The sequence below is a fragment of the Phreatobacter cathodiphilus genome (assembly GCF_003008515.1).
GTDB classification, from domain to species: domain Bacteria; phylum Pseudomonadota; class Alphaproteobacteria; order Rhizobiales; family Phreatobacteraceae; genus Phreatobacter; species Phreatobacter cathodiphilus.
This window is the reverse complement of record NZ_CP027668.1, coordinates 4074869-4299048: the sequence shown is the minus strand read 5'-3', so window position 1 is coordinate 4299048 and position 224180 is coordinate 4074869. Positions and strand designations below refer to the sequence as shown.

Below are 224180 nucleotides of genomic sequence, written 5' to 3'. Positions count from 1 at the left end.
CCAGACGCGGCCGTCTGGTGGATCGCCCGTCACTGTGTCGTTTCGGCGGCGCCGGCGGGTTCGACCCTGCCGGCCAAAAGAAAAGGCGGCCCGCAGGCCGCCTTTTCCGATCACGGGATGCGAGGGCATCACAGCGAGCGCTTGATCTCCTCGACCCGGTAGCACTCGATGACGTCGCCGGCGCGCATGTCCTGGTAGCTCTCGAAGGCCATGCCGCATTCCTGGCCGACCTGGACCTCCTTGACCTCGTCCTTGAAGCGCTTGAGCGTCGAGAGCTTGCCCTCGTGCACCACCACGCTGTCGCGGATGAGGCGGACGTTGGCGCCGCGCTCGACACGGCCGTCGGTGACGCGGCAACCGGCCACCTTGCCGACCTTGGTGATGTTGAACACCTCCAGGATCTCGGCATTGCCCAGCATGGTCTCGCGCAGTTCGGGCGCGAGCAGGCCGGACATGGCGGCTTTGATGTCGTCCACCAGGTCGTAGATGATGTTGTAGTAGCGGATCTCGATCCCGGCCTGCTCGGCGGCGGCACGCGCTTCCTTGTGGGCGCGCGTGTTGAAGCCGATGATGACCGAGCCGGCCGTCTGCGCGAGGCCGACGTCGCTCTCGGTGATGCCGCCGACGCCCGACAGGATGACGCGGGCCGCCACCTCGTCGTTGCCGAGCTTGGCGAGAGCGCCGACGATGGCCTCCACCGAACCCTGCACGTCGCCCTTGATGATCAGCGGGAATTCCTTCTTGCCCGCGCCGGCCTTGAGCTGGCTCATCATGTCGGCGAGGGACGAACGACCGGCGCCGAGGCGCGCTGCCGCCTTCTCCCGCTTCAGGTTGGAGCGGTAGTCGGTGATCTCGCGGGCGCGGGCCTCGTTCTCGACCACCGCGACGCGGTCACCCGCCTCCGGCGTGCCGTTGAAGCCGAGCACCTCGACCGGAACGGAGGGACCGGCACCGTCGGTCGACTCGCCCTTGTCGTTGATGAGGGCGCGCACGCGTCCCCATTCCGCGCCGGCGACGATGATGTCGCCGGGATGCATGGTGCCGCGCTGGATCAGCACGGTGGCGACGGGGCCGCGACCGCGGTCGAGCTTGGCCTCGATGACCGTGCCCTCGGCGAGGCGGAAGGGGTTCGCCTTCAGCTCGAGCACCTCGGCCTGGAGCTGGATGAGCTCCAGCAGCTTGTCGAGGTTCTGCCCGGTCTTGGCCGAGAGTTCGACCTCGAGCACGTCGCCGCCGAGGCTTTCGAGCTGCACCTCGTACTGGAGGAGGTCTGTCTTGACCTTCTCGGGACGGGCGTCGGGCAGGTCGATCTTGTTGATCGCCACGATCAGCGGGACCTTGGCGGCCTTGGCGTGATTGATGGCCTCGACCGTCTGCGGCATGACCGAGTCGTTCGCCGCCACGACCAGCACCACGATGTCCGTCACCTTGGCGCCGCGGGCGCGCATGGCGGTGAAGGCGGCGTGGCCGGGCGTGTCGATGAAGGTGACGAGACCGCCGAGCGGCGTCTGCACCTGATAGGCGCCGATGTGCTGGGTGATGCCGCCGGCTTCGCCGGAGACGACGTTGGTCTTGCGCAGGGCGTCGAGCAGCGAGGTCTTGCCGTGGTCGACGTGGCCCATGATGGTGACGACGGGAGCACGCGACTCCAGCATCTCCTCCGGATCCGGGCTGTCGAACAGGCCTTCCTCGACGTCGGATTCGGCGACGCGGCGGACCGTGTGGCCGAGTTCCTCGGCGATGAGCTGGGCGGTGTCGGCATCGATCACGTCGGTGATCTTGTGCATCGCGCCCTGCTTCATGAGCATGCGGATGATGTCGACGGCACGCTCCGACATGCGGTTGGCGAGATCGGCGATGGTGATGGTCTCGGGGATCGTCACCTCACGCAAGATCTTTTCCTTCTGCTCGGTCGGCCGGCGCCCGGTCATGCGCTGGACGCGCCGGCGGAACGAGGCTTCGGAGCGCATGCGGTCGGAGGCATCCTCGAGCGCATTGGTGACCGTCAGGCGGCCACGGCTCGGGGCGTCGGCCGTCGGGCGCTCGGGGCGGGCCGCGGGCGTCGCGGCCTTGCCGCCAGGCCCGCGACGAACGCCGCGCGGACCGTCATCGTCGTCTCCCGCGGTGCGGGGGCGTCCGGCGGAGGGGGGACCCGACCGCATCGGGCCGGCACCCTCGGGGCGGGTCGGAATGGCACTGGCGGCCGGCGCACCGAACTGGCGCGGCGGGCGCGGGCCGTCGAGCCGCGGCGGGCGGCCGTCGAGGCGCGGCGGACGATCGCCGAAGGGACGGTCGCCCTGCGGACGGTCGCCATAGGGAGGACGATCGCCGGCCGGACGCGGGGCATAGCCACCCTCGCGCGGCGGACGGTCACCGAAGGGACGGTCGCCGGGCGGACGCGGCGGACGATCGCCGAAGGGGCGGTCGCCCTGCGGGCGCGGCGGACGGTCGCCATAGGGACGGTCGCCCTGCGGACGGGGCGGATAGGCGTCGCGCGGCGGACGGTCGCCGAAGCCGGGACGGTCGCCCTGGGGACGCGGCGGGCGGTCACCATAGGGACGGTCGCCCTGCGGACGGGGCGGATAGGCGTCGCGCGGCGGGCGGTCGCCGAAGCCGGGACGGTCGCCCTGCGGGCGCTGAGGCGCGGGGCTGCGGGCCTCCACGGGCGGGGCGGTTTCGGCCGGCGCGGCCGGGCGCGGGGCGCGGCCGATGTCGTCGAGGCTGCGCGGACGGTTCTCGTCGCCGGTGCGGCGGCGCGATTCCCACTCGGCGCGGCGGCGCGCCTCTTCCTCGGCACGGCGGCGCTCGTCTTCCTCGCGCTGGCGGCGGTCCTGCTCGGCGCGCTCGGCGGCGCGGCGCGCCTCGTCCTCGGCGCGGCGGGCCTGTTCCTCGGCCGACATCTTGCGCTCTTCCGCCTCGCGGGCGCGGGCTTCCGCGAGCACGCGGTCGCGGGCCTCGCGCTCCTCGTCGGACAGGGTGCGCAGGACCATGCCGGGAGCCTGCGGCTTCGGCGCAGCCGGGGCGGCAGCGGCGGGTGCGGGCGCGCGCGGCTTCTCGGCGGCGGGGGCGGCTGCCGGAGCGGGCGCAGCCGGACGCGGCGGCGCGAACGAGCGCGGCTTCGCCGAGACCTTCTCCACCACCACCGTCTTGGTGCGGCCGTGGCTGAAGCTCTGGCGAACCATGCTCTGTTCGTTACCGGCGGGCTTCTTCAGGCTGAGGGTCTTCCCCGTCAGGCTGATGGTCTTGTCGCCGGAGGTCTTCTCATCGGTCATTCGGTTCTGGTCCTGCCCCAGGCGGCTGGGTCCTGGAAATTCGGTGTTTCGGCTCGTTGACGGAAGCCGGAGACCCACCTCCGGTCACGTCACCGGTGCGGTAGGTCTCGAGGGCCGTGCAGCGCGCGAGTGCATTTTCGCTCGGCCCGCCGGCGAGCAGCGCAGCATGTATCACATTCATGCGCCCCAATGCCAAATCCAATTGCAGCGAGGTGAACGCCGTCACCCGCGGCAACGTGTCTGGCTCGTCACCGTAGAGGCGACGCAGGACCTGGCCGAGCTTGCGAACGCCATCATCGCTGGCATCCGCGGCATGAATAAGGCCTGCGGCCTCGTCGCCGGAGAGCGCCGCCTCGACCTTGGAGAAGCCGGCCACCACCGCGCCCGCCTTGTTGGCGAGGGAGAGCGAGGCGAGGGCCTGGGCCTCCAGCAGCCGATCGACGAGATCGGGCAGGTCGGCGGGAACGGTCACCTCGCTGCGGAAAGCGCGGGCGAAGAGCTTGCGCTTCACGGCCGCGGCCAGGGCGGCGCGGGTGGCGGTGACCCAGGCGCCGCGGCCGGGCAGGCGCGCCTTGAGGTCCGGCACGACGGTGCCGTCCGGACCGACGACGAAACGCAGGAGCCCTTCGGGCGAGGAGGCGCGGCGGTTGACGATGCACGTGCGCTCGCTGCCGGCGCGCCCCGTCAGGGGCCCGCCGTCCAGTTCCGGCTCAGGCGCGTCGTTCTCCACCGCGGTGTCCACTCCTGCTCATCTCCCCGGCTCAGGCTTCGGCTTCGGCCGTCTCGGCCTCGGCCTCTTCGGCGGCCTCGGGCGCCTCGATCCAGCCGGCCTTGACGCGGGCCTGCATGATCATTGCCTCGGCTTCGTCCTTGGTCAGTTCGAAGCCGTCGAGGAAGCCGGCGTTCTTCACCGACTGGCCGTCCTTGCGCTCGGTCCAGCCGACCAGATCGTCGGGCACGCAGCCGGCGAAGTCCTCCAGCGACTTCACGTCGTTCTCGCCGAGCTTGACCATCATGGCGGTGGTCAGGCCGTCGACCTGGCGCAGGTCGTCGGCGACGCCGAGCTCCTTGCGGCGGGCGTCGTGCTCGGCCTCGATGCGGGCGATGGTGTCGAGGGCGCGGCGCTGCAGCTCCTGCGCGGTCTCCTCGTCGAAGCCCTCGATGGAGGCGAGGTCGGAGAGTTCGACATAGGCGATCTCCTCGACCGAGCGGAAGCCCTCGGAGGTGAGGAGCTGGCCGACGACCTCGTCGACGTCGAGGGCGCCCATGAACAGCTTGGTGCGGGCCTCGAACTCGGCCTGGCGGCGCTCGCTCTCCTCGGCCTCGGTGAGGATGTCGATGTCCCAGCCGGTGAGCTGGGAGGCGAGGCGCACGTTCTGGCCGCGGCGGCCGATGGCGAGCGAGAGCTGCGGATCGGGAACGACCACCTCGATGCGCTCGCGGTCCTCGTCGAGCACGACCTTGGCGACCTCGGCGGGGGCCAGCGCGTTGACCACGAAGGTGGCGATGTCCGGGTTCCAGGGGATGATGTCGACCTTCTCGCCCTGCAGTTCGGCGACCACGGCCTGGACGCGCGAGCCGCGCATGCCGACGCAGGCGCCGACCGGGTCGATGGAGGAATCGCGGGAGACGACGGCGATCTTGGCACGCGAGCCGGGATCGCGGGCGACCGCCTTGATCTCGACGATGCCGTCATAGATCTCCGGCACTTCCTGGCCGAAGAGCTTGGCCATGAACTGGGGATGGGTGCGCGAGAGGAAGATCTGCGGGCCGCGCTGCTCGCGGCGGACGTCGAAGAGATAGGCGCGGACGCGGTCGCCGTTGCGGAACATCTCGCGCGGGATCAGCTCGTCGCGGCGGATGATCGCCTCGCCGCGGCCGAGGTCGACGACGACGTTGCCGTATTCGACGCGCTTGACGAGGCCCGAGACGATCTCGCCGACGCGGTCCTTGTACTCGTCGAACTGGCGGTCACGCTCGGCCTCGCGGACCTTCTGGACGATGACCTGCTTGGCCGACTGGGCGGCGATGCGGCCGAAGTCGAAGGGCGGCAGGGTCTCGGCGATCCAGTCGCCGGGCTGGGCGGCCGGGTTCTTGCGGCGGGCCTCCTCGGTGGCGATCTGGATGGCGACGTTCTCGACCTCGTCGACCACCTGCAGCAGGCGGGAGAGGCGGATCTCGCCGGACTTGGGATTGATCTCGGCGCGCACCTCGGTCTCCTGACCGTAGCGCGAGCGCGCCGCCTTCTGGATCGCGTCCTCCATGGCTTCGAGGACGATCTGGCGGTCGATCTGCTTCTCGCGCGCCACCGCATCCGCGATCTGCAGCAATTCCAGTCGGTTTGCCGAAACGGCCATGGGTCGTTCCCCTCTAGCGGGATGGTTTGGGTTTGGCGTAGCGGCCCGGGCCCTTGGGCTTGGGACCGCGCGAATAGGGCGTGCCGGGCGAGGGCTTCTTCTTCGGCGCCGGGGCGCCCCGCACCGGGCGCGGCGTGCCGGGGCGAACGATGACGAGATCGGTGTCGTCGGTGGCGTCCTCCGCCTCCTCGCCGTCCCCGTCGAAATCCTCGTCCTCGTCGTCCTCGTCCATGGCGCGGCCGGCGGCCTTGGCGCGGCGCAGCGCCTCGCGGATGAGGTCGTCGGTGAGCACCAGGCGGGCCTCGCCGATTTCCTCGATGGGCAGGAGAATCTCGGCCGGCTCGTCACCCTTGACGTCGGTGCGGCGGATCTTCGCGCGGCCGTCCTCGGCGCCGAGGATGAAGCCGCGGAAGCGCTTGCGGCCGTCCTGGGCGACCGCCATCTCGATCCGGACCTCGTAACCGGCCCAGCGGACGAAGTCGCCGGCGCGGACCAGCGGCCGGTCGATGCCGGGCGAGGAAATCTCCAGGTTGTAGGCGGCAGCGATCGGGTCCTCGACGTCGAGGACCGGCGACAGCGCCCGGCTGGTCGCCTCGCAATCGTCGATGGTGAAGGTGCCGTCGGGGCGCTCGCCCATGATCTGCAGCGTCGAGCCGCCGCCCTGCGAACCGGAGATGCGCACACGCACCAGGCGGAAGCCGAGGCCCTCGAGCACCGGCCCGACGATGGCGGCGACGCGGGCGGCGACGCCGGTCTCGACGATCAGGCGCGGGTCGGCCTCCGGGGCGCTGGCCCCGGCGGGCAGGTCAGGCGTGTGGCGCGGCTCTTCCGCTGACACTCGAAGCTCCGAAAGCGTCTCGTCGGTGGCGGAAACAAAAAGAGCGGGCCCCCGCAGGAACCCACTCTCACGATAGCCATCGATGAGGGTGTATGAATGACCGAAGTCGGCCCTTCACATACGCCCGGAACGGCCGGAGCGCAAGAGGCCCGCGGGCGACTGGCGCCCGCCGGCCCCGGCACCCCCTTACTGGTCGTCCTCGTCGTCGGCGGCGTCGCCGATGAGGTCGGAGACGTCGCCGTCGTCCTCATCCTCGTCCTCGGCGAGGAAGGTGTCGTCGTCGTCCGCCGTGTCCTCCACGTCGACGTCCACGTCGTCGTCGAGGGTGGCGGCCTTGGCCGGGGACGCTTCCTCCTCGTCCGCCTCTTCGAGGCTGACCAGCTCGGCGTCCTGCACCTCGAGCTCCGCATCCTCCTCGTCCGCCTGCGGGGCGACCTTGGCGGCGGCAGCGGCGGCGCCGCGGCGGGCGGGCTCGAACATCACGCGCTGCAGCACCTCACCCGTATAGGGCGAGACGATGGGGTCGCGGTTCAGGTCGTAGAATTTCTTGCCGGTCGTGGGGCAGATGCGCTTCACGCCGAGTTCGGGTCTCGCCACGGCGGACTCCCTGAAAAGATCGCACTTCGTTTGAAGGGGGGTCAGTTGGACGCAAGGCCCCGGCTTGTCAAGAGGCTTGCGGCGCGGGATAGAGCGCGGGCACCGGTTTTTCGAACGGACGGGACCATCCGACCTTGAGCGCATCCGAGACCAAGACACCGCTGACCTCGCGCCGCGGCGCCGCCCTCGCCGGCACCATCACCGTGCCGGGCGACAAGTCCATTTCCCACCGCGCCCTGATGTTCGGGCTGCTGACGGTCGGCGAGACCCGGATCACCGGCCTCCTCGAGGGCGAGGACGTGCTCAACACGGCGAAGGTCTGCCGGCAGCTCGGCGCGACGGTGGAGCGCACGGGACCCGGCGCCTGGCGGGTGCAGGGCGTCGGCGTCGGCGGCCTGAAGGAGCCGACGGAGCCGCTCGACTTCGGCAATGCCGGCACCGGATGTCGCCTGATGATGGGCGTCATCGGCTGCCATCCGATCCGCGCGACCTTCGACGGCGACGCCTCGCTGCGCAAGCGGCCGATGCGGCGGGCCCTCGACCCGCTGGAGCTGTTCGGCGTGCGCGTCGTGGAGCAGGGCGAGGGCGGGCGCCTGCCGATCACCATCCAGGGGCCGAAGGACGCCGTGCCGGTGACCTACGAATCCCCGGTGGCTTCGGCGCAGGTGAAGTCGGCCGTGCTGCTCGCCGGTCTCAATGCGCCGGGCATCACCACCGTCATCGAGACGGAAGCGACGCGCGACCACACCGAGCGGATGCTGAGCCATTTCGGCGCCGAAGTGACGGTGACGCCGCACGGCGCGCACGGCCGGCGCATCGACCTCGTCGGACAGCCGGAGCTGAAGGCGGCGCCGGTGGTGGTGCCGGCAGACCCCTCCTCCGCCGCCTTCCCCATCGTCGCGGCGGCCATCGTTCCCGGGTCCGACGTCACCGTGACCGGCGTGATGATGAACCCGCTGCGCACCGGCCTGATCACCACGCTGATCGAGATGGGCGCCGAGATCGAGGTGCTGAACGCGAGGGTGGAGTCGGGCGAGGACATCGCCGACCTGCGCGTGCGCGGCTCGCGCCTGACCGGCGTCGACGTGCCGGCGCACCGCGCGCCATCGATGATCGACGAATACCCGGTGCTGGCGGTCGCGGCCGCCTTCGCCGAGGGGCCGACGCGGATGCGCGGCCTGCACGAGCTGCGGGTGAAGGAATCCGACCGCCTGGCAGCGGTGGCGGCCGGCCTCGCCGCGGCCGGCGTCGCCCATACCATCGAGGGCGACGACCTCATCGTCGCCGGCGACGGCCGTGCGCCGGGCGGCGGCACGGTCGAAACCCACATGGACCACCGCATCGCCATGAGCTTCCTCGTCATGGGCCTCGCCACGGCCCAGCCGATGCGCGTGGACGACACCGCCTTCATCGCCACCAGCTTCCCCGACTTCGTCGGGCTGATGCGCGGCCTCGGGGCGGATTTCTCATGATCGTCGCCATCGACGGACCGGCGGCCTCGGGCAAGGGCACCCTCGCCCGCCGCATCGCCGGCCATTACCGCCTGCCGCATCTCGACACCGGCCTGCTCTATCGCGGCGTCGGGCAGATCATGCGCGACCGCGGCTTCCCGCTCGACAATGTGGAGATCGCCGCCGCCATCGCCGAGAATCTCGACCTCGCCGACCTCGACGCGGAGAAGCTGCGCACCCGCGAGGCGGGCGAGGCGGCTTCCGTGGTCGCCGCCCACGGCCCGGTGCGCCGCGCCCTCCTCGACCTGCAGCGCGCCTTCGCGGCCCAGGCGGGCGGCGCGGTGCTCGACGGTCGCGACATCGGAACGGTGATCGCGCCCGGCGCCGAGGCCAAGCTCTTCGTCACCGCGAGCCCGCAGGAACGGGCGCGGCGGCGCTTCCGCGAGCTGGTCGGCCGGGGCGAATGTGCGGACACGGACGAGGCGCTCGCCGCCGTGCTCGCCGACATCGCCCGCCGCGACGAACGCGATTCCGGCCGCGCCGACGCGCCGCTGACGGTCGCCGCCGACGCGGTGACGCTGGACACCACCGACCTCGGCATCGAACAGGCGGTGGCGGCGGCGCTGGCGGCCGTCGAGGCCCGGCGGCGATGACGCCATTCGGCGCCCGGGTCCGCGCCCTGCGCGAAGAGCGGGGCGCCACCCTCACCGCCATGGCGGAGGCGGTGGGCGTGTCGCCCGCCTATCTCTCGGCGCTGGAGCACGGCAAGCGCGGGCGCCCGAGCTGGTACCTGATCCAGCGCATCATCGCCTATTTCGGCATCATTTGGGACGAGGCGGAGGAGCTAGCGAAGCTCGCCGAGATCTCCCATCCGCGCATCGTCATCGACACCTCCGGCCTGTCGCCGCAGGCGACGGAACTCGCGAACCTTCTCGCCCGCCGCGTGTCGCTGCTCTCCGACGAGGAGATCGGCGAATTGCTCTTCGTGCTGAAGTCCAAGCTGCCGGGGCGCTAGCCTTCTCCCTCGCCCACCCGGTCGACGCCGCGCGCCGCCGGCTGCGGGGCGAGCACCGGGCGGAAGATCTCCACCGTGCGCTCGCGCCGGAGCGGGGCAGGCTTGTAGACCTGCTTGGTCGCCTCGACGAGGTGGACGCCGGCGAAGGGCAGGCCGAGCGCCGAGCCCATGCGCTCCCAGGCCATGGCGGAGCGCAGCACCAGGGCGGTGCTGATCGGCGGCACCCAGAGCGCCTGGCTCCAGGCCACCGGCGTGAAGGAGGACTGGCGCATCAGCTCGGTGAGCTGGCGCGCCGAATAGGGCCGCCCCTGGCCGAAGGGCGTGGTGTCGCGCTGGGCCCAGAGGCCGCGGCGGTTGGGCACGACGGCCAGCACCTTTCCACCCGCCGCCAGCACGCGCCAGGCCTCGCGCAGCAGCGCCTGCACGTCGTTCGAGACCTCCAGCGCATGGACGATGAGCAGCCGGTCGACCGCCGCGTCCGCCAGCGGCAGCATGTCGTCCTCGACGAGGGCCGAGCGGCCGGGCCGCGCCGTCGGCCAGGAAATGACGCCCTGGCGCGCCGGCATGAAGGCGAGGGAGCGGTCGGCCTCCTCGCGGAAGATGCCGAGATAGGGGGTGCAGTAGCCGAGGCCGACGGTGAGCATGCCGCGGGCCGAGGGCCAGTGGCTGCGCACGGCGCGCGTCACCATGCGCCGCGCGACCATGCCGAGCGGCGAGGAATAGAAGGCGCGCAGGTCGATGACGTCAGACAAGCCGAACCCTTCGCGGCGGCCGGCGGCGCGCCGGTGGCGGGAGAATGGAATGGCCACGGGCCGCAGGCAATGACATATAGCGGCCAGGATGAACGGTTACGAACCGACCCCCTCACCCCGGAGACGCGCATGGCCGCCGACGTTCACATGTTCACCTGTCTCAGCGACAATTTCGGCGCGCTGATCCATGACCGCGCCACCGGCGCGACGGCCGCCATCGACGTGCCGGAAGCGGAGCCGGTGCTGGCGGCGGCCCGCGAGAAGGGCTGGACCATCAGCCACATCCTCGTCACCCATCACCATCCGGACCACGTTCAGGGCATCGAGGCGGTGAAGGCGGCGACCAAGGCCCATGTCGTCGCCAACGCGGCGGACGCCCACCGCATCCCGCTGGTCGACGAGATGGTGGCGCCCGGCGGCAAGGCGCGCTTCGGCTCGCTCGAGGCGGACGTCATCGACACGCCCGGCCACACGGTGGGGCACATCGTCTATCACTTCGCGAGCGAGAAAATCCTGTTCTCCGGCGACACGCTGTTCTCGCTGGGCTGCGGCCGCCTCTTCGAGGGCACGCCGCAGCAGATGTGGGAGGCGCTGAAGGTGCTGCGGGCGCTGCCCGACGACACCGCCGTCTATTGCGGCCACGAATATACCGCCTCCAACGCCACGTTCTCGCTCACCGTGGATCCCGACAATGCGGCGCTGAAGGCGCGGGCCGAGGAGGTGTTCCGCCTGCGCGAGGCCGGCCAGCCGACGCTGCCGACCACCATCGGCCGGGAGAAGGCGACGAACCCCTTCCTGCGCGCCGACGACGCCGCCATCGCCGCGGTGCTCGGCATGCGGGGGCGCCTGCCGGCGGAGGTCTTCGCCGAGCTGCGCGAGCGCAAGAACAAGGCCTGAGGCGGATGCCCTAGAAGTCGACGGCGATGCCGCCGACCTCCCAATCGTCGTAGCGCACGGGATCGGCGCCGCCGCGCCCGTGCATTTCCGGGTTGGCAGCGAGCTCCGCCGCCTTGGCGTCGAGCGCGGCGCGGCGCTCGGCGGCTTCCGCCAGAGCGCGTTTCGCCGCCTCCGACAGGACCTTCACCGGGGTTTCGACCCGGGCGGTCGGCTGGTCGATGGCGACGGCGGTGGAAAAGACGGGGTTCTCGCTCATGGCCGGACATTTGGCACCGGCCCGGCCATAGTCAAGGCCGCCGCCGCGCCCCCGGCGTTGACCGGCGGGCGGGCGTGACTATAGTCCGCCGCGCGTTGCCCCTATGGCGGAATTGGTAGACGCGCTCGACTCAAAATCGAGTTCCGCAAGGAGTGCTGGTTCGATCCCGGCTAGGGGCACCATTCTTGCCGACCTCCGCGAGACCCCTCGCCCCCTCACTTCCCTCCCTCCCGCTCGGTGATGCGCGGCGCGGTGTCGTCGGCGTCGAAGACGATCTGCGCGGGCCAGGGTTTCCAGCGGATGCCGAGGGCCGCGACGTTGGGATCGCCGGAGCGCGCGAAGGCTCCGATGCTGGTCATCATCACCCGCGACAGGGCGAGACGGCCGGGCGCGTTGCGGCGCGAGAAGGAGATGCGGGCATAGAGCGAGGGGCCGAAATTGCCGAAGACGAAGGGCAGGTCGAAGGCGTGGGCGGCGCCGTAGAGCACGTCGAAGGGGGCGGGCAGGCGGTCCCAGTCGAAGCGGTAATGCCAGACGTCCGCCTGGCGGGCGCGAAGCGCGTCGAGCACGTCGTCGCGCAGGGCGGCGAACCAGATGCGGTCGAGTTCGGCGCTGCGGGCGAGGAAACCGGTCCGCGGCGCGTCCACGGGCAGGTAGCTCGGGTGAATCCAGTCCTCGATGCGGGTGGCGGGCGGCCCGTCCGGGTCGTAGCGGGAGACGAGGGCGAAGACGGCGGCATCGTCGAGCAGGCGGCCGTTGACGCCGCCGAGATCCGGCCGCAGCGCCAGCAGCGAGGGGAAGAGCCGGGTCTCGTCGCGGGTGTTGCCGGCAAGGACGGGAACGGCGACATAGCGGCCGGCGCGGATGGCGGCGATCGGGTCCTCCGGCACCACGCTTGCGTCGGGAACGGGGTTGGCACCGCCCTGCCCGCGCGGCACGAGCCGGCGCAGCACGGTGGTGAGCAGGTCGTCGGCCGACTTGCCGCGCAGATAGGCGGCGATCTCGGGCGCGCTGCGGCCGGCGACATGCGCCTTGGCCGCCGCCTCGTCGGCCGCCGTGCCGTCGGCGAGAAGCGACTGCACCACCAGGGCCTCGCCGCGCGCGGTCCAGATGCGGCGCGGGACGATCGGTGCGATGGAGCCGGGCGGCAGGCCCGCCACCGAGGAGATGCCGCCGCTAAGGGCGATGAGGCGGTGGAACAGTTTCGGCTCGGCGCCGGCGAGCAGGGGTGAGGTCATGAGCGCATAGACGTTCACCGCGCCGGCGGATTCGCCCATCAGCGTCACCCGCTCCGGGTCGCCGCCGAACCGGGCGATGTCGGCCCGCACGAAGCGCAGCGCCTGGATGATGTCGAGCAGGGCGAAATTGCCGGAATCGCCGGCGGGGTCGCCGGTGCGGAGCTGGGCGACGTCGAGGAAGCCGAAAATGCCGAGCCGGTAGGGCACGGAAACCACGACGGCATCGGCGGTGCGCGCCAGGGTCGCGCCGTCATAGACGGGATCGGCGGTGTAGCCGGTGATGTTGCTGCCGCCATGGACCCAGACGATGACGGGGCGCGGCGCGGTCGCGGGCGCTGCAGGGCTCCAGACGTTGAGATAGAGGCAGTCCTCCGAGCCGAGCGTGCGGCCGAGCGTGGTGCCGATCGTCTCGTCGTAGCGGTTGTTAAGGCCGGGGCCGTAGAGCCGGCCGGACTGGACGCAGGCCTCGGCGAAGGCGGTGGCCGGGCGCGGTGCCGTCCACGGCACGGGATCGACCGGCGGGCGCCAGCGCAGGTCGCCGACCGGCGGACGGGCGAAGGGCACGCCCTTCCAGCTCACGGTGCCGCCGGCGGCGTCCGCGGCGCCGACGACCGGCCCGAACCGGGTGTCGCGCTGCAGGGGTGACTGGCCGGCGGCCGGCCCGGTAAGGACCTGCAGGCCGAGGAGGGCTGCGATCCCCGCCGCCCGGATGGTTGCGTTCGCTCTCGCCATGACGGCCTCCCGTTTTCTTTTTCTGTGACCGCGAGACTAGTGACGCGGCCGGCGGGCGGACAAACCGCATTTTCCGAGCCGTTCATAAGGGACGGCGATGAATGGCGGCGGCAGGCGCCGTCACGGGCCGCCTCGCAGCGGGCCGGGCGAGGAGCGAGGTCGCCGCTGAACGAATCCGCCCATCGTGCGTTGTCTGGTCTCTCACCATCCAGGCACAGGCGAGGCCCGCATGCCCCTGAGGGCCACGTACAGGCTTCAGTTCCATCGCGATTTCGGCTTCGCCGCGGCGGCGGAGATCGTCCCCTATCTCGCCGATCTCGGCGTCAGCCACGTCTATGCCTCGCCCATCCTGCTGGCGCGGGCGGGCAGCGCCCACGGCTACGACATCGTCGACCACAACCGGCTGAACCCGGAGCTGGGCAGCGAGGCCGAGTTCGAGGCCTTCGGCGCCGCGCTCCGGCAATACGGCCTCGGGCTGATCCTCGATTTCGTGCCGAACCACATGGGCGTCGGCGCCGACAACCCGTTCTGGCGCGACGTGCTGGAATGGGGCGAGAGCTCGGACTACGCCGGCTGGTTCGACATCGACTGGCAGCCGGATACGCCGGGGCTCGCCGGCAAGGTGCTGGTGGCGGTGCTGGGCGAGCAGTATGGCGCGGCGCTCGCCGGCGGCCACCTCGCCCTCGGCTATGACCCCGCCCGCGGCGGCTTCGACGTCACCGCCTATGACAGCCACGTGCTGCCGGTCCATCCGGCCCTCTACGGCGAGGTGCTCGGCCGCCGCCACCGGGTGCTCGAGCGGCTCGGCGACGCCTTCGCCCATCTCGCCGCCTTCCGGCCGCACGAGAAGGACCGGGCGCGGGACCTGAAGGAAAGGCTGCGCGGCGAGGTGGAGGGCTCGGACGCCGTGCGGCGGGCGCTGGACGAGGCGCTGGCACGCTTCCACGGCACGCCGGGGGACCAGGCCTCTTGGGCCCGGCTCGACCGGCTGATCGCGCAGCAGCGCTGGCGCATCGCCTTCTTCCGCGTGGCGGCGGACGACATCAACTACCGCCGCTTCTTCAACGTCAACGAACTCACCGGCCTCAGGATGGAGCAGCCGGCGGTGTTCGACCATGCCCACGGCTTCGTCTTCCAGCTCATCGCCGACGGGGTGCTGGACGGCCTCAGGATCGACCATATCGACGGGCTCTACGACCCCAAGGCCTATTGCCTGCGCGTGCGCGCCAAGTCGCCGCGGCCGATCACCCTGCACGTGGAGAAGATCCTCGGGCCCCACGAGGCGCTGCGCGAGGACTGGCTCGCCGACGGCACCACCGGCTACGAGACGACCAACCTCCTCACCGGCCTTTTGACCGATCCGAAGGGCGAGGCGGCGCTGACCCAGTTCTACCGCCGCTTCACCGGCGACCGGCGGCCCTTCGCCCGCATCGCCCGCGAGGCCAAGCTCACCTGCATCGACAACGAGTTCGCCAGCGAACTCTCCGCGCTGGCCTCGGCCGCGGCGCGGATCGCCCAGTCGAACCCGCTGAGCGCCGATTTCACCCGCCACGGGCTGAGGCGGGCGCTGCGCGAGATCATCGCCTCGTTCCGCGTCTACCGGACCTATATCGACGAGGAGGGCGCGACCACCGCCGACCGGGAGGAGATCCTGCGGGCGGTGGCGGAGGCGCGGATCGCCAACGGCGACATCGACGCCTCGGTCTACGACTTCCTGGCATCGCTCCTCACCACCGACATCGTCGACGAGCCGGGCAGCGGCTACAGCCGGCAGGAGGTGGTGGTCTTCGCCATGCGCTTCCAGCAGGTGACCGGCCCGGTCATGGCCAAGGGCGTCGAGGACACGGCCTTCTACCGCTACATGCGCTTCATCGCCGCCAACGAGGTGGGCGGCGAGCCCGGCCGCCTCGGGGTGGCGGCCTCGGCCTTCCACGAGGCCAACAGACGCCGGCAAAAGGACGCGCCGCTGACGCTGCTCACCACCTCCACCCACGACACCAAGCGGGGCGAGGACCTCAGGGCGCGGCTCGCCGTGCTGGCCAGCATGCCGCCCGCCTATGTGGCGGCGGTCGAGCGCTGGACCGAGCGCCTGTCGCAGGCCTTCGCCGACCGCGAGACGACGCCCGACCCGGCCGACCTCCTGCTCCTGTTCCAGACCCTGATCGGTCTCTGGCCGCAGGATGGCGATGGCGGCGACGCCGAGACGCTGCGGGAGCGCGTGCGCGCCGCCATGGAGAAATCGGTGCGGGAGGCGAAGCTCAACACCGGCTGGGCCGCGCCGAACGCCACCTACGAGGCGGCGCTGATGGAGGTGGTCGACGCGCTCTTCGCCGATGCGGGCTTCACCGAGGACCTCTCCGCCTTCGTCGCGGACTTGGCGCCGGCGGGCGCCGCCAACAGCCTGACGCAGGCGGTGCTGAAACTGACCATTCCCGGCGCACCCGACATCTATCAGGGGGCGGAATCCTGGGATTTCAGCCTGGTCGATCCCGACAATCGCCGGCCTGTCGATTTCGCCCGGCGCCGCGAGGCTCTGAGCCAGGCCACCGCCAGCCGCGACCGGGCGCTGACGGCGGAGGACGTGCTCTCCGGCTTCGCCAAGACCGCCGCGGTCCAGCGCCTGCTCGGGCTGCGCCGCGACAGGCCGGCGCTCTTCGCCGCCCCCTACGAGGCTCTCGCCACCGAAGACGATTCCCTCGTCGCCTTCATGCGCGGCGAGCGGACCGAGCGGCTCATCGTGGTGGCGCACCGCTTTCCCGGCGGCGCGCCACCGCAAGGCACGGTCGCCCTGCCGGAAGGGCGCTATCACGACGTGCTGCGCCGACGCGACATCGCCGCCCCCGCGGGCGGCCTTCCCATCGGGGAGATCCTGACGGCGCTGCCGGTGGCGGTGCTCGTCGCCGGCGCGGGAGCCAAGGCATGACGCGGCGTTTCGGTCCCGCGGTGACGCCCGGGGGCACGCTGTTCCGGCTCTGGGCGCCGAAGGCGGAGGTGATCGGGCTGGAGGTGGACGGGGCGGACGCCGGGCCGATGACCCGCACGGCGGACGGCTGGCACAGGCTCCAGCATCCCGCCGGCCCCGGCAGCCGCTACCGCTTCGTCCTGCCGGACGGATTGAAGGTGCCGGACCCGGCCAGCCGCTTCCAGCCGGAGGGCGTGCACGGGCCGAGCGAGGTCGTGGCGCCCCTGCCGCCCCCGGCGACGGCCTGGTGCGGCCGGCCATGGGAAGAGGTGGTGCTCTATGAGCTCCACGTCGGCACCTTCACGCCGGAAGGCACGTTCCGCGCGGCGATGGGCCGCCTGCCGCATCTGGCGGACCTCGGCGTCACCGCCATCGAGATCATGCCGGTGGCGGCCTTTCCGGGCGACCGGAACTGGGGTTACGACGGGGTGCTGCCCTTCGCGCCGGCGGCGAGCTACGGCCGGCCGGAGGATCTGCGGGCCCTGGTGGACGCGGCCCACGACCTCGGCATCGCGGTTCTGCTGGACGTCGTCTACAACCACTTCGGACCGGAGGGGAACTATCTGCCCCTCTACGCGCCGCTCTTCAACGAGGCCCACGAGACGCCGTGGGGCGCGGCGGTCAATTTCGACGCCGAAGGACGCGACGAGGTGCGCGCCTTCGCGGTGGAGAACGCGCTGTTCTGGCTGGAAGACTACGGCTTCGACGGCCTGCGGCTCGACGCGGTGCACGAGATCCGCGACGACAGCCCCAACCATATCCTCGCCGAGATCGCCGCCGCGGCGGCCCGGCTGCCGGCCACGCGGCCGCTGCACCTGATCGTCGAGAACGAGGACAACGAACCGGCCTGGCTTCGCCGCGACTATCGGGCCCAGTGGAACGACGACCTCCATCACGGCCTGCACGTGGCGGTGACCGGCGAGGACGAGGGCTATTACAGCGACTATGCGGGCCGTTCGGACCGGCTGGCACGCGCTCTGGCGGAGGGCTTCGCCTTCCAGGGCGAGACCATGCCCTATCGCGGCTCGGCGCGCGGCGCGCCCTGCCGCGACCTGTCGCCGACCGCCTTCGTCGCCTTCCTGCAGAACCACGACCAGGTCGGCAACCGCGCCTTCGGCGACCGCATCGCCCACGGTGCGGACCCCGCGGCGGTGCGCGCCGCCACCGCGGCCTTCCTCCTCTGCCCGCAGATCCCGATGCTGTTCCAGGGCGAGGAATGGGGGACGAGCGCGCCGTTCCAGTTCTTCTGCGACCTCGGCGACGACCTGAAGGACGCGGTGCGGGACGGCCGGCGCGCCGAATTCCGGCGGTTCTCCGCCTTCGCCGACCCGGAGCGCCGCGCCGCCATTCCGGACCCCACGGCGCGGGAGACCTTCCTCGCCTCGAAGCTGGACTGGGCGGAGCTCCAGCGGCCGCCCCATGCGGAGACGCTCGCCTGGTATCGCGGCATCCTCGCGGCGCGGCGCGAGCGGGTCGTGCCGCTGCTTCAGGACATGGGCGCTGGCGACGGGGAGGTGACCGAGAGCGGCGCCGTCGCGGTCACCTGGCCAAGCGGGCAGAGCCGCCTGTCGCTGCTTCTCAACCTGTCGGCGCAAGATCGTCCGCACCCCGCCGCGCCGGCCGGCGACGTGCTGTGGTCGGAAGGACCGGGTTGGTCGGAGGGGCGGCTCGGCCCCTGGACGGCGCTATGGAACATCGCGCGGGCGTGACCCGCGCCGCTGCTGCAGGAGCCGGATGCGGCGGCCGGCGGCGGCATCGTCGAGGAGGCTCGCGGCCGGTCCCGGCAAGCGGTGACGCCAGTTCGGCTTCTCCGCCGTGGTGCCGGGCACGTTCGGCTGCACGTCGAGGCCGAGCAGGTCCTCCACCGCGATGACGGCGAGCGCCGAGGGTGTCTCCGCCACATAGGCGATGGCGGCGTCGACCGCCGCCTCGGGCTCCTCAGGAGCCGGGCGCGGCCCCGTTACAAGTCCCGCCTCCTCGGCCGATCCCCAGAACAGGCCGCGGTCCCAGGCGCGGCGCTCCTGGGCGGCCAGGTCGTCCGCCGCGAGGTCGGCGCCGCGCCACCAGCCGGCCGTGGCGATCATGTCGTGGGTAGAGGTCATGGCGACGGCGTCGCTGTCCCAGTTGGAGGGATGGCGGTGGCCGTGGTCGTCGCGCTCGAAACGCAGCACGCGCATGCCGGCGACCCCCTCGGCCTGGAGCTTCTCGCGATAGCCGTGAGGCAGCGTGCCGAGGTCCTCGCCGATGACCACGGCGTCGTGGCGGGAGGCCTCGAGGGCGGTGAGGCAGAAGAGGTCCTCCGAAGGCATGGCGAGATAGGCGCCTTCGGTGGCGGAGGCGCCTTCCGGCACCATCCACAACCGCGCGAAGCCCATCACGTGGTCGATGCGCAGGCCCCCGGCATGGGCGAGGCTCGCCCTCAGCATGGCGATGAAGCCGGCATAGCCGCTGCGGGCGAGGCCGAGCGGCGAGAAGGTCGTCAGTCCCCAGTTCTGACCCTCTGCGGCGTAGTAGTCCGGCGGCGCGCCGATGCCGAGCCCGGTGAGCATGTCGGACGGGCGGCTCCAGCACTGGCTGCCGGCGCTCTCCACGCCGATGGCGAGATCGGCGATGATGCCGATGCGCATGCCGGCGTCGCGGCAGCAGGCCTGCGCCGCCGCCTGCGACCGCTCGGCCAGCCACTGGGCGAAGATCTGCCGGTCGACGGCCTCCGCGTTCTCGCTGCGGAAGGCCGCGACGGCGGGAGACGACGCCTCGCGGAGGCCGTCGGGCCATCCGTTCCAGTGCCAGCGGCCGGACTCCTCGCGCAGCAGGCCCTCATGCAGCACCTCGAAGGTGGCGTGGTCGATCAGGGCTTGCGGCGCCGCGGCGCGATAGGCGGCGAAATCGGCGGCGAGCCCGTCGCCCGAGGCGAGGAGCCTCCGATGCAGCGCCGCGAGGAGCGCGCGGCGGGCGGGCGTCGCGGCCTCCCAGTGCACGGTCGGCGCCCGTTCGAGCGCCGCCATGTCGGCGTCGAGGCCGGCGGCGGCGATCGCCGCGGAGACCGCCGCCTCGCCGAGGACGAGGACCGGATCGGCGTGCAGCGGGTTGGCGAAGAGGCGCGTCGAGGGCGAATAGGGGCTGAAATGGCCCGGCGCCGCGCCGAACAGGGCGTGGGTCGGGCTGACGGCGATCGCGTCCGCGCCGCGCTCACCCGCCACGGCGCCGAGAGCCGCGACGCCGCCGAAATTGCCGATGCCGCCGTCGTGGCGCGACCGCAGGGAGTAGATCTGCGAGGCCAGGGCCCAGCCGCGTCCGCCGAGCCGCTCCGTGATGGTGGGGCTTCGCTGCGGCGCCACGGCGAGTGTGGCCGTGCGGCCGGCCTGGTGCAGCCGGTAGTAGCCGGGCCTGTCGGGCGCCACGAACGAGAGCCCCGTGCCGTCGCCGGACGACTGCACGGCGGAGCCGGCCCCGTCCCCGTCCTCCAGTTCCAGCGCGCCTTCGGCAAAGCCAGCCGCCGCGAGGTCCACCCGCCGGCCGGCACGGGCGGTGAGCAGGGGACGATCCGCCTCAGGCGAGCCGGCGGCGCCGGGGACCGCGTCCTCCGGCCCGACGTCCATGGCGGCGAGAATGGCGCGCAACGTCTCGGGCGAGACGATCCGGGTCTCGCCGCGCTGGTCGCGCCAGTCGAGCGCGATGCCGGAGCGCCGGGCCAGTTCCCTGAGGGCCTCGTCGTGCATGTCAGCCGCGTCCTTCGGGCGCGAGGATCAGGATGCCGAGCGGCGGCAGGGTGAGGCTCAGGGAACAGGCTTCGCCGTGCGAAGGCTCGGGGTCGGCCTCGACGCCTCCGCCGTTGCCGAGGCCGGAGCCGCCGTAGATCGCCGCGTCGCTGTTGACGAGCTCGCGCCAGAGGCCGGGCCGCGGCACGCCGACCCGATAGCCGAGTCGCGGCACGGGCGTCATGTTGGCGATGACGAGCACCTCGTCGGTGCCGTCGCTGCGGAAGAAGGCGAAGACCTGGTTGTCGCGGTCGTCGGCGATGATCCAGCGGAAGCCGTCCGGCTCGCGGTCGCGCCGGTGGAGGGCGGGGGTGTCGCGATAGACGCGGTTGAGGTCGCCGATGAGCCGCATCACGCCGCGCGGCAGCACGGCGTCCTCCGCCGGCCAGGGGAAGGGCGCATCGGCGTTCCACTCGGCCTCGGCACCGAACTCGCAGCCCATGAAGAGCAGCTTCTTGCCGGGATGGGCCCACATCCAGCCGAGGAAGAGCCTCAGGTTGGCAAAGCGCTGCCAGTCGTCGCCGGGCATGCGGGCGATGAGCGAGCCTTTCCCGTGCACGACCTCGTCATGGGAGATCGGCAGGACGTAATGCTCGGAATGGGCATAAACGAGGCCGAAGGTGAGGTCGTTCGGGTGGTGGTGCCGGTGGATCGGGTCACGCCCGAAATAGCGCAGCGTGTCGTGCATCCAGCCCATGTTCCACTTGAAATGGAAGCCGAGCCCGCCCTCGTCCGTCGGCGCGGTGACGCCGGGCCAGGCGGTGGATTCCTCGGCGATCACGACGGCGCCGTTGCCTTCGGCATCGACGAGGTCGTTGAGCTCGCGCAGGAAGGAGACGGCCTCGAGATTCTCGCGGCCGCCATGGACGTTGGGAATCCATTCGCCCGGCTGGCGGCTGTAGTCGCGGTAGAGCATGGAAGCGACGGCGTCGACGCGCAGGCCGTCGAGGTGGAAGGTGCGGATCCACCAGAGCGCCGAGGCCATGAGGAAGCCGCGGACCTCGCGGCGCCCCAGGTTGTAGATCATCGTGTTCCAGTCGGGGTGATAGCCCTCGCGCGGGTCCTCGTGCTCGTAGAGCGCCGTGCCGTCGAAGCGGGCGAGGCCGTGCTCGTCGCCGGGAAAGTGCGCCGGCACCCAGTCGAGGATGACGCCGATGCCGGCAGCGTGGCAGCGGTCGACGAACCGCGCCAGGTCGGCCGGATCGCCGAGCCGTGCGGTGGGGGCGAAGAGCGACAGCGGCTGATAGCCCCATGAGCCGCCGAACGGATATTCGGCGATCGGCATCAGCTCGACATGGGTGAAGCCGAGATGCTGGAGATAGGGGATCAGCCGATCGGCGGCCTCGGCCCAGCTTCCCTCGTGGCCCTCGTGGCTGCGCAGCCAGGACCCGAGGTGAACCTCGTAGATCGCCATCGGGCGGCGGCTGTCGTCGCGCTCGGCGCGGGCGGCCATCCACTCGCCGTCGGTCCAGGCGAAGCGCGGCGGCGGGGCGACGACGGAGGCGGTGCGGGGCGGCGTCTCGGTGCGCCGCGCCAGCGGGTCGGCCTTCCAGGGCAGGCGCTCGCCGGAGGGGCCGGTGATGGCGAACTTGTAGGTCGCGCCCGGCGCGAGGCCGGGGATGAACAGCTCCCAGACGCCCGCCTCCCATCGCCGGCGCATGGGGTGACGGGCCGGGTTCCAGCCGTTGAAGTCGCCGACCACCGAGACGGCGCGGGCATTGGGGGCCCAGACGGCGAAGGCGACGCCCTCGTGGCCGGCATGGCGGCAGGGCACGGCGCCTATGCGCTGGGCGAGGTCGCGGTGGCGGCCCTCGGCGAACCAGTGGAGGTCGTCGCTGGAGAGCAGGGCCGGCAGGCCGTAGGGATCGACGGTGCGCTGCACGGCGCCGGCCCAGTGGACCACGAGGCGATAGTCGATGGGCTCGGCGAGGAGGGCCTCGAAAAAACCCGGCGACGTTTCCGTGAGCGGTGTCGTGGGACCACCGCCGGCGGGCTCCACTTCCGCATAATAGGCGCCGGGCAGCGCGGCGCGGATGCGCAGGCCCGTTCCCTCCCGGTGGGGGCCGAGGACGGAGAAGGGGTCGCCGTGGGTGCCGGCGAGGAGGGCGGAGACCACGCCCGCCGGCAGGCTCGAGCCGGGAGCGGCGACGGTCTCGCTGGCGCGCGGGGTGGAGCGGCGGATCACCACGGCGCGATCCCCCACCGAGGAAACCCGGCACGGCGGGGCGCATTGTTGAACGGGAGCCGCACGGCCGCCTTCGGGGGCGGCGCGGCGAGATGGAAAAGGAGGCGGCGGATGTCGCGCATGATGATCGAGAAGCGAGCCTATGAGATCTGGGAAGCGGAGGGCCGACCGACCGGTCGGGCCGAGGCCCATTGGCAGGCCGCCGAACGGGAAGTGACGGCGACGCCGCCGGCGTCCACTGCCGACAGGGGGAGCGAAACGGCCCTTGAGAGGGGAACCGCCGTCCTCGGGAAGCCCGCCGCCAAGGTCCGGGCTCCGCGCGGCGCCGCGGCGCCGTCACAGGCGGCCGACGGCAAGACTCCCGCCGCGGCGCCCCGGAAGGCACCGGGACGGCGCAAGCGCGAGGAGCCGTGAACCGGGACCGCCAAGGGGGATCAGACCTCCAGCGCGCGTGAGTAGATGGTGGCGTAGCGGGCCGTCGCACCGGTCCAGTCGAAGCGCTTGGCGATGGCGTTGCGGCGCATGGCGATGAGGTCGGCGCGACGACGATAGGCGCCCAGCGCCCGGTTCACCGCGCCGCCGAGGCTGGACGAGGACAGGCTCGAGAAGAGGAAGCCCGAGCGGCCGTCGTCGATGGTGTCGGCGAGGCCGCCGGTGCGGTAGGCGATGGGCAGGCTGCCGGCGCGCTGCGCATACATCTGGCTGAGGCCGCAGGGCTCGAAGCGGGAGGGCATGAGCAGGAAGTCGCTGCCGGCGAAGACCTGCCGCGCCTCCTCGTCGTCGAAGCCGATATGGACGCCCACGGCGTCCGGATGGCGCTCGCCGAGCCGCTCCACCGCCTCCTCGAGCTCGGGCTCGCCGCGACCGGTGACGACGAGCTGGCCGCCGCCGGCGATGATCGTCTCGGCCGCCTCCACCGCGAGGTCGACGCCCTTCTGGTGGACGAGGCGGGAGATGACCGCGAAGAGCGGGCCCTTCGACGGCGTCAGGCCGAAGATCTTGCGGACCTTGCGGGCGTTGGCGCGCTTCCAGTCGCCGAGCGCACGCGGGTCGAGGGCCTGGTCCGGCGGCATGACCATGCGGTCGTCGATGCCATTGAGGATGCCGGTGAGTTCGCCGGCGGCGTAGCGACGGCGCAGCATGCCGTCGAGGCCGCAGCCGTGCTCCGGCGAGGTGATCTCGCGGGCGTAGGTCTCGCTGACCGTGGTGATGTGGGTCGAGAAGGCGATGCCGGCCTTGAGGAAGGAGAGCTGGCCGTAGAACTCGGCGCCCTCCACGGTGAAGGCGGAGTCGGGGATGCCGAGCGCCTGCAGACGGTCGGCGCCGTAGAGACCCTGATAGGCGAGATTGTGGATGGTGAGGATGGAGGCGGGCTTGTCCCGGCCGGGGCGCGTGGCGAGATAGAGCGGGGCGAGAGCCGCCGGCCAGTCGTGGGCGTGGAGGATGTCGGCCTTCCAGTTGGGGTCGGCCTCGCCCGCCGCGACCTCGGCGGCGGCCAAAGACAGGCGCGCGAAACGCACGTCGTTGTCGGCGAAGTCGCCGGCGCCGAAGGGGCCGTAGGGGGAGCCGGCCCGGTCGTAGAGCTCGTCGCAGAGGACGACATAGACGATGAGACCGTCAGGCCGTGTCAGCCGTCCCAGCGACCAGGCGGGAAGGCCGGCGAAGCCGGGCATGGACCTGACGACGTCGATGTGCCCGCCCTTGCGGCGCACCTCTCGGTAGCCGGGCATGAGCACGCGGACGTCGCAGAGGCGGGTGAGCTGGCGCGGCAGGGAGGCGGAAACCTCGCCAAGACCGCCGGCCTTGATGAAGTCGCCCATTTCGGGGGTGACGAAGAGAACGTTCGGCCGCCGGCCGCCGAGGGCGGGAGGTGCCTCGACGCGCTCCTCCGGCGAGGCGAGAGCCTCGGGAAGGAGCGTCGGGCCGTCGGTAGTCAGAGGCTCTTCAGAAGGGCGCTCGAAGACCTGCATGGCACGCTCGCGGGATCTACGGGGGACGTCATGGCTACAACGACAGGGCGAGTGACGAAGTTCCTATTGCACCGCAAAAAAGATGGGGCCCTCCCCGGCGCCCGCGGGAACCCCCTCGGGACCGTCGCGTTGCTGGCCAGAACGTGCAGATCGCCTGCGCGCGAGAGTTTCAAGAACCCCCATGACAGCCATGCGAATGATGCCGGGCGTGCCCCATGATCTCGGCGCGACCTTCGACGGCGACGGCGTCAATTTCGCGCTGTTTTCGGCCCATGCCGAGCGCGTCGAACTCTGCCTGTTCGACGACGGCGGCCACACCGAGACCGCCCGCCTGACCCTGCCGGAATATACCGACGAGGTCTGGCACGGCTATGTGCCGGGGCTGAAGCCGGGGCAGCTCTACGGCTACCGCGTGCACGGCCCGTTCCGCCCGGAGGACGGCCACCGCTTCAACCCGAACAAGCTCCTCATCGATCCCTATGCCCGCGAACTGCACGGCACCATCGCCTGGGACCCCGCCGTCTACGGGTACGTCCTGGGGACGGAAGAGGACGCCGACCTCACCCTCGACGAGCAGGACAGCGCGCCCTTCATGCCGAAGGGCGTGGTGAGCGACTTCGGCCTCGACGCCCGCCGGCCGGCGGCGCCGCGCGTGCCGTGGGACCGCACGGTATTCTACGAAGCCCATGCCGCCGGCCTGACGAAGCTGCATCCGTCCGTCCCGGAAGAGCTGCGCGGCACCTTCGACGGTCTGGGGCAGCGGGCGATCATCGACCACGTGAAGAGCCTCGGCGTCACCTCGGTGGAGCTCCTGCCGATCCACGCCTTCGCCGACGACCACCGGCTGGAGGACCTCGGCCTCAGGAACTACTGGGGCTACAACTCCATCGCCTTCTTCGCGCCGATGGGCCGCTATCTCGGCCGGAACGGTCTCGCATCCTTCCGCGACATGGTGCGCGCCTATCACGACGCCGGCCTCGAGGTGATCCTCGACGTGGTCTACAACCACACCGCCGAGGGCAACGAGCGCGGCGCGACCCTGTCGTTCCGCGGCATCGACAATTTCTCCTACTACCGGACGATGCCGGACGCCCACCGCTACTACATCAACGACACCGGCACCGGGAACACGGTCAACACCAGCCACCCCCGCGTGCTGCAGCTCGTGCTGGATTCGTTGCGCTACTGGGTGGAGGTGATGGAGGTGGACGGCTTCCGCTTCGACCTCGGCACCATCCTCGGCCGCGAGCCGCACGGCTTCGATCCGCGCGGCGGCTTCTTCGACGCCATCGGCCAGGACCCGGTGCTACGCAAGGTGAAGCTCGTCGGCGAGCCCTGGGACATCGGGCCGGGCGGTTATCAGGTGGGCAGTTTCCCGCCGGGCTGGGCGGAGTGGAACGACAAGTACCGCGACACGATCCGCGGCTTCTGGAAGGGCGAGAACGGCCTGCTGCGCGACATGGCCGCCCGCGTCACCGGTTCCGGCGACATCTACGACCAGCGCGGCCGCCGGCCCTGGGCGGGCGTCAATTTCGTCACCGCCCATGACGGCTTCACTCTCGCCGACCTCGCCGCCTACGAGGAGCGCCACAACGAGGCCAACGGCGAGGACAATCGCGACGGCCACGGCCACAACCTGTCGATCAATTTCGGCGCGGAGGGACCGACCGACGACGAGGAGATCCTCGGCCTGCGCCGCCGCCACACGCGCAACCTGATGGCGACCCTCCTCCTCTCGCACGGCACGCCGATGCTGCTGGCGGGCGACGAGTTCGGCAATTCGCAGGAGGGCAACAACAACGCCTATTGCCAGGACAATCCGATCGGCTGGCTCAACTGGGACGAGATCGGCGAGGAGGGCGAGGCGATGACCCGCTTCGTGCAGGACCTCACCCGGCTGCGCGCCGGGAACGCCATCTTCCGCCGCGCCGGCTTCCGCGAGGAGGTGGTGCTGCGCTGGCTCAATCCCGCCGGCGGCGACCAGGAGGAGGAGCACTGGGACGACGACCTCGCCCGCGCCATCGCGCTGTTCATGGTCTGCCCGGAGGCGACCGAGGGGTTCAGCGAGGCGCTGGTGCTGTTCAACGCCTCCGAGAACGGCGTCTCCTTCACCCTGCCGGAGCGGGAGGAGGGGCGGGCGTGGAGCGTGCAGGTGCGCACCGAAGCCGAGGGCGGCGATCCCGTCGAGGGCGCGGTGATCCTCGGCCCCCGCTCGCTGATGGTGCTCGCCTGAGCCGGCTCAGCCGCGCCAGTCGGCTGGGGGCAGGTTCCAGATGGTGCGGGCGTAGTCGCGGATGGAGCGGTCGGCGCTGAAATAGCCGCAGCCCGCGATGTTGGCGGCGGCCATGCCCTGCCAGGCGCCGGCGTCCCGCCAGAGCCCGTCGACCCGGCGCTGCGCCGCCTCGTAGGCGGCGAAATCGGCGAGGATCATGAAGGTGTCGTCGCGCTTCAGCGCGTCGACGAGGGGCCGGTAGCGGTCCGGCTCGCCGGGGGAGAAGGCACCGGAAGCGACCGCATCGAGCACGTCGGCGAGGCGGGATTGCCCGCTCAGGATCTCCTCGCTCCGGCGTGGCGCCCGCCGCTCCGCCGCGACCTCCTCGGCCGTCATGCCGAAGATGACGATGTTGCCCTCCCCCACCCGCTCGGCGATCTCGATATTGGCCCCGTCCAGCGTGCCGATGGTGAGGGCGCCGTTCAGCGCGAACTTCATGTTGCCGGTGCCCGAGGCCTCCATGCCGGCGGTGGAGATCTGCTCGGAGAGGTCGGCGGCGGGGATGATCAGCTCGGCGAGGGTGACGTTGTAGTTCGGCAGGAAGGCGACCTTCAGCCGGTCGCGCGTCACCGGGTCGTGGTTGATGACGGAGGCGACGTCGTTGATCAGCCGGATGATCGTCTTGGCGGTCACGTAGCTGGAGGCCGCCTTGCCGGCGAAGAGCTTCAGCCGCGGGGGGATGTCGCGCCAGGGCTCGGCGCGCAGCGTGTCGTAGAGGGCGATGGTCTCCAGGATGTTGAGGAGCTGGCGCTTGTATTCGTGGATGCGCTTGATCTGGACGTCGAAGAGCCAGCGCGGATCCACGGCGAGGCCGAGCTGGTCCTTCAGCCGGCGGGCGAGCCGCTCCTTGTTGGCATGCTTGATCGCCCCCAGCCGCTCGCGGAACGCGGCGTCGCCGGCCCGGGCGGCGAAGTCCGTGAGGTCGACGGGGTCGTCCAGGCGCTCGCGCCCGCAGGTCTCGGCGATGAGGTCGGCGAGGGCGGGATTGGCGCCGATCAGCCAGCGCCGCGGCGAGACGCCGTTGGTGACGTTGCGGATGCGGCCCGGCGCCATGCGCGCCAGCGGCGCGAAGACCGTCTCCTCCATCAGCCGGGAATGCAGGGCGGAGACGCCGTTGACGCTGTGCGAGCCGACGAAGGCGAGATGGGCCATGCGCACCCGCCGGCCGTGATGCTCGTCGATGAGCGACAGCACCGCGAGGTCGGGATGGCCGGGCGTCTTCGCCGCGGCGTCGAGGAAGACGGCGTTGATGCGGAAGATGATCTGCATGTGGCGCGGCAGCAGCCGCTCCATGAGGGATACCGGCCAGGTCTCCAGCGCCTCGGGCAGGAGCGTGTGGTTGGTGTAGGCGATGCTGCCGCGCGTCACCTCCCAGGCCTCGTTCCAGGCGAGGCCGTGCTCGTCCACCAGCAGGCGCATGAGCTCGGCGACCGCCAGGGCCGGATGGGTGTCGTTGAGCTGGATCGCGGCGCGCCGGTTCAGGGTGCGCAGGTCCTCCCCGTCACGGATGTGGCGGAGGACGAGGTCCCGGAGTGCCGCGGCGGTGAAGAAGTATTCCTGCCGGAGCCGCAGCTCCTGGCCCTCGGGCGTGGAATCGTTCGGGTAGAGCACGCGCGAGATGGCCTCGGCCCGCACGCGTTCCGACACGGCGCCGGCGAGGTCGCCGCGGTTGAAGGCCTCGAGGAAGAGCGGCTCCACGGCGCGGGCGCGGAAGAGGCGCAGGGTCGTCGTCGCATGGCCGCGCCAGCCGACCACCGGCATGTCGTAGCTCACCGCCAGGACGCGTTCGGCCGGAACCCAATGGGCGCCGTCCCCCTCGCCCTCCTCGACCCGGCCGCCGAAGCCGATCTCGTAGGCGCGGTCGCTGCGCTCGAACTCCCAGGGATTGCGGAAGGAGAGCCAGTCCTCGGGCCGCTCCACCTGCTCGCCCCGTTCGATGACCTGGCGGAACAGGCCGTGCTCGTAGCGGATGCCGTAGCCGATGGCCGGCACGCCGAGGCTCGCCATGGATTCCATGTAGCAGGCGGCGAGGCGCCCGAGCCCGCCGTTGCCGAGGGCGGCGTCGGGCTCCAGCGCCTCCAGTGCGTCCAGCGACTGGCCGAACTCGGCGAGCACGTCGCGCAGCGCCTCGCGCAGGCCGAGATTGCCGAGGGAATCGTTCAGCGACCGGCCGATGAGGAATTCGAGCGACAGGTAATAGACGCGCTTGCCGACCGGCGTGGAGGGCGGGCGCCAGGCGTCGACCATGGCGTCGCGCACGGTGAGGATGGCGGCGGTGAGCCAGTCGTGGTCGACGGCATCCTCCGGCGATCGGCCGAGGGAGTAGCGCAGCTTGCCGAGCAGGGTCTGGCGCAGGGCGGCGCGCGATGGCTGCTGGTGCATGACGAACCCTTCTCGCAGGTGGGGGCGATCCCTCGGGACCAGCGACAGGCCTACGCCGCCGGCGCGGGGCGCGGCAACCGGCGCCCGATACCACAAGGGGTCAGCGTCCCCTGAGCCAGGCGAGGACTTCCGGCGCCGCCTGGCGCAGGGTGAGTGCGAGGTGGAGCGCGGTAGTGCGGGCCCAGCCGCGGGCCCGGTAGCGGCGGCTGCTGGTGGTGACGCTCGCCCCCACGGGCCGCACCGGCACGCCGGCGCGGTGGGCGCGCCAGACGAGGAGGTGGTCCTCGCCGCGCGCCACGGCGGGATAGCCGCCGAGCCGGCGGAAGAGCGCGGCGTCGAGGCACAGGGCCTGGTCGCCGAAGGGCAGGCCGAAGAGACGCGAGCGCAGGCGGGCGCCGGCGCCGTTCAGGGCCATGACGGCCGGGCCGTCGAAGATGAGGTCGAAGAAGAGCAGGGCCCCGGGCTCGCGGCGGACGGCGGCGCGCAGGGCCTCGATCGCGCCCTCGGGGAGGCGCGTGTCGGCATGGACGAACCAGAGGACGGCGGCGCGCGCCGCCACGGCGCCGGCATTGAGGGCTTCGGCGCGGCTGCCGCCGCGGGCGAGGATGACCTCCATGTCGTCCGGCAGGCTCGCGATCAGGCCTTCAGGGGGAGGCTCGTCCGCCGCCAGCGGCACGACGACGCTGAAGGCCGGGGGATCGACGGCCGCCGTCCGCCGGTGCTCGACCGCGACGGTCACGCCGGCGCCGCGGCGCCGCAGGCGGCCCCGCCGAGCACGCAGAAGGTGGCGCAGAAGCGGTGGTTGAGCGTCACGGGCCGGGCCGCCTCCTTCAGGGTCGCGCCGAGCTCGAAGGCGGGATCGTAGGCGATGAGCGTGCAGGCGAGGACGGAGGGCCCCGCCGCCCCCTTGCGGCGCACCACCATGCGAGCGGAGGCGCACATGACCTCGTCCGGGCTCTTGTGGAGGATGCCCCAGCAGGCCTCGGTGATCTCCGGCGGATCGGCGTCGGCGCGCATCTCGGGGAAGACGACGAGGCTCACCGGATCGTCCCAGTCGAGGACGATGCCCTCCGCCGCGAGGGTGCGGCGGTAGCCCTCGCGCGAGCCCGCCTCGGCATCGGCGGCGAGGCGCCGTCCGGCGAGCTCCAGCCGGAAGCCGTGGCCGGCGAGGAAGCGCAGGCCGTCCATGGCCTTGGAAAAGGCGCCGGGGCCACGCTCGGCGTCATGGACGGCGGCGCGGTAGTCGTCGAGCGAGACGCGGATGCGCAGTCTGGAGCCATGGGCCTGGCGCAACCGGAGCAGGGCGGCGCGGTGGCGCATCATCGGCCGCATGGCGTTGGTGAGCACGAGGGTCTCGTGGCCCGCCTCCAGCACCGCCTCGAGGATGGCGATGATCTGAGGGTTCATGAAGGGCTCGCCGCCGGTGAGGCCGACCAGCGTCACCGGCAGGCCGTCGCGGCGGATCTCGTCGAGCGAGGCGCGCACGTCGGCGAGGGTCAGATAGGCGAGCGCGTCGTTCTTCGGCGAGCTCTCGATGTAGCAGTTGGCGCAGGTGATGTTGCAGAGCGTGCCGGTGTTGAACCACAGGGTCTCCAGTCGCTTCAGCGCGACCGCGGCGCGGCGTTCGCCCTTGGCTGTGACGGCGGGATGTTCGAACTTGCCGATGGTCCGGCCGCCGGGCTCTCGCATGGTCTGCTGCAACAGGCTTCACTCCCTCGCGGCGTTTCGTCCGCATTCGCATTCCGGCGGCAAGACGTTACACCGGAAGCCGCCGTCGCCGTCACCATGGCGCGCCGCGGAACAGGCGGCGACGGCGGCGGCGGACACAAGTTCGTGTGGGGGAGGAAACGGTCCGCCCTGCCCCCGCGAAGGGAAACAAGCCGCCCGCTGAAAGGTTCACACTGCCGATGGACACGACCGACCCCCACCCCGCCGCGAGGCGCCCGAGCCACGACGGCGACGCGATCCGCTGCGACATCTGCGTCATCGGCGCAGGCTCCGCCGGGCTGTCGGTCGCGGCCGGCGCGGTGCAGATGGGCGCCTCGGTCGTCCTCGTCGAGAAGGGCGAGATGGGCGGCGACTGTCTCAACACGGGCTGCGTGCCCTCGAAGGCGCTCATCGCCGCCGCCCACATGGCCCATGCGGCGACCGCGAGCCCGGCCTTCGGCGTCCGGTACCCTGCCCCCGACATCCGCTTCGACGCAGTCCACGACCATGTCCACGGCGTCATCGCGGCCATCGCACCGCACGACAGCGTGGAGCGTTTCGAAGGCCTCGGGGTCATGGTGATCCGCGCCGCGGCACGCTTCCTCGACCCGCGCACGGTGGAGGCGGGCGGCGCGCGGATCCAGGCGCGGCGCTTCGTGGTGGCGACGGGCTCGCGCGCCGCCGTGCCGCCGGTGCCGGGGCTCGCCGAGAGCGGCCACCTCACCAACGAGACGATCTTCGGCCTGCGCGCGCGACCGGAGCACCTCGTCGTCATGGGCGGCGGCCCCATCGGCGTCGAAATGGCGCAGGCCTTCCGCCGGCTGGGATCGCAGGTCACCGTGATCGAACAGCAGTCCATCCTCGGACGGGACGCGCCGGAGGCGGTGGCGGTGGTGCGGGCGGCGCTGCTCGCCGACGGCGTCGCGCTGATGGAGGGCCGCAAGGTCGCCTCCGTCCGGCGCACCGCGGACGGGGTCACGCTCGAACTCGCCGACGGCGGGCCGGCGATCACCGGCAGCCACCTGCTCGTCGCCACGGGGCGGCGGCCGAACGTCGAGGGCCTCGGCCTCGACGCCGCCGGCATCGCCGCCAGCGACAAGGGCATCACGGTGGACGCGCGGCTTCGCACGAGCAACCGCTCCGTCTTCGCCATCGGCGACGTCTGCGGCGGACCGCAGTTCACCCATGCCGCCGGCTACCAGGCGGGCATCGTCATCCGTAACGCCCTGTTCCTGCTGCCGGCCAAGGTGAACTACGCCGCACTGCCACGGGTGACCTACACCGACCCGGAACTCGCGCAGGTCGGCCTGACGGAGGCGGAGGCGCGCAAGGCCGGCCACCACGTGGAGGTCCTCTCCTCGCCCCTCGCCATGAACGACCGGGCGCAGGCGGAGCGCCGCACCGAGGGCTTCGTGCGCGTCGTCCTCGGCAGTCGCGGCCGCATCCTCGGGGCCACCATCGTCGCCCCGCGCGCCGGCGAGATGATCGGCCTCTGGGCGCTGGCGATCGCCTCCGGACTGAAGATCGGCGCCGTGGCCGGCCTCGTTCTGCCCTATCCGACCCTGTCGGAAGCCTCGAAACGGGCGGCGGGGAGCCATTTCACGGAAAAGCTCTTCGGCCCGACGACCCGCGCCGTCGTCGGCTTCCTGCAACGCTTCATCCCCTGAGGAGGCACCATGTCGCCCGGCTCTCTCATGACGGACCGGCGCGTCTGGATCGCCCTCGCGGCGGTCGCGGTGCTGGTCGGGCTGCGCTGGTCGGGGGTGGCGGACTATCTGTCGCTGGAGACCCTGCGCGCCCACCGGGGGACGCTCACCGCCTGGGTGGCGGCCAACGGGGTGCTGGCGGCAGCGGCCTTCGTCGCGGTCTATACGGCGGCGGTCGCCTTCTCCGTCCCCGGCGCGGTGTTCCTGACGCTGAGCGGCGGCTTCCTGTTCGGGGCGGCGCTCGGCACGGCGCTGACGGTGACGGCGGCGACCATCGGCGCGACCCTGGTCTTCCTGCTGGCGCGGACGCTGTTCGGTGCCGACGCCCTCGACCGCCTCGGCCCGCAGGCGGCACGGCTCGCCGCGGGCATCCGCCGCGACGCCGCCTCCTATCTCCTGGTGCTCAGGCTGGTGCCGCTCTTTCCGTTCTTCTTGGTCAACCTCGTGCCGGCCTTCGTCGGTGTGCCGCTCGCCACCTATGTCATCACCACCTTCGTCGGCGTCATTCCCGCCACCGCCGTCTTCTCGCTGGCGGGAGCCGGCCTCGGGTCGGTGCTCGACCGGGGCGGCGCGGTCACGCCGGGCGCGATCCTGACGCCGGAGATCCTCGCCGGGCTCGGCGGCCTCGCCCTTCTGTCGCTGGCGGCGATCCCGCTGCGCCGCTGGCTGGAGCGGCGCGAGAGCGCGGAGAGGCGCTGACATGACGAAGCGAACGATCGGCCTCGGGCTGATGGCGAAGCCGCCGCGGCCCGGCATCGCCAAGACCCGGCTGGCGGCGGCGATCGGCGCCGCGGCGGCGGCCGACCTCGCGGCCGCCTTCCTCATGGACGGGGCGGCCATTGCCGCGGCGGCGGCGGGGCCGGCCGATCTTTGCTGCGAGGTGTTTTACCGGCCGGCGGATGGGGCGGCCGAGATCGCCGCCCTCGTCGGGCAGGACTGGCCCATGGTCTTCTGCGACAGGGGCGAACTCGGCGCCACCATGTGGGACGTGCTCTTCCGGCTCCTGGCGCGCCATCCCGCGGGGGCCATGGTGATGGGCGCCGACCTGCCGCTCGTTCCGCCGGCGGTTCTCGGCGAGGCGGCGGAGGTGCTGCGGCGCGGCGGGGAGCGAGCCGTGGTCGTCATGCCGAGCGCCGACGGCGGCTACGGATTGATCGGCGTCCGCTCGGCGCTGGCGGCGCCGCTCTTCGCGCCCATGGCCTGGAGCACGGCCGGGGTGCTGGCCGAGACGCTCAGGCGGGCCGGGGCTGAGGGGCTCACGGTCCATCTCCTGCCGGAGCAGCACGACGTGGACGAGCCGGAAGACCTCGCCTGGCTGCGCGCGGCGCTGGCGGCGGCGCCCGGTGCCGCGCCGGCGACGCGGGCGGCGCTCGCCCGCCTCGACGGAGGCGCCGGTGGCTGACCATCACATCGTGCTGGTCGGCGGCGGCCACACCCATGTCCAGGTGCTCACCGCCTTCCGCGACCGGCCCGAGCCCGGCGCGCGGCTGACCCTCGTCACCGACCGCAGGCTCACGCCCTATTCCGGCATGCTGCCCGGCCACATCGCCGGCCATTACCGGCGCGAGGCGATGCATATCGACCTGGAAGCGCTCGCCCGGCGCTGCGGCGCCGGCTTCCGTCTCGCCGCCGCCACCGGCATCGACCGCGACGGGCGCGCGGTGCGGCTCGCCGACGGCGGAAGCCTCGCCTTCGACACGCTCTCCCTCGACGTCGGCATCACCCCGGACCTCACGGGCATCGACGGAGCGGACCGCCACGCCCTCGCGGTGAAGCCGATCGGCGGGCTGCTGGACCAGCTCGACGCGCGCCTCGCCGGCGAAGGGAAGCCCAACCGCATCCTGATGGTCGGCGGCGGCCCGGCCGGCATCGAGATCGCCCTTGCGCTGCGCACCCGCCTCGCGGCGCGGGAGCCACGGCCCTGGATCGGCATCGCCGCGGGTGAGGCGCTGGCGCCCGGCCTCAATGCCGGCATGCGGCGGCGCATCCGGGCGGCGCTCGCGCGCCGTGGGGTGACCGTGCTCGAACCCTGCCGGATCGCGTCGGTGGACGCCGACGGCGCGACCGCCTCCGACGGCCGGCGGATCGCCGCCGAGCTCGTCATCGTCTCGACAGCGGCGCGGGCGCCCAACTGGCTGGCCTCCACCGGGCTGCGGCGGGCGGAGGACGGCTCGGTGCTGACGGCGGACACGCTCGCCACCCTCTCGGACCCGGCGATCTTCGCGGTTGGGGATTGTGCGGCGATCGACGGACAGCGGCGCGAGAAGGCCGGCGTCTTCGCGGTGCGACAGGGACCGCCGCTGGTCGAAAACCTCAGGCGGCGGGTGCGCGGCGCGGCGCTGCGCCCCTACCGCGCCCAGACGCGCTATCTCGCCATCCTGTCGACGGGCGACGGCGGTGCGGTGGCCGGCCGCGGCCGCTGGCTCGCGCTCGAAGGGCGCTGGGTCTGGCTGTGGAAGGACTGGCTCGACCGCAGCTTCATGGGCCGCTTCGACGCCTCGGACTGAGGGCTCAGCCGCGCCAGATCTGCCGCCGCGCCCTGACCCGCTCCAGCATGCGGTCCGCCTCGGCCTCGTCGCCGGGCGCGCCGACCGCGAAGCCCTGCGGCTGCGGCGGCCGGGAGACCCAGCCATAGGCTTCCACGACGGGAGCGCTGGCGTGATAGAGCGCCGAGACGGCGAGGACGAGCGCCTGGACGGGCGCGGGCGTGGCGCGCTCGGCCTCGGCGAGCAGATGCGCGCGCCGCCCGGGATCCGCCGCGGCGAAGGCCTCGCGTCCGCCGGCGGTGGCGGCGATCGCGTCCAGCACGCCGCCGTGGCGCGCCATCACGGAGGCGACGTCGAGGCCGGCGCGGCTCGCCGGCGGGATCGCCCCGAGGCCGGGGAAGAGCGTGTCGAGAACGGCGTCTTCGAAGGTCGCGGTCATGCGACGAGCCTCGCGAAATCGTCGGCGACCTTGGTCGCCAGCGCACCGATGGTGGAGCCGGGATTGACCGCCGCCGAGGTGGTGAAGAGGCTGCCGTCTGCGACGAGAAGCCCGCTGACGCCGTGGACGCGGCCGCTGCCGTCGGTGACGGAGGTGGCGGGGTCGGTGCCCATGCGCGCGGTGCCGAGAAGGTGCCAGCCGGTGAAGGGGGCGAGCGGCACGCGCACCGTCTCGACGGCGCCGGCCGCGCGCAGCATCTCCTCGGCGCGGTCGAGGCCGAAGTCGAGCGCGCGGCGCGAATGGTCGGAGAGGCGATAGACGACCTTCACGCCGGGGAGGCCGTCGGGCGCCGTCTCGCCGGTGAGGCCGACGTGGTTCTCCGGCTCGGGCAGGTCCTCGTTGACGACGAGGATGGCCATGGAATGCCGGAACTCGCGCAGCAACGCCGCATGGGCCTCCTCACCCCAGGGCCGGGGCAGGCGGGCCGCCTGCACGGCGAGCGGATTTTCGCGCGTCGCCTGCAGATGGACGCCACGCACGAAGCCGCGGGAGCGGTCGGTCTCGTAGAACTCGTGGCTGTAGATGGCGCAGCCGGTGGGCCCGACGGGACCGTCGAGATCCTCGGCGAAGAAGCCGCGGACGTACCCGGCGCCGTGATACATGAGGTTGCGGCCGAGCGCCGGCGAGGTGACGCCGGAGGCGAGCAGCAGGCGCGCCGTGCCGACGCCGTTGCCGGCGACCACCACCGTCGCCGCCGGCTGGAAGAGATCGCCCTCCGCCGTGCGGTAGGTAACGCCGGTGACGCGCCCCGCCTCGATCTCCACCTGCAGCACCACCGCGCCCGTGCGCATCTCGACGCCGCGGGCGATGGCCTCGGGCCAGTGGGTCATGTCGGTGGAGGCCTTGGCGCCGGTGACGCAGCCCTGCTGGCAGGGGCCGCAATGGTTGCAGCCGGGACGGCCGGCGTGCTCGCGGCTGTTGATGGCGGAATCCACCGGCCACCAGTGCCAGCCGAGGCGGTCGAAGCCGCGCGCCGCCGTCATGCCGAGCCGCCCGAGGGCGATGGGCGGCATGGGGCGCGCCGGCTTCGGCGGATAGGCGGGATCGCCGGGCAGCCCCGCGATGCCGAAGCGCGCGTCGTTGAGGTCGTAGAAGGGCTCGAGGTCGGCATAGGTGAAGGGCCAGTCGTCACCGACGCCGTCGAGGCTGCGGGTGCGGAAGTCGGAGGGGTGGAAGCGGGGGAAATGCGCCGCCCAGTTGATGGTGGAGCCGCCGACGCCGCTCCACATCAGCGGCTTGAAGTCGGACTGGCTGTCGTCGACGGCGTAGTCGGCGGAGGGGGCGATGCCGCCCGCGGCGAGACGCACGTTGGGCGAGGTGGCGTAGGGGCCGAGGACGTCGCGCTGGAAATCGGCGCGGAAGGCCGGAAGCGCCGCGCGGTCCACCCAGCCGCCGCGCTCCAGCACGACGACGGAGAGGGCCGGGGCTTCCTCGACCAGGTGGCGGGTGAAGGCCGCGGCACCGAGGCCGGCTCCGACCACGACGACGTCGACAGGCGCGAGACGCTTGACGGACAACAGGCTTCCTCCCCGGATTTTTTCGCCATCCTTCGGGCTCGCGGGCGGCAAGGCAAGAGGGCTGACGCCGCGGCAGGCGCGGGCGGGGCGATCCGGCCCCCGGCGTCCGGGCCGGACCGCGTCGGGAGCGGCCGGAAACATCGCGATACGGGCGGGAGGCGCCGCCAAGACGGCCTTCCCGCGCGAAACGCATTGCGCCCATGCGGAGGGCGCGGTGGTCCTGCCGGCGCGGAGCGACGATGCAGAGGTATTCCACCCTACCGACGAGAGCGACCGACATGACACGCGCGATGAGCTGGAGCGAATGGGCCCGTCACGACGCCACCGCGCTGGCCGAACGGGTGCGGGCCGGCGAGATCACCGCGGCCGAGCTCGCCGCGCAGACGCGCGACGCGGTCGTCGCCCTCAACCCGACCCTCGACGCCGTGGTGGAAATCTTCGACGACGTGGTCGCCGACCCGACGCGGGACGGCATGGACCCGACCGGCGTCTTCGCCGGCGTGCCCTACCTGATGAAGGATCTCGGCCCGACCCTGAAGGGCCGGCTGCAGGAGATGGGCTCGCTCCTGATGCAGGGGAACAGGGCGGCCGCCGACAGCCACCTCACGGACAAGATCCGCAAGGCAGGCCTCAACATCATCGGCCGCTCGACGACGCCGGAATTCGGCGTCTGCAGCTCGGCCGAGAACACGATCTGCGTCACCCGCAACCCGTGGAACACGGACTACACGACCTGCGGCTCCTCCGCCGGCTCGGCGGCGATGGTGGCGGCGGGGGCGACGCCGATCTCGCACGGCACGGACGGCGGCGGCTCCATCCGCATTCCCGCCGGGGTCAACGGCCTCGTCGGCCTGAAGCCCTCGCGCGGCGTCTTCTCCATCGCGCCGGGCGGCTCGGACCTTTCGAGCGTCGTCTCCTCCCAGGGCTGCCTGACGCGGAGCGTGCGCGACACCGCCGCCTTCGTCGACGCCTGCCGCGGCGGCGCGCCAGGCGAGTTCATGCCCTACTGGACGGCCGACGAGCCCTATGTGGATCTCGTCCGCCGCGATCCCGGAAAGCTGCGCATCGCCATGTCGCACCAGTGGGGCCCGTACAGCGCCAGCCCGGAGATCGTCGCCGAGCTGGAGCGGGCGGGGCGTTTCCTCGAAGACCTCGGCCACCATGTCGAGTGGGCGCTGCCCGCCATCGACTTCGCCGCCGCCTACCAGGCGCAGACGACCTGCTACATCACCAATTTCGCCCAGACCATCGCCCTGCTCCTGGAGCCGCGCGGCCTGACGAAGCCGCCGGAGGACAAGGTCGAGCCGATGAACGTCAGGCTCTGGGCGGCGGGGATCGACGCGACCTACTCCGAGCGCACCCGCATGCAGCTCGCCTTCAACACGGCGTCGCGCGGCTTCGGCGCCTTCTTCGAGACCTTCGACCTGATTCTCACCCCCACCATGGCGAAGCCGACGCCGCCGATCGGAACGCGCGAATATCTGACGGTGAGCGACAACCCCTCCGTCCACGACTGGTTCGCCAACCTCTGGGCGATCTTCGCCTATACGCCGCTGTCCAATCTCTGCGGCATTCCAGGCCTGTCCATGCCCTTCGGCCGGCTGCCGGGCGGGCTGCCCATGGGCATCCAGCTGCAGACGCGGCAGGGCGGCGACGGGCTGCTGCTGCAGGTGGCGGCGCAGGTGGAGCGGGCGCTCGGCGGACAGTGGAACGGCGGCGCCATGCCGACCCACCACGTCACCGGACTGTAGGCGGAACGAAGGGGAGCCGCCACGCGTTGCGCAGTCAGTGCAACACGAGGAGGCCCTTATGGCTGACGGCAAGACGATGAACCCCGGCGCGAGCGTGACCGATTTCGCCAGCGCTGCCCAGACACAGCTCAAGGCGGCGGGGGTGGATACCGAGGTGATGGCGAACCGCGCCGGCGACCTGCAGAGGATGCTGCGCGACGAGATCACCTCGCGCCCCTTCCAGGCTCTCGCCATCGCCGCCTTCGTCGGTTTTCTCTACGGCATGCGTCGCTGACCGACGTCAGGTCATTCGCTAAAAACAGGGCGGCCCTCCGGGGCCGCCCTTTTTCGTGCCCGAGTTGATGTGACGACGCAAGAAAGCCGCCGGGCGGGCCCGGCGGCTTGTCCATGCGTGGATCGATCGATCAGCTCTGGCGCTTCACATGCGGCGCGGCGACGGGCTGGCTCGGCTGGGCGAGCCAATAGCCGAGGGCGACCGCCGCACCGACGATCACCAGCGGCGCCAGCACCGAGGGGTGGCGGCCGACGTGCCGCAGCGCCTGCTGACCGGCGACCGCGGCGGCATGGGGGTTGATGCCCATGCGGTCGAGGCTGCGGGCGGCGTTGCGGATGTGGTCAGGCGCCGCTTCGATGGCCGACTGAACGTGACTTCCCTCGCGGCCGATCCGGCGGGCGAGAGAGGACAGCTGTTCCATGGCCTCGTCGGCGAAGCGCTGGGTGGGGGTACGGGTGTCGAAGAACGAGAACATGCGGAAAGCCTCCTTTGGTCATGGCATCAACCGGCGGACCCCCGTGGGGTTCCCCCCCTTGCTCACCGGTGTGGCTCACCGCGCCCTCGTCTAGGAACGTCCGGCCATGCTTCACGTTGGGACCCCGACGGCATCCCGCCGCGTGACGGTCCGGCGGCATCGCCTTGGACCGCCGATCCCGACATTCGAGGAGGCACGACACATGGCCAAGGAAAAGACTCTGGACGACCTGTTCCTGGACACCCTGAAGGACATCTACTACGCGGAGCGCAAGATCCTGAAGACGCTGCCGAAAATGCAGCGTGCAGCGCAGTCCGACAAGCTGAAGGAGGCCTTCGGCAAGCATCGCGACGAGACCGAGGGTCAGATCGAGCGCCTCCAGCAGGTCTTCGAACTCCTCGGCAAGCCGGCGCGCGGCAAGACCTGCGACGCCATCGAGGGCATCGTCGCCGAGGGCGAGGAGATCATGGACGAGTTCAAGGGCACTGCCGCCCTCGACGCCGGCCTGATCTCGTCGGCCCAGGCGGTGGAGCATTACGAGATGACCCGCTACGGCACGCTGAAGCGTTGGGCCGAGGAACTCGGCATGAAGGAAGCCGCCGACCTCTTCGCCAAGACGCTCGCCGAGGAGGAGAAGACCGACGCGGACCTGACGAAGCTCGCCGATGCCGGCGTCAACGAGCGCGCCAAGGCCAAGAAGGCCGCCTGACGGAGCCCGGGCCGCTTCGGCGGCCCGGCCTTCCCCAACGGAGATTAGCGGGCGAGGTGCTCGTTCATGATGGCGAGGCGGGCATCGAGGCCGGTGGGCAGCCAGGTCAGTTCGAGGCTGGTCTGGAACTGCGCCGCGAGCACCTTCTGGATGAGGTCGGTGCCGAAGCCGGCATGGCCGGGCCCGCTCGTCAGCAGCCGTCCTGACGCCTCATGCCACGACAGGACGTAGCCGTCGAGGCCGCGCATCAGCGTCACCGTGAGGCGTCCGTCGGGATGGGAGAGGGCCCCGTATTTCACGGCGTTGGTGGCGAGTTCATGGACCACGAGAGCGATGGTCGTCGCGGCGCGGGGTCCGATCTGCACGCTGTCGCCCTCGCAGGCCACCGCGTCGCCGGCCCCGTTGCGGTAGGCGGCGAGGAGGGAGCGGAGGAAAGCGAGGAGATCTACCTTTTCCGTGCGAGGGATGCCGCCGGGGGCGACATATTGCGTCGCCTGGGCGAGAGCCGTCACCCGGTCGGCGACGTCACGGGCGAAGCCGAGATGCTGCGGCTGGCTGCGGGCCGAGAGCATGATGAGGCCCTGGACCACGGCGAAGACGTTCTTGATGCGATGGGCGAGTTCGCGGGCCAGCAGCTCCTTCTCCTCCTCCGCGACCCGGCGCGCCGTGACGTCGATATGGGCCCCGACGAGGCGAAGGGGCGAGCCGTCCGGCCCCCGTTCGATCTCCGCCTTGGCGAGAATCCAGCGGGTAACGCCGTCGCTCGGGCGGATGATGCGGTACTCGGCGGTATAGTCGGTATCGGTGCCTTCCACCGTCCGACGGAAATGGTCCACCACCCTCTGACGATCCTCGGGGTGGATACGGGCCACCCAGGCCTCGTGGGTCTCGTGCGTGTGGGTCGGGGGCAGTCCGTGCAGCCTGAGGTATTCGGGCGAGCGCCGATTGCGGAACATGCCGCCCGTCAGGTCGACCTCGAGCCCGCCGACCTGGCCGATCCGCTGGACCCGCGCCAACTCGGCCTCGCGGCGCCGGAGTCGTTCGGCGATGTCTTCCTCGTCGGCGGCCGGCGAGATGGTTCCCAGCATGAAGTTCCTTGGCGCACACGCGGGTGGACCTCGGGTAACGCCTCGCCCGCGGGGCGGTTCCATTGCCCCGTCAGAAAAAAGCGGAAGCCGGGCGCGGGCGGGCAGACGGGAACCTTCTGGCCGTCCGGTGCGTCCCCCTTACCGTTCAACGCAGGAGGACTTGCCGATGTCAGAATCCCACGCCACCCCCCAGGACGTCTACGACCTGATCGAAACGGTCCGGATCGGGATGCTCGTCACCGCGCGCGAGGAGGGTTCCGGCATGCGCGCCCGTCCGATGGCGGCCCACGTCAAGGCCGAGGAGGGCGCGATCTATTTCCTCACCGACGTCGAGGGGAGGAAGGATGACGAGGTGGAGAAGGAGCACCACGTCTGCCTCGCCTTCTCCGATCCGAAGAGCGAGCGCTACGCGTCGGTCTCGGGGCTCGCGGCGATCTCCAACGACCGCGCCAAGATCCGCGAACTGTTTTCCATGGCCGCAAAGGCCTGGTGGGACAGCCCGGAGGATCCTTCCATTCGGCTGGTTCGGGTGACGCCCCGGGAGGCGGAAATCTGGAAGGGTCCCGGCCGGGTCGTATCGATGATCAAGATGGCCGCCGCCGCGGCGACCGGCGGGCGCCCCGACCTCGGCGAGAATGCCAAGGTGAAGATGGGCTGAGCCCATGAAGAAGGGGCCGCGACGGTGTCGCGGCCCCTTTCCGCCTGCCAGGCGATTACGGGAGGACGGGCATCGGAATGGGCGGCCCGCGCCCGTCGCCCTCCCGGTCTCCGGGAAGGATCGCGTCCGGCTCCTCCGAGGGACGCGGCTCGGGCAGGATGACGTCGTGGTCGATCTGGACATGCCGGTTGGGGAGACGGACGGGACCGCCGTCCACCGCCGGGGTCTTGGGACCCGGCCTGTCGTCGGGATGGGTATCGGGCAGATCGGTGGGCATGGTCGCGCCTCCATGGGTTGTCGTGGACCGGCGGGCCGCCACCTCGACCGGCGGGCGACGCCCGGTCTCTGCCGGGCCGCCTCGCGACCCTGGCCTGTTGGAGAAACGAACGGGCGGCGCAAGCGTTCCCCGCCGCGGGGCGAGACGCGCAAGCGCCGGGCCGCACGCTCTTTAGATTCGGTCTAAAACATTATAATTGCAGGAGAAACCGCGCCGTCCTATGGAACGGTGTGCGGTCCGCGTGGCCGCACGTCAGCCTGACAGGATCCCCCATGTGGCGCGTTGGCCTCTCTCCCCGCTCGGCTCTGTTCCTTCTCGTGGCCGCCGCCGTGTCGCCGGCCTCGCTCGCGCCCGCCCAACAGCCGGCCCCTCTGACGCGCCCGGCCACGCCCCTGCCCCCCGGCACGAGCGTGGCGCCGGCCCCGGCGCCGCTCTTTCCCAACGGGGCCAGCAGCGTCGTCGAAACCTTCGGCGACTGGACGGTCGACTGCCGGGCGGCGGAGGGGCGCAAGCTCTGCCTGCTGGCGCAGTCGCAGGGTGACACCCGATCGGGCCAGCGCGTCTTCGCCATCGAACTGAGGGCCCCCCGCGAGGGTCGCAGCGACGGCACCATCCTCATGCCCTTCGGGCTGAAGCTGGAGAACGGCGCCATCCTGAAGCTCGACGACAAGGATCTCGGCCAGGGCGTGCGCTTCTCCACCTGCGTGCCCGCGGGCTGCCTGCTGCCCGTCTCCTTCCCGAAGGTCGCCACCGACGCCATGACCTCGGCGACCAAGCTGACCGTCGCCGCGCTCAGCCTGTCGTCCGGCGAGGCGGTGACGTTCAACGTCACCCTGAACGGATTTTCCGCCGCCCTGGCGCGGGCCGCCCAGCTCGGCGACTGAACGGGCGGGGGGCGAGGGGGGTCAAGGCGATGCTCGACGTCAGACAGCTCTTCATGCGGCACGCGCGGGAGATCCACCGCTACCTCCGACGGCGGGGGCACAGCCATGACGCCGCCGCGGACCTGACCCAGGACACCTTCGTGCGGGTGATGGCCATCGATGCGGGCGAGGACTACGCCAACCCCCGCGCCTATCTCCACATGATCGCGCGCAACCTCTCGGTCGACCTGCTGCGGCGGGAGAGGACCGTCCCCTTCATCACCGGCTGCGACGAGCACATGCAGGCCGTCGCCGATCCGGCACCGACGCCCGAGACGGTCGTCTATGACCGCCAGCGCCTCGCCATCGTCGAGGCGGCGATCGCCGAACTGCCGGAGAAGACGCGCCGCGCCTTCGAGCTGCACCGCCTGGCGGAGATGACCATCGCGGAGGTCGGCCGCGAGGTCGGGCTGTCCACGACACGCACCTGGGTGCTCATCCGCGACGCCTACCGGCACCTGCGCCGCCGCCTGAACGAGAGCCAGGTCTGACGGCGGCCGGTGAAAATGCCGGCCTCCCGTTCGTCCCAGTCCATGACCCCCGATACGCCTCGCACATGGGCCAGAAGCCGATGACGGCAGATCCACCGCCTGACGACGGCCTGTTCGAGGAGGCGCTCGACATCGTCATCCGTCTGCAGAACGCCCCGGCCAATCCGGTGACGCTGGAGCTGATCCGCCACTGGCGGGCCCGTAGCCCCCAGCACGACGCGGCGTGGCGGGAGGCGGCGGAGCTGCACGGCATGGCCGGCCAGGTGCTGAGCGACCAGAACGTCGGCGGCGCGATGCCGTCGCGGCGGGTGGTTCTCGGTGGCATGGCAGGCCTGGCGATCGCCGTCGGAGCCGCGGTGCACGGGCCGGAGGCCTGGCTGCGCCTCACGGCCGACCGCGTCACCGCCACGGCCGAAGTCGCCCGGTTCCAGCTCGCCGACGGGACCGGCGTCATCCTCGGCCCGGCCAGCGCCATTCGGCTCGCGGCGGGCGGCCGGGTCGATCTCCTGGAGGGAGCCGCCTGTATCCATATGGCGCCCGGCGGCGGGCGCTCCTTCGAGGCCACGGTCGGCGGCCTCGCGGTGAGGGCGAGCGACGCCGCCTTCAGCCTCTCGCGGGAGTCCGGCATCCTGTCGCTCGGCGCCGAACGGGGGAGCCTGTCCGTCACCACGCCGCCCGGTGCCGGCGTGCGGGTGGGGCCCGGCGAGTGGCTGCGCCTCGACGAGGCGACGGGCCGGCTGGAGCGGGGCCGGCTCCTGCCCGGCCAGTTCGCCGCCTGGCGCCAGGGCCAGCTCGTCGCCGAGGACGAGACGGTGGCCGCGGTGGTGGCGCAGATCCGCCGGTGGCATTCCGGCCGCATCATCGTGGCGGCGCCGGGGCTCGGCGCGCGGCGCATCAGCGGCGTCTTCGACCTCAACAGCCCGCTCCTCGCCCTCGAGGCCGTGCTCCATCCCTTCGAGGCCCGCATCCGGCACCTGCCGCCCTGGCTGACCGTGGTCTCGACCATCTGATTTTTTTTCGCGGCGGGGGGAAAATTCCGTGGTGCCGCCCGTCTCACCCCTCGGGGATCGCTAGCCGCAGCCAATCGATCGCCACATCCCACAATCTGTCTGGAGTGGTCGGCCATGAGGCTGCGCAACGCATTGGTTCTCGGAGGAAGACGAAGCAGGGGAGCGCTCGCGCTCGTGATGATGACGACGACGGCGATCGGCCTCGTCGCGCCGGGCGCGGTCCGCCCCGTCGCGGCACAGCAGGCGCGGCAGATCGCCTTCGAGATCCCGGCCGGGTCGCTGTCCTCGGCCCTGGCGAGCTTCGGCCGCCAGTCCGGGCTGCAGGTGACCTATGTGCCCGCCGTCGTGGCGGGCAAGCGCTCGGCCGGCGTCTCGGGGTCGATGACGGCGAGCGCCGCCCTCTCCCGCCTGCTGCAGGGCAGCGGGCTCGCCCATCGCTTCGCGGGGGCGAACACCGTCACCGTCCAGGCGGCCGGCTCCGCCGCCGCCACCGCCGGCGCGGCGCCCGAGGGCGCCATCGCCCTCGACACGATCGACGTGTCCGGGGCCCGCGCGGCCGCCGTCGACGAGCCCTACCGCACACCCGGATCCAGCGCCTATATCAGCGGCGAGACGATCCAGCGCTTCCGCGGCACGTCGACCGGCGACATCTTCGATTCGACCCCGGGCGTGATCGCCGGCAGCAACCGCAACGGCGCGGCCATGGACGTCAACATCCGCGGCATGCAGGGGATGAACCGCGTCGCCACCGCCATCGACGGCGCCGAGCAGTCGACCTCGACCTATCGCGGCTATTACGGCGTCGACAACCGCGTCTATGTCGACCCGGACCTGCTGTCCGGCGTGGCGATCAACAAGGGACCGGGGGGCGGCACCGCCGGCCCGACCGCCATCGGCGGCTCGGTCTACATGGAGACGCTGAACGCCAGCGACATCCTGCGGCCGGGACGCAGCTACGGCGTGCAGTTGAAGGGCAGCCTCGGCACCAACGCCCTCGACCCGCTCGCCGGCCTGCTCTCCTCCACCAGCCGGGTGCTGCCGGGCCAGACGGTGGGCCGCACCGAGGGCGGCGGCATCGGCGGCACGCGCTCCGCCAGCCTCGCCGCGGCCTACCAGGTCGAGAATTTCGAGCTGGTCGGCGCCATCGCACGGCGCCAGTCCGGCAACTATTTCGCCGGCTCACACGGCCCCAGGACCTACAACACCACCTCGGGGGCGGTGGCGCTGTCTCCCGCGGGGCCCGGGCAGGAGGTGCTGAACACGTCCGAGAACGCCCTCACCCTGCTGCTCAAGGGCACGGCAAGGTTCGGTGACGGCCACCAGCTCCGCGTCAGCTACATCCGCCACACCAACGAGTTCGGCGAGATCATGCCCAACACGATCCGCAGCGGCTATCGCCAGTTGCCGCTGAGCGAGATCGAGACCAACACGCTCAGCGCCCGCTACAACTGGAAGCCCAGCGGCAACGATCTGATCGACCTGTCGCTGAACTCCTCCTACGTCTCGATCAACGAGAACTCGCTGCAGTCCGACAGCATCCAGGTGATCCAGCGGCCGACGCGCTCGGTCAATGTCGGCCTGAGCGGATCCAACACGTCCCGCTTCGCCACGCCCCTGGGCGGCCTCGCGCTGACCTATGGCGGCACCTACTCGCGCGAGGCGGTGGCGCCGCGGTCCCCCAGCACGAACGGCAGCTACATCGCCATGTCCGGCACCCGCGACCAGTGGAGCGTCTTCGGCAAGGGCGAGCTCTCGCCGCTCTCCTGGGTGAAGGTCCATGCGGGCGTCCAGTACATGCGGTTCGCCGTGGACGACACCAGCAACTATGCCGGCACGACGCTCCGTCCCGCCTCGACCGGCTATCGCGGCGATGCGGTGAGCCCGAACGCCGGCATCACGGTGACGCCGATGGAAGGGCTGCAGCTCTTCGCCCGCTACGCCAACGGCTATCGCCCGCCGAGCATCCGGGAATCGACCTGGAACTCCTCCGGCTTCCTGTTCAATCCGAACCTGCGGCCGGAGCGCGCCTCCACCTGGGAAATCGGCGCGAACGTCCTGCGCAGCGACGTCCTGCAGCAGGGTGACAAGCTGCGGGTGAAGCTCGCCTATTTCGACAATTTCTACCGCGACTATCTCGGCCGGGCCTATGGCCGGGTCGGCACCACCTGGAACTACGCCTATCAGGTGGTCAACATCGACAAGGTGGTGATGAAGGGCATCGAGCTCTCCGGCGGCTACGACGCCCGGCGCTATTTCGTCGACCTCGCGCTGAACTACTACACCAACTACGCCTATTGCCGGGTCGGCGTGCCCTGCACCGACGCGCCCTACCAGACCGACTACATGATCAACCAGGCGCCGCCGCGCTTCACGATCACGACCACGGTCGGCGCCCGCTTCTACGACGAGGCGCTGACCGTCGGTGCGCGGCACCGCTACGTCAGCAGCAGCGTCGCGGGCGTCGGCGGCCTCGACCCGAACGACTTCAGCGCGGGCACGCAGATCCCCTGGCCGGCCTTCCACGTGGTGGACCTCTTCGCCGAGTGGAAGATCGACCAGCACATGACGCTGACGGTCAACATCAACAACCTGTTCGACCGCTACTATCTCGACCCGCTGTCCAACGCGAACCTGCCGGCCCCCGGCCGCAACGCCCGCGCCACCCTGACGGCGAAGTTCTGAGCCCGACAGTGGGATGGGGAGCGCCGGCATCCGGCCCCCCGTCCCATCCACTTCGCCTCGTGTGGCGGCCCGGCGAGGTCGGGGCCACCACGCCCGCAAGCCGCGAGGCGACCTCCTAGCCAGCCAGCCCCCCGGGGCAAGCCAGCCATCCTTTTTTCCCCAAGCGGCGGCAACGCCACGGGGCGTCAGCCCCGACCGATGGACGCGGCATATGCGTGAACGGCTCCTCATCCTCGGCCTGACGGCGGCTCTCGCGTCCGCAGGCGCCTTCGGCGCCCTCGCGCAATCCTCTCCCACCACGGATTCTCCGCGCACCGAGGTCCCCGCCCCCGCCCCGTCCCCGGCCGTGCCGGCCGCGGTGCCGCAGGACGCGCCGGCCGTCCCCGCGCCTTCGGTCGCCGCCCCGGCTCCCGCCGCGCCGGCCACCCTGCCCCACGACCTCTCCCCCTGGGGCATGTTCATGGCGGCCGACATGGTGGTGAAGGCGGTGATGGTGGGCCTCGCCTTCGCCTCCGTCGTGACCTGGACGATCTGGCTGGTGAAGGCGCTGGAGCTCTTCGCCGCGCGCCGGCGGGCGCGGTTCGCCATGCGCCTGCTGCGCGAGGCCGCCGATCTCGCCAGCGCCGCGGCCATGGTCGGTGCCCATCGCACCCGGCGCGGGCCGGTGGCCGACCTGGTGCGCGCCGCGCTCGAGGAAGACGCCCGCTCCGCCGATCTTCCGGCCGAGGGCATCAAGGAGCGCGTGGCCGTCGCGCTGTCGCGCATCGAGGCCCGCGCCGGTCGCGAAGCGGCGCTGGGCACGGGCCTGCTCGCCACGATCGGCTCGACCGCCCCCTTCGTCGGCCTGTTCGGCACGGTCTGGGGAATCATGAATTCCTTCATCGGCATCAGCCAGGCGAAGACCACCAATCTCGCCGTCGTCGCCCCGGGCATCGCCGAGGCGCTGCTCGCCACCGCCATCGGCCTCGTCGCCGCCATTCCCGCCGTCATCATCTACAACGTCTTCGCCCGCTCGATCGCCGGCTACCGGGCGCTGCTGTCGGACGCTTCGGCCGAGGTGCTGCGGCACGTCTCGCGCGATCTCGACCGCCGCGCCCTCGCCCGGGGCGCGTCCCTGCCGGTGGCGCTGCGCGCCGTGTCCGGCGCCCATGCCCAGGCGACGCACTGATGGGCGTGTCGCTGAAGGACCCGCAGGACGGCGACCTCGCCGAGGTCTCCGACATCAACGTCACGCCGTTCATCGACGTGATCCTGGTGCTTCTGATCATCTTCATGGTGGCGGCACCGCTGTCGACGGTCGACGTGGCGGTGGATTTGCCGGTCTCCAACGCGGCGGTGCAGCCGCGGCCTGAAAAGCCGGTCTTCCTGACGGTGAAGCCCGACCTCACTCTGGCGCTCGGCAATGACGACGTGCCGCGCGAGGCGCTGCAGGCGCGCCTCGATGCCGAGACCCGCGGCGACCGCGAGCAGCGGATCTTCCTGCGCGCCGACGGGGCGGTCGCCTATCGCGAGCTGATGGCGGTGATGAACCTGCTGCGCCAGGCCGGCTACCTCAAGATCGCGCTGGTCGGCCTCGAGGATACCGGCCAGGCGGCGGCCGGCCCGGCCCGATGAGCACGTCGCCGCCAGCCGGGCGGGTCCCGGCCCGCGGGGCCTGGGCCGCCGGCCTGCGCTGGGGCATCGCCGGCACGGCCGTCGCCGCCGCCCATGGCGCGGCCCTGTGGGTGGCTTTCGGCGCCGCCCCCTCCCCCGCGCCGGGAGATCCGCCGCCGGCGGTGATGATCGACCTCGCTCCCATGGCGGTCGCCCCCGCGGCACAGCCCCAGGACGTGGCTCCCGGACCGCAGATGGTGGAGGCACAGGCGAGCCCGCAGCCGGTGCCGGAGGAGGTGCCGCCGGAGGAAAAGCCGCCCGAATCGGAGACGGAGCCGGAGCCGTCCGAGATCCCCCTGCCCGACATGCCGCCGCCGCCGCGCGCCGAACTGTTCCTGCCGCCGAAGGTGGAGCGCCCGCCGCCGCAGACCGAGCGGCCGCCGCCGCGCCGGGCGGAGCGGCCGCGGCCGCGCCGTCCGGAGCCGCCGCGCCGGACGCGCCCCAACGATCGCCAGGCGCCGCGCACCACCGCGCCGCCGGCCGCGGAGGCACAGCGCGCCGACAGCGCGGCCGCCCCCGCCGCAGGCGCGTCCTCGGCGCCCAGCGCCTCCCCCGCCACCTGGCGCGGGGCGCTGAACGCCCATCTCAACCGGTTCAAGCGGTTCCCGGCCGGCGCGGCCGGGGGAACGGCGCAGGTGGTGTTCACCATCGACCGGGCGGGCCGCGTCCTCGCCGCACGCCTCACCGGCTCCTCGGGCGACGCCGCCATCGACGCCGAGGCGGTGGCGATGATCCGCCGCGCCAGTCCGGTTCCCGCCCCGCCGCCGTCCATCGGAGGCGGCGGAAACGTCACCCTCGCCGTGCCGATCCGCTTCAACAGGTGAGGCGAACCGCGCGGGGATCGCCGGACAAAACGCGCCGGAATGTGCGGGAAGAGCTGATGCCTCCAGCACAACCGGGGCGGGTCAGGAAGCCAGGTCTAGCGCGGCTGAGCGTTGTCGCGCATGACTCCTGCTCGATCTTCCACGATCCTGCCATCTTGCAGCGTCACCACACGATCCGCCAGATCGAGGATGCGCGGGTCATGGGTGACCATGACGGTCGTGGTGCGGCGGGCCTGGCCGAGGTCCTTGAACAGTTGCACGGTTGCGAGGCCGCTGACCTTGTCGAGCGCCGCAGTCGGCTCGTCGGCGAAGATGATGTCGGGGTTCGAAACGAGAGCCCTTGCGATGGCCACCCGCTGTTTCTGGCCGCCCGAGAGGTTTGCCGGAAGATAGTCCAGCCGTTCCCCGAGCCCAAGAAGCGCCAGAATATGATCCGCGGCGGCGGCGTGCCTTTTGCCATCGCCTCGGCCGTGGACCTGCAGGCCCATCACAACGTTCTGGCGCGCCGTCAGACTGTCGTGGAGGTTGTGGGCCTGAAAGATGAAGCCCAGGCGCCGACGCATGACGATCCGTGTGGTCTCATCCGCGTCGAACAGGTCCTGATCCAGCAATCGGATGCTTCCGGCGTGCACCTCTCGCAGGCACCCCATCAGTGTGAGCAGAGTGGTCTTCCCCGAGCCGGACGGTCCCATGAGGACGGTCAGCGATCCGCGTGCGACCTCGAGGTTGATATCGAACAGGGCCTGCTTCCGCGCGTCGCCCTCGCCGAAGAAGTGGTCGAGACCCCTGACGGTGATGGCTGCTTCGGTCATGAAGGCCTCAGAACAGGTCGGCAGGTTCGGCGGCCGCAAGCTTGCGCATGGCAAGGGCGCCGGACAAGGCGCAGGCAAGGATCGTCCCGATAAAGACGGCAACAGCGCGCTCGGGGGTCATGAAGATCGGTATGTTCGTCAGGTAGGCCAGCGACTGGTAGAACAATTGTGAAAACGCAAGACCTGGCCAGAAGCCGATTGCCGCCAGGATGATCGCCTCTTCCAGGATGACGCCAACGAAAAAGCCGTGACGAAACCCCATGGCCTTGAATGTCGCGTATTCGCGGATGTGATCAGCAACATCGGCCGACAGCACCTGATAGGCGATCACAATGCCGACGACGACCCCGATGGCCACGCCGAAGGCGAAGATCAGGCCGGTCGGGCGTTGGGTCATCTGGTAGCGGATCTCCTGTTGCGTTGCCTGGGTGACGGTCCGGATCCGGACCGTGTCGGGCGGGTAGAGTTGCGCCAGTTCGGCGGCAACCTTGCGGGGATCGGCGCCGGGGGCCAGAGACAGAAGGATGTGGCTGGGCGTCGCGGAGCTGCGCCGGGGAAACAGGTGGAAGAAGGTCTGGTCCGACACAAGGAACACGCCATCGCCGCCGAAGCCGCCGCCAATCGATACGGTTCCGATGGCGCCGAGCTGCCGGTTCTGCATTTCGAACGGCACCTGCGCCTCGGGCTGCGCCGCGGCGAAGCCGCGCATGTCGACAAATCGGGTTCGTGTATCGACCAGCGCGGTGTCCGAGAGGGACAGGCTTATGAGAGGCGCGGCGAGCGCGTCGTCGAAGAAGGGCCCGGCATCAGGCACAAGCCCGATGAACTGGATCGACGAGGATGAATTCTGGCCCGATATCCAGGTCAGGCGACCCAGATAGATGGGCGTGCCGCCGGTCACGTCCGGGTGTACCCGTGCCTGGAACAGTCTTTGACGCGGGAGAGTCGCCGCATCGGACAACGTCTCCGAAGCTGCGGGCGACATGATCAGAAGTGTCGGCTGGAACAGCCGGTAGGGGATGGCCACCGATTCCCCCATCGATCCGGCCAGGCCGAGCTGCACGAAGACAAGGACGTTGGCGAAGGCCACGCCGGCCAAAGCGGCCAGGAGCCGGCCTGGATTGTGCGTGAGCTGCAGGTATCCGATCGGCAACCGGCCGAGGATGCGGGTGAGCACGGCCGTCATCGTCCGGCTCCGCCGGCAGGCACGTCGGCTGCAACGGCGATCCGGGCCACGACCTCAAGGTTGACGTAGCGCGCAGCCCTCGCGCTCGACGCTTCGTCCAGCGCGACCGTGACGAGCAGCACACGCGCATCCGTATTCGCCGCCGGATCATCCTCCGTGACGCTTTGCCGCCCGACGAGCGTGCTGATGCGCGAGACCTTTCCGGTCAGCGGATCCCTGCCGAGCACACCGGAGACGAGCGATACATTCTGTCCGAGTGCGACCCGTGGCAGCATGACCTGGAAGACCTCCAGTTCCGCCTCCATCCGTGCCGTGTCGCCCATCTTCAGAAGCCCCCCGGTGGGGGGACGCTCCCCCGCCCGCGCGGACACCTTGAGTATGGTGCCATTCTGAGGCGCGAGCACCCGGGCACGGTCGAGATCGCTTCGCGCCTGGTCAACGGCCGCCTGCGCTGCGGCGAGATTGGCTTCGGCCACGGCGACGTCCACCTGCAAACCGTCCGGTCCGGGCTGATACCGCATCAGCGCCGCTTGCAATCGGTCGAGATCGGCACGAGCGGTGTCGGCGGCCCGATTGGCAGCCTCGAGGGCCGCCTGCGTCGAGACCCCCCTGTCCGACAGGGTGCGCATCCGCGCCAGTTCCCGCTCGGCGGCCGCCAGCGTCGCCTCCGCGCCACGCAGCTGTGCGCGAAGCTCGGCCTCCGTCCCCGCGGCCTGGACCTACGCCTGAGCGAGCCCGGCGCGCCTGATTGCAAGCGTGCTTTCGGCGCTGGTCAGAGCGGATTGGTAGAGCGCCAGACTATCGAGCTCGGCCAGCACAGCGCCCTTGGTGACAACATCCCCCTCGGCGACGAGCATCCGGTCGATGCGCGCATCGCCGGCCCCCTGCGGCGGCGCTACGGAGACGGTTCCGCCGGAGGGTTGGAGCCGCCCCAGGGAGACGACGTCGCCCGTCGCCATGGCGGCGACGCGCTCCGCGGAAGGCACCCGGCCGGCCGGAAGCGCGATCGGTCGCCGAGCACCGGCGCCGGGCTCGAGGGAGGTCCATGCGAAGATCGCACGCAAGGCCGGGCCCTGGAAATACAGCCCGATGACGCCGCCCATCAGGAGGATCAGGAGCACGACCAGGGCCTTCAGTGGCCAACCCGGTCGCCCGCGGACTGATCTGTTCGGCGAAGACCGATCCTTGCCGTTGTCGACGAGCGGCAAGCCCCCGGACGCGGCTGCCTTTCCCGCGTTTGGTTCGTGTGATGTCATCTTGCGAGCGCTTGCAGCTCTTGCTGGCTCAACACGCCATTGCGATCTGTGTCGACCCGGCTGAAGGCCATGCGATAGTTGCCGGACTGAACGACCTGTGCAGCTCGGCCCAGGTTGTCCCGCGCGTTCAGCTGCAGAAATTTAACAAACTCGTCGAACGTGAGCATCCCATCGCGATTAGCGTCGGCTTCGGCAAAATTGTTGGCCATTTTCTGCCTGTCGGCGCCGGGTCCTGTCTGGGCCAGGGCGCCGGACAGCGGCGCGACCAGGATGGCAGCCAGAGTCAGTACTTTCAGAGGTTTCCGTTTCATCGATGTGACCCACTTGTTCAGGTTCGACGGCGACAGGACCAGCGCACAACAATCTGTTCCCGTTCTCATACAATCTCATGGACGATCCGAGCGTGGCACGGCTCTGTCGCTTCCGGTCAGCATCGGTACAAGTTCGTGCTGGAAGCTGCCCAACGCGTGCCGTCCATGATCGGCAGGTTGACTGCGAAACGAGGTCAGCGAGGGCCGACGCGGTTGACCGGGCCGCCGCGATTGCCCGGAACTCCCGGTGCGACGCCGACCCCTGGCGCCCCGCGGTCGACACAGCCCACGGGGAATCCTGGCCGCGTGCAATAGATCACCCTGGCGCGTGCAGCCGGTCGTGCGACACAGCCGACGGGAACTCCCGGACTCGTGCAATAGATCACCCGGGCGCGTGCAGCCGGACGGGCGACACAACCGACGGGCACACCGGGACCCGTGCAGTAAATGACGGCCTGAGCCTGCGCATGCGGTGCAGACGTCAAGGCTGCTCCGATCAGCGTAACGGCACCAAGGAGCGCCGATGAAAGAGACATGCGACACATAGTTGCTTCTCCTGAAGCTGGCGAAAAACGTTGTGTCTAAAGCTAGGCGGGTTCTGAATGACCTTTATTTCCCGGGTGTTACGGAATTTGGACAACATGTGACACGGCGTTACGAGAGCTGGCGTCTGTCATAGTTTGAAACAACTTCGCATTGCCCATGCGTTCGGAACCATGACAGGGTCACGTCCATGAACGGGAAGCCTGACAGAGTGGTCGTTGTCGACGACGACGCCGAACTGCGCGCGCTGCTACGCCGGTTCCTGACCGAACATGGCTTCGAGACCCGCACCGTGGACGGCGGCGGGGCTCTTGACAGGGAGCTTTCGCGAAACCCGACGGACGCGATCGTGCTGGATCTCATGATGTCGGGGGAAGACGGGCTGGCGATTTGCAAACGCCTCAGGGCGTCGGGAGATATGACGCCGATCATCATGCTGACGGCACGAGGCGATCCGATCGACCGCATTGTCGGTCTCGAAGCCGGCGCCGACGACTACTTGCCGAAACCCTTCGAACCGCGCGAACTGGTTGCACGTCTCTCGGCGGTGCTGCGGCGCGCGCGCGGCATGAACGATATCTCTCCGGAAGACAGCGTCACTGTTGGTCCGCTCCAGATCAATCTCTCGACCCGAGCGGTGACTCGCGATGGCGCGCCGCTGAAGCTGTCCAGCCGTGAGTTCGCCCTGCTGGCCGCGCTGGTGCGCAGCCGGGGACGCCCGCTCAGCCGGGCGCAGCTGATCGACCGTGCGCTGGGCCGGGACGCCGAGGTCACGGATCGCGCGGTGGACGTGCAGATCACGCGACTGCGGCGTGCCATCGGCGACCGGGCGGATGACGCCGAACTGATCAAGACCGTCTGGGGCGTGGGCTACGTTCTGGTGTCGAACGGTGCTTGACTCGCTGTTCAAACAGAACATCGCGGTTCTTGCCGCCGCGATCCTCGGTGCGCTGCTGGTGTCGCTCGTGCTGATCGCCGGCCTCGTTCTGCGTCCCCAGATCGAAAGGACTGCCGCGGACACGGCACGTGTGATCCGCAGTCTGGAGCACTCCTTCCGACAGATGGACCCTTCCCAAAGAGCTCACCTCGCCGAAGCCCTGCGCGCCGACGAAGCGCCTGATGTTCTGGTCGGCGAAACCGCACCTGACGATGCAGACATGCAGCGAAACTGGTTTTCGCGCTACTTCCTGCACATCCTGTCGGACCAGCACGGCATCCCGGCATCCGGCGTTGTTGTCGATACCGACGGGCGGGTCTGGGTCCGCATTGCCACGGCTGACCGCCCCTACTGGCTCTCGCTGAGGACATTGCCTGCAACTGATCCGGTGACCGGACTCTTGATTGCGTCCGGGATCGCCTTGCTCGCCGCTCTTGCCGGCGGCATCGCACTTCAACGACGGATTGCCCAGCCACTGAGGCGCCTTGAGAGAGCGGTCGGCTTGATGTCCAGTCCGTCCGACGCCTATGACAACACGATCCAGCATCCACGGGAGATCGCGACCGTATCCCGGGCTCTGCAGGACATGTCGGAGCGGTTGCGCGCGGCCGAGGCCGACCGGGCCCTGATGCTGGCCGGCGTCAGTCACGACCTTCGGACGCCCCTGACGAAGCTGCGCCTGTCCCTCGCGATGCTGAAGAACGCGGATGCCGACCTCATCGAAGGGGCCGAGCGCAATGTGATCCGGATCGAGAGCCTGCTCGGCCAGTTCCTCGACTTCGCTCGTGGGTTCGAGACCGAAGAAGCGCGGGCGGTTCCGCTGCGGGCGCTCTTGCGGCAGGCGATCGAGGCACGCAACCGGTGCGAGGCCATCGCGCTCGATGCGCCGGCAGACGGTCTGGTCTGGGTGAAAGAGGCAGCCGTTCTCAGGGCCGTCGAGAACCTTCTGGCGAACGCGCTCAAGTATGGAACGGCCCCCATCGCAGTCAGCGCCCGAGTTCACGGCGGGCAGCTCTCGATCGACGTGCAGGATTCGGGGCACGGCCTCTCCCCCGACAAGGCAAGGGACCTGCTGCGCCCGTTTGCGCGAGGGGACTCCGCGCGGGCCGGCGAGGGCACGGGGCTGGGCCTCGCCATCGTCGATCAGGTGGCGAAGGCCCATGGCGGGGTCGTGGAATTCGATCAGGCCGCCGAGACCTTCACGGTCCGCCTGCGAATTCCGCAAACGAAGCCGGCGTGAGCAAGGTTTTGGGCGGCCCGTGTTCGCAGCGCTCCCAAAGTGTTCATTGGCCTGGGAACGTCTTTCCCTTTCGCTTGAGGATAAGACAGTTCCGAGCATTCGCTCGTAACCGGAAACACCCGACGCACTCGCATCGGGTGGGCGGCCACAGGCGAGTGTCCGTTGGTGGATCAAGTGCTGATGTCCGCTTTGCAGGCGCAAGGCTGAACTGCGTCGTTTCGCGTTTGAGGACCGAAGAGCCCTCGGGAATGGCTGCTTTCCCCGCGTTCCCCCGTCCGCTCAGAACTGCTTGGCGAGGCGGGGATCGAGGGCGTCGCGCAGGCCGTCGCCGAGAAGATTCACGGCGAGGACGGTGATCGACAGGAAGATGGCCGGGATCAGCACGATGTAGAACTTCACCTGCCAGAGCGCCCGGCCCTCGGCCATGATGTTCCCCCAGGAGGGAATGATGGGCGGGGTGCCGGCACCGATGAAGGAGAGGATCGCCTCGGTGATCATGGCGGAGGCGCAGATATAGGTCGCCTGGACGATGATGGGGGCGAGCGTGTTCGGCAGGATGTGCTTGAGGATGATCATCGGCGTGCGGGTGCCGGCCGCCACGCCGGCATCGACATAGGGCTGTTCGCGCAGGGACAGCACCACGCCGCGCACCAGGCGGGCGACGCGCGGCACCTCGGCGATGGTAATGGCGAGGATGACGTTGCCGACCGAGCCGCGGGTCAGCGCCATCAGCGCCACGGCGAGCAGGATGGAGGGGATCGACATGATGCCGTCCATGACGCGCATGATGACGGCGTCCGCCGCGCGGATGAAGCCGGCGACGAGGCCGACCATAAGGCCGAGGACGGAGGCGAGGATCGCCACCGAGAAGCCGACCACCAGCGAGACGCGGGCGCCGTCTCAGAGGATCATCTCCGACCGTTGACCCGGCATGACTGGAGCGACATCCCCGAGATACAGCCGAATGTCGGGTGCCGACACGACCGTGGCGAAATCGTCATAGGCTCGGACCTGTCCGCCGGAAACGAACAGGAACCGGTCACAGATCTCGTTCAGGATGTCGAGCTGGAACGGTGCCGTCGGGTGCAGGCAGACGAAGACAAGGTGCCCCTCGTCTTTGAGGCGGCGGAAGAAGTCCAGCATGAAGCCGATATAGCCGTCCTGCGTGTTGAACTGCGGCTCGTCGAAGAGGTGCACGAGCGGATAGGCGCTGCGGGCGCGCTCCTGCAGGAAGGCCGGGCGGGTGCGGCGAAACCGGCGCACCTGATAGGACTGGTGATAGTGGATGGCGAGCCGGTCGCGCTCGCGTGGCCTCACCTGATGAATGTCCTGGCCGGCGATGAGGACGCGGCCGACGCTGGGTGCGTTGGAGCCGGCGATCATCTCGAACAGCGTCGTCTTGCCCGCGCCGTTCGGCCCCATGACGCCGACGATCTCGGGGCCGTCGAAACGCCTGTCGACACTCAGGGTGAAGCTCGCCTCGCGGGCGAGAAGGCCACGATATTCCTTGGCGAGCCCGTCGAGGGCGAGGATGGGAGCACTCATTGCAGGCCTCCGAGCAGGCTTTGCTTCAGGGCGTGATCCGCCGCGAGCTCCCTGGCGTCGCCCTGCCAGACGACATGGCCCCGCGACAGGATGACAGCCCGATCGGCGACCGAAAGGGCGACGTCGGCATTCTGCTCCACAACCACCGAGGCGATGCCCTCGGCCTTCAGCCGGCGGATCACGGCCATCACGTCGGAGACGATCTTCGGGGCGAGGCCCTGGCTCGGCTCGTCGAAGAGGACAAGGCCGGGAGAGCCGAGAAGCGCGCGACCGATGGCGACCATCTGCATCTCGCCGCCGGATAGGGTCTCCGCATCGCGCGCCATCAGGTATTTCAGGGCCGTGAAGACCTCGGTCACCTCGGCGACCGACCAACTGCGGTAGGCCGTCGCCTTCGTTCCCAGGGCAAGGTTCTTGGCGACAGTGAGGGTGGGACAGAGCCGTCTGTCGTCGGGCACCCAGCCCACTCCGGCGCGCGCGATGTCGTGCGTCTCCCAGGTGGTGATGACCTTGTCCCGGAAGCGGATTTCCCCGCGCCGCGGCCTCGTGAGACCGAGTACCGAGCGGATCAGTGTTGTCTTGCCAGCGCCATTGGCGCCGAGCAGGGCGAGGACCTCGCCTGCACCAACCGAGAGCGAAACGCCGAAGAGGGCCTGCGTTTCGCCGTGGAAGGTGTCGATGCCGCGGACCTCCAGCATCACGCGGCCTCCCCGAGTTTCGACGCCTTGACCCATGGATTGGCCATCAGGGCCTGAGGTGTGCCCCGTGCGATGACCTGTCCCCAGTGGATCACCGAGATCTCGTCCGCCAGCGAGAACAGGAATTCCATGTCGTGCTCGATGATGACCATGGTGACGTCGCCCTTGAGCGCACGGATGAGATCGGCGAGGCGCGCGCGGCCATCGCTTCCGAGCCCGGCCGTCGGTTCGTCGAGGAAGAGGAGTTTGGGCCGGGAGGCGAGCGCGACCGCGATCTCCAGCGCTCGCCGCGCGCCGTAGGGCAGAGACTTCGCGGGATCGGCCGCGCGCCTGTGGAGTCCGACGCGCTCCAGGATCGCCATCGCCTCATCGACGACGCGCCGGTCGCCGTAGGCCTGGCCGACCGGATCCGTAAAGCGTCGGCGGGTTTCCGGCAGGGCGACCGCGACATTCTCGAAGACGGTGAACTCGTCGAACAGGTTCATGAGCTGGAACGACCGGGCGATACCCCGGCGCGCAATCAGGTGGGGCTTCAGCCCGGTGATGTCCTCTCCATCGAAGATGACCTGGCCGCGGTCGGGCCGGTAGCGGCCCGTCAGGACGTTGAAGCAGGTCGTCTTGCCGGCACCGTTCGGGCCCATGATGCCGGACAGGCGCCCCTTGTCGAAGGCGAGCGAGATGTTCTCCAGAACGACGCGGTCGCCGAAGCGCAGGTGCAGGTTGCGGGCCTCGAACAACGGCATGGCTCAGGCTCCCTTCGCATCCGACGCGGGAACGGGCGCCGGCGCGGGCGGTTCTTTTCGGCGCAGGCTCTCGAGGAAGCCGGCGATGCCGTCCGGGCGGAACATCACCAGAATGACGAAGAGAAGCCCGAACCAGAGCATCCAGCTCGTCGTCCAGGCGCCGATCAGGTCGCGCGCGAGCAGAAAGACGACGACACCGATGACCGGCCCCCAGTAGGAGACGAGACCCCCGCCGACCAGCGTCATCATCACGATGTAGCCGGAGTAATGGAGGCTCATCACATCGGGAAAGGCCGATCGCTGGGCCATGGCGAAAAGGCCGCCGGCAAGGCCCGATAACGCTGCGGAGATCACGATCGTCGCAAACTTCGCGGCCCAGACATCGTAACCGACAAAGCGCGCGCGTTCCTCGTTCTGCTTGATGGCCTTCACCACGCGTCCGAACGGCGAGTGGACCAGCCGCCAGAGTCCGAGCGAGACGGCGACGAAGACAGCGAAGACCGCATAGTACAGGGCGACGTTGCTCTCGGTGGAAAAGGCCGCGACTCCGATGTCCATCGGCAGACGGGCGATCTTGAGGAGGCCGTCCTCGCCGCCGGTGATGGCATGGGCCTTCATGGCGATGAACCAGAAGACCTGGCCGAAGGCGATGGTCATCAGCGAGAAATAGATGCCGCGGCGATGGGAGATGAACAGCGCCACCACTGCCCCGGCGAGCGCAGCCGCCAGCAACGCCGCCAGCAGGCACACCCACAGGTTCGCGGCGATGTTGAACTGGGCGAGGCCGAAGGCATAGGCGCCGATCCCGAAGAAGGCGCCGTGCCCGAAGGACGGCAGCCCCGCATGGCCGAGGACGAGGTTGAAGGCCAGGGCATAGGTCGCCCAGATCAGGATCTCGACGCCGAGATACTGGTAAAGCCCGACCTTCTCGATCCACAGGGGGAGGCTCGCCAGCAGCGCCCAGGTGATCAGCATGGTGGGGGTGAAGGTCTGGACTGTGGTCTGGGGGGGAGTCGCGGTCATGTCAGGCCTCCAGCGCGCTCTTCTTGCCGAACAGGCCGCGGGCGCGGAACGTGACGACCGCAATCAGCAGCAGGTACATCGACAGCAGCGACCATTCCGACGCGTAGGCGCCTGACAGTCCGACGACCATCCCGACGAGCAGGCCCGCCAGAACGGCGCCCCAGAAGGAGCCGACGCCGCCGAGAACGATGACCAGGAAGGCCGGCACCACCGCATCCACGCCCATATGCGGCCGGATGCCCCAGATGGGCGCCATGATCACACCTGCGAGCGCCGCCAGCATGGTGCCGAAGATGAAGACGCCTGTGCGCAATCGGCCGATGTCGATGCCCAGCGCCTGGACGATCTCGGTGTCGTGCGCTCCGGCCTTCACCATGGCGCCGAAGCGAGTTCGCTCGACAATGAGCCAGACAGCCGCGATGGCCGCCACCGCGAAGGCCGCCGCCCAGAACCGGTAGCGCGACCAGATGAGGTCGAGGAAGAAGAAGCCACCCGACAGGTCTCGCGGGACCGGAAGCGTGTAGTCCCGCGTTCCCCAGACGGTGCGGATCAAGTCCTCCAGCACCATCGCGATGCCGAAGGTCAGCAGCAGCCCATAGAGCGGGTCCTTGCCGTAGGTCCTGCGCATCAGGCGCTCGATCAGCGCCCCAAAGGGGGCGACGAGGATGGGGGCGAGGACGACCGCGGCCAGGTAGCGCCAGCCGAGTGGAACCGCGGCCCAGGCCTGGAGCATGTCCGGCGGGATCGGCAGGCGCGGGGTGGCGATCGCATAGGCGAAATAGGCGCCGAGCGCGAAGAGCGAACCATGGGCGAGGTTGATCTGCTCCATGAGGCCCAGGATCAGCATGAAGCCGAGCGCGATCAGAGCGAACAGGAGACCCAGCGTCAGCCCGTTCACCAGATGCGGCATGAGATTGAGGATCATCGGCGAAGCCCGTCTGCGGCAGGTAGGCGCGGACGGCGCTGCCGCCGCCCGCGGGGATGTCGAGGATGGCGGCCGGTTACATCTCGTAGCTGGGCAGTTGCTCGAAGGGCATGAGCTTGCACTTGCCGGGAGCCGCATCGTCCAGCGCATTCTGTGGCTGGGTCTGGCTCAGGATCTCATAGAGATCGGTCGGGTCTGACGGCTTGGTGTTGCGCTTGGCGAGATAGATGGTCTGCTGGACCTGATGGGTGACCGGGTCGATATAGGCATCGAAGTGCTGCATCCGGTCGGCCGCGCTCATCTTGTGCCCTTCGAGGGCCCTGATGACCTTGGCGTTGTTGGTGGACCCGGCCCGCTCGACGGCCCGCAGCAACTCGCGCGTCGCCATGTAGCCGTTGTAGGAGACGTTGCCCGGCACCGGGATCGGTGAGCGCGGGAACGCAGCCTTCCAGCGGCGCACGAAGTCCTCGACCCCCGGCAGCGCCAGCTTGTGGTACCAGGTGGTGCCGAAGACGCCGAACAGGCTGTCCGGCGCGCCCCAGATGTCCGGCCAATCCTGCTGGTTGTTGATCCAGGCCGTCCGCTCCTCGAGCCTGAGGTCGGTGATCTGCTGGCGCAACGCCTTGATGTCGTCGCCGCCGATCGCGGTTGCGACCACGTCGGGGCGGATCTGCTGAACCTTGAGCAGGTAGGACGTGAAGTCTCGCGTGTTCTGAGGAACCAGGAGATTGTCGACGATCTGACCGCCGGCGGCCTCGACGAGCGCCTTGGTCGAGGCCGACGTCGTATGGCCCCAGACATAGTCGTTGGTCAGCAGCAGCCACTTCTTGCCGATGCGCTCGACGGCGTTCTTCACCGCGGCCTTGGAGAAGTTCGTGCCGTTGCCGTCCCAGACGAACTTGACCCGCGAGCAGTTCTCTCCCGCCTCGCTTGGCGCCGAGGAATTGGTGTTCATGTAGATCGTGCCGGTCTTGGCGGCGACCTGGGTGATGGCGTTGGCGACGCCCGAATGCACCGCACCGAGCAGGAAGGCGCATTGCTCCTGCGCGATGAACCGCTCGGCGACGCGAGTCGCAGTCGCGGGGTTGGTCTCGGTGTCGGCGGTGATCCACTCGATCTTCCGGCCGAGAACACCGCCCCTGGCGTTGAACTCGTCGATGGCCATGCGCATGCCGAGCAGGTCGTCCTGGCCGCTGTTGCCGTATTGGCCGGACGCGTCACAGGTCAGGCCGAGCTTGATGGGCTTGGCGCCCTGAGCCCAGACGCGATTGTGCGTCCAAGGGCCGAAGTAGCTTGCCGTGCCGCTCAGGGCAGCGGCCATGAGGCTGCCCTTCATCACACCACGCCGCGAAATGCGCTCTCTGCTCATCGTCTCCTCCCTGAGACCCGGGCGATTTTCGCCCTTGTTGGAAATAGAATGAACATTCCATTTGACATTGTAAAGCGGAATAGTTGATCCATTGAATGGAACGCACCACGGTGCGGCAACCTTGGCCCTCGACCTGATTCTTCAGGGAGCCTTCTGGAATGACCGATCTATCGCCGGCCCCTGCGAGCTACGACGAGTTGCGCAGCCTGATCGCGCAGCGTCATCGGGCGCTGCCGGGCCGCCTTCGTCAGATCGCCGAGTTCGTCCTCGATCACCCGACCGAGGTGGCCCTCGGGACGGTTGCAGAAGTTGCCGAACGGACGGGCGTCCAGCCCTCCGCCATCGTCCGCTTTGCCCATGCCATCGGCTTCACCGGCTTCAGCGACATGCAGCAGGTGTTCCGCTCGCGCCTGATTGCCGGTGTCGCACCGAGCTACAAGTCGCGTCTCGCGAAGATGAAGGCCGACGAGAAATCCGCCCTCGCGCGCCGGCCCGTTGCCGTTCTGAACCGCTTCGTCAACGAGGCCCATGCAGCCCTCGACACGCTGCGCGAGGCGATCTCCGAGCCTGACATCGAGGCATCCATCGCCATTCTGTCCAAGGCGCGGGACATCTATCTGCTCGGCCTCGGCGGATCCTATCCCGTCGTCGCGCATCTCGCCTATGTGCTGCGCAAGCTGGGACGGCGCGTGGTCGTGCTCGACGGGATCGGCGGGAGCATCGGCGAGCAGTCCCACGCGGCCACCCGCGAAGACGCGCTGATCGCCGTGTCCTTCCGCAACTACTATCCGGACACGGCGCGGTTGTTTCCGGAACTGGTCGCACGCGGCGTGCCGGCCATCGCCATCACCGACAGCCTGCTCGGACCGATCACCGAGGGCGCCTCCGTCGTGTTCGAGATCCACGACATGCCGGAGCCGGCCCTGCGAACCCTCGTCGCGCCCATGTGCCTCGTGCAGGCGATCGCGGTTGGTCTCAGCCTCGCCGACGAATGACCCTCTCGTCGAAGGATACACCGATGGCACCTGATCCTGAACGATCCCTGGCCGGGAAGACCGCGCTGGTCACCGGCGCCGGCCGCGGTCTGGGGCGGGCCTTCGCCGAGCGCCTCGCCAGGCTGGGCGCCAACGTTGCGATCCACGGCATGCGCGAAGAGGGGCCCGCCGAGTACGGCGAGGGAACGACCCTTACGGCCGTGGCGCAGGAGGTGGCCGCCCATCATGGTGTTCGCACCCTGCGCCTTCTAGGCGACCTCACCCGGAGTGACGATATCGACCGGGTCGTCGGCGAGTCCGAGGCCATGCTTGGACCGATCGACATCCTTGTCCACAACGCCGGTGGCGACATCGCCGCGGGGGGTGGCAAACCCGACCCGAACGACGCGGTCGGAATCAAGGTCGAGGATGTCCGGGCGGTCATCGACCGGAACCTGATCTCCACCATCCTCGTCTGCCAGGCTGTCGCGCGGGGGATGATGACGCGCCGCACGGGCCGCATCGTGACCATCGGCTCGGTCGCCGCCTTCAAGGGCCGCACCAACGGGGCGATCTACGCGACCGCCAAGGCCGGCGTCACCCACTACACCCGCTGCCTCGCCGACCAGCTTCGCGCCTACGACATCACCGTCAACTGCATCGCCCCTGGCGACACCCGCACCGGCCGCTTCCTCGGCACGCGATCGGTCGATCCGGGGCGCCTCGCCGATGGCGGAACCCTCGACCGGATCGCGACCATCGACGAGGTCGCGCGCCTCATCGAGGTCTTCGCAGGACCTCTCGGTGCCTTCGTGTCCGGCCAAGTCCTGCGCGTCGATGGGGGTAGCCAGGCCTGGCCGGCGTGACCACGCACACGGTGCGCCCGGCTCCGGCAGGCACGACGCGGCTCTGCCCTGTTGGCTCACCGACGAGCACACAATCCTTCAGGGCAAGAAGGGCTCTTGAGGCATGGATCAAGGGCGTGGCGACGCCCAGCTGCGCGTGGACGGCATATGGACAGCAAACCATTCCGGCGCAGGCCGGATGCCGCGTACGAGCCGCATAACGCCTTGAGATGATTGGTGCCGCCTATAGGATTCGAACCTACGACCCCCTCATTACGAATGAGGTGCTCTACCAGCTGAGCTAAGGCGGCAATCGGGCTGGCTTTTAGCCGCGGGTGGGGCGTTTGGCAACAGGCAAGGCGCCTCAGCCCAAGAGTTTCAGGCGGGTGATGCGGCTCGGATTGCCCTCGGCGAGGAGAATGTCGCCGGTGGGCGTGCCGTAGAGGCCGTGGGCGCCGTTGAGCATGGGCCGGCAGCGGCCGATGCGGGTGCCGTCCGGGGCGATCTTGGTCAGGCTCGGCACCATGTCGGTGATGTAGGCGCAGCCCTCGGCGTCGCCCCAGATACCCACCGGCTGGTAGAAGTCGTGCCAGGTGTCGAGGTGCTGGCCCGCCCCGTCGAAGACCTGGACGCGGTTCCAGGTGCGGTCGATGACGACGACCCGGCCGTCGGCGAAGGTCCAGAGCGAGTGCGGCCAGACGAATTCGCCGTCCTGCGACCCCTGCCCGCCCCAGCTCTGCACGTGCTGGCCGTTGGGCGAGAAGCGGTGGACGAGCGCCGCGCCGTAGCCGTCGGAGACGTAGATGTCGCCCCAGGGGGCGACGGAGACGTCGGTCGGGTGGTTGAAGGGCGAGAAGGGCCGGCCGCGGACCCCGAGCTGGCCGACGCGCTCGCCGGAGCGCGTGAACCAGATGACCTCGTGCATGTCGCGGTCCACCGCGATGAGGTGGCCCGAGGGCGTCGCGGTGAGCATGTGCGAATCGGCGATGGCCTCGCCGCCCCAGCCGGCGATGTAGCGGCCCTCCGGATCGAGCTCGATCACCCGGGGATCGGCGGGATGGACCAGCGGGTCGTGGCGCAGCATGACGAAGACGTGGCCGCGCCCGTCCACCGTCACGTCGGTGACGAAGCCGGTGTTCTGCGGCCAGGAGCCGAAGGGCCGCTCGACGCGGTAGTGCCGGTCGCCGAGGGCGACGATGAGCTCATGGGGCATGGACGGTCCTCGGCGCGCGGGCTCAGCCCTGGAAGGGATGGGTCTTCGCCCAATGCTGCGCGATGTCGAGGCGCCTTGTCACCCACACCCCCTCGTGGGACTGCACGTAATCGAGGAACCGAGCGAGGCCCGCCGCCCGCGCCGGATGGCCGATGAGGCGCATGTGGAGGCCGACCGACATCATCTTCGGGTGGGTGCGGCCCTCGGCATAGAGCATGTCGAAGGCATCCCTGTGCCACTCGAAATAGTCCTGCGAGGTGGCGAAGAAGCCGGTGCCGAACTTGCCGTCGTTGTTGACGAGGGAATAGGGCACGACGAGATGCGGGTTGCCGTCGACCGTCGTCCAGTAGGGCAGCTCGTCGTCATAGGCGTCGGAATCGTAGAGGAAACCGCCCTCCTCGACCACCAGCCTCCGGGTGTTCACGCTCGGCCCGTAGCGGCAGTACCAGCCGAGCGGGCGCTCGCCGACGGTGGCCTTCAGGGAGGCGACGGCCTTCCTGATGTGCTCGCGCTCCTCGGCCTCGTCGAGCTCGTAATGCTTGATCCAGCGCCAGCCGTGGCAGCAGACGTCGAAGCCGGAGGCTTTGACCGCGGCGGCGGCCTCGGGGTTGCGCTCCAGCGCCAGCGCGCAGCCGAAGACGGTCATCGGCAGGCCGCGCTCCTGGAACAGGCGCATCAGACGCCAGAAGCCGACGCGGCTGCCATAGGCGAACATGCCCTCGCCGGCGAGATCGCGGCCTTTGACCGGCATGTTGAGGCTGCTCGATTCGGTCAGCGCCGTCTCGGTATAGCCCTCGCCGTCCTGCACCGAGGGCTCCGAGCCCTCCTCGTAGTTCATGACGAAGTTGATGGCGACGCGGGCACCGCCCGGCCATTGCGGGTTCGGCGGATTGGCGCCGTAGCCGATGAGGTCGCGGTCATAGGGCACGGTCATGGCGGGGCTCCGGCGGGTCAGGCGCTCATGCGGCGGGTGAGGCCGGTGAACCGGTCCATCACCACCATGAGGAAGAGGATGGCAACGATCAGCACGCCGGCAATGGCGGCGATGCGGACGTCGAGGGTCGATTCCATCATGCCCCACATGCGGATGGGCAGCATGGAGGTGCGCGCCGTCGAGAGGAAGAGCGAGACCGGCACGTTGTCCATGGAGGCGATGAAGGCGAGGAAGGCGCCCGCGGCGATGCCCGGTGCGATGAGCGGCAGGGTGATGCGGCGGAAGGAATAGAGGCGGCTGGCGCCGAGATTGGCGGAGGCCTCGAGCAGGGCGGGGTCGAGCTGGGTGAGGCTCGCCAGCGTCGTGCGGAAGACGAAGGGGGCGATGACGACGAGGTGGCCGGCGATGAGCAGGTTCAGCGAGGGCCGGATGCCGAGCACGGAGAAGAACATCAGGGCGGCGAGGCCATAGGAGAGGGTCGGCAGAACCAGGGGCGAGAGGAAGCTCGCCTCCAGCGCCCGCGCCGAGGGACGGCTGACGCGGGTGATGGCGAGGGCCGCGAGGACGGAGAGGACCGAGCCGATCGCGGTGGCCCAGCCGGCGACCCAGAGGCTGTTCAGCGCGGCGTTGTGGATGGGTGCCGAGCGGACGGGATCGAAGAGCTCGCCGTACCAGCGCAGCGACAGGCCCGGCGGCGGGAAGCGCAACGCTTGCGTCGTGGTGAAGGAGGTGGCGATGACGATGAGGACGGGGGCCACCAGGATGAGGATGGCGATGCCGGCGATGATCCCGACCGTCAGGTTGAAGGAGACGTCGGCCGGCGTGGAGCGCTGCGACATGGGCGGCCTCTAGCTGGTCTTCGCGAAGCGGCCGAGCCAGCTCAGCGCCATGATGCCGGAGAGCACCGTGAAGAGGAGGGTGAGGGAGGCCACCGCCGCGAAGGGCCAGTTGTAGACCACCATGGACTGCTGCCAGATGAGCGAGGGCAGGTAGACGAGCCTGGCCCCGCCGATCACCGACTGGGAGATGAAGGCGGTGGTGGCGGAAGCGAAGACCAGGGTGGCTCCGGCGATCCAGCCGGGAAGGGTCAAGGGCAGGATCACCCGGAAGAAGGTGCGCCACTTGGAGGCCCCGAGCGCTCGCGAGGCGTCGACCAGGTTCTGGTCCATCTGGTTCATGATGGTGAGCAGCGGCAGCAGCATGAGCGGCATTTCGATCTGCGTCAGGGCGATGACCAGGCCGAGCTCGGTCTGCAAGAGGTTGAGCGGCGTCGCGGTGAGGCCGAGCGCCATGAGCGTCTGGTTGACCACGCCCTCGCGGGCGAGGATGACGATCCAGGCGAAGGTGCGGATGACGACCGAGGTCAGCAACGGCATCAGGATGATGAAGATCAGCACCCGCTGCATCCGCGGCGACGCTGCCCGGAACACCAGCGCCAGCGGATAGGCGAGGATCGTCGTCGCCACCACGGCGAGGACGCCGAGCTTCAGCGTGTCGAAGATGACCTTGAGGTAGAAGGCGTCGGTGTAGAACTTGACCCAGCTGTCGAGGCCGAGGCGGGTCTGCTCGGCATCGGCATAGAAGCTGATGCCGAGCAGGATGAGGAAGGGCGCCGCGAAGAACACCGCATAGGTGAGGCCGAGCGGCGCCGCCAGGCGCCACTCGACGGTGTCACGGAGGGGCGAGGCGCCCGGTGCGGCTGCGGCTGCGGACACGGGGAGCGCGCCTTACTTCGTGATCTCCTTGTTGAAGCGCTCGATCCAGGCGGCGCGCTGCGGATTGATCTTGGTCCAGTCGTGGGTGACCATCTTGGAGAGGTCGTCGATGGACTTGACGTCGAGGGTGTCGACGAAGGTCACGTCCTTGTTGATCGGGATCATGTTGTAGGGGCTGCGCTGCAGCTGATTCTGCACCTCGGCGGAGATCGCCGTGTCGATGTACTTGTAGGCGTTGGCGACGTTCTCGGCGCCCTTCACGATGTGCAGCGTCGTCTGGAAGGTGATGGCGCCGGAAGCGGGCGTGGCGAAGGCGATGTCGACGCCGCGGCCCTTCAGGATCGCGACCGTGTTGGTGTTGGTGTACATGACGTCGATCTGGCCCTGCTGGAACAGGCCGGGCATGGCGGCGGGGGCAGCGACGGCGGCGGCCTTGGACACGGCCTTCTTCAGCTCGGCGAAGATCGGCTCCATATTGGTCTCGGAACCGCCGAAGGCCTTGCACATCTCGATGAGCGAGACGGTGCCGAAGGTGGTCTGGAATCCGGTGAGGCCGAGGCGCTCCACATAGGGCGCGGTGAAGAGGTCGGTCCAGGCCTTGGGCGGCGTCGGGAACTTCTTCGGATTGTAGGCGATGCCGACGACCTGGGCGTTGCAGGTGACGCCATGGGACTTGATCAGTCCGGCGGGAACCTTCGCGGCGTTGGTCAGCTTGGAGGCGTCGATCGGCTCGAAGAGGCCGGCGGCCTGGGCGGCGGCGGCCGGGCCGGGATCCAGCACGAAGCAGTCGAAGGGCGGCACGCCGCGGGCGGCGCGGACCTTGGCCACCTGGTCGACCGCGAAGAGCGAGTCGAAGGCGATGTCGACATTGGCGGCCTTCTTCAGCGCCGGGGCGACGACGGCGCGATAGGCCTCCTCCCAGGTGCCGGGATAGATGGCGGCGGTGACGCTGCCGGAGGCGCGGGCGGCGCCGGGCAGGAGCCCGGCGAGGCCGAGCGCGCCGGCGCCGGCCAGGATGTCGCGGCGGTTGAGCTTGGTCATGCGGGATACTCCTCGTGGGAACGGCCGGTCAGGGCTCAGGACGATGCGGCGGGAAAGAGTGACGGGCGGGCGTGGGGGGCGAGGGCCGCGAAGGCCTCGCCCGGCTGGGCGGCGAGAGTGCCGGGCCGGCGCGGCACGGCGACCTTGAGCTGCTCGCCGCCGGCGGCGGTGACGTCGTGGATGAGCGCCCCGCCGATGGGCAGGCTGAGCTTGAGGGTGACGGGCAGGCGGTCGGGAGCGGCCTCGCCCTCCAGCACCATCTGTTCGGGGCGCACGGAGACGAGCACGGGGGCGCCGGGCTCGAAGCGCCCGCGGGCGGGCAGCGTCCAGGTGGCGCCCGCGTCGAGCACGACGCGGCAGTCGCCCTCGGTCACGGCCTCGACCCGGCCCTTCAGGAGATTGCTGGAGCCGATGAAATTGTTGACGAAGAGCGTCGCAGGCTCGTCGTAGATCTCCACCGGCGATCCGAGCTGCTCGATGCGGCCCTGGCTCATCACCGCGATTCGGTCGGCGATGGACATGGCCTCGTCCTGGTCGTGGGTGACCATGATGGCGGTGAGGGCGAACTGGCGCTGCAGGCGCTTGATCTCGATCTGCATGTCGAGGCGCAGGTTCTTGTCGAGGGCGGCGAAGGGCTCGTCGAGCAGGAGGATGCGCGGCCGGATGGCCAGCGCCCGGGCGAGCGCCACGCGCTGCTGCTGGCCGCCGGAGAGCTGGCGCGGCTTGCGGTCGGCGAAGCCCTCCATGCGCACCGTCGCCAGCATCTCGGCGACGCGCTCGGTCTGGACGGCGCGGCTCTCGCCGCGGGCGGCGAGACCGTAGGCGATGTTCTCAGCCACCGTCATGTGGGGGAACAGCGCATAGTTCTGGAAGACGATGCCGATCTCGCGCCGGTTCGGCGGCAGCTCGTCGATCGGCCGGTCGCCGATGATCACCTTGCCGTTGGTCTGGGCGATGAAGCCGGCGACGATGCGCAGAAGCGTGGTCTTGCCGCAGCCCGAGGGACCGAGGAGGGCCACGAGCTCGCCGCCCTTCACCTCCAGCGTGACGTTGTCGACGGCCAGGCCCGCGCCGTAGCTGTGGGTCACGCCGTCCAGCGTCAAAGGCTGCGCGGCCCGGGCCATCGCGGTCTGCTGGGATGCCATCAGGACGAGGTTCTCCGCATCGGGACGCCCCATGGCGAGCAACGGCCATGCCAAGTGGCTCCGCGCGGCAGCCGCGCACTTTCGGGCTATGGGCACGGCACGAATCCCGCATGGAATGCGGCGCGCCGGGTTGACCGGTGGCGAGCGGCTCGACGGCTGCGGAGGCGAACGGGCCTTCCTCACTGCCGTCAAAGGCATCACTTCGTTGCCTGTTATTTGGCCTTGCCTAATTTCTGATCCGATTGTTTCGGGGTCCGGCCGGTCGGCACGTGTCTTGCTGCCACCGGATCGGGCAGGCAGTGGCGCCGGCCCGCAATCCGGAGGAGCGCCATGACATCGACCGCAGGCCGGCAGGGCCGCGGCATCGCCGACCGTCCCGCCGCCACGGCAGGCGGCGAGCGGAACCTCGACGGCTATGGCGGCCGTTGGCCGGACCTGCGCTGGCCCAACGGGGCGCGGCTCGCCGTCTCGGTCAACGTCAACCTCGAGGAAGGAGCGGAGTGGCAGGTCGGGGACGGCGACCCGGCGAGCGAACGCATGGGCGAGGTGCTCAGCGTCGTCGAACCGGGCACCCGCGACCCGGGCCAGGAGCAGATCTTCGCCTACGGCACCCGCGCCGGCTTCTGGCGCATGCTGGAGGCGCTGGACATGCGCAAGCTGCCGGCGACCTGGCTGTGCTGCGGCCGTGCCGTCGAGCGCTCGCCCGCCCTCCTCACGGCGATCCGCGCGAGCGGACACGAGGCGGCGGTGCACGGCTGGCGCTGGCGCCCCCATGCCGACTATCGCAGCCGCGAGGCGGAGGCCGCCGACCTCGACCGCTGCATTGCGGCGATCACGGCCGCGGGCGGCGAGAGACCCGCGGGCTTCTTCTGCCGGGGCGCGGAGAGCGCCTGGACCCGCGGGCTCCTCATCGAGCGCGGCTTCCTCTACACCTCCAACGCTTTCGACGACGACCTGCCCTACTGGGACCTGTCGGGAACCCGGCCGCTCGTCGTGGTGCCCTATGCCCTGGACTCCAACGACATGAAGTTCTTCCACCCTAACGGCTTCGTGCGCGCCGGCGAAATGGCCGACTATGTCGACGATGCGCTGGAGGTGCTTCTGGCGGAGGCGGCCCGCGGACTGCCGCGCCTGCTCAACATCGGCTATCACCTGAGGATCGCCGGCCGGCCCGGGCGTTTTGCCGCCTTCTCCCGCGTGCTCGACCGGCTCGCCGGCCTCGGCGACCGGGTCTGGGTCGCGCCGCGCGCCGCTATCGCCGGCGCCTTCGCCGCAGCCGTTCCCGCGGGGTCGTGATGCGCCTGCTGCTGATCAATCCGAACACCAGCCAGGCCACCACGGCCGCCATGGTGGGTATCGCCCGCGACGCCGTCCCCGGCATCGAGATCGACGGGCTCTCCGCCCCCTTCGGCGTGCCGCTGATCACCGGGCCGACGGAACTCGAGATCGGCCGGCAGGCCGTCAACGCCCTGGTCGCGGCACGGCCACCCTTCGGCTATCGCGGCCTCATCGTCGCGGCCTTCGGCGATCCCGGCGTGACCGACCTTCGCCAGAGCGTCGCCATTCCGGTCACGGGCATCGCCGAGGCCGGCATGGCGGAGGCGGCGGCGCACGGGCCTTTCGCGGTGGTGACGACGACGCCGGACCTCGTCGAGGCCATCGCCGAGCGGGCCGAGCTCTACGGCCACGGCGACCTGTTCCTCGGCACGGCGCTGACGCAGGGCGACGTGCATCAGGTGATGGGCAATCGCCAGGGTCTGTCAGAGGCGCTGCGCGAGGCCTGCCTCAAGGCGGTGGAGGAGCTGGGAGCGAAGGCGCTCGTCATCGGCGGCGGGCCGCTGGCGGTCGCAGCGCGCGACATCGCCGGCAGCCTTCCCGTGCCGATCATCGAGCCGGTGCCGGCGGCGGTGAGGCTCGCCGTGCGCCGGGCCGAGAGGTCGGTGGACGAAGGCTAAGGCCGCGCCGCGTCAGTCCTGACCCTGGCCGGCGGGCAGGTTGATGCTGGTGCCGCCGGTGGCGGTGTGGTCGGTCTGAAGGGCGCTGGTGACGAAGCCCAGGATGTCGCGGGAATGGAAGGGCTTGCGGACGAACGTCGCGCCGCGCAGTTCCGCCGGGAGGTCGGAGGGCAGGGAGCCGGAGACGAAGGCGAAGGGAGTCCCGCGGGCGCGCAGCTTCAGCGCGACCTCGAAGGTCTTGCCGCCGACGACATCGACGTCCAGCAAGGCGCAATGGACGCGATCCTCGGCGAGGGTCTGCGCCTCGGCGAGGCTGTCGACGACGATGACCTCGGTCCTGGGACCAAGGTCATCGAGGACGGCCGCCTCGATATCCATTGCGATGAACGGATCGTCCTCGACGATCAGTATGCGATGCCTATCCATGCCTCAGACCTGAAAGCGGGAGATGACCCCTCATCACTCCGTTGCACTCAAGAGAACTCGCTGCGAACGAAAGTTCTCTTAACGACTCTTCATAGCACGATTTTGTTCCACTCGATGCCCGGCTCACAGAACGCGGCCGGACGTGCCGTAAGGAGATGGAACCCGTCACGAGCCCCCCGCCAGAGCGACGACCGCATGGGCCCCGGAAAGGGCCATGGCGAGGAGGGTGATGTCGACGACGAAAGGGGTCAGCGCCACGAGGCCGCCGAAGAGGACGGCGGCCGCGACGAGCATGGTCGCAAGCGAAAACAACATCGAATCCTCCCGGCGCCGCCGTGAAACCAGAACCCCCGTCATGGCTCACAACGGAATGCCGCGAGGAAGGTTCCCTCGCGGCATGGCAAAATCCGGCAGTGTCACCCGTGGCCCGTCTCAGGCGACCTTGCGCTCCGACCGGCGGTCGAAGAACAGGGCCTGGCTGATGGCGGCCTTCACCGCCTCGGGCTGGAACGGCTTGGTGATCAGGAAGGCCGGTTCCGGGCGGTCGCCGGTGAGGAGCCGCTCGGGATAGGCCGTGATGAAGATCACCGGCAGGTCGATGGTCTCGAGGATCTCGGCCACCGCCTCGAGGCCCGAGGAGCCGTCGGCGAGCTGGATGTCGGCGAGGACGAGGCCTGGCCGCTTCTGCTTGACGAGGGCCACCGCCTCCTTGTGGGTGCGGGCGATGCCCGTGACGGAATGGCCGAGCTCCTGCACCAGCGTCTCGATGTCGAGCGCGATGATCGGCTCGTCCTCGATGATGAGAACGTCGGTAGCCACCTGCTCGGCGATCTCGCGACCGGCCTGCTCGACGAGGGCCGCCGCCGCGTCGACGTCGATGTCGAGCACCGCCGCGACGTCCTGGATGGCGAAGCCTTCGACCGTGCGCAGGAGGAAGGCCTGTCGTGGCCGCGGCGTCAGCGCGTCGAGATTACGCTCCACGGCGCCCGCCCGGGTCGCCCCGGCATGGGAGGCGGCCATGTTGACCGGCATGGACGACCACAGCTTCAGGAAGATGCGGTAGAGGGCGATGCGGGCGGGAATGTCGCGGGGGAAGGACGCGGGGTCGGCGACCAGCGCCTCGAGGGTTGCGACGACATAGGAGTCGCCTCCGGCCTGGGTGCCGTTGAGGGCGCGGGCGAAGCGGCGCAGGTAAGGGAGATGCGGTGCGATTTCCGCAGCGATGGTCATTCTACACTCCTGTCGGTCATCGCCAAAACCAGCCCGGAACCCCTTGGTTTGGCAAGTTTTTTATTTTTTCTTTTTGGCGGAACCAATGTGTGCGAGGCACGTTTTGGGTTGGATCAAGGCCGCGCCCCACGGGTGCGGATGGAGAGATCGATGGGTGAGATGCCGGATAATGATGACAAGAGCGCGGCGGCACAGGACCGGGACATGACCGAGATCGTCCTCGACCAGCGCATTCAGGAGGCCATCGGCAAATCGCTGAAGGCCCATTACGACGATCTCATCAAGGCGCCGGTACCCGACCGCTTCCTCGTGCTGCTCGCCGAGCTCGAAGCCAAGGAGCGCCGCAATGGCCAGTGACGAATTCCGCGAGGGCCTGATCGCCGAACTGTCGAACCTGCGTGCCTTCGCGGTTTCGCTGTGCGGATCGGTCCAGCAGGCGGACGACCTGGTCCAGGACACGATGCTCAAGGCCTGGGGCAATTCCGAGAAGTTCCAGCCGGGAACGAGCCTGCGCGCCTGGCTCTTCACCATCCTGCGCAACACCTATTACTCGCTCTACCGCAAGCGCGGCCGCGAGGTTCAGGACAGCGACGGCACCTATGCCCAGCGGCTCACCGTCTCCGGAGAACAGGAAAGCGCGCTCGACCTCGCCGATTTCCGCGTCGCCCTCGCCAAGCTGTCGGAAGAGCATCGCGAGGTGCTGATCATGGTGGGCGCCAGCGGCCTGTCCTACGAGGAAGCGGCCGAGATCTGCGGGGTGGCCGTCGGCACGATCAAGAGCCGCGTCAACCGCGCCCGCGCCAAGCTCGCCGATCTCCTCGGCATCACCAGCGTCGACGAGATCGGTCCCGACCGCAACACCGTCGCCGTCACCCATCAATCACCTGCGGATATGGCGCGTACCTGATCGCGATGAATGTCACCGCATTCCGCACCGTCCGGGGCCGTCTCCTGGCCCTGATGGTCCTCGTCGTCCTGCCGATCGCCGTGATCACGGCGGTGACGGCGGTGGCGACCTATCGTTCGGTGCTCTCCTCCATCGAGGCCTCGCAGCTCCAGACGGTCGGCAATTTCGCGGTGAGGACCCGGGTCTGGTACCGGGAGTCGCTCAGGGTGCTGCTGACGGCGACGGCGGGCGTGGCGGCCGTCGACGGCGCGACGGACCGGTGCCTGGCCATCGCAAAGCGGATCGTCGGCGACAATATCGGCGTCAGCGCCATCGCCATCCGCACCGGCGAGCAGCCGGGCTGCCTCGCCAGCCGGAACGACGCCCTGGCGGAGAGTGACATCCGCGCCGTGATCGAGACCTATCGCGCGCGCACCCGCAGCGTGACCTGGATCGGCAACGATCTCGCCGAGACGAGCTACGGCGTCACGCGGATCGGCGGGCGGCGATTCATGGTCATCTACGCCCTGCGCCAGGGCGATCGCCAGCAGCCGGCGCTGGAATCGGCTCTCCTGGTGGATGCCGTCATCATGGACCGGGCCTTCGACCTCGGCACGGTCAATCCCGGCGTCACGGTCGGCATCGTCCGCAGTTCCACCGAGGTGATCGTCGCCCGCGGCATCAACGAGGACGACACCTCCTGGCTGCCCGTGACCGGGCGGACCGGGCCACAGCTCCAGCGCTGGGAATCGACCAGCCAGACGGGCATGACCGGCAGCTACGGCACCCAGCTCGTCGCCGAGCCGGACCTCTACGTGCTGGCGCGGTTCGACCAGCAGGCGGAGCGGGCGGCCTTCCTGCAATTCATCGCACTGCTGCTGACGCCGCTGGTGACGCTGATGGTGCTCTTCGCGGTCTACTCGCTGGCGATCGATGCCAACATCGTGCGCTGGATTCGCGGCATCGAGGCGGCGGCCGTCGCCCGTGCCTCGCAGCAGCCGCGGCTGGCGCCCGTCGACCCCTCCATGCCCGAGGACATCCGCCGCGTGTCGGAAGCCTTCAACGCCCTGGTCACCGACCAGGCGGAGAGGGTGGAGAAGCTCAACCTCACCATCGGCGCCAACCGCCATCTGGTGCGGGAACTGCACCACCGCGTGAAGAACAGCCTTCAGGTGGTGCAGAGCTATATCAGCCTGGCCCGGCGGCAGCAGTCGCCGGAGCATCGGGCGGTGCTGGCGCCCGTCGAGGCCAAGGTCCATGTCCTGTCCATCGCCTATCGGCACGCGCTGGCGCTGGGCGAGATGCGGCCGGTGGAGCTGAAGCCCTTCCTCGACGAGGTCTCGGTGATGCTCAACGGACTGATGCGCGCCGGGAGGCCCTGGATCTCGACGGTCGCCCCGGAGGATGTCGGCCTGGTGGTCGACAGGGCCATCCCGCTGGGCCTGCTGGTGGTGGAGATCGCGTCCCACGCGCTGGAGGACGGTCAGGCCGACCACGTCGCCGTGGAGGTGACGCGCGGCGAGGAGGGCAACCTCACCCTCTCGGTGATGACCGACGACAGGCGTCTCGACGCGGTGGAGACGAAGATCGCCCACGGCCTGCTGCGCCAGATCGGCGCGACCCGGACCAATGAGGCGGAGGGCGCGAGCGCCGGGCGCTGGACCGTGCCGCTCTGAGGCTCAGGCGACGTTCCGGTAGGTCTCCGTCGGATTGATCTCGACGCCCACCGACAGGCTGATCTGCGCCCCCACCGGCCCGATGAAGCTGCCGGCCACCGGCGAGGCGTCCCAAGGCACCCGCGCTACCGCCACCCGGATCAGGTGAGGGTCGGCGACCAGGGCGTTGGTCGGATCGAACTCCACCCAGCCGTCCCCGGGAACGAAGACCTCGGCCCAGGCATGGGTGAGCCCCACCGCCGCGCGGTTGGCGGGATCGTCGTTGTGGCTGTTGTGCAGGTAGCCGCTGACGAAGCGCGCGGCGTAGCCGAGCCGGCGCACCGCCTCGATGAACAGCCAGGCGAGGTCGCGGCAGGAGCCGGAGCGCAGGGACAGCGTCTGCGAGGGAGGCTGCGTGCCCTCCTCGTAGCGGACGGAATAGCCGAAGCCGGCGTGGATTTCCTGCGACAGCCGCGCCAGCGGATCGTGCTCGGGCCCGCCGTTGGACAGTACCTGGGCGATCCAGGCGGAGAGGGCGCCGTCCTCGTCGCTGGTGGCGGGCGTCATGAAGGGCTGCAGCACGATGCGCTCCCCGTCCGAATAGTGCGGCACGAAGAGGGCGCTGGCGGAGGTGCGCTCGCGCGGGAAGGCGGAGGCGTAGCGGCGTAGAACGAGCCCCGAGGTGATCTCCAGCCGGTCCGCCGACGCGGCGAAGGTCGCGACCGCGACGGTGTTGCCGTAGACGTCGTGCGACCAGTGCAGCTCGGCCGCGGGGAAGATGTCGATCTCGGTCTCCAGGATGCGCATGTCGAAGCTGTCGCGCGGGCGCAGCATGAGGCGGTGCGGCCCGAACTGGACGGGTCCCGCATATTGGTAGGTCGTGATGTGGCGAACGTGGATATCCATGGCGGCCGGTCGTCCTCTGCGCGGTGCGGACCCGGGCCCGTCTCGCCGACATCGGCGTCGGCGGGGCAAAAAAGAAGCCGCCAGCGGCGGCTTCAGTGGAGAGGTCCACATCGCGGGAAGGGAAATTGCGATGATCAGAGAGGTAACGCGGGCGGGGGGCGAGGGTTCCCGCGCCGCGCGGAATTTCTGAAAAGGGTCACGCGGACTGGGTGTTGCGCAGCACCTTCCACCAGGGCTTGCGGATGCGGCTCGACTGCATGTGGGCACCGGCCGGACGGCGGATCAGGGTCACCTTGCGCGTGTGGAAGGCCTCGAGCCCTGGCCTGTGGCCGACGCTGATCAGCGTCGAGCCCGCCAGCTCATTCTCGAAGAGGGCGAGAAGGCTGTCCTGGCTGCCCTCGTCGAGGGCGGCGGTGGCCTCATCCATGATAATGATGGGCGGCTTGTTGATCAGCAGACGGCAGAAGGCGACACGCTGGCGCTCGCCGCCGGAGAGGACGCGGTCCCAGTCGTCCTCGTCGCCGAGACGCCTGACCATGTAGTCGAGGCCGCAGCGCTCCATGGCGGCGCGGACGGTATCGTCCGGCACCGGCGCGTCGGATTCGGGATAGAGCAGCACCTCCTTCAGCGTACCGCGCGGCATGTAGGGCTTCTGCGGCACGAAGGCGTAGCGGACGTTCTTCGGGAAGGCGATGGAGCCCGAGCCCCAGGGCCAGAGCCCTGCGAGGGCGCGGATCAGGGTGCTCTTGCCCGTGCCGCTCTCGCCGGCGATCAGCACCTTCTCCCCCGGTTCGATGCGGATGGAGGCGGCGTCGATGACGACGCGGCCGTTGCGGTGGGCGAGGGAGAGGTTGTCGATGTGGATGGCGTCGTCGTCGCTCTCGCCGAGCTTGATCTGCTGCTCGTCCTCCATGATGGCGCCGATGTCGACCTCCTCGAGGGTCTGGGCGAATTCGTCGACGCGGACGACGGAGGCATACCACTCGGACAGGCGCACGAAGTTGTCGACGAACCAGATGAGAGCCGCCTGCACGGCGCTGAAGGCCGCCGCCACCTGCATGACGGCGCCGAGCGAGAGCTCTCCCGACAGATATTTCGGGGCGGCGAGTAGCAGCGGGACGATGGGGAAGAGCGCCCCGTTGGTGTTGAGCACGAGGGCGAGATAGCCCTGCCGCCGGACCACGGCCATCCAGGCCTTGACGACGTTGCGATAGGTGTCGCGGACGGAGGCGCGCTCGTCGGCATCGCCCTTGATCAGGGCGATGCTCTCGGCGTTCTCGCGAAGACGCGTCATTTCGGCCCGAAACAGGGCCTCCGTCTCGTTCTTGGCGGCGACCTTGCCGACCAGCGCACGGCCGACGAAATAGGCGGCGAGCGAGGCCACCACCGCATAGACGACGGCGGCGATGGCCATGTAGGCGGGGATGAAGATCCGCACCCCGCCGACCTCGAACGTGATGGAGCCGGCGACCGTCCACAGGATGGCCGCGAAGGTCATGGCGGTCACGGCGGCCGAGATGAGGCCGATGGCGAATTCCACCAGCGGCTCGGTGGAAATGCGCACGTCCTCGGCGATGCGGAACTCCGGCGCGGAATGCTCCTGCGCCAGGAAGCCTAGCCGGTAGTAGCGCTGGTCGGCGATCCACCAGCCGGCGAGCTTGTTGGTCACCCACTCGCGCCAGCGCACCTGCAACAGCATGCGCGAGACCACGAGACCGGACATGGTGAAGGCGGCGACGGCGAGCAGCACCGGCAGGAGCCCCACGGTCGTGCCGACGGCGGCGATGTCCTTGCGCTCGAGAGCGTCGAAGAAGAGCCGGTTCCAGGTGTTGATGCCGACCTGGGCGGCGATCTGTGCGAAGGCGAAGGCGAGGACGACGACCGTCAACAGCCAGGCCCGGCGGGCAGAGCCGCCGCTCCAGAAGCCGCGCGCCATCGAGAAGAATGCGCGCGACCGCGACCGGCTCTGCCGGTCGACGGGTCCATCTACCATCGTGTCCATGAGGGTGTTCCGAAGGATCGTCAGGCCGTCCCCCGTCGCCGCGATCCTCGATACGGCGAAAGGACCTCTGAGAGGCCGGGGCTATGAACGCGCCGGCCGCGTCGGAGTTCCGTTGCTCCCGGAACGGAATAGCCTTAACGACGGAAACACGAACTGCCGAGGCCTCATGCTGACGAACCCGCCCCCGCGTCCCTCGGCGCACCTGTGGTGCCACGCGTGCCCCCTGCGCCAGAAACAAGCCTTTCATCCGAAGAGCGCGGAAGAGGTCGATTTTCTGGCCGAGATGAAGATGGACCACCGGCGGATCGCCGCCGGCCAGGAGATCATCTTTCCCGGCCAGGCCGACGCCGAACTCTTCACGCTCTTTTCCGGCTGGGCCTTCCGCTACAAGGTGCTGGCCGACGGGCGCCGCCAGATTCTCAACTTCCTGCTTCCGGGCGACCTGATGGGCCTGCAGGCCTCGCTCCTGTCGGTCGCCCAGCACGGCATCGAGGCCCTGACCGACGTCGAGGTGTGCGTGTTCCCGCGCCGCAAGGTGTGGGACCTGTTCGTGAAGATGCCGCAGCTCGCCTATGAGGTGGCCTGGCTCGGGTCGCGCGAGGAGAGCCTGATCGACGAGAACCTCCTGTCCATCGGCCAGCGCAACGCCACCGAGCGCATCGCCTCCCTCGTCATCTCTCTCTACCGCCGCGCCGAGGCGCTGGGTCTCGTCAACGACCGCAGCTTCGTCTTTCCCCTGTCGCAGCAGCAGCTCGCCGACGCCCTCGGCCTGTCGCTGGTGCACACCAACAAGACCTGGGCCAAGCTGCGGCGGGCGGGGCTCTTCAGCTTCGCCCAGGGCCGCCTGACGCTGGAGAACCCGCGCCTGACCGAGCGGATCGCCGCGCAGTACGAAAGGGATTTCGCACAGCGCCCGCTCCTGTGACATGATGATGGCCGCCCGCTGAGCGGCCGGAACCGCGACCGCCCGGAACTCCGGGGCCGGGATCGGCGTTTTCGACCGGGGGACAGCGGTCCGCGCCTTGCGAGACCTCTCGGGCGGCGCGGTGCGGCCGCCGGTCGCCTTGACCCGGCAGGCAAGGAGACCGCGATGCATATCCGCTACGGCTTCGACATCGAGATCACATGCGATCAGGCGCTGCCTTCCATCCTGCTGCTCGACGTACACCCTGACCGGCGGACCGACATATCGCAGCCGGACACCATGGCCGTCACCAGCCTCGCCGACGGCGCCCCCTGCCCGACCGACGTCTATGTCGATTCCTTCGGCAACCTCTGCCGGCGCGTCACCCTGCCGCCGGGCGGAGCGCGGATCGCGGCCGAGGGTGTGATCCACGATTCCGGCTTCCCCGACGCGACGCCCGAGGAAGCGGGACTTCCGCCCCCCGACGCCCTGCCGGCAGACACGCTCGGCTTCCTCCTCGGCAGCCGCTACTGCGAGACCGACCAGTTGATGGGGGTCGCATGGCCGATGTTCGGCCACCTGCCGCCGGGCGGCGCACAGGTTCAGGCGATCTGCGACTTCGTCCACAGCCGCATCCGCTTCGACTATGCCGCGGCGCGACCGACGCGAACCGCCCTCGAGGCCTATGGGGAGCAGGTTGGCGTGTGCCGCGACTTCGCGCACCTCGCCATCACGCTGTGCCGTTGCATGAACATCCCGGCGCGCTACTGCACGGGCTATCTCGGCGACATCGGCGTGCCGGCGGACCCCCAGCCGATGGATTTCAGCGCCTGGTTCGAGGTGTTCATCGGCGATCGCTGGTACGCTTTCGACGCGCGCCACAATCGGCCTCGCATCGGCCGGATCGTCATCGCCCGCGGCCGCGACGCCACGGACGTGCCCTTCTTCCATTCCTTCGGCGCTCACATCCTCTCGCGCTTCTCCGTGGTCACCGAGGAGGTCGGCGGCGAGCGGTTTCCGCAGACCGCCGAGAACCGGCGCGACCACTGGCAGTCCATCGCCCGCATTCGCGGTGCCGGCTAAGGACCGGCATGCGCCGTCGGCCGCCGACATTTCTGGGGAACATTCCCCCCCTCGACCGGTTGATTGGACAGCAGTGCCGCCCGGGCCCTTTGAAGGCTCGGCGGCGCTGGTTCGATCCACCCCACATCCCGAGGAGGCATCCCCATGCTGAAGACCTATCTTGTGACGGCATCCGTCGCCGCCATGCTCGCCACCGGCGCCCTGGCCCAGACGACCGCTCCGGCCCCGCAGGCTCCCGCCGCCCCGGCCCAGACCCAGACGACCGTTCCCCCGGCCAACAGCACCATGACCCGTGCTGCCAACGAGCAGCTCACCACCACCAAGCTGGTGGGCATCTCGATCTATGCGCCGAAGCCGGATTCGGCCGCCACCACCGGCTCGACCGCCGCCCCGGCCGCGCGCTCCGACGCCGGCTCGACGGCGACCCGCGGCGCGACGGCCGGCACCACCGGCACCACCGCGCCGGGCACCGGTTCGGGCGCGATGACCCCGGGCGCGACGGCGGCCAACTCTTCGGCCGGCGGCCAGATGGCGATCACCCCGGTGAGCGACGAGCAGTGGCGCGCGATGCGCGATCAGCACGACTCCATCGGCGAGGTCAATGACCTGGTGATCGGCGCCGACGGGCGCATCACCCACGCCGTCCTCGGCGTCGGCGGCTTCCTCGGCATCGGCGAGAAGAACGTCGCCCTGCCGCTCGGTCAGGTGCGCCTGATGCGCCAGTCCGACGGCACGCTGATCGGCTTCGTCACCAGCACGAAGGCGCAGCTCAACGATATGCCGAGCTTCAGCGCCAAGCGCTCCTGATCCTGACGCTGATCGGGCCCCTGCGGCCCGATCGACGGAGCCCCGTGCCGCAAGGCGCGGGGCTTTCGTCGTTGAACTGAGCAAGACGGCGGCAGGCGAGACGCCGCCAGCGGGGACAGTCACTGGCAGAGCCGGCTCTCGCCATTGCGGCCGCGCGGCTCGCGATCGAGGTGCAGGTGGTCGGCATGGGCGGCGTCCGATCCGGGGCCGAGGACGGTCGTGAACCAGCCGCAGGCCGCCTTGCGCAGGGCGCCGATGAAGCGGGACATGGCTTCGCCTGAGGGGGCCTCGACCCGTTCCCGCACGCCGCCCTCGAAGGCGAACCAGGCGATGTCGACGGCGAGCCCCTGTCCGTGCGCGCTGATGCGTGCGCCGGCGGCACGATTGCGCCCGCGGCACTCGAACCCGCCCCCCGTCCCGAAGGCGGTCAGCGGCCGTCCGGCAAGGGCGCGGGCGAGGGGCTGGGCGGCGTCCCGCGTGAAGCCGGCGAGGACCAGTGCGAAGCCGCAGCTCACCAGCGGCCGGTCCGGCCAGACAATCTCCGTCCCGTTGGCGCGCATGGCCTCCAGCCGTACCGGATCCTCGATCCGGCAGGCGGCGCCCGACGAGGGGGCCTCAGCCGGAGCGAAGCGGACAGCGAGAGCCGACAGGGCGGCATGGCAAGTGGAGGGAGCGGGCGAGGCGGGTTCGGGCGCCGCAGGTTCGGGGGCCGCAGGTTCGGGGGCCGGCGAAGGGGCGGCCGGTCCGGCCGGGCGCGGGTGGGGAAGGGGAGCGGAGGCGGGAGGCGCCGCGGCGGCGCCTGTGGCAATCGCGAAACAGGCCGCGGCCAGCGACAAGCTGCGGACGGGGCCGCGCCCTGCCCCCGCAGCGTAAGCCGTCACCGGCTGCAGATGGCGTGCGCCGCACAGGCGATGGCGGCAAACATCAGAACGTGGAGGTTGGCGAACATCTCGACCATGGGAAGCTCCGCATGCGCTCGATCCCACCGATCCGGCGGTCATCGGCACAACCTGCCGCAGCGCCAACTGTTCCGACGTCTTGCGCCGATCTGAACTTTTCGGGTCGCCGCACGTTGTTTCCGCAAGATCGTCCATCGAGGAGACAAGCCATGCAGGTCCGTACTCCCGCCCGCCGCACCGGCATCCGCCTCGTCGGCGCAGCAGCCTTCGCCGCGCTCGTCGCGTTCGGCGTCGCGTTCCTCTCCCGGACGGCGGACGAGGCCGGGACGCCTGTCGCCGGCGCCATCGTCCACGCGCCGTCCGCCGCCTATGTCGACTTCGCGCACGGCGCCTTCGACCGCTTCCGCGACGCGCCGCCCGCCCGGACGATCGATGCCGCCGGGCAGACCCAGGCGCAGCCGTCGCGCATCTGACGCTCTTCAGCCTCTGTCGTCCCAGCCGGGCCCTTGTTCAAGGGCCCGGTTTTTTGATCGCACAGCCCAAGCAAAAGCGGCGGCCCCGGGGAGGCCGCCGCTCGCGCATGTCTGGCGATCAGGCCCGTCAGTGACGGGCGTAGGGCGCGTAATAGTCCATGGAGGGCGCCTGGCCCGACCCGTCCTGCTTCATCAGGTCGTTGAGGTCGTAGGACGGCGCCTTCTCCAACACGTCGCGGGACAGGCCGACCACATAGCCGCCGGTGTCGGAATTGTAGTCGAGCATGGACCAGGGCATGGCGTGATAGCGCTCGCCGATGCCGAGGAAGCCACCGAAGCCGAGCACGGCGAACATGATCTTGTCGGACATCTTGTCGAGGACGACGTCCTCGACGTGGCCGATCTTGTCGCCCTGCTCGTTGTAGACGCTGGTGCCGGTGACGCGCGAGGCGGCGATGGCACGGGTGTGGCCGGACGGGGTGGGCATGAAAGGCCTCCTGTGATGGTTGAACGATACCTCATCAACGCGGCGCCGGTGCCTTCGTTCCCGCCCTGCCGACCGGCAAAGCCCCATGAATCACATGGGTTTGCCGAGGGGCGACGGTGCCGCCGCGCTCTCCTCGCGGGCCCGCTTCGCCTGAACGGCCGCGGCGATGAGATCCTGGAGCACGGCCGGCTGGATCGGCTTCGGCAGGAAGACGTGGTCCACCCGCGCCAGCACGCTGTCGATGGAGGTGTCGCCGGAGATCACCACGATGCGCAGGCCGCGGTCGGCGAAGATTTCCGCCAGCCTAGGGCCGGAGCGCCCGTCGTCGAGATGGAGGTCGACGAGGACCAGGTCGGGAGCGGTGAGGCCGGCGAGGTCGCGCGCCTGGTCGAAGGAGGCCGCGGAGCCGCAGGTGACGGCGCCGCATTCCACCACCATGGCCTCGAGCTCGAGAGCAAGGATCGGGTCGTCTTCGCAGACGAGGACCCTGAGGGGTTCCAGGGGGTGGATCGGCTGGCGCAGGCGGCGGGCGGCCGACACGAGGAATTTCCCCGCGCGGGCGGGGGTTGCATTCGCGGGCAAGGGTTCGGTCATGGAATGAAGAACTCTTCGAAAACTGTCGGCTGAAGGCGGGCGGTGGAGGCTCAGCTTTCCTTGCCCCACTGGCGCCCGAGAATGGCGCCGAGGGCGACGATGCCGGCCACGACGCCCGCGCTCATGCCGGGATGGCGGACGAAGGTGCGGATGACGGAGGGCGCCATGACGGGTGCGACCATCATGGCGGTGGTGGCGGCGGTGCGACGATTGCGGGCCCGCGCACGAATAAAGGCGGCGACCAGCATGATCACCACGCCGACAGCAGCGAAGATCGCGGCGAAGATCAAGCTCGCGCGCGTGTCGCCGTAGGTCTGGGCGAGCATGTCATGGCCGGCCGCCACGAGAAAGCCGAAGGCGCAGGCGAGACAGAGCAGTGCCAGAGCGTAGATCATCGCGCCGAACATGCTGCGCTTCATCGCGCTGCCGACCTCGGTCGCAGCGAGGAGTGAAAGCCCCCTCCACATGATGCTCACCGCGACGAGAGGAAGCCGAGGACGATGCCCGCAGCGGCGGCGAGGCCGAGCGTACGCAGCGGACGGCTCTGCATCTCGTCCGCGAGCATCTGGCGCAGGCCTCCGAGCTGGTCCTTGGCGGCGCCGGCCATGACCTCGGTGTCGATGCCGACAGCCTTCAGGCGGGCACTGACGTCCTGGGCGATGTCGGCGGCCGCCTCGCTGGCGGCCTCGCTCGCGGCCGAAGCCTTGCCGGCCAGTTCGGAGGCGAGATCGGCCGCCGTGGCGGCGCCGGCGCGAGCGCGATCGCCCATGGATTCGGCGGCCTCGCCGACCGCCTCGAAGGTCGTGTCGTTATCCGCTTTGGCGCGCGCCATGGACCAAACTCCTGCAGTTCAAGCCGTGATGGAAACAGGGGATTGCGGCTGAGCGCCATCCCGCATCGTTAAACGCGCCGTCTCGTCGGCGGTTCCCGTCGTCGTCGCGGCGTCGCTGCCGCCCTCGGACGGCTTGTTGAGGTGACGATAGGCCGACAACACCTCCACCATCACCATGCCGATCAGGAGCAGGGGGGTGGAGAGGATGGCGCCGACCGGGCCCCAGAGCCAAAGCCAGAAGACGAAGGAGAGGAAGACGAGGAAGGGCGAAACGGTGAGCCGGCGGCCGACGAGGCTCGGGGTGAGCACATTGCCCTCGACGAGGTGGATCAGGGCATAGACGCTGACGGGCCAGAGGGCGGCGAAGGCGGTGTCGCCGGTGGTGACGCCGGCGCCCAGCATGAGCGCGGTGAGGATCAACGGGCCGATGAAGGCGAGGTAGTTGAGGACGAAGGACAGCGCGCCCCAGAACAGCGGATAGGGAAAGCCCGCCAGCCAGGCGATGGCGGTGGCTATGACGCCCACGACGAGGTTGATGACGGTGACGACGGCGAAGTAGCTGCCGATGCGCTGCTCGACCTCCTCGAAGAAGGAGCCGGCGACCTGGCGCGCGTCGCGGCCGAGGCAGAGGCGCAGCACGCGCGCCTTCAGGTGACGGCGGGCGGCGAGGTAGAAGAAGATCGTCGCCACGAAGATCAGCATGCCGCCGGCGGCGCTGGACGAGGTGACGGCGATATTGAGGAGCGGGGTGAAGGAGGCGCCCGCGGCCGTCTCCGTCGCAACCGGCGCGGTGGCGCCCTGGGGCACGCCCTGCAGCCGCCGCATCATGTCGAAGAAGCCGTCGAACTTGGCCCTCAGCGTGTCGACGATGGCGGGGATCTGGTCGGCGCCGAGCGCCACCGGAGCCGCGAGGATGGCGAAGAGGCCCATCAGCAGGACGATGCCCGTGAGGACGACGATGGCCGCCGCCGCAGCATGGGGCAGGCCGCGGCGCACGAGGGCGTCGGAGACCGGGCCGAGAACCAGCCCGAAGACGATGCCGGCGGTGACCGGCAGGGCGACGGGCCGGGCGATGGCGAGGGCCGCCGTCGCCATGATGACGAAGATGCCGAGCGTCGCGTAACGCAGGACGGGATCGTGATCGCCGATGTCGAAGAGGTCGTGGTCGTCGGTCGGCGGCTCCGGCGCCTCCTCGTGACGGGGCAGAAACCACAAAAGCTCGCTGCGCATGATGCGGTCCCCGGGAACCGAAGCGCCGGCAGGATGCCGGGCATGGCCGGCAATCAGAACGACCGGCCCGCCGCAAGGTTCCAAGGATCGGGCAGCGTCAGCGCACGTCGTCCTTGCGCAGGACCACGTCGATGCGGGCGACGACTCCGTCTGGGCGGTAGTCGATGGCGACTTCGCCGCCGAGCTGGGAGGCGAGCAGCCGGTTGAGCAGGAGCGAGCCGAAGCCGCTGCGCTCCGGCACCTTCACCGGCGGGCCACCGCTCTCGCGCCATTCCAGGGTCATGCGGGGCTCCGGGACGGCACCGTCGGAGGCGATGGTGACGTGGACCCGCCCCTCCGGTACCGACAGGGCACCGTATTTCACCGCGTTGGTGGTGAGCTCGTGGATCGCCATGCCGATCGGCACCGTCATGTCGCGCGGCACCACCAGAGCCGGGCCGTCGATGACCACGCGGGACTCGCCGTCCTGGAGATAGGGCGAGAGCTCGCTTTCCAGGATGTCGCGTATGCCGGCTCCCGCCCAGGCCTCGCGGGTGAGGAGGGAATGGGTGCGGCCGAGGGAGACCAGGCGGTCGGAGAAGCGCTCGCGGAAGGCCGAGAAGCTGGTGGAGGAACGGCCGGTCGCCGAGGCGATGGCCTGCACCGTGGCGAGGATGTTCTTCACGCGGTGGTGCAGTTCGCGGATCAGCATCTGCTGGCGTTCCTCGGCCTGCTTGCGCGAACCGATGTCGAGCGCCGTGCCGAGAACCTGGATGACCTTGCCGACGGGATCGCGCTGGAACGGGGTCTCCCGCACCAGGAACCAGCGATAGCTGCCGTCGGTGTGGCGGATGCGGTACTCGATCTCGCGGACCTCGCCGTCGGCGATGCGCCGCACCTGCGAGGCGAACTCGGCCACCCGCCGGCGGTCGTCCGGATGGACGAAGGCGCCGAGCGTCTTCAGCGGCCGGCCCATCAACTCGGAGGGGCCGTAGCCGAGGCTCTCGAAGATCTGCGGGTTCACATAGGCGTTGCGGCGGCGCTGAAGGTCGTTGATGTAGATGAGGTTGGGGGCCGAGAGCATCAGCCTTTCCAGCCGCGCCTTCTCCTGGGCGAGTTCGGCGACCCGCGCCTTGAGTTGACGCTGGGTGGAGACCAGCGCCTCCTCCACCAGCTTCTTGTCGTGGATGTCGGTGCAGGTGCCGAACCAGCGCTCGATCCGGCCGGTGGCGTCGCGCATGGGCACGGCGCGGCCGATGAACCAGCGATAGCCGCCGTCGGCGGACTTGAACCGGTATTCGATCTCGTAGGGCTCGCCGGTCTCGAGGGACTGGGCCCACCGCTTCGCCGCGCGCTCCTGGTCGTCGGGATGGAGCAGGTCGTTCCAGATCCCGCCCATGGTGGAGCCCGGCGCCGTGCCGGTGAATTCGTACCAGCGCTCGTTGAAATAGTCGTGGTAACCGTCGGGAAGGGTCGACCAGACGAGCTGCGGCATGGCGTCGGCGATGGTCTGGAACCGCCGTTCGCTCTCCTTCAGTTCGGCGTCGCGGATGCGGAGGCTCCTCGCCACCTCCTCGCGCAGGCTTTTTTCCTCCGCATAGCCGCGCCGCACCGCCGAGAGGATGCGCCGCGAGGCGAGCATGGCGATGACGAGGGCGGCCAGGACCAGCAGCCCGCCGATCAGGGCCACCGGGCGGAGGGCGGAGAAGAAGACCCGGCCGAACACGACCTCGGGAACGGCGATCACGGCCGCGTAGCCGCTGATCGGCGCCCGGGCGAAGGCGAGGGTGGCGGTGAGGTTCTCCACCGTGCGGGTGTGGATGAGGCCGCTGCTCCTCGCCGCCAGCGCCTGCCGCACGGGCGCCACGGCGGTGGTTCCGACGAAGCGGTCCGGGTCGCGGGAGCGGGCGATGACGATGTCGTTCTGGTCGAGGACCGCCGACAACCAGTCGGAGGGCAGGTTCTGCTGGCCGAGGAGCCCCGACAGGAGCTGCGACGGCATGACCAGCATCACCGCGACGCGGCGGCCGGAGGCTGTGTCGCCGCCAAGCATCGCGACGACGGCCGGCCCGCCCATGGCGGTGCGGTCGACGATGCCGGAAAAGACCACCTCGCCGCTCTCCAGCGCCTTTCGCACGGTCGGCGCGGCGGAGGTCTCGACCGGGGTGAGCCCGCCTCCGTCGAGGGGGAAGAAGGTGTTGAGCAGCCGCCGGCCCTCGCCGTCCAGCACCGCGACGAAGGTTCCGCGCGGCGCCGACTGGAGCGCCTGGCCATGGAGGGCGCGCCAGTCCTCGGCGGCGAGGGAGGGCGACGAGGCCAGAGCCCGCAGGTAGAGGCCGGCCCTGTCCATCTCCACGTCCACCGCCCCGGCGATGGCGCGGGCCTGGTCGACGAGCCGGCCCTCCATGCGCCGCCTTTCGCTGGCGGTGGTCTGCCAGACCGCGCCGAGCGCGAGGGCGAGCAGCGGCACGGCGATGCCGACCACCAGGATGAGCAGGCGCACGCGAAGGGCCCGCAGGCGCCGGCTTTCGTCGGCGGATGCGGGGGTCGTGTCGGCTTCCGATGTCGGGGGACTCACCTCAGCCATGAATCATCCGGCTCGATTGTCCCGCCACGGACCGAGGCTCGTCAGCACGACCGGACGGATACCGGCGTTGGGGCTGAGCGAAATTCCCTGCGGACCCGGCGGTGGTCCGCCTGGTGCCGATCCTGGTGACGACATCATCGGTAACCCTTGTCGGACGGGGTGGAGAAGCGCAACCGGACGCCCTCCAGAGCATGGCCGCGTGAGGCCGAAGCGGGGCGGCCGACGCACCCCTGACGGTCGACAAACGCGGCGGCGGGCCCGAAGTTCCCAAGATTCCACGATCATCCCACGATCGCCCGTGCCGGAACCCGTTCAAAGGGCCGGCGTTGTTGGCACGACATTCACTGTCTGCATAGGTCCTCGAAGACCGTTCAACAACACCGTCAGGAGATTGCATCATGGGTACCCTTCTCCACTGGGCCGTCGTCTTCCTCATCGTCGCGCTGGTCGCCGCCTTCCTCGGCTTCGGCGGCGTCGCCGGCACCGCCATGGGCGGCGCGCAGCTGCTGTTCTGGGTCGCGATCGTCCTCTTCGTCGTGTCGGTGGTCGCCGGCCTGATCCGGCGGGCCTAGACCTTTCCGTCGCCCTAACGGCGACACTTCATTTTCCTGCGGCCCGCGACGATTTCGTCGTGGGCCGTTGGTCTGCTCGGCGCTACGTCTTTTGACACCAACGGCTCCGATCCTGATGGTATGGATGGCGGTTGGACGGCGCCCCGCGGGACCTACATGAACGATCGGCATTGGCTGTTGCGATATTCCGTGGGCGTCGGCCTGTTTCTGGCGGCGCTCGCCCTGCGCTTCCTCGCAGAACCCTCGCTGCCCCCCGGCTTTCCCTTCCTGACCTTCTTCCCGGCGATCATCGTCGCCACCTTCGTCGCGGGCGCCGGGCCGGGAAGCCTCTGCGCGGTGCTGAGCGGCCTCGCCGCCCTTTATTTCTTCATCCCGCCCGCCAACGCCCTGGTCCTCGACTACCAGTCAGGCGTCGCCATCGCCTTCTTCGCCTTCATCGTGGTGGTCGACATTCTCATCATCGACCGGCTGACAGGGGCCCTCGCGGCCCTCCGCGCCGAGCGTGAAAAGGCAGTCCTGCACGCCGAGCAGCGCGATACGCTGTTCAAGGAGCTCCAGCACCGGATCGGCAACAACCTCCAGTCCGTGTCCGCCCTGCTCAACATCCAGCTCCGCGCGGTGAAGGATCCCGAGGCCCGCCGGGCCCTCGCCGACAGCGTGCAGCGGGTCGGCGTCATCGCCGACATCCACCGCATGTTCCACGACCCGGCCCATGCCGACGGCCGGATCGACGACGACTTCGTGCGCGAGCTGGCGGAGCGCTGCATCGATGCGGCGGGCGCCCGTGACCGCGTCACGCTCGTCACCGACATCACGCCCGTCGCCCTGCCGCAGGACAAGTTCCTGCCCGTCGCACTGATCCTCACCGAGTGCATCAACAACGCCCTCGAACACGGTATCGGGTCGCGGCCGTCGGGCATCATCTCGGTGACGCTGGAGAAGAGCGGCGGCCTCGCCGAACTGCGGGTGGGGGACGACGGCCCCGGCCTTCCCGCCGGCTTCGACCTCGCCACTGCCCGCAGCATCGGCCTGACCGTGCTGAGATCTTTTGCCTCGCAGCTCGGCGGGACCCTGTCCATCGCCAGCGAGGGCGGCACGCTTTGCCGGCTCCGATTCGATGTTCCCAAGGTTGCCCAGCACGAGGTGGCTTGGTCCACGACGGGATTGAAGGCCGCTTACCCCACATGAATCACAGTACCTGGACGGAACGCCTGACCACCCGCGGCGGCGAGATCGGGCGGCTCATCGCATCGCATGACTGGTCGGGGACGCCGCTGGGTCCGATCGAGGACTGGCCTGCATCCGTCCGCACGGTGATCAAGCTGATCCTCGCCTCCCCGGTCCCCCAGACGCTGATGATGGGCCCGGCCGGGATCATGCTCTACAACGAGGGCTATGCGCAGATCGCCGGATCGCGCCATCCGCACATCCTCGGCCAGCCGGTGCGCGAGGCCTGGCCCGAGGCGGCCGCGTTCAACGGCTCGATGATGGAGACGGTGCTCGGCGGCGCGACCCTCACCTTCACCGATCAGCCCTTCGTGCTCTACCGCAACGGCGGGCCGGAGGACGTCTGGTTCGATCTCGCCTACAGCCCCGTGGTCGGCGAGGATGGCGAGCGCATCGGCGTGCTCGGCGTCGTCACCGAAACGACCGAGCGCATCCGGGCGCAGGAGGAACTGGCGCGCAGCCGCGAGCGCCTCGCCTTCGCGCTCAATTCCGCCGGAATGATCGGCACCTGGGACTGGCATATCGGCTCCGACCTGTTTTTCCCCGACGCCCGCCTCGCGGAACTGTTCGGCAGCGGGCCCGGCCCCAGTCAGGACGGCATGCCGGTCGAGCACTATCTGGAGGCGATTCATCCCGACGACCTGCCGCGGGTGCGCGAGGCCTTCCAGCAGGCCATGACGACGAAGGAGAAATACACGTCGGAGTACCGGCTCAGGACCCGGGACGGCGGCTGGCGCTGGGTGATCGCGCGCGGCGAGTGCCTCTACGACCACGAGGGCAAGCCGGCACGCTTCCCCGGTGCCATCGTCGACATCACCGAGCTCAAGGAATCGGAGGAGGCGCGCTCCATCCTGCTGCGCGAACTCAACCACCGGGTGAAGAACATCTTCGCGGTGGTCTCGGGGCTGGTCTCGATGACCGCCCGCACCTCGGCGACGCCGCGCGAGATGGCGGAAGCGCTGCGCGGGCGCCTGTCGGCGCTGGCCGCGGCCCACGACCTCATCCGCTCCGCCGTCTTCGGCGAGAGGGAACAGGCCGAGACGACGCACCTGTCGGATCTGCTCACCCGCATCCTGGCGCCGCATCTCGGCCGGCCGGACCAGGTGACGCTGTCGGGGCCGCAGATCTCGCTCGGGTCGACGGCGGCCACGAGCCTCGCCCTCGTCTTCCACGAACTCGCCACCAACGCCGCGAAATACGGGGCGCTGGCCGAGGATGGCGGCGAGCTGACGGTGGAATGGACCGCCTCGGCCAGCGACGTCACGCTCAACTGGAACGAAAGGCGCACGGCGGTGATGGACGAAGCGCCGACCCATCGCGGTTTCGGCAGCCAGCTCATCGAGATGAGCGTCCAGCGTCAGCTCAAGGGCGCGATGACCTACGACTGGTCGGCGGCCGGGCTGCGGGTCAGCCTGACGGCCCCGACCCAGCAACTGACGCGCTGAAGCGTCCCTGTGGACGCGAAACAGGGTCCGGACGGAGCCCGGACCCTGTTTATGTTCGAGGCGCCCCGGTTCAGGGGGCGAACCTGCTCAGCTCCAGAAGATGGCGAGCAGGATGATGATCGGCAGGGGAATGCCGAGGAGCCACAAGAGAGCACCGCGTCCGAGACCCATTTCCATCTCCATGATTGTGCGTTGTTGACCTGACAACGTCGCACCGACGGAGAAGGTTCCGAGCCTCTAGGCGGCGATGGCCTCGCGCCCGTCGTGGCCGGCGACCGTGACCGGGACAATGGCGCCGGGCTCGGCGGCGCCGGCGAGACGGACGGGGGTGAAATGCTCGGTGCGGCCCATCTCGCCGGTCTCGACAAGCACGTTGTAGCTGCGGCCCACCATGCTCTGGAGATGGGCGGCGAGCGCCGCCTCGCCCTTCGCACGCAGGCGGCGGGCCCGATCCTTGACGACGTCGCGGGCGACCTGGGGCATGCGCGCCGCCGGCGTGCCCGGCCGCGGCGAATAGGGGAAGACGTGGAGGTGGGTCAGGCCGCACTCCTCGACGATGGCGAGGGAGCGGGCGAACATCTCCTCCGTCTCGGTGGGGAAGCCGGCGATGATGTCGGCGCCGAAGACCATGTCCGGCCGGAGGCGGCGGACCTCGTCGCAGAAACGGATGGCGTCGTCGCGCAGGTGCCGCCGCTTCATGCGCTTCAGCACCATGTCGTCGCCGGCCTGGAGCGACAGGTGGAGGTGCGGCATGAACCGCTCCTCCCCGGCGATGACGTCGAGCAGGTCGGGATCGGCCTCGACGGAATCGATGGAGGAGATGCGCAGGCGCTCGAGCTCCGGCACGTGGCGGAGGATGGCCTTCACCAGCGCGCCGAGTTTCGGCTCGCCGGGCAGGCCCTGGCCGTAGCTGGTGATGTCGACGCCGGTCAGCACCACCTCGCGATAGCCGTTGCCGACCAGGCGGCGCACCTGCTCCACCACCTCGCCCATGGGCACGGAGCGGCTGTTGCCGCGGCCGAAGGGGATGATGCAGAAGGTGCAGCGGTGGTCGCAGCCGTTCTGCACCTGGACGAAGGCACGCGAGCGGCCGGTGAGGCCGTCGATGAGGTGCAGCGCCTGTTCGCGCACCGCCATGATGTCGTTGACCGCCACCTTCTCGCTGGCCGCGATGCCGAAATCGGGACCTCGCCCGAGGGCCGTGCGGGTCTCGCCCCAGGCCTCGGCCTTCATCTTCTCGTCGTTGCCGATGACCCGATCGACCTCGGCCATGGCGGCGAAGACCTCGGGCTCGGTCTGCGCGGCGCAGCCGGTGACGACGATGCGGGCCTGGGGGTTCTCGCGCTTCATGCGGCGGATGGCCTGGCGCGCCTGGCGCGTCGCCTCCGCGGTGACGGCGCAGGTGTTGACGACGATCGCCTCCGTCAGCCCCGCCTCGGCGGCGAGCCGCTGCATCACCTCGGATTCGGAGGTGTTCAGCCGGCAGCCGAAGGTGACGACCTCGACGGAGGGGCGCGCCGCGTTCATGGGGCTCAGGCCGCCGTGGCGAAGAGGGTGGGCGGGAAGGTGCCCTGGTGCTCGAGCTCGGTCGGCCCGGTCATGATGACGTGATTGTCCTCGCGCCATTCGACGAAGAGGTCGCCGCCCGGCAGCGACACGGTGGCGGCGCGGCCGGTGCGCTTGGTGCGCGCCGCCGAGACGAGGACGGCGCAGGCGGCCGAGCCGCAGGCGCGGGTGATGCCGACGCCGCGCTCCCAGACCCAGAGGACGATGTGGTCGCGCGTCTTCACCGCGGCCAGCGAGATGTTGGCGCGCTCGGGGAAGATCGGGTGGTTCTCCAGCATGGGGCCGATCTTCGGCAGGTCGTAGGCATAGGGATCGTCGACCCAGAAGACGGCGTGCGGATTGCCCATGGAGACGACCGACGGCGAATGGAGGACTGGAGCGTCGATGGGCCCGATCTGCAGCTCGATGGCGCGGGTGTCGCGGAACTCCTCGGCGAGGGGAATGTCCTGCCAGCCGAAGCGCGGCTCGCCCATGTCGACGGAGAAGGCGTGGGGCCCGACGCGGCGGCAGGCGAGAAGGCCCGCGACCGTCTCGACGGTGAAGCTCTCGGCGCCGTCCTCCTCGGCCAGCACCCAGGCGACGCAGCGCGTGCCGTTGCCGCAGGCGCCCGCCTCGCTGCCGTCGGTGTTGTAGATGCGGATGTAGCAGCGCGTGCCCGGCGTGCGCGGCCGGTGCAGCACCATCATCTGGTCGAAGCGCGAGCGCTCGTCGGCGGCGATGGCGCGCGCCTCCGTCGCCGTGACCACATGGGTCGAGGCGCGCAGATCGACGACGACGATCTCGTTGCCGGCGCCGTTCATCTTCCAGAACGAATGGTTGGCGAGCGGGCTCATGCTCGGGACCCGTGGTGACGCGTGGGAGTTGGTGTCCGAATGTGATGACGAGGACACAATGGGCGGTCTCTATATAGGCTATCCTGCACTTGTCCAAAACCGGCGCTCCGCATCGGGCGGAACGGCGCGGGACCGTGAGAGGCTCGACATGATGCGACGGGGTGCCGGATACGGGGTGAGCACCGCACTCCTCGCGGCGCTCCTCGCCTTCGGAGCGGGGCCGACGGAGGCCGTGGCGCAGACCGCATCGCCTCCGCCCGCCGCCGCGCAGCCGACGCCGCCCGCCGCTGAGCCGCCCGCCGCACCCGCCCCGCCGCCTGCGGCGCAGGCTCCCGCCGCCCCCGCCGGCCCGGCAAGCGTGCTGCCCTCGGACGAGGCGGTGCAGGCCGCCGGCTTCGGCGACGAGGTGACGCTGACGGCGCGGCCGGCGCTGGTGCTCGCCGGCAAGACCACCTGGGACGACCTCTACGGCACGTTCCGCAAGGCCATCACCGAACTCAAGGCGATCGCCGCCCGCGAGGGCGCCGAGATGACCGGACCGCCGATGATCCGCTTCGTCTCCTCCTCCGACGACGCCGTCGATTTCGAGGCGATCCTGCCGGTGCGCGAGGCGGCCAAGCCCGCCGCGGCCTATGCGCCGGCCAAGCCCGGCGAGACGCCGGCCGGCAAGGCGATGCGCTTCGTCCATCATGGCGGCTACGACACGATGGAACAGACCTACGACGAGATCACCAACCATCTCGACGAGCGCTCGATCGTCGCCGAGGACGCCTTCGTCGAGGAATATGTGCGTGATCCCGACGTCACGCCCGAGACCGGGATGGCGACCTTCATCTACGTCTTCCCGAAGACGAACTGACGCACCATCGCAAGCATCACGCCGGAAGCCCGCACAGCCGGCTTGCACGCATGCAAAGACTTTGCCATGGCGCCCCGGCCAAGGCCGCCTATCTTGCCGTCAACAGGACGCGCACCGCGTCCGGCAGGAGGCTTCCATGTCCTTCAACGGCCAGTCTTTCAACGGCATCCATCACGTTACCGCCATCTCCGGCCCGGCGCGGCGCAACCTCGCCTTCTACGCGGAGGTCCTCGGCCTCAGGCTGGTGAAGAAGACCGTCAACTTCGACGATCCCGGCACCTACCACCTCTATTTCGGCGACGCGGCGGGAGCGCCCGGCACCATCCTGACCTTCTTCCCCTGGGAGCATGCCGCCCCCGGCCGGCTCGGCGTCGGACAGACGCAGGAGACCGTGTTCCGCGTGCCGGAGGGATCGCTCGGCTGGTGGGCGCACCGCTTCGTCGAGAAGGGCGTGCCGCACGAGACGATCACCAGGCGCTTCGGCGAATCCGTTCTGGCCTTCAAGGACCCCGACGGGATGAGGCTCGCCCTGGCCGGCATGCCCGGCATCGGCGACGAGCCGGCGTGGAACGGTGGCGGCGTGCCGCCCGAGCATGCGATCCGCGGCTTCCACGGCGTCTCCCTGCTCGTCGAGGCGGGCGACAAGACCGGCGCCATCCTCACCGACGTCTTCGGCTATGCGAAGACGGCGACGGAAGGGACGGTCACCCGCTACGCGGTCCCCGGCAATCCGGTCGGCGGCATCGTCGACATCCGCGCCGCCGGCGGCTTTTTGCCGGGGCGCGAGGGTGCGGGATCGGTGCATCACGTCGCCTTCCGGGCGGCGGACGATGCGGCGCAGGAGGCCATGGTGGCGCGGCTCAGGGAGCATCACGGCCAGCGCGTCACGGAACAGCGCGACCGGAACTACTTCCGGTCGGTCTATTTCCGCGAGCCGGGCGGCATCCTGTTCGAGATCGCCACCGACGTTCCCGGCTTCGCCGTGGACGAGCCGGCGGAGAGCCTCGGGCAGGCGCTGAAGCTGCCGGCCCAGTACGAGGCGCAGCGTGCCCGCATCGAGGCCGTGCTTCCGGCTCTCGACTGACCGCCCCTCATGAGACCGCCGCGCCCGTCCGGGCGTGGCGGATCCATCCCAGGAGATCTCTGCCATGGCCACCCTCACCGACGGCGGCTTCGTCCATCGCTTCGTGCCCGGCGCGACCGCCGACAGCCGCACGCTGCTCCTGCTTCACGGCACGGGCGGCGACGAGACCGACCTCCTGCCGCTCGGCCAGATGATCGCGCCGGGAGCGGCGCTGCTGTCGCCGCGCGGCAAGGTGTTGGAGAACGGCATGCCGCGCTTCTTCCGCCGCCTGGCGGAGGGCGTCTTCGACCACGAGGACGTGGCGCGGCGTGCCCACGAGCTCGCCGATTTCGTCGCGGCGGCGCGGAAGGCCCACGGGCTGCCGCCGCCGGTGGCGGTCGGCTTTTCGAACGGCGCCAACATCGCCGCGGCGATGATGATGCTGCGGCCGGAGGTGCTGGACGGCGCCGTGCTCATCCGCGCCATGGTGCCGCTGCCCGATCCGCCCGCCGTCGACCTCACCGGCCGGCGGGTCCTGATCCTGTCGGGCGCCATGGATCCGATCGTGCCGGAGGAGGATGCCGCGCGGCTCGCCGGCCAGTTGCGGACGGCCGGCGCGGCGGTAGAACACGAGGTTCTGCCCGCCGGCCACGGCCTGACGCAGGCCGACGTCACGCTGGCGCGGCGCTGGTTCGCCGCCGCGCCCTGAGCGGGCAAAGGCTCAGCGGGTGACGACGACCGTGGCGCCGACGCCGACGCGGTTCATCAGGTCGACCACGTCCTCGTTCAGCATGCGGAAGCAGCCGAAGGAGGCCGCGGTGCCGACCGAGCGGCGCATGCTGGCGGAGGTGCCGTGGATGGCATATTCGCCGCCGGCGAGGGTCAGCGCGCCCTCGCCCATGGGATTGTTGGGGGCGCCGCCGGGAATGACGTCCGGCAGGCTCGGATTGGCGCGCCGGACCACGGCGGGCGGCGACCAGGCGGGGCGCACATGGCGGCCGTTGACGACCGTGCGGCCCTCCCACTGCTCGGAGGAGCGGCCGACCGCGACGCGGTAACGGATCGCCGTGCCGTCGCTCTGGACGAGATAGAGCCGGCGCTCGGAATTGCGGATGATGATGGTGCCGGGCTCGGCCTGAATGTTCAGGCGAACCACCTCACGGGCCGAGGCCTGCGGTGCCTCAATACCGTTAATAACGCACAGCGCGAATGCCGCGGCCAGCAGCGGCCGCGCCCAACGACGTCCCATGACCCTCTCCCATACCGCCCATACCCACCCGGCGGTCACGCGCCGAAAGAGCGGGGCGATCAGTTTCTCTTCAGTTGTCGAGAGAAGAAAATCCGGAACGAGAGTCAACGACTCCTTGCTTTGTGGCGGCGAGGTGGCGAGAGCGTGTTGCACGCCAGCAACGCTGCCGGGGGCGGTCGTGGTGAATGCTCATAAACCATTCACCACGCTGCACATTTACCGTGCGTCAACCATGCCGCTCAACCCGGCGGTGGTCGCTGCGCCGTCAGGCTGGCCCCGTCGAACGGAGGGCGGGTCTTGCGCACAACGGTTGGAGAGGTCGTCAGGCTGCCAGACAGGCGGACGGGCCCGGCACTGCTGGCCCTCGGCGCCTTCGCCGTCATGGCCGGGCTGCCGGTCGTGCTGCTGTGGAACCTCGCGGCGCAGCGGCCTGCCCCCGCCGAGCCGATCCGCCCCTCTCTCGTCGCCGAGGAGGCGGCGGACCCGCAGCCGGTGTGGCGGCCGGTGACGGCTCGCCACGGCGGCTTCGACGTCGACGCGCCGCGCTGGCGGCCGCTCGGCCAGGAGGTCACGATGTTCCGGCGCTCGGACGGGCTGGCGCGCGAGGTCTTCCGCTTCGGCTCCGCCGAGGACACGCGACGCCACGCCGCGCTCGTCGTCGACCGCGGCGAGATGGCGCCGGCGACCGCCGTGGCCGATCTCGGCGCCGTGGTGTCCGACCTCGGCCTGTCGGCGGCGGTCACCGCCAATCCCATCCCGCTCGCCACCAAGTTCGGGGCGATGCGGACCGCCGACATGACGCTCGAATCGGAGGAGGGCAGCAAGGCCTGTCTCGGCTTCGCGCTGCGCGAGAACGAGGCGGGGATCAGGATCACGGGCTGGGTGTGCAGCGGCGGACCCGAAATCGTCAGCCGCCAGGAGGCATCCTGCTTCGTCGACCGGCTGTTCACGGTGGGCGTCCGCGATGCCGCCATCGCCGGCCTCTTCGCGCGCGCGGAGCTGTCGCGCCACCCCTGCCCTGCCGCCACCGCCACGACGGCGGCGAACCCGCTCGTCTCCGAGCGCGGCGGCCGGCCCGCGCCGCTCCGCCTGAACCGGCTCTGACCGGGAGCCGTACCGGAGCCGCGCAGGGCGTTTACCCGCCATTAACCATGTTTCTTCATGGTCTCCTCACAATCGGATGGAGGAGGCAGCGATGGCCGTCGGTCAGATCGGTACGGGCGCAGTCGGCCCGGCGGGCGCAGGCGCCGCGGGTGGACAGTCCGCGGCCAGCGCCGTGCGGCCCGCCGAGACGGCGCCGCGGATCAAGACCGCCAACGTCACGGTGACGCTGACGCCCGAGGCGCGCCAGCACCTCTCGCGGCTCGAGGGCTTTACGGCGACCATCGGCACGTCGAAACAGCCGAAGCAGATGACCAAGCCCGGCATCAACGTTGACTTCCGCACCTGAGGCCGGCGCGGGACCACTCCCGCCCGGCAGCGGCGGGATCAGCCGGCGAGGTGCTGCAGTTCCTTGACGATGGCGTCGCCCATGCCGGCGGTGCCGACCACATGGGTGTTGTCCGAGCGGATGTCGGCCGTGCGCAGGCCGGACGCGAGGACGTTGGTCACGGCCTTGTCGAGCATGTCGGCCGCCTCGATCGCCTTGAACGAATAGCGCAGCGCCATCGAGAAGGACGAGATCGTGGCGATCGGGTTCGCCGCGCCCTTGCCCGCGATGTCGGGGGCCGAGCCGTGGACCGGCTCGTAGAGCGCTTTGCGTTTGCCGGTGGCCGGGTCCTCGGCGCCAAGCGAGGCCGAGGGCAGCATGCCGAGCGAGCCCGTCAGCATGGCCGCCACGTCCGAGAGGATGTCGCCGAAGAGATTGTCGCAGACGATGACGTCGTACTGCTTCGGCCAGCGGACGAGCTGCATGGCGCAGTTGTCGGCGAGGACGTGCTCCAGCTCCATGTCGGCGAACTCGGCCTTGTGGATGCGGGTGACCACCTGCTTCCACAACACGCCCGTCTTCATGACGTTGTGCTTCTCGGCCGAGGAGACCTTGTTGCGGCGGGTGCGGGCCAGTTCGAAGGCGACGCGGGTGATGCGCTCGATCTCCGAGGTCGTGTAGACCTGCGTGTCGATGCCGCGCTGCTGGCCGTCCTCAAGGGTGACGATCTCCTTCGGCTCGCCGAAATAGACGCCGCCGGTGAGTTCCCGGACGATGAGGATGTCGAGGCCCTCGACCACCTCCGGTTTCAGCGAGGAGGCCGCGGCGAGCGCCGGGAAGCAGATGGCGGGCCGCAGGTTGGCGAAGAGCCCGAGATCCTTGCGCAGACGCAGAAGGCCCGCCTCCGGCCGCTTGGAATAGGGAACGTCGGCCCATTTCGGACCGCCGACGGCACCGAAGAGCACCGCGTCGGCGGCCTGGGCGAGCGCCATGTCGCCGTTGGAGATGGCCTCGCCATGGGCGTCGTAGGCGCTGCCGCCGACCAGGCCCCGCTCGGTCTCGAAGGCGGCGACGCCCTGCCGGCCGAACCAGGCGACCACCTTCTCGACCTCCGCCATGACCTCGGGGCCGATGCCGTCGCCGGGCAGGATGAGAAGCTTGTGCGTCGCCATGGTCGGGTCCCCCGTCTCGCGTGTCGGCGCGCTCTAGCGGTCCGGCCGCCTCAGGGCAAGCTCCCAGAACGCATGAGGGCGCGCCTTTCGGCACGCCCTCGCTGCTGCAATGGTCGCGGGATTACTCCGCCGCGGGAGTCTTCTCGCCGGCCGGGGCGGCCGGATCGTCCTCGACGCGCGGGGTGCGGCGCTTGCGGACGCGGGGGGCGGGCGCCTCCCGCTCGTCGGCCGCGGCGGGCACCACGGCGGCGCCGCCGGTGATGAAGGACGGCAGGCCGAGGCCGGCATCGTCCTCGCGCGCGGCGGGAGCCGGCTGGGGGGCGGGAAGATGGTCGCCGCCCTCGGCGTCACCCTCGAAGCCGCCGGCCTCGCGGCGCGCCTGGCGCTCGGCGAAACGCTCGGCGCGGCGGCGCTCGAAGCGCTCGCGCCGGCTCTCGTAGGGACGGCCGTCGCGGCCCTGGCCGCCTTCGCCCTCGGGGCCGGAGCCGCCGATGTCGGGCTGGTCGCCGCCGACGGCCTCGGGCTGCGGACGGGGACGGTCCTGGCGGTCCTGACGGTCGGGGAAGCGCTGGCCGCCCGGAAAGCGGTCGCGGTCGCGGTCGCCGCGGTTCTGGCCCTGGAAATCACGCTGGCCCTGGTAGTCGCGGGGCTCGCGCTGACCCTGGAAGTCGCGCTGGCCCTGATAGTCGCGCTGACCCTGGAAATCGCGCTGGCCCTGGAAGTCCCGAGGCTGGCCGCCGCCGAAGTCGCGCGGTTGCTGCTGCGGCACTTCGGGCTTGGCCTGGACGGGGGATTCGAAGCGCTTGTCGAAGGGGGAGGCGAAATCGTCGTCGTCGTCCTCGTCCCCCTCGTCGTCGACCTGCTGGCCCTCGACGCGCGGCGCCTGCTGCTGGCGGAGCGCCTCCTGGGCGGCGGCGATGAGGCGGAAATAGTGCTCGGCGTGCTGGAGATAGCTCTCGGCCGAGACCGGGTCGCCCGAGGAATGGGCGTCGCGCGCGAGCTGCAGGTACTTCTCCGCGACATGCTGGGCCGTGCCGCGAATCTTCACGTCGGGGCCGTTGGACTCGTAGCTTCGCGAGAGCGGATTGGGGCCCTTGCCGCCGCCGCGGTTGTTGCGGCCGCGCATGCGCTTGTTGTTGCTGTTTCTCATGTCGGTCCTTTATCGACCTCCTCAAGCGGAGCCCGCGTCCAAGCGATGCGTCCGGATCCTTCGGCTGATCGCAGGCAGACCTCGCAGGCGCCCTGCGCCCGGCCTTGCCGCGTTCGGCAGTTCAACGATCTTCAGGGTTCAGGGCGACGCTGGAGCGTCCCGCCCTTCGCGCCTCTTGCGCGCCTCGTCCTTCATTCGGGATCGGATTCATGGCGCCCCTCGCGCCCTGGCTCCGACGTACCAAACCCCACCAGACCTGTTTGATGTTGCGTTCGACGCGCGGATATGACCCCGGACCGCTTCGAATCTTATGGAGCCATGTTTAGCCGGTCCGCCGGCGGATTCCAAGCGGTTTCTCCGTACGGCGCCCCGCCCCTCAGGGCGCCGGGTTGCCCCTGAGCTGGTGGACGGCGTCGATGGCCGCGAGAACGTCCGGCGACAGGGTCGTCTCGCCGGCGTCAATGGCGGTCTTCAGCTGCGCCATGGAGGTGGCGCCGATGATGGCCGAGGTGACGAAGGGGCGGCTCGCCACGAAGGCGATGGCCATGACGGCGGGGTCGAGGCCGGCCTCCCGCGCGATGGCGACATAGTCGCGGATTGCCTCCTCCGAGCCCGGTTTCTGGTAGCGCTGCTGGCGGTCGAAGAGGGTGACGCGGGCGCCGGCGGGACGGGCACCGTCCAGATATTTGCCGGTGAGGAAGCCCTGGGCGAGGGGTGAATAGGCGAGGAGCCCCACCTGCTCGCGCAGCGCCACTTCGGCGAGGGCCGTCTCGAAGGTGCGGTTCAGGAGGTGATAGGCGTTCTGCACCGTCTGGACCCGCGGCAGGCCGCGCGCCTCTGCCTCCTTCAGGAAGGTCATGGTGCCCCAGGCGCTCTCGTTCGACAGGCCGATGAAGCGCACCTTGCCGGCCCTGACGAAGCCGTCGAGGGCCTCCAGCTGCTCGCCGATCGCCGTCTCGTCGGCGCGCGGCGCCCAGCCCTCGGGGTCGAAGCGGCTCGGATTGGCGCCGAAGGGGGCCGGACGTTCCGGCCAGTGCAACTGGTAGAGGTCGATATGGTCGGTGCCGAGCCGCGTCAGGCTCTGGTCGAGGGCGATCTGCATCTGCGCGCGGGTGAGGCGCGTCGGCGCGCCGTCGGGGCGCAGCCAGGTCATGGCGCCGGCGCCCGCCACCTTGGAGGCAATGACGATGTCGTCGCGGCGGCCGCGCTTCTTCAGCCAGGAGCCGATGATCCGCTCGGTGGCCCCATAGGTCTCGGCCTTGGGCGGCACCGCATACATTTCCGCCGTGTCGAAGAAGGTGATGCCGCGCGAGACGGCATAATCCATCTGCTCATGGCCCTCCGCCTCGGTGTTCTGCTGGCCGAAGGTCATGGTCCCGAGGCAGACGACGGGAACGGACAGGCCGGTGCGGCCGAGGGGACGGGTCTGCATGCGGAATACCGATCGCTGCGGGGATGAGGGTGGGTAGGCGGCCGGCGGCGCGCGGTCAACCGCCGCGGCGGGATCGCACCTCGGCGATCAGCTCCTCGACCTTCGGCAGGATGCGCCGGACGACGGCGTCGACGCCCCGGGCGTTGGGATGCATGCCGTCGGAGAGGTTGAGCGAGGCGTCGGCGGCGACACCCTCCAGGAAAAAGGGATCGAAGAGCACGCCGTGCTTCGCCGCCAGCTCTGGGAAGATCGGGTTGAAGGCGGTGGCGAAGGCGCTGCCCATGTTGGGGGGCGCCAGCATGCCGGTGAGGAGGACGGCGATGCGCTTTTCCTTCAGCCTGCCGATGATGGCGTCGAGATTGCGCCGGGTGACGGCGGGGTCGATGCCGCGCAGGGCGTCGTTGGCGCCGAGTTCGAGGATGACGGCGTCGACGCCCTCGCCCACCGCCCAGTCGAGCCGCTCCAGCCCGCCCGAGGAGGTGTCGCCGGAGACGCCGGCATTCTGGATCGTCACGTCGTGGCCCTTCGCCCTCAGCGCCGCCTGCAGCTTGACGGGAAAGGCGTCGCCGGGGCCGAGCCCGTAGCCGGCGGTGAGGCTGTCGCCGAGGGCGACGATATTGACGGGTCGCGCCTGCTGGGCCGCCGCCGGAAGGGAGCCGAGGCCGAGGACGAGGGCCGTCAGGCCGATCACGAACTGTCGCACGGAGCTTCCCTTCCCAAAGGCCGATACCGGTGCCATCTAGGGTCGCAGGTGCAATGCCGCAATGTGCGGCGCGATGCGAGCGACCCAGAGACATGCCCTTGCCGACCGATCCGCTCCACCCGGCTCGCCCCGCCATCGTCATCGACAAGGTCGAGCTGTCGCTGGGGCGCGGTGCCTCGAGGGTCCATATCCTGAAGAGCCTGTCGCTGTCGGTGGCGGCGGGACAGTCGGTGGGCCTGGTCGGCCCCTCGGGTTCCGGCAAGTCGACGCTGCTCATGGTCATGGCCGGGCTCGAGCGCCCGGATTCCGGCAAGGTGACCGTCGCCGGCACCGACATCACCGGCCTCGACGAGGACGCACTGGCGCGCTTCCGCGGCCGCCATGCCGGCATCGTCTTCCAGTCCTTCCACCTCATCCCGACCATGACGGCGCTGGAGAACGTCGCCGTGCCGCTGGAGCTCGCGGGAGCTCGCGACGCCTTCGACCGGGCGGCGGACGAGCTCGACGCGGTCGGGCTGGGCGCCCGCCTCAACCATTATCCAACGCAGATGTCCGGCGGCGAGCAGCAGCGCACGGCGCTGGCCCGGGCCCTGTCGGTGCGTCCCGACATCCTCTTCGCCGACGAGCCCACCGGCAATCTCGACGAGACCACCGGCCGCACGATCATCGACCTCATGTTCGCCAAGCAGGCCGAGCGCGGCGCCACGCTGGTGCTCGTCACCCACGACCGGGCGTTGGCGGAGCGCTGCGACCGCGTCGTGCGCCTGCGTTCGGGCGTCATCGTCGAGGACAGCCGCGCGCCGGAGACGGTGGCGTGAGCGGCTTCGTCGCCCGGCCGAGCCGCCTTCCCACAGCCGTCCGTCTGGGGCTGCGCGACCTGCGCGGCGGCCTCAGGGGCTTCGGCACCTTCATCGCCTGCATCGCCCTCGGCGTCGCGGCGATCGCCGGCGTCGGCTCCTTCGCGCACGGGCTCGTGGACGGGCTCGCGCGCGAGGGCCGCGTCATCCTGGGCGCCGACGCCTCCTTCCAGGTGCTGCACCGCGAACTGCCCGACGCCATCGTCGCGGCGCTCGCCGAACGCGGCACCGTCGCCACCATGGCGACGACCCGCGCCATGGCGCGCACCCCCGCCGTCGGCGATGCCGCCAAATCCTCGCTCGTCGAGATCAAGGCGGTCGATCCCGGGCTCTATCCGCTGGTCGGCACGCTGGAGAGCGAACCGGCCGCCTCCACGCGGGACGCGCTGGCCCCTCGGAACGGCCGGGCCGGCGTTCTGGTCGAGCCGGCTTTGCTGGTGCGTCTCGGCGTCGCCGTCGGCGACGAGGTGATCCTCGGAGACCTCCCCGTCCGCATCGCCGGCGTCATCCGCAGCGAGCCGGACAGGCTCGCCGGCGGTCTCGGCTTCGGCCCGCGCCTGCTGCTCTCCCTCGACACCTTCCGGCAGACCGGCCTCATCCAGCCGGGCTCGCTCATCCGCTGGATGTACCAGCTCGATCTCGGCTCCAGCCAGGCCACCGACGCGGAGCTGCGGCGGGTGATCGCCGACATCCGCGGCCGTTTCCCCGATGCCGGCTTCGAGATCCGCACGCGGATGAACGCCTCGCCGCAGCTCACCACGCAGATCGAACGCTTTTCGCAGTTCCTGACCCTCGTCGGCCTGACCGCGCTGCTGGTCGGCGGCGTCGGCGTCGCCAATGCGGTGGCGAGCCTCGTCGACCGCAAGCGCGACGACATCGCGACCTTGAAGGCGCTCGGCGCCACCGGCGGCATGGTCTTCGCCGCGACGCTGACCCAGGTCGGCCTGCTCGCGCTGGTCGGCACCGCCATCGGCCTCGCGGTCGGCGCCGCCCTGCCCTCGGCGGTGGTGGCCGCCTTCGGCTCGGCCATCCCCATTCCCGTCGCCACCAGCGTCCAGCCGGGCGAACTCGCCACCGCGGCGGCCTACGGCCTCCTCGTCGCCCTCGCCTTCGCGCTCTGGCCGCTCGGCCGTGCCCACGACGTGCCGGTCTCGGCGCTGTTCCGCGACACCGTGGACGGCGAGCGCCGCTGGCCGCGCCCGCGCTACCTCGCCCTCGTCGCCGCCACCCTCGCCGTGCTGGTGACGCTGTCGGTCGTCACCTCGTTCAATCCGCGTCTCGCCATGGGCTTCATGGCGGGCGCCGCCGGCATCTTCGTGGCCCTGCGGCTGGTGGCGGCCGGCATCATGGCGCTGGCCGCGCGCATGCCGCGCTCGCGTCGCACCAGCCTGAGGCTGGCCGTGGCGAACCTGCACCGGCCCGGCGCGCTCACCCCCTCGGTGGTGCTCTCCCTCGGGCTCGGCCTGACGCTGCTGGCGGTGATCGCCCTGGTGGACGCGAGCTTCCGCCGCCAGATCGAGGACGCACTGCCGGAGCGGGCGCCGTCCTTCTTCTTCGTCGACATCGTCAACTCGGATGCCCCCCGTTTCGACGCCTTCATCGCCGAGAACGCGCCCGGCGCCGATCTCAACCGGGTGCCGATGCTGCGCGGCCGCTTCGTGCGGCTGGGCGGCCGTCCGGTGGAGGAGATCCGCGCCAGCGACGACATCGCCTGGGCGCTGCGCGGCGACCGCGGCATCACCTATGCCGCGACGGTCCCGCGCAATTCCCGCGTCACCTCCGGCGATTGGTGGCCTGCCGACTATGACGGCCCGCCGCTGGTCTCCTTCGACGAACGCATGGGCCGCGGCTTCGGGCTGAAGCTCGGCGACGAGGTGACGGTCAACGTGCTCGGCCGCAACATCACCGCGCGGATCGCCAATTTCCGGCATATCCAGTGGGACAATCTCGGCATCAACTTCATCGTCGTCTTCTCGCCCAACACCTTTCGCGGCGCGCCGCACGCCCATCTCGCCACCCTCACCTATCGCCAGCCGGCGAGCGCGGAGACCGAGATCGCCCTGCTGCAGCAGGTGGCGGCGGCCTTCCCGGCGGTGACCACGGTAAGGGTGAAGGACGCGCTGGAGGCGGTCGGCCAGCTTGCGACCCAGATCGCCACCGGCATCCGCGGCGCCAGCGTGGTGACGCTGGTGGCGGCGATCCTGGTGCTGGCCGGAGCGCTCGCCGCCGGCCACCGTGCCAGGGTCTACGACGCGGTCATCCTGAAGACGCTCGGGGCGCCGCGCGCCATGCTGATCCGCACCTACGCCACGGAATATGCCCTTCTCGGCACGGTCACGGCGCTGTTCGGCCTCGCCAGCGGCTGCGTCACCGCCTGGGTGGTGGCGACGCAGGTGATGAACATCCCCTTCGCCTTCGCACCCCTCCAGGCCCTCGGCATCATCGTGCTGGCCATCGTTCTCACCGTCGGTTTCGGCCTCGTCGGCACTTGGCGCGCCCTCGGCGAGAAGCCGGCCCCGGTGCTGCGCAACATGTGAGCCGGCGGACGAGCCACCGCCCCTCCGCCACGGGCCGGCGCAAGCTTGCGACAAAGGGACGCGAAGCCCGGCCAATGCTGGAACGGCCGAAGGGAGGGCCTTGTTTCCGCCATGGCGTCAGCCATATTGCGTTGCGGATGACGGGCCCGTCGTGGCCCGTCCTGAGGGGAAAGCCAGAGGTTCTTCCATGTCGCACTACGATCCGAATGCCCAGGCCTATGGCGGCTACGGTTATGGCCAGCCGACGGCCGTTCAGCAGGCCCAGATCGACCAGGGCCTTCGCTCCTACATGGTCGGCGTCTACAACTACATGATGATCGGCCTCGCCATCACCGGCATGGCGGCGCTCGGCATCTACATGCTCTCGGTCACCGGCGACGCCTCGCTGGCGCAGCAGACGGCGCGCGGCGCCCTGCGCGTCTCCGGCGGCCAGTACCTGACGCCCTTCGGCGCCTTCCTGTTCACGAGCTGGTTCAAGTTCGTCGTCATCCTCGCCCCGCTGGGCGTGGTGATGCTGCTGTCGTTCCGCGCCGACCGTCTGAGCGCTCCCGCCGCCCAGATCACCTTCTGGGTTTATGCGGCGCTGGTCGGCGTCTCGATGACCACGATCCTGCTGGTCTATGCCCACACCTCGGTCGCCCGCGTGTTCTTCATCACGGCCGCCTCCTTCGGCGCGCTGTCGCTCTGGGGCTACACGACCAAGCGTGACCTCTCGGGCATGGGCACCTTCCTGATGATGGGTCTGTTCGGCCTGATCATCGCCATGCTGGTGAACATCGGCATCGCCGCCTTCACCGGCACGCCCTCGACCATGCTGCAGTGGATCATCTCGGTGGTCGGCGTGCTGATCTTCGCGGGCCTGACCGCCTACGACACGCAGAACATCAAGAACGAGTACATCTACAGCCTGGCCTATGCCAATGACGGGTCGCTGGTGCAGAAGGCCGCCATCTTCGGCGCCCTCCAGCTCTACATCGACTTCGTCGGCATGTTCCAGTTCCTGATGTCCCTGCTCGGCCAGCGCGACCAGTAAGCGCCAGCCCATCCGGCATCCCCGATCGAACGATCCCCCGGCCCCGCGGCCGGGGGATTTTGTTTGTGCGGACGGCAACAGGGGAAACGGGCGGCCGGGTCGGCCGACATGAGGCCGATGAGGCCGTCGGCGACAAGGGGTCCATCGCCCTCCTCACCCCGGACCGCCCGATGACCGCCCGCCGGCTCCTCACCTGCCTCGCCCTCCTCACCACCCTCGTGTGCCCCGCCGGCGCGCGGGAGCTCGGCCAGGCGCCGCAACTGCGCATCCTCGGCTTCTCCGCCGACGGCCGCTATTTCGGCTTCGAGCAGCAGGGCGGCGACGGCGTCAACGAGAAGGGCGCCTTCGCCCTCGACGTGGTGGACGCGACGACCGGGCGCTCCGCCCGCGGCTTTCCGCGCGGCGTCACGCAGGTCGCCTGGGACAGCGAGGCGAGCGATCCGCGCCGCACCGCCATGCGCGGCTTCCGCTTCTCCGAGGACGACGAGGCGAGCGCCAGCACCGCCGCGGTGCGCCGTTGGGCGCGCGGCGTGACGCAGGCTCCGCTCCGCGCCCTCAGGCTCACCGATCCCGGCCGGCGCCTCGGCGGCCAGGCCCTCACCGACCTCACCGAGACCTCAGGTCCCGTGCGCGTCATGGCCGAGCCCGACATCATCGGCACCCACCCCGGCACGGCGATGAAATACACGGTCACCGCCCGCATGCCGGTGCCGGAGGACCCGGACCTCGCCTGCCGCGAGCGGGCCACCGGCGAGGCCCATACGCTCACCGTGACGCTGAAGCCGGAGATCCCCTCCTGGGACCCGGAGGCGGCGACTCGCGCGCCCAAGGCCTTCCGCGAGCGGAGCGTGGCGCTGCCCTTCATCCTGCCGCCGAAGACCTGCCTCCACCAGGTGCGGGTCACCGACGTCTATCGCAGCGAGAATGGCCGCAGCATCGCCGTGGTGATGGCGGTGACCTTCGACGTCGGCTTCACCGACTCGGCCGAGTATCACGCCACGATCTTCGCCCTCGGGGAGGACTGAGGCATCGCCTCAGCCGGCGGCACCGTCCTGTCGGAAGACGAGGGCGCGGGGAATGCCGGCGAGGTCGGAGGCGAGCCGCCGCAGCCGGAAACCGCAAGCGCAGGCGATGGCGGTGACATCCGGCGCCTGGCCGATGCCGATCTCCAACGCGACGTGGCCGCCCGGCTTCAGGACGCGGCCGACGCCTGAGAAGATGGCGCGATAGGCGTCGAGCCCGTCGACGCCGCCGTCGAGGGCGAGGCGCGGGTCGTGCAGCGCCACTTCCGGTGCGAGGGCGTCGCAGTCGCGGGCGGGGATATAGGGCGGATTGGAGACGATCAGGTCGAAGGCGCCGGCGAGCCCTTCCGTCCATCGCCCCTCGGCGAAAGTGGCGCGGTCGTCGAGGCCGAGGGCCCGGGCGTTGGTCCGGGCCGCCTCCAGCGCCTCGGGCGAGAGGTCGACGCCGAGGCCGCGCGCCTGCGGGCGCTCGGTCAGCAGGGTCAGGAGAACCGTGCCGGGTCCGACCCCGAGATCGAGGATCTCGGCCCGCTCGCCGGGCGGCAACAGGCGGAGCGCCGCGTCGACCAGGGCCTCGGTGTCGTCGCGCGGCACCAGGCAGGCGCGGTTGAGGGCGAAGTCGAGGCCGTGGAAGGCGCCCTGGCCGGCGATGCGGGCGAGAGGCTCGCGCGCCAGGCGCCGGGCCGCGAGACCGGAGGCGCAGGCGGCCTCGCCGGCGTCGAGGCAGGTCTCGGCCGCCATTCCGGCGAGAGCCGCATCGCGGCCGGTGGCGAGCTTCAGGAGATGCCGGGCCTCGGCGCCGGCATCGTCGATGCCCGCCGCCGCCAGCCTGTCCGCGAGGAGGCGCCGCGCCGCGGCCAGGGTCGTGCCGGCGGGGATCACGCCGCCGTATCCAGCGCCAGGAGACTCGCCTGATGGTCGGCGATGAGGGCGTCGACGATCTCGCCCAGCGCCGTCCCGGCCATGATCTCCGGCAGCTTGTACAGCGTCAGCTCGATGCGATGGTCTGTGACCCGCCCCTGCGGGAAATTGTAGGTGCGGATGCGCTCGGAGCGGTCGCCGGAGCCGACCTGAAGCTTGCGGTCCTCGGCGCGCGTCGCGGCGAGGCGGCGGCGCTCCTCGTCGAAGATGCGCGAGCGCAGGATGGCCATGGCCCGCGCCTTGTTCTTGTGCTGGGAGCGCTCGTCCTGGACGAGCACGACGGTGTTCGTCGGGATGTGGGTGATGCGTACCGCCGACTCGGTCTTGTTGACGTGCTGGCCGCCGGCGCCCTGGGCGCGCATGACGTCGATCCTGAGGTCGTCCTCGGCGATGGCGACGTCGACCTCCTCGGCCTCGGGGAGGACGGCGACGGTGGCCGCGGAGGTATGGATGCGGCCGCCGGACTCGGTCGCCGGCACGCGCTGCACCCGGTGGACGCCGCTCTCGAACTTCAGCCTCGCATAGGCGCCGGCGCCGCGGATCTCGGCGACGATCTCCTTGTAGCCGCCGACCGTGCCCTCGCTCGCGGAGATCAGCTCCATGGTCCAGCCCTGCAGGGCGGCATAGCGCTCGTACATGCGGAAGAGGTCGCCGGCGAAGAGCGAGGCCTCGTCGCCCCCGGTTCCCGCGCGGATTTCGAGGATGGCGTTCTTGGCGTCGGCCGCGTCCTTCGGCAGGAGAGCGAGGCGGAGCTGGTGCTCGAGCCCGGCGAGCTTCTCCTCCAGCGCCGGCTTCTCCTCGTGGGCGAGATCGGCCATCTCGCGGTCGGTGGCGGGGTCGGCGAGGAGCTGCTCGACGTCGGCGAGCTCGGCCTGCGCCGTCCGGTAGGCGTTGATCGCCTCGACGACGGGCGTCAGTTCGGAGAACTCCCGCGACAGCGCCACATAGCGCTCGCCCTCGACGCCGGCGGAGAGCTCGGCCTCGACGAGATCGCGGCGGACGATCAGCGCCTGGAGCTTGGCGAGCGGCAGCATCAGAGGGTCACGCCCTCGGCTTCGGCGAAGTCGCGCAGGCGCTGGCGGATCGAGGCCCCCGGGCGCGGCTGGTCGATGAGGTCGTCGAGCAGGGCGGCGAGGCGCGCCAGGTCGAGCTCGAGCAGCATGGACTTCACCGGCCCCATGGCGGCGGGCGACAGGGACAGGGAGCGATAGCCGAGCCCCGCCAGCATCATGGCCTCCAGGGGGCGCGAGGCGAGTTCGCCGCAGAGGGTGACGAGCTTGCCGTGCTCCCGACCCTTGCGGGCGAGCAGGCGCAGAGCGCGGAGAATGGGGGGCGAGAGCACGTCGAAGCGGTTGGCGACGCGGCTGTTGCCGCGGTCGACCGCGAACATGAACTGGACGAGGTCGTTGGAGCCGACCGAGAGGAAGTCGACGCGCGGCAGAAGCTCGTCGAGCTGGAACAGCAGGGCCGGCACCTCGACCATGACGCCGATCTGCACGCGGTCCGGCATGCGGTGGTCGTGGCGCCGCAGGTGGGTCAGCTCGCGCTCGACGATGGCCTTGGCGGCGTCGAACTCCTCCACCGCCGCCACCATCGGGAACATGATGCGTACCTCGCGCCCGGCGCCGGCGCGCAGCATGGCGCGCACCTGGCTGCGCAGCAGGCCCGGACGGTCGAGGCCGAGGCGGATCGCCCGCCAGCCCATGGCCGGGTTCTCCTCCTGGATGACGTCCATGTAGGGCAGCACCTTGTCGCCGCCGATGTCGAGGGTGCGGAAGGTGACGGGCCGTTCGCCCGCCGCATCGAGCACCTTGCGGTAGAGGTCGAGCTGCTCGGCGGTGCGCGGCAGGGCGTTGGCGACCATGAACTGCAGCTCGGTGCGGAACAGGCCGATGCCGGAGGCGCCGGTCTCCTCGAGGAAGGGCAGGTCGACCATCAGGCCGGCATTGAGGTTGAGCTTGATCTCGACGCCGTCGCGGGTCACCGCCGGCAGGTGGCGGATGGCGGCGTACTGGGCCTGGCGGCGGGCGCGGAAGCGCACCTTCTCGGCATAGGCGCTCTCGACGTCGCTCGTGGGCCTCAGGTGCACCTCGCCGGTGGCGCCGTCGATGATGATGGCGTCGCCCGGATCGGCGAGGCTGGTGACGTTCGCCGCCTGGCCGACGGTCGGGATTCCCAGCGCCCGGGCGACGATGGCCACGTGGCTGGTGGCGCCCGCCTCCTCCAAGACGAGGCCGCGCAGGCGCGAGCGGTCGTAGTCGAGCAGGGCGGCCGGCCCCATGTGCCGCGCCACGACGATGGCGTTGTCCGGCAGGTCCATGCGCACCTCGCCCTTGTCGCCGGTGAGCTGGCGCATCAGGCGGTTGGCGAGGTCGTCGAGGTCGTGCATGCGCTCGCGCAGATAGGGGTCGGTCTGGCGCATCATGCGGGCGCGATTGTCCGACTGGACGCGCTCCACCGCCGCCTCGGCGGTGATGCCGGTGCCGATCGCCTCCTTCAGGCGGCGCACGAAGCCGCGGTCGTGGGCGAACATGCGGTAGGCTTCGAGGATGTCCTTGTGCTCGCCGCCGCGGGCGACGTCCTCGGCGTCCAGCATGTGGTCGATCTCGGCGCGCAGGGCCTCGATCGCCGCCTCGATGCGGACGAGTTCGCGGGTGGGATCGTCGGCGATCAGCTTGGTGACCTGGATGCGCGGCTCGTGCAGCACCACGTGGCCGAGGCCGACGCCCTCGGCGAGGCCTTCGCCGGGCAGGTGCAGCGGACGGCGGGCGGCGGGCTCCTGGCCGGGCGGGGCGAGCGCCGAGAGCTCGCCCGAGGCGATCATCTCCGCCAGCACCATCGAGGTGGTCTGGAGCGCCTCGACCTCGTCTTCCTCGTATTTGCGGTGCGCGCGGTTCTGCACGACGAGGACGCCGAGCGTGTTGCCGCCGCGCAGGATCGGCACGCCGAGGAAGGAGTGGAAGATCTCCTCGCCCGTCTCCGGCTTGAAGGAGAAGGAGGGGTGCTCCTGTGCGTCGGAGAGGTTCAGCGATTCGGCGGTCTGCGCCACCATGCCGACGAGGCCCTCGCCGGCGCGCATGACCGTGTGGTGGACCGCCTCGCGGTTGAGGCCCTGGGTGGCATAGAGCTCAAGGGTTGAGTCGACGCGCAGGACATAGACCGAGCAGACCTCGGCCACCATGTTGGCCGCGATCAGCACCACGATCTTGTCGAGGCGTTCCTGCGCCGAGATCTGCTCCGCCATCACCTCGCGGAGGCGGCGGAGCAGGAGGCGCGGACCGCCGAATGCGGGGCGCATCGGCATCGTCACGATCTGGGCGTCAGCCCGTTCCTCAGCATAAGACGCGGCGAGCCTCCGCCGCTGAACCCACCATTAAGGTGGTGATGGCGGTTTGCAAAGCCGGCCGCAGGCAACCTGCGGTCCGCGCCGCGACGGGACGGGAGGGCCGGGCGGGGCGCCCCCGCCGCGACGGTCACGCCGCCTTGTCCAGCCCGTAGAGCGTGTGGAGCGTGCGGGCGGCGAGCTCGGTATAGGCGGCGTCGATCAGCACGGAGAACTTGATCTCCGAAGTGGTGATGGCGCGGATGTTGATGCCCTTGTCGGCCAGGGCCTTGAAAGCCTTTGCCGCGACGCCGGCATGGGAGCGCATGCCCACCCCGATGCAGGACACCTTGACGACGTCCGAGGCGGTCTCGAGCGCCTTGAAGCCGACGGCCTCGCGCGCGTCCATCAGCACGTGGCGGGCCCGCTCGAGGTCGGCGCCCGGACACGTGAAGGTGATGTCGGTGGTGGCGCCGTCCGAGGAGACGTTCTGGACGATCATGTCGACGTTGATGTTGGCCTCGGCGAGGGGACCGAAGATCGCGGCGGCGACGCCCGGCTTGTCGGCGACGGCGCGCACGCTCACCTGGGCCTCGTCCTTGGAGAAGGCGATGCCGGTCACGACCTGCTTTTCCACGATTTCCTCCTCGTCGCAGATGAGCGTGCCGCTCTGCGGATTGTCCGGATCGTCGAAGGAGGATCGGACATAGGTGCGCACGCCATGGATCATTGAAAGCTCGACGGAACGGACCTGCAGGACCTTCGATCCCAGCGAGGCCATTTCCAGCATCTCCTCGAAGCCGACCTTGTCGAGGCGGCGAGCCTTCGGGACGATGCGCGGATCGGTCGTGTAGACGCCGTCCACGTCGGTGTAGATGTCGCAGCGCTCGGCGCGGATCGCCGCGGCGACGGCGACGGCCGAGGTGTCCGAGCCGCCGCGGCCGAGGGTGGCGATGCGGCCGCTCTCGCGGGTGACGCCCTGGAAGCCTGAGATCACCGCCACCTCGCCGGCCGCGAAGGCGGCGTCGAGATTGGCCGAGGGAATGTCGGCGATGCGGGCGACCGAATGGGATTCGTCGGTGACGATCGGCACCTGCCAGCCCTGCCAGGAACGCGCCTTGATGCCCATGGCGGTCAGCACGATGGCGAGGAGGCCGGAGGTCACCTGTTCGCCGGCGGCGACGACGGTATCGTATTCGGCGAGGTCGTAGAGGGGGGCCGCCTCCTTGCACCAGGCGACGAGCTCGTTGGTCTTGCCGGACATGGCGGAGACCACGACGGCGACCTGGTAGCCGGCCTCCACCTCGCGTTTGACGTGCCGCGCGACGTTCTTGATGCGGTCGACATTGGCGACGGACGTGCCGCCGAACTTCATCACGAGGCGAGGCATGGTTTCAAAAGCGATCCGGCGCCGGCGGCGCCCCTTGGGTCAAAAAGGCGCGTATCCATAACCATCGATCGGATGTAAGGCAACGCGGGAGACCACCCGCCCGACGAATGCCGAGGATCGGAAGCCCATGCGCCCGACCGAGACGCCCACCCCCAGCACGCTAGACCCCGGCGAGGTCGACAAATTCTCCCGGCTCGCCGCCGAATGGTGGAACCCCGCCGGCAAGATGGGCGTGCTGCACAAGTTCAACCCGGTGCGGCTCTCCCATATCCGCGAGATGGCCTGCGCCCGCTTCGGCCGCGACCGCAACGCCCTGGACGCCCTCGCCGGCCTCACGGTGCTCGACATCGGCTGCGGCGGCGGTCTCCTGTGCGAGCCGCTGGCGCGGATGGGGGCGACGGTGACGGGCATCGACCCGGCCCGCACCAACGTCGAAACCGCCAGGCTGCACGCCAAGCTCTCGGGCCTGTCCATCGACTATCGCTGCACGACGGCGGAGGAGCGCGCGGCGGCGGGAGAGCGGTTCGACATTGTCCTCGCCATGGAGGTGGTGGAGCATGTCGCTGATGTCGGCCTGTTCGTGAAGGCCTGCGCCACGCTGGTCAAACCGGGCGGCCTTCTGGTCATGGCGACAATCAACCGCACCATGAAGAGCTATGCCCTCGCCATCGTCGGCGCCGAATACGTGCTGCGCTGGCTGCCGCGCGGCACCCATGAATGGGACAAGTTCGTCACGCCGGAGGATCTGGCCCGGGCGATGGTCGAGAACGGCCTCGCCGTTAACGACCGCAAGGGCGTGCGCTACGACCTGCTGCGCGACCGCTGGGTGGAGACCGACGATCTCTCGGTGAACTACATGATCACCGCCGGGCGCGGCTGAGCGCGCTCTCGTCGCAGTGGACGGCGGCGACGGGGCTGATAGTCTCCCGTCCCATGCGCCCCGCGGTCATGGTTCTCATCGCCGTCCTCGTGGCCGCCCCCGGAACGGCGGCGCAGCCGCTCGGGCCGGAGCCGGCGACCCCTTCGCCCGAAATCGCCCAGCGCCAGCCCTTCACGCCGGGCCCGCCCGTCACCCTGCCCCCCTGCACCTGCCGTGCGGCCGGCAAAAGTTGGGTCGTCGGCGAAACAATCTGCCTCAAGACCCCCGGCGGCGAGCGCCTGGCGATCTGCACAACCGACGAGAATGTTACAACGTGGCGTATATCACCTGTCCCATGCGCCACATCTTCTTTGCGTCCGTATAGATCCGCCCTCCTGACGCAGGGAAACACACGCTGATTCAGCAAAAAGGGGGCTGTGCAGTCCGAAAAATCCGAGTTACGCTTCTTTCCGGCTCTCAGGTCCGGGCGGCAAGGATCTGGCGGCGATCCGGTTCCACCATGGCGCCGGAGCATCGCGGATATTTCCTGGTCCGGAGCTCTAGCAGGTTCGCAATCGTGCGGAACCGGCAGTGCATTCGGAAAGGCTGACCGGCATGTCGATGACGGGGACCGTCAAGTTCTTCAACACAGAGAAAGGCTACGGCTTCATCAAGCCGGACGATGGGGGCAAGGACATCTTCGTCCATATTTCAGCCGTCCAGCGCTCGGGGCTTGCCAGTCTGGCCGAGGGGCAGAAGCTCGAATTCGAGCTCGAGCCCGACAAGCGGGGCAAGGGACCGAAGGCGGTCAATCTCGCGATCCGCGGCTGAGGCCGGACCGACCGGCGCAGAGGCCTGCGCCGGCCGGGCATGGTCGCTGGGCGAGCCCGGCTCGCCGCAGCGTGACCTCGCCTGAGATCGCGGCCTCGCCTGAGATCGCGAGCCTGCCTGATCTGGCGCGCTCTGCCCGGGCCTTCGGCCGGTGCGGTCGCCGCATGCGAGGTCCGCGGGGACACGAGCCGATTTCCTCGCCCGGCGAAGTCCGCTAGGTTCGACCCATGAACCAGGAAGCGCTTTCGCCCGCCCGCACCGCCGTCCTCATCGCCGGCGGCGGCATGGCGGGATTGTCCCTCGCCGTCGCGCTGAAGTCGTCGCTCGGCCCCTCCTTTTCCATCACGGTCGCCGATCCCGCCCTCGCGACCCCGCCGGCCGATGTCGGCCGCGCCTCCGCCTTCGCGGCGGCGGCGCGTCGCATGTTCGAGGCGACCGGCGCGTGGGAGGCCATCGCGCCGGAGGCGCAGCCGATCCTCGACATGGTGGTGACCGACAGTCGCACCCTCGACGTGGTGCGCCCGGTCTTCCTGACCTTCGACGGCGAGGTGGCACCCGGCGAACCCTTCGCCCACATGGCGCCCAATGCCGTCGTGACCCGCGCCCTGTGGGAGCGCGCCAAAGCCCTCGGCGTCACCCTCGCCGCGAGTTCGGTGGCGGCCTTCGAGGCCGACGCCCACGAGACCCGCGTGACGCTCGCCGACGGTCGCGTCGCCTGCACCCCGCTGCTGGTCGCCTGCGACGGCGGACGGTCGCGCCTGCGCGACCTCGCCGGCATCCGCACCGTCGGCTGGGATTACGGCCAGTCGGGCATCGTCTGCACCGTCGGCCACGAGCACGACCACGAGGGCCGGGCGGAGGAGCATTTCCTGCCCGCCGGGCCCTTCGCCATCCTGCCGCTGACGGGCCGGCGATCCTCCATCGTCTGGACCGAGGAGAGCGGCCGCGCCGAGCGGCTCTGCCGGCTGCCGGCGGAACTCTTCCTCGACGAGCTGGAGACGCGGTTCGGCCATCGTCTCGGCGAGATCCGGCTCATCGACAAGCCCGCCGCCTATCCCCTCGGCCTGAAGGTCGCCCGCGACTTCGTCGGGCCGCGCCTGGCGCTGGTCGGCGACGCGGCCCACGTCATCCACCCCATCGCCGGCCAGGGCATCAACATGGGCTTCCGCGACGTGGCGGCGCTGGCCGAATGCATCGCCGACGCCGCCCGGCTCGGCATGGACCACGGCGCGGGCGACGTGCTCGACCGCTACCAGCGCTGGCGGCGCTTCGACACGGCGGTGATGGGCGTCACCACGGACGGGCTCAACCGGCTGTTCTCCAACGGATCGCAGCCGCTGCGTTTCGTGCGCGATCTCGGCCTCGGCCTCGTCGACCGGATGCCGGGCCTGAAGAGCTTCTTCATCCGCCAGGCGGCCGGGATCACCGGCGAGGTGCCGAAACTGCTGCGGGGACAGACGCCCTGAGGCTCACAGCCGTCCGGCGAGCCAGTGCAGGTCGCGGTCGCGGAAGCCCATCTCCTCGATCGCCCGGACCGTGTTGATCACATAATCGGGATTGGCGCCGGACCGGCCGTGGCCGTGGCGGACGATGTGGAGCTGGCGGTCGAGCGGCAGGCGCCCGGCATACTGGATGTGGCCGCGGTCGACGATATAGGTCAGCGCCCGGACGCGGGCCCGGTCGGGACGCTCCAGGGTGATGTTGCGATAGACCTCGAGGTAGACGGAGGTCGCCTGCTCGCGCTCGCGCAGATAGGCGATGGTCTCTTCGGCCTTGGCCGCGGCGACCCGAAAGGCCATGCCGCGGCAGGTGCCGCCGCGGTCGAGGCCGAGGACGAGGCCGGGCTGTTCGGGCGTACCGCGATGGACGTGCGAATAGACGCAGAGCGAGCGGTGCAGACCGACCAGCCGCGCCGGATGGCGCTCGACGAAGTCGAAGCCGGGGCGCCAGATCAGCGAACCGTAGCCGAAGACCCAAAGATCGCCGGATTCCTGCATGATGCGTCTTGACGGGGTGAGGGACGAGTCCTGCGGGTTCTGCTATAGACCCAGCCCTGCCAGCGCAAGCATTCCCGCCGGACGGAGCCCCATGCGACCACGCACCATCATCCTGCCCCTCGCCATCGTCGGCCTCGCCATCGCCGGATGGAGCGGCGTCTGGGCCTGGGGCTCGAACCGCGCCGAGGACGCCGTGCAGCGCTGGCTGGCGGCGGAGGCGGCCAACGGCCGCGTCATCCAGTGCGGCGAGCGGGCGCGCGGCGGCTATCCCTTCCGCATGGAGATCACCTGTTCGAAGCCGATGGTGGAGCTGCGCGACGAGGCGCGGCCCTACCAGACCTACCGGTTCGAGACGCTGAAGGTGGTTTCGCAGATCTGGAGCCCCGGCCACGTCATCTCCGAATGGACCGGGCCGATGACCGTGGTGACGGAGGGCGACCCCTCGGTGACCACCGCCACCTGGCGGCTCGCCCAGGCCTCCGCCCAGTTGCAGATCGGCGGCTACGACAGCTCCAACGCCGTCATCGACGGGCTCGAGGTGGTGCGCGACGGCGTGGTGCTGGTGAAGGCGGCGCGCAGCGAGCTGCATACGCGCCCGAACCGCACCGACCCGGTCAGCGTCGACGTGGTGGCGAGCCTGAAACAGGCGACCTTCGCCGCCCGTCCCATGGCGCCGGTGGATGCGGAGATCCAGTTCGTCGCGCGCAAGCTGCTGCGCACGCCGAGCCGGCCGCAGGTGCTGCCGGTGCGCCAGTGGATGGCGGCGGGCGGGGCGGTGGACCTGGTGCTGCTGCGCCTCGTCCAGGGCCCGGCTCTGGCGGTGGCCAAGGGCTCGCTGCGCCTCACCCCCGAGGGCAAGCCGGACGGCGAGATCGAGTTGCGTGTGGCCAATGTGGAGGCGGCGCTGCAGCAGACCGGCCTCGGCGCCACGCTCGGGCCGCTGGCGGCGGGTGCCATGACCATGGCGAGCCGCCCGACGGAGGTCGAGGGCAAGCCCGGTCGCATCTTCACCCTGCGGGCGGCGGACGGACGTTTGCAGGTCGGGCCGCTGCGCATCGGCCTTCCCACCATCGTTCCCTGACGGCGCCCCCATGACCGCGACGACATCGACCGGCGCGAGGGGCGCCAGCCCCGCGCCAGTGCGCGGCACCCGCACCGAAGAGCTGCAGACACGGCTCGCCGAGGCCATCGTCACCGGCCGCCTGAAGCCGGGCGCGGCCCTCGACGAGGTCCAGATCGCCGCCGAATATGCGGTGTCGCGCACGCCCGTGCGCGAGGCGCTGCGCCAGCTCTCGGCCTCGGGCCTCGTCGAGATCCGGCCGCATCGCGGCGCGGTGGTCGCCAAGCCAGACCACGCGCAGCTCCGCGACATGTTCGCGGTGATGGGCGAGCTGGAGGCGCTCAGCGCCGGCCTGTGCGCCGCGCAGATGAACCGCGCCGAGCGCACCGCGCTCGAGGAGCTGCACCAGTCGATGGCGGGGCTGGTGCGCGCCGGCGACCTCGACGCCTACAGCGTCGCCAACATCGCCTTCCACGTCGGCATCTATCGCGGCTCGCACAATTCCTATCTCGCGGAGCTCGCCTCGGCGACGCGCCGCCGGCTCGCCCCGTTCCGGCGGGCGCAGTTCGAGGGCCGGGACCGGCTGGCACGCTCGCACCACGAGCACAGCCTCGTGGTCCAGGCGATCCTCAGGGCCGACAGCGCGCGGGCGGCGACAGCCATGCGCGAGCATATCGGGCTCTCGGCCCGTGCCTGGGACGACCTGTCCAGGGCATCCTCGGAGTCATCCTGACAGGCATTTGCCTTTCTCTTGTGCAATATTTCAGCGTCTTCGGTTGATTGCATACAATAAGACGATGATCAAAGACCCCTGGCGGGGGCTGCCGGTCCGCGTCGATTCGGCAGATCGGCCAAAGGCTTATTGGGCCGGCTGACGTCGCGGCCGGGCTCCGCGCGGCCGCGGATCGGGCGGCCGCGGCGCTTGGCATGGGCATTGCGACGGGTTCTGCGGACGAGCAGGACCGATGCACAGCGACAGCCCACCCACCATAGCCGACCTCCACGCCGCCTATGCCGGCGGGGTGACCGCCGCGGCCACCGTGGCGGCGACCTACCGGCGCATCGCGGCGGTGGACGATCCCGGCATCTTCATCCACCTGCGGCCGGAGGCGGATCTTCTCGCCGATGCCGCGGCGCTGCCGCCCTTCGATCCCGCCCGCTTCCCGCTCTGGGGCGTTCCGGTGGCGGTGAAGGACAACATCGACGTCGCCGGCCTGCCGACCACGGCCGCCTGCCCGGCCTTCGCCTTCGTGCCGGACCGCTCGGCGACGGTGGTGGAGAAGCTGGTCGCCGCCGGCGCCCTGATCGTCGGCAAGACCAATCTCGACCAGTTCGCCACCGGCCTCGTCGGCGTGCGCTCGCCCTATCCGGTGCCGCGCAACGCCTTCGATCCGGCGCGCGTGCCCGGCGGCTCCTCGTCGGGCTCGGCGATCGCGGTGGCGCAGGGCATCGTGCCCATCGCCCTCGGCACCGACACCGCCGGTTCGGGCCGCGTGCCCGCCGGGCTCAACGATCTCGTCGGCCTCAAACCCTCGCTCGGCGCCCTGTCCACCCGCGGCGTCCTGCCGGCCTGCCGGACGCTCGACTGCGTTTCCGTCTTCGCCCGCACGGTGGACGACGCCTGCGCGGCCTTCGCCGTGATGCGCGGCTTTGACGCCGAGGACGCCTATTCGCGGCCGGCGCCGGACCTCCTGCCGGCCGATGCCGCGGCGATCACGCGCCTCGGCGTGCCGCGGCCGGCGGACCGGCTGTTCTTCGGCGACGGCGCCATGGCGGACGCCTATGAGGCCGCCCTCGGCCTCGTCGGGCCGCTCGCGGGCGAGGCGACCGAGATCGACCTCACCGCCTTCTTCGAGGTGGCGAAGCTCCTCTACGAGGGGCCGTGGGTCGCCGAGCGCCATGCCGCCATGCGGTCCTTCCTCACCACCAACGCCGACGACGTGCATCCCGTCACGCGCCGGATCGTCGGCGCCGCCGACCGCTTCTCCGCCACCGACGCCTTCGAGGGGCTCTACCGGCTGGCGGCGCTGAAGCGCGCGACCGAGAGCGTGTGGGAGAGGGTCGAGGCCCTGGTGGTGCCGACGGCGCCGATCTTCCCGACCCTCGCCGATCTCGCCGCCGACCCGATCGGCCCGAACAGCCGGCTCGGCACCTACACCAATTTCGTCAACCTGCTCGACCTCGCGGCCCTGTCGGTGCCCGGCCCCTTCCGGGCCGACGGCCTGCCGGCCGGCATCACGCTGATCGGCCCGCGGGGGAGCGATGCGGCGCTGGCGCGGCTCGGCGCCGCCTTCGTCGCCGCCGTCGGCGATCGACGCCGCGCCGCGGCCTCGCGGGCGGCATGAGCGGCGGGGATGACGATGACCACGAACAACAAAGCCCGGGGGAGGACGCCTTGCAGGACCTGATCGAGATCGTCGTCGTCGGGGCGCACCTGTCCGGCATGCCGCTCAACGGCGAGCTGACCAGCCGCGGCGCCAGCTTCCGGCGGGTGGTGCAGACCCTGCCGGACTACAAGCTCTATGCGCTGGCGGGCGGGCCGCCGAAGCGGCCGGGCCTGATCCGCGTGGCGGCGGGTACCGGCGCCGCCATCGCCTGCGAGGTCTGGGCCCTGCCGCCGGCGGGTTTCGGCACCTTCGTCGACGGCATCCCCTCGCCGCTGGGCATCGGCACGCTGAAGCTCGCCGACGGCACGACGCCGAAGGGCTTCCTCGTGGAGCCCGAGGGCCTGGCAGGCGCCGAGGACATCACCGCCCACGGCGGATGGCGCGCCTATATCGCCGCGCTGTCCGGCCAGGCGGCATGAGACGCATGACCTCCTCATTCCCCGCCGCGTCGGCGGCGGGGCCGCACAAGCAGACGGGATGAACCCGCAATCCCTTCCACTGGAGCCACTCAGATGATTGTTCGCCGTCACTTCCTCATCGGCGCCGGCCTCGCCGCCGGCACGCTCTCGGCACCTGCCGTGCTGCGCGCCCAGGAGCGCGTGATCAAGATGGGCGCGCTGCGCCTCATCCACTCCATGCCGCCGCACTTCTACGAGCGCTTCGCGCCGGCAGGCACCAAGATCGAGATCATCACCTTCGACAGCCCGACCGACGGCAAGAACGCCGTGGTCACCAAGTCGGTGGACTTCGGCACCTTCGGCATCGCCGCGGCCATCCTCGGCGCCGCGGCCGGCGAGCCGGTGGTGGTGGTCGGCGCCCTCTCCAACAAGGGCATGGGCGTCATCTCCAAGGCCGGCTCCGACGTGAAGACGGTGAAGGACCTCAAGGGCAAGCGGGTCGGCATATGGCCGGGCTCGACCCAGGAGGTCTTCATCATGGAGCGCCTGCGCATGGAGGGCCTCTCCATCCGCGACGTCACCTCGGTGCGCGTGCCCTTCGGCGAGATGCACGCCATGCTGTCGCGCGGCGACATCGACGCCTATGTCGGCGCCGAGCCGGGCCCGGCCCTGTCGATCACCTCGGGCGTCGGCCAGCTCGTGGAGTATCCCTACGGCACCGCCATGGGCGGCCTCAACATGATCTTCGGCACGCACGAGGAGACGGTGGCGGCGAAGCCGGAGCTGATCACCACCATGCTCAAGATCCACCGCCAGGCGGTCGAGTTCATGAACGCCAACAAGCAGGTGGTCGCCGACACCACCGTGCAGCGGCTCGGCGCCAACCGCGCTGCTGTGGAGCAGGCGCTCGGCGCCAACAACATCGAGTACGTCTGGAAGCTGGACGAGACCGTGCAGAAGCAGGCCAAGACCTACGCCGAGCAGATGCTGTCGCTGCGCCAGATCCGCGCCCTGCCGGACTTCGCCAAGTTCCTCAACCCGAAGTTCTCCAACGAGATCTCCGCCTGACCATCGACCCCGGCACCGCCCGCCGCCCGGCGGGCGGTGCCACCCCGTTTGCGAGCCACGAGAGGACAGCCCCCATGGCGCTGGTTGAGACGGTGCCGCCGCCGGCGGCCGTGATCATCGAGAAGCCCGCCGGCAAGACGCCGTGGGCGCGGGTGAAGCCCTTCGTGCTGTCGCTGATCGTGCCGGCGCTGCTCCTCGCCTTCTGGCAGGTCGCGACCACCCGGCGCTGGACCCGCCTGATCCCGACCCCCTACGAGGTCGGCGAGTACATGATCGACTTCGCGGTCGGCGGCATCTACGACGACGCCTTCTCGGCGACGCTCCTGACCCATCTCATGGCCTCGATGAGCCGCGTCTATGGCGGCTTCGCCCTCGCCGCCCTGTTCGCCCTGCCGCTCGGCCTGATGATCGGCCGCATTCCGACCGCGCGCATGGTGCTGGACCCGTTCCTGCAGGTGATGCGGCCGATCCCGGTCACCGCCTGGCTGCCGCTCTCCATGATCCTCTTCGGCCTCGGACCGCGTTCGGCCTTCGCGCTCGTCTGCCTCGGCGCCTTCTATCCGATCCTCCTCAACACCATCTTCGGCGTGCGCTCGGTCGACCCCAAGCTGTTCGAGGCGGCCTCCATGCTCGGCTGCCAGGGCAACGCCCAGTTCTACAAGGTGGTGCTGCCGGCGGCCCTGCCCTCGATCTTCACGGGGCTCCGCCTCGGCCTCGGCCTCGCCTGGTTCGTCATCGTGGTGGGCGAAATGACCGGCGTGCCCCAGGGGCTCGGCGCCGTCATCATGGACGGCCGCACGCTGTCGCGCACCGAACTCGTCATCTGCGGCATGATCATCATCGGCATCGCCGGCTACGTCTCGGACCGGATCGTGGTGCTGATCGGCAACCGCCTGCTCGCCTGGAGCCCGACCCATCATGGCTGAATCGAAGACGCCGATCATCGAGATCAACAAGGTCTCCAAGGTCTTCAAGCTGCAGGACCAGACGATCAACGCGCTGCACGACGCCAATATCTCGATCCGCAAGGGCGAGTTCGTCTGCCTGATCGGCGCCTCCGGCTGCGGCAAGTCCACGCTGCTGCGGATCATCGCCGGCTTCGAGCAGCCGACGACCGGCGAGGCGCTGATGTGGGGCTCGCCGATCAAGGGGCCGGACCCGACCCGCGGCATGGTCTTCCAGGACTATGCGCTGTTCCCCTGGCTCTCGGTGCGCGACAATATCGGCTTCGGCCCGGCCTCGCGGGGCCTCGCCAAGTCGGTGGTCAGGGAGACGGTGGACAAGTTCATCGACCTCGTCGGCCTCGCCAAGTTCGCCAATGCCTATCCGCACCAGCTCTCCGGCGGCATGAAGCAGCGCGTCGCCATCGCCCGCGTTCTGGCCAACGACGCCGAGATCGTGCTGATGGACGAGCCCTTCGGTGCACTGGACGCCATGACGCGCGAGCGCCTGCAGGACGAGCTCCTCGACATCTGGCAGCGCACCGGCCTGACGGTCGTCTTCGTCACCCATTCGATCGAGGAGGCGATCTTCCTCGCCGACCGGGTGGTAGTGATGACGCCGGGTCCGGGCCGCATCGAGAGCGACAATCTGCTGGAGCTGTCGCGGCCGCGCGACGTGGCGAGCCCCGAGTTCAACGATATCCGCCGCGTGATGGGCGCCAAGCTACACAGCCACCACGGCAAGAAGGCGGCCTGAGGCCACTCCGGTCTTCCCACTGCCCCTCACCCCTGCCCTCTCCCCGCCAGCGGGGAGGAGGCCCGCGCGTCGCGCCCTCTCTTCCGGGGGCCCCTGACAATCCGCTGCGAGACGCCCCGATGACCGAGCCCCTGCGCCCCGAACAGCGCCTCGCCTATACCGCCGCCATCGACCGGCCGCGCATCGAACTGCCGGAGGGCAAGTCCCTCGCCGTCTGGCCGGTGGTGAACGTGGAGAACTGGCGGATCGAGAACCCGATGCCGCGGCAGGTGCTGGTGGCCCCGACCGGCGCCGCCCTGCTGCCGGACATCGCCAACTGGGCCTGGCATGAATACGGCATGCGGGTGGGGTTCTGGCGCTTCGCCGAGGCCTTCGCCCGCCACGGCATCCGCCCGACCCTCTCCATCAACGGCTCGGTAGCGGTGGACTATCCGCGCATCGCCGGCGCGGCGCGCGACGCCGGCTGGGAGTTCATGGGCCACGGCTGGCACCAGGTGCCGACCCACCGGATCGAGGACCAGCGGGCGATGATCGCCCGCACGGTGGAGACGCTGTCGGCCTTCACCGGCGAGCCGGTGGTCGGCTGGCTTGGCCCCGGCCTCACGGAGACGCTGGAGACCGCCGACCATCTCGCCGCAGCCGGCATCCGCTATATCGCCGATTTCGTGGTGGACGACCTGCCCTGCCGGCTGAAGACCAGCTCGGGCGAGGTGCTCACCATGCCCTATTCGGTCGAGCTCAACGACATCCCGACGATGATGATCCAGCACCACAGGGCCGAGGAGTTCCTCGACCGCGCCCGCGCCCAGGCCGACCGGCTGATCGCCGAGGCGACCGGCGCCGGCCCGCTGGGCGGGGCCAAGGTGCTGTCCTTCGCCATCCATCCCTTCATCATGGGCGTTCCGCACCGGGTCGCCGTGCTGGAGGCCCTGCTCGCCGACCTCGCGGCGCGGCCCGAGGTGGTCTTCATGCAGGGCCGCGAGATCATGGACTGGTATCTCGCCTCGGGCGACCCGACCTGATCAGGCGGCGGCCGTGGGCTCTGCCAGGACGAGGGCCCAGAACACCCGGTAGCGCGAGCCCGGCCGGTAGCCGGTGGCGATGCCGAGGCGGGTGACCGCAGGGTTCAACATGTTGGCGCGGTGGGGCGGGGAATCGCGCCAGCCGGAAAAGGCCTCGGCGAGGGTGAGATAGCCGGCCGAGGTGTTCTCGACCGCCGTGCGGTGGCGATAGCCGGCGGTGGTCAGCCGGGCGGCGACGGCGCCGGTGCGCACGCCGACCTGGTCGGCCTGGGTCATGGCCGAGGCCTGGGCCTCGGCCACCGCCATCAGCACCGGATCGACCGCGAGATTGCCGCGGCCGTTGTTGCGGCGGAAGCCGGAGATCATCTCGGCCGCCATGGCAGCGTCCACCCGGGCGCCGGCCTGGGCGAGGTTGCGGTAGAAGCTCGGCTGGCTCGGCGCCTGCACCGGCGGCGCGGAGCAGCCGGCGAGGAGGAGCGAGGCGCCGCCGCCGAGGATGAGGCCGCGGCGCAGCAGGATCACACCGCTCCCGTTCATGTCACAGTCAGCCATCGAACCTTTTCCTTCCCAGAAACCACCCATGCCCATGGTCTGCATGGATGGGCCATGAATGGTTAAGCAAACTTCTCAACGCTCTCTCAACCTCGACGTGGTTGAGAGAGGTTTGATCAGGAAATCGGACGAGAACATGCCCTGGTACCGTTGTGACGCCCACGGAGATGCCGACACCGCGACCGGCTCGCGATTCGCGGCGACCCGCTTCATCGAGGCCGACGTCGCGGAGACGGCGGCGGCGCAGGCGCGAAAGAGCCTCGGCCGCGAGCTCGTGCGGCGCGGCATCTGCCCGCTGAACGCCGAAAAGATGGTGTCGGTCGACGCCGTCCGGCGCATCGACGAGGAGGACGTGCCCGGCATCGTCGCCCCGGACATGGTGTGGATGGCGCGGGCCTGACGCCGCGATTCAGTGGATGGCGAGCGCCGGCATCTCGATGAGGGCGGCGCCATGGATGACGCCGGGACGGCGCGGCGAACCCGCCTGCACCACGACCGCGAGGCGCTCGCACTCCGGCGAGACCAGTTCGCGGCGCGAGACGGTGAAGGTGCGCTCGGCCCCCGTCCATTCGCCGAGCACGGCATGGGACCTGACGACGTTGCGATAGGTCACGGTCTGGCCGCGGTTCTCGCCGCGGGTGATGTCCACCGGCTGGCGCGAGGCGACGCCGAAGAGGAAGACGGTGGCGGGGCTGTCGGCGCCAGGACCGCCGGGGGCGGCACGCGGCAGGGTGACGGTGATGGTGTCGCCGCTGATGCGCAGGGTCACCGGCACGGAGAGGACGCCCGCCTGCAGACGGGTCTGCTCCATGACCCGCTCGACGGCGGGACGGTCGGAGCCGATGGCGTGGCCGACGCCGTTGACGATCATCTGCGGGGTGTAGATCTGCCGGTCGCCGCGCATATAGGCATAGGCCTTCTGGCGCTTGCCGTGGATGGGGTGGGCGAGCGTGTCGCGCCAGCCGAGATAGTCCCAATAGTCGACGGCCAGCGTCAGCGCGATGATGTCGGGCCGGTCGGCCATGTCGGAGACGAAGCGGTCGGCCGGCGGGCAGGACGAGCAGCCCTGGCTGGTGAAGAGCTCGATCACGGCGCGGGGGCGCTGGAGCGGCGTCGCTTCCGCACCTCCCAACGCGATCACGACGCACGCGAGCGCGCCAAACAGCCTTCCAAGCACCATCGGATTCCGCCCCGATTTCGGGGACCCGTCCGGTCCCGCGAGCGCTGTTTACGCCCGCGGCACCTCTCGCCGCCACTCACGGTTGGGTGAAAACCGTGCAAACGACCGTGAGCCCCCACTCACGCGCACAGCATAACGGCGGCCTAGCGCTTGCCAAGCCGCCGTCGTCGTCACGTCGAAGAGGTGATGTCCACCGCTCAGGCGGCGAGATCGCGCAGCACGTACTGCAGGATGCCGCCGTTCTTGAAGTACTCGATCTCGTCCAGCGTATCGATGCGGCAGAGGATCGGCACCTTCTTCACCTTGCCGTCGGAGAAGGTGACCTCGGCGGTCATCTTCTGGCGCGGCTTGACGGTCTCGAGGCCCTTGATCGTGACGGTCTCGTCGCCCTTCAGGCCGAGGGAGGCCCAGGTGATGCCCTCCTCGAGGGTGAAGGGGACGATGCCCATGCCGACCAGGTTCGAGCGGTGGATGCGCTCGAAGGACTGGGCGATGACGGCGCGCACGCCGAGGAGGTTGGTGCCCTTGGCCGCCCAGTCGCGCGAGGAGCCGTTGCCGTATTCGACGCCGGCGAAGACGACCAGCGGCACCTTCTCGGCGCGGTACTTCATGGCGGCGTCGTAGATCGACATCTCCTCCTTCGAGGGATAGTGGATCGTGTAGCCGCCCTCCTTGCCGTTCGGGCCCATCATGTGGTTGCGGATGCGGATGTTGGCGAAGGTGCCGCGCATCATCACCTCATGGTTGCCGCGGCGGGTGCCGTACTGGTTGAAGTCGGCGACCTCCACCTTGTTGTCGATGAGGTACTTGCCCGCCGGGCTCGCCGCCTTGATGGAGCCGGCCGGCGAGATGTGGTCGGTGGTGATCTTGTCGCCGAACAGGCCGAGGATGCGGGCACCCTCGATATTGCTCACGGCGCCGGGCTTCATGCCCATGCCGACGAAATAGGGCGGGTTCTGCACATAGGTCGAACCGTCGTCCCAGGCATAGGTCTGGCCGACCGGGGCCTTCACCTTGGCCCAGTTGGCGTCGCCCTTGAACACGTCGGCATAGCGCTCCTTGAAGAGCTTCTTGGTGACGTTCTGGGCGATGAAGGCGTTGATCTCCTGCGAGGAGGGCCAGATGTCCCTCAGGTAGACCGGGTTGCCCTTCTTGTCGGTGCCGAGCGGGTCCTTGGTGAGGTCCAGCGTCACCGAGCCGGCGAGGGCGTAGGCGACCACGAGGGGCGGAGAGGCGAGGTAGTTCGCCTGCACGTCGGGGGAGACGCGGCCCTCGAAGTTGCGGTTGCCCGAGAGCACCGCCGCGGCGATGAGGCCGGCATCGTTGATGGCCTTGGAGATCTCGGCCGGCAGCGGGCCGGAATTGCCGATGCAGGTGGTGCAGCCGAAGCCGACCAGGTTGAAGCCGAGCTTGTCGAGGTCCTTCTGCAGGCCGGAATTCGCCAGATATTCGGCGACGACCTGGCTGCCGGGGGCGAGCGAGGTCTTCACCCAGGGTTTGGTCTTCAGGCCCTTGGCCACCGCGTTGCGGGCGAGCAGGCCGGCGGCGAAGAGCACGGCCGGGTTCGAGGTGTTGGTGCAGGAGGTGATGGCGGCGATCGCCACGTCGCCGTGGCCGAGGGTGAAGTCGCGACCCTCCACCTTGACGCGGCGGCTCATCTCGGCCGCCTTCTTGTAGTCCTTCTCCATCGCGTCGGCGAAGCCGGCGCCGACGGCCTCCAGCGCGACGCGGCCCTCGGGGCGCTTCGGACCGGCCATGGAGGGCACGACGGTGTCGAGTGCGAGCTCGAGCGTGTCGGTGAAGACCGGGTCGGGCGAGCCCTTGGTGCGGAACAGGCCTTGCGCCTTCGAATATTTCTCCACCAGGGCGATGCGCTGGGTCTTGCGGCCCGAGGTGGTGAGATAGTTCAGCGTCTCCTCGTCGACGGGGAAGAAGCCGCAGGTGGCGCCGTATTCGGGCGCCATGTTGGCGATGGTGGCGCGGTCGGCCAGCGTCATGTTGTTGAGGCCGGGGCCGTAGAACTCGACGAACTTGCCGACGACGCCCTTCTTGCGGAGCATCTGGGTGACGGTGAGCACGAGGTCGGTGGCGGTGACGCCTTCCTTCAGGCGGCCGGTGAGCTTGAAGCCGATGACCTCGGGCAGCAGCATGGACTGCGGCTGGCCGAGCATGGCGGCCTCCGCCTCGATGCCGCCGACGCCCCAGCCGAGCACGGCGAGGCCGTTGACCATGGTCGTGTGGCTGTCGGTACCGACCAGCGTGTCGGGATAGGCGACCTCGTAGGTGACGGTCGTCTTCTTGCCCTTGACCGTCTTCACGGCCTTTTCCTTCTTCGTCCAGACGGTCTGGGCGAGGTATTCCAGGTTCACCTGGTGGCAGATACCGGTGCCGGGCGGCACGACCGAGAAGTTCTTGAACGCCTGCTGGCCCCACTTCAGGAAGCGGTAGCGCTCGCCGTTGCGGGCATATTCGAGGTCGACGTTCTTCTTGAACGCCTTCGGCGAGCCGAACTCGTCGACGATGACCGAGTGGTCGATGACGAGGTCGACGGGGACGAGCGGGTTGATCTTCTGCGGGTCACCGCCGAGCGCCTTCATGGCGTCGCGCATGGCGGCGAGGTCGACGACGGCGGGAACGCCGGTGAAGTCCTGCATCAGCACGCGGGCGGGGCGGAAGGCGATCTCCTTGCCGGCCTTGCCCTTGTCGCCGATCCAGGCGGCGACGGCCTCGATGTCGGCCTTGGTGACGGAGCGGCCGTCCTCGGCGCGCAGCAGGTTCTCGAGCAGCACCTTCATCGAGAAGGGCAGGGCCGAAATACCGGCGAGGCCGTTCTTCTCGGCCTCCTTCAGGCTGTAATAGACGTAGGACTTAGAGCCGACCTTGAGCGTCTTGCGGGCCTTGAAGCTGTCGAGCGACATGTGTCGATGATCCCCTCGTTCTGGAGGCCGACGTCGCGCCCTAAAAACCCTGGGCCCAGAGAAGACGCATGAGACGCGGCGGCCGATCGGCGGCGTTATAGAGGGATTCCAATCAGCCCGCCATATGGTTAGAAGCGCTTATCGCCTCTCGCAGGTCACCCTTTCGTCGGTTAGGAATGCGGCATGATGCGCCTGACCGCCCATGCCCTGACCTGCCAGCGCGGCGGGCGAATCGTTTTCGCCGGCCTCGACTTTTCCATCGCGGCGGGCGAGGCGGTGCAGGTCACGGGTCCGAACGGGGCCGGAAAGTCGAGCCTGCTGCGCCTCGTCGCGGGGCTGGTGCGCATCGAGAGCGGCCGGCTGGCGCTCGAAGGCGGCGACCCCGAGGCGAGCATCGGCGAGCATTGCCACTATTGCGGCCATCAGGACGCCTTCAAGGGATCGCTGACGGTGGCCGAGAACCTCGCCTTCTGGACAGCCTATCTCGGCGGCGGCGGACAGGATCCGCAGACGGCCATGGACCGGCTCGGCATCGGCCATCTCGCCGCCCTGCCGGCCGGCTATCTCTCCGCCGGACAGCGGCGCCGGCTGGCGCTCGCCCGCCTCCTCACCGTCGCCCGGCCGGTCTGGCTGCTCGACGAGCCGACGGCCGCCCTCGACGTCGCCAGCCAGAAGGTGCTGGCGGGGATCATGGCCGAGCATGTCGCCGCGGGCGGCCTCCTCCTCGCCGCCACCCACGGGCCGCTCGGTCTGCCGACCCGCGAACTGGCCATCGGGCGGGCCACATGAGCGGAGCTCTCGCCGCCATCTTCCGCCGCGACCTGACGCTCGCCATGCGCATCGGCGGCGGCGCCATGGTGGGCGTCGTCTTCTTCCTCGCGGTGGTCACGATCGTGCCCTTCGGGGTGGGGCCGGACATGAACCTGCTCGCCCGCATCGGCCCGGCCATCCTGTGGATCGGCGCATTGCTGGCGACGCTCCTCGGCCTCGACCGGCTGTTCCAGGCGGACGCCGACGACGGCTCGCTCGACCTGATGATGATGGCGCCGACGCCGCTCCCCCTGGTGATCGCCGCCAAGGCGGCAGCGCACTGGCTCGCCACCGGCCTGCCGCTGGTGGCGGCGGCGCCTCTCCTCGGGCTGTTCCTCAACGTGCCGCCGGAGGCGATGGGCGCCGTCGCGCTGACGCTCGCGGCGGGCACGCCGGCGCTGAGCCTGATCGGGGCGGTGGGCGCGGCGCTCTCGGTGGCGCTGCGCCGCGGCGGCCTCCTGATGGCCATCCTCGTCCTGCCGCTGACCATTCCCGTGCTGATCTTCGGCGTGGCGGCGACGAACGCCGCCATCGTCGGGCCGCTGCCCTTCGGCCAGCCCTTCACGATTCTTCTCGCGCTGTCGCTGATGAGCCTGGTGCTCGGGCCGATCGCCGCGGCCGCCGCCCTGCGCTTCGGCCTGGAATAGGATCAGGTCTTCGGCGTCGTCTCGGCCCAGGCCTCCGGCATGAGGGCGACGAAGCCCTCGAGCCAGGCGACGAGGCTGGGATGGCTCTTGCGCCAGGCGCCCTCGAAGCGGATGTCCTGGTAGCCGAGGGCGCAGGCGAGGGTGATGGTGCCGACATGGACGGCGAGGGCCGGCGGGGCGGTCTCGAGGGCCGCCATGGCGCGCTCGACCTTGCCGCGCTGGTGGGCGAACCATTTCTCCGACCGCGCCCCCTCGTCGTGGAACATCACCTCGTAGCGGGTGAGGATGAGCGCATCCATGATGCCGTCGGCGAGGGCCTGGAGCGTGAGCGCGGCGATGCGCGCCTTCGGCTCGGCGGGAAGGATCTTGCCGCCGCCGGCGGCGATGTCGAGCTGCTCGAGGATGACGCGGCTGTCGTAGACGACGGTGCCGCCTTCGAGGACGAGGGCGGGAATCTTGCCGAGCGGGTTGGTCCGGCGGATCGGATCCTCCGCATTCATCGTATCCGTCGTCACCACGGTCACGTCACCCATGAGGCCGAGGTGGTGCAGCGCCAGCTTCACCTTGCGGCCGAACGGGGACAGGGCGGAGGAGTGCAGGGTCATGGACATGACGGCGAGTTCCCGAACGGCAGGTGGCGTGGAGCACCGACCCTTCGCAGCGCCGCGCGCCCCGGTCAAGGGCGGCGGGCGGAGGTCCCCCGCCCGGCCGCTCGCCTTGCCGCGGCAGGCCCGCGTCCCCATAATCGGGCATCTGCTTCGCAGGACCTCATGAAGATCGACTCGCCCTATTTCGACCGCATCCGGGTCAAGCCCGAGGACGACCGGCGCGCCCGCGCACGGCCGGGTGCGCGCGTCTGCGGGTTCAACGGCTGCCCCTGCGAGGCGACGCACCGGGCGCCGCTCGGCCGCGACCGGGAGGGCGAGTTCGTCTGGTTCTGCCTCGACCACGTCAAGGAATACAACGCCAGCTACAACTACTTCGCCGGCATGAACGACGCCGCCGTCGCCGCCTATCAGAAGGACGCGCTGACCGGCCACCGGCCGACCTGGAGCATGGGCGTCAATTCCTGGACGAAGAGCGGCCGGCGCGAGGACCCCAAGCCGCATTTCGACCCGCGCAAGGCGGCCGACCCCTTCGGCATGTTCGACGGCGCCGACTGGCGGCAGGCCAGCGAGCGGCCCGCCGAGCCGGAAGGGCGGATGATCCGCAACGCCGAGCGCAAGGCTCTCGACGCCCTCAACCTCGACATCCACGCCACCGCCGCAGAGATCAAGGCGCGCTTCAAGGAGCTCGCCAAACGCATGCATCCGGACGCCAACGGCGGCGACCGCTCGCGCGAGGACAAGCTGCGCGAGATCATCCAGGCCTACAACTATCTGAAATCCGTCGGCTTCTGCTGACCTCACGAGGTCGGCACCATGATGCGACGCATCAGAATTTCGAATGGCATTCCCGCGAAGGGCACCCTTCCGGGCTTTGGATGCGATCTGGTAAGGTCGCCGCCATCATGAGGATTTGGCTCGCTGCGCCGAACGCGGCATCGGAGGTTCTTTCGTGACAGTGCAGACTGACAATGTGTCCGGGCTCCCGGATACGACCGTTTCCGTGCGCCAGACGTTCGGCATCGATTCCGACATGCAGGTCCCGGCCTATTCCACCAGCGGCGACCATGTGCCGGATCTCGACCAGGACTATCTGTTCGACAAGCCGACGACGCTGGCGATCCTGGCGGGCTTCGCCTTCAACCGCCGCGTCATGGTCTCGGGCTATCACGGCACCGGCAAGTCGACCCATATCGAGCAGGTCGCGGCCCGCCTCAACTGGCCCTGCATCCGCGTCAACCTCGACAGCCACGTCTCCCGCATCGATCTCGTCGGCAAGGACGCGATCGTGCTGAAGGACGGCAAGCAGATCACCGAGTTCCGCGACGGCATCCTGCCCTGGGCCTACCAGCACAACGTGGCGCTGGTGTTCGACGAGTACGACGCGGGACGCCCCGACGTGATGTTCGTCATCCAGCGCGTGCTCGAAAGCTCGGGCCGTCTGACCCTGCTCGACCAGAGCCGCGTCATCCGCCCCCACCCCGCCTTCCGCCTCTTCGCCACGGCGAACACGGTCGGCCTCGGCGACACGACGGGCCTCTATCACGGCACCCAGCAGATCAACCAGGCGCAGATGGACCGCTGGTCCATCGTCACCACGCTGAACTATCTGCCGCACGACAACGAGGTCGGCATCATCCTCGCCAAGTCGAAGAACTTCGCCAAGACGGCCGAGGGGCGCGACCAGGTGAACAAGATGGTGCGCGTGGCGGACCTCACCCGCAACGCCTTCATGAACGGCGACCTCTCCACCGTCATGAGCCCGCGCACCGTGCTGACCTGGGCGGAGAACGCCGACATCTTCAAGGATATCGGCTTCGCCTTCCGGCTCACCTTCCTGAACAAGTGCGACGAGCTGGAGCGGGCGCTGGTCGCCGAGTTCTACCAGCGCTGCTTCGGCCAGGAGCTGCCGGAGAGCGCCGTCAACGTGGCGCTGAGCTGAGAATAAGGTCTGGCCATCGGAGGACTGCCCACCATGACTCGTATTGAAGAGAAAATTGGGCAGTCCATTCGCGAAGCCGCTGAAGTATATGTGGGGATGGCCGGGTGGTGGCTTTCCCACGCTCCCGAGTCATTTCTTCAGATGAAGATCGCGGATGGCATCCATAGCCTTGGTTATGGAGTTTTTGTCGATGCGACCTACCAAAAGATTCGGAGGGAAGTCGGGCTGCTCAAAGGGCCAAAGCCGCAGACTGCGTTGTCTCGGCCGGACATATGCGTCTGGAGCAAAGACGATCGGACGCTGAAGGCCTTCATCGAAGTCAAAAAGGCAAACCACCTTGCCCCTGTTCAAGCGGATTGCACTAAGATTGAGGGCCTGATGCGTCCCCCATACGCCCCACCTTACGGGTATGTGATCGCTTATTCGGAAGCAAAAGGCATGCGGGCGGCAGAAACGCTGAAAAACCGGTTTAAGACCTGGGGTCAGATAACTGGTTGGAAGGTCATCGAGAGCGGCCTCTGCGAGGCCCCCGACGATGAAGGATACCAATGGGGCCACGTAGTATTGAAGCGATACATCCGGCCGCGCAGCGTTCATGATTAGTGATTTTCGCATCGCCGAGGAAACCCGCGTCGCCGAGACGGCGCGGGCCGTGGTCAAGGGCCTCGTCGCCTACAACACGGCGAAGGCCGGGCCCACGAAGTGGAAGCGCTTCGCCGTTTCGGTGCGCGACGAGGCCGGCGCCATCAAGGGCGGCATCGTCGGCCACACGCTCTGGGACTGGTGCTTCATCGAGCTCCTGTGGATCGACGAGGCGCTGCGCGGCACCGGCGTCGGCACGGAGCTGATGGCGAGGGCCGAGGCGGTGGCGGCGAAGCGTGGCGCACGCCATGTCTATCTCGACACCTTCTCGTTCCAGGGCGACGGCTTCTACCAGAAGCTGGGTTATGAGATTTTCGGCGAACTCGGCGACTTTCCGCCCGGGCATCGCCGCATCTGGCTGAAAAAGGATCTTTCGTGAGCTCCAATTCCAAGGCCAAGCCGAACACCAAGGAAAGCCCGACCGAGCCGTTCAAGCGCTCGGTGGCTTCCTGCATGCGCGCCATCGCCCGCCGCGACCTCGAAGTCACCTATGCCGCCGACAAGCCCGGCCTCGTCGGCGACAAGGCGCGCCTGCCCGAGCCGCCGCGCAAGCTCTCGCCGAAGGATGCCGCCATCGTGCGCGGCCACGGCGACGCCATGGCGCTGAAGCTCGCCGTGCACAATTCCAAGGTCCACCGGTCGATGATCCCCGAGGGGCAGGCCGCCCGCGCCGTCTTCGAGGCGGTGGAGAACGCCCGCATCGAGGCGATCGGCTCCAACCGCATGACGGGTGTCGCGCAGAACCTCACGGCGCGGCTGGAAGACCATTACCACCGCATGGGCAAGTACGAGGAGATCACCGACAAGGCCGATGCGCCGCTGGAGGATGCCCTCGCCCTGATGGTGCGCGAGAAGCTGACCGGACAGGCGGCGCCGGCCCAGGCGGCGAAGATCGTCGACCTCTGGCGGGAGACCATCGAGAGCAAGGCCGGCAAGAACCTCGAGGCGCTCGTCGGGCTCGAGAACAACCAGCGCGCCTTCGGCAAGGCGGTGCGCGACCTCCTGACATCGCTCGACATGGGCGACGAGCAGGGCCGCTCGGACGAGGACAACGACGAGGACAGCTCCGACAGCCAGGAGCAGGAGAGCCCGGAATCGGGCGAGAGCCCGGACAGCCAGGACGAGGAATCCTCCGAAGGCATGCAGATGGAGGATGCCGAGGAGATGGCGGACGAGTCGCCGGAGGGCGCCCAGGAGGCCTCCGACGCCGAGACGGCCGAACTGCCCGACGAGAACGACCTCGGCGACGCCGAGGACGCCAGCGAGCCGTGGCGGCCGAAGAGCCAGAACGCCGAGCGCAAGGGGCCGGAATACAAGCCCTTCACGCCGAAATTCGACGAGATCATCGACGCGCCCGACCTCTGCGACGCCGAGGAGCTGGACCGGCTCAGGGCCTATCTCGACAAGCAGTTGTCCAATCTCGGACCCGTCGTCTCGCGCCTCGCCAACCGGCTGCAGCGCCGCCTGATGGCGCAGCAGAACCGCTCGTGGAACTTCGACCTCGAGGAGGGCATCCTCGACCCCGCGCGCCTGCCGCGCGTCATCATGGACCCGATGGCGGCGCTCTCCTTCAAGCAGGAGAGCGACACCAACTTCCGCGACACGGTGGTGACGCTGCTGCTCGACAATTCCGGCTCGATGCGCGGCCGTCCGATCACGGTGGCGGCGACCTGCGCCGATATCCTCGCCCGCACGCTGGAGCGCTGCGGCGTGAAGGTGGAGATCCTCGGCTTCACGACGCGCGCCTGGAAGGGTGGGCAGTCGCGCGAGCACTGGCTGCAGAACGGCAAGCCGGCCAATCCGGGCCGCCTCAACGATCTCAGGCACATCATCTACAAGGCGGCGGACGCGCCCTGGCGGCGCGCGCGCAAGAACCTCGGCCTGATGATGCGCGAGGGGCTCCTCAAGGAGAACATCGACGGCGAGGCGCTGGACTGGGCGCACAAGCGCCTGCTCGCCCGCTCCGAGCAGCGCAAGATCCTGATGATGATCTCCGACGGCGCGCCGGTGGACGATTCCACGCTGTCGGTGAACCCGGGCAACTACCTGGAGCGCCACCTGCGCTGGATCATCGAGGAGATCGAGACCCGCTCGCCGGTGGAGCTCATCGCCATCGGCATCGGCCACGACGTGACGCGCTATTACCGCCGCGCCGTGACCATCGTGGACGCCGAGGAGCTCGGCGGCGCCATGACGGAAAAGCTCGCCGAACTCTTCGACGAACATGCCAGCGAAGGCGGCGGCGCCGCCCCCGCCCCCCGCCGGCGGGTCGCCTGATGCACAGTCCGACGCGCCGCGGGGCCCTGGCTCTCGCCGGGGGGCTTCTCGCGGCGCCGGTCCTCGCGCCGGCCGCCGAGGCCCGCGGCCCCCTGCCCCGCGCGCCCGTCGACATCGAGATCCGCTCCTTTCCCATCAACGCCTTCACGCCGCGCGAGGCGGACAAGCAGCAGTTCGGCGCCTTCGCCTTCCGTGGCGGCCTCGAACTGCAGTCCGACTACCGCGGCTTCGGCGGCCTGTCGTCGCTGCGCACGGATGCGACGGGCCAGCGCCTCACCGCGATTTCCGACCAGGGCCAATGGCTCACCGCGAGCATCGACCTGGAGGGCGGGCGGCTCTCGGGCCTGTCGAAGGCGCGCATGGCCGCGGTGCTCGGCCCCGGCGGCCGGCCGCTGGCCGAGACCGGCAACTGGGACACCGAGAGCCTGTGGATCGAGGGCGGCACCGCTTTCATCGGCGTGGAGCGAACCCACCGCATCTTCCGCTTCGACGGGTTCGGCCGCGAGGGCGTGCTCGCCCGCGGCGTGCCGAGCCCGGTGCCGATGGGCGCCAACCGCCTGCCCTCCAACCGCGGCATCGAGGCGCTCGGCGTGCTGCCGCGTCCCTCGCCGCTCGCCGGCACGCTGCTCGCCCTGTCGGAGCGGGCGCTCAACGAGGCCGGCGACATCCGCGGCTTCCTCATCGGCCAGGGGCCGGCGCGCGAGATCTTCGTCAAGCGCACCAACGATTTCGACATCACCGACCTCGCCTTCCTGCCGGGCGGCGACATGCTGCTGCTGGAGCGCTGGTTCTCGGCCTGGCGCGGCGTCGCCTTCCGCGTGCGGCGGATCGACCTCGCCGCGGTCCGTGCCGGCGCGACGCTCGACGGGCCCATCGTGCTCTCGGCGGACATGTCCTCGCAGATCGACAACATGGAGGGCATCGCCGTGCACCGGAACGGCGAGGGGGAGACCATCGTCACCCTGGTGTCGGACAACAACTTCTCGTTCCTGCAGCGGACGCTGCTGCTGCAATTCGCCTACCGGGGCTAGGGCTGCACCAGGGGAGTGCGTCCTTCGAGGCTCACCGCCGGACGATGCTGACGCATCGCCGGGGCTCGCGCCTCAGGATGAGGAGGTCGAGATCGGCAGGAGGGCTGGACGGCATGCCGGTCTGCCGACGGGCCAGTCTCCGCCCTCCTCATCCCGAGGTGCGAGGCCGGAACGGCCGAGCCTCGACGGACGCACTTGGGTCCTGCCGCCCACCGCCCGATTCACAAAACTCGGCGCGGGCACTGGCAAGGCCGGGAGAAAGCGTGTATAGGCCCGCGTCTCACGATTTCGCCGTTCGCCCGGGGGGCTTCCTCCTGCGGCCCCGCCAGAAGAGAGTTCCATGGCCGTTCCGAGAAGAAAGACGTCGCCCTCGCGTCGCGGCATGCGCCGCTCGCATGATGCCCTCGTGGCCCCGACCTATGTCGAGGACAAGGATTCCGGCAACCTGCGCCGCCCGCACCACGTCGACCTCAAGACCGGCATGTATCGCGGCAAGCAGATCCTGAAGCCGAAGACGACGACCAACGACTGATCGCCTCCTCGCTTCGCATGTCAAAAAGGCCGGTCCCGCGACCGGCCTTTTCCGTTGGAGATCAGGCGCCGGTATCGGCCTTGAGGCCGACGGCGGCGATGCCGGCCAGCGCACAGACCTCGTCGTTGTCGGAGGTGTCGCCGGAAATGCCGACGGCGCCGAGGATCGCGCCGCCCGCGTCACGGATCAGCACGCCGCCGGGAACGGGCGTCAGGCGGTCCTTGGTGAGGCCGCCGAGGGCGCCGATGAAATGCGGGCGCTCCTTGGCCATGCGCTCCAGCGCCCGGCCGCCGACCCCCACCATCACGCAGCCGAAGGCCTTGCCGTGGGCGATGTCGGCGCGCAGCGGCGCGTTGCCGTCCTCCACGAGGGTGAGGCGCACCGCGCCGCGGGCATCGACGATGACCACGCCGAGGGGCTTCATGCCCTTCTCGCGGCCGGTGGCGAGCGCCGCATGGGCGAGGCTGCGGCAGGTGTCGAGGGAAAGGCTCATCGTCGGCTCCGGGACAGGGGTGTCGGCGTCAGCGCATGGGCCGTCCGGCCGGAGCATGCTTGCAACAAGCCCTGCGCCCCGTGCACAAGCCGGACCCACCCGCATCGTGGCGGGCGGCCGACCCTTGTGTTATTCATAGAACAAGAATGCGGCCGCAAGCCGGTGATGCCAGCTTTTCAGTCCCGGCGAAAGTCCGGGCGAGGGAGGATGCCCCCGTGACCTACCAGACGCGCGACTTCCACAATCCCGGCCGCTCCCCCGCCTATGCCACGGAGGCCATGGCGGCGACCTCGCACCCGCTCGCCACCGCCGCCGCCATCGACATCCTGAAAGCCGGCGGAACAGCCGCCGACGCGGCCATCGCCGCGGTGGGCGTCATGGCCGTGGTGGAGCCTCACATGACCGGCATCGGCGGCGACTGCTTCACCCTCATCTCGAAGCCGGGCCAGCCGATCTGGGGCTACAACGGCTCGGGCCGGGCGCCGAAGGCCGCGACGGCCGAGAAGCTGCGCGCCCAGGGCCTGACCTCGGTGCCGACCGACTCGGTCCATGCCGTCACCGTGCCGGGCGCCATCGAGGCCTGGGAGACGATCCTCAGGACCCACGGGCGGTTCGACCTGGGCCGGGTGCTGCAGGCCGCCATCGGCTATGCCAAGAACGGCTGGCCGGTGACGCCGCGCGTCGCCTTCGACTGGCCGGCCGACGCCGCAGCCCTCGCCAAGGATACGGGTGCCTCGCGCCACTACCTGCTGAACGGCCGCGCCCCCACCGCCGGCGAGCGCATGACCAGCGCGGCGCTCGGCGCCACTCTGGAGGAGATCGCCGCCAAGGGCGCCAAGGGCTTCTACGAGGGCCGCGTGGCCGAGGACATCGTCGCCACGCTGAAGGCCAAGGGCGGCCTGATGAGCCTCGAGGACCTCGCCTCCCACCGCGGCACGGTCGAGACGCCGGTCATCGGCGACTACAAGGGCACGGGCGTCGCCGAATTGCCGCCGAACGGCCAGGGCATCACCGCCCTCATCATCCTCAACATCCTCGAGCAGTTCGACGTGAAGGGCATGGACCCGACCTCGCCGGAGCGGCTGCACATCGGCATCGAGGCGGCGCGGCTCGCCTATTCGCTGCGCGACAGCCACATCGCCGACCCCGCCGCCATGACGGTGACGGTCGAGCAGCTCGTCTCCAAGGACTTCGCCAAGACCCTCGCCGGCATGATCGACCCCGGCAAGCGTACGCCGCGCCTCATCCCGCCGCCGCCGGGCACCAACACGATCTACTGCTCGATCGTCGACCGCGACCGCATGGCGGTGTCCTTCATCAACTCGATCTTCCACCATTTCGGCTCGAAGATCTGCACGCCCGAGACGGGCATCCTGCTGCAGAACCGCGGCTCCAGCTTCAACCTCGACGAGACGCACCCCAACTGCATCGGACCGGGCAAGCGGCCGATGCACACGATCATCCCGGCGATGATGCTGGAGAAGGGCGAGGTCACCTGCTCCTTCGGCGTGATGGGCGGCAGCTACCAGTCGTCGGGCCATGCCCACGTGGTCTGCAACACCGTCGACTACGGCATGGACCCGCAGGCGGCGATCGATTCGCCGCGCGCCTTCTTCGAGGGCGAGAAGACGACGGTGGAGCCGACCTGGCCGCAGGCGACGATCGAGAAGGTGCGGGCCATGGGCCACCAGGTCGACGTGACGGTGAAGCCGATCGGCGGCGGTCAGATGATCCGCATCGACCGTTCGGGATTCCTGGTGGGCGGCTCGGATGCGCGCAAGGACGGGCTCGCGCTCGGCTATTGAGAAGCGCGGCGCGGCGTTCAGATGTCGCGGCGGATGAGCGAGCCGCTGGCGGTCGGCTGGGAGTCGGGATCGGCGGCGTGATAGCGGGCGTCCACCTCCTCGCGGTCGCCGCGACGGCGGCGGCGCACGGGAGCGAGGCGCTCGGCGAGAAGCTGAGCCACGAAGGCCGCGGCAGGGCGGGCGCGGATGGTGCGCTCCTCGTCGCTGCGGAAGGGCCGCGGGGGGACGGGCAGCGACGACAGCGCCTCCTGGAAGCTGCCGGCGGCGGAGCGCCGGCCGGCGCCGGCGCGGTCTTCCTCGCGGCGACGCCAGCGGGGAGGCTGGGAAGAGCCTGCCGGATGAACCATGGTCATGTCCCGCTCCGTGACGTTCGACCGGCCCCTGAAGGACCGGCGATACCGTCACAGCAACGCCCGTGCCCGACGGTCCGTTCCGGATCGGGACAAGTTTAGGGATTCACCACAGCGCCGGGCGCATGACGCAGCGTCACAAAAGGGGGCCGGGGCGCTCTTCAAAAGAGTTCCTTCATTGTTTTGCTGCCTATTGGTGCCAAGCAACAAGCAACGGACGGACGGGCAGTGGTTCGGGACGAGAGCACGATCGTTCAGCGCGGGGCCGGGAGCGAGACCCCGGCCGCCGCGGCCGAAATCCTCAACTCGGTGGGAACGGTGACCTATGAATGGGCCATCCCCTCCGACCGCCTGACCTGGAGCGACAATGCCGGCGACGTGCTCGGCATCGACCCCCGCCACCTCTCCTCGGGCCGCGCCTATGCCCAGATGCTGGCGAAGGAATCGCCGGCCGGACGCTACGAGGCCATCGTCAACTCGCCGCACGTGGATCGCGGCGGAGGCGTCGCCTACGCCATCGAATATGCGATCCGCGGCCACGGAGGCCTGACCCACTGGGTCGAGGATTCCGGCCGCTGGTTCGCTTCCTCCGACGGTCGGCCGCTGCGCGCCCACGGCGCGGTCCGCATCATCACCGAAAGCTACGAGACCCGCCGCCGTCTGATCGAGGCCAGCGAGATCGACCCGATGACCGGCCAGCTCTCGCGCCACCGCTTCTGCGAGGTGCTGGAGACCGCCCTCGAAGACGCCGTCAAGGTGCGCGGCTCCATCGGCCTCCTCGTCGCGGCGGTCGACAACCTCGCCCATGTGAACGAGGCCTACGGCTTCGACATCGCCGACGAGATCATCGCGGCGGTGGGCAAGCGCATCCGCACCCGGCTGCGTGGCGGCGACCTGCTCGGCCGCCTGTCGGGCAACAAGTTCGGCATGCTGATCCGCAATTGCCAGCCCGAGGACATGGAGATCGCCGCGGAGCGCATTCTCAATGCGGTGCGCGACGACGTCTTCCTCACCCGCGCCGGACCCGTGGCCATCACGGTGACCATCGGCGGGATCATCGCCCCGCGGCACGCCGACAGCCTCGCCGCCATGCTCGGCCGGGCCCAGGAAGCCCTCGACGGCCTCAAGGCGCGCCGGCGCGGCGCCTTCCAGATCTATGCACCGAGCCTCGAGCGCGAACGCGCCCGCCAGGAGAACCTGAAGACCACCGACGAGATCGTCTCCGCCCTCAACGACCGGCGCATCGGCCTCGCCTTCCAGCCCATCGTGACGGCGGGCCCGGAGCGGCGGGCGGCCTATTACGAGTGCCTGCTGCGCATCCGCCGCGCCGACGGCACGCTGCTGCCGGCGAGCGCCATCGTGCCGCTGGCTGAGAAACTCGGCCTCGTCCGGCTCGTCGACGCCCGCGTCCTCGAACTCACCATGGCCGAGCTGATCGCCGCGCCCGACCTCCGGCTCTCGGTCAACGTGTCGCCGGCGACCACCATGGACATGAGCTGGCTGCGGGCGCTGGAGGCCTGGCACCGCACCCATCCCGGCGCCGTCGAGCGGCTGATGGTGGAGATCACCGAGACCTCGGCCATTGCCGACGTGGAGGACACGCGCCGCTTCGTCGCGCGGGTCCAGGCGCTGGGGTGCCGGGTGGCGATCGACGATTTCGGCGCCGGCCACACTTCGTTCCGCAACCTGCGCAAGCTCGGCATCAACTGCGTGAAGATCGACGGCGCCTTCGTCGCGAGCTTCCACTCGAACCCGGACGACCGCCACTTCGTGAAGGCGCTGCTGGAACTGGCCCGGCACATGAACCTGACGACCATCGCCGAATGGGTGCCGAGCGAGGAGGTGGCCGTCGTGCTGGCCGAGCTCGGCTGCGACTACCTGCAGGGCGACCATACGGGCCCGGCCAGCGACGCCAGGCCGTGGCTCGCGACCCCGGCCGCGCCACGCGCCCTGAGCGCCTGACGCGGCGCGCCCGCCGCTATTTCCGCGACAGGCTCTCGATCTTCTTCTGCATGGCGGAGAGCTGGTTCTTCAGCTCGTCGAGCTCGCCCGCAGCGGGCGCCGCCGCGGCGGCCGGAGCGGGTGCGGCCTCGGCGGCCGGCTTCGTTTCGCCACCGGCCTCGTCGTCGCGCCGGGCGAAGGGCGTGAACATGGTGAAGGCCTTCTCGAACAGGTCCATGTTGCGGCGGATGTGCTGTTCGAAGGGCGCCACCAGCGGATTGACGCCGATGGCGGAGGAGAGCTGCTGGCGCAGCCGGTCCTGCTCCTTGGACAGCGTGTCGATGGACAGCTCCAGATAGCGCGGCACGAGCAGCTGCATGGAATCGCCGTAGAAGCGGATGAGCTGGCGCAGGAACGACACCGGAAGGAGGTTCTGGCCGTCCTTGTTCTCCTGCTCGAAGATGATCTGGGTCAGCACGGAGCGGGTGATGTCGTCGCCGGACTTGGCGTCGTAGACGAGGAAGTCCTCGCCCGCCTTGACCATGGAGGCGAGGTCCTCGAGCGTCACGTAGGTCGAGGTGCCCGTATTGTAGAGACGCCGGTTCGCGTACTTCTTGATCGTGACCGGATCATTCTTAGCCATCGTTCCCCCTGGACCTACCCGCGGCGCTCTTCCCCCGACAGCGCCATGAGACCGTCACGATAGGGTGTTTTTGCAGGCGCTGCCACGGTTTTGTGCAGCGCGGCTCCCGGCCGCGTGACAACGCCCGGCTCATTGGCAATTCGGCGCGGTTGACAGTCACCGCGTGCCATAGACAAGGTCACCGGGAAGGTCGCCGCCGGTCGAGGCAGGCGCCAGCAAGCCCAGGAGGTTTTCATGTCCGAGGACGTCGTCATCGTCGGCGCAGCCCGCACGGCCGTCGGCTCGTTCAACGGGGCTCTCTCGTCGCTCCCCGCCCACGAACTGGGGGCCGTCGCCATCAAGGCGGCGCTCGAGCGCGCCAAGGTGAAGCCGGAGGAGGTGGACGAGGTCGTGTTCGGCCAGATCCTCACCGCCGGCGAGGGCCAGAACGCCGCCCGCCAGGCGGCGATGAAGGCCGGCATTCCCGCCGAGAAGACCGCCTGGGCGCTGAACCAGCTCTGCGGCTCGGGCCTTAGGACCGTGGCGGTGGGCATGCAGCAGATCGCCAACGGCGACGCCAGCATCATCGTCGCCGGCGGCCAGGAGAGCATGTCGATGGCCCCGCACGTGGCGCACCTGCGCACCGGCACCAAGATGGGCTCCATGGAGATGGTCGACACCATGCTCAAGGACGGCCTGATCGACGCCTTCCACGGCTATCACATGGGCGTCACCGCCGAGAACGTCGCCGAGAAGTGGCAGATCACCAAGGACGAGCAGGACCAGTTCGCCGTCGCCTCGCAGAACAAGGCGGAGGCGGCCAAGAAGGCCGGCCGCTTCAAGGACGAGATCGTCCCGGTGACGATCAGCACCCGCAAGGGCGACATCGTGGTGGACACGGACGAGTACATTCGCGACGGCGCCAGCATCGAAGCGATGGGCAAGCTGAAGCCGGCCTTCAAGAAGGACGGCACGGTGACCGCCGGCAACGCCTCGGGCATCAACGACGGCGCCGCCGCCATCGTGCTGATGACCCGGTCGGAGGCCGAGAAGCGCGGCCTGAAGCCGCTCGCCACCATCCGCTCCTGGGCGACCGCCGGCGTCGATCCGGCCATCATGGGCACCGGCCCCATCCCGGCCTCGCGCAAGGCGCTGGAGAAGGCGGGCTGGACCGTGAAGGACCTCGACCTGATCGAGGCGAACGAAGCCTTCGCCGCCCAGGCCATCGCGGTGAACAAGGACATGGGCTGGGACACCGACAAGGTGAACGTCAACGGCGGCGCCATCGCCATCGGCCACCCGATCGGCGCCTCCGGCGCCCGCGTCCTCGTGACGCTGCTGCACGAAATGGCCCGTCGCGACGCCAAGAAGGGCCTTGCCACCCTCTGCATCGGCGGCGGCATGGGCGTCGCCATGTGCGTGGAGCGCTGAGCGCGACGCGCTCCGATCTTGGCCGGGGGCGCACACCGCCTCCGGCAAGTTCTTCATCTCCCCCCCGATGAAGTGATGCTACAACCCGTCCGACAAAGGCCGGGATCAACGAATCGTCTATCCAAGGGAACGCCAGCGAGGGAGTTCATTCATGGCGAGAGTGGCATTGGTCACGGGAGGCACCCGCGGCATCGGGGCGGCGATCTCGCGGGCCTTGAAGGAGGCCGGCTACCAGGTCGCGGCCAATTATGCCGGCAACGACGAGGCGGCGGCCAAGTTCAAGGCGGAAACCGGCATACCGGTCTACAAATGGTCCGTCGCAGACCACGAGGCCTGCGCCGCCGGCATCAAAGAGGTCGAGGCCGATCTCGGGCCGGTCGACGTGCTGGTGAACAATGCCGGCATCACCCGCGACGGCATGTTCCACAAGATGACGCTTCAGCAGTGGCGGGAGGTGATCGACACCAACCTCACCGGCGTCTTCAACATGACCCATCCGGTGTGGAACGGCATGCGCGAGCGCAAGTTCGGCCGCGTCATCACCATCTCGTCGATCAACGGCCAAAAGGGCCAGGCGGGCCAGGTCAATTATTCCGCGGCCAAGGCCGGCGACATCGGCTTCACCAAGGCCCTCGCCCAGGAAGGCGCGCGGGCCGGCATCACGGTGAACGCCATCTGCCCCGGCTATATCGGCACGGAAATGGTGGCGGCGATCGACCCCGAGGTGCTGAAGACGCGCATCCTCCCGCAGATCCCGGTGGGTCGTCTCGGCGAGCCCGAGGAGATCGCCCGGGCGGTGGTCTTCCTGGCCTCCGACGAGGGCGGCTTCATCACCGGCTCGACGCTGACCATCAACGGCGGCCAGTACGTCGCCTGAGGCCTCCGGCAGGACCGGCATCGGCGCGGCCCGCCGCGGCGATGCCGTGCCGCCTTACTGGAAGGCGCCGGTGATCTTGGCGTAGAGCGTGTTCTGGACGGTGTCGCCGAGGGCGTAGACCGCGAGGATGACGGCGCCGGCGATGCCGCTGGCGATCAGCGAATATTCGATGGCCGTGGCGCCCGCCTCGTTGGCGCCGAACCGCCCCGTGAGGCGCGTCATCTGCCGAAACCTGCGAGCCATCCTGGCCTCTCCTCTCAGTCGCGTGCCTCACCGAGCAGTTCGGTGAGGAAGGGGATCAGGGGTTCGTCGGCCGCCGGCATGGCATAATCCCGCAACCGGCCCGGTTTCACCCATGCAAGCCTCTGACCCTCGAGGCTTCGGACGCTCCCCTCCCACCTCCGGCAGACCCACAGCGGCATGAACAGCTGGAAGGTCTCGTAGGCGTGGCTGGCGAAGGTCAGGGGCGCGAGGCAGGGTTCCTGGACGTGGATTCCGAGCTCCTCGCGAAGCTCGCGGATCAGCGTCTCCTCCGGCCGCTCGCCCGGCTCGACCTTGCCGCCGGGGAATTCCCAAAGACCCGCCAGAGGCTTGCCGGCGGGCCGCTCCGCCAGGAGGACCCGGTTGTCCGGATCGACCAGGGCGCAGGCGGCGACGAAAACCAGCCTCGAGGTCATTGCTGTTCCCGTTCTAGCCGACAGAAGTTAACGTTTGCGGTGTTCAATAGGAGAGCGGAGCGGTCAGGAGCGATAATCGCCGTTGATGGCGACGTAGTCCTTGGTCAGGTCGCAGGTCATGACGCGCGCCGTGCCGCGGCCGAGGCCGAGATCGGCGGTGACCGTGATCACATCCTTCTTCATCACGGCGCTGGCCGCCGCCTCATCATAGGCGGGGTCCCGCTCGCCTTCGTGGGCGACGCGGATGTCGCCGAAGGAAATCGACAGGCGGTCGCGCTCCGCCGGTTCGCCCGCCTTGCCGACCGCCATGACGACGCGGCCCCAGTTGGCGTCCTCGCCGGCGATGGCGGTCTTCACCAGCGGCGAGTCGGCGATCGACTTGGCGACGCGGAAGGCGGAGGCGTTGGAGACGGCGCCCTTGACCACGACGTGGACGAGCTTGCGGGCCCCCTCGCCGTCACGGGCGACCTGCTCGGCGAGGTCGGCGAGGACCGCCTGCAACGCCTTGCGGAAGCCGGCGAGGCGACGGTCTGCGGCCTCGGCGATGCGCGGCGCGCCACGGGCCGCGGCGGCGCCGGTGGCGAAGAGCATCAGCGTGTCCGAGGTGGAGGTGTCGCTGTCGACCGTCACCGTGTTGAAGGTGGTCTTCACCCCCTTCGACAGCAGGGCCTGGAGGGCGGGCGCGTCGATCGGCGCGTCGGTGAAGACGAAGGACAGCATGGTCGCCATGTCCGGCGCGATCATGCCGGCGCCCTTGGCCATGCCGTTGATGGTGACCGTGACGCCGCCGAGGCTGGCGGTGGCGGTGGCGACCTTCGGAAAGGTGTCGGTGGTCATGATGGCCTTGGCCGCGTCCAGCCAGCCATCGGCCTTGCCGGCGGCGAAGGTCCCGTCGAGCACTGCGTCGTATTTGGTGGCGTCGAGCGGCTCGCCGATGACGCCGGTGGAGGCGAGGAAGACCTCGGACTGTCTGCAGCCTGCCGCCTTGGCGGCGATCTTCGCGGTCAGCGCCACGGCCTCGCGGCCCTTCTTGCCGGTGAAGGCGTTGGCATTGCCGGAATTGACCACCAGGGCGCGGGCGCGGCCGCCGGCGAGGTTGGCGCGGCACCAGTCGACCGGGGCGGAGGGGCATTTGGAGCGGGTGAAGACGCCGGCGACCGTCGTGCCTTCGGCGAGGCCCACCGCCAGCACGTCGGTGCGGCCCTTGTAGCGGATACCGGCCTCGGCTGTGGCGAGGGTCACGCCGTCGATCGGCGGCAGGACCGGCACAGTCTTCGGTGCGAGGGGGGAGACGGGAGGCACGAATTTGGCCATGGCGATCCTCGGAACTGCCGCTTGGAGGTTCAGGTCGGCCCTGCCCTTAGCCCAAGCTCCGCCCCACGGGAAGGTGGGCGGAACGCATGGATCACCTCAGGGTCATGCGCGGACGGGAGCGGGCCGCGCGAAGCCGTCCATCTGCAGGACGTTGCCACCGGCGAAGCGTGCGAAGACGGCGGGAAGCTCGTCCATCGGCACCGGGCGCCCGAACAGATAGCCCTGCGCCTCGATGCAGCGCTCCTCGCGCAGATAGGCGAGCTGCTCCTGGTTCTCGACGCCCTCGGCGGTGCTGATGATGCCGAGGCTGTCGCACATGCCGGTCACCGCCCGGATGATGGCGCTGCTCTCCTTGGTGCCGGCGAGGTGTTTGACGAAGGAACGGTCGATCTTGACCTTGTCGAAGGGGAAGGTGCGCAGGTAGCCGAGCGAGGAATAGCCGGTGCCGAAATCGTCCATGGCGATGGAGCAACCGGTGAGCTTGAGGCGCAGGAGCGCGTTCTTGGCGGCCTCGACATTGTGCATCAGCGCGCTCTCGGTGATCTCGAGCTCGAGACGAGAGGGGGCGAGGCCCGTGCTCTTCAGCGTGGCCGCGACGAGATCGGGGAAGGTGCTGTCGGCGAGCTGGCGCGGAGAGACGTTGACGGCGACCTTGACCGGCCGCGGCCAGAGCGCCGCATCGGCGCAGGCGCGTTCCAGCACCCAGCGGCCGAGCGGGGCGATGAGGCCGATCTCCTCGGCGAGGCCGATGAAGTCCCCCGGCGGCACCATGCCGCGCTCCGGATGGCGCCAGCGCACCAGCGCCTCGAAGCCGGCGAGGGCGCCCGTCGCGACGGAGACGATCGGCTGGTAGTGCAGCAGGAACTGGCCCTGGTCGACGGCCGCGCGGAGGTCGCGCTCCATCCGCAGGCGAAGCTGCATGGAGGCGTCCATGGCCTGTTCGAAGAAGGCGAAGCGGCCGCGGCCATCGTGCTTGGCGCGGTCGAGGGCGATGTCGGCATTGCGCAGGACCGCATCCGGCCCCTCCGCGTCCGGCAGGGCGATGCCGACGCTGACCGTCAGCTCGACGGCGTGGTCGGCCACCGCCATGGGCGCCGCCAGGGCACAGATAATGGCCTGGGCGAGCGAGGAGACCGCCTCGGGCTGCGGGCCGGCGACCTGGATGACGGCGAATTCATCGCCGCCGATCCGGGCGAGGACGTCGCCGGGCTGGACGCAGGCCTTCAGCCGCGCGGTGACGGCGACCAGCACGGCGTCGCCGACCGCGTGGCCGAGCGTGTCGTTGACCCATTTGAAGCGGTCGAGGTCGATGCAGAGGACGGCGACCTGCCGGCACAGGGCGGGGTCGTCGCAGACGGCGCGCAGGCGCTCCTGGAAGAAGAGGCGGTTCCCGAGGCCGGTCATGGCGTCGTGATGGGCGAGGTAGGCAAGGCGGGTCTGGGCCTCGCGGCGGGCATGCACGTCCTCGATGACGCCGATCCACTCCTCGCCCGAGCCGTCGTCGGCCTCCACCTTGGCGCCGCGCGAGCGGACCCAGTGCCAGGTGCCGTCGGCGAGGCGGACGCGGTACTCGACGTCGTAATGGTCACTCGACCGCTGGGCCTCCTGCCACGTCGCCCGGACCACCGGCGCATCGTCGGGATGCAGGTTGTCGTACCAGGAGGCGTCGAAGGCGGCCCAGGACGAATCGAAGGCGGGGGTCCTGCCGGTGAGCACGTCCCAGCCGGTGGCGGTGACCCGGCCGGCGGTGTCGCGCCGCCAGATGACGAGGGCCCCCGTACCGGCGAGGATGCGGTAGCGCTTCTCGCTCTGGGCGAGGCTGCGGGCGACGAGCGCCTGCGCCTCCGCACGCGCGCGCAAGGCCCGCTCCGACCCTTCCAAGCTGCGGCGGAGGTCCTCGAACTCGGCGATGCCGGATGGCGCCGCGGCGGCGGCCGGCACCGTGTCGTCGCCGGCCGCGACCTGGCGGGCCCGTCCCACCAGGGACTGGACCGGCGTGAGGACCGTCTTGCCGATCCAGGCAGCGGCGAACAGCCCGAGCAGCAGGGCGAGGGCGGCGGCCACGGCGAGATCGATCAGTGGCGCGCGCGTGCGCGCATGGAAGGCGCTGAGCGGCTCCCCCACCGCCAGGACCCAGTCGGGCGTGCCCTTGAGGGTCTGGAAGGCGAGGAAGACCGGCCGGCCCTCGATGCTCGTGGCCTGCAGGCTGCCGGCGCGGGATCCCGTGGCCCTGAGCTTGTCGAAATCGGGCACCGGCTTGCCGATCGAGGCCTGGCCGTCGCGCGAGCGGGCGACGAAGCGGCCCTGTCCATCCACGACGGCCACCAGCAACCCGGAACCGGCTTCGGGCCGCTGGAGAGCCTGGACCAGACGCTCCGGCGGAATAACCAGCGCGGCGAAGCGGATGCTCGCCTCGTCGAAGGCGACGAGGGCGACGAAGGCGATGCGCGGCGCGTTCGTGCCGGGATCGACGAAGACGTTCGACAGGGCCGGCTGGCCGGTGCGGAAAGCCCGCCGCAGCGAGTCGAGCGGGATGCCCTGAGGCGACAGGCCCTCGCCTCCGGGAATGCCGGTGTAGGTGGCGAAGAACTCCTCGACCAACCGGCCGCCGATCTGCAGGTCGGCGGCATCGGCCCAGGGATCGACCGCGCCGGGCGTGGAGACGACGTGCGGCACGCGGACCAGTACGTTGAGGAGCGTCGCCCCGCCCTCGAGTTCGCTCTCGGCGGCGCGGGCGAGCGTCCGGGCAGTGTCGAGCAGCCGCGCTTCCGAGGCGGCCTCGAAGGCTCGCCCGGCATGGAGCAGCGTGAGCGCCGCCGCCGCGATCATGGGCACGAGGGCGACCAGAACGAGGCCGGCGAGATACCAGTTCAGGCCGAAACGGGCTCGGCCGACCACCATCGGCGCAGATCCGCCGGTGTCCGTGCCGCCCGCCAGGGCCTCTGAGTCGCGCTTCGTCATCAGTTTCGGATTACCGCCAAAACCTTACGAACAGGAAAACACACGTCGATTCCGTCTATTAATATTCCGCAACGTCATGTCGAATGACAGGCATTTCACGTGTGCCGCGCAACCGGTCTGCTATCATGGCCGCCATGTCGATGATGGAAGCCATCCGCGAGGCCCTGTCCGCCCTGCGCGCCCACAAGCTGCGCTCGGCCCTGACCATGCTCGGCATGGTGATCGGCGTCGCGGCGGTCATCGCCATGGTGGCCATCGGCGGCGGCGCCCGCGACCGCGTGCTGGCGCAGGTCCAGTCGCTCGGCGCCAACCTGTTCATCGTCCTGCCCGGCAACGTTACCCAGGGCGGCGTGCGCCTCGGGCTCGGCGCCTCCTCCTCGCTGACGGAAGACGACGCCCGCGCCATCGAGGCGGAGGTTCCCGGCGTCCAGATTACCGCGCCCAACAGCCGCACGCGCACCCAGGTGGTCGCCGGCGGCAACAACTGGTTCACGGAGGTGGTGGGCGTCGACCTCGGCTGGTTCGAGGCGCGCGAATGGTCCATCGCCTCCGGCCGGCTGTTCGAACCGGAGGAGACCGCGCGCGGCGGCCAGGTGGTGATCCTCGGCCAGACGGTGGCGCGCAACCTGTTCGGCGAGGGCGTCGACCCGATCGGCGAGACGGTCCGCATCCGCGCCGTGCCCTTCACCGTCATCGGCGTGATGGAGACCAAGGGCCAGTCGATGATGGGCCAGGACCAGGACGACACCAGCTTCGTGCCGCTGCCGACCATCCGCCAGAGGCTCGTCGGCGTGAACCGCGCCAATGCCCGCTCCGTCGGCGTCATCCACGTCAAGATCCGCGACGGCGAGAGCATGGCGCAGGCCGAGGACGACATGCGCCAGCTCCTGCGTCAGCGGCACCGCCTCCAGCCGGGCCAGGAGGACGATTTCCAAATCCGCAACCTCACCGAGATCGCCAATACGGCGGCGGGCGCCGCCACAACCCTGTCGCTGCTGCTCGCTGCGGTGGCGGCCATCTCGCTGGCGGTGGGCGGCATCGGCATCATGAACATCATGCTGGTCAGCGTCACAGAGCGCACGCGCGAGATCGGCCTGAGGCTCGCCGTCGGCGCCCGCCGCCGCGACGTCATGCGGCAGTTCCTGATCGAGGCGACCTCGCTCGCCGCCATCGGCGGCATCATCGGCATCCTCACCGGGCTCGCCGCCGCCTTCGCCGTCTCGGCGCGGTTCGGCTGGCCGCTGCTGGTGGAGCCGCAGTCGATCGTCGGCGCCGTGCTGTTCTCCGGCCTCGTCGGCGTCTTCTTCGGCTGGTATCCGGCCAAGCGCGCCAGCCTGCTCGACCCGATCACGGCGCTGCGGACGGTCTGACGCCGCTCAGACGATGCGGCCGTTGGCCCGCCAGATCGCCGCGTTGAGCTCGCCGCCGAGCACGAAGATGGCGGCGGAATAATAGAGGAACACCAGCGCCACCATGACCGATGCGAGGCCGGCATAGGTGTTCACGTAGTTCTGCGCGAAACTCGCCAGATAGGTGCCGAAGAGGGTGCCGGCGACGAGCCAGAGCACCAGGGTGATGACGATGCCCGGCAGCACGTCGCGGAAGCGCCGGCGCCCGGCCGGCAAGAACAGGTGCACCACGGTCAGAGCGATGATGATGACCAGGGAAGCCGCGGTGACCCGCAGGAACAGCACGATCCAGCCGAGCGGCGCCAGGCCCGGCACGACGCGCACGGCGGTGGCCCAGATCAACGGACCGAGCACGACGAGGATCGCCGCGATCAGCAGGGCCACGGCGCCGATCAGCACGTAGGCGATGGATTCCAGGCGGCAGACATACCACCAGCGCGTCTCGCGCACCTCGTAGGCGCGGTTGAGCGAGGTTCGCAGCGCCTCGACACCGTTGGAGGCGAAATAGACGGCGAGCAGGGCGCCGATGGTCAGGAGGTCGGTGCGGGTCGTGGTGACGACGGTCTCGATCTCCTGGGCGATGGGTTTCGCCACCACCTCCGGCCAGGCCTCGAGGAGAATGCGGGTGACCTCGTCGCTATAGGGCCGCGCGCCGGTGAAGCTCGCCAGGGCGGTGACGAGGATCAGGAAGGGAAAGAGCGACATCAACCCGTTGAGGGCGATGTGGCTGGCGGTGGCCCAGCCGTCATTCGCCAGGAACCGGTCCAGAGCGTCCCAGCTCGTGTTCCATGCCTTCGACATCGGTGATCCTTCTGCTGCGGACGATCTTTCGCGGCAATGCGGGGCAAGGGCAAGGCGAGGCGCGGATTTGACGCAGCATGGCCCAGCCACCATATGGCGCCGATGACACAGCAGCATTTCGACCAGCAACTCGTCGGACGGCGCCGGGTTCGCGCCGCACGGGGCGAGCCGGCGGATTTCCTGCTGGCCCAGGTGGCGGAGGACCTCGCCGACCGGCTGGCGCTGGTGCAGCGCAGCTTCACCGCCATCGCCGACGTCGCAACGCCGACCGACGCGCTACGAGAGGCGATCGCCGGCCGCGGATGGCCCCTGCCGCTCGCCGCCGAGCCGGTCGAAAGCCTCGCCCGCCGCCGCGCGGCACCCGTGGTGGTGGCGCCGGCCGACGCCCTGCCCTTCCGCGACCAGAGCCTCGACCTCGCCGTCTCGGCCCTCGGGCTGCAATTCGTCGACGACCTGCCGGGCGTTTTCGCTCAAGTGCGCCGGGCGCTGAAGCCGGACGGGCTGTTCCTCGCGGCGATGCTCGGCGGCGACACGCTGACCGAGCTGCGCCAGGCCTTCGCGGCGGCCGAGAGCGAGATCGACGGCGGCCTGTCACCGCGGGTCGCGCCCTTCGCCGACGTGCGCGACGTCGGCGGGCTGCTGCAACGGGCCGGCTTCGCCCTTCCCGTCACCGATTCGGACCGGCTGACCGTGCGCTACGGCGACGTCTTCGCGCTGATGCGCGACCTGCGCGCCATGGGCGCCACCAATCCGCTCGCCGGCCGGCGGCGGGTGCCGCTCCGGCGGGCGACCCTGCTGCGAATGGCGGAGGTCTATCACGAACGTTTCGCCGATCCGGACGGGCGTATCCGCGCCACCTTCCAGGTCGTGACGCTGTCCGGCTGGGCGCCGCACGAGAGCCAGCAGAAGCCGCTCCGGCCGGGCTCGGCCAAGGCGCGGCTCGCCGATGCGCTGAAGGCCATCGAACTGCCCACAGGCGAGAAGCCCGGCGGCTGAGCGGCCCGGCGGAAGACGGGCTCGACAGGCCCTGCCCGCGGGCCCTAGTCTCCGCTCCCGAATTCGCCCCAATCGAAGGCCTCTCCCATGGACATGACCGGCACGCAGCGCATCGAAGCCCCGCGCGAGGTGGTGTGGGCGGCGCTGAACGACCCCGACGTGCTGCGCCAGTGCATTCCCGGCTGCCAGAGCATGGAGCGCACCGGCGACAACGGCTTTTCCGCCAAGGCGGTGCTGAAGATCGGCCCGGTCAAGGCGAGCTTCTCCGGCAGCGTGACGCTCTCCGACATCGACCCGCCCAACGGCTACACCATCTCCGGCGAGGGCAATGGCGGCGTCGCCGGCATGGCCAAGGGCGGCGCCACGGTGAAGCTCACCGAGGAGAGCGAGGGCGTGACGCTGCTCACCTACGACGTGAAGAGCCAGATTTCCGGCAAGATCGCCCAGCTCGGCTCGCGCCTCATCGACGCCACCGCCAAGAAGCTGGCGGGCGAGTTCTTCGAGAGCTTCTCCAAGGTCGTCGCCCCGCCCGCCCCCGGCGAGGAGATGCCGGAGGAGAAGAAGAAGTGGTGGAAGTTCGGCAAGGGCTGACGGGCGCTCGCCAGCCTTCACCCGGCGCGTCGCGCCCTCTCACAGTGCCGCGCCTCCACCCGTCATGCCCGGCCTCGTCCCGGCCATGACGGAAGCGGTGGTGCGACGACGGAAAGCTCTACGGCCCCCCTCACTCCCCGCGCTTCTCGATCGCCTCCATGTCGTCGTCCGACAGGCCGAAATGGTGGCCGATCTCGTGGATCAGCACATGGGCGACGACGGCGCCGAGCGTCTCGTCGTGCTCGGCCCAGTAGTCGAGGATCGGCCGGCGGTAGAGCCAGATCATGTTGGGCATGGCGCCGGAATGCTGCACCGACTGGAAGGGCATGCCGGTGCCCTGGAAGAGGCCGAGCAGGTCGAAGTCGCTCTCGGCCTCCATCTCCTTCAGCACCTCCTCGGTGGGGAAATCCTCGACGCGGATGACGAGGCTCTTGCAGAGGGCGCGGAAATCCTCCGGCAGCCCGGCATAGGCGGTCGCGGCGATGGCCTCGAAGGCCTCGAGGTCCGGCGCCTTGAGGGCGGCGAGGGCGGCGACGGCGTCTTCAGCGGGCATAGGTCATCACCAGATAGATCACGCAGCCGATGCCGACGGCGATGGCGAGGCCCCGGCCGATGCGCTTGCCCCAGATCTCCGCGGGATCGTCGGATTCGCCGCGGGCCGACAGGAAGTCACCGCTGCGGCGGAGCGCGGAATCGAGGATGGGGGCGGAATCGCGGTGGGCGCGGTCGAGGATGCGGCGGGCTTCCTCCTGCCGCCTGGCGTCGTCCTCGGGTCGGTTGCCGTGCGTGCTCATGGCGACGGTTCTAGCCGATTGCGCGAACGGCGGCATCCGGCAGGCGCGTCGCAGGCGGAAACGGATTGGTGACTCTGTTCCGGCATGATCGCCCGGCGTATCCGGAGTATCGCCATGTCGCGCAGCCTGCCGTCCCCGATCCCCTTCGCGCTCGCCATCGGCGCCATCGCCCTCCTCGCGCCGGCCACGCCCGTCCAGGCAAGCGCGTTCTGGGGCGGCTGGTTCACCGGCGACAGGCCGGTGGTCTACCGCCCGATCGTGACGCCGCGCACCTATTACTTCGCGCCGGCCGGAACGGTCGAGGTCGCGCCCGCGCCGCGGCACCGCCATCACGGCCGCCACCCGCATCATCGGCGCCCCTGAGGCCTCAGCCCTCGTCGAGACCGACGATGGCGCGGGCGAAATCCTGCGCCGCGAAGGGCTCGAGGTCATCGATCCCCTCGCCCACCCCGATGAAATGGACCGGCAGGCCGGTCTTCGCCGCCACGGCGACGAGGATGCCGCCGCGGGCGGTGCCGTCGAGCTTGGTCATGACGAGGCCGGTGACGCCCGCCGTGCGGGCGAAGGCGTCGACCTGGGTCAGGGCGTTCTGACCGGTCGTCGCGTCGAGCACCAGCAGCACGGCATGGGGCGCGGCGGCATCGACCTTGCGGATGACGCGCACGACCTTTTCCAGCTCCGCCATTAGCTCAGCCTTGTTCTGCAGGCGGCCGGCGGTGTCGAGGATGACCACGTCGGTGCCGGCCTCCTGCGCCTGTTTCACCGTGTCGAAGGCGAGGCCCGCCGCGTCTGATCCCTGCGGCCGGGTGACGACGGGGGCGCCGGTGCGCTCGCCCCAGACCTTGAGCTGCTCGATGGCGGCGGCGCGGAAGGTGTCGCCGGCGCCGAGCAGGACGGAGCGGCCCTCGGTGCGGAACTTGGCGGCGAGCTTGCCGATGGTGGTCGTCTTGCCGGCGCCGTTGACGCCGACCACCATGATCACGAAGGGCCTGGTAGCGCTCTCGACCACCAGCGGCCGGGCGACGGGGGCGAGAACGGCCTCGATCTCGCCGGCGAGGACGGCGCGGACCTCATCCGGCGCGATGTCCTTGCCGAAGCGGCCCTTGGACAGGGCGCCGGCGATGCGGGCGGCGGTCTCGACGCCGAGGTCGGCCTGGATCAGCAGGTCCTCCAGCTCCTCCAGCGTCGCATGGTCGAGCTTGCGCTTGGTGAAGAGATCGGTGACGCCGGTGCCGAGCTTCGAGGAGGTGCGCGACAGCCCCTCGGTGAGGCGACGCCACCAGCTCTTCGGCTCGGCCGGGGCAGGGGATGCGCTTTCGGCGGGCGGAGCGGGCTCGGGGATCGCGACTTCGGCCGGCGCAGGCGCCACCGGCTCGTCCTGTCCGAACAGCCGCTTGAAGAAACCGGGACGTTTCGGCTCGTCGGGCTTCGGCTGATCGGACATCGGCACGGGATCTCGCTGGCGGCGGGGTGACGGGGGCGTCCCCGGCATTTAGGCCGGATGGCGGGCCGTGGCTAGGGCGCGGGCTGGCGGGCGAGAGGTGTCCGCACTATGGATGCGCGATGACCGCGCCGTCCTCCCACCCCGTTCCCGACGATCCGCTCGGCCTCATCCCGCGCCTGCTGCACCGCGACGCCAGCGTGCTGATCCTGAACAAGCCGGCGGGTCTGCCGGTGCACAAGGGGCCGGGCGGCGGCGAGACTCTCGCCGACCATCTCGACGTGCTGCGCTTCGGCCTGCCGCGGGCGCCCGAACTCGCCCACCGGCTCGACAAGGACACGGCCGGCTGCCTGGTGCTCGGCCGCCACCGGCGGGCGCTGGAGCGCCTCGGGCTGATGTTCAAGCGCGGCGAGGTGACGAAGACCTACTGGGCCGTGGTGGAAGGCGACCCGGCGGAGGAGGCCGGGGAGATCGCGATTCCCATGGGCCCTCGGGACCCCAAGCGCGGCTGGTGGATGAAGGCCGACCCCAAGGGCCAGCCGGCGCTGACGCGCTTCCGGGTTCTGGGACGGGGCGAGGGACGGACGTGGCTCGCCCTGGAGCCGGTCACCGGCCGCACCCACCAGCTCAGGCTGCACTGCGCCGAGAGCGGCTTTCCCATCCTCGGCGACACCATCTACGGCTCGGCGCCGCGGCGCGGCGGGCCGGGCCTGCACCTGCTGGCGCGTTCCGTCGTCGTTCCCTTCGATCCGAAGCGGGCGGCCATCGCCGCCGAGGCGCCGCCGCCGGAGGCCATGGGGCCGGCGCTGAAAGCCTGCGGCTGGGCGGGCTGACGGGATGGCTGTTCCATCCTACCTCCCTTTCATCGAGCGGGCTTTCCAGCGCGTCCGTGTTCCTTCGGATCAAGGGCGGACTTGGCGCGGCTGCGCCCAGGTCCGATAATCGCTCCCGAGGGAGACCATCATGGCTGGCCATTACGACAAGCGCGAAACGCGCGACGAAGGCGTCCGCGAGAAGGACCTGATGAAGCGCCTGCCGCAGGTTCTCACCGCGGCCATGAAGGTGCCGGCCTGGCGGCGGCACCTCGGCAAGATCGATCCGCGCAGCATCACGACGCGCGCGGCGCTCGCCGACCTGCCGATCCAGCGCAAGTCGGACCTGCCGAGCCTGCAGAAGGCGGCGCTGCCCTTCGGCGGCTTCGTGCCGGGCAAGCCCAGCGCCTTCGGGCGGCTGTTCATGTCGCCGGGGCCGATCTTCGAACCGGAGGCGATCGGCCACGACGTCTGGCGGGTCGGGCGGGCCATGACGGCCGCCGGGTTCAAGCGCGGCGACATCGTGCTGAACACGCTGTCCTACCACCTCACCCCCGGCGCCTGGTGCTTCGATTCCGGGGCGCGGGCGGTGGGCTGCGCGGTGATCCCGGCCGGGCCGGGCAACACCGAGGCGCAGCTCGACCTCATCGAGGCCTACCGTCCCAGCGCCTATGCCGGCGTGCCGGATTTCCTGAAGATCCTGCTGGACGCGGCGAAGGAGAAGGGCCGCGACGCCTCCTCCATCAAGCGCGCGCTGGTGGGCGGAGCGGCCTTTCCGGCCTCGCTGCAGAAGGAGATCGCCTCCCGCGGCGTCGACGCCTACCAGACCTATGCCATCGCCGAATGCGGCGTCATCGCCTACGAGACCGAGGCGCGCGAGGGGCTGGTGCTCAACGAGGACATCATCCTGGAGATCGTCCGCCCCGGCACCGGCGATCCCGTCGCGCCCGGCGAGGTGGGCGAGGTGGTCATCACCGTGCTCGACCCGCACCACCCGCTGATCCGCTTCGCGGTGGGCGACCTCACGGCGATCCTGCCCGGGGCTTCGCCCTGCGGGCGCACCAACACCCGCATCAAGGGCTGGATGGGCCGCGCCGACCAGACCGCCAAGGTCAAGGGCATGTTCGTGCGGCCCGAACAGGTGGCGGAGGTGGTGAAGCGCCATCCCGAGATCGCCAAGGCGCGGCTGGTCGTGGTGCGCAACGGCGAAACCGACGCCATGACGCTGAAGGTGGAGTCGCGAACGCGCTCGCCGGAATTCGTCCACGCGGTCGGCGAGAGCGTGCAGGCGATCCTCAAGCTCAAGGGGCAGGTCGAGCCGGTGAAGCCCGGCTCGCTGCCCAATGACGGCAAGGTCATCGAGGACGTGCGCCCGGTGGGGTGAGGCGCCGCCCCCGTCCTCTCAGCGGAACAGGGCCGCGTAGCGGTCCCGATAGGCCCAGACCAGCATCAGGCCGGTGACGACGAGGATTCCCGCCACGGGCAGGCCCTGCGGGTTGAGGACGGCGTGGAACAGAACGATCGTCGCCATGACCGGGGCGATCAGCGCGAGGCCGAAGGCCGGCGCCACGTTGAAGATCAGCGACAGGCCGCCGATGAGGTTGATCACCTTCAGGAAGGGCCAGAAGAAGCCCGACATCTGCAGCCCCTGCTCGAAGAGGCGGCCCTCCGGCGAGACCGGCGGGTGGATCAGGTGGTTGCCGGTCGCCATGGCCCAGAAGCCGTCGACGGCGCTGACGAGGAACAGGAGACCGAGAATGGTGCGGGGGGCGTGAACGAAGAGAAGGGTGGCCATGAGGACCTCTGAAAAGGACAGGAGCGCGACGGGGCGCGGAAGCGCCGCTGTCTCAGCCCATCCTGTTTCGGTCACACGTCGCCGCACCCTCGAAAATGTTGCGTATCAGACCCAGCCCTTCAGCTCGCGCTCGACCACGGTGGTGATCACCTTCATGCCGAGGTCCGACTCGTTGAGGCAGGGGATGTATGTGAACTTCTCGCCGCCATGCGCCTCGAAGATGTGGCGGTTCTCGCCGTCGAGTTCCTCCAGCGTCTCCAGGCAGTCGGCGGAGAAGGCCGGGGCGATGATGGCGAGCCTCTTCACGCCGCGTTTCGCCAGGGCCTCGACGGTCTCGTCGGTATAGGGCTTCAGCCACTCGTCCGGACCGAAGCGCGACTGGAAGCTCATCATCATCTGCTCGGGCGAGTAGCCCAGCTCCTCGCGCAGCAGGCGCCAGGTCTTGGCGCACTGGCAATGATAGGGATCGCCCTTCAGCAGGTACTCCTTCGGCATGCCGTGGAATGAGGTGAGGATCACCTCCGGCTCGAAGTCGAGGGTCGCGAGATGGTTGCGCACCGACTGCGCGAGGGCGGAGATATAAGCCGGCTCGTCGTGATAGGGCGGCGCGATGCGCAGCGTCGGCTGCCAGCGCATCTCCATCAGGGCGCGGAACACGTGGTCGTTGGCGGTCGCCGTGGTGGCGGCGGCATATTGCGGATAGAGCGAGAAGGCGAGGATGCGGTCGCAGCCCTCGGCCATCAGCCGCTCGATGGCCGGCTTGATGGCGGGATTGCCGTAGCGCATGGCCCATTCGACGTGGATGTCGGGGCTGACGCCGGCGAGATGGGCGGCAAGCTTCTCCGCCTGGTTGCGGGTGATGGTCTTGAGGAAGCTCTCGTCCTTCTCGGTGTTCCAGATCGTCGCGTAGTCCTTGCCCTTCTTCTGGGGCCGCGTCTGCAGGATGATCAGGTTGAGGATCGGCCACCAGATGGCGCGCGAAGTCTCGATGACCCGGCGGTCGGAGAGGAACTCCTTGAGGTAGCGGCGCATGGACCAGTAGTCGGTGCCGTCGGGCGTGCCGAGGTTCATCAGCAGCACGCCGATCTTGCCGGTCTTCACGGGGACGTGGCCGGCGGGAAGCTTCATCTCGCGCATGGGAACTCGCGGGTGGGAATGTCTCGCTGGGGCGGGTGATACGCCTGAACGGGCGAGGTTGGAAGCAGTTACGCGGCCGCAGCGCCGATGGATTTGCGCCGGGGTCAGGCGCGCCCGCGCATCGCCGCCGTCGCGACCAGAGCCAGGCCCGCCATGGCGCCGATGGTTCCCGCCGCGTTGAGGGCCAATGCCGAGCCGAACAGGCGCGGCCCGAGCACCGCCGCCGCGTAGCCGACGAAGACGGTGCCGAGGGCGATGGCCGCCGACAGCGCCATCTGCTGTGGCAGGCGCGTGGTCAGAAGGCGCGCGGTGGCGGCCGGGCAGACGATCATGGCCACCGCCAGCACGACCCCGACCGACTTGAAGGCTGCCGTGCAGGCGAGCGCCGTGGCGGTGAGAAGCGCCGCCTCGAGGAGCCCCACGGGCAGGCCGCTCGCCCGGGCGAAGACCGGATCGAAGGCGAGGAGGGCGAACTCCTTGCGGAAGGCGCCGAGGATGGCGACGACGAGGACCAGCACGATGGCGAGCTCGAAGACCACCTGCGGCAGGTCCATGAGCGACCGGAGGAGGCTCGCCTGTGCGCCGGGATCCCGCCCGATCCAGATGAGGCCCTCCAGATAGCCGGTGACGACGTGGTGGATGTCGAAGCCGGTGCGCGACAGGCCGGACCATTCCAGCACCAGGATGCCGAAGGCGAAGAAGGTGGTGAAGACGACCCCGAGCGCCGTGCCCGGCTCGACCCGCCCGAGGCGGATGAGGAGAGCGACGAGGCCCGAGGCGGCGAAGGCCGCAGCGAGGCCGCCGGCGAGGACGACGAGGCTTCCCGCGAGGCCGGTGACCGCGACGGCGACGACGACGCCGGGAACGACGGCATGGCTGAGCGCGTCCGCCGCCATGGCGCGGCGGGTAAGGACGAGGAGGTTGCCGACGAGGGCGCAGGCGAGCGCCGAGAGGCTGGCGGCGAGCAGCGGCACGAAGTCCACGGTCCAGAACTCGGCCATCAGCCGCGCCCCCCGAGAAGGCCCCGCGCCCGCCCGAAGAGGAGGCTGAGCGTGAAGAGGCAAGCGGCGACGAGCACGATGGCCGGGCCGGTCGGCGTATCCGCCAGCACCGCCGAGAGCGCCGCGCCGGAGAATGCGGAGACCGCTCCGAGGAGGGCTGCGACGGCGACGACGGTGCCGGCGCGGTCGGACCAGAAGCGGGCGGCGGCGGGCGGGATCACCACCAGCGCGACGGCGAGGACGAAGCCCGCGATGGGCAGGGCGGCGACCACGACGACGGCGCAGACGAGGGCGACGAGCCCGTCGAGCCGCGCCACCGGCAAGCCCACCGTGGCGGCGAAATCGGGATCGAAGGCGACGGCGGAGAACTCCTTCAGCAGCAGGGCGACGACCGCGAGGACCAGGACGGCGAGGCCCGCCATCATCTGCGCCTCGGCGGGCAACATGCCGGCCGCCGAGCCGAAGAGCAGGCTCTCGAGCCCCGCCTGGCGGCCGACGGCGAGCGTCTGCACGACCGACATGAGAGCGAGGCCGAGGCCGAAGCCGGCGGCGAGGACCGCGGCGGTGGCGGTGTCGTGGCCGACGCGGGACCGGCGGCCGAGCCATTCGATGGCGGCGAGCGAGAGAAGCGCGGCGAAGCCCGCGCCGCCCATGAGCCAGCCGGCCTCGCGCGGGGCGCGGCCGAGGAGGGCGGCAAGGAGGAAGGCGGCGGCGATGCCCGGCAGGGTGCCGTGGGCGACGGCGTCGGAGACGAGGGCGCGGCGGCGCAGCATGGCGAAGGTGCCGGCGGCTCCGGCGGCACAGCCGAGGGCGGCCGCACCCAGCATGACCACCGTCGTGTTGAAGCCGGCCTGGAAGGTGGCGACGGCGAGAAGGTCGGAGAGGACCTGGGCCATTCCTCAGACCGCCAGCGGCACGCCATAGGCGCGGGCGAGGTTCTGCGGGGTGAAGGCCTCGGCGACGGGCCCTGCCGCGATGACCGTCTTGTTCAGCACCAGGACCTCGGCGAAGCGCTCGGCGACCGTGCCGAGATCGTGGTGGACGCAGACGACGAGGCGGCCGTCGCGGTCGAGATCGTCGAAGACGTCGAGGATGATGCGCTCGGAGGCTGCGTCGACACCGGCCAGCGGCTCGTCGAGGAAGAGGATCGCGGCGTTGCGGGCGAGGCCCCGGGCGAGGAAGGCGCGCTGCTGCTGGCCGCCGGACATCTGGCCGATCTGGCGGGAGGCGAGATCGGCGAGGCCGACGCGGTCGAGCAGAGCGAGGGCGCGCTCGCGGCGGGCGCGGCCATAGCCGCGGAACCAGCCGGGTTCGCGCACCATGCCCTGCAGCACCACGTCGAGAGCGGTGGCGGGAAAGTCCCAGTCGACCGTGGCGCGCTGCGGCACATAGGCGGTGGCGTCGCGCATGGCGTCGACCGGCTCACCACCGATGGTGACGCGTCCGGTGGAGGGCACGAGGCCGAGAACGGCCTTGATGAGGGTGGATTTGCCCGCCCCGTTCGGGCCGACGATGGCGGCGAGGCCCGAGGCGGGAGCCGTCCAGCTCACGTCGACGAGCACCGGCACGCCGCGATAGGCGACCGACAGTCCCTCGATCGCCAGGCGACCGACGGCGGGGGCGAGGGCCTCGGGGGGCGTGGGGGCGAGCATGTCCACGTCAGCCCGTCAGCCGGCCGGACATGCCCTTTTCGGGGGCGGTGCCGCCGAGCGCCCGGGCCATGGTCGTGACGTTGTGGTCGATCATGCCGATATAGGTGCCCTCATAGGTCCCCGGCTTGCCCATGGCGTCGGAGAAGAGCTCGCCGCCGACGGCGACCCGGTGACCGCGGCGGGCGGCGCCCTCGATCACGGCGCGGATGTTGCGGTCGGAGACCGAACTCTCGACGAAGATCGCGGGAATGCGGCGCTGGACCACCAGGTCCACGGTCGCCTCGATGGCCTTGAGGCCGGCCTCGCTCTCGGTGGAGAGGCCCTGGATGCCGTGGACCTCGAAGCCGTAGGCGCGGGCGAGATAGCCGAAGGCGTCGTGGGCGGTGACGAGGACGCGGCGCTCGGCGGCGATGGAGCCGAGGACCTGGCCGGCATAGGTGCCGAGCGCCTCGAGCCGCGCCAGGACCGGCGCGAGATCGGGCGCGATGCGGCTGCGGCCGGGAAGGTCGAGGGCGGCGAGCGCCTCGGACACGGCGCGCACGACCACGGCCCAGAGCGTGGGATCCATCCAGACGTGGGGATCGGGCTTGTCGGCGACCTCGGCATCCTTGAGCAGCCGGTCGCGGGCGATGGCCTCGGCGGCGAGGACCGGCGCCCGGCGGCGGGCGAGCTGGACGAAGGTCTCGCGGAACTGCGCCTCGAGGCCGAGGCCGTGGGCGACGACGAGATCGGCCTGGGTCAGCTTGACGATGTCGGCGCGGGTCGGCCGGTAGAGATGGGGATCGACGCCCTCGCCCATCAGCGCCTCCACCGCCACCTGCTCGCCGGCCAGCATGCGCACGGCATCGGCCAGCATGGCGGTGGTGGTGACGATCACCGGGCGGCGCGGCGCCTGGGCCAGGCCGGCGGTCGGCATCACGGCCGCCGCGGCGGCGGCGGCGAGAAGGGTACGGCGGCTCAGGTCCTCGATCATCGCGTCACCTGGTCTTGGGGCCGGCAAATCTGCTGTTGCAAATCATTTGCAATAAAGTGAAGGCCGCGGGCGCTGCTGTCAAGACAGTTGCAAAACATTCGCAACAAGGCGGACCGGGCGAAACACCGCACCCGTCCCGCCGCCACGGCCATGCAATATGACGGTGGTTCCCTCGACCCGTCGTGATAGGCCTTGAGCCCGCCGGCGCCGGTTCGACGGCCGCGCCCCGCCCGCCCGGGCGCCGACCGTCCGCACCGGGCCCAGTCCGCAACGGAGAGACATCATGTTCCCATTCGCCGGCAGCGACATCGCGCTGATCGCCGTCGCCCTCGTCGTGATCCTGTTCCTCTTCGCCGCCATCAAGACGGTGCCGCAGGGCTATCAATGGACGGTGGAGCGCTTCGGCCGCTACGTGCGGACGCTGCATCCGGGGCTGAGGCTGATCATCCCCTTCATCGACCGGATCGGCCACCGGGTGAACGTGATGGAGCAGATGCTCGACGTGCCGAGCCAGGAGGTGATCACCAAGGACAACGCCAAGGTGACCGTCGACGGCGTGCTGTTCTTCCAGGTGCTGGACGCGGCGCGCTCCTCCTACGAGATCACGCGGCTCGAATTGTCGCTGATGAACCTCGCCATGACCAATATCCGCACCGTCATGGGCTCGATGGACCTCGACGCATTGCTCTCCAACCGCGACACGATCAACGAGAGCCTGCTGCGCGTCGTCGACCAGGCGGCCTCGCCCTGGGGCATCAAGGTGAACCGCATCGAGATCAAGGACATCGCGCCGCCGGCCGACCTCGTCGCCGCCATGGGCCGGCAGATGAAGGCCGAGCGCGAGAAGCGCGCCGTGATCCTCGAGGCCGAGGGCCAGCGGCAGTCGGAAATCCTGCGCGCCGAGGGCGAGAAGCAGTCGCAGATCCTGGAGGCCGAGGGCCGCCGCGAGGCCGCCTTCCGCGACGCCGAGGCGCGCGAGCGTCAGGCGGAGGCGGAAGCCAAGGCTACCGAGATGCTCTCGGCCGCCATCGCCGGGGGCAACGCCCTGTCGGTGAACTATTTCATCGCCGAGAAATATCTGAAGGCGCTGGAAGCCCTCGCCATGTCGCCGAACCAGAAGACGCTGATCCTGCCCGTCGAGGCGACGCAGATCCTCGGCTCGCTGTCGGGCATCGGCGAGATCGCCAAGGCCGCCTTCGGACCCGACGGGCCGGCGCCGCGCCCGCCGGGCCGCGGCGGCAGCGTGCCGAGCGCGGGGGGCTGAGATGATCGTCGCAACCCTCGCCTCCTGGGGCGCCTGGAGCTGGATCGCCTTCGCCGCCGTGCTGATGGCGCTGGAGATCCTGGCGCCGGGCTATTTCCTCATCTGGCTCGGCGCCGCCGCCGCGCTCACCGGCGCGGTCTTCCTCGTCCTGCCGGGACCCTGGCAGATCCAGCTCGCCGTCTTCGCGGCGCTGTCGCTCATCTGCCTGTTCGGCTGGGTGCGGGTGACGCGGGCGAGCAACGGCACGACCAGCGACAAGCCCGACCTCAACCGCCGGATGGAGGCGATGGTGGGCCGGGAGTTCACGCTGGAGGAACCGATCCAGGCGGGACGCGGCCGCGTGCGCGTCGCCGACTCGGTCTGGCTGGTGACCGGGCCCGACCTTGCGGCCGGGGCCCGTGTGCGCGTCACGGATTTCGAGGGCGCCGTCCTCAAGGTGGAGGCGGCCTGACGGGTCACATCCTCGGCGGCCAGGGCGTCTCGGCGACGGGGGTGAGCGGGCCCTTGCCGTCGGCCCAGGAGACGAGGTTGTCGACGACGAGCTGGGCCATGGCGTTGCGGGTGTAGACCGACGCCGAGCCGACATGCGGGAAGAGGACCACGTGGTCCATGGCGACGAGCTCGGCCGGCACCCGCGGCTCGTCCTCGAACACGTCGAGGCCGGCGGAGAGGATGGTCTTCGCCTTCAGCGCCTCGACCAGCGCCGCCTCGTCGACGACCGAGCCGCGGCCGACGTTGATGAGGACGCCGTCGGGACCCAGCGCCTCCAGCACCTCGCGGTTGACGATCTTGTTGGTGGCCGCGCCGCCGGGCGCCACGATCAGCAGCACGTTCACGTCGCGCGCCATCTCCACCAGCGAGGCATAGTAGCGGTAGGGCACGTCCTTCTGCTCGGAACGACCGTGATAGACGATCGGCACGTTGAAGGCCTCCAGACGCCGGGCGACGGCCTTGCCGATGCGGCCGAGGCCGAGGATGCCGACCTTGCGGTCGCGCAGCGTGCCGGTGAGCGGATAGGGCTTCTCCAGCCACTTGCCGGCGCGCAGGTAGCGGTCCGTCTGCGGCAGCTGGCGCATGGTGCAGAGCAGGAGGCCGAGGGCGGTGTCGGCAACCTCCTCGTTGAGCACGTCGGGCGTGTTGGTCACGACGATGCCGTTCTGCCCGGCCCAGGCGGCGTCCACATGGTCGTAGCCGACGCCGAAGGAGGAGACGATCTTCAGGCCCGGAAAGCGCCCCATCAGGGCCGGATCGCAGGGCACGTGGCTGCCCGAGGCGAAGGCCACGACGCTCGGCGCGAGCTGGCGCAGGAAGGCCTCCTTGTCGGCCGCCTCCCACAGCTTGTGGACCGTGAACCGCTGGGCGATCTGGTCCTGGATGGTCTGCATCATGGGTCCGGTCATGAGCAGGTCTGGCTTCGTCATTGGTCGTCTCCCTCGGGCCCGCCTCATGCGGTTAATCGATCAAGAGCAGCGCGAGTCCGCTGTTTTCAACCGATTGAATTTCAACCGTGCCGAGCCGTGATCACACTTGATTTCCGATTTTCGCATGCCACACTGGCCGCCGAACAAGCCTCATGCCGCACCGGTACCCCACGGGACCGGATCGCAGAGCCCAGGTCAAGGGCCGGTGGCAGGAGGCAGGGTCCAGGTGGCCCACGGGAGGAATGTGAATGGCATCCGTCGACATCCGCGACGTGCGCAAGTCTTTCGGCTCGACCGCAATCATCCACGGCGTCTCCGTTCCCATCGCGGACGGCGAGTTCGTCGTGCTGGTGGGGCCGTCCGGCTGCGGCAAATCCACGCTGCTGCGCATGATCGCGGGGCTGGAGAACATCACCGGCGGCGAGATCGCCATCGGCGACCGCGTGGTGAACAACGTCCCGCCGAAGGAGCGGGACATCGCCATGGTGTTCCAGAACTACGCGCTCTATCCGCACATGACCGTGGCGGCGAACATGGGCTTCTCGCTGAAGCTGAGGAACGCCGACCAGAGCGAGATCGACGCCAAGGTGAAGCGCGCGGCGGAGATCCTCAACCTCGGCGCCCTGCTCGACCGCTTCCCGCGGCAGCTCTCCGGCGGCCAGCGCCAGCGCGTCGCCATGGGCCGCGCCATCGTCCGCGACCCCCAGGTCTTCCTCTTCGACGAGCCTCTGTCGAACCTCGACGCCAAGCTGCGCGTGGCCATGCGCACCGAGATCAAGGAGCTGCACCAGCGGCTGAAGACGACCACGGTCTACGTGACCCACGACCAGATCGAGGCCATGACCATGGCCGACAAGATCGTCGTCATGCATGACGGGATCGTCGAGCAGATGGGCGCGCCGCTCGATCTCTACGACAACCCCATCAACCTCTTCGTCGCCGGCTTCATCGGGTCGCCCGCCATGAACTTCCTGCGCGGCAAGATCGACGGGCAGAGCTTCGTGCTGGAGGGTGGCGCCCGCCTGCCGCTCGGCACGGCGCCGGCCGCCTCGGCCGGCACGCCGGCCATCTACGGCATCCGACCCGAACATTTCCTCATCGACAACGAAGCCGGGGCGGAAGCCGAGGTGGTCGTGGTCGAGCCGACGGGGTCGGAGATCCAGGTGGTGGCGCGGCTCGACGGCCAGGAGGTCATCGCCGTGTTCCGCGAGCGCCACGACTTCCGGCCCGGCGACAAGATCCGCCTCGCCACCGACCGGCGGGTGACGCATCTGTTCGACGCGCAGAGCGGCAAGACGCTGGCGCGTCACTGATACCGGGCGACGCCCGATCCAACAGGCGGGGCAAACCCGCTTCGACAACAACCGGCAAGGCCCACGGCGAAGATGGGCTCCGGATCCTGATGGGAGGATAACCCGATGACTGCCTTCACTCGCCGTACCCTCGTCAAGGGCGCCGCCGCCGCGGGCGTCCTCACCGGCTCCGGCCTGACCGACTGGGCCAGAGCCTGGGCGCAGGCCTCGCCCTTCAAGCCGGAGGCCGGCGCGACGCTGAACCTCCTGCGCTGGCGCCGCTTCGTCGAGGCGGAGGACGCCCAGTTCAACAAGATGGTGGCCGCCTTCACCCAGGCGACGGGCTGCAAGGTCAACGTGTCGAGCGAGAGCTTCGACGACGTTCAGCCCAAGGCCTCCGTCGCCGCCAATACCGGCACCGGCCCCGACCTCATCTGGTCGCTCTATTCGGTGCCGCACCTCTTCCCGCAGAAGTGCCTCGAGGTGACCGACGTCGCCGACTATCTCGGCAAGAAATACGGCGGCTGGGTGCCGCTGGCCGAGGCCTACGGCAAGTCCGGCGGCAAGTGGATCTCGATTCCCGTCGCGGTCAACGGCGGCTACATCAACTACCGCATCTCGCAGGTGAAGGCGGCCGGCTTCAACGAGATCCCGCAGGACACCAAGGGCTTCCTCGAACTCTGCAAGGCGCTGAAGGCGAAGGGCACGCCCTCGGGCTTCCCGCTCGGACGCGCCACCGGCGACGGCAACGCCTTCGCGCACTGGCTGCTGTGGTCGCACGGCGCCGCCCAGGTGGACGAGAACGAGAAGATCACGATCAACTCGCCGGAGACCCGCGCCGCCCTGCGCTACGCCAAGGAGCTGTGGGACACGTTCATCCCCGGCACGGCGGCGTGGAACGACTCCAACAACAACCGCGCCTTCCTCTCCGGCGAAATCTCGCTGACCGCCAACGGCATCTCCATCTATGCCGCGGCCAAGGCCTCGCAGGACGCCAAGCAGCGCGAGATCGCGGCCGACATGGACCATGCCTTCTGGCCGATCGGCCCGATCGGCAAGCCGGCCGAGATCCAGCTCGCCTTCCCGATGTTCGGCATGACCTATTCGCGTTATCCGAACGCCTGCAAGGCCTTCATGGCCTTCATCCTGGAGGCCGAGAACTTCAATCCTTGGCTGGAGGCGGCGCAGGGCTACCTGACGCATCTCCTCAACGCCTACGACAACAACCCGGTCTGGACCGCCGATCCCAAGGCGAAGGTGTTCCGTGAGTCGGCGAAGCGCTCCTTCCCCGCCGGCTACAAGGGCCCGATCAACGAGAAGGCGGCAACCGCCATCGCCGACTTCATCGTGGTCGACCTCTTCGCCAACCACTGTACCGGCAAGGAAGACGTGGAGGGCGCGATCCGCGTCGCCGAGCGCCAGCTCCGCCGCATCTATCGCTGACCTGCCGGGCGGCGCCGCCGCCCGACCACGATTCCCGGACGGGGGCGGTTCGCCGCCCCCGCTCCCGCAGCCGCCCGGAGACCGTCATGACCGATGCCGCCATCGCCCGAACCACAGCGCGTCCCCCCGCGGGCGAGCCCTCGGCGTGGGACCAGCTCAAGGTCAACCGGAACTGGCTCGGCTTCTGGTTCATGGTGCCGGCCATGGCCTTCCTGGTGCTGTTCCTGGTCTACCCGCTGGGCAAGGGCCTGTGGATGAGCTTCACCGACGCGCGCATCGGCCGCGAGGGGCGCTTCGTCGGCCTGGAGAATTTCGAGTGGCTCCTCGACGACCGGGATTTCATCCATGCCCTCGTCTTCACCCTCGTCTTCACCTTCGTCGCCTCGGCGGTGAAATTCGCCATCGGCCTCTATCTCGCCCTGCTGCTCAACAACAACCTGCCCTTCAAGGCCTTCATCCGCTCGGTGGTGCTGATCCCCTTCATCGTGCCGACGGTGCTCTCGGCGGTCGCCTTCTGGTGGATTTTCGACACCCAGTTCTCGGTCATCACCTGGGGCCTGGTGAAGCTCGGCTTCATCGACCGCTCCTCGCCGATCAACTGGATGGGCGACCCCTTCCTCACCCAGTGCGTCGTCATCTTCGCCAATATCTGGCGCGGCATTCCCTTCATCGCCATCACCCTGCTGGCGGGCCTGCAGACCGTGTCGCCCTCCCTCTACGAGGCTGCGACGCTGGACGGCGCCACCAAGTGGCAGAACTTCCGCTATGTGACCTATCCGCTGCTCACCCCGATCATCGCGGTGGTGATGACCTTCTCGGTGCTTTTCACCTTCACCGACTTCCAGCTGATCTGGGCGATGACGCGCGGCGGCCCGGTGAACGCCACCCACCTGATGGCGACGCTGTCCTACCAGCGCGGCATTCTCGGCGGCAATCTCGGCGAAGGCGCCGCCATCGCCATCTCCATGGTGCCCTTCCTGCTCGCCGCCATCATGTTCTCGTGGTTCGGCCTGCAGCGCCGCAAGTGGCAGCAGGGTGAGAGCAATGACTGAGCGCCGCTCGCCCGTCCCCCGCCTGTCCCCCGCCGACGGAGCCCTGTCATGACCGCCACCGCCGGAACCGACCCGAAGACCACCGCAGCCCTCGCCGCCATCGGCCGGTCGACCGCCAAGGACGACCACTCGGAGGGCATGAGCTATCTGGAGAGCCTGCCGCGCAAGACCGTGACGGTCTACCTGCCGCTCTTCATCATCATGATCGTGCTGCTGTTTCCGTTCTACTGGATGTTCATCACGTCCATCAAACCGGACCAGGACCTCCTGGACCTGCACGGCGGCAACCCGCTCTGGGTGGGCGAGCCGACCTTCCGCCACTTCTACAAACTCCTGTTCGAATCGAACTATCCGACCTGGCTGTGGAACACGATGTTCGTGGCGGTCTGCGCCACCTTTCTCTCCATCGTCGCCTCGGTGCTCGCCGCCTATGCCATCACCCGCATCCGCTATCGCGGCGCGCAGACGGTGGGCGGCCTGATCTTCCTCGCCTATCTGGTGCCGCCGTCGATCCTGTTCATCCCGCTGTCGACCATCATTCACGTCTACGGCCTGTTCGACACGCCCTTCGCGCTCATCCTGACCTATCCCACCATCCTCATCCCGTTCTGCACATGGCTGCTGATGGGCTATTTCAAGACCATTCCCTACGAGTTGGAGGAGTGCGCGCTGATCGACGGGGCGAGCCGCTGGCAGATCCTCGTGAAGATCATCATCCCGCTGGCGGTCCCCGGCCTGATCTCGGCCTTCATCTTCGCCTTCACCCTGTGCTGGAACGAGTTCATCTACGCGCTGACCTTCATCTCCTCGAACCCGAACAAGACGGTGCCGACCGCCATCGTCTCGGAGTTCGTCGACGGCGACGTGTTCCGCTGGGGTTCGCTGATGGCCGGCGCCCTCGTCGGCTCGCTGCCGCTGGTCATCCTCTACGCCTTCTTCGTCGAGCACTACGTGTCGGCCATGACCGGCGCGGTGAAGGAATAGCGGCCCTTCTGAGAAAACCGTGGATGCCCGGCGCCGAGCCGGGCATGACGGTCAGGCAAATCGTTTCATTGCCCGGAACCTGACCATGACCACCATCTGCTTTGCCGGCCTCGGAGCCATGGGACGCCCCATGGCGGCGAACCTCGTGAAGGCCGGCCACACGGTCCGCGGCACCGACCTCAATCCCGCCGCCCTCGCCTGGCTGAAGGAGCACGGCGGCGAACCCTGCACCTCGGCGAAAGAGGCCGCGGCCGGCGCCGACATGCTGGTGCTGATGGTGGTGAACGCCGACCAGGCCGAGGCCGTGCTGTTCGAGGCCGGGGCGCTGGAGGCGCTGGCGCCGGACGCCACCGTCGTGCTCTGCGCCACCTGCGCGCCGGCGCGTGCCGCCGCCATCGGCGCGAAGGTGGAAGAGAGCCAGCGCCGCTTCATCGACGCGCCGGTTTCGGGCGGCGTGGTCGGCGCCGAGGCCGGCACGCTCACCATCATGGCCTCGGGCCCGGCCGCCGTGCTCGACGCGGCGGAGTCGGTGCTGACGGTCATGGGCTCGCGGCTGTTCCGCGTCGGCGAGAAGGCCGGCGACGGCGCCATGGTGAAGACCATCAACCAGCTCCTCTGCGGCGTCCACATCGCCGCCGCCGCGGAAGCCCTGGCGCTCGGCGAGCGCGCCGGGCTCGATCCGAAGGTCCTGCTGGAGATCTACGGCTCCAGCGCCGCAGGGAGCTGGATGCTGAACAATCGCGGCCCGCGCATGCTGATGGAGGACCCGCCGGTGACCTCGGCGGTGGACATCTTCGTCAAGGACCTCGGCATCGTGCTGGACGCCGGCCACGCCACGCGGGCGCCGCTCTTCCTCGCCGCCGCCGCGCACCAGCTCTTCCTCGCCGCCTCCGGCATGGGCCTCGGCAAGGCGGACGACGCGCTGGTGATCGAGGCCTATCGCGCCATGGCGCCGAAGAGCTGAGGCGGCTCAGGCCTCCTCGGCCTCGTCGTCGTCGTCCGGCTGCTCCTCGGCATGAGGGCGCAACGTCTTCTCCATGCGGCGCAGCAGCTTGCGCAGGCGCTTGACGTCCTTGCCGTCCATGTCGGCCAGCATCTCGTCCTCGGCGGCGAACCAGAGGTCGTCGATGGCCTCCGACTTCTCCACCCCCGCGGCGGTGAGGCCGACCTGGACGAGGCGGCCGTCGGCGGAGCCGCCGCCGCGGCGCTCGACGAGGCCCTGGGCGGCGAGGCGGCCGACCGTCTTCGATGCAGTGGGCGGGCGCACGCGCAGCGCGGCGGCGAGTTCGCCCATGGTCATGTCGCCGCCCTCGGCGAGGACCTTCAGCACCTGCTCCTGGCCCGGATAGAGGCCGAGGATGGTGAGCTTGCGTGCCACCAGCGTGCGGTGAAGGCGCGCGGCATGCTGGATATGGGCGCCGATCGTCTTGCGGTAGGGTTCGCGCGATCCCTTGTCGGAGTCCTTCGGCTTGGTCATGCCATTCCCCCCTCAGCGGGACATGGGCGCCCCGGCGACCGCGCATGCGCAGCCGGCGCATGTTTCGCCGTCAATGGTGACGGGAGCGTGACATACCCGAGCCGGCTCACCAACCCGCGAATTCGGTCTCAATCCGCGACAGGAAGGCGCTGCGCGTGGCGGGCGTCGAGCGGTTCATGTCGTAGTGGGCGCGGTAGGTGACGGAGGCGTTGAAGCCGGTGATGGCCTTCAGCGAGCGGGTGCAGAACTTGCGCGGCGGGTTGCCCATCAGCGTCGCGCGCATCCAGGTGGCGCCGTAGGTGGTCACCACGCCGATGCGGCGGATGCCGGAGAGCATGCCCCGGGTGCGCCCGTCGACGAGGCCGAAGGAGACGCCGGGCAGGAAGACGCGGTCGAAGTAGCCCTTGAGGAGGGCGGGAAAGCCGAAGTTCCAGACGGGGAAGACCAGCACCAGCGCCTCGGCCGCGCGCAGGCGCCGGACATGGTCCGCGACGGGATCGGTGTTGCCGGCGAGGTCGTGATAGCCGAGGCGCTCCTGCCGGCTCAGCACCGGGTCGAAACCTTCCTCGTAGAGGTCGCAGTCGTCGACCGCGTGACCGGCCGCGGTCAGACTGCGCACCACGGCGGCGTGGAGCGCCGCGCCGTAGCTCTCGGGGTTCGGGTGGCAGTAGAGGACGAGGACGCGCATCAGGAGGACCGTCGCAGCCTCACGCCTTGCTCGCCTCGGCGGCGAGCCCCTTGAACAGGAAGGTGCCGCCGGCGTTGTAGTCGTAGCTCGGGTCCTCCCAGGCGATCATCTTGCCGGGATTGAGCAGCCCCTGGGGATCGGCCTCCTTCTTGAAGGCGAGCTGGACGGCATCCGTCTGCTTCATGCCGCCCTCCTCCAGCGTGTAGCGGTGCGGGTTGAAGATCGGCGCGCCCATGTCCTCGTGGATCTTCATGATCTCCTCGAGCCGCTCCTCCGTGGTGAAGCGCACCATCGGCAGGCCGAAGCAGGTGACCTTGCCGTCGAAGCGGACGAATTCGAGGTGGCTGATGAGCTCGTCGCCGAAGCGCTCGGCGATGGAGGCGGAGAGCTTCACCTGGTCCGGGAAGGGGTAGAGCACCTGGAGATAGGTGATGGCCGGATCGACGCGCAGCGCCCGGAGCGTGGTGTGGTTCCAGGTCAGCTCGAAGCCGGGAGGGAGCTTGCGGCGCTCCTCGTCGGCGAGCTTGTCGGAGCGCAGCAGCAGCTCGGCCCCCTCCTTGGCGGCGAGGTTCAGCGCCGCGTCGACGGCGAAATCGGCGACGACGGCGACCACCACGTGCTGGCCCGGCGCCATATAGTCCTGGTGGCGCAGGAAATAGGTCTGCGGCGCCGGGGCGGCGATGACGGCGACGTTCTTCTTGGCGATCCCGTCGGCCTCGCCGAGGAGGTTGGCGAAGGCCGCCGCCCGCTCGAAGCTATCGAAGCCGAGGAAGAGGTCGGTCCAGGGATAGGCGGGGCCGAGCGGCATCTCCACCTCGGTGATGATGCCGTTGGTGCCGTAGGCGTGGGCGACCTTGGCGAGGTCGTCGCCGGTCAGTTCGAGGACGCGGGGCTTCGCCTCCATGGTGACGACCTTGAGCCGGATCACGTTGCCGGCGTCGCGCAGGCCGCCCCAGGTGATGGAGCCGACGCCACCCGAGCCGCCGGCGATGAAGCCGCCCACCGAGGCCGTGGCATAGGTGGAGGGGTGCATGCGGATTTCCTGCGCCTGCGGCCGCGCCACCTTGTCGATGTCGGCGATGACGGCGCCGGCCTCGGCGACGAAGCGGCCGGGCTGGACGGTGAGCACCTTGTTCATGCCGGAAAGGTCGAGGACGACGCCCCCGGAGAGCGGCATGGCCTGGCCGTAATTGCCGGTGCCGGTGCCGCGCGGCGTGACGGGGATGCCGAGCTCGTGGGCGGCGGCGAGCACGCGCACCACCTCCTGTTCGCTCACCGGGGAGACGATGAGGTCGCCGACGACGTGGTCGAGCTGCCGCTTGAGCGTCGGCGAGTACCAGTAGAAGTCGCGGCTCTTCTGGCGGACCAGATTGGCGTTGTCCTCGGTCTTGATGCCGGCGAGCTTGGCCTTCAGGCCGTCGATGTCGTAGCGCGGCCGGGCGTCGCCGGAGGAAGCGCCTTTCTGCGTCTCGCCTGTCGTCATGGGGTCAGCTCCAAAGCGTGTCGAGGTCGCGATAGTCGGGAAGCGTGGTGTCGATGGCGCGCCCGGCGCGGATGACCGTGCGGTCGGACTGGGGGCGCGACAGGAGTTCGGTCCAGGTGCGGCCGCGGACGACGACGAGATCGGCCGCCGTGCCGGCGGCGATGCGGCCGCGGCCGGCGAAGCCGCAGGCCTCGGCGGGCGTCGCGGTGGCGGCGCGCGGCCAGTCGCCGACGGGATGGTCGAAGTGGAGAATCCGCGTCGCCTCGCGATAGGTCTCCAGCATGTCGAGGTCGCCATAGGCGTAGAAGGGGTCGCGGGTGTTGTCGCTCGCCACCATCACCGGAATGCCGCGCGCCTTCATCTCGTGCAGCAGGGTGACGCCGCGGCGGCGCGGCGTCAGACCGGCGCGGCGGTCCTGCAGGTACATGTTGCACATGGGCAGCGACACCACGGCGATGCCCGCCTCGGCGACGAGGTCCAGCGTCCGCTCCACCTCCGCTTCCGGCTGCGCCGAGAGCGAGCAGCAATGGCCGACGACGATGCGGCCAAGCCCGGCGGAGGACCAGCCGTGGCGGATGGCCGCCTCGGCGATGAGGCGCAGCGAATGGGCGCCGGGGTCGAGGGTCTCGTCGACGTGGAAGTCGAGCGGCAGGCCGGCCTCTCGGGCGGTCGAGAAGATCGCCTCCAGCCCGCCCGGCAGGTTCGGCGACATGTAGGTGACGCAGCCGAGTCCGCCGCCGAAGCGCGACGCGACCGCGGCGATGCGCGGCAGGTAGCCCTCCTCCACGGCGACGTCGATGCCGCAGAGCGAGGAGGCCTGCAGATCGACGCGGCCGCGCCAGGCCTCGCGCAGCGCCGCGAAGACCGGCCAGGAGATGTCGATCTGGGCGGGGAGCGAATCGATGTGGGTGCGGATCGCGGCGGTGCCGTAGGCGAAGGCGGATTTCAGCGCGAAGGTCATGCGCGCCTCGACGTCGGCGGCGGACCAGTGCGCGGCCCGGTCGGCCGCCACCGCCGCGAGCGCGCCCGGGAAGGTGCCGTCGGGATTGGGCGTGCGCGGCCAGATGTGCCCCTTGTCGAGATGGGTATGGGCGTCGACGAAACAGGGCAGGACCATAGAGCCGTCGATGAGGACCGGCACCACGCCCGGCGCCGTGGGAACGGCTCCCGCCGCATCCACGGCCGCGACGATGCCGTCCACCACGAGGATGTCGGCGCGCACGAGATCGTCGCGCACCGGCCAGCCGCCGGCGCCCTCGACCAGAGCCGCGGGAACGGTCGCATCCATCAGCCGGTAGCGCGCCGCCGCGGTCAGCGCGAGAAATCCCGATCCCATGCCTGGCTCCGCCTCTGCCGCACCCGCGGCACCCGACGGGGATAGCGGGCCTCCCTCCACCCGTCAAAGTCCGGATGCCAGGGCACCTCCCGGGGCCCGTCGAAAAAAGTCAAAACAGGCCATTGCAATCCCCGGCGTCCTTTGGCATAGAACCGCCCTCCCCTGGCGCCCAGGCGCTGGCGGGTACCCGGATGCGGGAGTAGCTCAGGGGTAGAGCACAACCTTGCCAAGGTTGGGGTCGAGGGTTCGAATCCCTTCTCCCGCTCCATTTTTCTTCAAGTCGGTCGTCCGTTCGTGGCGGGGAGTTTCGCATGACCTTCGGTTCGGTGAAATCGATCATGCGCGCCAACGACTCCGACTTCCTGAAGGTGGACGGCGCATCCGAGACCGCCCGGTTCTTCGTTCCGACGCAGGACCGCCGCATCGAGATCTCGACCCGCGGCGTCACCGTCACCCGCCGCATCGCCAAGCCCCGCTCGCGCATCCGCCGCTTCGTGCGCGTGAGCTGAGGCGCCCGTCGCAGCGCTGCTTCGCGCTCTCGCGACCGTCGGCTGAAGCCCTCCCGCCGATACCTTCGCCGCACGTGCAGTCTCGCGTCGCGGGCCTATTGACGACCGTCCCCCCGGCTTGTCATTTTGCAGTGCGATGGTCGGATTTCGCCACTCCCATCCGTCCTGACCATTCCGCACGCCGGGGGCCTGCATGCCGATCTGCATCCCGACCATGAGCGCCCGCGCGTTGCGGCGGAGCGGTTCCACCGGGTTCGCCCTGCTGCTCCTTGCGTCGGCCGCAGCGTCGGCCCAATCCATCGACATGAGGCGCGAATATTACGAGGGGCGCTGGACGTGGCACGGCGTCTACAGGGCCATGAACGACCCCAACAATGTCAGCCGGATCCAGTTCAATACGCCGACGCGGGCCACCTACTGCTATCAGCGGCACTGCTGGAACGTGAACGTGCGCAGGGACGCGGGCGCGAGCCTCAGCTTCTCCACGGACCGAAAGAACTATTTCGAATTCAATCCGGGCGGCGATCCGGTGCGCCTCCCGGCCCGGTTCTGGGTCAATTTCCAGCCGCCAGCCCGTTCGCCGGATGCCACCATCGTCTTCGGCCGACGCAACTGACACTCAGCCCGGCAGCGGCGTGCGCGGCGCTCTGCAAATGGCGATGATTGTGACGATCCGAGCCCGCTTGTGCCGCTGCCGCGCGGCGGAAGAACGGGTGCGCCGCTCCCCTGTCGAGGTCATTCGTGTCGGCATCCCCTTCCTTCTCCCTCCGCCCCGCGACGCCGGCCGACATCCCGGCCATCACCGCCATCTACGGGCCGAACGTCGCGGAGGGGATCGCCTCCTTCGAATATGAGCCGCCGGATGAAGCGGAGATGGCGAAGCGGCAGCAGGCCGTCCTCGCAGGCGGCTACCCCTATCTGGTCGCGGAGATCGACGGCGCGGTGGTGGGCTATGCCTATGCCAGCGCCTACCGGAGCCGGCCGGGCTATCGTTTCGCCTGCGAAAACTCGGTCTATGTGGCCCCCGCCGCCAAGGGCCGGGGCGTCGGCAAGGCGCTGCTGACCCGGCTGATCGACGAGTGCACGGAGCGCGGCTACCGGCAGATGATCGCGGTCATCGGCAATTTGGGCAACCACGGCTCGATCGCGCTGCACCGCGCCTGCGGCTTCACCGTGGTCGGCGTTCTGCCCTCCATCGGCTGGAAACTCGACCGCTGGGTCGATTGCGTCCTGATGCAGCGGCCTCTCGGCGAGGGCGACCGGGCGGCGCCGACGCGCGGATAGGCGTCAGTTTGCGACACTATTTTTCATGATTTTCGCCGTCGAGCGCAGCGCTTGCCGGCGCATCAAAAAGATCAGGAGAATATTTGTCTTGCCTTGGCCGTAAAAAGCCCCTACAAGAGGGCATCGATGTTTGCTCGGCTGAACTTTGTTTATTGCCGCTTCGGCGCGCTCCTGACGAACTTCCCCTTTCGAAAATCGTTCTACCCCGACGCGCTTCCGCGCGGAGGTCTTCCATTGCCAAAAGGGAGGGTTTGTCATGACCACCGGCACAGTGAAATGGTTCAACGCCACCAAGGGTTTCGGCTTCATTCAGCCGGATGACGGCGGCGCCGACGTCTTCGTCCACATTTCCGCCGTCGAGCGCGCCGGAATGCGCGACATCGTCGAGGGCCAGAAGCTCGGCTTCGAAATCATGCGCGACAACAAGTCGGGCAAGATGGCGGCCGAACAGCTCCAGGCCGCTTGATTGCACTTCGCCTTCGTCCGGTCACCACGGATGTACTGGGACCAGCGACAGGGCGAATTGATAGGGAAGGCCGGGCTCACGCCTGGCCTTTTTTGTTTCCCGCGGCCGTGACGGCCGCCGACACCCGAAAGGACCGTCCCATGAACGACATGTCGCCGTCGCAGCAGAAGGCCAACGCCGCCTTCCTGAAGGTCCAGAAGCAGTCGATCACCCGTGATCGCGTCTTCTCCGACATCGCCGATTCCAACAGCGCCCGCTCCGCCAACACCGCCAAGCTGCGCGAGCTCCGTCTCGCCCGCGAGGACCGGGACGCGCGCGATCGCGCGGCGGCCGCCGCCCTGCCGAAGAGCCGCGCGCGCCGCGCCAGGGTCGCCTGAGGCCCCGCCCTCAGGCGAGGGCCGCCGCGGCCAGCGCCGCGGAGACGATCCCGGTCAGCGCCAGCCGCAGACGCCCGTACCATTCGGGCGCCACCGTGCGGCAGGCGAGGCCGTAGTCCATCAGGCCGAGCAGCACGAAGGCGAGGGTCATGACCCACAGGCCCGTCGCCGCCGGCAACAGCGCCGCTCCCCAGCCGACGATGGCAGGGACGACGGCGATGACGAAATCGCGCACCGCCAACCTGCCGTCGGAATAGCCCATGGCGATCCCCCAGCGCACGCCGCCGAGGAAGGACAGGATGGCGACGGCATAGGCCATCAGGGCCGCCCGGATCGCCGCCTCGCCGCCGATCAGCGGCAGGGTGGCGCCGGCGAGAAGCGCCACGGCCAGGATCAGGAACGGCGCCAGGCCGCCGATGCCCAGCCAGAGGGTGACGGCGGGCATGGCCGCATTCCCGTCATTCGCCAAGTCCTTCGCCGTGTCTTTCGCCATCGCCGCCCCCTGCCGCCGCCCGTTCGGCCGCCCTGCGGGCGCGCCTCCATGCCTTCCTACGCAGGACGCGGGCTTTCGGCTCAGCACGATGAGGGATGACCACGCCGGGGCGAGCCGTTACCACTGGCGAACGTTCCCGCCTCCCCACGCCGAGACGACCCATGCGCCTCCTCATCGCCAATCCCAATACCAGCGCCACGGTCACCGACCGCCTGATGGCGGCGGCCGCCGCCGTGAAGGCGCCGGGAACGGAGCTCGTCCCCATGACCGCGCCGCGCGGGGTGCCCTATATCGCCACCCGCGCCGATGCGGTGGTGGGCGCCGGCGTGGCGCTGGACATGCTGGCGGAGGCGCATGAGGGGGTGGACGCCGCCGTCATCGCCGCCTTCGGCGATCCGGGCCTCGGCGGAGCGCGCGAGCTCTTCGACATTCCCGTGGTCGGCATGGCGGAGGCGGCCATGCTGACGGCCTGCATGCTCGGCCGTTCCTTCGCCATCGTCACCTTTTCCGGCGGCCTCGTGCCTTGGTATCACGAGTGCCTCGACTGGAACGGGCTGCGCGGCCGTTGCGCCGGCATCTTCGCGCTGCAGGGCGCCTTCACCTCGCTCGCCGACGTGCAGGAGGAGAAGGAGGCCGCCCTCGTCGACCTCGCCAACCGGGTGGTCGCCGAGCACGAGGCGGACGTCGTCATCCTCGCCGGGGCGCCGCTCTCCGGCCTCGCCCAGACGGTGCGCGACCGGGTGCCCGTGCCGCTCGTCGACGGCATCCAGGCGGCGGTGAAACAGGCGGAGGCCCTGGCGGCGCTGAAGCCCGCCAAAGCGACGACCGGCACCTTCCGGCGGCCGGCGGCCAAGACCTGCACCGGCATTTCCGAGCCGCTGCGCCGCCGCTTCGAGCACCGCGACCGGCCGGACGAGAGCCGCTGAGGCGGTTGGTCGCAGCCGACGGGCTCTCCCGGCTGTGGAAGACCGGCCGGCGGCGGACCATAGCTCTCCGCGGATCCGGATAAGGTCGCGCCATGGACGTTCTCCTCTCGCCCGTCATTCTCTTTTTCGTGCTCGGCGCTCTAGCCGCCGCCGCCCGCTCCGACCTCGCCATTCCCGAGCCCATCGCCAAGGGGATGGCGCTCTACCTGATGGCCGCCATCGGCCTGAAGGGCGGCGTGCAGGTGGCGGAGGGCGGCTTCTCAGCCACCATGGCCGCGGCTGCGGCCGCCGGGCTGGCGCTGAGCTGCCTCATCCCGCTCGCCGCCTTCGCGCTGCTGCGCGGCATCGGCCGGCTCGGCCGGATCGACGCGGCGGCGGTTGCGGCCCATTACGGCTCGGTCAGCGTCGTCACCTTCGTGGCGGGCAGCGAGATGCTGAAGGCGGCGGGCATGGCGCCGGCGGGGTTCATGGTGGCGGTGCTGGCGCTGATGGAGACGCCGGCCATCATCGCCGGCCTGGTCCTCGCCAAGGGGGCCGGCTCCTCCGACGCCGAGGAGCGCGGCGAGCTCTTGCGCGAGACCCTGCTCAACGGCACGGTGGTGCTGCTGCTCGGCAGCTTCGCCATCGGCCTCGTCGTCGGCAAGGAGGGCTTCGCCCCGATCGCGCCGGTCTTCGACGGCGGCTTCCGCGGCATCCTCTGCCTCTTCCTCCTCGACATGGGGCTGATCGCCATCCGCAGGCTGCGCGAGACGCGGTCGCTGACCCTTCGCCTCGCCGGCCTCGGCATCCTCATGCCGGTGATGAACGGCACGGTCGGTACGGTCGTCGGCCACCTCATCGGGCTCGATGCGGGCTCGGCGGCAGCCCTCGGCATCCTCGCCGCCAGCGCCTCCTACATCGCCGTGCCGGCGGCCATGCGCCTCGCCCTGCCGCAGGCCGATGCCGGCCTGTCGCTCGCCATGTCGCTGGCGGTGACCTTCCCCTTCAACATCGCGCTCGGCATTCCCGCCGTGTCGCTCCTCGCACGGTGGTTGGCGTCATGAACAGCACGGCCCGACGCAAGAAGGTGGAGATTCTCGCGGACCAGCCGCTGGTGCGACGCATCGTCGAGGTGGTGAAGCGCTGCGGCGTGACCGGCTGGACGGTGCTGCCGGTGGCGGCGGGCGGCGGGCGGCTCAACGCCTGGTCGGACGACCAGATCGCCGGGGCCTCCGCCAAGGCGCTGGTCTTCACCATCACCACCGAAACCCATGCGGGCGAGCTGGTGGAGGCGCTGACGCCGCTCCTCGACAGCCACGGCCTGCTGGTCTGGGTCACCGATGTCGAGGTGATCCGGCCGGAGCGGTTCTGAGGCCGATCACCTCGGCGTGTGCAAGGGATCCCCGCGCCGCTTTCCGGCGTAGCGGAAGCCATGACACATGTCCTCTTCATGGCGATCGCCGCGCGATCCGGCACCTTCGCCCGGGCGGTGCTGCTGCTGATCGCGGCGGCTCTGCCGGCACCGGCCTCGGCGCAGGGCGAGGCGCGCGCCTGGGAGGTGCTCGCCGGCGGCGGCGTGGTGCTGTTTCGCCACGCCAATGCGCCAGGCGGCGGCGACCCGCCGGGCATGCGGATCGGCGACTGCGCCACCCAACGCAATCTCGACGCGGCGGGACGCGACCAGGCGCGGCGGATCGGCGCCGCCTTCGCCGGCCGCGGCATTGCCGTCGGTGCGGTGCTGACCTCGCAATGGTGCCGCACGCGCGAGACCGCCGCCCTCGCCTTTCCCGGACGGGTGAGCGACGAGGCGGCCTTCAACTCGTTCTTCGGCGACCGCGCCGCGGGACCTGCCCGCACCACTGCGGCGCGCGCGGTGCTCTCCCGCTGGAGCGGGCCCGGCGCGCTGGTCGTCGTCACCCATCAGGTCAACATCACGGCCCTGACCGGCATCTTCCCCGCCTCCGGCGAGGGCATCGTGCTGGAGCGGGACGGGCCCGGCTGGCGGGTGGCGGGCCGGATCAGGCCCTGAGGCGGCGGCGCGCCTGCCAGCGCCCGAAGGCGCGGGAGAGGCGGGGCCTCACCGGCAGGAACAGGCGATAGGCGCCTTCGAGAACCGGGGTGACGCCGGGAAGGCGCGCGATCCGGGCAAGCCAGCGCCATCCCGGGACGTGCGACCAGAGTGCCACGAAGGCCGCCGCGCCCGACCGCAGCGTGCCGTCCGCCTCGCGCAGGTGAAACCGCGCCATGGCTTCCGGCGCCGTGAGACCGGGGGCCGGCGCCGCGTCCGCCGCGGAGACGTCGACGAAGCACAGGCGCTGCTCACCGTCCTGCCGGCGGTAGAGATCGATCTCCGCGCGGCAGAGGGGGCAGGAGCCGTCGTAGTAGACAGTCGGCTTGTCGGTTGGCGGCTGCATCGGATCGCATCCTGTCTGTCGCAGATATACGCCCGCCGACGCGCGGGCGCCCAAGCCCGCGCGAGCGTCACGGGGTCGCATGCGGCCGGGTGGTCCGGGGCTGCTGCGGCGGCGTAAGCCGTTGACAGCGCCGACCGCCGTGCGGAGCCGACGCCCCCCTTGGAGAAGCCGCAGCATGACCGCCCGCCTCGCGACCGCCTATGGCGTCACCTTCCTCGCCTTCGTGCTCATCGACGTGCCCTATCTGATGACGGCGGGCGTGCCGATGTTCCGGGCGGTGCTAGGCGACGTGCTGCTGCAGGAGCCGCGCCTCGCCCCGGCGATCCTCTTCTACCTGCTGTTTCCCGCCGGCATCGTCTATTTCGCCGGCCGGCCGGCCCTCGCCGACGGGTCGCTGGCGACAGCTGCGGTGAACGGCGCGGCCTTCGGCTTCTTCGCCTACATGACCTACGAGCTGACCAACCACGCGACCCTGCGGCTGTGGAGCTGGAATCTCGTCGTCGTCGACACGTTGTGGGGGACGTTCCTGACGGCCGCCTCCGCCGTCATCGGCGTCGCGGTCGCCCGCCGGATCAGCGTCCAGCCGGCGTGACGGCGGCCCCCGGTCGCCACAGGCGGCGCGCCAGAAAGGCCATGACGGTGAGCAGGCCGGCGACGCTGAAGGCATTGATGCGGCGGAGCGCGGCGATCTCGTCCGCGGTGACGGCAGCGAACCCCTCGAGGCCCGCGAGGCGCACCAGCGCCATCAGGGCGGCGACGGCCAGGGCGGTCGCGAGCAGCCCGGCGAGCCGGTCGCGGCCGGCGAGGGTCAGCAGCGGCAGGACGAGGCAGGGCAGGTAGAACAGCTCGACGCCGGAGGCGGGGCCGAGGGCGGCCGTGCAGAGCGCGGTGTTGCCGATGCCGGCGAGGATGAGCATCGCCGCTCCCCGCGCCTCGCCGCCGCGCAGCAGGCGGGGCACGGCGGCAAAGAGCGGGAAGGAGAGCCAGGACAGCAGCGCCGGCCAGGCGCGGCCGCCGAGCAGCAGATAGAGATAGAGCGGATAGAAGGGCTGGTTGGAGACGACGATGAAGGCGACGGAGGCGGCGATGGAGCCGCGCGGCGTCGGCGCGTCGAAATAGGCCCAGAGGCGGCGGAAGGCGGCCATCGTCGCGGCGAGCATCGCGGGGTCTCCGGTGGAACACCCTGCTTACGCCGCAGGCGCCCTCCGGGATCTCCCGCTTCGGACCGGATCCATCCTCGCGCGAGCGGGCCTAGCCTGCCGCCGCCGAATAGAAGCGGCCGAAGCGGTTTCCAAGGAAGGCATCGAGCGGCACATCCTCTTGCCGCACGAATCCCTTTGCCGGGATTCGGCCCTCCAGGAGGAGATCGAGCACGGCGCAGGCGCCGGCGGAGGTCGTGACCTGGATGGCGCTCATCGGCTGCCCGGCCACCGTCTGCGGATAGATCTTCTGGGCGAAACTGTCCTGGACGAAGCGATCCTGGCGCCAGCCGCAAACGGTGATGAAGATGACGATGACGTCCTGCTGCGTGGCGGGAATGGCGTTCTCGAGGATGTCGGCGAGCAGGTCACGGCGGTTGCGCAGGTTCAGGTCCTGCAGCAGAGCCTTCATCAGAGCCTGGTGTCCGGGATAGCGGATGGAGCGGTAGTTCATCGTGCGGACGCGGCCCTCGAAGGTCTTGGCCAGGGTGCCGAGCCCTCCCGAGGTGTTGAACGCCTCGTAGGTCACCCCGTCGAGCGAGAATTCCTCGCGCTCTTCCAGCGCGGGCACGAGCGTCACACGGCCTTCGACCACCGCCTCGCAGGGCTCGATGTATTCGTTGATGAGACCCTCGGTGCTCCAGGTGAGGTTGTAGTTGAGCGCGTTCGAGGGGAACTGGGGCAGGGCGCCGACCCGCATTCGCAGGCTGTCGAGCCTGTCGAACCCCCGCGCCAGATCCGCAGCGACGATCGAGATGAACCCGGGGGCCAGGCCGCATTGCGGCACGAGCGCGCTGGAAGCCTCGACCGCCAGCCTCTCCACCTCCCGCGTCACCGCCACGTCCTCGGTCAGGTCGAGGTAGTGGATGCCGGCGGCACGAGCGGCACGCGCCACCGCCCCCGTCGCGTGGAACGGAACGGCCGATACGACTGCGGCGGCTCCCGCCAGATGGTCGCGCAGCCGAGCCTCGTCCTGCAGGTCCATCGTCGCCGTGGAGATGGCGGGGTGGGAGGCGACGGCCTTCAGGCGCGGCTCCGCCTGGTCCGCCAGGTGGACGCGGTAGTCGCCGCTCTCCGCCAGCATGAGGGCGATTGCGCTGCCGATCTTGCCGCCGCCGACGACTGCAACCCTGTTCATGGACGCATTTCCTCCTGTTCCGGAGAAAACTCTCGTCCGGCGACCGGGTTGAAAGGAAGCGTCCCTCAGATCAGAGTGGGAAGGATTTCTGATCACATCCAAGGCCGGATTGAACATAATGACCAATCGCGTTCAGCTCACCGCCAAGGATCGGCAACTCATCGCCCTGCTCGCGGCGAACGCCCGCACTCCCATCGCGACCCTCGCCAAAATGCTGGGTTTGTCGCGCACGACGGTGCAGGTGCGGCTGAAGCGGCTGGAAGAGGCCGGCGTCGTCGAAGGCTACGGACTGCGGCTGTCGGACAGCTATCTGGCCGATCAGGTGCGGGCCCACGTCCTCATCACCATCGCCCCGAAGTCGATCGGGACCGTCTGTGCGGCGCTGGAGCGGATGACGGCCGTGGCCGCGCTTCACTCGGTCAGCGGCTCGTTCGACCTCATCGCCATCCTCGCGACCACGTCGATCAAGGACCTCGATCAGCGCATCGACGATATCGGCGCGATCGAGGGCGTGGAGCGGACGCTGTCGTCGATCATTCTGTCGACGCGTTTTTCGCGCCAGCTCGCGTCGTGAGGCGAAAGGCCGTCACGCTGTGCCGCAATAGCGCAGGATCGTCTCCACGAGCGTCTCGGCCGTCTCGATCACCGACGACAGCTCGACATACTCGTCCGGTCCGTGCTGGGCGCCGCCGGTGGGGCCGAAGACCACCGCCGCGATGCCGTATGGCGCGTAGTGCGCAGCATCCGTGACGCCGAGACTGCCGACGATCTGGGGCGTCCGGCCGGAACGGGCGACGCTCTCCGACAATGCGGCGACCAGCGGATGATCGACAGGCGTGTCGACCGGCGGGAAGTGCAGATCGGCGAGCTGCCATCTGACCTCGGGCGGATGATCCTTCAGCCAGGGATCGGAGGCGGCGAAACGGGCGATCCAGGTCTCGAATTCGCGGCGGATGTCGGCTGACGTCTCGTTCGGCAGGAACTTCAGGTCGAAATCGACGACGCAGATGTCCGGCACCATGGCGGGATTGGCGAGCAGGGTCGGAAGCCCGTCCGGTCCCTCGCCGCAGCCCGCCACCATCACGCCGGGGCTGATCGTGTTCATGCCAGGCGGCATGCCCGGAAAGTGCTTGGTGACGCCCCAGTGGGTTTCGAGGTCGCGCAGGCTCGCGAGCAGCCGCACGCCGAGCTCGATCGCATTGACGCTGCGCGGACCGGTCGCCGCAGCGGGATCGCTCGGATAGATGGAGGCGAAGCGGCGAGCGGAATGGCCGGCGCGGCCACGCACCGTGACGCGGACCCATTCGAGGCCGCCGGCCCAGGGCCGGATCGCACCGCCGCTCGGCTCCGTCAGGAGCACGGCGCCGAGGCCGCGGCTCTCCCGGGCCACGGCCATGGCGCCGAAACCGCCGGCCTCCTCGTCGACGACCGAATGGAACTCGAGCCTGCCGGCCAGCCGGACGTCCAGTTCACGGAGCGCACGACAGGCGGCCAGGCCTGCCGCGAGCCCTGCCTTCATGTCGGCCGATCCCCGCCCATAGAGTCGGCCGTCACGGATTTCGGCATCGAAGGGCGGGAACGACCAGAGCTGCTCGTCGCCCTGCGGCACGACGTCGACGTGACCGCAGATCGCCAGGCTCCGCACGTCGTCCCCCGTCCATCGGCCCACGACGTTGGGCCGCCCCTCGAGAGGGAAGCTGCGCGAGGTCGCAAAACCCGTCGCGGTCAGCTCCGCTTCGATCAGGTCCTGCACGTCGGCCTCGCGGTTGAGGGCAGGGTCCGCCAGAAACTTCGGGTTCACGGAGGGAATGCGCACGAGCCGTCGCAGCAGCTCGGTGGTCCGCGGCGCGTCGGCCCGAACCGCCGCCTTGGCCCGCTCGATCAGCGCGTCGAAATCCCGCCGGTCCGTCATGACAGCCTCATGTGTGTTTTATTACATGATTGCCGATCTGTTCGACCTGTGCAACGATTATGACATCGCGGGCCGGGGAATGGCCGTGCCGTCCAGGACAGGGATTTCACGCATGGTGGATCGTCGCCAGTTCATCGCCGCCGCTTCGGCCATCGCTTCCGGCCTCGTCGCCCCGCGGCTGGCGGCCGGCGCGGACCAGCGTGTGTTGCGCTTCGTCCCCCACGCCGACCTCGCCGTCGTCGACCCGCACTGGAACAACGCCTATGTGACGCGGAACCACGGCTATCTCTGCTACGACACGTTGTTCGGCCAGGATGCGGCGCTCCGCCCGCAGCCGCAGATGGTCGAGGGCGTGAGCGTGGAGGACGACGGCAAGCGGTGGACCCTGACCTTGCGCGCCGGCCTGAAATTCCACGACGGCACGCCGGTGCTCGCGCGCGACTGCGTGGCGAGCCTGAAACGCTGGGCGGCGCGCGACGATTTCGGCAAGAGCCTGTTCCAGGTCACCGACGAGCTCTCGGCCACCAGCGACCGCGTTCTGGTGTTCCGGTTGAAGCGTCCCTATCCGATGCTGCCGCTGGCGCTGGGCAAGACCGGACTGATGATGGCGGCGATCATGCCGGAGCGCCTGGCGACGGCCGATGCCACCAAGCCCCTGACGGAGGTCGTCGGAAGCGGACCCTATCGCTACAAGGCGGACGAGCGGGTCGCCGGTGACCGGGTCGTCTACGAGCGCTTCGCCGATTACCAGCCGCGCAGCGGCGGGACGGCCGAAGGAACCGCCGGGCCGAAAGTCACCCATTTCGACCGCATCGAGTGGCGCGTGCTGCCCGACGCCTCGACGACCTCGGCCGCCCTGCAGACGGGGGAGGTCCACTGGTGGGAACTGCCCAGCGCCGACATGCTGCCGCTTCTCCGCCGCGGTCGCGGCGTCAAGGTCGATACGCTGGATCCCCTGGGCTACATGGCCTCGCTGCGCATCAACCACGCGCAGGGGCCCACCGCCAATGCGGCCGTGCGCCGGGCCCTCGTCCGCGCCCTGGCGCAGAAGGACATCGTGATGGGCATGATGGGCACGGACCCGTCGCTGTGGAAGGACGGCGTCGGCTATTTCACGCCCGACACGCCGCTCGCCAACGATGCCGGCCTCGACGCCGTCACCGCGCCGGTCGACGAAGCGGCGGCGAAGCGCCTCCTGTCGGCTGCCGGCTATGGCGGGGAACCCTTCGCCCTGATCGTGCCGCAGGACGTGCAGATCAACGCCTCCGCCTCCGCCGTCGTCGCCGACCAGCTCAAGAAGGCAGGCGTCACCGTCGACTACGTGACGACCGACTGGAGCACGCTGCTGCAGCGCCGTGCGCGGAAGGAGCCCGCCGGTCAGGGGGGCTGGGGCGGCTACGTCGTGCTGAACTCCGGGGGCGACCTGCTCAACCCCTTCGTCCATGCGGCCCTTCGCGGCAACGCCATCGCCCTCAACGGCTGGTGCGACAGCCCGGCCATCGAGGCGCTGCGCGAGGAGTGGTTCGCCGCGCCGCGGGCGGAGGATCAGGCGGCGGTCGCCCGTCGCCTGCAGCAGCAGGCCTTCCAGGACGTCCCCTACATTCCCCTCGGCCAGGTCGCCCAGTTGACGGCCCTGCGCAGCGATCTCTCGGGGATGATCAAGGGCGTGCCGGTCTTCTGGAACATCCGCAGGGGTTGAGGCGTGCCGGACAGGTCCGAAACGGGGCTCGCCGGCATGACGATCCGGGATCGGCTCCTCGATCCCGGTCTGACGCTCACGCCGGCGGAGCGCAAGCTGGCGAGGGCCATCCTGGCCAATTATCCGGTTACGGGCCTAGGCACGGTGGCGAGCCTCGCCGGCCGGGCCAAGGTCAGCGACCCCACCGTGGTGCGCTTCACCAGCAAGCTGGGATTTGCCTCCTTCCCGTCCTTCCAGGACGCCCTGCTGTCCGAGGTGGAAGAGCGGTTGCGCTCGCCGCTGATGCTGACCGGCCGACAACCCGCCGGCGCCGAAACGCATCCGAGCCTCGCCTATGCCCAGGGGATCGTGGAGGTGCTGGCGGCTGGCCAGGCGCGCGTCCAGCCCGGCGAATTCGATCGCGCGGTGGAGGCGCTGATCGGGTGCAAGGGCCGCGTGCTGACGATCGGCGGGCGGTTCAGCGGCTTTCTCGCCGGCATCCTGCAGGCGCATCTGCGCCAGTTGCGGCCCGGCACCGTGCTGCTCACGGGAGCCGCGGCCGACCAGATCGACCAGCTCGTCGACATCGGCCCGCGGGACCTCCTCGTGGTGTTCGACTATCGCCGTTATCAGGCCGACGTGGTCGCATTCGCCCGCCAGGCCCATGAGCGCGGCGCACGCGTGCTGCTGTTCACCGACCGCTGGGGCTCGCCGGTCGCGTCCTGCGCCGACATCGTGCTCGCCGCCGACGTCGAGGCGCCGTCGCTGTTCGACACGATGGCTCCTGCCCTGGTGCAGTTGGAGGCCCTGGTGAGTGCCATGACGGAACGCCAGGGCACCGCGGCCCTGCGGCGCATCGAGGCGTTCGAAACGGTCCGGGCGACCAATCGCGTCACCGAGACGGACGGGCGCGAGCCCGATGGCGGCAGCGGAGAAGCCCGATGATACCGACCCGGCGCGACGCCGACTTCGTGGCGGGGCAGACCGCCCTGCTGTTCGTGGACATGCAGAAGGTCTTCGCCCTGCCGGGCCGGGACCCGCTTCATCCCGAGCGCGACGGCGAGCATGCCTTCCACGCCCATCTGCGCGACACGGTGATCCCCAACCAGCGGCGCATCCTCGCCGCGGCGCGCGCCGCCGGCATCGAGGTGCTCCACACGGTCATCCGCGCCCTCACGCAGGACGGTCGCGACCGTTCGGTCGACCACAAGCTCTCCGGCATTCTCGTGGCGCGGGACGATCCCGACGGCGACATCATCGACGAGCTCGCGCCTGCCGGCGACGAGATCGTGCTGCCAAAGACCTCGTCGGGAGTCTTCAACTCCACCAATATCGACTACGTGCTACGGAACCTCGGCATCCGCTACCTCATCGTGGCCGGCATCGTCACCGACCAGTGCGTCGACATGGCGGTACGTGATGCCGCCGACCGCGGTTATCTGGTCTCGGTGCCCCGCGACGCCTCGGCGACCTATACGAGCGAGCGCCACGAGGCGGCTTTGCGCGCCTTCGGCGGCTATTGCTGGCTGACGGATACGGACACCGTGGTGCGCAGAATCGAAGCCCTGTCCGGATCGGCCCCCGAGGGACACACCCATGCCGCCCGTTGAACCCGCCGCGCTGGTCACCCTGGTCACCACCGATTATTCGGGCATCACGCGCGGCCGCTCCATCGCCGCGGAGGCCTTCGCCAAGGCCACGCCAGCCAACGTCGGCTGGGTGCCGGCCAACCAGTCGCTGACGCCCTTCGACGTCATCGCCGCGGAAAGCCCGTGGGGCTCCGAGGGCGACCTGCGCCTGCTGGCCGACCCGGAGGCGCGCTATGCGGCGCATCTTCCCGGAGCCGCCACGGCGCTCGACATGGTCATGAGCGACATCGTCGAATTCGACGGCACGCCGTGGGCCGCGTGCCCCCGCTCGCAGCTGAAGGCGGTGCTGGCCGAGCTGACGTCGCAAACCGGGCTGACGTTGGCCGGCGCCTTCGAGCACGAGTTCCAGGTCATGGACGCGCCGCTTCGGCCGGCTCCGGCCTTCTCCCTGCAGGCGCTGCGGCGGGCCGATCCCTTCGGCCCCGTCATCGTCGCGGCTCTGGCGGCCGCCGGCCTGAGGCCCGAGACCTTCATCCCCGAATACGGCCGCGACCAGTTCGAGGTGACGGTGTCCCCGGCGACCGGTGCCGCGATTGCAGACGAGGCCGTCGCGCTCCGGGAGATCGTCCGGGAGGCCGCCGGCCTCGCGGGCTATCGCGTCAGCTTCGCGCCCAAGACCGATCCGTCGGGAGTCGGCAACGGCGTCCACATCCATTTGAGCCTGCTCGACGCCGCAGGGCGCAACGTCCTCTATGACGGCGACCGGCCGCACACCCTCTCCGAGATCGGGGCGGCTTTCGCCGCCGGCATCATCCGGCACCTGCCGGCGCTGGTCGCGATCACAGCGCCTTCGGTGAGCTCCTATCTGCGGCTGAAGCCCCACAACTGGAGTTCGAGCTACACCTGGTTCGGCGACCAGGACCGGGAGGCGAGCCTGCGCATCTGCCGCACGCCGGCCCTGGGGGGCAAGGACCCGTCGCGCGGGTTCAATCTCGAGTTCCGCGCCGCCGACGCCGCGGCCTGTCCGCATCTGGCCCTCGCCATGATCGTCCGGGCGGGGCTGCAGGGCGTGCGGGAGCGGCTTCCCGCCCCGGTCGTCTTCGCCGGCGACCCCGAAGGTCTGCCGCCCGACGAGCGCGCCCGTCTGGGTCTCAGGCGCCTTCCGGAGAGCCTCGAGGCCGCCCTTGCGGCCCTGACGGACGATCCGATCGCCTCGTCCTTCTTCAGCCGAGCGGGGCTCGCCACCTATCTCGGGATGAAACGCCAGGAGATCGCCCTCGTCGCGGACCTCGACGCCGCGGCGATGTGTCGGCGCTACGCAGGCGTCTATTGATGCAAGGCGTATTCAGTGACGACCGGCCGCGGCCGGCCGCGGCCGACGAGCCGGCCGTGGTGGAGGTGCTGCGCGCGGACGGGCAGTCGCCTCATGTGCTCGTCTGCGAGCATGCGTCGAATTTCATTCCGGCCCGCCATGCGGGACTCGGCCTGTCGCCGGCCGACCTCTCGCGGCACATCGCCTATGACATCGGCGCGGCAGGGATCACGCGCCGGCTTTCGGCGATGCTCGATGCTCCCGCCTTCCTGTCGGGTCGATCGCGCCTCCTCATCGACGGCAATCGCCCGCCGGGGAGTTCGACCAGCATTCCCGCGATCAGCGAGACCACCATCGTTCCCGGCAACGTCGATGTGTCCGGCGGGGAGCGTGCCGCCCGGGAACGCGACTATTTCTGGCCGTTCCACGATGCGCTGGCGCGCCAACTCGACGAACGGCTTCTGACGGGCCGCCGCACCTCGATCGTCGCCATCCATTCCTTCACGCCCGTCTTCCACGGGACCCGACGCGGCTATGAGGCCGGGATCCTGTCGCGCGGCGACTCCGACCCCTGGGCGGCGCAGCTCGTGGAGAGTCTTCGCGCGGACGGCCGGACGGTGCTGGCCAACATGCCCTACCAGATCGAGGACGACGGGGATTATCTCGTGCCCCACCAGGCGGAGCCGCGCGGCCTGCGCGCGGTCATCGTCGAGGTCCGCCAGGACCTGGTGGCCCAGCCGGAGGGGCAAGAGAGCTGGGCACGCCTGCTCGCGCGTGCTCTCGGGGCGTGCCGGCCAGGCTAGGGCGGCGTCGCGCCGAAGCCCCGTCGTTGCGCGCGGCAGGGCCGGGAGGCGGCCATACGGCCGGCGGAGGCCGATGTTTCTGGCCTTCGCCGACGCAGGCAACGATGCGAAGCTCGAAGCGGTCGTCGCCGACCTGTTCAATCCTCGGGGAGAGGGCGGCGCCGCAGAGAAGCGCTCCTTCCACTCGAGCGGTGCCCGACGTCGCCCCATCGCGGACGGCGCACGTGAAACGACGCGCCGTCGTCGCCCTCAGCGCATCAGGATGGTGTGGGAAGTGGCGGACAGGGCGGGACTGTCACATCAACATCGAAAACGCCAGTCTTTTCAATAGTCTGTTTGTGCCGCAATGGTGGCGTGTGTACCACTCCAACGGACCATCTTGCAAGCTTCCGCTTAAGGCAGCGGCAAAAGAGCATCAATCCGAAGTTTGGCCCGTTTCCATGGCCGCTCTTGGGCCCATCCTGACGTTAGGAAGGTCCGCTTGCGTCAGCCGCAGGCCCCGAGGTTTCTCGGCCGACGGAGCCAGCCAAAAACCTTCCAGCAAGAAACGCACGCAGGACCTCAGCGGATGCTCGCGCCGCGAAAGGCTTATAGCGGTCGTCCTTGTTAGGGTCGGCATAATCCATCACGCCCTTGACGACGAGCCACTCAGGCACCTTCGCAGCGAGAGCCACCCTAGCGACCGCAGCGGCCTCCATCTCAAGACCAATCACGCTCCGCACGCCCATCGCCTTTAGTTTGTCCCAGGTTACTCCGTCCTTGACAACGACGTTGCCGCTGGCAATTGGGCCGACCTTGATGGCGAACGGCAATCGCTCGGGCGGGTCGACGTCAACGATCAGCGAATTCTGAACCTCAGCCTTGCCTGCGGGCGTAAGTGTCAGCGACGGACCATCAAATTCGATGATCTTGTCGGCCAAGAGTCTCTCAATGGTCGCCTTCCATGCGCCTCTCCCAAAATAGCGCGGGCGCGCCGGATGGTTCCTAGCATCGGCACCGGCATGCAGAGTCTGAAGTAGCCAGAAGCGAGACTCGTCGGGTGAAGGCTGCCCAAAGCTTGGCAACGTGTCGGGCTGCAACGACTCCGCGGCACGTCGCCAGTTGTCGCCAACCGCCGATTGCCGATGGTCGCCGACGAATCCACCGGCTTCGCGCTTGCCCTCGTCGTATTGATAGGCAAGCTCCGATACGACGACGTCGCCGAGAGCAACGTCTCCGGGATTACCGGCGCACACGCCGCACATGACCAAGCAGCCCGGCCGCAGGTTGTCGACGATCCTCGCCGTGAAATGTCCTGTCTCAATCCCGCCCATCCGAGAAGCCCTGGCTATCGAGATCGAGAACAGCGCTTGTCCTCCGTACAGAAAAACGCCGCGCTCGTACGGCAGGTTCGTCGCAGCATCGAATTCCGTCCAATGGTGTACGCCGTCGCCGCCAACTCCGTTCGCGCCGAATGCCCGCTTGGCAGCGTCGTACTCCTCCTTGAGGGCCGTTATTAGAAGCACGTCAGTCGTTACGCCAATCCTCGTCTGGATCTCTTCCCGCCTGCGCATGAGTTTGAAGTGTCCGGAAGAGCGCTCGCTAGTCCAATAATTGCCACTCATTTCCTCAATATGGGGGTAGTAGCGCAGTATTGCCGCTCCCTTATAGGGGCCGGGGGCATCGGAATAGACCGCCTTGGGGTCAACCTCATACATGTAGTAGAGTGTTGGGACGCCCGATCTGTCGCGGCCGGACTGTACGGAAATGGTGTTTGAGTCCATGCCCCTAGAATGGACCGTCATTCCAATGTCGGTTCCTTCCTGCCGGATGAATGCCTCGGCCTCAACCCGACCGGATGTCTCGCCACGAACCCAATGGATGTCGAGCATCCATTTGCCTGAAATGTCGGGAAAGGCGGTCACTGGTTGGCCAGGGTGCTGACTTTCCTTGCCAGACATTACGGCGCCCTCACTTCGCGACCGCCCTCGAAAACGGCAACGCCATAATTCGCGCTCGCAACTCCGCTAGCCAAGACGTTTCGTAGAGTGGATCCGAACATCGCCGCCATGTATCGACCACCTCGTCCGCGTATCGGATCGGCCGTGAGGCCAGGGACGATCGCCGGAGAGAAATACTGGGAGAACCTGACGATGCGAAGGTCAGGCGTCACGATGTGAAAGCCGTCGTGCAATTCGTGAGATTCATCTGAGATCGCAATCAAAATGTCGCGGGTGGCGCCGAAGATGGGAGGTGCGGCAAGCGGTCGGAGCGGCACGATTGGTAACCCGCTCGGATCGTTGCTAACTAAAATACCGATTCCGGAGAAGGAGGGCCCAGCTCCGCGCCGCACGTCCTCTAGGAGCTCCCGCAAGAATTCGATTTGCATGGCCTAGGGCGTTGCATCTAGCCTGTAGCGGCGTCAAGCCCGTGCCTACAAGGAACGATGCCCTTCGCTTTATTCGATCATGCAGCGCGGTAAATTCCGGTACCAATGGCGCGCGGATGCCGGCGCCGCTCTCGAGGTCTGACGTGGGTTGGCGCAACCGCGGATCCAGGGCTGTCGCCTTACTCAGACGGCGTCGAGGCCACGTTAAACTATGTCCCACCCGCTCGAAAGCATTCGCATCACCTCAACGCGCGCGCCGGCTCCGATACCCCACCAGCACGAGTCCCATCCGCCGATGGCAAAAACGACAGGCTCACGCACCCTGCGCATAATGCGATCCCACGTCCATCGGTCTAGGACCGACGGAGACGGATGCGCCTCGGGGTGCGTGTGCCACTCACCGACGTAACTTTCCGTCCCGCCGCTGGAACGCCAAGCCTGCATGGCCGCTTCTTGGTGGCCACGATCCATACGATCGAAGAGGCCCCTCGTCCGCTTGTCTCGCTCCATGGGCACGGTACTGCCGCTCACCTCTACGTGATCGCCGCGATACGAGCCGATAAGGATGCCGCCGGCTTCGCGCGACTGGGATCCGCGTTCGACCCATCCGCGGATGGTCTCTACGACTTTTGGGTGGATCGCGACGAAGCGCACCCCATCGGGCGTCAGCATCATCGTCTGGTCGAGCATGCTGGGCATCGATCTGTAACGCCGGGGCTGCAATCCGCGACTTCGAAGGCCTTGTCCGGCTCAAAGATGCGGGTTCGTAAGCGGTGGCCTGGTCGCCCGGCGGCCCAGTCGAGTGCGAGGTCGCACGCGAGGGCGGCTGCCGCTACGGAGCGCGACACGGGGAATGTTACGAATTCGCCATCGGCACACGCCTCCACCCTCCCGAACTCCATCTCCACATCCGGCCGCATGACCGGGTACACCGGTTCGCCCGCTAGTTCCGGCTTTAGGCATTTGAGACAAGCCTTCCCGGCTTCACCGTCCACGAGGATGCACTGAGCGGCAGCCCCATTGCCCATAAGCCAGCAGAAAAGCAGCGCAGGGCCGGACGGCCTGCGATCCACGGCGGCTTGGTTCAGCGCTAGCGACAAGGCTTCCTCGCCCGTCGCGTCCACCACAAGGTCGAACCCCCGCAAAGCGGTTAAGGTTTGCGCTGCCTTCGCGGACCATTCTACCTTCGCGCCCGGCATCATGATGTTCAGATATCTCGCGCAGGCCTCCGCCTTGTTGCGGTGGAGGAAGGGGATGCCGAGAAGGTGGCGACCGAGATTCGCTGTTCGCAGGTCATCGGTATCGACCAGAAGGAGGTGCCCGCCTCCAGTGCCGGCGCCGCACAGGGCGATTTGCTGCGCAAGGAAGCTGCCGATGGTGCCGCAGCCTACGACCGCGACGGAGCGTCCAGCAAGGCCGCCGCGTGAGCCGAGGTTGCGTCCGTAGATGTATCCGAGATCTGCCGAATCTGCGGTGATGCGCTCTAAGGACACTTGTCCGACCGGCCGCGCCAAGTTGCGCGCGAGCGTCGAACGCCGGTTTACTAAAAACTCCACTGTCCGCATCGGTGGGGGAACTGTGATGCGGCAGGCAAAGGTGCCGTTCGTTGCGCGGATCGCGAGCGTTGCCTGATGTCCGGTCCCTGACGATAGTGCCTCCTCAAGGCGGCTAGTAAGGACGGGGTCTGCCCACCGCAGCCAGTCGACCAGTTCGTCGTAGTCGGCAGGCGGCCACTTGCGCTCGGGGTCGAGGGTCAGCGGCGTGCCGATGGACACAACGAGTGCAGTCTCCTCCGGTCCGTCGGCCCGGCGCGGTGGATCCCGGTCCCGCGCCCACGACGACCCCGCGACAAGCACAGGGGTCGGCTCGCTGGCTACTGACAGCCTCGGGTAGATAATCGTCGCGGGGCCGCTGTAGCCGGCGGGAAGATCGCACAGCATCCAGCGGGCGGACCAGTGGGCGTCGAACTCCGCGCCAAAATCGGCGTCCGAGCGGCCTTCCACCGCGTCTTCCAAGACGCGGGTGGCCTGCTCGATGCACCGGACGATTGTTCCGCCGGGATCGTAGCGGTCTAGGACGACCGAACCCAGTGCGTAGTAGCAGATCAACCTCGACGGCCCGAGGTGCGGTAGTCGCCGATCCGGACCCTGCCAACTCTCGGAAATATGCACGAGTGGCATTGTTACAAAGTCGAGGTCGGGAACGAGGACCGTGACTGGCACCTCGCCGGACGTGATGAGAAGCCTCCCCTCGTAAATGTCGACACTGCCGCTCGGCACACGCCTGAAACCACGTTCCAGCAGGGCGTCGTGCATGGCCAGCCGGCGCTCGGCCCGGTCATCAGCCACTACGCGAGCGGCCCACGTTAGGTGCAGCGACGACCCTCTTCGGCTGGGCCGCCACCGCAGCTGCGGCCGCCTGCACTACGGCTGGCGACGCTAGGTCAGTTGTCGCGGTCGGCACAATGGAGACGAGGTCCGGCCGGTCCGGTACTCGCGCCCCAAAGGCTCTCCGCAGAAGGCGCACCGCCTCGCGGGCGTCCTCACAGTTGTCCACAACTGTTCGGAGCACGGCTGCCAGCCCCTCGAAAGCGTCCGCCACCTCGTCGCGGCTCTCCTCGGGGATGCGGTTGAGATCCTCTTCGGTGCAGGCGGGGTTCTGTACAGTGCCGCGCAGGAACCCTGGCATGAGTTCCACGACTCGCAGCAGCCGTTCGTCCTCCCGCGGAGGCAACTCGCGCCCGCCGATTTCCCCATAAGCATGCCAAACGCATGCCATTAGGAGGATCGAGGATACCTTGAGGCGCTCGAGGCGCTGATAATCGCGCCATGCCTTGAGGTACCGCGAGTCCCGCCGCAGCCTTTCGCCGTAAAGGTTTTCGACCGCGTCCGTGAACCAGTTGTGGATTTTGCGCGGATCCGACTCTTTCCAACCCTCATTCCGATGGGCTAGGAGGACCTCGTCGGATGGCAGGTCGTTCCACGAATCCTTCATTTCAGCGGAATCGGCGGAGGCTTTCGCTGCCCGCGACCGACGGTCCTCAAGGAGGCGGAACTGGTCGTCGGGAATCGCGTAGAGCGGGATGTCGACGTGCGAGTCGTGGGCGATGACGACGCGACAGCAAGTCGGCTTAGACTCGCGACCCCAGCTTTCGCGTTTCGCAAGTTCGTCGAGAGCGGCGTCTACAAACTCGAAGAACTTTTCAGCAGCCGTTGATGGCCGCGTGCCTCGCACGAACGACAGAGGCAAGTAGCATCCGTCGTCGAGATCCATCTGCTGGACCGGCGGATGGGCGGGGTCGTTCAGTGTCTTGTAGGCAAAGCTGCCCTGCACGAAGAACCGCGGCCTGATGGGGCGTCCGAACAGAGCAACGCTCGACGCCTCGAACGCCTCGCGAAGATGGGCGCGGATATTGTTCCGGGCCTCGCGTAGGCCGCTGTCATCCGGCTGGAGGTTGGCAAGATAGTTCTCGGGATCGATCGTGGTGTGGAGGAGCTTGGATGCGTTTGCCATGGAAGAGATGTTCTCCGGGCTCGGCCGCCGGAAGGCGACTCGCTTTCAAGGCGGAACGTTACCATTGTCTCGTTGAATTCGGAACATAAAGCGAACGCCCCGCTGTGGATGGCGATAGCGGTCGGGTTGTTGTTGCTCGGCCGATAGCTATACCGTTACCGGGCGGCTGGTATCGACACGCAGACGGTGGCCGAACGAGGTAGCAGGAGAGGAAGTGGCATTCCAAATCTTGAGCCTGTCCGGCGGCGGGTACATGGGCCTCTATACCGCAAGCGTGCTAGCGCGCATTGAGAGCCTGACTGGACGACGGATCGCCGACTGCTTCGACCTCATCGCCGGAACCTCAGTCGGAGGGATCATCGCGCTCGGACTTTCGGCGGGACGAGCAGCAGCTGAGATCGAACAGGCCTTCGTCGACGACGGACAAAAAATCTTTCCGGCCAGTCGACCCGCGGTCGGATGGCTTCGCTCCAGTTTCCACGTTCTCGCCGGTGTCCCGTGGTGCCGTCATGACCCGGCGCCGCTTCGGGCGGTCATCGAGAGGATCGTCGGCGTCGGTACGAAGATGTCAGGTCTTTCGACGCCGACCGTCATTACGGCTGTCAACCTTACGAAGGGCAAGCCGCGGATTTTCAAGACCGGGCACCACGGCTCCTACACACGCGACTGGACGTTAGACGTCGCTGACGTCGCCCTGGCGACGTCAGCCGCGCCCACGTACTTTCCAATCCACCGCATCGACGATGAACTCTATGCCGACGGCGGCATGTTCGCCAACTCGCCCGACATGGTCGCGCTACATGAGGCCGAACACTTCCTGAGGCAGGACCGACCGAACATCCGAGTTCTCAGCATTGGCACTACGACGGCCGCATTCGCGTTCTCGGCTTCGACGAAACTCAGCCTCGGCTCATTGGGTTGGATGCGGGATCAGCGGCTGCCGACTGTCATGATCGGATCCCAGCAGGCCATGACGAACGACATGATGCGACACTTGCTGCCGGATGCCTATCTGCGCATCGACCACGAGCAATCGCCGGACCAGCGTCGTGAATTGGCCCTGGATTGCGCCAGCCCGGAGGCGCAGAAAAACCTTAGGGCGGCTGCGGCTGCGTCCGCGCAGGAAGCGTCCAGTAGTCCGCTCCTTCACACAATGCTGCAGCACGAGGCCCCTCGATTCGAGTTCATTAATGCATCGCTCCCCCGTCCGACCCCGGCTATCACCTGACGCAGGCGTCGATCCGGAGCTGCCGCTGGTCCATGGAATACTCCCGGGGTTGGGCCTGTCATTAGAGTTGATGAATCTGCGCCGCGCAGCCTGTGAAAATGGAGAACGCCTTAAGAAGGCGTTGTCTGCAGGAAACCCAACCCCGCGAACCCAAGCGTTGAGCGTCCGCTTCCGTGCAATCTCTCAACGTCTGCACGGACGGCGCTAAGGCGACAGCAATAGCGTTCGCTGGCCGGCTTTAGCTTGGAGCGCGTAAGCCGCTTTCTGGGTAGTGCTCAACGAGCGGTTCGTACGTCGCCCAAAAGGCCAACGCTTTTCGTGCATATTCCCGATGCGTCGTACCGCTTCGCACGACAGCACGACGAAAGCCCGTGCGAAGAAGGTCAGACGTTTGTGGGTCGAGGTGCAGGAGCGCTGGATCCGGGTGCGAACTCTCTGCGGATGCACCCTCAGAGACCACGGTATGTGCCAGGGCAGCCCGGACTCGCCTTACTTTTTCAGCAGGGGAACACTCCGCCAACACGCCCCCATCTGGCCAGCCGCGCTCTTGTGTTTCGAGCACATCTATCCAACGACCGGCCAGCCGCTGCGGCCACTCCAAGCTGAACGTGGAGCGCACATCCGCCAGCGTGATCGACCCATGCTTGCTGAGCGCGTCACTTATTCGAAGGATTTCTCCTGGCGCGCCCCTCGAGAGCGATACGAGTACGTCCAGTGCTTTCTCGTCAACATCGGCTCGGCTAAGGAGCAGCCTATTCAGCCAGGCTCTGGTGCTGGCCAAATCCATCGGTTTGACCTTGTACAATTCGCATCGCGAGCGAACTGCTGGCCGCACATTGGCCACGTCTCTGGCGGTCAGGATAAACAGGATAGGACTACCCTCGAGGGTCTTGAGGAATATGTCCAATTCGTCGCCGGCCAGGGCCACGTTCTCGATCACGATGACGCGGCCATGAGTGTGGGACGGTTCGTGAGCCTTCTCTACGAGCTTCTCGATCAAGGCTCTCGCCTTCTGCTTCGTGACTTTCTCGCTCGAATACTCTCGCAAGCGGCCGTTCCCGAAGATGAAGCCGCCTCCACTCAATACATCATGACACCGCTCGCACCTTGAGCACGGGGCGCCGTTCACAGCCGTCTGCTCGCAAAGCATAGCTTGTGCGAACAACCGAGCCGTCGTGCCTTTGCCGACGCCGGCTCGACCATGGAAGAGGATCGCGCTTGGTCGAGACTTCTGTTGGATCCGCTGACGCAGCACTTCACCCGGTGTTATCCGAGCAATTATTTGGTCGAAGGCAGCGGGGTCAGAACTGGCCGCAAGCCATTTCGAATAGGTGCGCCGCACCGACGAAGGCGCAGAGTCTACAGCTGGCCCCAACTCTTTGTGGCCTTCATTCTCCTCGCGCCGCTCTCGCGCGACATAAGCCGCCGAGGCCGCTCGTCCCAGCTCTGAGACCCAACCCTTTGCCTCAGACCCACTACCAATGGCTGATGAGACTAGCTCGACCAGCTTTCCACGATGGTAAGCGAGGCCATGACCAGTCTCATAGACAGATCTCAGGAAGCCAACATTGCAAGCGGCCCATAGGTCAGCGACGCAGTATTCACCGCGGGCATCTCGCGCTCTGCGCTCAAGGTATTCCCGGCACATATTCTCGACCGCAACGATGGTGTTGTCCGGCCCCCTAACCGATCGGTTGGCGCTCTCCGCCTCGTACCAAGTCAGTCGCTCGTCCCAACCGAGCATCATTGCCGACCAAAGAATGAGCTGTCGCGGAAAGCCGCCGGGGCTGACCAATCGGTGAGGGGATTTTCCAGGAGACCGAACGGCGTGTTCTCCAATTTTTTGGAACATCAGCCGTCCTGTCGACCGATAGAGCTCGCCCACAAGGTACGAGCCAGGTCGACCGGCGCCATGCCGAGAGGCGGCGGACACGAGTTGCACGAGATCGTAAGTGTCCCCAGTTTCAACGAAACGGCGCATACACGAGCCCACAGACCGCAGCCCACTGGTGTCGGCCTCGATCTGGGCTTCCGCGATCATGGAATTGGTCTGCGGATCGATATGCGCGAGGACGTACATATCGATCTCTTTGGCAAGCTTGTTCAGATTGACCTCTTCGCCAGCCATCACCTCGTCGAGATGGCTGTCCAATCGGGGCCGCCAATCTTCGGCATCGCCAGCGACGAGGGGGGAAACTGACAGAAGGTAGTCGACATACTGCGCGCGCGAGCCAGCGTTGATCGCCGCTTCCTCGATCACGAGGCAATGATCGCGGACAGCGCCCCAATCAACCTGAGTGTCTAGCGCCTTCGAGATCCGAAATAGATCCGCTGTTGAGGTCCTCCTCCCCTCGGCTAGTTCTCGTAGCAGGCCATCAGAGATCGGGGGAGCTCGCACCTTGAAACCGGCATCGGACCAGTCGCAGTATCGGAAGCTATCCCCAAACAAGCCGCCATCTTTTGCATCGTCATTGTCGGGAGTGAACGCCAAGAAGTTCGGCGCGACATCGGGGTGCTGAGACAAGATCCGCTTAAATGTCGGGCGAAACCGGCCCGTTCGATAGCGATAGACGATAGGGCGGTCTAAGCTGATTTCGGCGCGAAAGAAGTCGATGTCGAGCACGGGGATCAAACTCCCCTGCCGGTCTGCCACCAGCCTCGCCATTGGCGCGGCCGATACAATGGACCTTCCCACGAGGCTTGAATCAGCGCCAAGTCTTCGGGCGTCGCTCCTGCAAGCTCGGCTATCCGAAGCGCTTGCGCACGGCGAGCCGTTTCGACCCTACGATCACGGTACTCCTCGATTTCCCAGCCATCGCGAAGATGGCCCCAAGCCTTCGCGTCGAACGCTGAGATCGGCGCCATTGAAAGCCGCGACGCCAGCTCGATTGCAGCCTCCGAGAGGCCTCCAGACGCCGTGACTATTGGGTCGCACTGGAGCCGCGATGGATCGCGCCGCATTTTTTTTGTTCTTGGAAGGCCGATGAGGTCCCGGAGATCCCGCTCGCTGCCATCACTGTCTTGGTCTCGAAGGTTCCCAGCCATGCCGCCGCATAGCAGCAGCGCAGAGCCCCAATGGAATTTCGCGATCTTGGGCGGCGCGGTCTCAAGCTTGACATCAAACTCGAACACCAATTCAGCATCTTGTGTTCTCGATCTCCAGTTCCGCGCCCAGGTTCTCAATTCCTGCAATATCTCCGCGCCGCCGGCCGCCGGAATGTGAAGTGCGCTGTAGGATACGAACCCTCCATCCTCACGTTCGGCGACCGATAGGCGGGCAAAGGAAGGGTTGGCTGACACATCCACCCGGTCCTCGAATTCTATCCAGAACTGTTCATGAAGCTTCCGCGCCTCGCTCTCGTTGATGTCGTTCCGCAAAATCGGGCCCAATTTCACACGGGAATTGAACCAGACGCCATGAAGCTGTGGCAGGTACGACGCGTAGTTGATGACGCGGGCAACGTCCGCTTGGGTGATAAAACCGTGTCCTGGCCCGTTGACCTGCTTCAGCACAGGCGGCTTGGCCAGAGGCGATATCGAATTCTCGCTCTGCGATGACACCGCAGCCCTCTCTACGGCCTCCGACTTTCTCTCCGCCAATTCCGCGAGCAGAATGTGGAAATCAGCAAACAGCAAGAGTGCCGCTTCTTCATCCGGAGCTTGCTGAGAAGTTCGCCAGAACCGCATCATTTCCAGCCAGTATGGACGTAGGTCCACCGGCGACGTCGCGCCGAACAGCTTCAGGAATGGCGCTAGGAGGTGGGCTCGCTCACCCGCTGTTAGTGAGTCCAGCAGTGGATTGGCCTGCAGCGGCCGTCGCAAAATGTCATTGAAGTAGGTCGAGAGAAGCAGGGCGTGAACGAAGCTGACCTTGTCTCGCCCTTCCTCATTCCAGGCGTTGAGAATACTAAGAGCTTCGCCGAAGTCCATGTCGGCGACGGCGGCAACATAGTTCCGCAACACCTCTAAGTGGTCGACGTCAAAATGCCGCCTAGCCTCGGCGAGGGTTATGTTCCCGAGAGATTGCAGTTGCTCAAGGCCAAACAGAAGATTGCGAGGGTGTCCGTTCTTAAGCCCGGCGAGGAGTCTTACAACTGCCGGATCGAAAGCGATTTCGGCATCGCGTGCGACTTGAGACACGAAGCGTACTGACGTTTCGAGGTCGAGCGGCCGGACCTCCAGTTCGATGAGGCGTGATCTCAGTGCAGCGGACAATCTGCCAGGCTCGGTCGTCGCGAAAACAAACACCTGACGGCGCGTCTCGTCCTCATCCTCGATGCGCTTGAGCAGACCCTCGGCAGCCTCGCGCTCCAGTCGGTGCGCCTCGTCGAGGAAATAGACCACAAAGCCTTTTGAGTTTCGCGGATTGCGCTCATCGGTGCGCAGCCAATTGTCGATAGCGTGCCAGGTCCCTCCCCGTGCCGGCACGTCATATTCATAAAATCCGATCTCTTTGTCGGATGCCGCACAATGCTGGCAGCTGAGACAGGGCGATCCATCAGCGGAGGGCGCTGAGCAGTTCAAGCCGCGCCCATAGATCCGGGCCATGGTTGTCTTGCCCGAACCAACCGCCCCGTGAAGGAGAATACTGGCGCCGACGCGACGTTGGATGAGGCTCGATAGGACGCGAACCACAGTGGGCTGACCCCAGACGTCACCGAAGGTTTGAGGGCGGTACTTTGCGGCAAGGCTCATACGCGTGGTCCAAGGCTCGACCGGGGCGGGTCTGACAGGTTTGGCAGGTTTTACGGGGATGATGGCCTTGACGCGTTGGATTGCAGCAGAAGCCAGTCTTGGAATAACGAAGCGACAGGCGGCGGCATTTAAGCCGCCGGCGGTAGCGCCCATCACGCTGAACAGCCTGACGGTAAGTGATCGGATTTGATCGGCCAAATTCGTACCTTGCCCGTCGAGTACTTGTTGTCGAAGGGCACCATCGGATCGGTCGTAAGCTGGGACAGCGTCCGTGAGAACCACGTCTCGGAAACCTCGCTGCCAGTCTGATCAACATAGAGCTGCCAGAGCTTGCGCGACGGAATTCCTCCTCGCGGAGTGCAGTTGAGCACCACCTCAGAGTTCAGATCGAGTTGCACTGCCCAGGCGCGCAAGCGCCCAACGGGGCTATGTCGTGACTGATAAGCGGCAAGAGCTCCCAGATGCGAATTAAGGGGGCTCTGCTGGAACGGGTCGACCGACCGCCATAGGAGCCGATAGTCAAGAGAACTCACTGTTTCCCAGACATCCGCCTCACCGCCCGTGTCGGTATTGCCGTTCCGAAACGTCAGCGTCACGAAGCGGCGGTTCCCTGTATCATCCATCACGAGGTCATCTGCCGTATGGTTCGCTGTTCCAATAAAGGTCGCGCGCTGACGCACCTTGACCGTGGATGAGGATCCCAGACGGCGGCGGCGCATAGCGTTTGCGGTCATCGCTGCCTTAAAGGTCGTCATCTTTTTAGGGTCCATCTTCTCCATGTCGTCCACGGGGATGACCGGAAACTCGAAGATGCTGCCGCTGCGGATATCTGCGATGTCGTTGAGCGCGACCGGATCGGACGCCAGTTCCTGCATCGGCCCAATTAACCGCATCACAAATGTCGTCTTCCCACTGCCCTGAGACCGACTGTAGATAACCGGCATCAAGTGGTTGGTGACGGGCCGCCCCAGGACCTTTTGGCCGACTTGCCAGATAAAATGCTTGATCACCGGAACAGCGAGTTCGGAACCCGTTTCGAACAGTCTACCCAAGCGCTCCCAACTCGTCGCAGCTGAGGCCTTTTCCGCTTGTGAGAGTGGCCCGAAGGCCCGTTCCAAAATCTCGGCCTCACGCGACTTTTTGCGTTCCTTTTTGAAGTGCCTCAAGGCCCGGCGCAGCTCCGCGATCGGACGTCCTCGATCGGCCTTCTTCAACTCGCTGGCGATGTGATCGACCACCGAATAATCGTCGACGCGATCCTGCTTGAGGTAGCGCGCCATTTCACCGCGATTGCTAGCCGAATTCAGATCGGTCACGCGCCGAATGGTGTCGTCAGCAAACACCTGCAGATTCTCACGCGCGAAATGCTCCGCCACGATTACCTGATCGATATCGAGCATTCTCGTAGCGTCATCGGCGCCCTCGTCGCCGTTCGGACCGCTGCCGGTCAATGCTGCGTCCGACAGGCCATCGACCATGTCGATTGAGACCTCGCTGGGGTCGACTAAAGTCATGCCGGAGTTGCCCTCATCGAAGGTGGGATTCTCGGGCAACTCGACCTTGGAATTCGAAGATGCCTCGTCGTCTGCGTTGATTGACTGCCGGGGTTCGGTACCACCCACAGCCTTCTCTCGGGACGGGTCAGACGTGCCCGACAACGGCAGTGTTTTCGACGTGGCATGGAAGGGCGTGGTCATCAAAGTTGCTCCTTGCAACGCTTTTGTTGCGGAGCTCCTGCATGACTGTCCGGCCGCCCTTTTTGGGCAGGCCGAGACCGCCGCGTCATGTCCGCGGCATTAATTCAGATGAGGCCCCGAGAAATTGCCGAAAATCTCCAACTTATTCCATGTGTTGCAAATTTGATACGAAATATCGCGCGATTAAATATATCCTTCGACTCTTTTCGCCCTATGCGTGAAATCGACATCTCCGCGCCTTGGTGGGCTCGGCTGACCCATCGCCTTCATTGCGACCCTGGTCGCGGGGTCGACGACCAGGGTCGCAATGAAGGATATGGGGCGATCGAATGTCCGCGAAACGCTATGGGTTCTCGCTTTGATGAGGTGTCGAAACAGCTAGTCGAGAACTAAATTTCGACAATAGGCCCCTCCGATACTCCGCCACCGCCACCACGCCGCCGCCGTCGCCAACACCACCCTCTCTGACTGCCACTCTGTCTCTGTGATCTGCCTGTCTGACCACCTCTGACGCCGGCCACCTCACCCGGCCGCCATTTATGTGAACTTCCGCAGCTCATCTCTGAATCCTTCCCAGCGTCGCCCTGCCGGCGGCCTTCGAGAAGGAGCCTTCAGTGACCAAGCCCACCAATTCCGCCCGCGCCCTGTCCAAGACGATCGCCGCCATTGCTGCGGCCACCCCGGCCACGAGCTTCGTCTCCGAGCCCGGCACGCTGCCCGACTTCCTTCGTGACGAAGGGTGCACCTCAGCCGCGCCGATGGCCCAGCCGGTTCGTGTTCCGCTGGTTCCGGAAGGCATTCTTCGGCGCCACCACGCCTTTATCTCCACTGACACGCGCTTCCGGTCTGCCGCCCGGCTCCTGGCCGCCTACTGGCGTGAGGATCAGGGCATTCCGATCGGCTTTCATGTCACTGACGAGCCGAAGCCCAAGCACATCAAGCTGGGCTCCCGGCTTCGTCTCGACGCTGCCCGCGCCGGCCAGAACTTCATCTCGTCGGAGGTCTTCGATCTCGTTCGGCACTCCCTCATGCTTCGTGAGGAAGGCGCCATGATCGACGAGGATCGGCTCTATTCGAATGCGCTTTCGTCAATGCCGCTGTGCTTCAACTTGCTTGGGCCCCTCGCACTCGACCTCGACCTCGCCACCAAGGTCTTCGCGGCCGTCCTGCCGGGTTTCGTCCAGACCGTGGAGCGCATCGATTTCGAGACGTCACCCGGCCGGCGCGACCCGCGTTTCCTCGACGATGGAACCGCCCTCGACGCCGCCCTCCAGGTCATCACGCCCGATGGGGAGCCGGCCACCGTCTTCATCGAGGTGAAGTACTCCGAGGGCATGTCTGGGCCCGTCGCCCGCCACCGGCCGCGCTACGATGAAGCGTCACGGGAGGTTCGTCTCTACCGCGACCCCGACGCGATGGTCCTCCGCTCGACTGCCCTTGAGCAACTCTGGCGGGAGCACATGATGGTTCAGCGCGCCGTCGACCTCGGCGTCGTCGGCAAGGCGCTCTTCATCGGCATCGGACCGCGGCTCAATCGCCGTGTCCAGGGCGCCTTCAAGGCCTATCAGGCTGAGCTCGCCAACCCCGAGCCGAAGGACGACGTCGACCGCGTCGGCTTCATGAGCGTCACCATCGAGACGATCATCGAGGCCATGGCCATGGCTGGCGCCGTCTCGCCCGCACGAAAGCTCTGGGACCGCTACTGCGACTTCGGCCGCGTGCTTTTTTGGGCCATGACCCCGCCGCCGCCGGCAACAGTCCCGCCCGCCGCCAACGACAACCCCACGACGGCTGCCGCGAAGGTTCGTCGGACGGTTGCCGGGACCATCGACCAGGTAACTTCGACGGCGGCGAGTGACGCCAAGGCCGCCTAAAGCGTCTTCAGCAACCAAGCATCAAACCTGCCCGGTGCCGTCAGGCGCCGGGCCCCATGCCTCGCGCCTCGTCGAGATCGCCATGCCCGCCGCCGACAACGGCTTTGCCGACTACCGCGCCATGATCGACCGGCGCACTGCGCTCGCCGAGGCGCTTCGTCCCGCCAACAAGACAGCTTTGTTCGAACCGCTCGCCCTCTCCAGCGTCGCGACCGTGAACGTGACCTTCGACGGCGCCGGGGACAGCGGCCAGATCGAAGCCGTCGAGTACCTCGGCGCCGATGGTTGGCCGCTCGAGCCCACCGACTTCTTCGTGTCGCTCGCAACGCCGAGCCAGGACGGCCTGACCGTCGAACACAACGTCCACAACCTTCGCGATGCCGTGGAAGCCTTCGTCTACGATTGCCTCGAACAAACTCATGCTGGCTGGGAGATCGATGTCGGCGCCTACGGCACCTTTAAGTTCGACATCGGGGCCGGCACCATTCGTCTCGACTACCACGAGCGGTTCGAGGCGAGCGAGCACCACGGCCACGATCTCTGACGGGACCCGGACCATGGCTCACAGCTACCACCACGCTGTCTCCTCGACCCGCAAGTTCGGCGGCGCGCCTGAGGACTACATCGCGATCCATGCCGGGTTCGACGAGTCCGAGGCCATCATCGCGGACTTCCGCCACAGGGCCCTTCGTCATCACGCCGAAGGCATCTTCCTCGCCGAGCGAGTATTCGGGGTGACCATCACCAACAGGTCGGTCGCGCCATCCCAGTCCACCTCATCGGCGAACAGCACTGCATCGAGGGCTTCGGCTTCATCCCTTCGTTCGCAGACTGGGTCCGGTGCATTCGGCCTGAGCCCTGGATGGGGCGAGCCGGCCGCATGTTCGTCGAAGATGGCGATGTAAGGCTGGAGCTGCAGGCTGCGGCGAGAACTCAACCAGTCTCTGCATAGACCCGCTGCTGCCAACCCGTTCGAGCGAATCGGCTATGCTGGTCGCTAGATGGGGATTACAACAAATGCCCAAGAACATTGTGGTCTTCTCCGATGGCACCGGCCAGGATGGAGGCGTTCGCCCAGAACAGCACTGGAGCAACATCTACAAGATGTACAGGACCTGTCGCATCGCGCCGGAGACCGCGATTGATCCATTTGAGCAGGTAGTGTTCTACGATCCCGGTTTGGGCACAGAGACTTCCGCGACGGGGTGGACCAACATCGGCAGGAAGGTGAGAAAACTGCTGGCCAATGTCGACGGCAGGGGCATCACCATCAACATTGCCGATTGCTACGAGTTCATCATCAACCACTACGAGCCGGGCGACCGCATATTCCTTTTCGGCTTTAGCCGCGGTGCCTATACAGCGCGGAGCATCGCCAACCTGTTGATGCTGTGCGGTGTCCCGATGAAGAATGGCGACAATTCCCTACCTCGATTCCGTCGCACAATCCGTCTGATTGCTGAGGAAGCCGTAACCTCCGTGCTGGAACACGGCGCAGGACATCCACGCGCGAAGTTTGAGGACGAGCGTCTGGAAATGGCTCGGCGCTTCCGTGAGAAGTACGGCTCGCATCACCCCACTGGCGAGGTGCATCGGTCGAATGCAGCGCCGTATTTCATCGGTGTCTTTGACACAGTGGCGGCGCTAGGCGCTCAGGGCTGGTTGCGAGTTGGCATCCAAGCTGCGCTCTACGCCGGTTCGATCGGCCTCGGAATCTTGACGGGCGTTCTGACAGGTAGCCTCATCGGCTTGGGCAGTTGGCTACTTGGAGGCCCATTCTGGATCATATTGCTGCTCGCCATCCTCGCAGGCGGCTTGGGCGCTGCCCTCCTACTTTATCGAAGCCAAAACCGGCACATCCAGAAGACCATTCTCAACTTTCCAAAGGAGGGCGATTCCAGCTCGCACCTTGCGCAGTGGAAGGGAGAACATTTCGATCGATTGCTTAGCCGGTTTGTCAGTTACGCCCGAGCCGCCAATGCGATTGATGAGAACCGCGCAGACTTCGCGCGCGTCGGCTGGGGCAATACAGTTCAGGCGGCCGACACGGTCGATGGCGTGACGCGCCTGGATCAGCGGTGGTTCCCCGGCAACCATTCCGACATTGGCGGAAGCTATGCTGAGACGGAATCCCGGCTATCGGACATCTCTTTGCAGTGGATGATCGAGGAAGCGCTATCGGTTCCCCAACCCCTTAGAATCGGGCCTGTTTTCGTCAACGGGGAGCGCATGCCCGGCAGCGGAACCCTCGGCATTCCGTTGTACTTGCGGCCCAACCCAGGCGGTCTGCAGCATTGTGAAGTTGCCGGTGGTCACGATCAGGTCGAGGCTAAAGTTCCCGAATGGATTCGGCACCGTCTCGGCATCACCGGGTGGAGTGTGAAAATCCGCGACGTCAAACCGGCACACGCGCTGCACCAATCAGTGCTTGACCGGTTTGCGCTGCCGGAAGTGCCGCAGTGTTCGGGGTGGGGCCCTTATCGTCCCGAGGCCCTGAGAAACCATCCTGCTGTGAAGCACTACTACCCTGATGCCGCTTGAGGGCCGCATCTGTGATCAGCTTCTCCAAGCGTATGGACCGTCACACCGTCCGTCAGATCAGAGCCTCGACGACGTCTTGACGTCCCGACGCTCGTCCAGGGAGCGGTCGTCTTCGGCGACATTGGACATTGGCAGTTGGAGGTCGAATACTTTGCAGGATTCTATCTCGCGCTTGAGTACGAGGACCGTCAGATGCGACAGGAAACGCAGGACCGGCGCGGCCCGGCATGCCGGTCCGCGCGAACAGGTTTTCACCTACTGACAAACCAGCTCGGAGTCAGTTGAGCGCCTGCGTAGCTGACCTTCGCCACCTCGTCGCAAGCAGATGTTGGCGCTCGCCATGGGGCACTACCGCAGGCCCGCTTGGCCGCAATGTACACCAGAGTGCTTTGACCTTTCCCCTGATGTCCACTGGTCACTATCGGACTCCATTCTGTCTCGAGTGGTGCACTTGCCAAAGATTAGCTCGCCGAGCCTCGTGTGGGGGTGGTGGGCATATTGGCCGACCCGCAACTCTCGATGATCCGCCAGTCATGGGCAACGCAGGCGCAAAATGTGCTTGCTTAGGCTCTCTTCGCGCAGGCGCCCGACGAAAGCGCTTCGTGTAAGCTTGCTGGTAGCAATGTAGTGCCATTCGAAAAAGTGTTCCTCCTGCCAAGCCAACATCTTCCGGTTTGTCGGTTCCCTTCCGGCAGGATCAACAGAGGCAGTGCGCGTCCGTCGGGAAGTTGGTCGAGTTCGCGTGCACCGACGACGTCTGACAGCGACGTTTCGACTCGGAGAACCAGGCGCCCATGGGCAAAGTCGGCGCCTACCGGCGGCACCCAAAGGCGACGGCCGTCCGACAATACGTCGCCGCCGAAGCCGAGGCCAATCGATAGTTGGGCCACTGCGGAACCGCCATCATCCACTTTTATTCAGCCACCCCACACTCGCGACCACGCAACACTTCTAAAAATGCCCGCAAAACAAATTAAATCCGCGCATTTTTACAGAATTTCATTTAAATCAACTTAGATATATATATATTTTAAGTATTGAATCGACAATCCGCATGCTTAGCCTGCAATTTTCCCTCGATCTCAATCTGGTACTTGGCGTCGTAAACGTCCATCCCCCTTTTGGCGTCCGTCCCATACTCCGTCACTTGACAAAGGTACGCGCCTTCCCAGGTACGCGCCTTCCCATGATGCAAATAATTCGCATTTGCATACTGAGGCGCTGCTCATGTCCTCCGCGTTCGAGCTTTCCTCGTGGCGCCGTCCCCGTGGCGATGCCGCTTTGTCGGATGTCCATCGCTCGATTCCCGTACCCGCTGGAACCTGGCGGAAGGCCGCCGCCTTCCTCGGCCGGGGATACATGGTGGCTGTCGGCTACATGGACCCGGGCAACTGGGCGACCTCGCTCGCTGGCGGCTCGAAGTTCGGATACACGCTGCTGGTGGTGGCCCTGGTGTCCAACATCATGGCGATCGTGCTCCAGTCGCTCTGCGCGCGCCTGGCGATCGCGTCGGGCCGCGACCTTGCCCAGGCCTGCCGCGATGCCTTTCCCCGCTGGGCTTCCTATCCGCTCTGGCTATTGGCGGAGATCGCCATCATTGCGACCGACATCGCCGAGGTCATCGGAACCGCAATCGGCCTGAACCTGCTCTTCGGCATCCCGCTTGAGATCGGCGTCGTCATCACCGCGCTCGATGTGTTCGTGATCCTCTGGCTGCAGCGCAAGGGCTTTCGCTGGCTCGAGGCCTTCATCATTACGCTGCTCCTCGTGATCGCCATCTGCTTCGGAGTGCAGATCGCGCTCGCCAACCCCGACTGGGGTCAGGTCATCCGCGGCTTTGCGCCGACGACCGAGATCGTCCGGAACCCTGAAATGCTGTATCTGGCGCTCGGCATCCTCGGGGCGACCGTCATGCCTCACAATCTCTATCTGCACTCGGCGATCGTACAGACCCGGGCTTACGGTGAAACGGTCGAGGAGAAGCGCGAGGCCCTGAAGTTCGCAACGATCGACTCGACGGTTGCGCTGATGTTCGCGCTTCTCGTCAACGCCTCCATCCTGATCCTGGCGGCGGCTGCTTTCCATGCCACCGGCAGAACCGGAATCGCCGAACTTGGTGACGCGCACAACCTGCTCGCGCCCCTGCTCGGTCTGGCGGTCGCTCCAACCCTGTTCGCCATCGCGCTGTTGTGCTGCGGCCTCAATTCGACCGTCACTGCCACACTCGCCGGGCAGGTGGTGATGGAGGGGTTCCTCCACATCAAGCTACCGCCATGGCTCCGGCGACTGGCGACCCGGCTGATCGCGATCATCCCGGCAGCCGGCGTCACCATCTGGTACGGGCAGAGCGGCACCGCCCAGTTGCTCATCCTCAGCCAGGTCGTGCTCAGCATGCAATTGTCCTTCGCGGTCATTCCGCTGGTCATGCTGACAGCCGACCGCCGCAAGATGGGGCCACTGGTCGCGCCCCGCTGGCTTATCGCGTTCGCCGCGCTGATCGCCGCAGTGATCGTCGCCCTGAACCTCAAGCTGCTCGTCGATTTCGCCACGGGCTAGAGGGGCAGACTCACCCTCATAAAGGTGAACTACAGGCCTGCGAGGCGACGGACCTTGTCGACCGCGATGTCTCGCTGCTCGTGGAAGTCGATGGTACCGACGAAGCGACCGGTGCTGTCCATCATGAACACCGAAGCGGAGTGCTCGACGGTGTAGTTGTCGCCGCCTGTCGGAACCAGACGATAGGTGGCGCGATAGGCGGCCACCATCGCATCGACCTGGTCCTTCGTGCCCGTGGCGCCGATGATGCGTGGATCGAAGGACTGGATGTACTGACCGAGGATTTCCGTCGTATCCCGCTTCGGATCGACCGAGACAAACAGGATCTGGACCCGGTCCGCCAACGCCCCGACTGCCTTGACCCACTCCGACGCCTCGAAAAGGGTCGTCGGGCAGACGTCCGGGCAATGGGTGAAGCCGAAGAAGACGAGGAGTGGCCGGCCACGGAAATCCCGCTCGGTGACGGCGCGGCCTCGATGATCGGTAAGGCTGAACGGTCCGCCGACGGCATGCACCGGCTCCTGACGACTGGCCGCCGGACGACCGGGCCCGTCCACCTGCCACCAGCCGAGGGCAAGCGCGAGGGCGAGCGGGACGGCGAGCGCCACGGCCCCCCAAGCGGCATACCGGATCACTCTCAGCACTTTCATCGCGTGTCCTTCGCCCACCCGCCGGCATCAGCGAACGGAGCCATATACGGAAAAGCAGCCGCCGGGCTTCAACCCGGCGGCCTCGGGCCTGAACTGTGAGCCGAAGACGGCCTCAGGACAGCCGTGTCCCCAACAGCCTGATGGCGTTGGCGGTGACCAGAACGGTCGCCCCGGTATCGGCGAGGATCGCCGGCCACAATCCCGTGAGGCCGGCAACCGTCGTGACCAGGAACACCGCCTTGAGCCCCAGGGCCATCACGATGTTCTGGCCGATATTGCGCATGACCCGGCGCGACAGCTCGATCATGTTGGCGATGTCGCGGACGCGCCCGTGCAGCACGGCAGCGTCGGCCGTCTCCAGCGCCACATCGGTGCCGCCACCCATGGCGATGCCGATATCGGCCGCAGCCAAGGCTGGGGCATCGTTGATGCCGTCGCCGACCTTGGCCACGACCTGGCCCTTATCCTGCAATTCGCGAACGATGCGCTGCTTGTCCACGGGCAGGAGGCCGGCGCGCACGGCGATGCCGAGATTGCCGCCGATGGCCCTCGCTGTTCGCTCGTTGTCACCCGTGAGCATCACCGTGGCGATGCCGGCATCCGTCAATGCCCGGAGCCCGGCGGCAGCGTCCTCCCGAGGCTCGTCGCGGATGGCGAGGAGACCGGCGATCCGGTCGTCGACCAGCAGCACCGACACGGTCTTGCCCTCGTTGTTGAAGGCGCTGACCGCCGCGTCCTGATCGGACGTCATTGGCGCCGTCTCGTGGGCAGCCTTCGGCGAGGCCAGGAACAGGTTCCGGCCCCCGACGCTGCCGACGACACCCTTGCCGGCCACCGCGCGCGCATCGCTGGCTGGCGGGACGGCTACCGTGTCGGCCTTGGCACGGGCGAGGATGGCGGCCGCAAGCGGATGGCTGGAGCCCGTCTCCAGTGCAGCGGCAAGCGACAAGACCTCCGTCCCGGGGCGGTCGAACCCGACGATGTCGGTGACAACGGGCTTGCCCTCGGTCAGCGTGCCGGTCTTGTCGAGCGCCACGGTGGTCACCTTGCGCAGGCCCTCCAGGACAGCACCGCCCTTCATCAGAAGGCCGCGCCGCGCACCGGCGGCCAGGCCCGCCGCAATGGCCGCCGGCGTGGAGATGACCAGCGCACAGGGACAACCGATGAGCAGCACAGCGAGGCCCTTGTAGATCCATTCCGACCAGATACCGCCGAAGAACAGCGGCGGAACCAGCGCTACCAGCGCGCCGATCACGAGGACTGCAGGCGTGTAGTAGCGTGAGAACTGGTCGATGAAGCGCTCGGTCGGCGCCTTGCTCTCCTGCGCCTCCTCGACCAGCTTCACCACGCGCGCGATGGTGTTGTCCTCGGCTGCCGCGGTCACCCGCACGCGCAGCACCGCGTCGGCATTGATCGTGCCCGCAAAAACAGAGTCGCCCTGTTGCTTGCGTTTCGGTGTGCTCTCGCCGGTGACGGGTGCTTCGTCGATGGAGCTTTCGCCCGAGACGATCTCACCATCGGCGGCGATGCGGTCGCCCGGCCGCACGAGAATGGTCATGCCCGGCTGCAGGGCATCGGCAGCGACATCGCGCGTCGTGCCGTTCTCCTCGACCAACGCGGTTTTCGGCACGAGGGCCGTCAGACCCTTGATGCTGGAGCGGGCGCGGCTCGCGGCAATACCTTCGAGCAGTTCACCGACGAGAAACAGGAAGACCACGGCAGCGGCCTCCTCCGTCGCGCCGATGAAAACCGCACCGACGGCCGCGATCGTCATCAGCGTCTCGATGGTGAAGGGCATGCCCGCGACAGCCGCCATCGCAGCACGACGGGCGATGGGAACCAGACCGACGGCCATTGCCACGAGAAAGGCCCAATGGCCGGCGACCGGAACGAGCTGCCCCAGCAACCAGGCGGCGGCAAGTGCCGCACCGCAACCGATGGTCAGCATCGCCTTGCGACTGCGCCACCACGGACCATCATCGAGGTCGAGATGCGAATGGCCGGCATGGTCGTGACCGGGATGCCCGGTCGGCGTCGCCCGAGCCGTCGCGCCTTCGGAATGGTCGCGTTCACTCCTGTCATGGTCGTGCGCGCTCTTGGCATGATCGTGCCCATGGCCGGCATGGTCATGCGCGCAACAGCCATGGGCAGGCTGCTCGCCTTTCTTCTGGGCTCCAGCGGTCCGCGCGATGGAATAGCCGAGCGATTTCACCTGGCGTTCGACCGCGTCGGTCGCGAGCGAACCGTCGTGGCTCACCGCGAGCGAGCCGGACATGACCGAAACCGTCACATCGCCGACGCCCGGAAGGCGCCTGACGGCCGTCTCGACCTTCGCGGCGCAGGATGCGCAATCCATGCCGCCGACGCGGAACCGGGTCGTTTCGTTCGCCTGGGTCATGGTCAAGCCTTCCCTCCGGATTACAGGCAAGCCAAAGTCACTGGAGCGATTTCTCGCGGAACCCGGGCTTCTGCCGGATGACGGCCGCCCGCGATCGCTTCGACGATCACGCCCGCGTCGTCGCCGACGCCCATGACGAGGCCGGATGCGCGATTGCGCTGCCAGGGGCGGCCGACGAAGTAAAGGGCGGGTACCGGTGAAACACCGTCCCGCTCGATGAAGCGGCCGCCGCGGTCCACTGCTCCGGGGACTGCAATCCAGGCCGCCTCGTCGCGATAGCCGACAGCCCAGACGACCGCGTCGATTGTCTCCGTCCGGCCCCCGACGAACTGAACCTGCCGTCCGGCGGTCTGGTCGAGGCGCGGAACGATCGTCACGCCGCGCCTCTCGAGGCTGGCAAAGCTGCGATCGCGGTCGGGGAATGGATCGGCACGGCGCATGCGGCTCCCGATGAACGACTCGCGTCCCGCGTTCATCAACCCAGTCCGGGACAGCCACCACCAGATGCTGCGACCGAGAATTCGCTCGGGGAATAGCCGGCGCGGCTTGCCGGTCGCGAGTAGCACACGGTGGCTTGCAGCCAGCTCGGCCGCGATGTCGCGGCCGCTTGCGCCGTCCCCGACCACCAGCACCGTACCGGGCGCGACAGACGATGGCTCCCGATAAGTCTCCGATGTGAGCTGGTTCACACCTTCGTCGAGGCCGGCGGCGACCGATGGCACGACAGCCCGCTGGAAGCCGCCGGTGGAGACGATGACACTGCCTGCCAGCACGGTTTCTCCCGTCGTCAGCAAAGCCGAGAACATTCCGTCGGCGCGACGGCTCAGTTTTTCCACGCCCGTTCCTGTCGAGACCGCCAGGCGGTGGAAATCCGCATAGCGCTCCAGATAGTCGGCGAACTCGTCCCGCGTGGCATAGCCCTCGGGATCTCCATCGAGGCCGAGGCCTGGCAGGGCACTGAACCGACGCGGCGTGAACAGCGTCAGCGAGGCATAGCGCTTGCGCCAGCTGTCGCCGATGCGACCAGCCCCCTCCACGATACGGAAATCGATACCACTCTGCTGAAGGCGGTATGCTGCCGCGAGGCCCGCCTGAGCCGCGCCAATGACCAGGACGGGAATGATTGTGTCCAGCCTGCCGATACGCGTTTGGTTGCCATACATTCCGTGCTCTCCACGATGTTCGGCAAATCTTCTAAATCCTCTAGTGACTAGAGGATCAAGGCCCTTCTCGACATTCTTTGAAATTCTTGAGCTTGAGAACAAGCAATTGAACCAGCACAATTTTCTACCGCTCGCGGGCGAAATGCGGACATCCGGTCAATCGCCTCGCGAGACCAGTTGTCCCAACGGGTCCACCTGAACAGTCACATGCTCTATCCCGTAGCGGCCCTTGAGCCAGTCCGAAACGACCGGCGGAAGCGCCAATGGATCAGCATCGGGGCGGGCAGAAACATGCACGGTCGCAACGATGGTCTCGTCTGCAAGCGTCCAGGCGTGAAAATGCCCGGCCTCGGCGACGCCGGGCAAGGATCGGATACCGGTTTCCGCCTGCGTGGCATCGACGCCGCGAGGGGTCGCCTGAAGCAGCACGCGCAGGGAGTCGGATACCAACGTCCATGCCGAGCGCACCACGAGGCCAGCCACCAGCACCGACAGCAGAGGGTCGAGCAATGCCCATCCCGTCAGCATGATCCCGATAGCCGCCGCGATCGCGCCAACAGACCCGACCAGATCTCCCAGCACATGCAGGAGCGCGCCCCGCAGATTGCTGTCCGACGCATTGCCGGACCAGAGCAGGTAGGCGCCGGCGACGTTCACCAGCAGGCCGACCACGGCGACGGCGAGCATCGGTCCGGCCAGCACCTCGCCCGGAGCATTGATGCGCTGAACCGCCTCCCATGCGATCCACACGACTAGAAGCAGCAGGGTTGCTCCATTGGCCAGCGCCGCCAATACGCGGACGCGATGGAAGCCGTAGGTTCGGGTGCCATCGGCAGGCCGACGCGCCACGCGGTAGGCGATGAGCGCGAGCAGCAGGGCCGCGGCATCGGACACCATATGCCCGGAATCGGCGATGAGTGCGAGCGACCCCGAAAACCAGCCGCCGGCAGCCTGGATCGCCGCATAGGTGGTGGTAAAGATGAAGACGAGGCGGATTCGTCGTTCGTTGGCAGCGGTCACGGATTGTCCGCGATCGTGATCATGCGCTTCGGCGCGGTCAGCCTCACCTGCCATGGTTCGGACCTCCGACGTGGTTCTCGCGGGCTAGCTCGGTGGCATTCTCAGAGTACGATAGAGCTCGATAACCGCGTCGCTGAAGTCACGCGCCCCATTGGCCTCGCAGTATCGTCTCAGGAACTCCGCCTGACGCGCCAGGGGAAACTGCGGCGGCAGCAGGTCGAGGTCCACATCCCGGCCGGTCGGGGCGCGCAGCAGCACGCCGCTCATGAAGCCCTGGGCCCAGGCAATGTAGTCCCGCTCTGCCGCTGGGTCGGCTGTGACACCCTGCAGAAAGTCCGCGCAGGATGAGGCTCCGATTCCGACGATCTTCACGCTGTCAGCCGACTGAGCCCTGCCCTGCATGGCTTGCCCCCACGCCTGTCCCATCCCGATAGCGGACGAAGCGACCAGACAGACGAGGGCGCAGCGCCTTGCCCAGAATCTGGCGGAGCCGGCCACGACCATCGTCGTTCTGCCCATGAACTCCCCCTATTCCGCCGGAACCGTGGTGAGGTCCTGATCTTCCTTCCCGCGGCGCGCGGCGGCAGATCCATAGCGGACGTAGAGAACCGGCAGGATGATGAGAGTCAGGATCGTCGCGCTGATGAGGCCGCCGATGACGACGGTGGCCAACGGCTTCTGCACCTCGGCTCCCGTCCCGGTGGCCAAGGCCATCGGCACGAACCCGAGCGAAGCGACCAGCGCGGTCATCACCACCGGGCGCAGGCGCGTCAGGGCACCATCGACCACGGCGTCCCGAAGCGAGCGCCCCTCCTCGAGCAACTGCTTCATGTAGGTCAGCATGACCAGGCCGTTGAGCACCGCCACACCGGATAGCGCGATGAAGCCGACAGCCGCTGCAACTGAGAACGGCATCCCTCTCAGCCAGAGCGCGATCAGTCCGCCGGTAAGCGCCAGGGGCACGGCCGTGAATACCAGGAGCGCATCCCTGAACGACCGCAATGCCGACGACAGCAGCAGTAGGATCAGGAAGAAGCACGCAGGAACGACGACCATCAGACGGTTCCTCGCCGCCGCGAGGTTCTCGAACTGGCCACCCCAGGTCACATAATACCCGGCCGGAAGAGCGATCCGCTGCACCTTGGCCTGTGCCTCTTCGACGACCGAGGCGATGTCGCGGCCGCGTACGTTGGCGGTCACGACGACACGGCGCTTGCCGTTCTCGCGCGAGATCTGGTTGGGACCCTCAACGAAGGCGAGCGAGGCGACCTGTCCCAGCGGGATCGACGCCGCGCCAGTTCCGCCTTCTCCCGCCAGCGGCAGGGGAAGCTTGCGCAACTGCTCGACATCTTCGCGCAGGTTCTCCGGCAGCCGGACGAGAATCGGAAAGCGCCGATCGCCTTCGAATATGATGCCTGCCTCACGCCCGCCGATCGCCGCGCCGATGACCTCCTGAACGGCCTGTACGCTCAGTCCCAGCCGGGCGATCTCAGCACGATTGATGTTGATCTCAAGGATCGGCAGGCCACCTATCTGCTCGACCTTGACGTCCTGGGCCCCTGCCGTCGACCTGAGAACCTGGGCGATCTGGTTCGCGGCGCGCAGCATCGGGTCGAAATCGTCGCCGAAGACCTTCACCGCCAGATCGCCGCGCACGCCGGCCAGCAGCTCATTGAACCGCATCTGGATCGGCTGCGTGAATTCATAGTTGTTGCCGACGAGTTTCTCGACCTCGACCTTGATGCGCTCGATCAGCTCGGCCTTGGTCAGCCTGGGATCGGGCCACTCGTTCTGCGGTTTCAGGATGATGAAGGTGTCGGAGGCGTTCGGGGGCATGGGGTCGGCGGCGACCTCGGCCGTGCCGGTCTTGGAGAAGACATAGGCCACCTCCGGAAACCGCGTCACCGTCCGCTCCACGTCGAGCTGCATGGTCTGCGACTGGGTGAGCGAGACGCTCGGAATCCTCAGCGCATGCATGGCGATGTTCTTCTCGTCGAGCTGCGGCAGAAATTCCTGCCCGAGGCGCGTGAACAGCACGCCACTCGCGACGAGCAGGGCAAGAGCGGCCAGGATCGCCAGCCGCGGCAGGCGCAGGGCGACTTTCAGGGTCGGCGAATAGACCACCCGGAGGGCCTTGACGATGAAGTTCTCCTTTTCCTGAACCTTGCCGGAGATGGCGATGGCGAGGACGGCCGGGATGAAGGTCATCGAGATGATGAAGGCGGCAGCCAGGGCGAGGATGACAGTGAGAGCCATCGGCTCGAACATCTTGCCTTCGACGCCCGAGAAGGTCAGCAGCGGCACGTAGACGAGGATGATGATCGCCTGACCGTAGACGGAGGGGCGGATCATCTCCTCGGCAGAGGCGATGACGGTCTGGAGACGCTCGTCGAGGCGCAGTTGCCGGCCGAGCTCGTGCTGCCGGTCGGCAAGACGCCGGAGGGTATTCTCGGCGATGATGACGGCGCCATCGACGATGAGGCCGAAGTCCAGCGCCCCGAGACTCATCAGGTTGGCGCTGATCTTGCCCTGCACCATGCCGGTGATGGTCATCAGCATGGCGATCGGGATGACCATCGCGGTGATGATCGCTGCGCGGATGTTGCCGAGCATCAGGAAGAGCACGAGGACGACCAGAAGTGCGCCTTCGGCGAGATTTTTGGCGACCGTCTGGATGGTCGCGTCCACCAGCACCATGCGGTTCAGCACCGGCTTCGCCTCGATGCCGGGGGGCAGCGAGCGGTTGATCTGCCGCATCTTCGCATCGACGGCGGCCGCCACAGTCCGGCTGTTCTCGCCGATGAGCATCATGGCGGTGCCGATGACGGCTTCCGCGCCGTTCTCGCTGCCGCTGCCCGTCCGCAGTTCGCGGCCGACGCCGACGGTCGCGACGTCGGAGATGCGGATCGGAGTACCCTGTCGCGTCTTGACGACGATGCCGGCGATCTGTTCGACGGCATCGAGGCGACCGTTGACCCTGACGCTGTACCCCTCCCCATTGCGCTCGATATAGCCGGCGCCGCGATTGAGATTGTTGCTCTCGAGGGCCTCGGCCACGTCGCCGAACGACAGGTTGTACCCGATCAGCTTGGCGGGATCGGGCTGCACGACATACTGCTTCTCAAAGCCGCCGATCGTATCGATACCGGCAACGCCGGGGACGGTGCGAAGCTGGGGGCGGATGATCCAGTCCTGCACAGTGCGCAGGTAGGCAGCGCGCTCCAGTTCGGTACGCAGGATCTGCCCTTCCGGCGTCAGGTAGCTGCCATCGCGTTGCCACCCGGCCTCACCGCGGCGGGTGAGCTGACGCTCGTTGCCCGACTTGAAATGCACGGCCCACATATAAATCTCGCCCAGACCCGACGAGATCGGTCCGAGTTGGGGGCGCACTCCCGTCGGCAGATTGCGTGACGCCTCGTTCAGCCGCTCTGAAACCTGCTGCCGGGCGAAGTAGATGTCCGTGCGCTCGCTGAAGACCGCTGTGACCTGCGAAAAGCCGTTTCGTGACAGCGAACGCGTGTATTCGAGGCCAGGGATGCCTGCCAGCGCCGTCTCGACCGGAAAGGTCACCTGCCGTTCGACGTCGACGGGCGACAGCGAGGGCGCCAGCGTATTGATCTGGACCTGCTTGTTGGTGATGTCCGGAACGGCGTCGATGGGCAGCCGCGCCAGTGACCAAACGCCCAGCGCCACCACCAGCAGGGTGACGAGGACAACGAGCCACCGCTGGTGGACGGAGAAGGAGAGAACGCGAGCAATCATCCTGGGAACGCCTAGTGCGAATGCTCGGCCTCGGACTTGCCGAGTTCAGCCTTGAGCAGGAAAGTATTGGAGACTGCGATGGACTCGCCGGGATCGACGCCGAAGGCGACTTCGACGAATTCGCCGTCCTGTTTGCCAAGGACGACCTTGCGCCTCTCGAACCCAGTCTCGGTGCGCACGAAGACCACAGTCGCGCCTTCCGACGTCTGGAGGGCGGATCGCGGGATGCGGATGTCGACATCCACCCGCTCGATCTCCACCTCGGCGCTGACGAAGGAACCCGGCCGCCAGCGGAGTTCTTCGTTGCCGATCGCGGCGAAGACGCGCGCGGAGCGGGTTTCCGGATTGTAGACCGGGCTGATGAAGACGATCTTCCCCTCTGCCCTCAGGTCGCTGCCGCTCATGGTAACGACGACACGACTGCCTTCACGAACCTGACCGAGATCTGACGAGGACACCGCGAGCTCCACCCAGACGGAGCGCAGGTCGATGATCGAAAAGAGCTCCTTGGCCTGTCCTTCGCCGCCCACGGGCGTTCCCAGATCCACCATGCGTTCGACCACCTGGCCGACGCCCGGGGAGCGGATTTCGTAGCGCTGAAGCCCGTTCATCGCCTCGGGCGCCGCCGACATCCGGGCGATCTCCTGATCGCTCAGGCCGAGGGCCGCGAGCTTCTGTTGGGCGAGATGCACGCGAACCTGTGCCTCGACGAAGGCATTCTTCGCGCGCAGATACTGCTGCTCCGCCTGAATACGGCTCCTCCAGAGCGTCTCCTCCCGTTCGAAGAGCGTTTTCTGGAGGCCGAAATTGACATGGGCTGCGATGTACTCGCTGCGGGCCTCGGCAACCTCGCGGCTGTCGACGATCGCCAGCAGATCTCCTGCCTCGACCTTGTCGCCGAGACCTTTGCGCAACTCCGCAACCGTGCCGACAATGCGGGCCGCGATGCGCCGGATGTTGTTGCGATCCGGAACAATCGTCCCTGGCAATGTGAGCTGTCGCGCAAGCGTGCCGGGCTGCACCTCGGCCAG

At 68.9% G+C, this 224180-nt stretch carries 213 protein-coding genes, 3 tRNA genes and 2 pseudogenes (1 of these 218 cut by a window edge); 111 read left to right on the top strand and 107 right to left on the bottom strand.

Going from position 1 to position 224180, the window contains the following annotated elements; translation table 11 throughout:
* Positions 1–128: 128 nt before the first annotated feature.
* The 5 genes from infB to C6569_RS20635 form a co-directional block, all read right to left on the bottom strand.
* Positions 129–3272: a translation initiation factor IF-2 gene (infB, locus tag C6569_RS20655; protein ID WP_106750628.1), complete on the bottom strand. Its 3144-nt coding sequence runs from the start codon at positions 3270–3272 to the stop codon at positions 129–131.
* A complete protein-coding gene (locus C6569_RS20650) occupies positions 3262–4014 on the bottom strand; it encodes an RNA-binding protein (protein WP_106750627.1) in 753 nt (250 codons plus the stop codon). Before C6569_RS20650 ends, infB begins: the two co-directional genes overlap by 11 nt.
* 19 nt (positions 4015–4033) lie before the next feature.
* Positions 4034–5629 carry a transcription termination factor NusA gene (nusA, locus tag C6569_RS20645; protein WP_106750626.1) on the bottom strand — a complete coding sequence of 532 codons (1596 nt, stop codon included), beginning with the start codon at positions 5627–5629 and terminating at the stop codon, positions 4034–4036.
* A gap of 13 nt (positions 5630–5642) precedes the next feature.
* Positions 5643–6467 (bottom strand): ribosome maturation factor RimP, encoded by an 825-nt coding sequence (rimP, locus tag C6569_RS20640; protein ID WP_106750625.1) that lies wholly within the window; start codon positions 6465–6467, stop codon positions 5643–5645.
* A 186-nt stretch (positions 6468–6653) separates the two neighbouring features.
* The gene (locus C6569_RS20635; RefSeq protein WP_106750624.1) at positions 6654–7064 is read right to left on the bottom strand and encodes a TIGR02300 family protein; all 411 of its coding nucleotides are present in this window, start codon (positions 7062–7064) and stop codon (positions 6654–6656) included.
* 134 nt (positions 7065–7198) lie between these two features.
* On the opposite strand from C6569_RS20635, the gene aroA reads away from it, so the two are divergent.
* The 3 genes from aroA to C6569_RS20620 are packed head-to-tail and all read left to right on the top strand — an operon-like array spanning position 7199 to position 9530.
* The gene (aroA, locus tag C6569_RS20630) at positions 7199–8536 is read left to right on the top strand and encodes a 3-phosphoshikimate 1-carboxyvinyltransferase (RefSeq protein WP_106750623.1); all 1338 of its coding nucleotides are present in this window, start codon (positions 7199–7201) and stop codon (positions 8534–8536) included.
* Positions 8533–9168 carry a (d)CMP kinase gene (gene cmk / locus C6569_RS20625; protein ID WP_106750622.1) on the top strand — a complete coding sequence of 212 codons (636 nt, stop codon included), beginning with the start codon at positions 8533–8535 and terminating at the stop codon, positions 9166–9168. Before aroA ends, cmk begins: the two co-directional genes overlap by 4 nt.
* A complete protein-coding gene (locus C6569_RS20620) occupies positions 9165–9530 on the top strand; it encodes a helix-turn-helix domain-containing protein (protein WP_106750621.1) in 366 nt (121 codons plus the stop codon). The genes cmk and C6569_RS20620 overlap by 4 nt, the downstream gene beginning before the upstream one ends.
* Here C6569_RS20620 and C6569_RS20615 read toward each other — a convergent pair.
* Positions 9527–10234, bottom strand: coding sequence for a methyltransferase domain-containing protein (locus C6569_RS20615; protein ID WP_106751173.1), 708 nt, complete (start codon positions 10232–10234; stop codon positions 9527–9529). The two genes, C6569_RS20620 and C6569_RS20615, sit on opposite strands and share 4 nt — an antisense overlap.
* A 177-nt stretch (positions 10235–10411) precedes the next feature.
* On the opposite strand from C6569_RS20615, the gene gloB reads away from it, so the two are divergent.
* Complete coding sequence (gene gloB / locus C6569_RS20610) at positions 10412–11179, top strand: hydroxyacylglutathione hydrolase (protein WP_106750620.1); 768 nt, start codon at positions 10412–10414, stop codon at positions 11177–11179.
* Between the two features lie 10 nt (positions 11180–11189).
* Here gloB and C6569_RS20605 read toward each other — a convergent pair whose 3' ends face one another.
* Entirely contained in the window at positions 11190–11435 is a 246-nt protein-coding gene (locus C6569_RS20605; protein ID WP_106750619.1) for a DUF1674 domain-containing protein, read from the bottom strand.
* Positions 11436–11532: 97 nt separating this feature from the next.
* Here C6569_RS20605 and C6569_RS20600 point away from each other — a divergent pair.
* Positions 11533–11617 (top strand) — tRNA-Leu (locus tag C6569_RS20600).
* Positions 11618–11650: 33 nt separating this feature from the next.
* On the opposite strand, the gene C6569_RS20595 is transcribed toward C6569_RS20600, so the two are convergent.
* Complete coding sequence (locus C6569_RS20595) at positions 11651–13405, bottom strand: carboxylesterase/lipase family protein (RefSeq protein WP_106750618.1); 1755 nt, start codon at positions 13403–13405, stop codon at positions 11651–11653.
* Positions 13406–13634: 229 nt separating this feature from the next.
* Here C6569_RS20595 and treY point away from each other — a divergent pair, with 229 nt between their 5' ends.
* Complete coding sequence (treY, locus tag C6569_RS20590) at positions 13635–16328, top strand: malto-oligosyltrehalose synthase (protein WP_106750617.1); 2694 nt, start codon at positions 13635–13637, stop codon at positions 16326–16328.
* Entirely contained in the window at positions 16325–18076 is a 1752-nt protein-coding gene (gene treZ / locus C6569_RS20585; RefSeq protein WP_106750616.1) for a malto-oligosyltrehalose trehalohydrolase, read from the top strand. Before treY ends, treZ begins: the two co-directional genes overlap by 4 nt.
* Here treZ and malQ read toward each other — a convergent pair.
* Both malQ and glgB read right to left on the bottom strand, forming a co-directional pair.
* Positions 18053–20086, bottom strand: a complete 2034-nt coding sequence (malQ, locus tag C6569_RS20580) for a 4-alpha-glucanotransferase (RefSeq protein WP_106750615.1) — start codon at positions 20084–20086, stop codon at positions 18053–18055. The genes treZ and malQ overlap by 24 nt on opposite strands.
* Before the next feature lies 1 nt (position 20087).
* On the bottom strand, positions 20088–22313 hold the full coding sequence (gene glgB / locus C6569_RS20575) for a 1,4-alpha-glucan branching protein GlgB (RefSeq protein WP_425440686.1): 2226 nt from the start codon (positions 22311–22313) through the stop codon (positions 20088–20090).
* Positions 22314–22421: 108 nt separating this feature from the next.
* Between glgB and C6569_RS20570 the strand changes: the two genes are divergently transcribed.
* The gene (locus C6569_RS20570; protein WP_106751172.1) at positions 22422–22724 is read left to right on the top strand and encodes a DUF2934 domain-containing protein; all 303 of its coding nucleotides are present in this window, start codon (positions 22422–22424) and stop codon (positions 22722–22724) included.
* A gap of 20 nt (positions 22725–22744) precedes the next feature.
* Here the strand turns inward: C6569_RS20570 and glgA are convergent, their stop codons facing one another.
* The gene (glgA, locus tag C6569_RS20565; RefSeq protein WP_106750613.1) at positions 22745–24280 is read right to left on the bottom strand and encodes a glycogen synthase GlgA; all 1536 of its coding nucleotides are present in this window, start codon (positions 24278–24280) and stop codon (positions 22745–22747) included.
* Between the two features lie 181 nt (positions 24281–24461).
* Here glgA and glgX point away from each other — a divergent pair, with 181 nt between their 5' ends.
* Positions 24462–26513 carry a glycogen debranching protein GlgX gene (gene glgX, locus C6569_RS20560; protein ID WP_106750612.1) on the top strand — a complete coding sequence of 684 codons (2052 nt, stop codon included), beginning with the start codon at positions 24462–24464 and terminating at the stop codon, positions 26511–26513.
* A gap of 6 nt (positions 26514–26519) precedes the next feature.
* On the opposite strand, the gene C6569_RS20555 is transcribed toward glgX, so the two are convergent.
* The 3 genes from C6569_RS20555 to C6569_RS20545 all read right to left on the bottom strand — a co-directional run bounded on the left by C6569_RS20555 (position 26520) and on the right by C6569_RS20545 (position 30635).
* A complete protein-coding gene (locus C6569_RS20555) occupies positions 26520–28934 on the bottom strand; it encodes a glycogen/starch/alpha-glucan phosphorylase (RefSeq protein ID WP_106750611.1) in 2415 nt (804 codons plus the stop codon).
* A gap of 100 nt (positions 28935–29034) precedes the next feature.
* Complete coding sequence (locus C6569_RS20550) at positions 29035–29673, bottom strand: glycosyl transferase family 2 (RefSeq protein ID WP_106750610.1); 639 nt, start codon at positions 29671–29673, stop codon at positions 29035–29037.
* Positions 29670–30635 (bottom strand): radical SAM protein, encoded by a 966-nt coding sequence (locus C6569_RS20545; protein ID WP_245898179.1) that lies wholly within the window; start codon positions 30633–30635, stop codon positions 29670–29672. Before C6569_RS20545 ends, C6569_RS20550 begins: the two co-directional genes overlap by 4 nt.
* Before the next feature lie 206 nt (positions 30636–30841).
* Here C6569_RS20545 and C6569_RS20540 point away from each other — a divergent pair, with 206 nt between their 5' ends.
* The 4 genes from C6569_RS20540 to C6569_RS20525 are packed head-to-tail and all read left to right on the top strand — an operon-like array spanning position 30842 to position 34854.
* Positions 30842–32308, top strand: a complete 1467-nt coding sequence (locus C6569_RS20540; protein ID WP_106750609.1) for a dihydrolipoyl dehydrogenase family protein — start codon at positions 30842–30844, stop codon at positions 32306–32308.
* Positions 32309–32317: 9 nt separating this feature from the next.
* Positions 32318–33046, top strand: a complete 729-nt coding sequence (locus C6569_RS20535; protein ID WP_106750608.1) for a TVP38/TMEM64 family protein — start codon at positions 32318–32320, stop codon at positions 33044–33046.
* A gap of 1 nt (position 33047) precedes the next feature.
* Positions 33048–33749: a TIGR04282 family arsenosugar biosynthesis glycosyltransferase gene (locus C6569_RS20530; protein WP_106750607.1), complete on the top strand. Its 702-nt coding sequence runs from the start codon at positions 33048–33050 to the stop codon at positions 33747–33749.
* Positions 33742–34854, top strand: a complete 1113-nt coding sequence (locus C6569_RS20525; RefSeq protein ID WP_181313842.1) for an FAD-dependent oxidoreductase — start codon at positions 33742–33744, stop codon at positions 34852–34854. The genes C6569_RS20530 and C6569_RS20525 overlap by 8 nt, the downstream gene beginning before the upstream one ends.
* Before the next feature lie 4 nt (positions 34855–34858).
* Here C6569_RS20525 and C6569_RS20520 read toward each other — a convergent pair whose 3' ends face one another.
* Both C6569_RS20520 and C6569_RS20515 read right to left on the bottom strand, forming a co-directional pair.
* Positions 34859–35272 carry a hypothetical protein gene (locus C6569_RS20520; protein WP_106750605.1) on the bottom strand — a complete coding sequence of 138 codons (414 nt, stop codon included), beginning with the start codon at positions 35270–35272 and terminating at the stop codon, positions 34859–34861.
* On the bottom strand, positions 35269–36849 hold the full coding sequence (locus tag C6569_RS20515) for a GMC family oxidoreductase (protein ID WP_215905768.1): 1581 nt from the start codon (positions 36847–36849) through the stop codon (positions 35269–35271). Before C6569_RS20515 ends, C6569_RS20520 begins: the two co-directional genes overlap by 4 nt.
* A 278-nt stretch (positions 36850–37127) precedes the next feature.
* On the opposite strand from C6569_RS20515, the gene C6569_RS20510 reads away from it, so the two are divergent.
* Positions 37128–38600 carry an amidase gene (locus C6569_RS20510; RefSeq protein WP_106750603.1) on the top strand — a complete coding sequence of 491 codons (1473 nt, stop codon included), beginning with the start codon at positions 37128–37130 and terminating at the stop codon, positions 38598–38600.
* Between the two features lie 58 nt (positions 38601–38658).
* Positions 38659–38874 (top strand): hypothetical protein, encoded by a 216-nt coding sequence (locus C6569_RS20505; protein WP_106750602.1) that lies wholly within the window; start codon positions 38659–38661, stop codon positions 38872–38874.
* Positions 38875–39004: 130 nt separating this feature from the next.
* On the opposite strand, the gene C6569_RS20500 is transcribed toward C6569_RS20505, so the two are convergent.
* A complete protein-coding gene (locus C6569_RS20500) occupies positions 39005–39349 on the bottom strand; it encodes a hypothetical protein (RefSeq protein ID WP_106750601.1) in 345 nt (114 codons plus the stop codon).
* Positions 39350–39551: 202 nt separating this feature from the next.
* Here C6569_RS20500 and C6569_RS20495 point away from each other — a divergent pair, with 202 nt between their 5' ends.
* Positions 39552–40058, top strand: coding sequence for a YciE/YciF ferroxidase family protein (locus C6569_RS20495; protein ID WP_106750600.1), 507 nt, complete (start codon positions 39552–39554; stop codon positions 40056–40058).
* 44 nt (positions 40059–40102) lie between these two features.
* Here C6569_RS20495 and C6569_RS22450 read toward each other — a convergent pair whose 3' ends face one another.
* Entirely contained in the window at positions 40103–41146 is a 1044-nt protein-coding gene (locus C6569_RS22450) for a sensor histidine kinase (RefSeq protein WP_106750599.1), read from the bottom strand.
* Positions 41147–41312: 166 nt separating this feature from the next.
* On the opposite strand from C6569_RS22450, the gene C6569_RS20485 reads away from it, so the two are divergent.
* The gene (locus tag C6569_RS20485; RefSeq protein ID WP_106750598.1) at positions 41313–41804 is read left to right on the top strand and encodes a pyridoxamine 5'-phosphate oxidase family protein; all 492 of its coding nucleotides are present in this window, start codon (positions 41313–41315) and stop codon (positions 41802–41804) included.
* 55 nt (positions 41805–41859) lie between these two features.
* On the opposite strand, the gene C6569_RS20480 is transcribed toward C6569_RS20485, so the two are convergent.
* Positions 41860–42081, bottom strand: coding sequence for a hypothetical protein (locus C6569_RS20480; protein WP_106750597.1), 222 nt, complete (start codon positions 42079–42081; stop codon positions 41860–41862).
* Between the two features lie 272 nt (positions 42082–42353).
* On the opposite strand from C6569_RS20480, the gene C6569_RS20475 reads away from it, so the two are divergent.
* From C6569_RS20475 to C6569_RS20445, 7 genes are all read left to right on the top strand, one after another.
* Positions 42354–42965, top strand: a complete 612-nt coding sequence (locus tag C6569_RS20475) for an invasion associated locus B family protein (protein WP_106750596.1) — start codon at positions 42354–42356, stop codon at positions 42963–42965.
* Between the two features lie 29 nt (positions 42966–42994).
* Positions 42995–43495, top strand: a complete 501-nt coding sequence (locus C6569_RS20470; RefSeq protein ID WP_106750595.1) for an RNA polymerase sigma factor — start codon at positions 42995–42997, stop codon at positions 43493–43495.
* An 80-nt stretch (positions 43496–43575) separates the two neighbouring features.
* Positions 43576–44505, top strand: a complete 930-nt coding sequence (locus C6569_RS20465; protein ID WP_106751170.1) for a FecR family protein — start codon at positions 43576–43578, stop codon at positions 44503–44505.
* 177 nt (positions 44506–44682) lie between these two features.
* Entirely contained in the window at positions 44683–47187 is a 2505-nt protein-coding gene (locus C6569_RS20460; protein ID WP_146144860.1) for a TonB-dependent receptor, read from the top strand.
* Between the two features lie 211 nt (positions 47188–47398).
* Positions 47399–48355: a tonB-system energizer ExbB gene (exbB, locus tag C6569_RS20455; protein WP_181313840.1), complete on the top strand. Its 957-nt coding sequence runs from the start codon at positions 47399–47401 to the stop codon at positions 48353–48355.
* Positions 48355–48801, top strand: a complete 447-nt coding sequence (gene exbD, locus C6569_RS20450; protein ID WP_106750592.1) for a TonB system transport protein ExbD — start codon at positions 48355–48357, stop codon at positions 48799–48801. The genes exbB and exbD overlap by 1 nt, the downstream gene beginning before the upstream one ends.
* Positions 48798–49664: an energy transducer TonB gene (locus C6569_RS20445; RefSeq protein ID WP_106750591.1), complete on the top strand. Its 867-nt coding sequence runs from the start codon at positions 48798–48800 to the stop codon at positions 49662–49664. Before exbD ends, C6569_RS20445 begins: the two co-directional genes overlap by 4 nt.
* Positions 49665–49759: 95 nt before the next feature.
* Here C6569_RS20445 and C6569_RS20440 read toward each other — a convergent pair whose 3' ends face one another.
* The 5 genes from C6569_RS20440 to C6569_RS20420 all read right to left on the bottom strand — a co-directional run bounded on the left by C6569_RS20440 (position 49760) and on the right by C6569_RS20420 (position 53298).
* Positions 49760–50476: an ATP-binding cassette domain-containing protein gene (locus C6569_RS20440; RefSeq protein ID WP_106750590.1), complete on the bottom strand. Its 717-nt coding sequence runs from the start codon at positions 50474–50476 to the stop codon at positions 49760–49762.
* A gap of 7 nt (positions 50477–50483) precedes the next feature.
* Positions 50484–51662, bottom strand: coding sequence for an FtsX-like permease family protein (locus C6569_RS20435; protein WP_106750589.1), 1179 nt, complete (start codon positions 51660–51662; stop codon positions 50484–50486).
* Positions 51659–52300 (bottom strand): HlyD family efflux transporter periplasmic adaptor subunit, encoded by a 642-nt coding sequence (locus C6569_RS20430; RefSeq protein ID WP_245898365.1) that lies wholly within the window; start codon positions 52298–52300, stop codon positions 51659–51661. The genes C6569_RS20435 and C6569_RS20430 overlap by 4 nt, the downstream gene beginning before the upstream one ends.
* An 81-nt stretch (positions 52301–52381) precedes the next feature.
* Positions 52382–52783 (bottom strand): biotin/lipoyl-binding protein, encoded by a 402-nt coding sequence (locus C6569_RS20425; protein WP_181313839.1) that lies wholly within the window; start codon positions 52781–52783, stop codon positions 52382–52384.
* Between the two features lie 131 nt (positions 52784–52914).
* Positions 52915–53298, bottom strand: a complete 384-nt coding sequence (locus tag C6569_RS20420; protein WP_106750586.1) for an EF-hand domain-containing protein — start codon at positions 53296–53298, stop codon at positions 52915–52917.
* A 685-nt stretch (positions 53299–53983) separates the two neighbouring features.
* Between C6569_RS20420 and C6569_RS20410 the strand changes: the two genes are divergently transcribed.
* Both C6569_RS20410 and C6569_RS20405 read left to right on the top strand, forming a co-directional pair.
* Positions 53984–54670, top strand: coding sequence for a response regulator (locus C6569_RS20410; protein ID WP_245898178.1), 687 nt, complete (start codon positions 53984–53986; stop codon positions 54668–54670).
* Positions 54663–55949, top strand: a complete 1287-nt coding sequence (locus C6569_RS20405) for an ATP-binding protein (protein ID WP_106750583.1) — start codon at positions 54663–54665, stop codon at positions 55947–55949. The genes C6569_RS20410 and C6569_RS20405 overlap by 8 nt, the downstream gene beginning before the upstream one ends.
* 279 nt (positions 55950–56228) lie before the next feature.
* Here the strand turns inward: C6569_RS20405 and C6569_RS20400 are convergent.
* From C6569_RS20400 to C6569_RS20370, 7 genes and pseudogenes are all read right to left on the bottom strand, one after another.
* Positions 56229–56846 (bottom strand): annotated as a pseudogene (locus C6569_RS20400) (ABC transporter permease); the annotation flags it as partial.
* Between the two features lie 3 nt (positions 56847–56849).
* Positions 56850–57494 carry an ATP-binding cassette domain-containing protein gene (locus C6569_RS22515; RefSeq protein WP_106750582.1) on the bottom strand — a complete coding sequence of 215 codons (645 nt, stop codon included), beginning with the start codon at positions 57492–57494 and terminating at the stop codon, positions 56850–56852.
* A complete protein-coding gene (locus tag C6569_RS20390) occupies positions 57491–58192 on the bottom strand; it encodes an ABC transporter ATP-binding protein (protein WP_181313838.1) in 702 nt (233 codons plus the stop codon). Before C6569_RS20390 ends, C6569_RS22515 begins: the two co-directional genes overlap by 4 nt.
* On the bottom strand, positions 58192–58935 hold the full coding sequence (locus C6569_RS20385; RefSeq protein WP_106750580.1) for an ABC transporter ATP-binding protein: 744 nt from the start codon (positions 58933–58935) through the stop codon (positions 58192–58194). The genes C6569_RS20390 and C6569_RS20385 overlap by 1 nt, the downstream gene beginning before the upstream one ends.
* Positions 58936–58938: 3 nt before the next feature.
* Entirely contained in the window at positions 58939–59958 is a 1020-nt protein-coding gene (locus C6569_RS20380) for a branched-chain amino acid ABC transporter permease (protein ID WP_106750579.1), read from the bottom strand.
* 1 nt (position 59959) lies between these two features.
* Positions 59960–60883, bottom strand: coding sequence for a branched-chain amino acid ABC transporter permease (locus tag C6569_RS20375; RefSeq protein WP_245898177.1), 924 nt, complete (start codon positions 60881–60883; stop codon positions 59960–59962).
* Positions 60884–60959: 76 nt separating this feature from the next.
* Entirely contained in the window at positions 60960–62204 is a 1245-nt protein-coding gene (locus tag C6569_RS20370; RefSeq protein ID WP_106751168.1) for an ABC transporter substrate-binding protein, read from the bottom strand.
* 206 nt (positions 62205–62410) lie between these two features.
* Here C6569_RS20370 and C6569_RS20365 point away from each other — a divergent pair, with 206 nt between their 5' ends.
* Both C6569_RS20365 and C6569_RS20360 read left to right on the top strand, forming a co-directional pair.
* On the top strand, positions 62411–63247 hold the full coding sequence (locus C6569_RS20365) for a MurR/RpiR family transcriptional regulator (RefSeq protein WP_106750578.1): 837 nt from the start codon (positions 62411–62413) through the stop codon (positions 63245–63247).
* Positions 63248–63270: 23 nt separating this feature from the next.
* Positions 63271–64092, top strand: coding sequence for an SDR family NAD(P)-dependent oxidoreductase (locus tag C6569_RS20360; protein WP_106750577.1), 822 nt, complete (start codon positions 63271–63273; stop codon positions 64090–64092).
* Between the two features lie 214 nt (positions 64093–64306).
* On the opposite strand, the gene C6569_RS20355 is transcribed toward C6569_RS20360, so the two are convergent.
* The 7 genes from C6569_RS20355 to C6569_RS20325 all read right to left on the bottom strand — a co-directional run bounded on the left by C6569_RS20355 (position 64307) and on the right by C6569_RS20325 (position 70119).
* A tRNA-Thr gene (locus tag C6569_RS20355) sits at positions 64307–64382 on the bottom strand.
* A 53-nt stretch (positions 64383–64435) separates the two neighbouring features.
* Positions 64436–65284, bottom strand: coding sequence for an NHL repeat-containing protein (locus tag C6569_RS20350; protein WP_106750576.1), 849 nt, complete (start codon positions 65282–65284; stop codon positions 64436–64438).
* Between the two features lie 22 nt (positions 65285–65306).
* Positions 65307–66218 (bottom strand): allantoinase PuuE, encoded by a 912-nt coding sequence (locus C6569_RS20345; RefSeq protein ID WP_215905767.1) that lies wholly within the window; start codon positions 66216–66218, stop codon positions 65307–65309.
* A 17-nt stretch (positions 66219–66235) separates the two neighbouring features.
* Entirely contained in the window at positions 66236–67057 is an 822-nt protein-coding gene (locus C6569_RS20340; RefSeq protein WP_106750575.1) for an ABC transporter permease, read from the bottom strand.
* Positions 67058–67066: 9 nt separating this feature from the next.
* The gene (locus C6569_RS20335) at positions 67067–67933 is read right to left on the bottom strand and encodes an ABC transporter permease (RefSeq protein ID WP_106750574.1); all 867 of its coding nucleotides are present in this window, start codon (positions 67931–67933) and stop codon (positions 67067–67069) included.
* Between the two features lie 12 nt (positions 67934–67945).
* Positions 67946–68974 carry an extracellular solute-binding protein gene (locus tag C6569_RS20330; RefSeq protein ID WP_106750573.1) on the bottom strand — a complete coding sequence of 343 codons (1029 nt, stop codon included), beginning with the start codon at positions 68972–68974 and terminating at the stop codon, positions 67946–67948.
* 35 nt (positions 68975–69009) lie between these two features.
* Entirely contained in the window at positions 69010–70119 is a 1110-nt protein-coding gene (locus C6569_RS20325; RefSeq protein ID WP_245898176.1) for an ABC transporter ATP-binding protein, read from the bottom strand.
* 330 nt (positions 70120–70449) lie between these two features.
* Here C6569_RS20325 and C6569_RS20320 point away from each other — a divergent pair, with 330 nt between their 5' ends.
* Together C6569_RS20320 and C6569_RS20315 are read left to right on the top strand one after the other, a co-directional pair.
* Positions 70450–71415, top strand: coding sequence for a polysaccharide deacetylase family protein (locus tag C6569_RS20320; protein ID WP_106750572.1), 966 nt, complete (start codon positions 70450–70452; stop codon positions 71413–71415).
* Complete coding sequence (locus C6569_RS20315; RefSeq protein WP_106750571.1) at positions 71415–72074, top strand: aspartate/glutamate racemase family protein; 660 nt, start codon at positions 71415–71417, stop codon at positions 72072–72074. The genes C6569_RS20320 and C6569_RS20315 overlap by 1 nt, the downstream gene beginning before the upstream one ends.
* 12 nt (positions 72075–72086) lie before the next feature.
* Here the strand turns inward: C6569_RS20315 and C6569_RS20310 are convergent, their stop codons facing one another.
* From C6569_RS20310 to C6569_RS20305, 3 genes are all read right to left on the bottom strand, one after another.
* Positions 72087–72500 carry a response regulator gene (locus C6569_RS20310; protein ID WP_106750570.1) on the bottom strand — a complete coding sequence of 138 codons (414 nt, stop codon included), beginning with the start codon at positions 72498–72500 and terminating at the stop codon, positions 72087–72089.
* 165 nt (positions 72501–72665) lie between these two features.
* Positions 72666–72815 (bottom strand): hypothetical protein, encoded by a 150-nt coding sequence (locus C6569_RS22055; protein WP_181313837.1) that lies wholly within the window; start codon positions 72813–72815, stop codon positions 72666–72668.
* 117 nt (positions 72816–72932) lie between these two features.
* Positions 72933–73730, bottom strand: coding sequence for a response regulator (locus tag C6569_RS20305; RefSeq protein ID WP_106750569.1), 798 nt, complete (start codon positions 73728–73730; stop codon positions 72933–72935).
* A gap of 204 nt (positions 73731–73934) precedes the next feature.
* Between C6569_RS20305 and C6569_RS22050 the strand changes: the two genes are divergently transcribed.
* Genes C6569_RS22050 through C6569_RS20295 form a run of 3 tightly spaced genes read left to right on the top strand, consistent with a single transcriptional unit; the run spans position 73935 to position 76292 of the window.
* Complete coding sequence (locus C6569_RS22050; protein ID WP_181313836.1) at positions 73935–74087, top strand: NepR family anti-sigma factor; 153 nt, start codon at positions 73935–73937, stop codon at positions 74085–74087.
* Positions 74077–74637, top strand: coding sequence for a sigma-70 family RNA polymerase sigma factor (locus C6569_RS20300; RefSeq protein WP_106750568.1), 561 nt, complete (start codon positions 74077–74079; stop codon positions 74635–74637). The genes C6569_RS22050 and C6569_RS20300 overlap by 11 nt, the downstream gene beginning before the upstream one ends.
* Positions 74638–74642: 5 nt before the next feature.
* Positions 74643–76292: a sensor histidine kinase gene (locus tag C6569_RS20295; protein WP_106750567.1), complete on the top strand. Its 1650-nt coding sequence runs from the start codon at positions 74643–74645 to the stop codon at positions 76290–76292.
* Positions 76293–76295: 3 nt separating this feature from the next.
* Here the strand turns inward: C6569_RS20295 and C6569_RS20290 are convergent, their stop codons facing one another.
* Positions 76296–77177: a transglutaminase family protein gene (locus C6569_RS20290; RefSeq protein ID WP_106750566.1), complete on the bottom strand. Its 882-nt coding sequence runs from the start codon at positions 77175–77177 to the stop codon at positions 76296–76298.
* A gap of 196 nt (positions 77178–77373) precedes the next feature.
* The gene (locus C6569_RS20285) at positions 77374–79179 is read right to left on the bottom strand and encodes an ABC transporter ATP-binding protein/permease (protein ID WP_106750565.1); all 1806 of its coding nucleotides are present in this window, start codon (positions 79177–79179) and stop codon (positions 77374–77376) included.
* 166 nt (positions 79180–79345) lie between these two features.
* Between C6569_RS20285 and C6569_RS20280 the strand changes: the two genes are divergently transcribed.
* From C6569_RS20280 to C6569_RS20270, 3 genes are all read left to right on the top strand, one after another.
* Positions 79346–80104, top strand: coding sequence for a Crp/Fnr family transcriptional regulator (locus C6569_RS20280; RefSeq protein WP_106750564.1), 759 nt, complete (start codon positions 79346–79348; stop codon positions 80102–80104).
* A gap of 165 nt (positions 80105–80269) precedes the next feature.
* A complete protein-coding gene (locus C6569_RS20275; protein ID WP_106750563.1) occupies positions 80270–81166 on the top strand; it encodes a transglutaminase-like domain-containing protein in 897 nt (298 codons plus the stop codon).
* 144 nt (positions 81167–81310) lie between these two features.
* Positions 81311–81973 (top strand): PRC-barrel domain-containing protein, encoded by a 663-nt coding sequence (locus C6569_RS20270; RefSeq protein ID WP_106750562.1) that lies wholly within the window; start codon positions 81311–81313, stop codon positions 81971–81973.
* Between the two features lie 119 nt (positions 81974–82092).
* Here the strand turns inward: C6569_RS20270 and C6569_RS20265 are convergent, their stop codons facing one another.
* Positions 82093–82974 (bottom strand): extensin family protein, encoded by an 882-nt coding sequence (locus C6569_RS20265; protein ID WP_245898364.1) that lies wholly within the window; start codon positions 82972–82974, stop codon positions 82093–82095.
* A gap of 107 nt (positions 82975–83081) precedes the next feature.
* Between C6569_RS20265 and C6569_RS20260 the strand changes: the two genes are divergently transcribed.
* The gene (locus tag C6569_RS20260; RefSeq protein ID WP_106750560.1) at positions 83082–83345 is read left to right on the top strand and encodes a hypothetical protein; all 264 of its coding nucleotides are present in this window, start codon (positions 83082–83084) and stop codon (positions 83343–83345) included.
* A gap of 127 nt (positions 83346–83472) precedes the next feature.
* On the opposite strand, the gene C6569_RS20255 is transcribed toward C6569_RS20260, so the two are convergent.
* The 6 genes from C6569_RS20255 to C6569_RS20230 form a co-directional block, all read right to left on the bottom strand.
* Complete coding sequence (locus C6569_RS20255; RefSeq protein WP_106750559.1) at positions 83473–83832, bottom strand: PRC-barrel domain-containing protein; 360 nt, start codon at positions 83830–83832, stop codon at positions 83473–83475.
* Positions 83833–83922: 90 nt separating this feature from the next.
* Complete coding sequence (locus C6569_RS20250; protein ID WP_181313834.1) at positions 83923–84372, bottom strand: response regulator; 450 nt, start codon at positions 84370–84372, stop codon at positions 83923–83925.
* A gap of 104 nt (positions 84373–84476) precedes the next feature.
* Complete coding sequence (locus tag C6569_RS20245; RefSeq protein WP_181313833.1) at positions 84477–84893, bottom strand: hypothetical protein; 417 nt, start codon at positions 84891–84893, stop codon at positions 84477–84479.
* Between the two features lie 5 nt (positions 84894–84898).
* Complete coding sequence (locus C6569_RS20240) at positions 84899–85258, bottom strand: hypothetical protein (RefSeq protein WP_106750556.1); 360 nt, start codon at positions 85256–85258, stop codon at positions 84899–84901.
* An 18-nt stretch (positions 85259–85276) separates the two neighbouring features.
* Positions 85277–86488, bottom strand: a complete 1212-nt coding sequence (locus tag C6569_RS20235) for an AI-2E family transporter (RefSeq protein ID WP_106750555.1) — start codon at positions 86486–86488, stop codon at positions 85277–85279.
* A gap of 97 nt (positions 86489–86585) precedes the next feature.
* Entirely contained in the window at positions 86586–89054 is a 2469-nt protein-coding gene (locus C6569_RS20230) for a sensor histidine kinase (RefSeq protein ID WP_146144858.1), read from the bottom strand.
* 398 nt (positions 89055–89452) lie between these two features.
* On the opposite strand from C6569_RS20230, the gene C6569_RS20225 reads away from it, so the two are divergent.
* The 3 genes from C6569_RS20225 (at position 89453) to C6569_RS20215 (ending at position 92298) form a co-directional block, all read left to right on the top strand.
* Positions 89453–89626, top strand: a complete 174-nt coding sequence (locus C6569_RS20225; protein WP_106750553.1) for a DUF1328 domain-containing protein — start codon at positions 89453–89455, stop codon at positions 89624–89626.
* A gap of 156 nt (positions 89627–89782) precedes the next feature.
* Positions 89783–90814: a sensor histidine kinase gene (locus C6569_RS20220; RefSeq protein WP_181313832.1), complete on the top strand. Its 1032-nt coding sequence runs from the start codon at positions 89783–89785 to the stop codon at positions 90812–90814.
* A complete protein-coding gene (locus tag C6569_RS20215) occupies positions 90811–92298 on the top strand; it encodes a sensor histidine kinase (protein WP_106750551.1) in 1488 nt (495 codons plus the stop codon). The genes C6569_RS20220 and C6569_RS20215 overlap by 4 nt, the downstream gene beginning before the upstream one ends.
* A gap of 237 nt (positions 92299–92535) precedes the next feature.
* Here C6569_RS20215 and mtaB read toward each other — a convergent pair whose 3' ends face one another.
* Both mtaB and dapF read right to left on the bottom strand, forming a co-directional pair.
* Positions 92536–93825 (bottom strand): tRNA (N(6)-L-threonylcarbamoyladenosine(37)-C(2))-methylthiotransferase MtaB, encoded by a 1290-nt coding sequence (gene mtaB, locus C6569_RS20210; protein ID WP_106750550.1) that lies wholly within the window; start codon positions 93823–93825, stop codon positions 92536–92538.
* 5 nt (positions 93826–93830) lie between these two features.
* Positions 93831–94697: a diaminopimelate epimerase gene (dapF, locus tag C6569_RS20205; RefSeq protein ID WP_106750549.1), complete on the bottom strand. Its 867-nt coding sequence runs from the start codon at positions 94695–94697 to the stop codon at positions 93831–93833.
* A gap of 175 nt (positions 94698–94872) precedes the next feature.
* On the opposite strand from dapF, the gene C6569_RS21830 reads away from it, so the two are divergent.
* The 3 genes from C6569_RS21830 (at position 94873) to C6569_RS20185 (ending at position 97328) form a co-directional block, all read left to right on the top strand.
* Positions 94873–95556: a GyrI-like domain-containing protein gene (locus tag C6569_RS21830; RefSeq protein WP_181313831.1), complete on the top strand. Its 684-nt coding sequence runs from the start codon at positions 94873–94875 to the stop codon at positions 95554–95556.
* Between the two features lie 136 nt (positions 95557–95692).
* Positions 95693–96640: a ring-cleaving dioxygenase gene (locus tag C6569_RS20190; protein WP_106750547.1), complete on the top strand. Its 948-nt coding sequence runs from the start codon at positions 95693–95695 to the stop codon at positions 96638–96640.
* A 64-nt stretch (positions 96641–96704) separates the two neighbouring features.
* Positions 96705–97328 (top strand): alpha/beta hydrolase, encoded by a 624-nt coding sequence (locus C6569_RS20185; RefSeq protein ID WP_106750546.1) that lies wholly within the window; start codon positions 96705–96707, stop codon positions 97326–97328.
* Between the two features lie 12 nt (positions 97329–97340).
* On the opposite strand, the gene C6569_RS20180 is transcribed toward C6569_RS20185, so the two are convergent.
* Complete coding sequence (locus C6569_RS20180; protein WP_106750545.1) at positions 97341–97868, bottom strand: L,D-transpeptidase; 528 nt, start codon at positions 97866–97868, stop codon at positions 97341–97343.
* Between the two features lie 297 nt (positions 97869–98165).
* Here C6569_RS20180 and C6569_RS22045 point away from each other — a divergent pair, with 297 nt between their 5' ends.
* Positions 98166–98972, top strand: coding sequence for a hypothetical protein (locus tag C6569_RS22045; RefSeq protein WP_181313830.1), 807 nt, complete (start codon positions 98166–98168; stop codon positions 98970–98972).
* 91 nt (positions 98973–99063) lie between these two features.
* A complete protein-coding gene (locus C6569_RS20170) occupies positions 99064–99318 on the top strand; it encodes a hypothetical protein (protein WP_106750544.1) in 255 nt (84 codons plus the stop codon).
* 38 nt (positions 99319–99356) lie between these two features.
* Here C6569_RS20170 and leuB read toward each other — a convergent pair whose 3' ends face one another.
* From leuB to C6569_RS20145, 4 genes are all read right to left on the bottom strand, one after another.
* Positions 99357–100469 (bottom strand): 3-isopropylmalate dehydrogenase, encoded by a 1113-nt coding sequence (gene leuB / locus C6569_RS20165; RefSeq protein ID WP_106750543.1) that lies wholly within the window; start codon positions 100467–100469, stop codon positions 99357–99359.
* 121 nt (positions 100470–100590) lie between these two features.
* On the bottom strand, positions 100591–101619 hold the full coding sequence (locus C6569_RS22040) for a DUF4167 domain-containing protein (RefSeq protein WP_181313829.1): 1029 nt from the start codon (positions 101617–101619) through the stop codon (positions 100591–100593).
* Between the two features lie 376 nt (positions 101620–101995).
* Complete coding sequence (locus tag C6569_RS20150; protein ID WP_106750541.1) at positions 101996–103051, bottom strand: aldo/keto reductase; 1056 nt, start codon at positions 103049–103051, stop codon at positions 101996–101998.
* Between the two features lie 55 nt (positions 103052–103106).
* The gene (locus tag C6569_RS20145) at positions 103107–103754 is read right to left on the bottom strand and encodes an arylesterase (RefSeq protein ID WP_245898175.1); all 648 of its coding nucleotides are present in this window, start codon (positions 103752–103754) and stop codon (positions 103107–103109) included.
* 92 nt (positions 103755–103846) lie between these two features.
* On the opposite strand from C6569_RS20145, the gene C6569_RS20140 reads away from it, so the two are divergent.
* The 4 genes from C6569_RS20140 to C6569_RS20125 all read left to right on the top strand — a co-directional run bounded on the left by C6569_RS20140 (position 103847) and on the right by C6569_RS20125 (position 109206).
* Positions 103847–104572, top strand: coding sequence for an ABC transporter ATP-binding protein (locus C6569_RS20140; RefSeq protein WP_106750539.1), 726 nt, complete (start codon positions 103847–103849; stop codon positions 104570–104572).
* Positions 104569–107148 (top strand): ABC transporter permease, encoded by a 2580-nt coding sequence (locus C6569_RS20135; protein WP_106750538.1) that lies wholly within the window; start codon positions 104569–104571, stop codon positions 107146–107148. The genes C6569_RS20140 and C6569_RS20135 overlap by 4 nt, the downstream gene beginning before the upstream one ends.
* 187 nt (positions 107149–107335) lie before the next feature.
* Positions 107336–108181 carry a Bax inhibitor-1/YccA family protein gene (locus C6569_RS20130; RefSeq protein WP_106750537.1) on the top strand — a complete coding sequence of 282 codons (846 nt, stop codon included), beginning with the start codon at positions 107336–107338 and terminating at the stop codon, positions 108179–108181.
* Positions 108182–108351: 170 nt separating this feature from the next.
* Positions 108352–109206 (top strand): hypothetical protein, encoded by an 855-nt coding sequence (locus C6569_RS20125; protein ID WP_146144855.1) that lies wholly within the window; start codon positions 108352–108354, stop codon positions 109204–109206.
* A 9-nt stretch (positions 109207–109215) separates the two neighbouring features.
* Here the strand turns inward: C6569_RS20125 and prmC are convergent, their stop codons facing one another.
* From prmC to C6569_RS20105, 4 genes are all read right to left on the bottom strand, one after another.
* Positions 109216–110085 (bottom strand): peptide chain release factor N(5)-glutamine methyltransferase, encoded by an 870-nt coding sequence (gene prmC, locus C6569_RS20120; protein WP_106750535.1) that lies wholly within the window; start codon positions 110083–110085, stop codon positions 109216–109218.
* Entirely contained in the window at positions 110082–111158 is a 1077-nt protein-coding gene (gene prfA / locus C6569_RS20115; protein ID WP_106750534.1) for a peptide chain release factor 1, read from the bottom strand. The genes prmC and prfA overlap by 4 nt, the downstream gene beginning before the upstream one ends.
* On the bottom strand, positions 111158–113422 hold the full coding sequence (ptsP, locus tag C6569_RS20110; RefSeq protein WP_106750533.1) for a phosphoenolpyruvate--protein phosphotransferase: 2265 nt from the start codon (positions 113420–113422) through the stop codon (positions 111158–111160). Before ptsP ends, prfA begins: the two co-directional genes overlap by 1 nt.
* 175 nt (positions 113423–113597) lie before the next feature.
* The gene (locus C6569_RS20105) at positions 113598–114836 is read right to left on the bottom strand and encodes an aspartate kinase (protein WP_106750532.1); all 1239 of its coding nucleotides are present in this window, start codon (positions 114834–114836) and stop codon (positions 113598–113600) included.
* A gap of 127 nt (positions 114837–114963) precedes the next feature.
* Here C6569_RS20105 and ubiG point away from each other — a divergent pair, with 127 nt between their 5' ends.
* The 3 genes from ubiG to C6569_RS20085 all read left to right on the top strand — a co-directional run bounded on the left by ubiG (position 114964) and on the right by C6569_RS20085 (position 117992).
* A complete protein-coding gene (gene ubiG / locus C6569_RS20100; RefSeq protein ID WP_106750531.1) occupies positions 114964–115716 on the top strand; it encodes a bifunctional 2-polyprenyl-6-hydroxyphenol methylase/3-demethylubiquinol 3-O-methyltransferase UbiG in 753 nt (250 codons plus the stop codon).
* 594 nt (positions 115717–116310) lie between these two features.
* Positions 116311–116526 (top strand): cold-shock protein, encoded by a 216-nt coding sequence (locus tag C6569_RS20090; protein ID WP_106751165.1) that lies wholly within the window; start codon positions 116311–116313, stop codon positions 116524–116526.
* A gap of 227 nt (positions 116527–116753) precedes the next feature.
* Entirely contained in the window at positions 116754–117992 is a 1239-nt protein-coding gene (locus C6569_RS20085; protein ID WP_106750529.1) for a ubiquinone biosynthesis hydroxylase, read from the top strand.
* A 3-nt stretch (positions 117993–117995) separates the two neighbouring features.
* Here C6569_RS20085 and C6569_RS20080 read toward each other — a convergent pair whose 3' ends face one another.
* Positions 117996–118523 carry a gamma-glutamylcyclotransferase gene (locus C6569_RS20080; protein WP_106750528.1) on the bottom strand — a complete coding sequence of 176 codons (528 nt, stop codon included), beginning with the start codon at positions 118521–118523 and terminating at the stop codon, positions 117996–117998.
* 91 nt (positions 118524–118614) lie between these two features.
* On the opposite strand from C6569_RS20080, the gene C6569_RS20075 reads away from it, so the two are divergent.
* The 8 genes from C6569_RS20075 to C6569_RS20045 all read left to right on the top strand — a co-directional run bounded on the left by C6569_RS20075 (position 118615) and on the right by C6569_RS20045 (position 126156).
* Positions 118615–119604 carry a DUF2125 domain-containing protein gene (locus tag C6569_RS20075; RefSeq protein WP_181313828.1) on the top strand — a complete coding sequence of 330 codons (990 nt, stop codon included), beginning with the start codon at positions 118615–118617 and terminating at the stop codon, positions 119602–119604.
* 10 nt (positions 119605–119614) lie between these two features.
* Positions 119615–120316 carry a GntR family transcriptional regulator gene (locus tag C6569_RS20070; protein ID WP_106750526.1) on the top strand — a complete coding sequence of 234 codons (702 nt, stop codon included), beginning with the start codon at positions 119615–119617 and terminating at the stop codon, positions 120314–120316.
* A gap of 232 nt (positions 120317–120548) precedes the next feature.
* A complete protein-coding gene (gene atzF, locus C6569_RS20065; protein WP_342750247.1) occupies positions 120549–121928 on the top strand; it encodes an allophanate hydrolase in 1380 nt (459 codons plus the stop codon).
* A 50-nt stretch (positions 121929–121978) separates the two neighbouring features.
* Positions 121979–122389 (top strand): allophanate hydrolase-related protein, encoded by a 411-nt coding sequence (locus C6569_RS22480; protein WP_342750246.1) that lies wholly within the window; start codon positions 121979–121981, stop codon positions 122387–122389.
* A gap of 93 nt (positions 122390–122482) precedes the next feature.
* The gene (locus tag C6569_RS20060; protein ID WP_106750525.1) at positions 122483–123436 is read left to right on the top strand and encodes an ABC transporter substrate-binding protein; all 954 of its coding nucleotides are present in this window, start codon (positions 122483–122485) and stop codon (positions 123434–123436) included.
* Positions 123437–123510: 74 nt separating this feature from the next.
* Positions 123511–124362 carry an ABC transporter permease gene (locus tag C6569_RS20055; RefSeq protein WP_106750524.1) on the top strand — a complete coding sequence of 284 codons (852 nt, stop codon included), beginning with the start codon at positions 123511–123513 and terminating at the stop codon, positions 124360–124362.
* Positions 124355–125134 carry an ABC transporter ATP-binding protein gene (locus C6569_RS20050; RefSeq protein WP_106750523.1) on the top strand — a complete coding sequence of 260 codons (780 nt, stop codon included), beginning with the start codon at positions 124355–124357 and terminating at the stop codon, positions 125132–125134. Before C6569_RS20055 ends, C6569_RS20050 begins: the two co-directional genes overlap by 8 nt.
* 119 nt (positions 125135–125253) lie before the next feature.
* Positions 125254–126156, top strand: coding sequence for a polysaccharide deacetylase family protein (locus tag C6569_RS20045; protein ID WP_106750522.1), 903 nt, complete (start codon positions 125254–125256; stop codon positions 126154–126156).
* On the opposite strand, the gene C6569_RS20040 is transcribed toward C6569_RS20045, so the two are convergent.
* A complete protein-coding gene (locus tag C6569_RS20040) occupies positions 126157–126708 on the bottom strand; it encodes a CAP domain-containing protein (protein ID WP_342750245.1) in 552 nt (183 codons plus the stop codon). It abuts the gene before it with no gap.
* A gap of 136 nt (positions 126709–126844) precedes the next feature.
* Between C6569_RS20040 and C6569_RS20035 the strand changes: the two genes are divergently transcribed.
* Positions 126845–127108 (top strand): hypothetical protein, encoded by a 264-nt coding sequence (locus C6569_RS20035; protein WP_106750520.1) that lies wholly within the window; start codon positions 126845–126847, stop codon positions 127106–127108.
* Between the two features lie 9 nt (positions 127109–127117).
* On the opposite strand, the gene C6569_RS20030 is transcribed toward C6569_RS20035, so the two are convergent.
* Together C6569_RS20030 and acnA are read right to left on the bottom strand one after the other, a co-directional pair.
* The gene (locus C6569_RS20030; RefSeq protein ID WP_245898173.1) at positions 127118–127849 is read right to left on the bottom strand and encodes a DUF1223 domain-containing protein; all 732 of its coding nucleotides are present in this window, start codon (positions 127847–127849) and stop codon (positions 127118–127120) included.
* Positions 127850–128085: 236 nt separating this feature from the next.
* On the bottom strand, positions 128086–130806 hold the full coding sequence (acnA, locus tag C6569_RS20025; protein WP_106750518.1) for an aconitate hydratase AcnA: 2721 nt from the start codon (positions 130804–130806) through the stop codon (positions 128086–128088).
* A 186-nt stretch (positions 130807–130992) separates the two neighbouring features.
* Here acnA and ccmA point away from each other — a divergent pair, with 186 nt between their 5' ends.
* Together ccmA and ccmB are read left to right on the top strand one after the other, a co-directional pair.
* The gene (gene ccmA / locus C6569_RS20020; protein ID WP_106751164.1) at positions 130993–131595 is read left to right on the top strand and encodes a heme ABC exporter ATP-binding protein CcmA; all 603 of its coding nucleotides are present in this window, start codon (positions 130993–130995) and stop codon (positions 131593–131595) included.
* A complete protein-coding gene (ccmB, locus tag C6569_RS20015) occupies positions 131592–132263 on the top strand; it encodes a heme exporter protein CcmB (protein WP_106750517.1) in 672 nt (223 codons plus the stop codon). Before ccmA ends, ccmB begins: the two co-directional genes overlap by 4 nt.
* A gap of 2 nt (positions 132264–132265) precedes the next feature.
* Here ccmB and C6569_RS20010 read toward each other — a convergent pair whose 3' ends face one another.
* Positions 132266–132874, bottom strand: a complete 609-nt coding sequence (locus C6569_RS20010) for a glutathione S-transferase family protein (protein ID WP_342750244.1) — start codon at positions 132872–132874, stop codon at positions 132266–132268.
* Positions 132875–133033: 159 nt separating this feature from the next.
* Between C6569_RS20010 and C6569_RS20005 the strand changes: the two genes are divergently transcribed.
* From C6569_RS20005 to rpmF, 7 genes are all read left to right on the top strand, one after another.
* Positions 133034–133666: a J domain-containing protein gene (locus C6569_RS20005; protein WP_106750516.1), complete on the top strand. Its 633-nt coding sequence runs from the start codon at positions 133034–133036 to the stop codon at positions 133664–133666.
* Between the two features lie 154 nt (positions 133667–133820).
* A complete protein-coding gene (cobS, locus tag C6569_RS20000; RefSeq protein WP_106751162.1) occupies positions 133821–134810 on the top strand; it encodes a cobaltochelatase subunit CobS in 990 nt (329 codons plus the stop codon).
* A gap of 33 nt (positions 134811–134843) precedes the next feature.
* On the top strand, positions 134844–135413 hold the full coding sequence (locus tag C6569_RS21825; protein ID WP_146144854.1) for a hypothetical protein: 570 nt from the start codon (positions 134844–134846) through the stop codon (positions 135411–135413).
* Entirely contained in the window at positions 135406–135831 is a 426-nt protein-coding gene (locus C6569_RS19995) for a GNAT family N-acetyltransferase (RefSeq protein ID WP_106750515.1), read from the top strand. The genes C6569_RS21825 and C6569_RS19995 overlap by 8 nt, the downstream gene beginning before the upstream one ends.
* Positions 135828–137729 (top strand): cobaltochelatase subunit CobT, encoded by a 1902-nt coding sequence (cobT, locus tag C6569_RS19990; RefSeq protein ID WP_106750514.1) that lies wholly within the window; start codon positions 135828–135830, stop codon positions 137727–137729. Before C6569_RS19995 ends, cobT begins: the two co-directional genes overlap by 4 nt.
* Entirely contained in the window at positions 137729–138760 is a 1032-nt protein-coding gene (locus C6569_RS19985; protein ID WP_106750513.1) for an esterase-like activity of phytase family protein, read from the top strand. The genes cobT and C6569_RS19985 overlap by 1 nt, the downstream gene beginning before the upstream one ends.
* A 340-nt stretch (positions 138761–139100) precedes the next feature.
* The gene (gene rpmF, locus C6569_RS19980; protein WP_106750512.1) at positions 139101–139292 is read left to right on the top strand and encodes a 50S ribosomal protein L32; all 192 of its coding nucleotides are present in this window, start codon (positions 139101–139103) and stop codon (positions 139290–139292) included.
* Between the two features lie 61 nt (positions 139293–139353).
* Here rpmF and C6569_RS19975 read toward each other — a convergent pair whose 3' ends face one another.
* On the bottom strand, positions 139354–139785 hold the full coding sequence (locus tag C6569_RS19975; RefSeq protein ID WP_106750511.1) for a GlcG/HbpS family heme-binding protein: 432 nt from the start codon (positions 139783–139785) through the stop codon (positions 139354–139356).
* Between the two features lie 215 nt (positions 139786–140000).
* On the opposite strand from C6569_RS19975, the gene ggt reads away from it, so the two are divergent.
* Positions 140001–141590 (top strand): gamma-glutamyltransferase, encoded by a 1590-nt coding sequence (gene ggt, locus C6569_RS19970; RefSeq protein WP_342750243.1) that lies wholly within the window; start codon positions 140001–140003, stop codon positions 141588–141590.
* 17 nt (positions 141591–141607) lie between these two features.
* On the opposite strand, the gene C6569_RS19965 is transcribed toward ggt, so the two are convergent.
* Positions 141608–141943 carry a hypothetical protein gene (locus C6569_RS19965; protein ID WP_106750510.1) on the bottom strand — a complete coding sequence of 112 codons (336 nt, stop codon included), beginning with the start codon at positions 141941–141943 and terminating at the stop codon, positions 141608–141610.
* A gap of 225 nt (positions 141944–142168) precedes the next feature.
* Here C6569_RS19965 and C6569_RS19960 point away from each other — a divergent pair, with 225 nt between their 5' ends.
* On the top strand, positions 142169–143902 hold the full coding sequence (locus C6569_RS19960) for an EAL domain-containing protein (RefSeq protein ID WP_245898172.1): 1734 nt from the start codon (positions 142169–142171) through the stop codon (positions 143900–143902).
* Positions 143903–143918: 16 nt separating this feature from the next.
* Here the strand turns inward: C6569_RS19960 and phaR are convergent, their stop codons facing one another.
* Positions 143919–144524 carry a polyhydroxyalkanoate synthesis repressor PhaR gene (gene phaR / locus C6569_RS19955; RefSeq protein ID WP_106750509.1) on the bottom strand — a complete coding sequence of 202 codons (606 nt, stop codon included), beginning with the start codon at positions 144522–144524 and terminating at the stop codon, positions 143919–143921.
* A gap of 234 nt (positions 144525–144758) precedes the next feature.
* On the opposite strand from phaR, the gene C6569_RS19950 reads away from it, so the two are divergent.
* Positions 144759–145934, top strand: a complete 1176-nt coding sequence (locus C6569_RS19950; protein WP_106750508.1) for an acetyl-CoA C-acetyltransferase — start codon at positions 144759–144761, stop codon at positions 145932–145934.
* Between the two features lie 151 nt (positions 145935–146085).
* Positions 146086–146811, top strand: a complete 726-nt coding sequence (phbB, locus tag C6569_RS19945; protein WP_106750507.1) for an acetoacetyl-CoA reductase — start codon at positions 146086–146088, stop codon at positions 146809–146811.
* A 54-nt stretch (positions 146812–146865) separates the two neighbouring features.
* Here phbB and C6569_RS19940 read toward each other — a convergent pair whose 3' ends face one another.
* The 4 genes from C6569_RS19940 to C6569_RS19925 form a co-directional block, all read right to left on the bottom strand.
* The gene (locus C6569_RS19940) at positions 146866–147054 is read right to left on the bottom strand and encodes a Flp family type IVb pilin (protein ID WP_342750242.1); all 189 of its coding nucleotides are present in this window, start codon (positions 147052–147054) and stop codon (positions 146866–146868) included.
* A 14-nt stretch (positions 147055–147068) separates the two neighbouring features.
* Positions 147069–147488, bottom strand: a complete 420-nt coding sequence (locus C6569_RS19935) for a (deoxy)nucleoside triphosphate pyrophosphohydrolase (RefSeq protein ID WP_106750505.1) — start codon at positions 147486–147488, stop codon at positions 147069–147071.
* 63 nt (positions 147489–147551) lie between these two features.
* Positions 147552–148802, bottom strand: a complete 1251-nt coding sequence (gene argJ / locus C6569_RS19930) for a bifunctional glutamate N-acetyltransferase/amino-acid acetyltransferase ArgJ (protein WP_106750504.1) — start codon at positions 148800–148802, stop codon at positions 147552–147554.
* A 102-nt stretch (positions 148803–148904) separates the two neighbouring features.
* The gene (locus C6569_RS19925; protein WP_106750503.1) at positions 148905–151763 is read right to left on the bottom strand and encodes a bifunctional diguanylate cyclase/phosphodiesterase; all 2859 of its coding nucleotides are present in this window, start codon (positions 151761–151763) and stop codon (positions 148905–148907) included.
* Positions 151764–151888: 125 nt separating this feature from the next.
* Here C6569_RS19925 and C6569_RS19920 point away from each other — a divergent pair, with 125 nt between their 5' ends.
* Positions 151889–153133 (top strand): ABC transporter permease, encoded by a 1245-nt coding sequence (locus tag C6569_RS19920; RefSeq protein ID WP_245898171.1) that lies wholly within the window; start codon positions 151889–151891, stop codon positions 153131–153133.
* A 6-nt stretch (positions 153134–153139) separates the two neighbouring features.
* Here the strand turns inward: C6569_RS19920 and C6569_RS19915 are convergent, their stop codons facing one another.
* Positions 153140–153973 (bottom strand): YihY/virulence factor BrkB family protein, encoded by an 834-nt coding sequence (locus C6569_RS19915; RefSeq protein ID WP_106750502.1) that lies wholly within the window; start codon positions 153971–153973, stop codon positions 153140–153142.
* Between the two features lie 102 nt (positions 153974–154075).
* Between C6569_RS19915 and C6569_RS19910 the strand changes: the two genes are divergently transcribed.
* Complete coding sequence (locus C6569_RS19910; protein WP_245898170.1) at positions 154076–154969, top strand: methyltransferase domain-containing protein; 894 nt, start codon at positions 154076–154078, stop codon at positions 154967–154969.
* A gap of 87 nt (positions 154970–155056) precedes the next feature.
* Positions 155057–155560, top strand: coding sequence for an SRPBCC family protein (locus C6569_RS19905; RefSeq protein ID WP_106750500.1), 504 nt, complete (start codon positions 155057–155059; stop codon positions 155558–155560).
* A 130-nt stretch (positions 155561–155690) separates the two neighbouring features.
* Here the strand turns inward: C6569_RS19905 and C6569_RS19900 are convergent, their stop codons facing one another.
* Positions 155691–156113: a metallopeptidase family protein gene (locus C6569_RS19900; protein ID WP_106750499.1), complete on the bottom strand. Its 423-nt coding sequence runs from the start codon at positions 156111–156113 to the stop codon at positions 155691–155693.
* On the bottom strand, positions 156103–156354 hold the full coding sequence (locus C6569_RS19895; RefSeq protein WP_106750498.1) for a hypothetical protein: 252 nt from the start codon (positions 156352–156354) through the stop codon (positions 156103–156105). The genes C6569_RS19900 and C6569_RS19895 overlap by 11 nt, the downstream gene beginning before the upstream one ends.
* 114 nt (positions 156355–156468) lie before the next feature.
* Here C6569_RS19895 and C6569_RS19890 point away from each other — a divergent pair, with 114 nt between their 5' ends.
* Complete coding sequence (locus C6569_RS19890) at positions 156469–156717, top strand: hypothetical protein (protein WP_106750497.1); 249 nt, start codon at positions 156469–156471, stop codon at positions 156715–156717.
* A gap of 4 nt (positions 156718–156721) precedes the next feature.
* On the opposite strand, the gene ftsY is transcribed toward C6569_RS19890, so the two are convergent.
* Positions 156722–157846, bottom strand: coding sequence for a signal recognition particle-docking protein FtsY (ftsY, locus tag C6569_RS19885; RefSeq protein ID WP_106750496.1), 1125 nt, complete (start codon positions 157844–157846; stop codon positions 156722–156724).
* 71 nt (positions 157847–157917) lie between these two features.
* Between ftsY and C6569_RS19880 the strand changes: the two genes are divergently transcribed.
* Positions 157918–158628 carry an RluA family pseudouridine synthase gene (locus C6569_RS19880; RefSeq protein ID WP_106750495.1) on the top strand — a complete coding sequence of 237 codons (711 nt, stop codon included), beginning with the start codon at positions 157918–157920 and terminating at the stop codon, positions 158626–158628.
* 130 nt (positions 158629–158758) lie between these two features.
* Positions 158759–159991, top strand: coding sequence for a phenylacetate--CoA ligase family protein (locus C6569_RS19875; protein WP_106750494.1), 1233 nt, complete (start codon positions 158759–158761; stop codon positions 159989–159991).
* 18 nt (positions 159992–160009) lie between these two features.
* Here the strand turns inward: C6569_RS19875 and C6569_RS19870 are convergent, their stop codons facing one another.
* From C6569_RS19870 to C6569_RS19845, 6 genes are all read right to left on the bottom strand, one after another.
* Complete coding sequence (locus C6569_RS19870; RefSeq protein ID WP_106750493.1) at positions 160010–160402, bottom strand: hypothetical protein; 393 nt, start codon at positions 160400–160402, stop codon at positions 160010–160012.
* A 105-nt stretch (positions 160403–160507) separates the two neighbouring features.
* Entirely contained in the window at positions 160508–161539 is a 1032-nt protein-coding gene (hemH, locus tag C6569_RS19865) for a ferrochelatase (RefSeq protein WP_106750492.1), read from the bottom strand.
* Between the two features lie 104 nt (positions 161540–161643).
* Positions 161644–162540, bottom strand: a complete 897-nt coding sequence (locus C6569_RS19860) for a metal ABC transporter permease (protein ID WP_106750491.1) — start codon at positions 162538–162540, stop codon at positions 161644–161646.
* Complete coding sequence (locus tag C6569_RS19855; RefSeq protein WP_106750490.1) at positions 162540–163436, bottom strand: metal ABC transporter permease; 897 nt, start codon at positions 163434–163436, stop codon at positions 162540–162542. The genes C6569_RS19860 and C6569_RS19855 overlap by 1 nt, the downstream gene beginning before the upstream one ends.
* A 3-nt stretch (positions 163437–163439) precedes the next feature.
* Positions 163440–164192 carry a metal ABC transporter ATP-binding protein gene (locus C6569_RS19850; protein ID WP_106751158.1) on the bottom strand — a complete coding sequence of 251 codons (753 nt, stop codon included), beginning with the start codon at positions 164190–164192 and terminating at the stop codon, positions 163440–163442.
* Between the two features lie 7 nt (positions 164193–164199).
* Positions 164200–165165, bottom strand: a complete 966-nt coding sequence (locus C6569_RS19845; protein ID WP_181313827.1) for a metal ABC transporter solute-binding protein, Zn/Mn family — start codon at positions 165163–165165, stop codon at positions 164200–164202.
* 283 nt (positions 165166–165448) lie between these two features.
* On the opposite strand from C6569_RS19845, the gene C6569_RS19840 reads away from it, so the two are divergent.
* Both C6569_RS19840 and C6569_RS19835 read left to right on the top strand, forming a co-directional pair.
* Positions 165449–166429: an SPFH domain-containing protein gene (locus C6569_RS19840; RefSeq protein ID WP_106750489.1), complete on the top strand. Its 981-nt coding sequence runs from the start codon at positions 165449–165451 to the stop codon at positions 166427–166429.
* A gap of 1 nt (position 166430) precedes the next feature.
* Positions 166431–166880, top strand: a complete 450-nt coding sequence (locus tag C6569_RS19835; RefSeq protein ID WP_106750488.1) for an NfeD family protein — start codon at positions 166431–166433, stop codon at positions 166878–166880.
* A gap of 4 nt (positions 166881–166884) precedes the next feature.
* On the opposite strand, the gene C6569_RS19830 is transcribed toward C6569_RS19835, so the two are convergent.
* Positions 166885–167850: a 2-hydroxyacid dehydrogenase gene (locus C6569_RS19830; RefSeq protein WP_106750487.1), complete on the bottom strand. Its 966-nt coding sequence runs from the start codon at positions 167848–167850 to the stop codon at positions 166885–166887.
* A gap of 248 nt (positions 167851–168098) precedes the next feature.
* On the opposite strand from C6569_RS19830, the gene C6569_RS19825 reads away from it, so the two are divergent.
* From C6569_RS19825 to C6569_RS19805, 5 genes are all read left to right on the top strand, one after another.
* Positions 168099–169163: an ABC transporter ATP-binding protein gene (locus C6569_RS19825; protein ID WP_106750486.1), complete on the top strand. Its 1065-nt coding sequence runs from the start codon at positions 168099–168101 to the stop codon at positions 169161–169163.
* Between the two features lie 105 nt (positions 169164–169268).
* Positions 169269–170585 (top strand): ABC transporter substrate-binding protein, encoded by a 1317-nt coding sequence (locus tag C6569_RS19820; RefSeq protein ID WP_106750485.1) that lies wholly within the window; start codon positions 169269–169271, stop codon positions 170583–170585.
* A gap of 86 nt (positions 170586–170671) precedes the next feature.
* Positions 170672–171637, top strand: coding sequence for a carbohydrate ABC transporter permease (locus C6569_RS19815; protein ID WP_106750484.1), 966 nt, complete (start codon positions 170672–170674; stop codon positions 171635–171637).
* 48 nt (positions 171638–171685) lie between these two features.
* Positions 171686–172621 carry a carbohydrate ABC transporter permease gene (locus C6569_RS19810; protein WP_106750483.1) on the top strand — a complete coding sequence of 312 codons (936 nt, stop codon included), beginning with the start codon at positions 171686–171688 and terminating at the stop codon, positions 172619–172621.
* A gap of 85 nt (positions 172622–172706) precedes the next feature.
* Positions 172707–173585, top strand: coding sequence for an NAD(P)-dependent oxidoreductase (locus C6569_RS19805; RefSeq protein WP_245898168.1), 879 nt, complete (start codon positions 172707–172709; stop codon positions 173583–173585).
* A gap of 6 nt (positions 173586–173591) precedes the next feature.
* Here the strand turns inward: C6569_RS19805 and C6569_RS19800 are convergent, their stop codons facing one another.
* The 4 genes from C6569_RS19800 to C6569_RS19785 all read right to left on the bottom strand — a co-directional run bounded on the left by C6569_RS19800 (position 173592) and on the right by C6569_RS19785 (position 177605).
* On the bottom strand, positions 173592–174098 hold the full coding sequence (locus tag C6569_RS19800) for a MarR family winged helix-turn-helix transcriptional regulator (protein WP_106750482.1): 507 nt from the start codon (positions 174096–174098) through the stop codon (positions 173592–173594).
* A gap of 106 nt (positions 174099–174204) precedes the next feature.
* A complete protein-coding gene (locus C6569_RS19795; RefSeq protein ID WP_106750481.1) occupies positions 174205–174786 on the bottom strand; it encodes an NAD(P)H-dependent oxidoreductase in 582 nt (193 codons plus the stop codon).
* Positions 174787–174805: 19 nt separating this feature from the next.
* Positions 174806–176269 carry an FAD-binding oxidoreductase gene (locus C6569_RS19790; RefSeq protein ID WP_106750480.1) on the bottom strand — a complete coding sequence of 488 codons (1464 nt, stop codon included), beginning with the start codon at positions 176267–176269 and terminating at the stop codon, positions 174806–174808.
* A gap of 4 nt (positions 176270–176273) precedes the next feature.
* On the bottom strand, positions 176274–177605 hold the full coding sequence (locus tag C6569_RS19785; RefSeq protein WP_106750479.1) for a cytosine deaminase: 1332 nt from the start codon (positions 177603–177605) through the stop codon (positions 176274–176276).
* A 193-nt stretch (positions 177606–177798) separates the two neighbouring features.
* Between C6569_RS19785 and C6569_RS19780 the strand changes: the two genes are divergently transcribed.
* The 6 genes from C6569_RS19780 to C6569_RS19755 all read left to right on the top strand — a co-directional run bounded on the left by C6569_RS19780 (position 177799) and on the right by C6569_RS19755 (position 180241).
* A tRNA-Gly gene (locus C6569_RS19780) sits at positions 177799–177873 on the top strand.
* A gap of 43 nt (positions 177874–177916) precedes the next feature.
* A complete protein-coding gene (locus tag C6569_RS19775; protein ID WP_106750478.1) occupies positions 177917–178114 on the top strand; it encodes a hypothetical protein in 198 nt (65 codons plus the stop codon).
* A gap of 193 nt (positions 178115–178307) precedes the next feature.
* On the top strand, positions 178308–178730 hold the full coding sequence (locus tag C6569_RS19770; RefSeq protein WP_106750477.1) for a hypothetical protein: 423 nt from the start codon (positions 178308–178310) through the stop codon (positions 178728–178730).
* A 125-nt stretch (positions 178731–178855) separates the two neighbouring features.
* Positions 178856–179398, top strand: a complete 543-nt coding sequence (locus C6569_RS19765; RefSeq protein ID WP_106750476.1) for a GNAT family N-acetyltransferase — start codon at positions 178856–178858, stop codon at positions 179396–179398.
* Between the two features lie 256 nt (positions 179399–179654).
* Positions 179655–179864, top strand: coding sequence for a cold-shock protein (locus C6569_RS19760; protein ID WP_106750475.1), 210 nt, complete (start codon positions 179655–179657; stop codon positions 179862–179864).
* A gap of 140 nt (positions 179865–180004) precedes the next feature.
* Positions 180005–180241 (top strand): hypothetical protein, encoded by a 237-nt coding sequence (locus tag C6569_RS19755; RefSeq protein WP_106750474.1) that lies wholly within the window; start codon positions 180005–180007, stop codon positions 180239–180241.
* A 10-nt stretch (positions 180242–180251) separates the two neighbouring features.
* Here the strand turns inward: C6569_RS19755 and C6569_RS19750 are convergent, their stop codons facing one another.
* Positions 180252–180686 carry a DUF3429 domain-containing protein gene (locus C6569_RS19750; protein WP_181313826.1) on the bottom strand — a complete coding sequence of 145 codons (435 nt, stop codon included), beginning with the start codon at positions 180684–180686 and terminating at the stop codon, positions 180252–180254.
* Between the two features lie 209 nt (positions 180687–180895).
* Here C6569_RS19750 and C6569_RS19745 point away from each other — a divergent pair, with 209 nt between their 5' ends.
* From C6569_RS19745 to C6569_RS19730, 4 genes are all read left to right on the top strand, one after another.
* On the top strand, positions 180896–181660 hold the full coding sequence (locus tag C6569_RS19745; RefSeq protein WP_106750472.1) for an aspartate/glutamate racemase family protein: 765 nt from the start codon (positions 180896–180898) through the stop codon (positions 181658–181660).
* Positions 181661–181752: 92 nt separating this feature from the next.
* Positions 181753–182703 (top strand): sodium-dependent bicarbonate transport family permease, encoded by a 951-nt coding sequence (locus C6569_RS19740; protein ID WP_106750471.1) that lies wholly within the window; start codon positions 181753–181755, stop codon positions 182701–182703.
* The gene (locus C6569_RS19735; RefSeq protein ID WP_106750470.1) at positions 182700–183011 is read left to right on the top strand and encodes a P-II family nitrogen regulator; all 312 of its coding nucleotides are present in this window, start codon (positions 182700–182702) and stop codon (positions 183009–183011) included. The genes C6569_RS19740 and C6569_RS19735 overlap by 4 nt, the downstream gene beginning before the upstream one ends.
* A gap of 60 nt (positions 183012–183071) precedes the next feature.
* The gene (locus tag C6569_RS19730; RefSeq protein WP_245898167.1) at positions 183072–183668 is read left to right on the top strand and encodes a histidine phosphatase family protein; all 597 of its coding nucleotides are present in this window, start codon (positions 183072–183074) and stop codon (positions 183666–183668) included.
* Here C6569_RS19730 and C6569_RS19725 read toward each other — a convergent pair.
* Positions 183658–184053: a thiol-disulfide oxidoreductase DCC family protein gene (locus tag C6569_RS19725; RefSeq protein WP_106750469.1), complete on the bottom strand. Its 396-nt coding sequence runs from the start codon at positions 184051–184053 to the stop codon at positions 183658–183660. The genes C6569_RS19730 and C6569_RS19725 overlap by 11 nt on opposite strands.
* Before the next feature lie 175 nt (positions 184054–184228).
* Here C6569_RS19725 and C6569_RS19720 point away from each other — a divergent pair, with 175 nt between their 5' ends.
* On the top strand, positions 184229–184645 hold the full coding sequence (locus C6569_RS19720; RefSeq protein WP_106750468.1) for a DUF2177 family protein: 417 nt from the start codon (positions 184229–184231) through the stop codon (positions 184643–184645).
* Here the strand turns inward: C6569_RS19720 and C6569_RS19715 are convergent.
* Together C6569_RS19715 and C6569_RS19710 are read right to left on the bottom strand one after the other, a co-directional pair.
* Positions 184626–185213 carry a hypothetical protein gene (locus C6569_RS19715; protein WP_106750467.1) on the bottom strand — a complete coding sequence of 196 codons (588 nt, stop codon included), beginning with the start codon at positions 185211–185213 and terminating at the stop codon, positions 184626–184628. The two genes, C6569_RS19720 and C6569_RS19715, sit on opposite strands and share 20 nt — an antisense overlap.
* Positions 185214–185304: 91 nt before the next feature.
* Positions 185305–186390 (bottom strand): saccharopine dehydrogenase family protein, encoded by a 1086-nt coding sequence (locus C6569_RS19710; RefSeq protein ID WP_106750466.1) that lies wholly within the window; start codon positions 186388–186390, stop codon positions 185305–185307.
* Positions 186391–186508: 118 nt separating this feature from the next.
* Here C6569_RS19710 and C6569_RS19705 point away from each other — a divergent pair, with 118 nt between their 5' ends.
* Positions 186509–186964, top strand: coding sequence for an Lrp/AsnC family transcriptional regulator (locus tag C6569_RS19705; RefSeq protein ID WP_106750465.1), 456 nt, complete (start codon positions 186509–186511; stop codon positions 186962–186964).
* A 12-nt stretch (positions 186965–186976) separates the two neighbouring features.
* Here the strand turns inward: C6569_RS19705 and C6569_RS19700 are convergent, their stop codons facing one another.
* A complete protein-coding gene (locus C6569_RS19700) occupies positions 186977–188302 on the bottom strand; it encodes a M20 family metallopeptidase (protein WP_106750464.1) in 1326 nt (441 codons plus the stop codon).
* A 112-nt stretch (positions 188303–188414) separates the two neighbouring features.
* On the opposite strand from C6569_RS19700, the gene C6569_RS19695 reads away from it, so the two are divergent.
* From C6569_RS19695 to C6569_RS21820, 6 genes are all read left to right on the top strand, one after another.
* Positions 188415–190001: an ABC transporter substrate-binding protein gene (locus tag C6569_RS19695; RefSeq protein WP_215905766.1), complete on the top strand. Its 1587-nt coding sequence runs from the start codon at positions 188415–188417 to the stop codon at positions 189999–190001.
* A gap of 36 nt (positions 190002–190037) precedes the next feature.
* Positions 190038–190925, top strand: a complete 888-nt coding sequence (locus C6569_RS19690; RefSeq protein WP_106750463.1) for a MurR/RpiR family transcriptional regulator — start codon at positions 190038–190040, stop codon at positions 190923–190925.
* Positions 190922–191590 (top strand): cysteine hydrolase family protein, encoded by a 669-nt coding sequence (locus tag C6569_RS19685; RefSeq protein ID WP_106750462.1) that lies wholly within the window; start codon positions 190922–190924, stop codon positions 191588–191590. Before C6569_RS19690 ends, C6569_RS19685 begins: the two co-directional genes overlap by 4 nt.
* On the top strand, positions 191577–192902 hold the full coding sequence (locus C6569_RS19680; protein WP_106750461.1) for a type I glutamate--ammonia ligase: 1326 nt from the start codon (positions 191577–191579) through the stop codon (positions 192900–192902). The genes C6569_RS19685 and C6569_RS19680 overlap by 14 nt, the downstream gene beginning before the upstream one ends.
* On the top strand, positions 192902–193684 hold the full coding sequence (locus C6569_RS19675) for an N-formylglutamate amidohydrolase (protein ID WP_106750460.1): 783 nt from the start codon (positions 192902–192904) through the stop codon (positions 193682–193684). The genes C6569_RS19680 and C6569_RS19675 overlap by 1 nt, the downstream gene beginning before the upstream one ends.
* Before the next feature lie 73 nt (positions 193685–193757).
* A complete protein-coding gene (locus C6569_RS21820; RefSeq protein WP_146144853.1) occupies positions 193758–194015 on the top strand; it encodes a hypothetical protein in 258 nt (85 codons plus the stop codon).
* A gap of 136 nt (positions 194016–194151) precedes the next feature.
* Here the strand turns inward: C6569_RS21820 and C6569_RS19670 are convergent, their stop codons facing one another.
* From C6569_RS19670 to C6569_RS19655, 4 genes are all read right to left on the bottom strand, one after another.
* The gene (locus tag C6569_RS19670) at positions 194152–195624 is read right to left on the bottom strand and encodes a Cap15 family cyclic dinucleotide receptor domain-containing protein (RefSeq protein WP_106750459.1); all 1473 of its coding nucleotides are present in this window, start codon (positions 195622–195624) and stop codon (positions 194152–194154) included.
* A gap of 632 nt (positions 195625–196256) precedes the next feature.
* Positions 196257–196742: a Mov34/MPN/PAD-1 family protein gene (locus tag C6569_RS19665; RefSeq protein ID WP_181313824.1), complete on the bottom strand. Its 486-nt coding sequence runs from the start codon at positions 196740–196742 to the stop codon at positions 196257–196259.
* On the bottom strand, positions 196724–198367 hold the full coding sequence (locus C6569_RS19660) for a ThiF family adenylyltransferase (RefSeq protein ID WP_106750457.1): 1644 nt from the start codon (positions 198365–198367) through the stop codon (positions 196724–196726). The genes C6569_RS19665 and C6569_RS19660 overlap by 19 nt, the downstream gene beginning before the upstream one ends.
* Positions 198368–198392: 25 nt before the next feature.
* A complete protein-coding gene (locus tag C6569_RS19655; RefSeq protein ID WP_106750456.1) occupies positions 198393–199565 on the bottom strand; it encodes a CBASS cGAMP synthase in 1173 nt (390 codons plus the stop codon).
* Positions 199566–199779: 214 nt separating this feature from the next.
* Here C6569_RS19655 and C6569_RS19650 point away from each other — a divergent pair, with 214 nt between their 5' ends.
* A complete protein-coding gene (locus C6569_RS19650; RefSeq protein ID WP_106750455.1) occupies positions 199780–200793 on the top strand; it encodes a CBASS cGAMP-activated phospholipase in 1014 nt (337 codons plus the stop codon).
* A gap of 238 nt (positions 200794–201031) precedes the next feature.
* Here the strand turns inward: C6569_RS19650 and C6569_RS19645 are convergent, their stop codons facing one another.
* From C6569_RS19645 to C6569_RS19635, 3 genes are read right to left on the bottom strand one after another with little or no spacing between them, the layout of a single operon-like run.
* The gene (locus C6569_RS19645; protein ID WP_181313823.1) at positions 201032–203416 is read right to left on the bottom strand and encodes a hypothetical protein; all 2385 of its coding nucleotides are present in this window, start codon (positions 203414–203416) and stop codon (positions 201032–201034) included.
* Between the two features lie 5 nt (positions 203417–203421).
* Complete coding sequence (locus C6569_RS19640) at positions 203422–205686, bottom strand: AAA family ATPase (RefSeq protein WP_146144851.1); 2265 nt, start codon at positions 205684–205686, stop codon at positions 203422–203424.
* Positions 205641–207185: a VapE domain-containing protein gene (locus tag C6569_RS19635; protein WP_106750452.1), complete on the bottom strand. Its 1545-nt coding sequence runs from the start codon at positions 207183–207185 to the stop codon at positions 205641–205643. The genes C6569_RS19640 and C6569_RS19635 overlap by 46 nt, the downstream gene beginning before the upstream one ends.
* 614 nt (positions 207186–207799) lie before the next feature.
* On the opposite strand from C6569_RS19635, the gene C6569_RS19630 reads away from it, so the two are divergent.
* The 5 genes and pseudogenes from C6569_RS19630 to C6569_RS19610 all read left to right on the top strand — a co-directional run bounded on the left by C6569_RS19630 (position 207800) and on the right by C6569_RS19610 (position 214156).
* Entirely contained in the window at positions 207800–209059 is a 1260-nt protein-coding gene (locus tag C6569_RS19630; protein ID WP_106750451.1) for a PGN_0703 family putative restriction endonuclease, read from the top strand.
* A gap of 82 nt (positions 209060–209141) precedes the next feature.
* Entirely contained in the window at positions 209142–209603 is a 462-nt protein-coding gene (locus C6569_RS19625; protein ID WP_146144850.1) for a DUF6878 family protein, read from the top strand.
* 13 nt (positions 209604–209616) lie between these two features.
* Positions 209617–210011: pseudogene (locus C6569_RS19620) on the top strand (DUF6915 family protein).
* A gap of 65 nt (positions 210012–210076) precedes the next feature.
* Entirely contained in the window at positions 210077–211600 is a 1524-nt protein-coding gene (locus C6569_RS19615; protein WP_106750449.1) for a DUF2235 domain-containing protein, read from the top strand.
* A gap of 1227 nt (positions 211601–212827) precedes the next feature.
* Positions 212828–214156 carry an Nramp family divalent metal transporter gene (locus C6569_RS19610; RefSeq protein ID WP_106750448.1) on the top strand — a complete coding sequence of 443 codons (1329 nt, stop codon included), beginning with the start codon at positions 212828–212830 and terminating at the stop codon, positions 214154–214156.
* Positions 214157–214185: 29 nt separating this feature from the next.
* Here the strand turns inward: C6569_RS19610 and C6569_RS19605 are convergent, their stop codons facing one another.
* The 7 genes from C6569_RS19605 to C6569_RS19575 all read right to left on the bottom strand — a co-directional run.
* Positions 214186–214806, bottom strand: a complete 621-nt coding sequence (locus C6569_RS19605; protein WP_106750447.1) for an SCO family protein — start codon at positions 214804–214806, stop codon at positions 214186–214188.
* A 112-nt stretch (positions 214807–214918) separates the two neighbouring features.
* Positions 214919–217204, bottom strand: a complete 2286-nt coding sequence (locus C6569_RS19600; RefSeq protein ID WP_106751153.1) for a heavy metal translocating P-type ATPase — start codon at positions 217202–217204, stop codon at positions 214919–214921.
* 20 nt (positions 217205–217224) lie between these two features.
* Complete coding sequence (locus tag C6569_RS19595; protein ID WP_106750446.1) at positions 217225–218367, bottom strand: flavin-containing monooxygenase; 1143 nt, start codon at positions 218365–218367, stop codon at positions 217225–217227.
* Positions 218368–218523: 156 nt separating this feature from the next.
* Positions 218524–219387, bottom strand: coding sequence for a cation diffusion facilitator family transporter (locus C6569_RS19590; RefSeq protein ID WP_245898166.1), 864 nt, complete (start codon positions 219385–219387; stop codon positions 218524–218526).
* 84 nt (positions 219388–219471) lie between these two features.
* Positions 219472–219906, bottom strand: a complete 435-nt coding sequence (locus C6569_RS19585) for a hypothetical protein (protein ID WP_245898165.1) — start codon at positions 219904–219906, stop codon at positions 219472–219474.
* A gap of 9 nt (positions 219907–219915) precedes the next feature.
* The gene (locus C6569_RS19580; protein ID WP_106750444.1) at positions 219916–223149 is read right to left on the bottom strand and encodes an efflux RND transporter permease subunit; all 3234 of its coding nucleotides are present in this window, start codon (positions 223147–223149) and stop codon (positions 219916–219918) included.
* 11 nt (positions 223150–223160) lie between these two features.
* Positions 223161–224180, bottom strand: the 3' portion of a protein-coding gene (locus C6569_RS19575; protein ID WP_106750443.1) for an efflux RND transporter periplasmic adaptor subunit. Its footprint extends 225 nt past the window's final position; 1020 of the gene's 1245 nt are visible here — the last part of the coding sequence; the start codon falls outside the window, past its right edge; the stop codon is at positions 223161–223163.

Excerpts from the sequence above, each read along its gene's own strand:
- C6569_RS20555 (WP_106750611.1), bottom strand. The coding sequence starts at position 28,934 with ATGCACCAGCAGCCATCGCGCGCCGCCCTGCGCCAGACCCTGCTCGGC.
- C6569_RS19635 (WP_106750452.1), bottom strand. The coding sequence starts at position 207,185 with ATGACCACGCCCTTCCATGCCACGTCGAAAACACTGCCGTTGTCGGGC.
- C6569_RS20035 (WP_106750520.1), top strand. The coding sequence starts at position 126,845 with ATGCCCTGGTACCGTTGTGACGCCCACGGAGATGCCGACACCGCGACC.
- C6569_RS20540 (WP_106750609.1), top strand. The coding sequence starts at position 30,842 with ATGGACACGACCGACCCCCACCCCGCCGCGAGGCGCCCGAGCCACGAC.
- C6569_RS19985 (WP_106750513.1), top strand. The coding sequence starts at position 137,729 with ATGCACAGTCCGACGCGCCGCGGGGCCCTGGCTCTCGCCGGGGGGCTT.
- C6569_RS19695 (WP_215905766.1), top strand. The coding sequence starts at position 188,415 with ATGGTGGATCGTCGCCAGTTCATCGCCGCCGCTTCGGCCATCGCTTCC.
- C6569_RS20530 (WP_106750607.1), top strand. The coding sequence starts at position 33,048 with ATGACGAAGCGAACGATCGGCCTCGGGCTGATGGCGAAGCCGCCGCGG.
- C6569_RS19705 (WP_106750465.1), top strand. The coding sequence starts at position 186,509 with ATGACCAATCGCGTTCAGCTCACCGCCAAGGATCGGCAACTCATCGCC.
- C6569_RS19595 (WP_106750446.1), bottom strand. The coding sequence starts at position 218,367 with ATGTATGGCAACCAAACGCGTATCGGCAGGCTGGACACAATCATTCCC.
- C6569_RS19810 (WP_106750483.1), top strand. The coding sequence starts at position 171,686 with ATGACCGCCACCGCCGGAACCGACCCGAAGACCACCGCAGCCCTCGCC.
- C6569_RS20475 (WP_106750596.1), top strand. The coding sequence starts at position 42,354 with ATGTGGCGCGTTGGCCTCTCTCCCCGCTCGGCTCTGTTCCTTCTCGTG.
- C6569_RS19585 (WP_245898165.1), bottom strand. The coding sequence starts at position 219,906 with ATGGGCAGAACGACGATGGTCGTGGCCGGCTCCGCCAGATTCTGGGCA.
- C6569_RS19720 (WP_106750468.1), top strand. The coding sequence starts at position 184,229 with ATGACCGCCCGCCTCGCGACCGCCTATGGCGTCACCTTCCTCGCCTTC.
- C6569_RS22040 (WP_181313829.1), bottom strand. The coding sequence starts at position 101,619 with ATGAGAAACAGCAACAACAAGCGCATGCGCGGCCGCAACAACCGCGGC.
- glgA (WP_106750613.1), bottom strand. The coding sequence starts at position 24,280 with ATGCAGGTCTTCGAGCGCCCTTCTGAAGAGCCTCTGACTACCGACGGC.
- C6569_RS19625 (WP_146144850.1), top strand. The coding sequence starts at position 209,142 with ATGCCCGCCGCCGACAACGGCTTTGCCGACTACCGCGCCATGATCGAC.
- C6569_RS19770 (WP_106750477.1), top strand. The coding sequence starts at position 178,308 with ATGCCGATCTGCATCCCGACCATGAGCGCCCGCGCGTTGCGGCGGAGC.
- C6569_RS19580 (WP_106750444.1), bottom strand. The coding sequence starts at position 223,149 with ATGATTGCTCGCGTTCTCTCCTTCTCCGTCCACCAGCGGTGGCTCGTT.
- C6569_RS20185 (WP_106750546.1), top strand. The coding sequence starts at position 96,705 with ATGGCCACCCTCACCGACGGCGGCTTCGTCCATCGCTTCGTGCCCGGC.
- C6569_RS20300 (WP_106750568.1), top strand. The coding sequence starts at position 74,077 with ATGGCCAGTGACGAATTCCGCGAGGGCCTGATCGCCGAACTGTCGAAC.
- C6569_RS19825 (WP_106750486.1), top strand. The coding sequence starts at position 168,099 with ATGGCATCCGTCGACATCCGCGACGTGCGCAAGTCTTTCGGCTCGACC.
- C6569_RS20370 (WP_106751168.1), bottom strand. The coding sequence starts at position 62,204 with ATGGCCGCTGCCCTGAGCGGCACGGCAAGCTACTTCGGCCCTTGGACG.
- prfA (WP_106750534.1), bottom strand. The coding sequence starts at position 111,158 with ATGCTGCCGCTCGCCAAGCTCCAGGCGCTGATCGTCCGCCGCGATCTC.
- hemH (WP_106750492.1), bottom strand. The coding sequence starts at position 161,539 with ATGCGCGAGATGAAGCTTCCCGCCGGCCACGTCCCCGTGAAGACCGGC.
- C6569_RS20240 (WP_106750556.1), bottom strand. The coding sequence starts at position 85,258 with ATGGCGCGCGCCAAAGCGGATAACGACACGACCTTCGAGGCGGTCGGC.
- C6569_RS20125 (WP_146144855.1), top strand. The coding sequence starts at position 108,352 with ATGACCGCCCGCCGGCTCCTCACCTGCCTCGCCCTCCTCACCACCCTC.
- C6569_RS19995 (WP_106750515.1), top strand. The coding sequence starts at position 135,406 with ATGATTAGTGATTTTCGCATCGCCGAGGAAACCCGCGTCGCCGAGACG.
- C6569_RS20615 (WP_106751173.1), bottom strand. The coding sequence starts at position 10,234 with ATGGTCGCGCGGCGCATGGTGACGCGCGCCGTGCGCAGCCACTGGCCC.
- C6569_RS20605 (WP_106750619.1), bottom strand. The coding sequence starts at position 11,435 with ATGAGCGAGAACCCCGTCTTTTCCACCGCCGTCGCCATCGACCAGCCG.
- C6569_RS19715 (WP_106750467.1), bottom strand. The coding sequence starts at position 185,213 with ATGCTCGCCGCGACGATGGCCGCCTTCCGCCGCCTCTGGGCCTATTTC.
- atzF (WP_342750247.1), top strand. The coding sequence starts at position 120,549 with ATGCACAGCGACAGCCCACCCACCATAGCCGACCTCCACGCCGCCTAT.
- nusA (WP_106750626.1), bottom strand. The coding sequence starts at position 5,629 with ATGGCCGTTTCGGCAAACCGACTGGAATTGCTGCAGATCGCGGATGCG.
- C6569_RS22055 (WP_181313837.1), bottom strand. The coding sequence starts at position 72,815 with ATGTTGTTTTCGCTTGCGACCATGCTCGTCGCGGCCGCCGTCCTCTTC.
- C6569_RS20045 (WP_106750522.1), top strand. The coding sequence starts at position 125,254 with ATGACCGAGCCCCTGCGCCCCGAACAGCGCCTCGCCTATACCGCCGCC.
- C6569_RS19675 (WP_106750460.1), top strand. The coding sequence starts at position 192,902 with ATGCAAGGCGTATTCAGTGACGACCGGCCGCGGCCGGCCGCGGCCGAC.
- C6569_RS20215 (WP_106750551.1), top strand. The coding sequence starts at position 90,811 with ATGAATCACAGTACCTGGACGGAACGCCTGACCACCCGCGGCGGCGAG.
- C6569_RS20085 (WP_106750529.1), top strand. The coding sequence starts at position 116,754 with ATGAACCAGGAAGCGCTTTCGCCCGCCCGCACCGCCGTCCTCATCGCC.
- C6569_RS19850 (WP_106751158.1), bottom strand. The coding sequence starts at position 164,192 with ATGCTCGCCCCCACGCCCCCCGAGGCCCTCGCCCCCGCCGTCGGTCGC.
- C6569_RS20340 (WP_106750575.1), bottom strand. The coding sequence starts at position 67,057 with ATGTCGCAGCGCTCCACGCCGGCCGACGTCTCCTTCAACCTGACGGTC.
- C6569_RS19655 (WP_106750456.1), bottom strand. The coding sequence starts at position 199,565 with ATGGCAAACGCATCCAAGCTCCTCCACACCACGATCGATCCCGAGAAC.
- C6569_RS20510 (WP_106750603.1), top strand. The coding sequence starts at position 37,128 with ATGACACGCGCGATGAGCTGGAGCGAATGGGCCCGTCACGACGCCACC.
- C6569_RS19775 (WP_106750478.1), top strand. The coding sequence starts at position 177,917 with ATGACCTTCGGTTCGGTGAAATCGATCATGCGCGCCAACGACTCCGAC.
- ccmB (WP_106750517.1), top strand. The coding sequence starts at position 131,592 with ATGAGCGGAGCTCTCGCCGCCATCTTCCGCCGCGACCTGACGCTCGCC.
- C6569_RS19700 (WP_106750464.1), bottom strand. The coding sequence starts at position 188,302 with ATGACGGACCGGCGGGATTTCGACGCGCTGATCGAGCGGGCCAAGGCG.
- C6569_RS19735 (WP_106750470.1), top strand. The coding sequence starts at position 182,700 with ATGAACAGCACGGCCCGACGCAAGAAGGTGGAGATTCTCGCGGACCAG.
- C6569_RS20235 (WP_106750555.1), bottom strand. The coding sequence starts at position 86,488 with ATGCGCAGCGAGCTTTTGTGGTTTCTGCCCCGTCACGAGGAGGCGCCG.
- C6569_RS22450 (WP_106750599.1), bottom strand. The coding sequence starts at position 41,146 with ATGCTGGGAACCATCTCGCCGGCCGCCGACGAGGAAGACATCGCCGAA.
- C6569_RS20495 (WP_106750600.1), top strand. The coding sequence starts at position 39,552 with ATGGCCAAGGAAAAGACTCTGGACGACCTGTTCCTGGACACCCTGAAG.
- C6569_RS19740 (WP_106750471.1), top strand. The coding sequence starts at position 181,753 with ATGGACGTTCTCCTCTCGCCCGTCATTCTCTTTTTCGTGCTCGGCGCT.
- C6569_RS20310 (WP_106750570.1), bottom strand. The coding sequence starts at position 72,500 with ATGGATAGGCATCGCATACTGATCGTCGAGGACGATCCGTTCATCGCA.
- C6569_RS19805 (WP_245898168.1), top strand. The coding sequence starts at position 172,707 with ATGACCACCATCTGCTTTGCCGGCCTCGGAGCCATGGGACGCCCCATG.
- C6569_RS20270 (WP_106750562.1), top strand. The coding sequence starts at position 81,311 with ATGCTGAAGACCTATCTTGTGACGGCATCCGTCGCCGCCATGCTCGCC.
- C6569_RS19900 (WP_106750499.1), bottom strand. The coding sequence starts at position 156,113 with ATGCCCGCTGAAGACGCCGTCGCCGCCCTCGCCGCCCTCAAGGCGCCG.
- C6569_RS19795 (WP_106750481.1), bottom strand. The coding sequence starts at position 174,786 with ATGCGCGTCCTCGTCCTCTACTGCCACCCGAACCCCGAGAGCTACGGC.
- C6569_RS19680 (WP_106750461.1), top strand. The coding sequence starts at position 191,577 with ATGCCGCCCGTTGAACCCGCCGCGCTGGTCACCCTGGTCACCACCGAT.
- C6569_RS19840 (WP_106750489.1), top strand. The coding sequence starts at position 165,449 with ATGTTCCCATTCGCCGGCAGCGACATCGCGCTGATCGCCGTCGCCCTC.
- ubiG (WP_106750531.1), top strand. The coding sequence starts at position 114,964 with ATGCGCCCGACCGAGACGCCCACCCCCAGCACGCTAGACCCCGGCGAG.
- C6569_RS20345 (WP_215905767.1), bottom strand. The coding sequence starts at position 66,218 with ATGACCGTGCCCTATGACCGCGACCTCATCGGCTACGGCGCCAATCCG.
- C6569_RS19905 (WP_106750500.1), top strand. The coding sequence starts at position 155,057 with ATGGACATGACCGGCACGCAGCGCATCGAAGCCCCGCGCGAGGTGGTG.
- C6569_RS20305 (WP_106750569.1), bottom strand. The coding sequence starts at position 73,730 with ATGACCATCGCTGCGGAAATCGCACCGCATCTCCCTTACCTGCGCCGC.
- C6569_RS19915 (WP_106750502.1), bottom strand. The coding sequence starts at position 153,973 with ATGTCGAAGGCATGGAACACGAGCTGGGACGCTCTGGACCGGTTCCTG.
- C6569_RS21820 (WP_146144853.1), top strand. The coding sequence starts at position 193,758 with ATGTTTCTGGCCTTCGCCGACGCAGGCAACGATGCGAAGCTCGAAGCG.
- C6569_RS19860 (WP_106750491.1), bottom strand. The coding sequence starts at position 162,540 with ATGGCCGAGTTCTGGACCGTGGACTTCGTGCCGCTGCTCGCCGCCAGC.
- C6569_RS19600 (WP_106751153.1), bottom strand. The coding sequence starts at position 217,204 with ATGACCCAGGCGAACGAAACGACCCGGTTCCGCGTCGGCGGCATGGAT.
- exbD (WP_106750592.1), top strand. The coding sequence starts at position 48,355 with ATGGGCGTGTCGCTGAAGGACCCGCAGGACGGCGACCTCGCCGAGGTC.
- C6569_RS20060 (WP_106750525.1), top strand. The coding sequence starts at position 122,483 with ATGATTGTTCGCCGTCACTTCCTCATCGGCGCCGGCCTCGCCGCCGGC.
- C6569_RS20245 (WP_181313833.1), bottom strand. The coding sequence starts at position 84,893 with ATGTGGAGGGGGCTTTCACTCCTCGCTGCGACCGAGGTCGGCAGCGCG.
- C6569_RS20500 (WP_106750601.1), bottom strand. The coding sequence starts at position 39,349 with ATGTTCTCGTTCTTCGACACCCGTACCCCCACCCAGCGCTTCGCCGAC.
- C6569_RS19925 (WP_106750503.1), bottom strand. The coding sequence starts at position 151,763 with ATGACGAAGCGCGACTCAGAGGCCCTGGCGGGCGGCACGGACACCGGC.
- rpmF (WP_106750512.1), top strand. The coding sequence starts at position 139,101 with ATGGCCGTTCCGAGAAGAAAGACGTCGCCCTCGCGTCGCGGCATGCGC.
- C6569_RS20620 (WP_106750621.1), top strand. The coding sequence starts at position 9,165 with ATGACGCCATTCGGCGCCCGGGTCCGCGCCCTGCGCGAAGAGCGGGGC.
- C6569_RS20190 (WP_106750547.1), top strand. The coding sequence starts at position 95,693 with ATGTCCTTCAACGGCCAGTCTTTCAACGGCATCCATCACGTTACCGCC.
- C6569_RS19830 (WP_106750487.1), bottom strand. The coding sequence starts at position 167,850 with ATGACGAAGCCAGACCTGCTCATGACCGGACCCATGATGCAGACCATC.
- dapF (WP_106750549.1), bottom strand. The coding sequence starts at position 94,697 with ATGAGCCCGCTCGCCAACCATTCGTTCTGGAAGATGAACGGCGCCGGC.
- C6569_RS21825 (WP_146144854.1), top strand. The coding sequence starts at position 134,844 with ATGACTCGTATTGAAGAGAAAATTGGGCAGTCCATTCGCGAAGCCGCT.
- C6569_RS20075 (WP_181313828.1), top strand. The coding sequence starts at position 118,615 with ATGCGACCACGCACCATCATCCTGCCCCTCGCCATCGTCGGCCTCGCC.
- C6569_RS20390 (WP_181313838.1), bottom strand. The coding sequence starts at position 58,192 with ATGCTGGAGGTCCGCGGCATCGACACCTTCCACGGCGAAACGCAGGCC.
- C6569_RS20460 (WP_146144860.1), top strand. The coding sequence starts at position 44,683 with ATGATGACGACGACGGCGATCGGCCTCGTCGCGCCGGGCGCGGTCCGC.
- C6569_RS20330 (WP_106750573.1), bottom strand. The coding sequence starts at position 68,974 with ATGACCAAGCTCAACCGCCGCGACATCCTGGCCGGCGCCGGCGCGCTC.
- C6569_RS20365 (WP_106750578.1), top strand. The coding sequence starts at position 62,411 with ATGACCGATCTATCGCCGGCCCCTGCGAGCTACGACGAGTTGCGCAGC.
- C6569_RS20280 (WP_106750564.1), top strand. The coding sequence starts at position 79,346 with ATGCTGACGAACCCGCCCCCGCGTCCCTCGGCGCACCTGTGGTGCCAC.
- C6569_RS19605 (WP_106750447.1), bottom strand. The coding sequence starts at position 214,806 with ATGAAAGTGCTGAGAGTGATCCGGTATGCCGCTTGGGGGGCCGTGGCG.
- C6569_RS19745 (WP_106750472.1), top strand. The coding sequence starts at position 180,896 with ATGCGCCTCCTCATCGCCAATCCCAATACCAGCGCCACGGTCACCGAC.
- C6569_RS20225 (WP_106750553.1), top strand. The coding sequence starts at position 89,453 with ATGGGTACCCTTCTCCACTGGGCCGTCGTCTTCCTCATCGTCGCGCTG.
- C6569_RS20465 (WP_106751170.1), top strand. The coding sequence starts at position 43,576 with ATGACGGCAGATCCACCGCCTGACGACGGCCTGTTCGAGGAGGCGCTC.
- C6569_RS20380 (WP_106750579.1), bottom strand. The coding sequence starts at position 59,958 with ATGACCGCGACTCCCCCCCAGACCACAGTCCAGACCTTCACCCCCACC.
- C6569_RS20595 (WP_106750618.1), bottom strand. The coding sequence starts at position 13,405 with ATGGCGAGAGCGAACGCAACCATCCGGGCGGCGGGGATCGCAGCCCTC.
- glgX (WP_106750612.1), top strand. The coding sequence starts at position 24,462 with ATGACAGCCATGCGAATGATGCCGGGCGTGCCCCATGATCTCGGCGCG.
- C6569_RS20290 (WP_106750566.1), bottom strand. The coding sequence starts at position 77,177 with ATGGATATCCACGTTCGCCACATCACGACCTACCAATATGCGGGACCC.
- C6569_RS19755 (WP_106750474.1), top strand. The coding sequence starts at position 180,005 with ATGAACGACATGTCGCCGTCGCAGCAGAAGGCCAACGCCGCCTTCCTG.
- C6569_RS19890 (WP_106750497.1), top strand. The coding sequence starts at position 156,469 with ATGTCGCGCAGCCTGCCGTCCCCGATCCCCTTCGCGCTCGCCATCGGC.
- C6569_RS20005 (WP_106750516.1), top strand. The coding sequence starts at position 133,034 with ATGAAGATCGACTCGCCCTATTTCGACCGCATCCGGGTCAAGCCCGAG.
- C6569_RS20230 (WP_146144858.1), bottom strand. The coding sequence starts at position 89,054 with ATGGCTGAGGTGAGTCCCCCGACATCGGAAGCCGACACGACCCCCGCA.
- C6569_RS19670 (WP_106750459.1), bottom strand. The coding sequence starts at position 195,624 with ATGTCTGGCAAGGAAAGTCAGCACCCTGGCCAACCAGTGACCGCCTTT.
- C6569_RS20010 (WP_342750244.1), bottom strand. The coding sequence starts at position 132,874 with ATGTCCATGACCCTGCACTCCTCCGCCCTGTCCCCGTTCGGCCGCAAG.
- C6569_RS19895 (WP_106750498.1), bottom strand. The coding sequence starts at position 156,354 with ATGAGCACGCACGGCAACCGACCCGAGGACGACGCCAGGCGGCAGGAG.
- treY (WP_106750617.1), top strand. The coding sequence starts at position 13,635 with ATGCCCCTGAGGGCCACGTACAGGCTTCAGTTCCATCGCGATTTCGGC.
- C6569_RS20505 (WP_106750602.1), top strand. The coding sequence starts at position 38,659 with ATGGCTGACGGCAAGACGATGAACCCCGGCGCGAGCGTGACCGATTTC.
- C6569_RS19785 (WP_106750479.1), bottom strand. The coding sequence starts at position 177,605 with ATGGGATCGGGATTTCTCGCGCTGACCGCGGCGGCGCGCTACCGGCTG.
- C6569_RS20150 (WP_106750541.1), bottom strand. The coding sequence starts at position 103,051 with ATGCAGACCCGTCCCCTCGGCCGCACCGGCCTGTCCGTTCCCGTCGTC.
- C6569_RS19935 (WP_106750505.1), bottom strand. The coding sequence starts at position 147,488 with ATGACCTCGAGGCTGGTTTTCGTCGCCGCCTGCGCCCTGGTCGATCCG.
- C6569_RS20255 (WP_106750559.1), bottom strand. The coding sequence starts at position 83,832 with ATGCCCACCCCGTCCGGCCACACCCGTGCCATCGCCGCCTCGCGCGTC.
- C6569_RS19800 (WP_106750482.1), bottom strand. The coding sequence starts at position 174,098 with ATGACCAAGCCGAAGGACTCCGACAAGGGATCGCGCGAACCCTACCGC.
- C6569_RS19690 (WP_106750463.1), top strand. The coding sequence starts at position 190,038 with ATGACGATCCGGGATCGGCTCCTCGATCCCGGTCTGACGCTCACGCCG.
- C6569_RS19615 (WP_106750449.1), top strand. The coding sequence starts at position 210,077 with ATGCCCAAGAACATTGTGGTCTTCTCCGATGGCACCGGCCAGGATGGA.
- C6569_RS19880 (WP_106750495.1), top strand. The coding sequence starts at position 157,918 with ATGACCGCGCCGTCCTCCCACCCCGTTCCCGACGATCCGCTCGGCCTC.
- C6569_RS20570 (WP_106751172.1), top strand. The coding sequence starts at position 22,422 with ATGTCGCGCATGATGATCGAGAAGCGAGCCTATGAGATCTGGGAAGCG.
- C6569_RS20090 (WP_106751165.1), top strand. The coding sequence starts at position 116,311 with ATGTCGATGACGGGGACCGTCAAGTTCTTCAACACAGAGAAAGGCTAC.
- C6569_RS19855 (WP_106750490.1), bottom strand. The coding sequence starts at position 163,436 with ATGGCCCAGGTCCTCTCCGACCTTCTCGCCGTCGCCACCTTCCAGGCC.
- argJ (WP_106750504.1), bottom strand. The coding sequence starts at position 148,802 with ATGGCCAAATTCGTGCCTCCCGTCTCCCCCCTCGCACCGAAGACTGTG.
- C6569_RS20275 (WP_106750563.1), top strand. The coding sequence starts at position 80,270 with ATGCATATCCGCTACGGCTTCGACATCGAGATCACATGCGATCAGGCG.
- C6569_RS20140 (WP_106750539.1), top strand. The coding sequence starts at position 103,847 with ATGCCCTTGCCGACCGATCCGCTCCACCCGGCTCGCCCCGCCATCGTC.
- C6569_RS20130 (WP_106750537.1), top strand. The coding sequence starts at position 107,336 with ATGTCGCACTACGATCCGAATGCCCAGGCCTATGGCGGCTACGGTTAT.
- C6569_RS20070 (WP_106750526.1), top strand. The coding sequence starts at position 119,615 with ATGACCGCGACGACATCGACCGGCGCGAGGGGCGCCAGCCCCGCGCCA.
- C6569_RS20040 (WP_342750245.1), bottom strand. The coding sequence starts at position 126,708 with ATGGCTGACTGTGACATGAACGGGAGCGGTGTGATCCTGCTGCGCCGC.
- C6569_RS19910 (WP_245898170.1), top strand. The coding sequence starts at position 154,076 with ATGACACAGCAGCATTTCGACCAGCAACTCGTCGGACGGCGCCGGGTT.
- C6569_RS20285 (WP_106750565.1), bottom strand. The coding sequence starts at position 79,179 with ATGGACACGATGGTAGATGGACCCGTCGACCGGCAGAGCCGGTCGCGG.
- C6569_RS19760 (WP_106750475.1), top strand. The coding sequence starts at position 179,655 with ATGACCACCGGCACAGTGAAATGGTTCAACGCCACCAAGGGTTTCGGC.
- leuB (WP_106750543.1), bottom strand. The coding sequence starts at position 100,469 with ATGGCGACGCACAAGCTTCTCATCCTGCCCGGCGACGGCATCGGCCCC.
- C6569_RS20375 (WP_245898177.1), bottom strand. The coding sequence starts at position 60,883 with ATGATCCTCAATCTCATGCCGCATCTGGTGAACGGGCTGACGCTGGGT.
- C6569_RS20105 (WP_106750532.1), bottom strand. The coding sequence starts at position 114,836 with ATGCCTCGCCTCGTGATGAAGTTCGGCGGCACGTCCGTCGCCAATGTC.
- C6569_RS20265 (WP_245898364.1), bottom strand. The coding sequence starts at position 82,974 with ATGACCGCCGGATCGGTGGGATCGAGCGCATGCGGAGCTTCCCATGGT.
- C6569_RS20350 (WP_106750576.1), bottom strand. The coding sequence starts at position 65,284 with ATGCCCCATGAGCTCATCGTCGCCCTCGGCGACCGGCACTACCGCGTC.
- C6569_RS19965 (WP_106750510.1), bottom strand. The coding sequence starts at position 141,943 with ATGACCATGGTTCATCCGGCAGGCTCTTCCCAGCCTCCCCGCTGGCGT.
- C6569_RS19835 (WP_106750488.1), top strand. The coding sequence starts at position 166,431 with ATGATCGTCGCAACCCTCGCCTCCTGGGGCGCCTGGAGCTGGATCGCC.
- C6569_RS19790 (WP_106750480.1), bottom strand. The coding sequence starts at position 176,269 with ATGACGACAGGCGAGACGCAGAAAGGCGCTTCCTCCGGCGACGCCCGG.
- C6569_RS22515 (WP_106750582.1), bottom strand. The coding sequence starts at position 57,494 with ATGAGTGCTCCCATCCTCGCCCTCGACGGGCTCGCCAAGGAATATCGT.
- treZ (WP_106750616.1), top strand. The coding sequence starts at position 16,325 with ATGACGCGGCGTTTCGGTCCCGCGGTGACGCCCGGGGGCACGCTGTTC.
- mtaB (WP_106750550.1), bottom strand. The coding sequence starts at position 93,825 with ATGAACGCGGCGCGCCCCTCCGTCGAGGTCGTCACCTTCGGCTGCCGG.
- C6569_RS19940 (WP_342750242.1), bottom strand. The coding sequence starts at position 147,054 with ATGGCTCGCAGGTTTCGGCAGATGACGCGCCTCACGGGGCGGTTCGGC.
- C6569_RS20315 (WP_106750571.1), top strand. The coding sequence starts at position 71,415 with ATGCGCCTGCTGCTGATCAATCCGAACACCAGCCAGGCCACCACGGCC.
- C6569_RS19685 (WP_106750462.1), top strand. The coding sequence starts at position 190,922 with ATGATACCGACCCGGCGCGACGCCGACTTCGTGGCGGGGCAGACCGCC.
- malQ (WP_106750615.1), bottom strand. The coding sequence starts at position 20,086 with ATGCACGACGAGGCCCTCAGGGAACTGGCCCGGCGCTCCGGCATCGCG.
- C6569_RS20420 (WP_106750586.1), bottom strand. The coding sequence starts at position 53,298 with ATGAGAACGGGAACAGATTGTTGTGCGCTGGTCCTGTCGCCGTCGAAC.
- C6569_RS19730 (WP_245898167.1), top strand. The coding sequence starts at position 183,072 with ATGACACATGTCCTCTTCATGGCGATCGCCGCGCGATCCGGCACCTTC.
- C6569_RS20535 (WP_106750608.1), top strand. The coding sequence starts at position 32,318 with ATGTCGCCCGGCTCTCTCATGACGGACCGGCGCGTCTGGATCGCCCTC.
- ptsP (WP_106750533.1), bottom strand. The coding sequence starts at position 113,422 with ATGCGCCCCGCATTCGGCGGTCCGCGCCTCCTGCTCCGCCGCCTCCGC.
- C6569_RS19610 (WP_106750448.1), top strand. The coding sequence starts at position 212,828 with ATGTCCTCCGCGTTCGAGCTTTCCTCGTGGCGCCGTCCCCGTGGCGAT.
- C6569_RS20360 (WP_106750577.1), top strand. The coding sequence starts at position 63,271 with ATGGCACCTGATCCTGAACGATCCCTGGCCGGGAAGACCGCGCTGGTC.
- C6569_RS19710 (WP_106750466.1), bottom strand. The coding sequence starts at position 186,390 with ATGAACAGGGTTGCAGTCGTCGGCGGCGGCAAGATCGGCAGCGCAATC.
- C6569_RS19975 (WP_106750511.1), bottom strand. The coding sequence starts at position 139,785 with ATGAGCCTTTCCCTCGACACCTGCCGCAGCCTCGCCCATGCGGCGCTC.
- C6569_RS20470 (WP_106750595.1), top strand. The coding sequence starts at position 42,995 with ATGCTCGACGTCAGACAGCTCTTCATGCGGCACGCGCGGGAGATCCAC.
- exbB (WP_181313840.1), top strand. The coding sequence starts at position 47,399 with ATGCGTGAACGGCTCCTCATCCTCGGCCTGACGGCGGCTCTCGCGTCC.
- C6569_RS19660 (WP_106750457.1), bottom strand. The coding sequence starts at position 198,367 with ATGCACGACGCCCTGCTGGAACGTGGTTTCAGGCGTGTGCCGAGCGGC.
- C6569_RS20435 (WP_106750589.1), bottom strand. The coding sequence starts at position 51,662 with ATGACGGCCGTGCTCACCCGCATCCTCGGCCGGTTGCCGATCGGATAC.
- C6569_RS20260 (WP_106750560.1), top strand. The coding sequence starts at position 83,082 with ATGCAGGTCCGTACTCCCGCCCGCCGCACCGGCATCCGCCTCGTCGGC.
- gloB (WP_106750620.1), top strand. The coding sequence starts at position 10,412 with ATGGCCGCCGACGTTCACATGTTCACCTGTCTCAGCGACAATTTCGGC.
- C6569_RS20445 (WP_106750591.1), top strand. The coding sequence starts at position 48,798 with ATGAGCACGTCGCCGCCAGCCGGGCGGGTCCCGGCCCGCGGGGCCTGG.
- C6569_RS19815 (WP_106750484.1), top strand. The coding sequence starts at position 170,672 with ATGACCGATGCCGCCATCGCCCGAACCACAGCGCGTCCCCCCGCGGGC.
- ccmA (WP_106751164.1), top strand. The coding sequence starts at position 130,993 with ATGCGCCTGACCGCCCATGCCCTGACCTGCCAGCGCGGCGGGCGAATC.
- C6569_RS20485 (WP_106750598.1), top strand. The coding sequence starts at position 41,313 with ATGTCAGAATCCCACGCCACCCCCCAGGACGTCTACGACCTGATCGAA.
- C6569_RS19725 (WP_106750469.1), bottom strand. The coding sequence starts at position 184,053 with ATGCAGCCGCCAACCGACAAGCCGACTGTCTACTACGACGGCTCCTGC.
- phaR (WP_106750509.1), bottom strand. The coding sequence starts at position 144,524 with ATGGCTAAGAATGATCCGGTCACGATCAAGAAGTACGCGAACCGGCGT.
- phbB (WP_106750507.1), top strand. The coding sequence starts at position 146,086 with ATGGCGAGAGTGGCATTGGTCACGGGAGGCACCCGCGGCATCGGGGCG.
- C6569_RS20080 (WP_106750528.1), bottom strand. The coding sequence starts at position 118,523 with ATGCAGGAATCCGGCGATCTTTGGGTCTTCGGCTACGGTTCGCTGATC.
- C6569_RS20180 (WP_106750545.1), bottom strand. The coding sequence starts at position 97,868 with ATGGGACGTCGTTGGGCGCGGCCGCTGCTGGCCGCGGCATTCGCGCTG.
- C6569_RS20220 (WP_181313832.1), top strand. The coding sequence starts at position 89,783 with ATGAACGATCGGCATTGGCTGTTGCGATATTCCGTGGGCGTCGGCCTG.
- C6569_RS19870 (WP_106750493.1), bottom strand. The coding sequence starts at position 160,402 with ATGGCCACCCTTCTCTTCGTTCACGCCCCCCGCACCATTCTCGGTCTC.
- C6569_RS19845 (WP_181313827.1), bottom strand. The coding sequence starts at position 165,165 with ATGATCGAGGACCTGAGCCGCCGTACCCTTCTCGCCGCCGCCGCCGCG.
- C6569_RS20055 (WP_106750524.1), top strand. The coding sequence starts at position 123,511 with ATGGCGCTGGTTGAGACGGTGCCGCCGCCGGCGGCCGTGATCATCGAG.
- C6569_RS19920 (WP_245898171.1), top strand. The coding sequence starts at position 151,889 with ATGGCCGCCATGTCGATGATGGAAGCCATCCGCGAGGCCCTGTCCGCC.
- C6569_RS22050 (WP_181313836.1), top strand. The coding sequence starts at position 73,935 with ATGACCGAGATCGTCCTCGACCAGCGCATTCAGGAGGCCATCGGCAAA.
- C6569_RS19875 (WP_106750494.1), top strand. The coding sequence starts at position 158,759 with ATGGCTGGCCATTACGACAAGCGCGAAACGCGCGACGAAGGCGTCCGC.
- C6569_RS20385 (WP_106750580.1), bottom strand. The coding sequence starts at position 58,935 with ATGCCGTTGTTCGAGGCCCGCAACCTGCACCTGCGCTTCGGCGACCGC.
- C6569_RS20320 (WP_106750572.1), top strand. The coding sequence starts at position 70,450 with ATGACATCGACCGCAGGCCGGCAGGGCCGCGGCATCGCCGACCGTCCC.
- infB (WP_106750628.1), bottom strand. The coding sequence starts at position 3,272 with ATGACCGATGAGAAGACCTCCGGCGACAAGACCATCAGCCTGACGGGG.
- C6569_RS20480 (WP_106750597.1), bottom strand. The coding sequence starts at position 42,081 with ATGCCCACCGATCTGCCCGATACCCATCCCGACGACAGGCCGGGTCCC.
- C6569_RS20050 (WP_106750523.1), top strand. The coding sequence starts at position 124,355 with ATGGCTGAATCGAAGACGCCGATCATCGAGATCAACAAGGTCTCCAAG.
- C6569_RS20440 (WP_106750590.1), bottom strand. The coding sequence starts at position 50,476 with ATGACCGAAGCAGCCATCACCGTCAGGGGTCTCGACCACTTCTTCGGC.
- C6569_RS19750 (WP_181313826.1), bottom strand. The coding sequence starts at position 180,686 with ATGCCCGCCGTCACCCTCTGGCTGGGCATCGGCGGCCTGGCGCCGTTC.
- C6569_RS19665 (WP_181313824.1), bottom strand. The coding sequence starts at position 196,742 with ATGCTCGACCAGACGATGATGCTGACGCCCGATGGGGTGCGCTTCGTC.
- C6569_RS20325 (WP_245898176.1), bottom strand. The coding sequence starts at position 70,119 with ATGGCATCCCAGCAGACCGCGATGGCCCGGGCCGCGCAGCCTTTGACG.
- C6569_RS19820 (WP_106750485.1), top strand. The coding sequence starts at position 169,269 with ATGACTGCCTTCACTCGCCGTACCCTCGTCAAGGGCGCCGCCGCCGCG.
- C6569_RS20295 (WP_106750567.1), top strand. The coding sequence starts at position 74,643 with ATGAATGTCACCGCATTCCGCACCGTCCGGGGCCGTCTCCTGGCCCTG.
- C6569_RS20170 (WP_106750544.1), top strand. The coding sequence starts at position 99,064 with ATGGCCGTCGGTCAGATCGGTACGGGCGCAGTCGGCCCGGCGGGCGCA.
- C6569_RS20520 (WP_106750605.1), bottom strand. The coding sequence starts at position 35,272 with ATGACCGCGACCTTCGAAGACGCCGTTCTCGACACGCTCTTCCCCGGC.
- ftsY (WP_106750496.1), bottom strand. The coding sequence starts at position 157,846 with ATGCCGGGGACGCCCCCGTCACCCCGCCGCCAGCGAGATCCCGTGCCG.
- acnA (WP_106750518.1), bottom strand. The coding sequence starts at position 130,806 with ATGTCGCTCGACAGCTTCAAGGCCCGCAAGACGCTCAAGGTCGGCTCT.
- C6569_RS19950 (WP_106750508.1), top strand. The coding sequence starts at position 144,759 with ATGTCCGAGGACGTCGTCATCGTCGGCGCAGCCCGCACGGCCGTCGGC.
- cmk (WP_106750622.1), top strand. The coding sequence starts at position 8,533 with ATGATCGTCGCCATCGACGGACCGGCGGCCTCGGGCAAGGGCACCCTC.